Origin of the sequence: Bacillus sp. FJAT-50079 (assembly GCF_018343515.1) — a bacterium.
Lineage (GTDB): Bacteria > Bacillota > Bacilli > Bacillales > Bacillaceae_C > Lederbergia.
The window spans coordinates 461,372-692,057 of the sequence record NZ_JAGYPD010000001.1 but is presented as its reverse complement, the minus strand read 5'-3'; the positions used below and the strand labels follow the sequence as shown (position 1 = coordinate 692,057).

Annotated in this window: 210 protein-coding genes, 1 pseudogene and 2 riboswitches (2 of these 213 cut by a window edge); of the genes and pseudogenes, 145 read left to right on the top strand and 66 right to left on the bottom strand. The window is 38.8% G+C overall.

Features of this window, described 5'->3' with window-relative positions; all coding sequences use genetic code 11:
• Window positions 1-208 carry the 3' end of a DUF7010 family protein gene (locus KHA95_RS03200; RefSeq protein WP_213135999.1) on the top strand. It extends 371 nt beyond the left edge of the window, so 208 of the gene's 579 nt are visible here — the last part of the coding sequence; the start codon falls outside the window, past its left edge; it ends in the stop codon at window positions 206-208.
• 153 nt (window positions 209-361) lie between these two features.
• Here KHA95_RS03200 and KHA95_RS03195 read toward each other — a convergent pair whose 3' ends face one another.
• The 5 genes from KHA95_RS03195 to pgeF form a co-directional block, all read right to left on the bottom strand.
• Window positions 362-1,060: an HAD family hydrolase gene (locus KHA95_RS03195; RefSeq protein WP_213135998.1), complete on the bottom strand. Its 699-nt coding sequence runs from the start codon at window positions 1,058-1,060 to the stop codon at window positions 362-364.
• A gap of 353 nt (window positions 1,061-1,413) precedes the next feature.
• On the bottom strand, window positions 1,414-3,303 hold the full coding sequence (locus KHA95_RS03190) for a beta-glucoside-specific PTS transporter subunit IIABC (RefSeq protein ID WP_213135997.1): 1,890 nt from the start codon (window positions 3,301-3,303) through the stop codon (window positions 1,414-1,416).
• Between the two features lie 197 nt (window positions 3,304-3,500).
• Entirely contained in the window at window positions 3,501-4,328 is an 828-nt protein-coding gene (gene licT / locus KHA95_RS03185; RefSeq protein ID WP_213135996.1) for a BglG family transcription antiterminator LicT, read from the bottom strand.
• A 141-nt stretch (window positions 4,329-4,469) separates the two neighbouring features.
• Window positions 4,470-5,909 (bottom strand): 6-phospho-beta-glucosidase, encoded by a 1,440-nt coding sequence (locus tag KHA95_RS03180; protein ID WP_213135995.1) that lies wholly within the window; start codon window positions 5,907-5,909, stop codon window positions 4,470-4,472.
• Between the two features lie 206 nt (window positions 5,910-6,115).
• Window positions 6,116-6,877: a peptidoglycan editing factor PgeF gene (pgeF, locus tag KHA95_RS03175; RefSeq protein ID WP_213136156.1), complete on the bottom strand. Its 762-nt coding sequence runs from the start codon at window positions 6,875-6,877 to the stop codon at window positions 6,116-6,118.
• Window positions 6,878-7,053: 176 nt separating this feature from the next.
• Here pgeF and KHA95_RS03170 point away from each other — a divergent pair, with 176 nt between their 5' ends.
• Window positions 7,054-8,511, top strand: a complete 1,458-nt coding sequence (locus KHA95_RS03170) for a protein adenylyltransferase SelO (RefSeq protein WP_213135994.1) — start codon at window positions 7,054-7,056, stop codon at window positions 8,509-8,511.
• A gap of 168 nt (window positions 8,512-8,679) precedes the next feature.
• On the opposite strand, the gene KHA95_RS03165 is transcribed toward KHA95_RS03170, so the two are convergent.
• Window positions 8,680-9,129 carry a hypothetical protein gene (locus KHA95_RS03165; protein ID WP_213135993.1) on the bottom strand — a complete coding sequence of 150 codons (450 nt, stop codon included), beginning with the start codon at window positions 9,127-9,129 and terminating at the stop codon, window positions 8,680-8,682.
• Between the two features lie 251 nt (window positions 9,130-9,380).
• Here KHA95_RS03165 and KHA95_RS03160 point away from each other — a divergent pair, with 251 nt between their 5' ends.
• The 5 genes from KHA95_RS03160 (at window position 9,381) to KHA95_RS03140 (ending at window position 14,884) form a co-directional block, all read left to right on the top strand.
• The gene (locus tag KHA95_RS03160) at window positions 9,381-10,085 is read left to right on the top strand and encodes a lectin-like domain-containing protein (protein ID WP_213135992.1); all 705 of its coding nucleotides are present in this window, start codon (window positions 9,381-9,383) and stop codon (window positions 10,083-10,085) included.
• A 278-nt stretch (window positions 10,086-10,363) separates the two neighbouring features.
• On the top strand, window positions 10,364-11,818 hold the full coding sequence (locus KHA95_RS03155; RefSeq protein WP_213135991.1) for a vWA domain-containing protein: 1,455 nt from the start codon (window positions 10,364-10,366) through the stop codon (window positions 11,816-11,818).
• A 294-nt stretch (window positions 11,819-12,112) separates the two neighbouring features.
• Window positions 12,113-12,697, top strand: coding sequence for an ECF transporter S component (locus KHA95_RS03150; protein ID WP_213135990.1), 585 nt, complete (start codon window positions 12,113-12,115; stop codon window positions 12,695-12,697).
• The gene (locus tag KHA95_RS03145) at window positions 12,694-14,139 is read left to right on the top strand and encodes an ABC transporter ATP-binding protein (protein ID WP_213135989.1); all 1,446 of its coding nucleotides are present in this window, start codon (window positions 12,694-12,696) and stop codon (window positions 14,137-14,139) included. The genes KHA95_RS03150 and KHA95_RS03145 overlap by 4 nt, the downstream gene beginning before the upstream one ends.
• Window positions 14,114-14,884: an energy-coupling factor transporter transmembrane component T family protein gene (locus KHA95_RS03140; protein WP_213135988.1), complete on the top strand. Its 771-nt coding sequence runs from the start codon at window positions 14,114-14,116 to the stop codon at window positions 14,882-14,884. The genes KHA95_RS03145 and KHA95_RS03140 overlap by 26 nt, the downstream gene beginning before the upstream one ends.
• A gap of 353 nt (window positions 14,885-15,237) precedes the next feature.
• Here the strand turns inward: KHA95_RS03140 and KHA95_RS03135 are convergent, their stop codons facing one another.
• The gene (locus KHA95_RS03135; protein ID WP_213135987.1) at window positions 15,238-16,428 is read right to left on the bottom strand and encodes a coenzyme F420-0:L-glutamate ligase; all 1,191 of its coding nucleotides are present in this window, start codon (window positions 16,426-16,428) and stop codon (window positions 15,238-15,240) included.
• 119 nt (window positions 16,429-16,547) lie between these two features.
• Here KHA95_RS03135 and KHA95_RS03130 point away from each other — a divergent pair, with 119 nt between their 5' ends.
• Window positions 16,548-17,441, top strand: coding sequence for a LysR family transcriptional regulator (locus tag KHA95_RS03130; protein ID WP_213135986.1), 894 nt, complete (start codon window positions 16,548-16,550; stop codon window positions 17,439-17,441).
• A 48-nt stretch (window positions 17,442-17,489) separates the two neighbouring features.
• On the opposite strand, the gene KHA95_RS03125 is transcribed toward KHA95_RS03130, so the two are convergent.
• Window positions 17,490-17,957 (bottom strand): DUF4231 domain-containing protein, encoded by a 468-nt coding sequence (locus KHA95_RS03125; protein WP_213135985.1) that lies wholly within the window; start codon window positions 17,955-17,957, stop codon window positions 17,490-17,492.
• Window positions 17,958-18,050: 93 nt separating this feature from the next.
• On the opposite strand from KHA95_RS03125, the gene KHA95_RS03120 reads away from it, so the two are divergent.
• Window positions 18,051-18,257, top strand: a complete 207-nt coding sequence (locus KHA95_RS03120; protein WP_213135984.1) for a hypothetical protein — start codon at window positions 18,051-18,053, stop codon at window positions 18,255-18,257.
• 94 nt (window positions 18,258-18,351) lie between these two features.
• On the top strand, window positions 18,352-18,642 hold the full coding sequence (locus tag KHA95_RS22840; protein WP_249316474.1) for a phospholipase: 291 nt from the start codon (window positions 18,352-18,354) through the stop codon (window positions 18,640-18,642).
• Window positions 18,643-18,772: 130 nt separating this feature from the next.
• Here KHA95_RS22840 and KHA95_RS23320 read toward each other — a convergent pair whose 3' ends face one another.
• Window positions 18,773-19,216 (bottom strand): S-Ena type endospore appendage, encoded by a 444-nt coding sequence (locus KHA95_RS23320; RefSeq protein ID WP_481748398.1) that lies wholly within the window; start codon window positions 19,214-19,216, stop codon window positions 18,773-18,775.
• A 108-nt stretch (window positions 19,217-19,324) separates the two neighbouring features.
• Entirely contained in the window at window positions 19,325-19,759 is a 435-nt protein-coding gene (locus KHA95_RS03115; protein WP_213135983.1) for an S-Ena type endospore appendage, read from the bottom strand.
• 222 nt (window positions 19,760-19,981) lie between these two features.
• Here KHA95_RS03115 and KHA95_RS03110 point away from each other — a divergent pair, with 222 nt between their 5' ends.
• From KHA95_RS03110 to KHA95_RS22830, 10 genes are all read left to right on the top strand, one after another.
• On the top strand, window positions 19,982-20,578 hold the full coding sequence (locus tag KHA95_RS03110; RefSeq protein WP_213135982.1) for an SAM-dependent methyltransferase: 597 nt from the start codon (window positions 19,982-19,984) through the stop codon (window positions 20,576-20,578).
• A 79-nt stretch (window positions 20,579-20,657) separates the two neighbouring features.
• Window positions 20,658-21,569, top strand: coding sequence for an HPr(Ser) kinase/phosphatase (gene hprK / locus KHA95_RS03105; protein ID WP_213136155.1), 912 nt, complete (start codon window positions 20,658-20,660; stop codon window positions 21,567-21,569).
• A 323-nt stretch (window positions 21,570-21,892) separates the two neighbouring features.
• Window positions 21,893-22,495, top strand: a complete 603-nt coding sequence (locus tag KHA95_RS03100) for a TetR/AcrR family transcriptional regulator (RefSeq protein ID WP_213135981.1) — start codon at window positions 21,893-21,895, stop codon at window positions 22,493-22,495.
• Between the two features lie 2 nt (window positions 22,496-22,497).
• A complete protein-coding gene (locus tag KHA95_RS03095; protein ID WP_213135980.1) occupies window positions 22,498-22,872 on the top strand; it encodes a DUF488 domain-containing protein in 375 nt (124 codons plus the stop codon).
• Window positions 22,873-23,369: 497 nt separating this feature from the next.
• Window positions 23,370-24,569, top strand: a complete 1,200-nt coding sequence (locus KHA95_RS03090) for an MFS transporter (protein WP_213135979.1) — start codon at window positions 23,370-23,372, stop codon at window positions 24,567-24,569.
• A 127-nt stretch (window positions 24,570-24,696) separates the two neighbouring features.
• Window positions 24,697-25,119: an SRPBCC family protein gene (locus KHA95_RS03085; protein ID WP_213135978.1), complete on the top strand. Its 423-nt coding sequence runs from the start codon at window positions 24,697-24,699 to the stop codon at window positions 25,117-25,119.
• Window positions 25,120-25,443 carry an ArsR/SmtB family transcription factor gene (locus KHA95_RS03080; RefSeq protein WP_213135977.1) on the top strand — a complete coding sequence of 108 codons (324 nt, stop codon included), beginning with the start codon at window positions 25,120-25,122 and terminating at the stop codon, window positions 25,441-25,443. It abuts the gene before it with no gap.
• 833 nt (window positions 25,444-26,276) lie between these two features.
• Window positions 26,277-26,840: a DoxX family protein gene (locus KHA95_RS03075; RefSeq protein ID WP_213135976.1), complete on the top strand. Its 564-nt coding sequence runs from the start codon at window positions 26,277-26,279 to the stop codon at window positions 26,838-26,840.
• A 421-nt stretch (window positions 26,841-27,261) separates the two neighbouring features.
• On the top strand, window positions 27,262-27,819 hold the full coding sequence (locus KHA95_RS22835) for a family 43 glycosylhydrolase (RefSeq protein WP_249316473.1): 558 nt from the start codon (window positions 27,262-27,264) through the stop codon (window positions 27,817-27,819).
• A 24-nt stretch (window positions 27,820-27,843) separates the two neighbouring features.
• On the top strand, window positions 27,844-28,149 hold the full coding sequence (locus KHA95_RS22830) for a glycoside hydrolase family protein (RefSeq protein ID WP_249316471.1): 306 nt from the start codon (window positions 27,844-27,846) through the stop codon (window positions 28,147-28,149).
• 56 nt (window positions 28,150-28,205) lie between these two features.
• Here the strand turns inward: KHA95_RS22830 and KHA95_RS03065 are convergent, their stop codons facing one another.
• On the bottom strand, window positions 28,206-29,393 hold the full coding sequence (locus tag KHA95_RS03065) for an alanyl-tRNA editing protein (RefSeq protein WP_213135975.1): 1,188 nt from the start codon (window positions 29,391-29,393) through the stop codon (window positions 28,206-28,208).
• Window positions 29,394-29,597: 204 nt separating this feature from the next.
• On the opposite strand from KHA95_RS03065, the gene KHA95_RS03060 reads away from it, so the two are divergent.
• A complete protein-coding gene (locus KHA95_RS03060) occupies window positions 29,598-30,812 on the top strand; it encodes an MFS transporter (protein WP_213135974.1) in 1,215 nt (404 codons plus the stop codon).
• 82 nt (window positions 30,813-30,894) lie between these two features.
• Here the strand turns inward: KHA95_RS03060 and KHA95_RS03055 are convergent, their stop codons facing one another.
• From KHA95_RS03055 to KHA95_RS03045, 3 genes are all read right to left on the bottom strand, one after another.
• Window positions 30,895-31,065 (bottom strand): hypothetical protein, encoded by a 171-nt coding sequence (locus tag KHA95_RS03055; RefSeq protein WP_213135973.1) that lies wholly within the window; start codon window positions 31,063-31,065, stop codon window positions 30,895-30,897.
• Between the two features lie 166 nt (window positions 31,066-31,231).
• Entirely contained in the window at window positions 31,232-32,107 is an 876-nt protein-coding gene (locus KHA95_RS03050) for a Tim44 domain-containing protein (protein ID WP_213135972.1), read from the bottom strand.
• The gene (locus tag KHA95_RS03045; RefSeq protein WP_213135971.1) at window positions 32,104-33,165 is read right to left on the bottom strand and encodes an SPFH domain-containing protein; all 1,062 of its coding nucleotides are present in this window, start codon (window positions 33,163-33,165) and stop codon (window positions 32,104-32,106) included. Before KHA95_RS03045 ends, KHA95_RS03050 begins: the two co-directional genes overlap by 4 nt.
• Window positions 33,166-33,307: 142 nt before the next feature.
• Here KHA95_RS03045 and KHA95_RS03040 point away from each other — a divergent pair, with 142 nt between their 5' ends.
• From KHA95_RS03040 to KHA95_RS03020, 5 genes are all read left to right on the top strand, one after another.
• Window positions 33,308-34,426 (top strand): NAD(P)/FAD-dependent oxidoreductase, encoded by a 1,119-nt coding sequence (locus tag KHA95_RS03040; RefSeq protein WP_213135970.1) that lies wholly within the window; start codon window positions 33,308-33,310, stop codon window positions 34,424-34,426.
• 101 nt (window positions 34,427-34,527) lie between these two features.
• Window positions 34,528-34,629, top strand: a riboswitch (purine riboswitch).
• A 118-nt stretch (window positions 34,630-34,747) separates the two neighbouring features.
• The gene (locus KHA95_RS03035) at window positions 34,748-36,043 is read left to right on the top strand and encodes an NCS2 family permease (protein ID WP_213135969.1); all 1,296 of its coding nucleotides are present in this window, start codon (window positions 34,748-34,750) and stop codon (window positions 36,041-36,043) included.
• Between the two features lie 87 nt (window positions 36,044-36,130).
• Window positions 36,131-37,921, top strand: coding sequence for an adenine deaminase (gene ade / locus KHA95_RS03030; RefSeq protein ID WP_213135968.1), 1,791 nt, complete (start codon window positions 36,131-36,133; stop codon window positions 37,919-37,921).
• 314 nt (window positions 37,922-38,235) lie between these two features.
• On the top strand, window positions 38,236-39,465 hold the full coding sequence (locus tag KHA95_RS03025; protein WP_213135967.1) for a Zn-dependent hydrolase: 1,230 nt from the start codon (window positions 38,236-38,238) through the stop codon (window positions 39,463-39,465).
• Window positions 39,466-39,633: 168 nt separating this feature from the next.
• The gene (locus KHA95_RS03020; protein WP_213135966.1) at window positions 39,634-41,367 is read left to right on the top strand and encodes a methyl-accepting chemotaxis protein; all 1,734 of its coding nucleotides are present in this window, start codon (window positions 39,634-39,636) and stop codon (window positions 41,365-41,367) included.
• Between the two features lie 373 nt (window positions 41,368-41,740).
• Here KHA95_RS03020 and KHA95_RS03015 read toward each other — a convergent pair whose 3' ends face one another.
• The 3 genes from KHA95_RS03015 to KHA95_RS03005 all read right to left on the bottom strand — a co-directional run bounded on the left by KHA95_RS03015 (window position 41,741) and on the right by KHA95_RS03005 (window position 44,036).
• Window positions 41,741-43,135: a purine-cytosine permease family protein gene (locus KHA95_RS03015; RefSeq protein ID WP_213135965.1), complete on the bottom strand. Its 1,395-nt coding sequence runs from the start codon at window positions 43,133-43,135 to the stop codon at window positions 41,741-41,743.
• A 515-nt stretch (window positions 43,136-43,650) separates the two neighbouring features.
• Window positions 43,651-43,830 carry an H-type small acid-soluble spore protein gene (locus KHA95_RS03010; protein ID WP_213135964.1) on the bottom strand — a complete coding sequence of 60 codons (180 nt, stop codon included), beginning with the start codon at window positions 43,828-43,830 and terminating at the stop codon, window positions 43,651-43,653.
• Between the two features lie 17 nt (window positions 43,831-43,847).
• A complete protein-coding gene (locus KHA95_RS03005) occupies window positions 43,848-44,036 on the bottom strand; it encodes an H-type small acid-soluble spore protein (RefSeq protein WP_213135963.1) in 189 nt (62 codons plus the stop codon).
• A 132-nt stretch (window positions 44,037-44,168) separates the two neighbouring features.
• Here KHA95_RS03005 and KHA95_RS22825 point away from each other — a divergent pair, with 132 nt between their 5' ends.
• Both KHA95_RS22825 and KHA95_RS03000 read left to right on the top strand, forming a co-directional pair.
• Window positions 44,169-44,285, top strand: coding sequence for a DUF6254 family protein (locus KHA95_RS22825; protein WP_249316468.1), 117 nt, complete (start codon window positions 44,169-44,171; stop codon window positions 44,283-44,285).
• 204 nt (window positions 44,286-44,489) lie between these two features.
• Complete coding sequence (locus KHA95_RS03000; RefSeq protein ID WP_213135962.1) at window positions 44,490-45,008, top strand: YbaK/EbsC family protein; 519 nt, start codon at window positions 44,490-44,492, stop codon at window positions 45,006-45,008.
• A gap of 157 nt (window positions 45,009-45,165) precedes the next feature.
• Here the strand turns inward: KHA95_RS03000 and KHA95_RS02995 are convergent, their stop codons facing one another.
• The 4 genes from KHA95_RS02995 to KHA95_RS02980 form a co-directional block, all read right to left on the bottom strand.
• Window positions 45,166-46,806: a b(o/a)3-type cytochrome-c oxidase subunit 1 gene (locus KHA95_RS02995; protein ID WP_213135961.1), complete on the bottom strand. Its 1,641-nt coding sequence runs from the start codon at window positions 46,804-46,806 to the stop codon at window positions 45,166-45,168.
• The gene (locus tag KHA95_RS02990; RefSeq protein ID WP_213135960.1) at window positions 46,803-47,276 is read right to left on the bottom strand and encodes a cytochrome c oxidase subunit II; all 474 of its coding nucleotides are present in this window, start codon (window positions 47,274-47,276) and stop codon (window positions 46,803-46,805) included. Before KHA95_RS02990 ends, KHA95_RS02995 begins: the two co-directional genes overlap by 4 nt.
• A gap of 20 nt (window positions 47,277-47,296) precedes the next feature.
• On the bottom strand, window positions 47,297-47,401 hold the full coding sequence (locus KHA95_RS02985; RefSeq protein WP_213135959.1) for a cytochrome c oxidase subunit 2A: 105 nt from the start codon (window positions 47,399-47,401) through the stop codon (window positions 47,297-47,299).
• 283 nt (window positions 47,402-47,684) lie between these two features.
• The gene (locus tag KHA95_RS02980; protein ID WP_213135958.1) at window positions 47,685-48,356 is read right to left on the bottom strand and encodes a Crp/Fnr family transcriptional regulator; all 672 of its coding nucleotides are present in this window, start codon (window positions 48,354-48,356) and stop codon (window positions 47,685-47,687) included.
• Between the two features lie 124 nt (window positions 48,357-48,480).
• On the opposite strand from KHA95_RS02980, the gene KHA95_RS22820 reads away from it, so the two are divergent.
• From KHA95_RS22820 to KHA95_RS02970, 3 genes are all read left to right on the top strand, one after another.
• A complete protein-coding gene (locus KHA95_RS22820) occupies window positions 48,481-48,684 on the top strand; it encodes a nitroreductase family protein (protein WP_249316467.1) in 204 nt (67 codons plus the stop codon).
• Between the two features lie 45 nt (window positions 48,685-48,729).
• Window positions 48,730-48,993 (top strand): nitroreductase family protein, encoded by a 264-nt coding sequence (locus KHA95_RS22815; protein ID WP_349305430.1) that lies wholly within the window; start codon window positions 48,730-48,732, stop codon window positions 48,991-48,993.
• A gap of 109 nt (window positions 48,994-49,102) precedes the next feature.
• Window positions 49,103-49,318, top strand: coding sequence for a hypothetical protein (locus tag KHA95_RS02970; protein ID WP_213135957.1), 216 nt, complete (start codon window positions 49,103-49,105; stop codon window positions 49,316-49,318).
• A 245-nt stretch (window positions 49,319-49,563) separates the two neighbouring features.
• On the opposite strand, the gene KHA95_RS02965 is transcribed toward KHA95_RS02970, so the two are convergent.
• The gene (locus tag KHA95_RS02965; protein WP_213135956.1) at window positions 49,564-50,670 is read right to left on the bottom strand and encodes a 5-methyltetrahydropteroyltriglutamate--homocysteine S-methyltransferase; all 1,107 of its coding nucleotides are present in this window, start codon (window positions 50,668-50,670) and stop codon (window positions 49,564-49,566) included.
• Window positions 50,671-50,760: 90 nt separating this feature from the next.
• A riboswitch (SAM riboswitch) is annotated at window positions 50,761-50,862 on the bottom strand.
• A 71-nt stretch (window positions 50,863-50,933) separates the two neighbouring features.
• Window positions 50,934-51,389, bottom strand: a complete 456-nt coding sequence (locus KHA95_RS02960; RefSeq protein WP_213135955.1) for an S-ribosylhomocysteine lyase — start codon at window positions 51,387-51,389, stop codon at window positions 50,934-50,936.
• Between the two features lie 198 nt (window positions 51,390-51,587).
• Here KHA95_RS02960 and KHA95_RS02955 point away from each other — a divergent pair, with 198 nt between their 5' ends.
• The 5 genes from KHA95_RS02955 to KHA95_RS02935 all read left to right on the top strand — a co-directional run bounded on the left by KHA95_RS02955 (window position 51,588) and on the right by KHA95_RS02935 (window position 56,150).
• Window positions 51,588-52,427, top strand: a complete 840-nt coding sequence (locus tag KHA95_RS02955; RefSeq protein ID WP_213135954.1) for a MetQ/NlpA family ABC transporter substrate-binding protein — start codon at window positions 51,588-51,590, stop codon at window positions 52,425-52,427.
• Window positions 52,428-52,507: 80 nt separating this feature from the next.
• Window positions 52,508-53,701, top strand: coding sequence for an aminotransferase class I/II-fold pyridoxal phosphate-dependent enzyme (locus KHA95_RS02950; RefSeq protein ID WP_213135953.1), 1,194 nt, complete (start codon window positions 52,508-52,510; stop codon window positions 53,699-53,701).
• Complete coding sequence (locus KHA95_RS02945) at window positions 53,698-54,720, top strand: methionine ABC transporter ATP-binding protein (RefSeq protein WP_213135952.1); 1,023 nt, start codon at window positions 53,698-53,700, stop codon at window positions 54,718-54,720. The genes KHA95_RS02950 and KHA95_RS02945 overlap by 4 nt, the downstream gene beginning before the upstream one ends.
• On the top strand, window positions 54,717-55,373 hold the full coding sequence (locus KHA95_RS02940; RefSeq protein ID WP_213135951.1) for a methionine ABC transporter permease: 657 nt from the start codon (window positions 54,717-54,719) through the stop codon (window positions 55,371-55,373). Before KHA95_RS02945 ends, KHA95_RS02940 begins: the two co-directional genes overlap by 4 nt.
• 15 nt (window positions 55,374-55,388) lie before the next feature.
• A complete protein-coding gene (locus tag KHA95_RS02935; protein ID WP_213135950.1) occupies window positions 55,389-56,150 on the top strand; it encodes an SDR family NAD(P)-dependent oxidoreductase in 762 nt (253 codons plus the stop codon).
• A 131-nt stretch (window positions 56,151-56,281) separates the two neighbouring features.
• On the opposite strand, the gene KHA95_RS02930 is transcribed toward KHA95_RS02935, so the two are convergent.
• The 4 genes from KHA95_RS02930 to KHA95_RS02915 all read right to left on the bottom strand — a co-directional run bounded on the left by KHA95_RS02930 (window position 56,282) and on the right by KHA95_RS02915 (window position 60,268).
• Complete coding sequence (locus tag KHA95_RS02930) at window positions 56,282-57,202, bottom strand: aldo/keto reductase (RefSeq protein ID WP_213135949.1); 921 nt, start codon at window positions 57,200-57,202, stop codon at window positions 56,282-56,284.
• Window positions 57,203-57,408: 206 nt separating this feature from the next.
• The gene (locus KHA95_RS02925) at window positions 57,409-58,062 is read right to left on the bottom strand and encodes a 4Fe-4S cluster-binding domain-containing protein (protein ID WP_213136154.1); all 654 of its coding nucleotides are present in this window, start codon (window positions 58,060-58,062) and stop codon (window positions 57,409-57,411) included.
• The gene (nrdD, locus tag KHA95_RS02920) at window positions 58,059-60,014 is read right to left on the bottom strand and encodes an anaerobic ribonucleoside-triphosphate reductase (RefSeq protein ID WP_213135948.1); all 1,956 of its coding nucleotides are present in this window, start codon (window positions 60,012-60,014) and stop codon (window positions 58,059-58,061) included. Before nrdD ends, KHA95_RS02925 begins: the two co-directional genes overlap by 4 nt.
• A gap of 2 nt (window positions 60,015-60,016) precedes the next feature.
• Complete coding sequence (locus tag KHA95_RS02915) at window positions 60,017-60,268, bottom strand: TlpA family protein disulfide reductase (RefSeq protein WP_213135947.1); 252 nt, start codon at window positions 60,266-60,268, stop codon at window positions 60,017-60,019.
• Between the two features lie 909 nt (window positions 60,269-61,177).
• Here KHA95_RS02915 and KHA95_RS02910 point away from each other — a divergent pair.
• The 8 genes from KHA95_RS02910 (at window position 61,178) to KHA95_RS02875 (ending at window position 72,211) form a co-directional block, all read left to right on the top strand.
• On the top strand, window positions 61,178-64,399 hold the full coding sequence (locus tag KHA95_RS02910) for an NEAT domain-containing protein (protein WP_213135946.1): 3,222 nt from the start codon (window positions 61,178-61,180) through the stop codon (window positions 64,397-64,399).
• A gap of 671 nt (window positions 64,400-65,070) precedes the next feature.
• Entirely contained in the window at window positions 65,071-65,388 is a 318-nt protein-coding gene (locus KHA95_RS02905; protein ID WP_249316465.1) for a DUF2294 domain-containing protein, read from the top strand.
• A 260-nt stretch (window positions 65,389-65,648) separates the two neighbouring features.
• On the top strand, window positions 65,649-66,695 hold the full coding sequence (locus tag KHA95_RS02900; protein WP_213135945.1) for an ABC transporter substrate-binding protein: 1,047 nt from the start codon (window positions 65,649-65,651) through the stop codon (window positions 66,693-66,695).
• Between the two features lie 141 nt (window positions 66,696-66,836).
• Complete coding sequence (locus KHA95_RS02895) at window positions 66,837-67,781, top strand: nucleoside hydrolase (protein WP_213135944.1); 945 nt, start codon at window positions 66,837-66,839, stop codon at window positions 67,779-67,781.
• 4 nt (window positions 67,782-67,785) lie between these two features.
• Window positions 67,786-68,607, top strand: a complete 822-nt coding sequence (locus tag KHA95_RS02890; protein ID WP_213135943.1) for an ABC transporter permease — start codon at window positions 67,786-67,788, stop codon at window positions 68,605-68,607.
• A gap of 7 nt (window positions 68,608-68,614) precedes the next feature.
• The gene (locus KHA95_RS02885) at window positions 68,615-69,403 is read left to right on the top strand and encodes an ABC transporter permease (RefSeq protein WP_213135942.1); all 789 of its coding nucleotides are present in this window, start codon (window positions 68,615-68,617) and stop codon (window positions 69,401-69,403) included.
• A 15-nt stretch (window positions 69,404-69,418) separates the two neighbouring features.
• Window positions 69,419-70,483 (top strand): ABC transporter ATP-binding protein, encoded by a 1,065-nt coding sequence (locus tag KHA95_RS02880; RefSeq protein WP_213135941.1) that lies wholly within the window; start codon window positions 69,419-69,421, stop codon window positions 70,481-70,483.
• A gap of 15 nt (window positions 70,484-70,498) precedes the next feature.
• Window positions 70,499-72,211 (top strand): adenine deaminase, encoded by a 1,713-nt coding sequence (locus KHA95_RS02875; RefSeq protein WP_213135940.1) that lies wholly within the window; start codon window positions 70,499-70,501, stop codon window positions 72,209-72,211.
• A 46-nt stretch (window positions 72,212-72,257) separates the two neighbouring features.
• Here the strand turns inward: KHA95_RS02875 and KHA95_RS02870 are convergent, their stop codons facing one another.
• Window positions 72,258-73,265 (bottom strand): LLM class flavin-dependent oxidoreductase, encoded by a 1,008-nt coding sequence (locus KHA95_RS02870; RefSeq protein WP_249316464.1) that lies wholly within the window; start codon window positions 73,263-73,265, stop codon window positions 72,258-72,260.
• 153 nt (window positions 73,266-73,418) lie between these two features.
• Complete coding sequence (locus KHA95_RS02865) at window positions 73,419-74,909, bottom strand: peptide MFS transporter (protein WP_213135938.1); 1,491 nt, start codon at window positions 74,907-74,909, stop codon at window positions 73,419-73,421.
• A 537-nt stretch (window positions 74,910-75,446) separates the two neighbouring features.
• Between KHA95_RS02865 and KHA95_RS02860 the strand changes: the two genes are divergently transcribed.
• The 7 genes from KHA95_RS02860 to KHA95_RS02830 all read left to right on the top strand — a co-directional run bounded on the left by KHA95_RS02860 (window position 75,447) and on the right by KHA95_RS02830 (window position 82,514).
• Window positions 75,447-76,616: a ParM/StbA family protein gene (locus tag KHA95_RS02860; protein WP_213135937.1), complete on the top strand. Its 1,170-nt coding sequence runs from the start codon at window positions 75,447-75,449 to the stop codon at window positions 76,614-76,616.
• Window positions 76,617-76,627: 11 nt separating this feature from the next.
• Window positions 76,628-77,215 (top strand): hypothetical protein, encoded by a 588-nt coding sequence (locus KHA95_RS02855; protein WP_213135936.1) that lies wholly within the window; start codon window positions 76,628-76,630, stop codon window positions 77,213-77,215.
• A 124-nt stretch (window positions 77,216-77,339) separates the two neighbouring features.
• A complete protein-coding gene (locus tag KHA95_RS02850; protein ID WP_213135935.1) occupies window positions 77,340-78,113 on the top strand; it encodes a sensor histidine kinase in 774 nt (257 codons plus the stop codon).
• 37 nt (window positions 78,114-78,150) lie between these two features.
• The gene (locus KHA95_RS02845; protein ID WP_213135934.1) at window positions 78,151-79,407 is read left to right on the top strand and encodes a hypothetical protein; all 1,257 of its coding nucleotides are present in this window, start codon (window positions 78,151-78,153) and stop codon (window positions 79,405-79,407) included.
• A gap of 92 nt (window positions 79,408-79,499) precedes the next feature.
• Window positions 79,500-80,804 carry an alkaline phosphatase family protein gene (locus tag KHA95_RS02840; RefSeq protein WP_213135933.1) on the top strand — a complete coding sequence of 435 codons (1,305 nt, stop codon included), beginning with the start codon at window positions 79,500-79,502 and terminating at the stop codon, window positions 80,802-80,804.
• Window positions 80,805-80,819: 15 nt separating this feature from the next.
• Window positions 80,820-82,097: an MFS transporter gene (locus tag KHA95_RS02835; protein WP_213135932.1), complete on the top strand. Its 1,278-nt coding sequence runs from the start codon at window positions 80,820-80,822 to the stop codon at window positions 82,095-82,097.
• A 51-nt stretch (window positions 82,098-82,148) separates the two neighbouring features.
• Window positions 82,149-82,514 carry a nucleoside triphosphate pyrophosphohydrolase family protein gene (locus KHA95_RS02830; protein ID WP_213135931.1) on the top strand — a complete coding sequence of 122 codons (366 nt, stop codon included), beginning with the start codon at window positions 82,149-82,151 and terminating at the stop codon, window positions 82,512-82,514.
• A gap of 113 nt (window positions 82,515-82,627) precedes the next feature.
• Here the strand turns inward: KHA95_RS02830 and KHA95_RS02825 are convergent, their stop codons facing one another.
• Window positions 82,628-82,753: a small acid-soluble spore protein P gene (locus tag KHA95_RS02825; protein WP_213135930.1), complete on the bottom strand. Its 126-nt coding sequence runs from the start codon at window positions 82,751-82,753 to the stop codon at window positions 82,628-82,630.
• A gap of 603 nt (window positions 82,754-83,356) precedes the next feature.
• On the opposite strand from KHA95_RS02825, the gene KHA95_RS02820 reads away from it, so the two are divergent.
• Entirely contained in the window at window positions 83,357-84,655 is a 1,299-nt protein-coding gene (locus KHA95_RS02820) for a class II aldolase/adducin family protein (protein ID WP_213135929.1), read from the top strand.
• Between the two features lie 71 nt (window positions 84,656-84,726).
• On the opposite strand, the gene KHA95_RS02815 is transcribed toward KHA95_RS02820, so the two are convergent.
• Window positions 84,727-85,488, bottom strand: a complete 762-nt coding sequence (locus KHA95_RS02815; RefSeq protein WP_213135928.1) for a DeoR/GlpR family DNA-binding transcription regulator — start codon at window positions 85,486-85,488, stop codon at window positions 84,727-84,729.
• A gap of 146 nt (window positions 85,489-85,634) precedes the next feature.
• Between KHA95_RS02815 and KHA95_RS02810 the strand changes: the two genes are divergently transcribed.
• From KHA95_RS02810 to KHA95_RS02710, 21 genes are all read left to right on the top strand, one after another.
• On the top strand, window positions 85,635-87,119 hold the full coding sequence (locus KHA95_RS02810) for a rhamnulokinase (protein ID WP_213135927.1): 1,485 nt from the start codon (window positions 85,635-85,637) through the stop codon (window positions 87,117-87,119).
• A 277-nt stretch (window positions 87,120-87,396) separates the two neighbouring features.
• Window positions 87,397-88,446, top strand: coding sequence for an autoinducer 2 ABC transporter substrate-binding protein (locus KHA95_RS02805; RefSeq protein ID WP_213135926.1), 1,050 nt, complete (start codon window positions 87,397-87,399; stop codon window positions 88,444-88,446).
• Window positions 88,406-90,271 (top strand): cache domain-containing sensor histidine kinase, encoded by a 1,866-nt coding sequence (locus tag KHA95_RS02800; protein WP_249316461.1) that lies wholly within the window; start codon window positions 88,406-88,408, stop codon window positions 90,269-90,271. The genes KHA95_RS02805 and KHA95_RS02800 overlap by 41 nt, the downstream gene beginning before the upstream one ends.
• Window positions 90,259-91,923: a response regulator transcription factor gene (locus KHA95_RS23230; protein ID WP_213135925.1), complete on the top strand. Its 1,665-nt coding sequence runs from the start codon at window positions 90,259-90,261 to the stop codon at window positions 91,921-91,923. The genes KHA95_RS02800 and KHA95_RS23230 overlap by 13 nt, the downstream gene beginning before the upstream one ends.
• Before the next feature lie 457 nt (window positions 91,924-92,380).
• Window positions 92,381-93,055, top strand: coding sequence for a ribulose-phosphate 3-epimerase (gene rpe, locus KHA95_RS02790; RefSeq protein ID WP_213135924.1), 675 nt, complete (start codon window positions 92,381-92,383; stop codon window positions 93,053-93,055).
• Between the two features lie 10 nt (window positions 93,056-93,065).
• Window positions 93,066-94,016, top strand: a complete 951-nt coding sequence (gene rbsK, locus KHA95_RS02785) for a ribokinase (RefSeq protein ID WP_213135923.1) — start codon at window positions 93,066-93,068, stop codon at window positions 94,014-94,016.
• 38 nt (window positions 94,017-94,054) lie between these two features.
• Entirely contained in the window at window positions 94,055-95,605 is a 1,551-nt protein-coding gene (locus KHA95_RS02780) for a sugar ABC transporter ATP-binding protein (RefSeq protein WP_213135922.1), read from the top strand.
• Window positions 95,602-96,585, top strand: coding sequence for an ABC transporter permease (locus tag KHA95_RS02775; RefSeq protein WP_213135921.1), 984 nt, complete (start codon window positions 95,602-95,604; stop codon window positions 96,583-96,585). The genes KHA95_RS02780 and KHA95_RS02775 overlap by 4 nt, the downstream gene beginning before the upstream one ends.
• A gap of 14 nt (window positions 96,586-96,599) precedes the next feature.
• The gene (locus KHA95_RS02770; RefSeq protein WP_213135920.1) at window positions 96,600-97,562 is read left to right on the top strand and encodes an ABC transporter permease; all 963 of its coding nucleotides are present in this window, start codon (window positions 96,600-96,602) and stop codon (window positions 97,560-97,562) included.
• 63 nt (window positions 97,563-97,625) lie between these two features.
• Window positions 97,626-98,666: an autoinducer 2 ABC transporter substrate-binding protein gene (locus KHA95_RS02765; RefSeq protein WP_213135919.1), complete on the top strand. Its 1,041-nt coding sequence runs from the start codon at window positions 97,626-97,628 to the stop codon at window positions 98,664-98,666.
• A 419-nt stretch (window positions 98,667-99,085) separates the two neighbouring features.
• Window positions 99,086-99,796, top strand: coding sequence for a pseudouridine synthase (locus tag KHA95_RS02760; protein ID WP_213135918.1), 711 nt, complete (start codon window positions 99,086-99,088; stop codon window positions 99,794-99,796).
• A 338-nt stretch (window positions 99,797-100,134) separates the two neighbouring features.
• The gene (locus KHA95_RS02755; RefSeq protein ID WP_213135917.1) at window positions 100,135-100,977 is read left to right on the top strand and encodes a glycerophosphodiester phosphodiesterase; all 843 of its coding nucleotides are present in this window, start codon (window positions 100,135-100,137) and stop codon (window positions 100,975-100,977) included.
• Window positions 100,978-101,221: 244 nt separating this feature from the next.
• Window positions 101,222-102,955, top strand: coding sequence for a sensor histidine kinase (locus KHA95_RS02750; protein WP_213135916.1), 1,734 nt, complete (start codon window positions 101,222-101,224; stop codon window positions 102,953-102,955).
• On the top strand, window positions 102,952-103,725 hold the full coding sequence (locus KHA95_RS02745) for a response regulator transcription factor (protein ID WP_349305428.1): 774 nt from the start codon (window positions 102,952-102,954) through the stop codon (window positions 103,723-103,725). Before KHA95_RS02750 ends, KHA95_RS02745 begins: the two co-directional genes overlap by 4 nt.
• A gap of 101 nt (window positions 103,726-103,826) precedes the next feature.
• Window positions 103,827-105,128: an extracellular solute-binding protein gene (locus KHA95_RS02740; RefSeq protein ID WP_213136150.1), complete on the top strand. Its 1,302-nt coding sequence runs from the start codon at window positions 103,827-103,829 to the stop codon at window positions 105,126-105,128.
• A gap of 203 nt (window positions 105,129-105,331) precedes the next feature.
• Complete coding sequence (locus tag KHA95_RS02735) at window positions 105,332-106,210, top strand: carbohydrate ABC transporter permease (protein ID WP_213135915.1); 879 nt, start codon at window positions 105,332-105,334, stop codon at window positions 106,208-106,210.
• Window positions 106,211-106,221: 11 nt separating this feature from the next.
• A complete protein-coding gene (locus tag KHA95_RS02730; RefSeq protein ID WP_213135914.1) occupies window positions 106,222-107,097 on the top strand; it encodes a carbohydrate ABC transporter permease in 876 nt (291 codons plus the stop codon).
• A 26-nt stretch (window positions 107,098-107,123) separates the two neighbouring features.
• Window positions 107,124-108,728 carry a glycoside hydrolase family 43 protein gene (locus KHA95_RS02725; protein ID WP_213135913.1) on the top strand — a complete coding sequence of 535 codons (1,605 nt, stop codon included), beginning with the start codon at window positions 107,124-107,126 and terminating at the stop codon, window positions 108,726-108,728.
• Window positions 108,729-108,822: 94 nt separating this feature from the next.
• Window positions 108,823-109,458 carry an SGNH/GDSL hydrolase family protein gene (locus tag KHA95_RS02720; protein ID WP_213135912.1) on the top strand — a complete coding sequence of 212 codons (636 nt, stop codon included), beginning with the start codon at window positions 108,823-108,825 and terminating at the stop codon, window positions 109,456-109,458.
• 95 nt (window positions 109,459-109,553) lie between these two features.
• On the top strand, window positions 109,554-110,699 hold the full coding sequence (locus tag KHA95_RS02715; protein WP_213135911.1) for an MFS transporter: 1,146 nt from the start codon (window positions 109,554-109,556) through the stop codon (window positions 110,697-110,699).
• Between the two features lie 173 nt (window positions 110,700-110,872).
• Window positions 110,873-111,436: a TVP38/TMEM64 family protein gene (locus KHA95_RS02710; RefSeq protein ID WP_213135910.1), complete on the top strand. Its 564-nt coding sequence runs from the start codon at window positions 110,873-110,875 to the stop codon at window positions 111,434-111,436.
• Between the two features lie 301 nt (window positions 111,437-111,737).
• On the opposite strand, the gene zupT is transcribed toward KHA95_RS02710, so the two are convergent.
• Both zupT and ytxJ read right to left on the bottom strand, forming a co-directional pair.
• Complete coding sequence (gene zupT / locus KHA95_RS02705; protein WP_213135909.1) at window positions 111,738-112,541, bottom strand: zinc transporter ZupT; 804 nt, start codon at window positions 112,539-112,541, stop codon at window positions 111,738-111,740.
• 227 nt (window positions 112,542-112,768) lie between these two features.
• Window positions 112,769-113,110: a bacillithiol system redox-active protein YtxJ gene (gene ytxJ, locus KHA95_RS02700; protein ID WP_213135908.1), complete on the bottom strand. Its 342-nt coding sequence runs from the start codon at window positions 113,108-113,110 to the stop codon at window positions 112,769-112,771.
• Window positions 113,111-113,355: 245 nt separating this feature from the next.
• Here ytxJ and KHA95_RS02695 point away from each other — a divergent pair, with 245 nt between their 5' ends.
• The 8 genes from KHA95_RS02695 (at window position 113,356) to KHA95_RS02660 (ending at window position 121,354) form a co-directional block, all read left to right on the top strand.
• Window positions 113,356-114,363 carry a Gfo/Idh/MocA family protein gene (locus KHA95_RS02695; protein ID WP_213135907.1) on the top strand — a complete coding sequence of 336 codons (1,008 nt, stop codon included), beginning with the start codon at window positions 113,356-113,358 and terminating at the stop codon, window positions 114,361-114,363.
• On the top strand, window positions 114,364-115,008 hold the full coding sequence (locus KHA95_RS02690) for a ThuA domain-containing protein (RefSeq protein ID WP_213135906.1): 645 nt from the start codon (window positions 114,364-114,366) through the stop codon (window positions 115,006-115,008).
• A 74-nt stretch (window positions 115,009-115,082) separates the two neighbouring features.
• A complete protein-coding gene (locus KHA95_RS02685) occupies window positions 115,083-115,799 on the top strand; it encodes a ThuA domain-containing protein (RefSeq protein ID WP_213135905.1) in 717 nt (238 codons plus the stop codon).
• Between the two features lie 4 nt (window positions 115,800-115,803).
• Window positions 115,804-116,253 carry an SRPBCC family protein gene (locus tag KHA95_RS02680; RefSeq protein ID WP_213135904.1) on the top strand — a complete coding sequence of 150 codons (450 nt, stop codon included), beginning with the start codon at window positions 115,804-115,806 and terminating at the stop codon, window positions 116,251-116,253.
• Window positions 116,254-116,277: 24 nt separating this feature from the next.
• Entirely contained in the window at window positions 116,278-117,324 is a 1,047-nt protein-coding gene (locus KHA95_RS02675; protein ID WP_213135903.1) for a Gfo/Idh/MocA family protein, read from the top strand.
• A gap of 17 nt (window positions 117,325-117,341) precedes the next feature.
• Window positions 117,342-118,382 (top strand): Gfo/Idh/MocA family protein, encoded by a 1,041-nt coding sequence (locus KHA95_RS02670; protein ID WP_213135902.1) that lies wholly within the window; start codon window positions 117,342-117,344, stop codon window positions 118,380-118,382.
• 20 nt (window positions 118,383-118,402) lie between these two features.
• Window positions 118,403-119,371 carry a sugar phosphate isomerase/epimerase family protein gene (locus KHA95_RS02665; RefSeq protein WP_213135901.1) on the top strand — a complete coding sequence of 323 codons (969 nt, stop codon included), beginning with the start codon at window positions 118,403-118,405 and terminating at the stop codon, window positions 119,369-119,371.
• Between the two features lie 627 nt (window positions 119,372-119,998).
• A complete protein-coding gene (locus KHA95_RS02660; RefSeq protein WP_213135900.1) occupies window positions 119,999-121,354 on the top strand; it encodes a C40 family peptidase in 1,356 nt (451 codons plus the stop codon).
• Between the two features lie 197 nt (window positions 121,355-121,551).
• Here KHA95_RS02660 and KHA95_RS02655 read toward each other — a convergent pair whose 3' ends face one another.
• The 4 genes from KHA95_RS02655 to KHA95_RS02640 all read right to left on the bottom strand — a co-directional run bounded on the left by KHA95_RS02655 (window position 121,552) and on the right by KHA95_RS02640 (window position 126,418).
• Window positions 121,552-122,937 carry a UDP-N-acetylmuramoyl-tripeptide--D-alanyl-D-alanine ligase gene (locus KHA95_RS02655; protein WP_213135899.1) on the bottom strand — a complete coding sequence of 462 codons (1,386 nt, stop codon included), beginning with the start codon at window positions 122,935-122,937 and terminating at the stop codon, window positions 121,552-121,554.
• Between the two features lie 63 nt (window positions 122,938-123,000).
• Complete coding sequence (locus KHA95_RS02650) at window positions 123,001-124,311, bottom strand: YheC/YheD family protein (RefSeq protein ID WP_213135898.1); 1,311 nt, start codon at window positions 124,309-124,311, stop codon at window positions 123,001-123,003.
• Between the two features lie 71 nt (window positions 124,312-124,382).
• Window positions 124,383-124,823, bottom strand: coding sequence for a hypothetical protein (locus KHA95_RS02645; protein ID WP_213135897.1), 441 nt, complete (start codon window positions 124,821-124,823; stop codon window positions 124,383-124,385).
• 149 nt (window positions 124,824-124,972) lie between these two features.
• A complete protein-coding gene (locus tag KHA95_RS02640; RefSeq protein WP_249316460.1) occupies window positions 124,973-126,418 on the bottom strand; it encodes a Mur ligase family protein in 1,446 nt (481 codons plus the stop codon).
• 131 nt (window positions 126,419-126,549) lie between these two features.
• Here KHA95_RS02640 and KHA95_RS02635 point away from each other — a divergent pair, with 131 nt between their 5' ends.
• A complete protein-coding gene (locus KHA95_RS02635) occupies window positions 126,550-127,770 on the top strand; it encodes an ATP-grasp domain-containing protein (RefSeq protein WP_249316458.1) in 1,221 nt (406 codons plus the stop codon).
• A 93-nt stretch (window positions 127,771-127,863) separates the two neighbouring features.
• On the opposite strand, the gene KHA95_RS02630 is transcribed toward KHA95_RS02635, so the two are convergent.
• On the bottom strand, window positions 127,864-128,280 hold the full coding sequence (locus KHA95_RS02630) for a M67 family metallopeptidase (RefSeq protein WP_213135895.1): 417 nt from the start codon (window positions 128,278-128,280) through the stop codon (window positions 127,864-127,866).
• Window positions 128,281-128,282: 2 nt separating this feature from the next.
• Window positions 128,283-129,020 carry a hypothetical protein gene (locus KHA95_RS02625; RefSeq protein WP_213135894.1) on the bottom strand — a complete coding sequence of 246 codons (738 nt, stop codon included), beginning with the start codon at window positions 129,018-129,020 and terminating at the stop codon, window positions 128,283-128,285.
• A 216-nt stretch (window positions 129,021-129,236) separates the two neighbouring features.
• Here KHA95_RS02625 and KHA95_RS02620 point away from each other — a divergent pair, with 216 nt between their 5' ends.
• The 3 genes from KHA95_RS02620 to KHA95_RS02610 all read left to right on the top strand — a co-directional run bounded on the left by KHA95_RS02620 (window position 129,237) and on the right by KHA95_RS02610 (window position 130,804).
• Window positions 129,237-129,911 carry a BMQ_0737 family morphogenetic spore coat protein gene (locus KHA95_RS02620; protein WP_213135893.1) on the top strand — a complete coding sequence of 225 codons (675 nt, stop codon included), beginning with the start codon at window positions 129,237-129,239 and terminating at the stop codon, window positions 129,909-129,911.
• 82 nt (window positions 129,912-129,993) lie between these two features.
• On the top strand, window positions 129,994-130,530 hold the full coding sequence (locus KHA95_RS02615; RefSeq protein ID WP_213135892.1) for a hypothetical protein: 537 nt from the start codon (window positions 129,994-129,996) through the stop codon (window positions 130,528-130,530).
• A 13-nt stretch (window positions 130,531-130,543) separates the two neighbouring features.
• Window positions 130,544-130,804, top strand: coding sequence for a hypothetical protein (locus tag KHA95_RS02610; RefSeq protein ID WP_213135891.1), 261 nt, complete (start codon window positions 130,544-130,546; stop codon window positions 130,802-130,804).
• Window positions 130,805-131,067: 263 nt separating this feature from the next.
• On the opposite strand, the gene KHA95_RS02605 is transcribed toward KHA95_RS02610, so the two are convergent.
• From KHA95_RS02605 to KHA95_RS02595, 3 genes are all read right to left on the bottom strand, one after another.
• Window positions 131,068-133,242: a YheC/YheD family protein gene (locus KHA95_RS02605; protein WP_213135890.1), complete on the bottom strand. Its 2,175-nt coding sequence runs from the start codon at window positions 133,240-133,242 to the stop codon at window positions 131,068-131,070.
• Window positions 133,243-133,369: 127 nt separating this feature from the next.
• Entirely contained in the window at window positions 133,370-133,795 is a 426-nt protein-coding gene (locus KHA95_RS02600; RefSeq protein WP_213135889.1) for a CotY/CotZ family spore coat protein, read from the bottom strand.
• A gap of 336 nt (window positions 133,796-134,131) precedes the next feature.
• Window positions 134,132-135,349 carry an ATP-grasp domain-containing protein gene (locus KHA95_RS02595; protein ID WP_213135888.1) on the bottom strand — a complete coding sequence of 406 codons (1,218 nt, stop codon included), beginning with the start codon at window positions 135,347-135,349 and terminating at the stop codon, window positions 134,132-134,134.
• Between the two features lie 129 nt (window positions 135,350-135,478).
• Between KHA95_RS02595 and KHA95_RS02590 the strand changes: the two genes are divergently transcribed.
• Window positions 135,479-135,853 carry a cytochrome-c oxidase gene (locus KHA95_RS02590; protein WP_213135887.1) on the top strand — a complete coding sequence of 125 codons (375 nt, stop codon included), beginning with the start codon at window positions 135,479-135,481 and terminating at the stop codon, window positions 135,851-135,853.
• 30 nt (window positions 135,854-135,883) lie between these two features.
• Here the strand turns inward: KHA95_RS02590 and KHA95_RS02585 are convergent, their stop codons facing one another.
• The 3 genes from KHA95_RS02585 to KHA95_RS02575 all read right to left on the bottom strand — a co-directional run bounded on the left by KHA95_RS02585 (window position 135,884) and on the right by KHA95_RS02575 (window position 138,700).
• Window positions 135,884-136,858: a LacI family DNA-binding transcriptional regulator gene (locus KHA95_RS02585; protein WP_213135886.1), complete on the bottom strand. Its 975-nt coding sequence runs from the start codon at window positions 136,856-136,858 to the stop codon at window positions 135,884-135,886.
• 219 nt (window positions 136,859-137,077) lie between these two features.
• Entirely contained in the window at window positions 137,078-137,728 is a 651-nt protein-coding gene (locus KHA95_RS02580) for a bifunctional 4-hydroxy-2-oxoglutarate aldolase/2-dehydro-3-deoxy-phosphogluconate aldolase (protein WP_349305427.1), read from the bottom strand.
• Between the two features lie 18 nt (window positions 137,729-137,746).
• Complete coding sequence (locus tag KHA95_RS02575) at window positions 137,747-138,700, bottom strand: sugar kinase (protein WP_213135885.1); 954 nt, start codon at window positions 138,698-138,700, stop codon at window positions 137,747-137,749.
• A gap of 256 nt (window positions 138,701-138,956) precedes the next feature.
• Between KHA95_RS02575 and katA the strand changes: the two genes are divergently transcribed.
• Window positions 138,957-140,417: a catalase KatA gene (katA, locus tag KHA95_RS02570; protein WP_213135884.1), complete on the top strand. Its 1,461-nt coding sequence runs from the start codon at window positions 138,957-138,959 to the stop codon at window positions 140,415-140,417.
• Between the two features lie 264 nt (window positions 140,418-140,681).
• Window positions 140,682-142,094, top strand: a complete 1,413-nt coding sequence (gene gndA / locus KHA95_RS02565) for an NADP-dependent phosphogluconate dehydrogenase (RefSeq protein ID WP_213135883.1) — start codon at window positions 140,682-140,684, stop codon at window positions 142,092-142,094.
• A gap of 328 nt (window positions 142,095-142,422) precedes the next feature.
• On the opposite strand, the gene KHA95_RS02560 is transcribed toward gndA, so the two are convergent.
• Window positions 142,423-143,628: an ROK family transcriptional regulator gene (locus KHA95_RS02560; RefSeq protein ID WP_213135882.1), complete on the bottom strand. Its 1,206-nt coding sequence runs from the start codon at window positions 143,626-143,628 to the stop codon at window positions 142,423-142,425.
• Between the two features lie 246 nt (window positions 143,629-143,874).
• On the opposite strand from KHA95_RS02560, the gene KHA95_RS02555 reads away from it, so the two are divergent.
• From KHA95_RS02555 to KHA95_RS02545, 3 genes are all read left to right on the top strand, one after another.
• The gene (locus KHA95_RS02555; protein ID WP_213135881.1) at window positions 143,875-145,143 is read left to right on the top strand and encodes a nickel pincer cofactor-dependent isomerase, group 22; all 1,269 of its coding nucleotides are present in this window, start codon (window positions 143,875-143,877) and stop codon (window positions 145,141-145,143) included.
• Between the two features lie 23 nt (window positions 145,144-145,166).
• The gene (locus tag KHA95_RS02550) at window positions 145,167-145,937 is read left to right on the top strand and encodes an SDR family oxidoreductase (protein WP_213135880.1); all 771 of its coding nucleotides are present in this window, start codon (window positions 145,167-145,169) and stop codon (window positions 145,935-145,937) included.
• An 85-nt stretch (window positions 145,938-146,022) separates the two neighbouring features.
• Window positions 146,023-147,486 (top strand): gluconokinase, encoded by a 1,464-nt coding sequence (locus KHA95_RS02545; protein WP_213135879.1) that lies wholly within the window; start codon window positions 146,023-146,025, stop codon window positions 147,484-147,486.
• Window positions 147,487-147,575: 89 nt separating this feature from the next.
• Here KHA95_RS02545 and uraA read toward each other — a convergent pair whose 3' ends face one another.
• The 4 genes and pseudogenes from uraA to KHA95_RS02525 form a co-directional block, all read right to left on the bottom strand.
• Window positions 147,576-148,844: a uracil permease gene (gene uraA / locus KHA95_RS02540; RefSeq protein ID WP_213135878.1), complete on the bottom strand. Its 1,269-nt coding sequence runs from the start codon at window positions 148,842-148,844 to the stop codon at window positions 147,576-147,578.
• 347 nt (window positions 148,845-149,191) lie between these two features.
• A pseudogene (locus KHA95_RS02535) lies at window positions 149,192-150,057 on the bottom strand (bile acid:sodium symporter family protein); the annotation flags it as partial.
• 148 nt (window positions 150,058-150,205) lie between these two features.
• Complete coding sequence (gene pepT / locus KHA95_RS02530) at window positions 150,206-151,432, bottom strand: peptidase T (protein WP_213135877.1); 1,227 nt, start codon at window positions 151,430-151,432, stop codon at window positions 150,206-150,208.
• A 93-nt stretch (window positions 151,433-151,525) separates the two neighbouring features.
• On the bottom strand, window positions 151,526-151,858 hold the full coding sequence (locus KHA95_RS02525) for a winged helix-turn-helix transcriptional regulator (RefSeq protein WP_213135876.1): 333 nt from the start codon (window positions 151,856-151,858) through the stop codon (window positions 151,526-151,528).
• Between the two features lie 142 nt (window positions 151,859-152,000).
• Here KHA95_RS02525 and KHA95_RS02520 point away from each other — a divergent pair, with 142 nt between their 5' ends.
• From KHA95_RS02520 to KHA95_RS02510, 3 genes are all read left to right on the top strand, one after another.
• On the top strand, window positions 152,001-152,846 hold the full coding sequence (locus KHA95_RS02520) for a VOC family protein (protein ID WP_213135875.1): 846 nt from the start codon (window positions 152,001-152,003) through the stop codon (window positions 152,844-152,846).
• A gap of 6 nt (window positions 152,847-152,852) precedes the next feature.
• A complete protein-coding gene (locus KHA95_RS02515; RefSeq protein ID WP_213135874.1) occupies window positions 152,853-153,461 on the top strand; it encodes a nitroreductase family protein in 609 nt (202 codons plus the stop codon).
• Between the two features lie 103 nt (window positions 153,462-153,564).
• On the top strand, window positions 153,565-154,599 hold the full coding sequence (locus tag KHA95_RS02510; protein ID WP_213135873.1) for a lactonase family protein: 1,035 nt from the start codon (window positions 153,565-153,567) through the stop codon (window positions 154,597-154,599).
• A gap of 947 nt (window positions 154,600-155,546) precedes the next feature.
• On the opposite strand, the gene KHA95_RS02505 is transcribed toward KHA95_RS02510, so the two are convergent.
• Genes KHA95_RS02505 through KHA95_RS02495 form a run of 3 tightly spaced genes read right to left on the bottom strand, consistent with a single transcriptional unit; the run spans window position 155,547 to window position 157,274 of the window.
• Window positions 155,547-156,254 carry a YfjL-like protein gene (locus tag KHA95_RS02505; RefSeq protein WP_213135872.1) on the bottom strand — a complete coding sequence of 236 codons (708 nt, stop codon included), beginning with the start codon at window positions 156,252-156,254 and terminating at the stop codon, window positions 155,547-155,549.
• A gap of 5 nt (window positions 156,255-156,259) precedes the next feature.
• Entirely contained in the window at window positions 156,260-156,784 is a 525-nt protein-coding gene (locus KHA95_RS02500; RefSeq protein WP_213135871.1) for a zf-HC2 domain-containing protein, read from the bottom strand.
• Window positions 156,777-157,274, bottom strand: a complete 498-nt coding sequence (locus tag KHA95_RS02495) for an RNA polymerase sigma factor (protein WP_213135870.1) — start codon at window positions 157,272-157,274, stop codon at window positions 156,777-156,779. Before KHA95_RS02495 ends, KHA95_RS02500 begins: the two co-directional genes overlap by 8 nt.
• 144 nt (window positions 157,275-157,418) lie before the next feature.
• Between KHA95_RS02495 and KHA95_RS02490 the strand changes: the two genes are divergently transcribed.
• The 4 genes from KHA95_RS02490 (at window position 157,419) to KHA95_RS02475 (ending at window position 160,236) form a co-directional block, all read left to right on the top strand.
• Window positions 157,419-158,009, top strand: coding sequence for a biotin transporter BioY (locus KHA95_RS02490; protein WP_213135869.1), 591 nt, complete (start codon window positions 157,419-157,421; stop codon window positions 158,007-158,009).
• 5 nt (window positions 158,010-158,014) lie between these two features.
• The gene (bioB, locus tag KHA95_RS02485) at window positions 158,015-159,022 is read left to right on the top strand and encodes a biotin synthase BioB (protein WP_213135868.1); all 1,008 of its coding nucleotides are present in this window, start codon (window positions 158,015-158,017) and stop codon (window positions 159,020-159,022) included.
• Window positions 159,023-159,213: 191 nt separating this feature from the next.
• Window positions 159,214-159,414, top strand: a complete 201-nt coding sequence (locus KHA95_RS02480; RefSeq protein ID WP_213135867.1) for a cold-shock protein — start codon at window positions 159,214-159,216, stop codon at window positions 159,412-159,414.
• Between the two features lie 108 nt (window positions 159,415-159,522).
• Window positions 159,523-160,236: a sulfite exporter TauE/SafE family protein gene (locus KHA95_RS02475; protein WP_249316457.1), complete on the top strand. Its 714-nt coding sequence runs from the start codon at window positions 159,523-159,525 to the stop codon at window positions 160,234-160,236.
• Between the two features lie 47 nt (window positions 160,237-160,283).
• On the opposite strand, the gene gdhA is transcribed toward KHA95_RS02475, so the two are convergent.
• The gene (gene gdhA, locus KHA95_RS02470) at window positions 160,284-161,666 is read right to left on the bottom strand and encodes an NADP-specific glutamate dehydrogenase (protein WP_481748397.1); all 1,383 of its coding nucleotides are present in this window, start codon (window positions 161,664-161,666) and stop codon (window positions 160,284-160,286) included.
• A 167-nt stretch (window positions 161,667-161,833) separates the two neighbouring features.
• Here gdhA and gltC point away from each other — a divergent pair, with 167 nt between their 5' ends.
• The gene (gltC, locus tag KHA95_RS02465; protein WP_213135866.1) at window positions 161,834-162,736 is read left to right on the top strand and encodes a glutamate biosynthesis transcriptional regulator GltC; all 903 of its coding nucleotides are present in this window, start codon (window positions 161,834-161,836) and stop codon (window positions 162,734-162,736) included.
• A 1-nt stretch (window position 162,737) separates the two neighbouring features.
• Here the strand turns inward: gltC and KHA95_RS02460 are convergent, their stop codons facing one another.
• The 4 genes from KHA95_RS02460 to KHA95_RS02445 form a co-directional block, all read right to left on the bottom strand.
• Window positions 162,738-163,223, bottom strand: coding sequence for a hypothetical protein (locus KHA95_RS02460; protein ID WP_213135865.1), 486 nt, complete (start codon window positions 163,221-163,223; stop codon window positions 162,738-162,740).
• Window positions 163,223-164,011, bottom strand: coding sequence for a DUF3100 domain-containing protein (locus tag KHA95_RS02455; protein ID WP_213135864.1), 789 nt, complete (start codon window positions 164,009-164,011; stop codon window positions 163,223-163,225). Before KHA95_RS02455 ends, KHA95_RS02460 begins: the two co-directional genes overlap by 1 nt.
• A gap of 26 nt (window positions 164,012-164,037) precedes the next feature.
• Window positions 164,038-165,294 carry a M20/M25/M40 family metallo-hydrolase gene (locus KHA95_RS02450; RefSeq protein WP_213135863.1) on the bottom strand — a complete coding sequence of 419 codons (1,257 nt, stop codon included), beginning with the start codon at window positions 165,292-165,294 and terminating at the stop codon, window positions 164,038-164,040.
• Window positions 165,295-165,391: 97 nt separating this feature from the next.
• Window positions 165,392-166,534, bottom strand: coding sequence for a M20 peptidase aminoacylase family protein (locus KHA95_RS02445; protein ID WP_213135862.1), 1,143 nt, complete (start codon window positions 166,532-166,534; stop codon window positions 165,392-165,394).
• A 126-nt stretch (window positions 166,535-166,660) separates the two neighbouring features.
• Here KHA95_RS02445 and KHA95_RS02440 point away from each other — a divergent pair, with 126 nt between their 5' ends.
• The 4 genes from KHA95_RS02440 to KHA95_RS02425 all read left to right on the top strand — a co-directional run bounded on the left by KHA95_RS02440 (window position 166,661) and on the right by KHA95_RS02425 (window position 169,900).
• Window positions 166,661-167,344 (top strand): phosphoribosylaminoimidazolesuccinocarboxamide synthase, encoded by a 684-nt coding sequence (locus tag KHA95_RS02440; RefSeq protein WP_213135861.1) that lies wholly within the window; start codon window positions 166,661-166,663, stop codon window positions 167,342-167,344.
• A gap of 21 nt (window positions 167,345-167,365) precedes the next feature.
• Complete coding sequence (locus KHA95_RS02435) at window positions 167,366-167,812, top strand: nucleoside deaminase (RefSeq protein WP_213135860.1); 447 nt, start codon at window positions 167,366-167,368, stop codon at window positions 167,810-167,812.
• A gap of 132 nt (window positions 167,813-167,944) precedes the next feature.
• Window positions 167,945-168,988, top strand: coding sequence for a SepM family pheromone-processing serine protease (locus KHA95_RS02430; protein WP_213135859.1), 1,044 nt, complete (start codon window positions 167,945-167,947; stop codon window positions 168,986-168,988).
• A gap of 15 nt (window positions 168,989-169,003) precedes the next feature.
• On the top strand, window positions 169,004-169,900 hold the full coding sequence (locus KHA95_RS02425; protein WP_213135858.1) for a DUF1002 domain-containing protein: 897 nt from the start codon (window positions 169,004-169,006) through the stop codon (window positions 169,898-169,900).
• A 46-nt stretch (window positions 169,901-169,946) separates the two neighbouring features.
• Here KHA95_RS02425 and KHA95_RS02420 read toward each other — a convergent pair whose 3' ends face one another.
• Entirely contained in the window at window positions 169,947-170,963 is a 1,017-nt protein-coding gene (locus KHA95_RS02420; protein ID WP_213135857.1) for a DUF1646 family protein, read from the bottom strand.
• Window positions 170,964-171,042: 79 nt separating this feature from the next.
• A complete protein-coding gene (locus KHA95_RS02415) occupies window positions 171,043-171,243 on the bottom strand; it encodes a YwbE family protein (RefSeq protein ID WP_213136145.1) in 201 nt (66 codons plus the stop codon).
• Window positions 171,244-171,349: 106 nt separating this feature from the next.
• Between KHA95_RS02415 and KHA95_RS02410 the strand changes: the two genes are divergently transcribed.
• Window positions 171,350-171,913, top strand: a complete 564-nt coding sequence (locus KHA95_RS02410; protein WP_213135856.1) for a hypothetical protein — start codon at window positions 171,350-171,352, stop codon at window positions 171,911-171,913.
• 159 nt (window positions 171,914-172,072) lie between these two features.
• Here KHA95_RS02410 and KHA95_RS02405 read toward each other — a convergent pair whose 3' ends face one another.
• Complete coding sequence (locus tag KHA95_RS02405; RefSeq protein ID WP_213135855.1) at window positions 172,073-173,680, bottom strand: acetolactate synthase large subunit; 1,608 nt, start codon at window positions 173,678-173,680, stop codon at window positions 172,073-172,075.
• Window positions 173,681-173,801: 121 nt separating this feature from the next.
• Here KHA95_RS02405 and KHA95_RS02400 point away from each other — a divergent pair, with 121 nt between their 5' ends.
• A complete protein-coding gene (locus KHA95_RS02400; RefSeq protein ID WP_213135854.1) occupies window positions 173,802-174,722 on the top strand; it encodes a S66 peptidase family protein in 921 nt (306 codons plus the stop codon).
• 159 nt (window positions 174,723-174,881) lie between these two features.
• Window positions 174,882-176,564, top strand: coding sequence for a methyl-accepting chemotaxis protein (locus tag KHA95_RS02395; RefSeq protein ID WP_213135853.1), 1,683 nt, complete (start codon window positions 174,882-174,884; stop codon window positions 176,562-176,564).
• Between the two features lie 21 nt (window positions 176,565-176,585).
• Here KHA95_RS02395 and KHA95_RS23075 read toward each other — a convergent pair whose 3' ends face one another.
• Window positions 176,586-176,711: a hypothetical protein gene (locus KHA95_RS23075; protein ID WP_283248111.1), complete on the bottom strand. Its 126-nt coding sequence runs from the start codon at window positions 176,709-176,711 to the stop codon at window positions 176,586-176,588.
• A gap of 151 nt (window positions 176,712-176,862) precedes the next feature.
• On the opposite strand from KHA95_RS23075, the gene KHA95_RS02390 reads away from it, so the two are divergent.
• The gene (locus tag KHA95_RS02390; RefSeq protein ID WP_213135852.1) at window positions 176,863-178,251 is read left to right on the top strand and encodes an L-cystine transporter; all 1,389 of its coding nucleotides are present in this window, start codon (window positions 176,863-176,865) and stop codon (window positions 178,249-178,251) included.
• 51 nt (window positions 178,252-178,302) lie between these two features.
• Here the strand turns inward: KHA95_RS02390 and KHA95_RS02385 are convergent, their stop codons facing one another.
• Window positions 178,303-179,109 (bottom strand): YihY/virulence factor BrkB family protein, encoded by an 807-nt coding sequence (locus KHA95_RS02385; protein ID WP_213135851.1) that lies wholly within the window; start codon window positions 179,107-179,109, stop codon window positions 178,303-178,305.
• A gap of 107 nt (window positions 179,110-179,216) precedes the next feature.
• Complete coding sequence (locus tag KHA95_RS02380) at window positions 179,217-180,203, bottom strand: NAD(P)H-quinone oxidoreductase (RefSeq protein WP_349305426.1); 987 nt, start codon at window positions 180,201-180,203, stop codon at window positions 179,217-179,219.
• An 80-nt stretch (window positions 180,204-180,283) separates the two neighbouring features.
• Here KHA95_RS02380 and KHA95_RS02375 point away from each other — a divergent pair, with 80 nt between their 5' ends.
• The 14 genes from KHA95_RS02375 to KHA95_RS02310 all read left to right on the top strand — a co-directional run bounded on the left by KHA95_RS02375 (window position 180,284) and on the right by KHA95_RS02310 (window position 194,535).
• Window positions 180,284-181,495 carry a CynX/NimT family MFS transporter gene (locus KHA95_RS02375; RefSeq protein ID WP_213135849.1) on the top strand — a complete coding sequence of 404 codons (1,212 nt, stop codon included), beginning with the start codon at window positions 180,284-180,286 and terminating at the stop codon, window positions 181,493-181,495.
• A gap of 12 nt (window positions 181,496-181,507) precedes the next feature.
• Window positions 181,508-181,690 (top strand): SE1832 family protein, encoded by a 183-nt coding sequence (locus tag KHA95_RS02370; RefSeq protein WP_213135848.1) that lies wholly within the window; start codon window positions 181,508-181,510, stop codon window positions 181,688-181,690.
• 659 nt (window positions 181,691-182,349) lie between these two features.
• Window positions 182,350-183,234: an N-acetylmuramic acid 6-phosphate etherase gene (gene murQ / locus KHA95_RS02365; protein ID WP_213135847.1), complete on the top strand. Its 885-nt coding sequence runs from the start codon at window positions 182,350-182,352 to the stop codon at window positions 183,232-183,234.
• A 24-nt stretch (window positions 183,235-183,258) separates the two neighbouring features.
• Window positions 183,259-184,638, top strand: a complete 1,380-nt coding sequence (locus KHA95_RS02360) for a PTS transporter subunit EIIC (RefSeq protein ID WP_213135846.1) — start codon at window positions 183,259-183,261, stop codon at window positions 184,636-184,638.
• A gap of 53 nt (window positions 184,639-184,691) precedes the next feature.
• Complete coding sequence (locus KHA95_RS02355; RefSeq protein WP_213135845.1) at window positions 184,692-185,768, top strand: DUF871 domain-containing protein; 1,077 nt, start codon at window positions 184,692-184,694, stop codon at window positions 185,766-185,768.
• A gap of 230 nt (window positions 185,769-185,998) precedes the next feature.
• On the top strand, window positions 185,999-186,790 hold the full coding sequence (locus KHA95_RS02350; protein ID WP_349305425.1) for a TSUP family transporter: 792 nt from the start codon (window positions 185,999-186,001) through the stop codon (window positions 186,788-186,790).
• Between the two features lie 16 nt (window positions 186,791-186,806).
• Window positions 186,807-187,781: a formylglycine-generating enzyme family protein gene (locus tag KHA95_RS02345; protein ID WP_481748396.1), complete on the top strand. Its 975-nt coding sequence runs from the start codon at window positions 186,807-186,809 to the stop codon at window positions 187,779-187,781.
• Between the two features lie 123 nt (window positions 187,782-187,904).
• The gene (locus KHA95_RS02340) at window positions 187,905-188,636 is read left to right on the top strand and encodes a GntR family transcriptional regulator (RefSeq protein WP_213135844.1); all 732 of its coding nucleotides are present in this window, start codon (window positions 187,905-187,907) and stop codon (window positions 188,634-188,636) included.
• 57 nt (window positions 188,637-188,693) lie between these two features.
• Window positions 188,694-189,860: an SIS domain-containing protein gene (locus tag KHA95_RS02335; protein ID WP_213135843.1), complete on the top strand. Its 1,167-nt coding sequence runs from the start codon at window positions 188,694-188,696 to the stop codon at window positions 189,858-189,860.
• 12 nt (window positions 189,861-189,872) lie between these two features.
• A complete protein-coding gene (locus KHA95_RS02330; protein WP_249316455.1) occupies window positions 189,873-190,775 on the top strand; it encodes an ROK family protein in 903 nt (300 codons plus the stop codon).
• Window positions 190,776-190,808: 33 nt separating this feature from the next.
• Window positions 190,809-191,744, top strand: coding sequence for a hexose kinase (locus KHA95_RS02325; protein ID WP_213135842.1), 936 nt, complete (start codon window positions 190,809-190,811; stop codon window positions 191,742-191,744).
• Window positions 191,745-191,760: 16 nt separating this feature from the next.
• Window positions 191,761-192,630, top strand: coding sequence for a class II fructose-bisphosphate aldolase (locus tag KHA95_RS02320; protein WP_213135841.1), 870 nt, complete (start codon window positions 191,761-191,763; stop codon window positions 192,628-192,630).
• Between the two features lie 30 nt (window positions 192,631-192,660).
• Window positions 192,661-194,169 (top strand): sulfatase family protein, encoded by a 1,509-nt coding sequence (locus tag KHA95_RS02315; RefSeq protein WP_213135840.1) that lies wholly within the window; start codon window positions 192,661-192,663, stop codon window positions 194,167-194,169.
• A gap of 60 nt (window positions 194,170-194,229) precedes the next feature.
• Window positions 194,230-194,535, top strand: coding sequence for a hypothetical protein (locus KHA95_RS02310; RefSeq protein WP_213135839.1), 306 nt, complete (start codon window positions 194,230-194,232; stop codon window positions 194,533-194,535).
• Between the two features lie 76 nt (window positions 194,536-194,611).
• Here the strand turns inward: KHA95_RS02310 and KHA95_RS02305 are convergent, their stop codons facing one another.
• Window positions 194,612-195,295: a response regulator transcription factor gene (locus tag KHA95_RS02305; protein WP_213135838.1), complete on the bottom strand. Its 684-nt coding sequence runs from the start codon at window positions 195,293-195,295 to the stop codon at window positions 194,612-194,614.
• Window positions 195,296-195,557: 262 nt separating this feature from the next.
• On the opposite strand from KHA95_RS02305, the gene KHA95_RS02300 reads away from it, so the two are divergent.
• Window positions 195,558-199,328, top strand: a complete 3,771-nt coding sequence (locus tag KHA95_RS02300; RefSeq protein WP_213135837.1) for a polysaccharide lyase family 8 super-sandwich domain-containing protein — start codon at window positions 195,558-195,560, stop codon at window positions 199,326-199,328.
• A gap of 53 nt (window positions 199,329-199,381) precedes the next feature.
• Here KHA95_RS02300 and KHA95_RS02295 read toward each other — a convergent pair whose 3' ends face one another.
• Entirely contained in the window at window positions 199,382-200,887 is a 1,506-nt protein-coding gene (locus KHA95_RS02295; protein ID WP_213135836.1) for a sensor histidine kinase, read from the bottom strand.
• A gap of 118 nt (window positions 200,888-201,005) precedes the next feature.
• Here KHA95_RS02295 and KHA95_RS02290 point away from each other — a divergent pair, with 118 nt between their 5' ends.
• The 23 genes from KHA95_RS02290 to KHA95_RS02180 form a co-directional block, all read left to right on the top strand.
• Entirely contained in the window at window positions 201,006-202,328 is a 1,323-nt protein-coding gene (locus KHA95_RS02290) for an ABC transporter substrate-binding protein (RefSeq protein ID WP_349305424.1), read from the top strand.
• A gap of 66 nt (window positions 202,329-202,394) precedes the next feature.
• The gene (locus KHA95_RS02285; protein WP_213135835.1) at window positions 202,395-203,294 is read left to right on the top strand and encodes a carbohydrate ABC transporter permease; all 900 of its coding nucleotides are present in this window, start codon (window positions 202,395-202,397) and stop codon (window positions 203,292-203,294) included.
• 36 nt (window positions 203,295-203,330) lie between these two features.
• Complete coding sequence (locus KHA95_RS02280; RefSeq protein ID WP_249316454.1) at window positions 203,331-204,197, top strand: carbohydrate ABC transporter permease; 867 nt, start codon at window positions 203,331-203,333, stop codon at window positions 204,195-204,197.
• A 207-nt stretch (window positions 204,198-204,404) separates the two neighbouring features.
• On the top strand, window positions 204,405-205,604 hold the full coding sequence (locus tag KHA95_RS02275; protein ID WP_213135834.1) for a glycoside hydrolase family 88 protein: 1,200 nt from the start codon (window positions 204,405-204,407) through the stop codon (window positions 205,602-205,604).
• A gap of 77 nt (window positions 205,605-205,681) precedes the next feature.
• Complete coding sequence (locus KHA95_RS02270; RefSeq protein WP_213135833.1) at window positions 205,682-207,115, top strand: sulfatase family protein; 1,434 nt, start codon at window positions 205,682-205,684, stop codon at window positions 207,113-207,115.
• 44 nt (window positions 207,116-207,159) lie between these two features.
• Window positions 207,160-207,777 carry a YesL family protein gene (locus KHA95_RS02265; RefSeq protein WP_213135832.1) on the top strand — a complete coding sequence of 206 codons (618 nt, stop codon included), beginning with the start codon at window positions 207,160-207,162 and terminating at the stop codon, window positions 207,775-207,777.
• A gap of 293 nt (window positions 207,778-208,070) precedes the next feature.
• Window positions 208,071-208,982, top strand: a complete 912-nt coding sequence (locus tag KHA95_RS02260) for an ABC transporter permease (protein WP_213136139.1) — start codon at window positions 208,071-208,073, stop codon at window positions 208,980-208,982.
• 36 nt (window positions 208,983-209,018) lie between these two features.
• Window positions 209,019-209,885 (top strand): carbohydrate ABC transporter permease, encoded by an 867-nt coding sequence (locus KHA95_RS02255; protein WP_213135831.1) that lies wholly within the window; start codon window positions 209,019-209,021, stop codon window positions 209,883-209,885.
• Window positions 209,866-211,458: an extracellular solute-binding protein gene (locus tag KHA95_RS02250; RefSeq protein WP_249316452.1), complete on the top strand. Its 1,593-nt coding sequence runs from the start codon at window positions 209,866-209,868 to the stop codon at window positions 211,456-211,458. Before KHA95_RS02255 ends, KHA95_RS02250 begins: the two co-directional genes overlap by 20 nt.
• 57 nt (window positions 211,459-211,515) lie before the next feature.
• Entirely contained in the window at window positions 211,516-212,835 is a 1,320-nt protein-coding gene (locus KHA95_RS02245; protein WP_213135830.1) for a Gfo/Idh/MocA family protein, read from the top strand.
• Window positions 212,836-212,997: 162 nt separating this feature from the next.
• The gene (locus KHA95_RS02240; protein ID WP_213135829.1) at window positions 212,998-214,779 is read left to right on the top strand and encodes a sensor histidine kinase; all 1,782 of its coding nucleotides are present in this window, start codon (window positions 212,998-213,000) and stop codon (window positions 214,777-214,779) included.
• A gap of 24 nt (window positions 214,780-214,803) precedes the next feature.
• On the top strand, window positions 214,804-215,553 hold the full coding sequence (locus tag KHA95_RS02235; protein ID WP_213135828.1) for a response regulator transcription factor: 750 nt from the start codon (window positions 214,804-214,806) through the stop codon (window positions 215,551-215,553).
• 235 nt (window positions 215,554-215,788) lie between these two features.
• Window positions 215,789-216,892, top strand: coding sequence for a PRK06851 family protein (locus KHA95_RS02230; RefSeq protein ID WP_213135827.1), 1,104 nt, complete (start codon window positions 215,789-215,791; stop codon window positions 216,890-216,892).
• Window positions 216,893-217,220: 328 nt separating this feature from the next.
• Window positions 217,221-218,621, top strand: coding sequence for an ABC transporter substrate-binding protein (locus tag KHA95_RS02225; RefSeq protein WP_213135826.1), 1,401 nt, complete (start codon window positions 217,221-217,223; stop codon window positions 218,619-218,621).
• Between the two features lie 90 nt (window positions 218,622-218,711).
• Window positions 218,712-219,641, top strand: coding sequence for a carbohydrate ABC transporter permease (locus KHA95_RS02220; protein ID WP_213135825.1), 930 nt, complete (start codon window positions 218,712-218,714; stop codon window positions 219,639-219,641).
• On the top strand, window positions 219,638-220,453 hold the full coding sequence (locus KHA95_RS02215; RefSeq protein ID WP_213135824.1) for a carbohydrate ABC transporter permease: 816 nt from the start codon (window positions 219,638-219,640) through the stop codon (window positions 220,451-220,453). Before KHA95_RS02220 ends, KHA95_RS02215 begins: the two co-directional genes overlap by 4 nt.
• Window positions 220,454-220,487: 34 nt before the next feature.
• Window positions 220,488-221,531 (top strand): NAD(P)-dependent alcohol dehydrogenase, encoded by a 1,044-nt coding sequence (locus KHA95_RS02210; RefSeq protein ID WP_349305423.1) that lies wholly within the window; start codon window positions 220,488-220,490, stop codon window positions 221,529-221,531.
• A gap of 16 nt (window positions 221,532-221,547) precedes the next feature.
• A complete protein-coding gene (locus tag KHA95_RS02205) occupies window positions 221,548-222,549 on the top strand; it encodes a zinc-dependent alcohol dehydrogenase family protein (RefSeq protein ID WP_213135823.1) in 1,002 nt (333 codons plus the stop codon).
• Between the two features lie 590 nt (window positions 222,550-223,139).
• The gene (locus KHA95_RS02200) at window positions 223,140-224,756 is read left to right on the top strand and encodes a methyl-accepting chemotaxis protein (protein ID WP_481748406.1); all 1,617 of its coding nucleotides are present in this window, start codon (window positions 223,140-223,142) and stop codon (window positions 224,754-224,756) included.
• A 127-nt stretch (window positions 224,757-224,883) separates the two neighbouring features.
• Window positions 224,884-227,001: a BglG family transcription antiterminator gene (locus KHA95_RS02195; RefSeq protein WP_213135821.1), complete on the top strand. Its 2,118-nt coding sequence runs from the start codon at window positions 224,884-224,886 to the stop codon at window positions 226,999-227,001.
• A 14-nt stretch (window positions 227,002-227,015) separates the two neighbouring features.
• Entirely contained in the window at window positions 227,016-228,875 is a 1,860-nt protein-coding gene (locus KHA95_RS02190; protein WP_213135820.1) for a PTS sugar transporter subunit IIA, read from the top strand.
• A 9-nt stretch (window positions 228,876-228,884) separates the two neighbouring features.
• Window positions 228,885-229,136 (top strand): HPr family phosphocarrier protein, encoded by a 252-nt coding sequence (locus tag KHA95_RS02185; protein ID WP_213135819.1) that lies wholly within the window; start codon window positions 228,885-228,887, stop codon window positions 229,134-229,136.
• A 568-nt stretch (window positions 229,137-229,704) separates the two neighbouring features.
• Window positions 229,705-230,686: the 5' portion of a rhamnogalacturonan lyase gene (locus tag KHA95_RS02180; RefSeq protein WP_213135818.1), read on the top strand. 1,571 nt of this gene lie beyond the right edge of the window; only the first 982 of its 2,553 coding nucleotides appear in the window; its start codon is at window positions 229,705-229,707; its stop codon lies off the right edge, out of view.

Here is a 230,686-nt window from a genome sequence, read left to right as displayed (position 1 = left end):
ATATAAAAGTAAGGGATTTTTATATGCATCCATTATGATCATTGGCGCCACATCGATCGTCGCCATTGTCTTTATGGATCAGATATATACGATTTTGCCGTTTGTTTTAAGCATCATCTATTTCATCACAAGTTTATTGCTTAATGAAGAAAATAAACAGGTTTCTTCTGAGAATGCTCATGTTAAAGCAGAAGTAACTTTAAATTAGAACTCTAGTTTTCAGAAGTAATTATTCGGAATCAATGATATAAACTCTAAAATTGTTAGATTTACTGATTCCGAAAATGATCTAAATGGAATGATTATTTTCGTATGGCCAATAAATCATTCAATTAAGTACAGCATGACTCAAATGCTGGCATTATTTAAAAAGACGAAATAGACAATCTTTTAATTCCGTTGTTGAAGATACAGTGTATGTTGATAAATTGGTTGAATGATTTTCTAGCTTTTGTTTGGCAAGCCAAATTGAATGCCACCCTGCTTTTGAAGCCCCAACGATATCATTGTCATAACTATCGCCGATAAACCACGCATACGCTTTATCAAATTGAAATTTACTTTCTGTCAACTTGAAAATTTCGGTATTCGGCTTGGCAATCCCTTCCTCTCCAGAAACAATGATTTGGTCAGGAGTAAAATAAAGATCTAAACCGAGATTTTTAATTTTATTTCTTTGATGTGCGGATGGACCATTTGTCATAATAAGCGTTGGTACATCTTTTTCGTGTAGGTAATCCAAGATTTCAATAATCGATGGATATAACTCTATATGTTGCTGATTTTCTTCATATAATGATTGAAATTCTCTCGCGCCTTCATTAGAAATATGAACCCCCATTTGTTTCGCGGATTCCTTCATCCTAAAAATATGCGATTCTTCCAATGACCAAATGCGGTCTGTCACATGATCAAAGGCAATATCACTATTGCGCTGAAAAATTCCATGGAAATGTTCAAAGGAAAGCCCCTTCGTAGCTTCAAAGTTTAAGAGGGTCTTCTTTAATGGCTGAGACCTGTCGTACAAAGTATCATCTAGATCAAAAACAACGGTATCCATGTGATCCCTTCTTTCGCTCATCATTCATCATGATAATGATCCTATCAAACGATCGACATTTGTTCAAGATGATGATTGTATCACTAATCGATCATTCACTCCTTCAATCTGATGCAAAGATACTTGCGAAAATAGTGAGAGAGGATAGCTAAACAATAAGATTTGGGACTAAATATACTTTAGCGAATATGCCTATGGCCAATATGAGGAATTGGTGAAGGAGGAGTGACAAGTGAATGCTAGGAACTCTCTTCATATTGAGACTAGCATTTGATTTTATAGATGCTAGTTTAGGGCTTGCTTATATTTTAGGAAAAAGGATCCAGCATGATGGCCGGATCCTTTCTTTAAAATTAAGCAATTTTTTCTTTATCACTACTATACGCTTTGAGACCTAATAATGTTTCTTGTTCATTAATAGACTCTTTTTCGATTGGTTGAATGTCCGCGTAATTTGGTGTGTTTGTAATAATAATAGGTGTAACAACTTGATAACCCGCTTCTTTTATTTTGTCTATATCAAACTCTACAAGCAGGTCACCAACTTTCACTTGATCTCCTTGCTCAATATGTGACGTGAAATATTTTCCGTCTAATTGCACGGTATCAATTCCGACGTGGATTAAAATTTCAGCTCCACTGTCTGAAACAAGTCCAATAGCATGCTTTGTTTTAAAAGCAACTGAGACTTTTCCGTTAACAGGTGAAACAACTCTTCCTGATGTCGGTTCAATCGCAATCCCTTTCCCCATTGCTTCGGATGAGAATACTTGATCTGGAACGTTTGATAATGCAATCACTTTACCATCTAGCGGACTTAATATTTCCTCGTCATTCTTTTCTGTTGTTTCCGATCCCTTAGGAGACCCTTCTGTTTCATCTACTTCTACTGGATCTTCAAAGCCTAATACGTAAGTTAAAATAGCTGAAACAACAAATGCTGTGACGATACCAAGAATGAGGCCCATAAAACCTTCGCCCCCAGGACCGTAGAAAACAGGTAGTGTTAATAGTCCAGGTGCACCTGAAGCAAATGCTTTCGTACCAGCTTGCCCGATAATGGCTCCACCGACAGCACCACCAATGACACCAGCAATAAATGGACGTTTTAATCGTAATGTTACGCCGTAGATGGCTGGCTCTGTAATACCAAATAGAGCAGTAAGGGTAGCAGATCCTGCTAATGCTTTTAATTTTTTATTTTTCGTCTTTAACATAACTCCAAAGGCGGCTCCGGTTTGTGCAAATACAGATGCGGTTGATGCAGGCTTCACACCATCTTGTCCATTGACCGCAATATTATTGATAAACACGGGAATTAGTCCCCAATGTACTCCAAAGATTACAAGCACTTGCCAGCTTGCCCCTAAAATAGCACCTGCTAGCATTGGGCTAAAGCCAAATGCAGCGACAATTCCATCAGCGATCGCGTTTCCGACATTGACTCCAAATGGGCCGAATACGATCAATGTTAGAGGTACCATGACGACAAGTGAAATTAACGGCGTTACAAAGTTTTTAACACTTTCATGTATGAAGCGTTGACATACTTTTTCAAGTTTACTCATAACAATGACAGCTAAGATAATCGGAATAACCGTTGATGAATAACTCATCATTGTTACAGGAATTCCAAGGAACGTTGTTGCGATTCCTTCTGCCTTCAGATTGATAATTGAAGGATATACTAATGCACCCGCAATCGTTAATGCTGTAAAGACATTTCCCTCAAATTTTCTAGCCGTTGTTACTGCTAAAAGTAATGGCAAGAAATAAAACAAGCTATCTGCTGCGGCTGCCAAAATAATATAAGTCGTTTCAGCAGTGTCTAGCCAACCGACATTATTTGCGATTAATAATAGTCCTTTTAATATACCTGCTCCAGCCATGACACCGAGCAAAGGGGCGAAAATACTGGAAACGATATCGACTGCTTGTCCAATTATATTTCCTTTCTTTCCTCCAGTTGAGTCATCTTTCGTTCTGGAATCGCTTAGTAGGTTAGAGTTTTTCCCAATTGCATCGTAGACTTCTGGAACCGTATTTCCAATGACAATCTGAAATTGCCCTCCACTTTCTTTAACAGTGATAATCCCTTCTGTATTCTCTAATTTTTGTTTATTTGCTTTTGTGTTGTCCTTTAATGTGAAACGTAAACGCGTTGCACAGTGAACAAGCGATGTAACGTTCTTCTCTCCGCCGACTTCCTGGATGATTTCTTTCGCTAATTTATCGTAGTTCATGACCTACACCTCCGAGTTTTTTATTTTTTGCAAACAAAAAACCTAAGTCAATGAAAAAATAGTAGACAGTTCTGTCCTACAATTTTTCCCTGACTTAGGTTTTGCCTGCATAACCAGTAACAATCCTAGGTTAGTATATATTTGATTTTTGATAATTGAAGTATATATGGATAAAAAGTCATTGTCAATCACTTTTATTAGCGATTGACAACCCGTTCAATGTGAAGGGTTAAGTAGAGCATTTCTTCATTCGTTAATTCGTGATTATACTCTTTTTTAATATAACTTTTAATTTTTTCGGTACAATTTGCGGCTTCTTTATGTTTCTGTTTAATCATAATGTAAAGAAAATCATCATCATTTTCATAATGTGTACCTTTCATAATACGCTGAACGAAAAATTTCAAGTGAGTGATAAAACGAAAATAGTTTAAGGAATCTTCATCAAATTCAACATTGAAATGGTATTTTACAATGTTGATGATTTGCTGCATGAATTTTGTAATATTCATTGTGTTTACAACATCTTCGTTCATTTCGGCATTGATGAGATGTATCGCAATAAAACCGGCTTCATCTTCAGGCAGTGAAAGTTGAAATTTATGATTAATTTTATCTAATGCTTTTAAACCAATTAAAAATTCCTCTTTATATAGCTGTTTAATTTCCCAAAGCAAGGCATTTTTTATTTCTACGCCTTGTTCATGTCGTTCAATCGCAAAGTTGATATGGTCCGTTAAAGAAACATAAATATTTTCATTCAACTTTTTACCTAACTGATTTTGTGCAAAATGAATCACTTCTTCAACGATAACCATTAGATCAATTGGAACTTCGCGAAGCAGCAACTGAAAGTTCTCGGATGTTTGTTTATTATTCAGAGTAAAGACTTTTTCGATCCTATCCTGATCAACTTGATCCCCTGGTCTTTTCTGAAACGCGATTCCTCTTCCCATAATGACAAGTTCCGTATCATTTTTCATGACACTAACGACATTATTATTTATTACTTTTGCTATTTTCATGGTCTTTTCCACCCGTATTTCTACTTCTAGTACTTAGTTTAAGCATATCCATCTGTTTACGGTAAGTCAACGCTTTCATATTTTACTAAAATAGGAAAGGAAGGGGTGGATATCTCAAAAATAAAGATATCCACTTTCATATTAGTTGTCTAGGTTCTCACCATTTGATGCAATGACGTTCTTATACCAGTCAAAACTTTTCTTTTTAATTCTTTGTAATGTTCCTTGCCCTTCGTTATCTCTATCAACGTAAATATAGCCATAACGCTTTTTCATCTCACCAGTAGATGCACTGACAATGTCAATTGGACCCCAGCTTGTATACCCGATAATTTCCACGCCATCCTGGATCGCTTCACCCATTTCAGCGATGTGCTGTTGTAAGTAGTCGATGCGGTAATCGTCGTTGATTGTCCCTTCGGCTGTTACCTCATCAATCGCACCGAGACCATTTTCTACAACGAATAAAGGTTTTTGGTAGCGATCGTATAATTGATTTGCTGTGATGCGGAAGCCTTTCGGATCAATCGTCCATCCCCATTCAGATTTTTCAAGATAAGGGTTTGCAACAGATCCAAATACGTTTCCACTCGTCATATTTTTCAATACTTCGGGATCCGTACTTGTTGTCCGGCTTGAATAATAACTAAAACCAATATAATCAACCGTATGGCTTTTCAAGATAGCTGTATCTTCTGGCTCCATCTCAATTGTTAAACCATTGTCTTTAAAGAAACGTTTCGCATACGCAGGATATTCACCGCGTGACTGTACATCGATAAAGAAATAAGATTCACGATCCTTTTCCATCGATTGGAAAATATCTTCCGGGTTGCATGTATAAGGATAGAACATCCCTGCGGCTAGCATACAACCAATTTTTGCATCAGGAATCATTTCGTGACATGCTTTTACTGCTAATGCACTCGCTACAAGCTGATGATGTGCTGCTTGATATTTAATTTGTTGCCTATTTTCACCTTCTTTAAAAACAAGCCCTGCACCTAAAAATGGCAAATGAAGCAGCATATTAATTTCGTTAAACGTCATCCAGTATTTTACTTTGTCCTTATAACGAGAAAAAACAGTTTTTGCATATGTTTCAAATAAATCGACAAGCTTACGGTTTCTCCAGCTTCCGTATTTTTCAATTAAATGTACAGGTACATCAAAATGGGCAAGCGTTACGACAGGCTGAATGTCATGTTTGATTAATTCATCGAATAAATCATCGTAAAATTTCAAGCCTTGTTCATTTGGTGCATCGTCCTCGCCAGTTGGAAAAATACGTGCCCAAGCAATAGAAACGCGGAGCGCCTTGAATCCCATCTCGGCAAACAAAGCAACATCTTCTTTATAACGATGATAAAAATCAATGGCTTCATGCGCTGGATAAAATTCATTTTCAAGCGGGGTGAATGCCGGGACATTACCCTCCATAATACTTCTTCTCGTTTTCCCAGTTGGCAAAAGGTCAACGATCGTTAATCCCTTCCCATCAGCTAAATAAGCTCCTTCTATTTGATTGGCAGCAGTAGCTCCACCCCATAAAAAGTCTTTTGGAAAAGTGAACTTTGACATAGTAAAAACTCCTTTTCTAAATGATCGTTAGGCCATTTTAAAAATAAAAAAACCCGAACGAAATGGAAGACGCACGTAGTGCCATCCATTTTGCTCAGGTTATGCCCAATTGGTAACATTCCTAAAAATATAAAATTATTTACTTTTAGGCTATCAGCTTTTTCGTTTGATGTCAATCATCTAACATATAATGATTTCTGCATCGTTCATTTTTTCCTCATAATAAAACTTAAATGTCTTCCCGTTTGTTTATCTTGACGATAGGAAAAACCGTTTGGATGGAGATACGTACATGTGCGATCGATCGTGATTTGTTCGGGTGGAATGCCTGCCAACTCACATTGTTTTTTCACCGTTTGCTGGTTGTCGATGTGGTATTTATTTGTTTGTTCATTGTAGTACATGAAGTCATCGGCATAGCCGAGCTGTTTGAATTTCATATACACGTCTTCATCGACTTCAAATTTCTCTTGGCTAAGTGCAGCACCAATTTGAACATGTAAATTATTTAGCTGACAATGCTCCGTATGTTTTAAATGCTCGAATAATTTTAGCGTAATTTCTTTGACAGTTCCTTGCCAGCCCGAATGAATGACGCCGATAAGACCTTCGAACTCGTTGTAAAAGATGACGGGAACACAGTCAGCGCTAAAGCTGCACAATAACAGATGAGGTTCATACGTATAAAGTGCATCCGTATTTGCAATGGCAGTATCTTGTTGTTTTGCGCCGCGCCCACTGTCAGCAGCCGTCACCCGCTGGAAATTAGCGCTATGTGTTTGATTAGCACAAATGAATGCATCTAGTCCACATTTTAAAAAAGCGGCTAGCAGTTTACGATTTTCCACGACATGATTTGAATTTTCGCAGACGTGAAGGGCCATATTGTTATTTTCGAGCTCGGCCCCATTTTTCAATGTCATGCCTGCGATAAAATTTTGATTATTTACATATAGTTTCATACTGATCACCTTCTTTTAATATATCGCAATGGCATCTCAAGTGTATAGGCGCCAGACTAAAAAGTAAGTTTTTACGGGGGAGAAGAGGGAATTCGTATTATAATGGTGGTACGGTTATTATTTATCGAAGTGGAAGACACTAAAAAGAGTGAAAAAATGAATCGTTGAAAAAGGTGAAATAAATGAAAACGAAAACAGGCTGGAAGTTCGACCATAGTTATGCGCGTTTACCAGAGCTATTTTTTTCAAATACGAATCCGACTGCTGTCAATAAGCCAGATTTAATAATTATTAATATGGATGTAGCATCCTCTCTTGGGTTAAATATCGAAGAATTACAAAGTGATGATGGGGTAGCGACACTTACCGGAAATCAGCTTCCTGAAGGTGCCTTGCCGCTTGCTCAAGCATATGCTGGCCATCAATTTGGTCATTTTACGATGCTGGGTGATGGTCGAGCGGTGCTGCTTGGTGAGCAGATTACCCCCGATGGCAAGCGGGTTGATATTCAGTTAAAAGGAGCTGGTCGAACACCGTATTCGCGTGGCGGCGATGGAAGAGCGGCGCTAGGACCGATGCTGCGTGAATATATTATTAGCGAAGCAATGCATGCGCTCGATATTCCAACGACCCGGAGTCTTGCTGTTGTGGCGACAGGTGAGGGGGTTATACGGGAATCGATATTGCCAGGTGCTATTTTAACTAGGGTGGCTGCCAGCCATCTTCGGGTCGGAACTTTTCAATACGCAGCAAAATGGGGGACGGAGGATGATTTGCGAATTTTGGCGGACTATGCATTGGAGCGTCATTTTCCTGAGATTGAAACGGATGGAAATAAGTATCTTTCATTGCTTCAAGAAGTGATCAGACGCCAGGCAGAGCTCATTGCGAAGTGGCAGCTTGTGGGCTTTATTCATGGTGTAATGAACACTGATAATATGACGATCAGTGGAGAAACGATTGATTATGGCCCTTGTGCATTTATGGATACGTACGATCCGGCGACTGTTTTTAGCTCGATTGACCGCCAAGGTCGCTATGCTTATGGCAATCAACCGATGATCGGAGGCTGGAATCTCGCACGTTTTGCCGAATCTTTATTGCCGCTTTTGGATGAAAATATTGAAAAGGCGGTTGAATTGGCACAAGCGGAAATTACAAACTATAACGATCTTTATCACGCTTATTGGTATGAAGGAATGAGAGCAAAGCTAGGGCTGTTGAACGACGAAAAGGAAGATGAAGCACTCATTGATGATTTACTTCATCTGATGGAAAAATATCAAGCAGATTATACGAATACGTTCCGAGCGTTAACATTTAACAAGCTAGAAGATGCGAATCTTTTTGCTAATGATGAATTTACTAAGTGGCATGAACGCTGGCAGGCAAGACGGAAAGGACAAGGGGAATCAGAGGCGGTAATGAATGAATTAATGAGAAACAGTAATCCCGCCGTGATCCCACGAAACCATCGAGTTGAAGAGGCGCTGGAGGTGGCTGTGGAACAAGGCGATTATAGCGTTTTAGATCGACTTTTGACCATGCTAGAAAAGCCGTTTGCACACTCGTCTGACCAAGAGGAATACACGACTGTTCCTGAGTCAATGACACCGTATCAGACATTTTGTGGTACGTGAGATGGAAATAAGGTCAATCGAAAGCAATTCGATTGACCTTATAAGATGAAAAATCCCCGTTAGATGCGAAAAATCCCTCCAAAAATTAACTACATTTTTTGATAATTACATTCTAGACTAACATCTTTACCATCTAAAATTACCCTATTTTTTGTCGTCTCAATTTACCTAGGGGAATACAATTGCGTTAATGGATCGATCTTGGAAAAGGATAAAGTCGATATTATTTTCAACATCATTGCCTTCCCTTGTAGCTTGAATATTATAAGAAAAAGTGCCCGAAGATGGAGGTAGATCTGTCCATGTTACCGGGACGACCAGATCATTGACAGCCCCAAGCTCCACAGAAAATTTTGCTTTATTTATTTCTCCAACTAAAAAAGATGTAAGGATTTCATCATCTCTTCGAAGGTCAAATCGGATGACATAGCTATAATGGTCAGTAGTGTTTCCAGCTCTTACAATTGTATTAATCATAGAATCCAGTTTCACTCTTTCGCCGGAGAAATTTGTTGTTACATCTACTGCCAATACAACAACAGGAGTGTCCGGCTGAAGCGTTAACGTATCAAATGTTTGATCAAAATAATATCTTGGACAGCCATTTTGTAAACCCATTTTTTCAATCCTCTCAGCTATAAATCTATTTTTAAAATAGTGTATGGAAGAAGTTTGTGATTGGATTGGACAACGGGAAAATCTTATAAATCACAGAGAACGATTTCCTCCTCTTGGAAATAAAAATTTACTATTCTATGATGCCGACACAAACAATTAATCATAAAAAGAATACATTGCTTACAGAAATGGAAAAAGGAATTAGTAGGATAGGAAAGTCTGAAAAAATTTAATATAAGGGGGGCCTTTTTATGGGATTAGGACCAAAGTGTATAATTTTCGACGATTTTACAGATGTATCTGACTTGACACTAAATGGTACTGCTATGACAACGACTGCCAATGGGCGAAATGTTTTAAGACTGACAAGTGCTGGCATAAACCAAGATGGAAGTGCGTTTACAAGCGATGCTTTGCCAGTTTCTAGAGGATTTTGTACGTCCTTTGCTTTCCAAATGACTGATGCAGGCGGGTTTGGTGATGATGATGGGCCGGGGGCAGACGGGATCGTGTTTATTGTACAAAGTAGTTCAAATACTGCGTTAGGAGAAGGGGGAGGAGGAATCGGCTATTTGGGGATCCCAAAAAGTGCTGGGGTTGAATTTGATACGTTTTTTAATGATGAAGAAAATATTGATGATCCTAATGGCAATCATGTTGGGGTTGATTTGAACGGTTCAGTTAAATCGGTAGTCGTTTCTCTAATTGCCGATCGGTTAAACAATGGGAATGTTTGGTTTGCATGGGTTGATTACTCGCCAAAAACTCAGCTTTTAGAAGTGCGTTTATCTACCACTAGTTTCCGTCCAGTGAAGCCGACGGTCACTTATAAAGTTGATCTTCAAGCTGTTATTGGATCTAAAAATGCCTATGTCGGTTTTTCTGCATCTACCGGTCTCGGTTATGAGAATCAAGATATATTATTTTGGGAGTTTTGCACACCTAGATGTCCATAATGATAGAGTAAAAGACTGTTATTAACGGGTGCCAGCTATTTCTAGTCGGCATCCTTATTTTCTTGCAAACAGATGTCTAGGTATATAGTTACATTTTTACAAGAGATCCATATTACCCCTTTTTATTCGTATATAAGGACGATAATTAAAGTATAATGAAGAAAATATAAACGCCAAGGAAAAGAAGAGAGTATGACTGAAATAAATAAGACGGCTCACTCTGATCTTTGGCAAGTTGCCTATACATAACTAAGATAAAAGATTGGCAGGTTGATAAAATGCGTAAATGGTTAGTCCTTCCGATTATTTTGTTGTTGATTGGGGGATGCGCGGAAAAGGTGGAGAAAGATAGGCAAGAAGAGACGGATGAGGCTGTTGTTGCTTATGAAGTGATTGAAGATGAAGGAGAAGTAACGGATGCGACCGGGGATAATCGAAAATCCGAGACTGCGACGGGCTCGATCGCTTTTAATGAAATTGAGGAATTAACAATTCCAGGTTCAACAGAAGAATTGATTGCACAGCCACCGGGTATTTTCACAAAAGATATACCATATGAAAAGGAAACGAAGAAGATGTGGGGGGACTTTGGTCTTGGAGATTATGAAGAAGAGTTAAAAGAAAAGTTAAGGGAAGTAACTGCAACGACCCAAGACCCGGTCACACTCTTTCAGTCTCTTCACTATTTTATTGGCAGCAATGCATATGGTCGTGCAGCCAAGGATTTGAATGAATACAGTGTGGAATGGTATGAGCCGTATCTGCCTGAGCCTGAGGAAATGGAAGAAGGAGTAAATTCAGTCGATCCCGGAAAAGCTCTTATTCTTCTTGATGCGAGTTCAAGTATGCTTTTGAATGTGGAAGGAAAACAAAAGATGGCTGTGGCGAAATCGGCTGCGGGGCGGTTTGCAAACACAATTGGCGCAACGCATGACGTATCATTGATTGTATACGGGCATGCTGGAACGCAAAATGATGCAGATAAGGAATTATCATGTACAACGATTGATGAAATATTCCCGCTTCAGCCGTTTGATGCCGAGAAATTTACTCAGGCGGTGGATGGAGTCGAGGCAAAAGGCTGGACACCGATTGCCAACGCGATTAAAACAGCACGCGAGAAAATGGCAGGCTCTTCGGAAAATGTCACGCTCTATATTATTAGTGATGGAGCGGAAACATGTGACGGCGATCCTGTCGCAGAGGCGAAGGCATTTGCAGGCGAAAATGAGGGAAGAACAGTCAATATTATCGGCTTTGATGTCGATCAAGCCGGAGAAAATTCATTGAAAGAAGTAGCAGCTGCTGGTAATGGCGAATATATTTCTGCTAAAACGATTGATGAATTAAATCATTCGATCAAGAAAACATGGGTTCCATCTTTTCAAGAAATCATGAGCAAAAATAACTCCTTATTAAAGCATTGGGGACAATCAACCCAGTCAATGTATGATCAAACGGGCTTAGCTGATAAATTTTATTATTCGGGCTTAAATGAACAAAGCCGTTTCGTATCCGCCCTTAATTTGATGAGAGGGGAAGAAATGATTACTTCGGAAATATATAACGAGGTGATGAAACTCATTGTTGAAAAGCAGAAGCTTACGTTAGCGGTAATGAAGGAGTTAGATGAAAAGAAAAGCGAGGAAGTTGAAGCAGATCGTCAACAAGTAATTGAACGGGTAAGAGAGTGGACAGAGCGGATGAATCGATTACAAGGGGCTGGAAACTAAGTTTATATCCCAGCCAGAACGGAAATCAACGCTCCCATCTCGGTAATTCAGAAACTTTCCATGAATTAGACAAATTCGTTTATACAATGTATACTGAAGGCAATTACATAAAATTCCGTCCGGGTGCTTGAGTGAATCAGGCTGAGATTGCAGCTATTATCCGCTGCTGACCGTTAATCTGATCTGGATAATGCCAGCGTAGAGAGCTTATTTGAGTATGGATTCTACTATTCTCAACCGTCTGTGCATATGGACGGTTTTTTTGTGTGAAAAATACAAAAAGGGGATAGAAAGATGAGGAAGTTAAAGTTTTCAGATTTGCTAATTACGATTATGATCGGAGTGGTCTTCGGGATTACGATGAAGTTTTGGGATGATTTGTACACCGTTGTTAAGCCGATCTTTCCAGTCGCACGTCAATTATTATACGGTCTTTGGTTTATGGTTGGCCCATTTGCATTCTTGCTCATTCGTAAGCCAGGTGTTGCGTTGTTAGCGAGCGTTGCCGCTGCTGGTTTATCTGCGTTTATTGGACATGGTTTTACTGTTCTCATTTACGGTTTTGCTCAAGGGTTGGCTGCAGAGCTATTGTTCGCTGCTTTTCGTTATAAGCGCTTTGGTGTTGTGATTGCAGGATTTGCAGGCATCGCTTCCTGCTTGGCAAGCTTTTTACTAGATTTAGTTTATGGATATGCGAACCTTGAACTATGGGCATTGATTGTTAAATATGGTTTGCGTATCATTAGTGCCTTCATTTTTACCGGAATTTTTGCATATTTGATCGTTCGTGCGTTAGAAGCGACGGGGGTTACAAATCTCGTTCGCCCGGTAGCGAAAGAGGAATACGATTTGCTTGATAAGAAGGATGTTGTTTCTTGAGTATTCATGTAAAAAATTTGCGTCTAAAGTTTCCAGGGGAGCCGAGCTTAATATTTGAGGACCTCTCTTTTTCTGTGAAGTCAGGGGAAAAAGTACTATTGCTTGGTCCGAGCGGCTGCGGAAAATCAACGTTGTTGCAAGTATTAAGCGGGATAATTCCTCACTCAATCGAGGTTCCACTCAAATACGACTCGTTTGTTGCACCGAACTCATGGGGATTTGTTTTTCAAGATCCAGATACGCAATTTTGTATGCCCTATGTCGATGAAGAGCTTGCATTTGTATTGGAAAATTTAAATGTGCCTAGAGATGAGATGGACATAAGAATTGAGGAAGTGTTAGAGCGTGTCGGCTTGCGATTGGATGAACCGCATACGCCCATTCAGCATCTTTCACAAGGGATGAAACAAAGACTGGCGCTCGCTTCTGTTCTTTTACTAGAACCGGAAGTGATCTTTCTTGATGAGCCGACAGCGTTGCTTGATCCGGAAGGAACGGTACAAATTTGGGAGTCAGTGAAAGCTGTGGCAAAAGATAAGACGGTCATCATCGTTGAGCATAAAATTGATCAAATCGCTGATTGGGTGGAGCGGGTTGTTTTATTTAATGAGACGGGTGAAGTTATTGCTGATGGGGCGCCAGAACTCATTTTCACAAAGCATAAACGGGAACTAATTGAGTATGGCATTTGGTATCCGAATGTGTGGGAGGATTATATCGCCTCCTCTCATTTTTTAAAACAAAAGCGAAGCGATCAAGGAAAGGAAATCATTCAGCTTCGGAATTTCAACGGTTATCGGGGGAAAGAACGGAAGATTCATATCGGGCAAGGAGAAGTTTGTCAGGGAAGCTGGATTGCGATTGTCGGGGAAAATGGGGCCGGGAAAAGCACATTTCTATTATCGTTAATGCATTTGCTGCATACAACGGGACATTATGAGCTTGACGGGAAAATGCTTGATTTGCAAGAGAAAAAAAAGAAACCGCCAATCGGTCTCTCGCTCGTTTTTCAAAATCCCGAGCTGCAATTTATTACGAATTCAGTTTTTGACGAACTTGCCTTTTCTATAAAAGGCGAGAATATTCGGGAGAAAGTGGAAGACCTGCTTAATTTGTTTCATTTGAATATAAACGAAAATCGCCATCCATTTCAATTATCGATCGGCCAGAAAAGGCGATTAAGTGTAGCAACCGCATTGGCACATGGAGCGAAGGTATTATTGCTCGATGAGCCGACGTTTGGGCAAGATGCGAAAAACACCTTTGCGATGCTTGAAAAGCTGGAGAAATTACGCAAGGAAGGAACGACGATTATTATGGTTACGCATGATTCGAATATAGTCGATCATTTTGCAACAGAAGTGTGGACCATTCATAAAGGAGTTTTTTCAAAAGGAAAACAGGAGGAAAAGCAAGATGCTAGAATTGTTCACGCCACGTAGGGAAACTTGGTTGTTTCGTGTCAATCCCGCGCTGAAGTTCGCCTTTGTTTTTGTCTTTTTAATCATCGTGCTTTTCAATCAAAATTTCCAATTTGCCCTCAATCAAATGGTGCTATACGGGCTAATTCTCTATTGTTTTAGTGGGTATTCATGGCGAAAATTATTGCTTTTTTCCATCCCGATTATTGTCTCATTTTTTTCGTCGGCGGTTACAATGATGTTGTTTGGAAAAGGAACGAGCGTCCTATGGTCATGGGGGCTAATTAAAATTTCCGAAGAAAGCATCCAACATGGACTATTGCTAGGTTTTAAAACTGCAAGTTTTGGTTTTTTAAGCTGGACCTTTTTATTAACGTCGCGGCCAATTTTATTGTTCTATGCTTTGATGCAGCAATTTCGCATGCCATCTAAATTTGCATACAGTTTTATCGCCTCCGTTCGGTTAATGCCGATCATTGTCGAAGAGCTGCAAACAAGAGCGAATGCGCTCAAAGTGCGTGGTGTTCATTTTTCAAAAGGGCTAAAAGGCGTCCTTCAGCGTTTACAATTATTCACTGTCCCATTATTTGCACAAAGCATTCGCAGAGCCCAACGAGTTGCCGTGGCAATGGAGGCGAAACGATTCCAGATGGGAGCGAAGCGAACGTACTTTTATTCAACATCGTATTCAAAGGTCGACGCTGTATTTGTTGCTTTTTCGTTCGTAGCATTTAGTGTTGCTTACTTGTTGTCAAAAGGCTATTAAAAAAGGTGCCTGCCTCCAGTATTGGAGGATCAGGCACCTTTTTCTAAGCCAAAGCGCAAATTTCTAAGCCAAAGCGCAAATTTCTAAGCCAAAGCGCAAATTTCTAAGCCAAAGCGCAAATTTCTAAGCCAAAGCGCAAATTTCTAAGCCAAAGCGCAAATTTCTAAGCCAAAGCGCAAATTTCTAAGCCAAAGCGCAAATTTCTAAGCCAAAGCGCAAATTTCTAAGCCAAAGCGCAAATTTCTAAGCCAAAGCGCAAATTTCTAAGCCAAAGCGCAAATTTCTAAGCCAAAGCGCAAATTTCTAAGCCATCACACAAATTACAATCCAAGCCCAATATTTCCAGGCTCTCCTTATTTTGTAAAGTTATCGAAGTAACCTTGAATAAATACGATCGGTGTTCCTTTATCGCCGCTTCCAGATGTTAAATCTGATAATGAACCAATTAAGTCAGTCAGCTTTCTTGGTGTTGTTCCTTGTGATTCCATGGAGCCGACGAGGTTTTCGTCCTTGTTACTAATGAATTCAGTAATGGCTTTCTGGAGTTCCTCGCCTTTTAAATCGGCAAAATTATTATCAGCAAGGTATTTTAATTTCACTTCATTCGGTGTTCCATCAAGTCCTGATGTGTAGGCAGGGGAAACAACAGGGTCTGCAAGCTCCCATATTTTACCGACAGGATCTTTAAATGCTCCATCTCCGTAAACCATGACTTCGATTGTTTTTCCTGTTTTTTCTTTAAGCATTTGCTGAATGGTTTCAACAACAGGCTGACAATCACGCGGGAATAATTTCACGCCGTCATCTGTTGATTTATTGGAGCCAAGCAGTCCGTATTCTTCATTATAGCCGCTCCCATCGACAGGTGCAGATAAAATGTTATCGAGGCTATATACTTTTTCTCCACCATTGGCTTCAAGAATTCTCTTAGTTCTAAATCTCGTATGGATGTCACATGCGAGGACGCTTTTTGTATAATCTAAAATTGTTTTCGGGTTATTGGAGAAGATAACTTCACATTCAACTCCATATTCTTCAACAAGTGATTTATAGTAGTCAATATAATCAATACCAGTAAATGTATGCTTATTATATCCGAAAAGGTCACGAAATTGCTTTTCATTTAAAACATCTGTCCAAGGATTCACTCCTTTTTCATCAAGCATATCAATGTCTACTAGATGGTTACCTACTTCATCTGCCGGATAGCTAAGCATTAAAATGATTTTCTTTGCTCCTTTAGCAATTCCGCGTAGACAGTTAGCGAAACGATTACGGCTTAAGATCGGAAAGATCACACCAATTGGATCGTCGCCGAATTTCGAACGAACGTCATGAGCAATATGGTCAATCGTTGCAAAATTCCCTTGTGCCCGAGCAACAATCGATTCTGTTAATGTAACAATATCTCTATCATTCAATTGAAAGCCTTCAATTTCTGAAGCTTTTAGTACACTATCGACAACGATTTCTTCAATGCGATCTCCTTGATGAATGATCGGACAGCGAAGTCCCCTTACAACGGTTCCAACTACTCTTTCCAATATAATCGCTCCTTATAACTAATAGAGTTAGTTTACTCACTTATCTACTTGTAATATACATGAATAGAGTGGTATAAGTAAAATGTGTATATCTAATGATAGATATAAGGGGGGCTTATATGGTTAGCAAATTGGATTTATATAAAGTATTTTGTACAGTTGGAAAAAGTGAAAGCTTTTCGGAAGCCGCAAAAAGTCTCTATATGACGCAACCGGCCGTAAGCCAGTCGATCATGCAACTAGAAACTGAATTGGATACCCGACTGTTTAATCGAACACATAAAGGTGTGACATTAACGACCGAAGGGAGCCTTCTGTTTGAATATGTAAATTCTGCCTTGAAATTAATTGAGGCTGGTGAAGAAAAAATTTTGGAATTTAAAAATTTAACCGCCGGAGAATTAATTATCGGAGTTGGTGATACGATCTCAAGATACTTTCTCCTTCCCTATTTGGAGGCCTTTCATAACCGTTATCCAAATATAAAGTTCAAAATGATCAACGGAACAACCGCGGAGATTTGTTCTATTATGAAATCGGGTGAAGTCGATATTGTCGTTTGTAATTTCCCCCTTGAGGATCCTGCACTGGAATTACGGCCGTGCATCGATATCCATGATGTTTTTGTTTGTGGGGGAAAATATAAGCATTTACTACAAAAGCCGGTTTCCTTTGAGACGCTTATTAAATATCCTTTAATTTTTCTTGAGCCTGAATCCAATTCGCGGAAATATGTAGAAAGTTTTATGATTTCCAAAGGAATCAAAATTTCGCCCGAATTTGAGTTAGGTTCTTATGATTTATTATTAGAGTTTGCCAAAATTAATTTAGGAATCGCATGTGTGACAAAGGAGTTTTCTGAAGAATACTTAACAAAAGGATTATTGTTTGAAATCCCGCTACAAGAGGAAATTCCAAAGAGAAGCATCGGGATCTGCACGATCAAAGGTGTTCCATTGTCACCAGCTGCAACAAAATTTGCTGAAATTATTGAGGGAGAACGTTTCTTTTAAGACTCTCTCCCTTTGATTTCGTTAAAAGGGAGAGCAGTGCATTTCTTATTACCTTTCCTCCTCATCGCCTTTGTCTATTTCCTTCTGATGCAATTTATACCATATATCTGCACTTGAATGGATGATCTCGTTTAGGCGAATACGATATTTTTCCAACTCCTCCGCCGCGAATGAAGCGGGGTCTCTTCCCTCCATATAAAACGTCAAGTCGCGCTCCAACTCTTGCAATTCAATAAAGGCCTTCCCATCCTTGATCCAAAGTTCTTTATAATTGTAAAAGCCGTTTATGAAATTCAACACCGTGACGATCGCACCAAGGATAATGGATATGTTTATAAACCAGCTTCCTACACTGAAATCTTGTAGACCGAGTAAGGTTGTAATCGTTGCTGAACAGATGACCGTGACAAGGTTTAGATGGAACGCCCTCTTTTTATGACGATTTTTCCTATATCGGAAAAATTGAATGTTTCCTCTAATTTCTTTTTGTAAATAAGTGGCCTTCTCAATGTTCATCGCGTAGCAGCTTCCTTTCGCTCTCATCACTTTTATTCATTTTATTCCGAGCGTAGGGTGGTGTTAATCTAAAATAACTGGGGGGAAGGTGAAATGATGTTGAGGATAACTGCTCTTATACTTACGCTTATTTCAATTGTTTTCGTCTTTTTTCATTACAATGGTGCGATTTTTATATTTGGTGCTGCGCTCGCTTTATTGGGAATGCATGAATTAACGTTGAAAAACAAGCGAATGATGTATATCTATTTCATATCAGGTCTTATCTTTATGGTTGGTATTATTGTAAAAGGCTTTTGAATAGTCCCATAAAAACATAGGTAGCCGCTTGGACAGGAACGCATGCCATTGAATATTTTATAGTATCCAAGTTCAAGCAAGGGAGGTTATCCATTTGTCGCGAAGGAAAAGAAGAAGGGGAGGATTTTGTGTTTTCCCAGGGTATCGCTGGTGTGGACCGGGGTGCAGTGGACCAGGGGTCCCAATTAATGCGGTTGATGCGGCTTGCAAAGCACATGATGAATGTTATCGGAGGAACAAAAGAGCGTGTGATTGTGATCGGGCTTTTCTTCAACGATTGAAGAAAATGACTTGTGAACGAACGAGAGAGGGCAGGCATGCACGGATTCTGTATCGTTACATGAAGTTCCAAACCTTGTTTTCATGCGAGTTTGCCAGAAAATAAATGGGGAAGCACTTCCCCTAACTTCTCTGCACTTTCAACGTAATGGAAGGGAACAAAAACGGTAGTATTCTTCGCTCTTGCTCCCAAAGCTAAACGTATCGATCAGTCATACTTGGATAGTAGTCGGTTGTTAGTTACAAGGAAGTTTGAAATTAGGGTTAATACAAATTTCACCCCGTGCTGGAACAGTTCCCGTATCAGAAGGGACTTGTACTGTAATAGTATTAAAGTTTTGAGCAACAAAGGTAATGCAACTGCCCTCATCTACCCTTAACGTTTGTATTGGCGTATTTCCAGGAGTTGTTGGGTCTCCTCTCCAAAAGCGCACAAAAATAGTCCCTGAAGGGCTAGCGGTACTACAATCATAAGACAGTGTGCCGGTGGCAATTAATTTACAGACTCCCGGACTTGTAAATACCTCTCTATCCACATCAACTCTATTTATCTCCCAACAACATTTTAATTGAGCTTCCTCTCTTTGCCTATCAGAGCAGTTACAAGTAAAGCAGGAGCAATGAATGTTACGAGTACAATCCTGTGGATGGTGTTTCTTCTTTTCACAGCGACAATTCATTCGTGTTAACCACCTTTCATGTTTTACTACTATTAAATGCAAAATGGTGAATCCTCGAATGGTCAAGTTACCTTGAAAATAAAAATGTGTTCACGTTTTAAAGATTGTTTAACATATATCAAAAATAGGATTAATACAAAGCTCACCTTGTGCCGGTGTGTTGCCTTTTTTTAATGTGATTGTAATCGTGTTAAAGTTTGATAATACGAACGATGAACAACTTCCTTCATCAATGAAAAAGCAGTCGATTAAACATTCTTTTTCGGGCGGACCTTTAAAAAACTTAACTAAAAGAAGCCCGTGTGGCTGACTGGATGAACATTCAAATTTTATCGTGCCAAAAGCGGTTAAGTTGCGCTCGCTAGGCCCGGTAAATATAACTCTTTCAACATCCTTTTTATTTAATTCCCAGCAACAATTTAATTGCGTTTGCATTTTTTCTTTTAATGGTGGCTTCTCCTTCTCGTTATGTTCTCCCCAACAATCATCTTCATAAAAAGAGTGATCCTTGGAGTGATAGCATCTGCGTTTCTTCTTACGCATGTCACTCGTCTCCCCCTTACGTAATTTTCTCCTATTTATATTGAATGAATGTCATTCGATTTATGTATAGACGGATGTATGTCTTCATTTAGCCCTTTTCAAATATGGATGGTTTTCGGCCTCCAGTAGTTATAAATAAAGGATGTAGCACTAGATACATAGCTTCAAAGCTAGTACCATAGTATGTTGAGGTTTTTATAATAAAATAGGAGGATTTGCGATATGCCTGAAGCAACATACGAAAGAAGATTACGGATTCGTACATCCGGACTTAGAGAATGGAGGAAAAAGGTGCAGTATAACCGTTATGAAGCAACACCTTATAAGGCATTAGAGGAGCTTTTTAAAGGCTATAAGCTAGAGAAAACGGATCGGGTCGTTGACTATGGTTGTGGTAGAGGCAGGGTTTCCTTTTACGTTCATCATCATTTTCAAATACAAGTGACAGGAATTGAGGTAAATGAACTCACGTATAGCGAGGCGCTTGATAATAAGACGAGGTACCGTCAAAGGGCACGTCATATTGCTGCACCGCTTCGTTTTGACTATGGACTTGCCGAACATTATCAAGTGGAAGACGAAGATAATGTGTTTTATTTCTTTAACCCATTTTCTGTTCAGATTTTTAAAAAGGTTGTCCAAAACATTTTGCAATCTGTTCAAGAAAGGCGACGTCCTGTTGATATTATTTTGTATTACCCAATGCCGGAATTTAAACGTTATTTGAAATCAAGCACTCCCTTCAAATTAATGAATAAAATTCGAGTGCCTGGCGCTCATGATAGTAAAGAAAAGTTTTTAATTTACCGATTTTCATAGTGAAGTTGTAGCGTTTGCAATTCTTCATTCTTCGATGGATAATAAAGGAATAAGGTTGTGAAGAATGGGGCGTATGGACTTGAAATCAATTACAGTTGAAAAGTTAGTTCAAGTATTTTCTTTGGAAGTATTAACTGGAGCAGATCAACTACGACGACCAATCAACCGATCACGGACACATCGTCCAGGATTGGAATTCATTGGCTATTTTGATTTTTTTCCGAAAAAACGTGTGCAAATTCTCGGTCAAAAGGAAATCAATTATTTGCATGAATTAAGTGAAGAAGAGCGAAAGCTGAGGATTGGTAATATTGTAAAATACCGTCCTCCTTGCTTTATTGTGACAACACAACAAGAGGGGTTAACCTATTTAACCCAATTTTGTGCAGAAGAAGGAATCCCGTTATTGCGTACACATGAGAGAACTCCTGAATTTATTGCCAAACTAGATGGATATTTAACGAAAGCATTAGCCCCGGAAACAGCGGTACATGGTGTTTGTCTGAATGTGTTTGGGATGGGTATCTTGTTGCGTGGACATTCTGGCATTGGTAAAAGTGAAATAGCTCACACATTAATCGGTCGTGGACATCGATTGGTCGCCGATGACATCGTCGTCTTAAAAAAGATTAGCCCTCAAACGATTCTTGGTACGCATAATGAAAAAAATAAAGAATTTTTAGCTCTTCGTAGTATTGGGTTGTTAAATGTTGTTCGTGTTTATGGAAACAAGGCTTTCCAAGATGAAACGCGAATTGCTTTGGATATTGAATTAACGAAATGGCAAAAGAATTCTTTGAATAATGAATTAGAGCTTGAGTCTAAATTTACAGAGTATTTAGGAGTGAAAATCCCTCATATTGAAATTCAGCTTCAACCTGGACGTGATGTCGTTGGGTTAATCGAAGCAGCGGCAAATAACTGGAATCTCAGACAACAAGGATATAGTGCAATGGAAGAGTTTATGTCAAGGCTCCACAACGGAAAATAACCACCTATTTTAAAGAAGTGACAACGTGTCATTTTATGGTTGACATGCAGCGTATTGCGATTTAAAATGAAAGTATACTGAATGACACATTGTCATTATTGGGGTGGGCCAAAAGTGAATAAAAAAGATACATATATGGAAAAGTTTAAAAAACTTATAGTTGAGCTACAAGCACAAGGGATTAAAGTATCTATTTGTAAAAGACCAATGCTGAAAAAAGAAGGATGTTAATAAACCCAATTTTAGGGTAATAAGAAGATAGACAATACAAACACCTAATTTATAGTAGGTGTTTCTTTATTTTGAACATGTGAGGGAAAACATTGCCGAAAGTAACTTTTTTTAATTTACCAGACGATAAAAAGCAATCGTTAATCAATGCGGCAAAAAAGGAATTTTCGCGGGTACCTTTATTTGAAGCTTCAATTGCAAATATTGTTAAGGAGGCGGGAATTCCACGGGGGAGCTTTTATCAATATTTCGAGGACAAAGAGGATGCCTTTTTCTTTTTGTTAAATGAATTGACGGAAGAAAACAAAAAATATTTTGTATTCACCTTGGAAAAACATAAAGGTGATTTATTCGAAGCGATGCTTGAATTTTTTGCGATCATTATCAATGAAGAAGAAAACTTCCAATTTTTACGGAATACTTTTTTAAATATGACTCATAAAATTGAAAGTACATTTGCGAAGAGCTTTGGTGATCGTGAAATTACGTTGAATGATATTGGCTTATTCATTAATACATCCAACTTAAATATTTCGAAAGAAGCAGAGTTATTTCATGTGATGAAGATTATTACGTCTGTAACGATCCGCAATGTCGTAGATAAATTTGCTTTAGAAATCCCTTATGAAGAAGCGATGACTCATTATACGACCGAAATGAACTTATTAAAGAATGGTCTATTAAAAGGGGAATGAAGATGGGCGAACATGGTGTGAGGATAAAACGAGCGTATGATAAGCCTTCGCCAGATGACGGTGTGCGGATTCTTATTGATCGTTTATGGCCAAGAGGAGTGTCAAAAGAACAATTGCGAATGGATCATTGGTTTAAAGAAGTAGCTCCATCCTCTGAGTTACGCAAATGGTTCGACCATGCCCCTGACAAGTTTTCTGAATTTAAAAGGAGATACAAGGAAGAATTGAAGACGGATAAAGTGAAGAAAGAGCAACTAGAAGAGCTAAAACAACTGGTTATAAAGCATCAGAAACATATTACACTCATTTACGGAGCAAAAGATGAGAAACATAACCAGGCAGTCGTACTGAAGGAAATGTTGGATCCCCTTAATTAAAAGCAGGAGGGAAAGATAACACCAATGTTTGGACAATGGGAATTCAGGAACAGCTATACAAGGATTTGCATAGCGGGCATTGGGCGAAATCCTGAGAGGGAGCAGATATAACTGGTTGGTATGCAAGTTTTTTAGAAAATATGGTACTTCCCATCGTGATGGCTTGGAAAAGTTGTATATGGTATGGTTGTATCTAGCAATTCCTTAGATCGTAGTGATCAGGGAAAGGGGAGTATTCATTTATGACGACTTGTATAGTGTAAGCCGATAATTCCTAGGAGTAGGAATCATCGGCTTTGTTTAGTGTGTGTGAACTTAATGAACGTTCGAATTGTAAATGATCTTCGTATATTCATCTCTGCCGCTAAATCTTCAATAAAGAAGGCGTCTAGAACCAAATTAACGACTCCCAAAAATGCTCGCTAAGGCTTGAGCACATACCGATGATCTTTAACCTATCTACTGGTTATATCCATAACAAACAAAGGATGAGTTTTATGCAGAAAGAAAAATTATGGACAAAGGATTTTATTTTTGTTTCAATCGTAAATTTCATGATTTTCATATCGATGTATTTGCTTTTAGTAACGATGGCCACGTATGCAACGGAAAACTACCATGCATCTGCCAGTATGGCTGGAATCGTTGCGAGCATCTTTATTTTAGGCGCTCTTACGGGGCGTTTATTTGCGGGAAGGGTAATGGAGAGGTTTGGTAGTAAAAAGGTCTTAATCATTGGCAGCATTATTTTTGTTGTGATGACCTTTTGTTACTTTATCCCAGTAAATATTTACGGATTAATGATCATTCGTTATATTCACGGAATTGGAGTTGGATTAGCTTCAACAGCAACGGGGACAATCGTCGGTCAGGTCATCCCACGGAGCAGAAATGGCGAAGGGATTGGCTATTTTAGTTTAAGTGCCGTTTTATCAACAGCGATCGGGCCGTTAATTGGAATCTTCCTTGTTCAGTCTGTTGGTTATATTGGTATTTTCGTCTTTTCAGCAGTGATGGCGATAGTTAGCTTGCTGCTTTCCCTTCCAATTCAAGCACCGATTGTAGAGAGAGCGGTGATTTCTACACGTGCCGGATTTCATCTATCAAGCATTTTTGAAGTAAGGGCTTTGCCAATATCGATCGCCATGTTTTTCATGGCTTTTGCCTATTCTAGTATTTTATCTTTCATTACCGTATATGTGGCGGAAATTGATTTAATCGAAGCAGGCGGCTTTTACTTTTTTGTTTATGCGCTTGTCATCTTGCTTTCCCGCCCTTTTACAGGCAGACTGATGGACATAAAAGGAGGCAATACGGTCGCTTATCCAAGCCTTATTTTATTTGCAATTGGAATGGCTTTGCTTAGCCAAGTTCAATCAAGCTTCCTATTTTTAGTAGCGGCGGCCATTATTGGGCTAGGGTATGGTAATTTTCAATCTTGCACACAAGCTTTGGCAGTTAAAGTGACTCCGCGCCATCGTATTGGTTTAGCGACCTCTACTTATTTTATTTTTTTAGATCTTGGCCTTGGGTTAGGTCCGTTCCTCTTAGGACAGCTCGTTCCCTTGATCGGATATCGGGGCATGTTTCTATCCCTTGCCTGCTTCATTGTTATCGGCATTTTTCTGTATTATATTCTTCATGGTAGAAAGGATAAGGAGCTTAGTGCAAGTGTAGAAACACGAGTCGCTTTATAATTGTTAAAATAACGCACAAACTACTAAGGTGGTTTGTGTATTTTTATTAAAATTGACATGAAACCAAAAGGTTTTGTATAATTCAATATAAAACCAAAAGGTTTCATATGTTCAGGGGGGTATAAATATGGATACGAATCATGTAGAGGATATAAAGCAGAGGGTTGTTATTGATGCACCAATCGACAAAGTATGGAAGAAGGTTTCAACTGCTGAAGGAATTGCGGCTTGGTTTATGCCAAATGATTTTCAGCCAGAGGTAGGGCATGAATTTCATTTGCAGTCACCATTTGGGCCTTCACCGTGCAAGGTCATTGAAATTGATGCTCCTTATCGACTTTCTTTTATGTGGGATACAGATGGTTGGGTCGTTTCCTTTATTTTAAAAAAGGTGGGGGAAAAGACCGAGTTCACGCTTATTCATGGTGGATGGAAGCATCCCGATGAAATTGTCCCTAAGGCGCAAGATAAGAATGCGGTCATTCGCGATCGAATGAATGCGGGCTGGGAAGGAATCACTCAAAAACTTCGGAAGGTTGTGGAGGGTTAAATGACCGCACCAGCTCGGAAATATGATGTATTTCAGGCGATTGCTGATCCGACGAGAAGAAAGGTTTTACGATTACTTTCTGAAAAAGAGCTCGCTGTTTCAGAAATCACGTCCCATTTTTCAATTAGCCGAACGGCCATCGCTAAGCATCTCCATATTCTTACAGAAGCAGAACTCGTTCGCGGGAGAAAGGTAGGGCGCGAACGACGCTACTGCCTGCAACCTGAACCTTTAACGGAACTGCAACAATGGCTTTCTTATTATGAACGATTTTGGGAAAACAAACTTTCCAAGCTCAAATATGAGATTGAAAATGAGGAATAATAATATGCGAAAAAGTATGGTTGATATAATGGCAGAATAGTATGGAAGGTGATTAATCGATTGTAATTACACTTCGGTTGGAGAGAATAATTTTGGGGTTGCAACAGCAACGCGACTCGCCGCGGTTTTTGGATTAAGCGGGTCCTTAGTCATTACAGCATACTTTGTAATGGATACGAATGGGATCACCATATATCCATTGTTTTTCAGTGTGGCTAAGCCGGTCACTATATTGACATTTGGGCTAACTGTTATTCTTTTCGGAGCGACGATCATATCACAAAGAAAAAGGGAGGATGAAATTTCCAAACACAGCTTACTGAGCATTATTATCCTGGTCGGTGTGGCCACCCTATTTAAGGTAATGACTAGGTAAGCTTAAGAAAAATGGAATAATAGCATCTTTGCACTTTTTTTAACTCAAGCAAAAGAAACACTTTCTTACATGCGGAAGTGTCTCTTTTTTTGTTTGTCTCACTAGACAAATAAGGATTCTATCGATTTAGGTTCGAGCAGGCGATAGTAACACGAGGGGATCATTTGAATCTTTCTGAATGAAGAATGTGTTGAAATTGCGAGCATCAAAAATCCAGTTGCCAATTAAATGATTTCCAATCGATATTTTCCCCCTTTTTTTTGGAGGCATGTCAGTACTAAGGATATTACAAATTAGACATGAGAACTTATCTATCTTTGCTAGCCAGATGAAAGAAAACGAGGTGTTAGGATCTTCAGCATGGAAAGATCCAGAATGCATGAAAGTATACAAAAGTATGTGTTTTTAGATTATTTGTAATATAATAGGTAATATTTAAATAAAAGGAGGCGTAATGATGAACGGAAGAAGAAATATTACAGTACCTGAAAATCCTGTTTCAAGATTTTTATTCAGTAGTACGCGTTCAGCTTTTATTTGGTTAATTATTCGTTTATATGTAGGATATGCTTGGCTGAAGGCAGGATGGGGAAAAGTAACGAGTGATGCATGGACAGGAGAAAATGCCGGAGCAGCTATACAAGGCTTTGTGCAAGGTGCATTGGCTAAATCTCAGGAGGGAGCGGATGTAACCGGGTGGTACGCCAGTTTTCTGGAAAGTGTAGTGTTACCAAATGCAAAAGTGTTCGCTTTCATGGTTGCTTACGGCGAATTGCTTGTTGGTTTAGGGCTCATTGTTGGCTTGTTAACAGGAATCGCAGCCTTCTTTGGTGGATTGATGAATGTCAGCTTTCTTTTTGCTGGAACATTAAGCACCAACCCTTTGTTATTTATCCTTGCCACTTGGTTAGTGATGGCTTGGAAAGTAGCTGGATGGTACGGCTTAGATCGCTGGGCACTTCCATACTTAGGAACTCCGTGGAGCCAAAGTTATAAGGGAAGAGGGAAAATTTCTTTTTGATCTACCGATATAGAGTAAGCCGATGATTCCTAACCGCAGGAAAAATCGGCTTTTACCATTTACCTCTCTAATCTTTCCTCTGTACTTTTAAAGTTGCCAAGTTGTTTCATTGTCGCTTTTATAAATTATTCTACGGGTTGATAGAAAACTTTGCTAAACAAAGCTATTTTCATAACTTTATCTATATAACGAGGGAATTAAAAGAAGCAAGTTTTTATGGAGAAAAAACTCCCGAGAATGAATTTTTAGACATTTTTTTATAGATTACAGATTTAAGAACCCGTATTTCTGGCCTTTTTGAACGATTACGTAAGGACGGACAGGAGATGGAGGTTAGAGAATAAATACTAGGGGTTTTTTATATCCCAAAATGGAGATAGGGTGTAGATCGATTGGTAAAGTAAGGACGAGCGATATCCATATGCGCGATCCATTTGTGTTCTCTTATCCAGTTGAAAACAAATACTACCTATTCGGCACTACATTTGCAGATGGAATAGGAGATCAGGAGCCTATTTTTGAAGTATATGTTGGGGATGATTTAGAAAACTGGGAAGGACCTTATGTCGCATTTCAACCACCGAAAGGATTTTGGGGTGTCAGACATTATTGGGCACCTGAAGTATTTGAAATTGACGGCAAATTTTATATGTTTGCTTCTTTTAAAGGTGGAATTGGCGAACATCGGGGCACGGGTATTTTAGTCGCTGATCACCCTGCTGGTCCGTATGTTCCTCATAGTAATGGAGCAATTACCCCTAAAGAATGGGAATGCCTTGATGGTACTTTCTACGAAGACGAGGAAGGCCATCGCTGGATGATTTATTGCCATGAATGGACGCAGGAATTTGAAGGCAAAATCAAAGCAACCCGACTTACAGAAGATCTAAAAGAATCAAAAGGCGAATCTATCGAAATATTAAACGCAGCTCATATGAAATGGATCCGATATTTTGGTGACCCGCGTATTGAAAAATAAGGATATTTAACAGATGCTCCGTTTATGTATAAGGCAAAGAATGGTGATTTGCTCTTACTATGGTCGAGCTATTCTATCCCAAATTATGGAGATGAAGGCTTTGGCGGCTATACAGTAGCAATTTCACGCTCCAAATCAGGAAGTATTCAAGGGCCTTGGATTCACGAGGATTCATTATTAATGGACCGCAACGCCGGTCATTCGAGTCTATTCAAAGGATTAGATGGTCAGCTATTTATTTCTACCCATTATCCTGATACTCCTCATGGAAATGAACGACCTCTATTTTTAAAGGTGTCTGAACTTGAGGATGGGTTAAAAATTAGTTGAATAATTTATGTTAACTGTTAAGGGCTGCTCGAATATGAGCAGCCCTTATAATTTCATTAAAGTATACTTTTCGCCATGATCTCCAATAACTCTTCACCAGACATCGTTCGCTCCCCGCCGCCTTGGACGAAAGCGTCGTTTCCGCCGCCCTTTCCATTTACAGCCTGAAGCGCAACCGTTGCTACTTGTTTCATGCTTGTTTTAACTGCTGCTCCACAGCCGGCAACGAATTGCAATCGCCCATCGGATTCAGCTACAAGTAATGCGATCACTTCATCATTATTTGCTACAAGAAAGCGGGCCAATTTTTGCAGCTCTTGAACCGTTCGTCCGACAAATGCCGCCTTGACAGCGCCTTGTTCTTGATTTAACAGTAGCTCATTTGCTTCATAGGACAATAAGGATTCATGTGCTGCTCCCAATGATTTTTCAAGCGAGTGATTCGCTTCTAGTAGCTTTTCGATAGCAGCATTGACACGATCTTCAGGTGCGCTTAACTGGCGTGAAGCTTCCGCCAAAACATTTGTTTTTTTATGAAGTTCTCGTAAAATGCGTTCACCGCATACAAAATGCACACGGGTTTTTCGTCTTTGTTTTTCAGTTGCTAAAATTTTAATTGCGTTCACTTGTCCGGTTGAACTTGGATGTGTGCCACCACAGCCGTTGTAGTCGAAATCAGGAACAATGACGAGGCGGATTTCATCGGTTACGGTTAGTTCCTTGCGTAATGAATACTGATCAAGCTCATCTGACGACACCCATTTTGTTTCGATCGGCAGGTTTTTTAAAATCATCTCATTCGCTAGACGTTCCGCCGCTTCTAATTGCTCGCTGGAAACATCTTCAGCGTCTAAATCAATCGTGCAGATCTCTTTACCTAAGTGAAAACTGATAGTATGTAATTTAAATAATTCAACGAATGCGGCTGTTAAAATATGTTGACCGGCATGCTGCTGCATGTGATCGAACCGCCGCTCCCAATTAATCACACCTTTTACCTGGTCCGTAGCTCCAAGCTTTGTCGCGACCGTATGGCGAATTTCACCTTCGACATCTTCCACGTTCAATACTTGAATGTCATTCAGCGTCCCAATATCATGTGGCTGACCTCCACCGGTTGGGTAAAAAGCAGTATTCTCTAATACAACGTACCAATTACCTTCTGTATCCTGTGCCTCTTTTTTGATTTGAGTTGTAAATGTTTTACAATATGCATCAATATAATACAGTCTCTCCTTTAGCATATAAAGACTCCTTTATCTCATTTCCTACATTTTAACACCAAGAATAAAGTTCTAAAACCTTGTTCTTTATTTCTATTGATTAGAAAGGTTTTGGAAATATTGGTGATACTAAAATATAGATTTTAGATTGTCATACTATTTTTATAGGTGTATAGTTATCTGTAAATAATATAAAGAACATATGTAAAGACAGCGGAGGTAAAAATGGTAACTTCAACAAAAAAACAGGTTTCTCTGTCACGTAATAAATTGCTTGGTATCGCTGGAACTGGGTGGGCGTTTGATGCAATGGATGTAGGCATTCTCTCATTTGTTATTACTGCGCTTGCGATTGATTGGAACTTAACACCAGGACAAATGGGCTGGATCGGCAGTATAAATTCGATTGGAATGGTATTTGGTGCGCTTATTTTTGGCATAATCGCTGATAAAGTTGGTCGAAAAAATGTTTTTATGATCACATTAGTGTTATTTTCAGTTGCGAGTGGATTATCTGCATTTACAACTACGTTGGCCGCTTTTATGATTCTGCGCTTTTTCGTTGGCGCAGGACTTGGAGGAGAACTTCCGGTAGCATCAACATTGGTTTCTGAAAGTGTCGGTGTGAAAGAGCGCGGACGAGTCGTTGTTCTTTTGGAAAGTTTCTGGGCTTTAGGTTGGCTTATCGCTGCTCTTATTTCATATTTCGTCATTCCTTCTTATGGTTGGAGAGTAGCACTCATTATTACTGCGTTACCAGCATTCTATGCCATTTATTTAAGACGCAATTTACCTGATTCACCACAATTTACTGCGAAGAAAAATAATACCCAATCGATTGGACAAAATATTCGTGATGTATGGTCAAAAAAATATGCAAAACCTACGATTATGTTATGGATTGTCTGGTTCACAGTTGTTTTTTCTTATTATGGTATGTTTCTTTGGCTTCCAAGTGTAATGGTGATGAAGGGCTTCAGTATGATCAAAAGTTTTGAATATGTGCTAATTATGACCCTTGCCCAGCTACCAGGTTATTTTACGGCAGCATGGATCATTGAAAGAGCGGGGCGCAAGTTTGTGTTAGCTACGTATATGCTCGGTACAGCCGCTAGTGCACTCGTTTTTGGGAATGCTGATACAACAGCGGTATTGCTTATTTCTGGTATCTTTCTTTCGTTCTTCAATTTAGGGGCATGGGGAGCGCTATATGCCTATACACCAGAGCAATATCCAACCGTTATCCGGGGGACGGGGGCAGGTATGGCTGCTGCGGTTGGCCGTGTAGGTGGAGTGCTTGGGCCACTATTAGTCGGAACTCTTGTTGCAGCAAATTACGACATTGGTATTGTTTTTAGTATTTTTTGTGCGTCTATCGTAATTGGTGTTTTTGCAGTCGTGATTCTAGGTAAAGAAACAAAACAACTCGAGTTGGAATAAGCCAGAAATTCGTTCTTCCTATTATTTTCTTGGAACCTGCTTGCAATACCAACAAGTCCCACCTTCAAGGGGGACTTGTTCGTTACGGCATCTCATCATTTTTCACGCGGTTTTTAAAGGCCTCATGTGTCACAATGTCTTCCACTTGTTCATATTGACGGCTATGATCTTTTCGTTCTGCGGGGGTGCTATTGTTCGGGAAATTTCCTGGATGTCCCTTCTTTTTATGGTCAAACCCTTTGCCACGACTCATCTTCATTCGCTCCTTTTCACTGTCCAGCTTCAGCGCCCATTGGCTAACAAACTTATGATAAGCAATATGGCTCCTTTTCATCGCTTAACTGGCGCTTTTCTTTATTAGTTTTCACTAGAAAAGAAAAAATATGAAAAAGCCACCGAGAATTTTCTCGGCAGCTCCTTTATTCTTGGCTCACAATTTTGATTTTTGATAATACCCAATTATATTCCCCGCTGGAAATGACACTTTCACAATATTCACATTGACCGGATGCGTTAATACTTACATTCGCTCCACAGTTCGGACATTGGGTCACTTCGTATTGCTCTTTTTCTTCTTCAGTGACGACATTGCCTTTTCGGATTAATGTCCAAATGTAGGTCATATAAATGTCTCGATTTGGATTTCCTTTAATCACCTTTTTTGTATGGTCATCAATGACATAATCGTTTATGCGCACTCGCAAGTATACATCAATTTCATCGTGATCGCCGTCATTTTCGTAGCGAACAATTTTCGAATCTAAAATGGCGATGTTTTCAACGACATTCGTTCGCTGCTGATCAATATATGACTGCAATTGCTTATGATGCATATTAAATAATGGGTCTGTTTCAAATGGGCGAATGCTATTCCATTGCTTATCCATCCATGCTTGCTGCAATTGGATAAACATATTATTTACTTTTGATAAAAATAATTCATCTGAGAAGAGCGGATCTTTTTCTTTTAATTTGCTCAGATTAGCTGCAACAGGTCGATAAGCAGGACGCGATCGATTTTGCGGCCGGGTTGTCGTTGTTGTCGGCTTCCTGAATTTTTTTACTAAAAAGAAAGCGATAATGACAATCACTGCTAGAATAGGATGCTCCCTTAATAAATAAAAGAGGAACCATAAATCAATGCCTTCTCCAGAAAAATCAAATGATCCCCCACCAGATGGGTCCTCATTATGAGAAACCCCGTTACCGACATCAGCAAAGGTGAAATCGACTTGGATGAGAAAAATGAAGAGCGCGCAAAGCATTATTTTTAATAAAAATTTTCCTCTATTCATTCGATTTTCGTCCCGCACTGGCCACAAAATTTCGCGTCAGGTTGATTGGCGTGACCGCATTCTGTGCAAAATTTCTGTGCAGACGCTTGCTCTGTTTTCTCCCCGCAATGGCTGCAGAACTTGGCATCCTTTGCAATCATATGCTGACAGTGGACGCAGGCCTTCTTTTCCTCGGATACCGGCTGTTGTTGCTTTGGTTGGAGCGAATCGGTAATCAGTTGTCCAAACCCGAGCCCAGCGCCAAGCCCCATTCCCGCTTGCGCCATTCCCCCGCCAGCACCTTCGTTTTCAGACATTTTTTCTAATGCATCCAGTTTACGCACATCTTTATAAGAATCCATACCACCCATCATATTGATACGTGTTCTCTCTTTTAAAATTTTCGTTAAATCGGCTGGAAGGGAAATATTTGAGACGGTAAAAGCGACAATTTCTAAGCCGATTGCTTTGAATTCATCCTCTAGCTCATGCTTCATCGCTTCGTTCATTACTCGGTAATTTTGTGATAGCTCAGCAATCGTTACCCCTTGCTTGGCGACGACATTTGAAAACTCACTTAAAACAAATTCTTTTAGCTGTCCTTTTAGATCATCGACTTTGTAAATTTTGTTTGTAGAGCTAACCGTGCTAAGAAACATGACAGGATCTTCAATCCGAAAGCCAAATGTCCCAAATGCTCTTACTTCTACTTGTTCAAACTTCGGATCGTTAATCCAAATCGGGTTTTGTGTGCCCCATTTTTGATCGAGAAAATGTTTCGTATTTACAAAATAAATATCCGCTTTGAACGGTGACTTAAATCCGAATGCCCAACCTTTTAAGTCTGATAAAATCGGGAGATTCTTCGTTTCAAGCCTATGCATTCCTTCTCCGAAAACATCGGCGATTTTTCCTTCATTTAAAAATATCGCAAATTGACCAGGACGGACGGTTAACTGGGCGCCATTTTGAATTTCATTATCTTCGATTGGGAATTTATAAACCAATGTATTATTTGAGGGATCTTCCCATTCGATAATATCTAACAGTTGTTTTTTGAAAAAGTTTTTAAAGCTCATTGCTACACCCTCTTTCATAAAATTACGATCTTTCATGCTATAATTATAGAATAAATTGTAAATGAACGAAATACTCATTTCTGTATTGTATACGGATGAAATGGGTAAAGGTTCCCAACGTAAAAATAAAGGATGTTTGTTTATGAAGCGATATATTGTTATTGGTGCAGGGATATTAGGGGCATCAACCGCGTATCATCTAGCGAAATCGGGCAAGGCTGAAGTAACTATCATTGACCGTCAAGATCCTGGACAAGCAACGGACGCTGCTGCTGGTATCATTTGCCCGTGGTTAACGAAACGAAGAAATAAAGCGTGGTATGCTCTGGCGAAAGGTGGAGCAGCTTATTATCCAACCCTTATCAATCAGCTTGAAGAAGATGGAGAAAGAGAAACGGGCTATGAAAAGGTTGGGGCGATTCGTCTTCATACGGATGATGAAAAGCTAATTGAATTGGAAGAGCTGGCGTTGAAAAAACGTGAAGAGGCGCCTGAAATGGGGACGATCGAAAAGCGAACGGAAGCTGAGACAAAAGCATTGTTTCCTCCATTATCTGCAGAGTATCAATCCCTTTTCGTTCAAGGTGGAGCACGTGTAAATGGCCGTGCATTGCGCCAATCGCTTATAAATGGGGCGAAAAAACATGGAGCCCGATTCATTCAAGGCTCTGCTCAATTGATGTTTACGAGTGACCACGCAATGGGAATTCTTGTGGGCGATAAGCAATATAGAGCTGATCACATAATCGTAACTGCCGGAGCATGGGCAGCTGAATTATTGTCACCACTCGGAATTGAATTGCAAGTAAGTGGTCAAAAGGCGCAAATTGCTCATCTTCAACTTGAAGGAGAAAAAACAGAGATGTGGCCAGTTGTCATGCCGCCAAATAATCAATACATTCTTTCATTTGCGGATGGGCGCATCGTCGTTGGGGCAACACATGAAGATGATACCAATTTTGACCGCCGTGTAACAGTGGGAGGATTGCATGAAGTATTCGATAAGGCACTTACTGTTGCTCCAGGATTGGCAGACGCGACCTTTGTTGAAGCACGTGTTGGCTTTCGCCCTGTTACGCCGAACTTCCTTCCAATCATTGGTCAAGTGCCGGGATATAAAGGTCTTTATCTTGCGAATGGACTTGGCGCATCTGGATTAACAGTTGGTCCCTATTTAGGGATGCAGCTTGCCAAACTGACTCTTGGTGAAGAGGTGGATATCGATCTAGACAAGTACGATATTAATGGTGCAATCGAGTAATAGACTAATCACGAACATTTATTAAAAATATTTAACTAACATTCGTGTTTTTCGTTGACGAAGATAGGTATTTTGTGCTATAAATGATAGAGTAAAAATACAAATTAAAAAGTTCTATTGAATGTATATGCTTGGGAATAGGGCTCAAGCGTTTCTACCTGGTAACCGTAAATGACCAGACTACATGAAGAACAATAGAGAAATGACGGCTATTTTTGTCGATATATGTCATTTGTTTGTTGTTTGGATGTAGAGTCATAACCTGGGTAGAATAATATCCAGGATTTTTTCTGTTCAATTGAATTTTAGGAGGAAAAGGGAATGCAACGTTATTTCAATTTTAAGGAGTTAAATACGAATTACCGTCAAGAATCGGTTGCGGGTTTAACGACTTTCCTAGCAATGGCCTATATTTTATTTGTGAATACTTCTATTTTAACTGCAGCGGGAATGGATGAGGGTGCAGTATTCGTAGCGACAGCACTTGCGTCAGCGGCAGGTACATTAATTATGGGAGTTTGGGCGAATTATCCGCTAGCGTTAGCGCCTGGTATGGGGATAAACGCATTCTTCGCTTTTACTGTCGTATTAGGTATGGGAATTCCTTGGGAAACAGCATTGGCAGGAACGTTCATTTCAGGGGTTATTTTCTTTATCTTAACATTAACAAAAGTACGTGAAACGATTATAAACGCGATTCCTGAACAATTAAAACTTGCAGTAGGTGCAGGTATTGGTTTGTTCATTACTTTTCTAGGTTTTCAAAATGTTGGAATTGTCGTGCCTAATGAAGCAACAATTGTAGGTATAGGAAATCTGACAGCGCCAAATACGTTACTTGCTATTTTTGGTTTAATCGTTACAGCATTTTTCATGATAAGAGGCTTTAAAGGCGGAATCTTTTATGCAATGATTATTACATCTGTTGTCGGGATGATTTTTGGATTAATACCATTTCCTGATAAAATTGTTGCGCCAATTCCAAGTCTTGAACCAACATTTGGTAAGCTATTTGCTCATATTGGTGACATTTTTACTCCGGACTTATTAATTGTTGTTTTCACTTTATTATTCGTTAACTTCTTTGATGCAGCAGGTACGTTAGTGGCAGTTGCTAGACAAGCTGGATTGATCAAAGACGGAAAACTGCCTAGAGCAGGAAAAGCTTTAACAGCAGATTCGATTGCTACGATGCTTGGAGCAGTTTTAGGTACTTCCACAACGACATCTTTTGTTGAATCATCTGCAGGGGTTGCGGCTGGTGGTCGATCTGGATTTACTTCTGTTGTAACTGCGGGATTGTTTGTTGTTGCGCTTTTCTTCTCACCATTGCTTAGTGTTGTAACACCATCAGTCACTGCGCCAGCATTGATTATTGTAGGTGTATTAATGGCATCTGCGTTAGCAGGCATTAAGTGGGGCGAGCTTGAAAATTCAATTCCAGCGTTCTTAACAGTGATTACGATGCCGTTAACGTATAGTATTTCAACAGGTATTGCTCTCGGCTTTGTCGTATATCCAATCTTGATGGCATTTAAAGGAAAATATAAAGAAGTACATCCTGTCATGTATGTTTTATTTGTCATTTTCGTTGCCTATCTTGGTTGGGCTGTATAATTAGGTGTTTAAGAAATCGAAATAGCGGGAATGCACATCGTTAAAATGGGCATTCCCCATTTTTATAATTAGCGGGGAGGCACTTTCGTGAATAAAAGAAAAAAGTTATATGAAGTAAGCCAGCATTTATCAAAGGTCGCAAGAGGGATCGAGAAAGCGGATCTTGTTATTCAAAATGGGACGTTAGTGAATGTGTTAACGGGAGAATTGCTTGAAAATATCGATGTAGCAATTGGTAAAGGGCGAGTTGCCTATATTGGAAAGGCAGATCATACAATCGGTGAAAAGACAAAAGTCATTGATGCAAGCAACCGATATATTGCCCCTGGATTCCTTGATGGACATTTGCATATCGAAAGCACGATGCTTTCAGTTACAGAGTTTGCTAAAGCGGCAATGGCAAAAGGGACGACGGGAATTTTTATGGACCCACATGAGATCGCCAATGTTTTTGGGATGGAAGGTGTCCGTCTCATGCATGAAGAAGGGCAGCAGCTCCCGTTAAAAGTATATACAACAATTCCTTCCTGTGTGCCGGCAACGACAGATTTTGAGGATGCGGGTGCAGCATTAGGTGTAGAGGAGATCAAAACAGGATTGCAATGGGAAAACGTTGCAGGGCTTGGGGAAGTAATGAATTTTCCAGGGGTCGTTTTCGGAGATGAGCTCATGCTTGGCGAAATTGCAGAAACAATGAAGGCGAATAAAACCGTGACGGGCCATTTTCCTCCAGAAGATGATCAGATGCTTCAGGCATACATTGCATCTGGTGTAACATCCGACCATGAAACAGTCACGAGGGAGCAAGGCCTTGAAAAGCTGCGCTTAGGGATGCATTTGATGATTCGTGAAGGATCTGCATGGCATGATGTAAAGGAAGTTATTAAGGTTGTTACAGAGGATAAAGTGAATACGGATAATATTAGTTTAGTTACCGATGATGTGTATCCACAAACTCTCGTTGAAAAGGGACATTTAAACCATGTCGTCCGCAGAGCAATTGAAGAGGGAGTAAATCCAGTAACGGCGATTCAAATGGCGACGATTAATGTTGCACGCTATTATCATTTGGAACAAGATTTAGGGGCGATTGCACCTGGAAAATTTGCTGATATTTTATTAATCGACGATCTCCAGCAAGTGGAACCGACAACCGTGATTACGGACGGGGAAGTCATTTTTGATCATGGCAAGCTTATAAAAGTATTACCAAGCTTTACGTATCCCGAGCATATTAGAAATTCCATTCATTTGAAATCAGCTTTAACAGCTGCTGATTTTTCACTGAAAAGCAAGAGTGAGAATGCTGAAACAGATGTCAACGTCATTAAAGTAATTGAAAATAGTGCTCGAACGGAAAAAATGGTGGCGACATTGCAAGTTGTCGACGGCGTAATCGAGCCCTCTATTGAAAAAGATATCATTCAACTAGCATGTATCGATCGCCATCATGCGTCAGGGCAAATATCGCTTGGATTTGCCCATGGCTTTCAATTCAAGAAAGGTGCTGTCGCTTCAACCGTTGCCCATGATAGCCACAATATGCTTGTGATGGGGACAAATCAAGAGGATATGGCCTATGCTGCGAATGAGTTAGCAAAAATCGGCGGAGGAATGATCGTAGTCGATAATGGACAAGTACTAGCAAAAGTAAGTATGCCAATTGCAGGGCTTATGTCAGACCAGCCTTTAGAAACGGTCGTGGAAGAGGTTCAACAGCTAGAAAAAGCATGGAAGGAAATCGGCTGCCCATTACATGCGCCTTTTATGACCTTCTCATTAATTGCTTTGCCTGTCATTCCTGAAGTACGTATTTCCAATCGCGGCATTGTCGATGTAACAGAATTTAAATTAATCGAAACAGAGATTGTTAAGTAGGCTGTTATACCTTAAAATGGTTAATAAAAGACATTTCTAATAGAACTATAATGTCCTTCAAGAGTTGTTTAACCGTTGGAGGTTCATAAAAAAATATAAAAGCAAGGGAAGAAAATGATTTTTTCTTCTCTTGCTTTATTTTAGTTTTGGTCAACTAATTAAAGACAGTATCAATACTGACTGTCTTCGTTTTTACATACTATCTAATAAAGCTGAAAGTAATTTGATGTTTTGTCCAATGACAATTGAGGATAATTCGCTATAATTGTAATATTAAGAAATCTCTTTACGAGTAAAAAGTGAGGAGTGTTCAAATGCAAAAACAAAAGCTTTTAATAAACGGGGAAAGATTGAAAGACGAACTTGAACGCTTTGCAAACTTTGGACGGACAGAAAACAATGGTGTCACTCGATTGGCATTATCAAAGGAGGACCAATTAGTAAGGGATTATTTTCGCTCATGTTGTGAAGAACTTGGTTTAACAGTAACAGTCGATGATATGGGATGCATGTATGCGACCCTAGCCGGTGCCACTGATCAACCGCCGATTGTCATTGGCTCGCATTTGGATACCGTAAAGAAGGGTGGTCGTTTTGACGGCGTTCTTGGGGTGGTTGCTGGCTTAGAAGTAGTTAGAACATTAGTAGAGAATGGTATAAAACCTTCTATTCCGATTGCCATCGTTAATTTTACAAATGAAGAAGGTGCACGCTTTGAACCATCGATGATGGCGTCGGGTGTCCTTTCGGGAAAATTTGAAAAAACGGCGATGATCAATAAAAAAGATACGAATGGCATGACGTTTAAACATGCGTTGCAAGCAAGCGGTTATGCAGGTGATCAAGAAAATCGCTTAACAGAGGCTTCAGCTTTCTTAGAATTGCATATTGAGCAAGGCCCAATTTTAGAAAAGCAATCGATTACAATTGGCGTCGTTGAATGTGTCGTCGGAATGATTTGCTATGAAATTGAAGTAATAGGGGAATCTGATCATGCGGGTACGACTCCAATGAGCATGAGAAAGGATGCCCTCTTTACAGCGAATGACTTATTAACAGACATACGAAAACAATTAGCTAGTTTGGATACAGAATTAGTGTACACTGTCGGGAGAATGAATGTGTATCCGAATATTCATACGGTGATCCCAAATACGGTTGTCTTTACTATTGAATCACGACATAAAGATCCAGAAGTAATTGCTGCTGTTGAACAAGTGATTAAAAATCTTCCACAAGTATCGGCTGAAGGATGTAAAATAAAGGCAACAAAATTATGGGGACGAGATACCGTTTGGTTTGACTCAGACATTTGTCAATCGCTCGATGAGTCAGCAAAATCGTTAGGATACTCAAATAAAAGAATGGTTAGCGGCGCGGGGCATGATGCTCAGTTCATTGCAAGCTATATTCCGACCGCCATGGTATTCGTTCCAAGTGTTAATGGGAAAAGCCATTGTGAGGAGGAACTCACTCATTGGGAGGAATGTGAAAAAGGAGTAAACGTCATTTTAGATACGATATTGACGATGTTAGCAAAATAATCATGCATCACTAAAGTAACTTGCAAATGCGACGGTTGCTTTGGTGATGTATTTTTTTGTTTGGCTAATAGATTCGTAAAACTATATCAAATCTTTACATACTATTAAATATATCTTTACAATTGCTTGCCATAATAGGTCTAAAGGCTTGCTTTTGGGGGGATATAGATGGGGATTGACCGGATGAAAGAGAGAATAATAAAGATCGGTCGAAGTATGAAAGGAAAATTGATTGATCGTATTTCTTTTAGTACGAGATTAATATTGTTAGTTGTAAGTATTTGCATTATATCGATGGGAGTAATTGGTTACATAAGTTATACACAAGCAAAGGATATGCTAATGGAAGCAAATGAAAATAGAGTTGAAAGAGAAATTAAAGTAAGTCGTGAACGGGCCGAATATTTAAAGCTTTCTTATGTTAATGATCTGGAAAAATTTGAATCACAATTGGAATATGGAATTCGAGCTCAATCAGTGGAAATGCTCCAAGATGGATTAGCTGCTGAGTTTTTTCGAATCGACGAAGATGGTCATGTTCGTCCGTTTAGCGTGAGTAAGACAGCAAGCTTTTCATTGGATGAAGTGATGACAGCTAATATTTTAGAGAAAAAAGAGGGAAAAATGTATGTGCACATCAATGATGTGGAATACATCGTCGCCTTTTTATTTGTGCAAGATATAAGAAGTACGCTCGTTATAGCGATTCCAACGGCAAATTATTTGGAAGGGATATGGGGATTAAGGAATTCTATGCAAATCATTGTATTGATTAGTATCATCGTTACCTCACTATTACTCTTTTTCTCTATAAAAAAACTGACGAAACCATTAGCAAAATTGAAGGCTGTAATGGAGATGGTGAGTAAGGGGGATTTCAGCCAAACAGTTGCAGTAACAACAACTACTCCTGAAATTGTATCCTTGACGAATGGCTTTAATCAGATGATGGATGTATTGAACAGTCTAATTAAAGAAATGAAAGGGACGACTGAACATTTGACGAATACTGGTTCCCAGCTTCATCGTTCATCACGTGTCGTTAAGGAAAATACAAATGAGCTTTTACATATGGTCCATATCGTTAAAGAAGGAGCTGAACAAACAGCAGCGGGTTCCAGTGGAAGCCTGACACAATTTCATATGATGAAGGAGCATATTCGCCAAGTTGTTGACCAAGTGGAGCACATTGATAAAAGTGCAGAAAATATGAATGAGCAAGCTCAAACGGGGCAACAGGAAATTGGAAAAATGATGATATCGATGAGTGACTTAGATACGGCGTTCGTAAACATTCATGCGACGATATCACAAGTGAAGGATCAGTCCAATGATATCGCAGGAGTGGTTAAAGTCATTCAAGATATTTCTGAACAAACAAGACTGCTTGCATTAAATGCTACGATAGAGGCGGCGAGAGCTGGAGAATCAGGAAAGGGATTTGCTGTTGTTGCAAACGAAGTGAAAAGGCTAGCTGAACAAACATCGAAAGCAACAGATGAAATTTCAATTCCGATTATACAAATGGCGAATATTAGTGAACAAGTGTCTAAAGAATTCACTCCTATATTAGAAAAAATGCAAGATCACATGAATGTTGCAAGTACTTCCAATGAAGCCTTCCAATATTTAGTGAGTAAAATGGGTGATACAACAAAAGAGTTGAAAATTATGGGGCTGTCTTTGCATGACTTACAATCAATGGTACCGAAAATGGAGGAAGTTGTGGAAAGGTTTGTAAGTATTTCCCAAGAAACATTAGCGAGCAGTGAGGAAATGTCCGGATATTTTGAAAACCAATTAAAATTAGTAAACGAAAATCAAGAGATCTCTAACAATTTGAATAAAATCTCGAACGACTTAAATGGTTTAACAAGTCAATTTATGATAGAACGCGAATGAGAGAAAAGGCCGGGACAAAAGTTTTTTAGCAAATCAAAATACGAACGCTAGCAACTGCAAATGACTCGCTCCGGAAATATACTTCGCTTTCCGCGGGCGGTTGTTGAGTCTCCTCGTGCTACGCACTTGCGGGGGTCTCAACGATGCCTTACTTCCCGCAGGAGTCTACGTATATTTCCTACGCTAAGGTATTGCATTGTTCGCCTATGGAATTGATCAATTTAGTTTTGTCCCAGCCTCTTCAAACTGTTGAAAAACGCTCGCATACTGTGTTGCTTCCAACTTCTATTCGTGTCTTTCCTCGGCTGTGAGTCTTGTATGATAAGCGTTTTCAAGGTGGTCTGAGAGATCATTCATCCAATGATTTTTTTGCTTATGCCACATAGTCCTCACGAGGAATATCGTTTGCTTCTTTTTTTAGATAATATTTTCCTTTTGTAAAAATCGCGATAATAATTGTGAGAATAGCCGCAAGGATCGCTGCAAAAAAGGCAGCTGTGCTTTGCAAAAATGTACCCATATATCCCAATGCTGCAATCGTACCAAGACCACTCGCAATTAGTAAGGAGACAACGCCAACGGGATTCCATTTGTGTAAATATTGTTGACGTGCTTCATAATAACCAGGACCGATTTTAAGCATTTTTTTCACGACTAAGGCATCAGTAACTAAAATGGCTGCCCAAGCTAAAAGAAACACACCTTGGAACGTCATTGCCGTGTCCAAATGATCGACAATTCCGCCAAGCATTAATACTATTGCTGATACTCCAGTTATAACAACCCAAAACCGTCTGCTTGGCTTAAAATTGAAAACATTTTCAAAGAAGTTAGCAAGAGATAGCGAGCCACTATATATGTTCGTTACATTAATTCTTAATTGTGTAAGCATCGTAAATAATGCGCCACCTATACCAAGCAGAAGTACGATGTATACACCAGGATTTGGTTCACCAAGACGTACGCCAAACCAAATACCGAGACCGCCCATGACACCAAAGCAGAAGATTTGTGGAATGAATCCGATCGCAACCGAACCGATTTTAATATCTTCAGGCTTTAGAAAGCGTGCATAGTCAGATGCTAATAAAGCTGTCAAACCCATGATTCCGTGATGCATACCAATACAAAGCAATAAAGCTTTTCCGCCTATTTGAACACCTTCAGGCATATAGCTCCAAAAGCTTCCTTCGTATAATGAAGGTGTATAGATGGATACAACAATTGCTGTTATTAAGAAAATAATGAAAATTGGCAATGACCATTTTTGCAATTTATCAAGCTGTTTAATACCGAACCAATTTAAAGGGATGACAATGGTTCCGAAGAATATAATCAGTACCCATTCGGGGATGACAGGGAAGAAAGTGTGAACAGCGGAGACTAAAATCAAGCCTTCGAATGCACAATACATGATGAAATTTGTAGCATAAATGAATGAGGTTAAAGACGCTCCGATATAACCAAATCCGCCGCCTCTAGACATTAAATTGACGTTCATCCCAGATTTTGCTGAAAAATAAGCAATGAATGTCCCAAGTACCCCGGCAACAATGATGGCGTAAATCGCGGAAATAATTGCGTTAATGGCTCCAAACTGAAGGGCCATAACACTTCCCATTTGAAAATAAAAAATGGCAGTTGCAATACCAAAAGTAATATTCGTAATGCTTAGCCAACCCATCGTTCTTTTTGAACGAGGCACACGATCTAATGAATAATCATCTTTCATCTCTTCTTTGTGATCTGTAATTTGAACAGATCCCATACATATCAACTCCTAATTTGTGTTATTCTTCACAAGGTTATTGCAAGTCGTTCGCTACTTGATTCTACCTGTTTAACTATAACAAATACCATAAATAGGAATCAAATGCGATAAATAGTCGTTAGCGGCGATAATCGTAGCTGTCTGCTCTTTACATGTATGAAAATACATACATGCTTTAATATCCTTCTTCTAACGTAGGAATACTTGGCAAAGGGGGCTTTTTATAGAGAAGCGGTAAAAAAGAAAAGCAGCGGAGTAAGAGAGATTTCTACTAAATAATGTAATTCGAAAAGGGATTCATTGTTATGGGAAGCAATTGTAATTTCAAAATGAGAATGTAATATGTTGAAGGGTGGATGTATTTTTTCTTATGAAAAATGCAGTAAATATTGAATGGTTTAATGATAACGGATATATAGGGGATTAATTGGACCTGTAAAAATTATAAATACGTGACTTCTTAATTAATAATCGGTGGTAAAAGAAAAGCAGCTTTTACCACCAATTGTTAGTTACTGCTCACTCAAATGTACAAGTTGTACTTCAAATTCGTTACCAGGGTCATCTAGATGATATACTCGGGCAGTATCGTTTGTAGGATCGACGTTTTGAATGTAGACACGCTCTCCTTTATATATGACTGTCCGCAATTCTGGTGATGCTGCGATTTCTTCTGCTCGTAATCTGTTCATATAAATGACCCCCTAGTTTAGTATGGACCCTCTTCATATAGACCCTCTAATTCCACTTCCTGACTATTTTTCATTTCATCGAGAGGAAAAACGGTTGCGGTTTTTTTTTCGTCGTGTACTTTTTCTATAAATACAGGAATTCCATGATAAGCAACATTGATTTTCACAGGTGAATTCAAGATTTCCTGCGCGCGCTCACTGTCCATTCCATTCTCCTTTACACTTTTTATTTTATTTTCCGTATCAGCATACAGAAATATACTAGGAAAGATTGTCATGAAAGTAAGATCAAAAAGAGGCAACAATATAATTGAAAACGTAAGAGGGGAGTGTTCAAGATGACTCAATCAAAGCAGCAAGAGGAACGAGAATGGAAAAAAAGAAAGCAATCGCAAAACCCACATGGCAAGGTGAAATCGTTTAAAGAAATTGCTGAAGATGCCGATAAAAGATAGAAGTGAATAAACGATCTTAACTTAGACATAGCCCACGTCTAGTTCAAAAGTGGAAAATAAAAAAACAGCTGGATGAAAAATCGTATCCAGCTGTTTTACTTTATATCGTAAAAACCCTCCTCTTTTCCTAAAGTTCCTTGTTCATTTTTTTCTAATTGAATTATGTTATTATTCTATATATTACTAGTTGGAAGGATGAATAAGATGTCGTTTGAAAGTGTTAAGGCCCATTTTAAACAATGGAACCGTGAAGATGATGTAATGGAATTTACAGCATCAAGTGCAACAGTAGAAGAAGCGGCCGACACAATTGGTGTTATTCCTGCTCGAATTGCGAAAACATTATCCTTTAGAGGAGAGGGAGAAAAGGCGATCTTAATCGTAGCCGCGGGAGATGCAAAAATCGATAATAAGAAATTTCGTCATACATTTGGTTTCAAAGCTCGAATGCTTACTCCTGATGAAGTACTTGATCAAACGGGCCATGCCATAGGTGGAGTTTGTCCATTCGGGTTAAAAAACGAACTAGATGTCTACTTGGATGTTTCAATGAAGCGCTTCGAGACTTTATTTCCGGCTTGTGGAAGCTCGAACTCTGCCATTGAATTAACGATTGACGAATTATTTAAATATTCATCCGCTAAGGAATGGATTGATGTATGTAAAGGCTGGGAAGAAACGGAGATAAAAGAGAAGGTAGCGCTTGGCAAGGATGGCATTTGAGTAGAGGCCAAAAAACAAAAGCGTGAACCATGATGGCTCACGCTTTTACTTCAAATTAATCTTGCTCTTCAGTCGTGTTAATCTCCACAGTAATAACTAAAATAGTCGTAAAAACAATAAGCATGGCGAATACGGCTAAAAACATTCTGATCAACTCCTACCAAGTAATATGTCCTTTTGATCCAGGAGGGGCGTTCTGAATTAAGTCTGTAATCGGCAGAGCATATGCACAAATAATAAGTACGATCGTGATGCCGATCCAAATCCACCAGTTTTCCAACAATTTTGGTGTGTGTGACTTATCGCTTTCGGCCATCGGGAATTCCTCATAATCCCGTTCAGAGGCTTTTGGAGCAACAAACCATAAGTTGACGACGATGTAGATTAAAAGCATAGCGGATAAAAATAAGATTGTTCCCCCAATTGCCATCGTCACATGATTGGATAATATCCCTTCAAACCAATCCAATGCAGATGGATGACCTAAATAACCGGAATAAGCAGTTCTTCTTGGTGCCCCAAGCAGACCTAATAAATGCTGTGCCGTTGACATGAGAGTCATACCTATCGCCCATGAAATCACTTGAATAAATGCGAGCTTTTGTAAAAGCTTTGTAAATTTTCGGCCTGTTAAATAAGGGATAAGGAAGAAGGAAATCCCCATAAAGGTCATTGCAACAGGTGCTCCAACTGTAATATGGAAGTGACCAACAATCCATAACGTATTATGGACAAGCTCATTTAACTGAAAGCTTGCATTAATAATTCCACCGGCACCCCCAGGAATGAAGAATGCCATCGCCACAAAAATAGATGTAAAACGGACATCTTTCCACGGAAGTTTTGTGAACCAGCCAAATAAACCTTTTCCACCCTTTTTTCTGCCGGCAATTTCAAATGTCGCAAACATCGAAAAGGCAGTCATCAATGTTGGCATAATGACCATGAATGTTAAAACAACTTGGAGGAACTTCCAAAAGTTTAGAATCCCGGGCTCCGTTAATTGATGGTGGAAGCCGACAGGGATGGAAAAGAGAATAAATAAGATAAAGGAAAAACGTGCCAATGCATCACTAAACACTTTCGTTCCTAGCAGCTTTGGTACAACAACATACCAAGCCATATAAGCAGGAAGCAGCCAAAAATAGACGAGCGGATGGCCAAAATACCAAAATAAGGCGCGGCTTAGTTCTACATTGATGGTATCAACCCAGCCGAATGCCCACGGGATATATTGAAAAACAACTGTTGCAACAACACCAACGCAGGCGATGATCCACATGATTAGCGTAGCGATCGTCATAAAGGCAAACAATGGACTGAGCTGACCTTTATTTGCTTTTTTCCAAACGATATAATGTGCGATTAGGGAAAAGCTACTAAAAAGCGTACCGACAATGACAAGAGCGAGCCCAACGTAGTACCAGCCGCTTGCTTTTAAAGGCGCGTAAAACGTATATAATACCGATGCTTTTCCAGAAATAATCATTACCGTTGCAATGGTCGTTCCGATCAAAGTCAAGATGAAGCCAATCCAAGCAAAGAGGCGAACTTTTGGTCCAAATTGACCTAGAGATTTACTCATCCCGGCGATTAAAAAAGCAAAAATGAAAAAAGTTGTATAAATAAGTGCTAGTAAGACGCCGTGTGCGGTTAAAATTTGATAATAATCAAGCCATTTAGGCAACTCCAATGCATCGTTCCGAATAAACACTTGTAGCAATCCGCAAAATGTTCCAATTAAGAACGCGATATAGGCTACGCCAATATTTGATAAGACGAGTTTGCGATCTATCATGGTTCATACACCTCAATTTCTGCTTGCATAAAATGATGACCTGCTCCGCAATATTCATTGCAAAGAACTAAATAACTTCCCGGCTCTTTAAATGTGTAGCTTTTATGTGTGATTCTGCCAGGAACAGCCATCATATTTACTTTCGTGTCATCGATCGTGAAGCTATGAACAACATCCGTACTTGTTAATGTAAAAATAATTTCCTTTCCAGCTGGAACTTCAATTTTTGAGGGAGTGTAACCAAATGCCATGCTAATAATGGCTACTTCATACGTATCCTCATCAATTTGTCTCACACCTGGATTGTCAAACGGTGCGATCTCATGTACTTTTTCTGGATCAATGGTATCCATTCCGCCGGCAGGTGTATGTCCGTGGGAAAACGCTGTCACCCCAACGATGCTTAAAAATAAAACCAATGACACCGCCCCAAATATTAACCAAATCTTCTCATATTTATGCCAATGCATATCCTCACCTACTTTTTCTGTTATCTCGAAACGTAAAGGCCATAAACCGCAAACCACATGACTATAATAATGATCCCAACAGCAAGAACACTGATTAGCGTTCCTTTCAAATTCGGTTCTTTCATTTCGCCCTCACCCTCCAAACGTTTCTTTTATAATTAAAGCGTACTGCGTTCAAAGTGCGTGCTCAGTGACAAAAGTCACACCGAGACCTGTTTTTCTCTTGAATTCGAAATTTAGACATAAAAAAAGCGATCTGCAATGATGCAGATCACATTTTGAATTTAAAATAGCGAAATACGCAATTAGCGTCCAAATTCACGCAATTATGCCTAAAGATACGCAATTATCTCAAAAAGTGGCGCAATTACTTCGAAAACTTGCGCAATTATCTATTTAAAAGTCACATCAATCAATATTACATATCTCCACAGGGCAGTTTTCACAATGAATTTCTGATTTTAGAAACGCTAAATCATGAATAAGGATTTTTCCATCTAGTAAAGAGATTTTTTCATCTCTTTTTAATGATCCCAACATGCGATTAACGACTTCCCGGCTCATTCCGCAAAAATTGGCAAGCTCTTGATTCGTAAAGGCTTGATTGATCAAAACACCATCGTCGACTTCTACACCGTAGCTGTTCGACATGCGGATAAGCGTCGAGTAAAGAGCGCCTTTTTTTCCATGCAAAATAAGATCCCGGAACTTCGACTGTGTTTTTTGATGATGAATACACATCATCTTTGTCAGTTCGATATTCAGATTTGGATAAAGCAGGAGCTTCTCTTCAAGCTCATATTTACTCACCTTTGAATAGCTGCCTTCTTCAATGACCTTCGCGTGTACGGTATATTTGGAAGGTGCACAAAAAAGCGTGATTTCACTAATGAAATCATCGGCACTGCAAATTCGAAATGTGATCTCCCGTCCATCTGGAGTTAATTTACCTATTCGGACTTTCCCGGAATGAATGTAAAAGATATCGTTGGCATGATCGCCTTCTTGAAATAAAAACGCATCCTTCTTCATTTCCTTTTTCGTTTGGGCGGTAGTAAAAAGATCCTTCAAATCCTTCATATGAATCCCACCTTCGTATTCCTTCCTAATATTATATCACGATGATCATTGTTCTTAATGATAAAAAATTAACGGAATTGTCTACACGATCCATAGTAGAATTAAATCAAAAGGGAGGGATTGTATGTCTATATTAGATGTCATTCGTACAAGGCGTGAGATCACTGGTTTTCAAGATAAGGCGATTCCAGAGGAAATAGTGGAACAAATAGTGGATGCAGCTTACTATGCTCCGTCAGGAAACAATTTACTATCGCGGGAGTTTATTGTCGTTGAAGAGCGAGCAATGCTCGATCATTTAGAAAAAACAACGCCATTTATGAAATAGATGTCGGGCGCTCAAGCGGCGATCGTCATTACAGGACGACCAGATGTGAGTAAATACGCATCAATTGCATCGGCTTTTATTTGGCTAACTGCGGAGGAGCTTGGCATAGGCGTCGGATTTGGGGCTGTTTACCATTCGGAAGATCAGGAAGAATCGGAAAGACGTGAAACATATGCAAGGCAAGCACTTAACATCCCATTAGACAGGCGAATCGTCGCCATCCTAGGTCTTGGTTACCCAGAAGTAAAGCCGAAAGCGAAAAAAATGTTAAGCAGAGATGAAACGGTATTTTATGAAAAATATGAATAGATGGGCTCCGTAAATAGACATTATTTGGTCTAAATCTCACGATGATTTTATATTTTATACGAAGGAGATAATTTGAGTATCTCATTCCATATGAAATAGGTGAGGAAAAATGCGTATTGTTCATTTTAAAGAGAATAAAAATACGTTATTAGTGCAGCTCCGTAAAGATGTTCCTTCCGTTGGTGAGGAAATAAAAGTTAAAGGTCGTAAAGGAAAAGTGATAGGTGTGCAAAATTTCGATGAAAAGAATTTTTATGTTCAAGTCATATTTGAAAGTAAAAATAAAAATAAGCTTCCTTTCGATCCAAAGAAGAAAAGAAGGTAACTTTTTGCAAGTTACTACCGATCTTTCAAGGTTTACTACCGATTGTCAGTACTTTATTACCGATTATTGAGCTGTTACTACCGTTTATCCGTACTTTACTACCGATTGTAAAAAAATGTAACCCATTCATACAAAAAATGATGGAATGGGTTCGATCAGAATAGCTACTTTTCTATTTACCTAACTTATGATCAATGTAGAGGTAGGGGCAATGAGCCCCTTACCTCTACAACTCATTTAACCGATTATCCCCAAACTTCCTTCGCAATCTCAACGATGAACTTCAGCTTTTCCCATTGCTGTTCTTCTGTCAGTTTATTCCCATGGTGTGTCGAGGCAAATCCGCATTGCGGGCTTAAGCAAAGCTGCTCTAGTGGGACATATTTTGCCGCTTCATGGATCCGCGCCTTAATGACTTCCTTATCTTCCAACTCACCATTTTTCGAAGTGACAACCCCAAGGACAACATGCGCACCGCCGTTAGGAATATGATCTAATGGAGTAAAATCACCTGAACGCTCATCATCGTATTCTAAGAAGAAGCCATTCACTTTTTCCTTTGCGAATAATGTTGGCGCGATTAATCCGTAACTGCCTTGGAATGCCCAATTAGAGCGATAGTTTCCGCGACATAAATGAGTTGTAACGACTAGATCCTCTGGTTTTCCTTCCAATACACCGTTTGCTACTCTAAGAGCTAAGTCAATTAAGTATTCTCTTGAATATTGCCCGTCATTAAAAGGAATATCTGGGGAAGACAGCCCGGCAATATACACATCATCTAATTGTAAATAGCGAACACCAGCATTATAAAAAGCTTGAATCGCATCACGATACGCTTGAATAACATCTTTGGCATACTCTTCAATGTCTGGATAAATGCTTTCATCTCGGATTCCAACATTAAATAATTGATTCGGGCTTGGAATTGTTTGTTTGGCAACCGCACGCCCCGCAACAATTTCATTGAATTCAATAAAATCTTTCACATGCGGGTGGTCTGGATTAAATGAAATCTTCCCAACATTGCGGACGTTATATCTTTCCGTTTCTTCGTCCCCATTAAAAATATATCCTACTTCTGGAACATAGCCTTCAATTCCATTTAAATGTTCTAAGAAATCGGTATGCCAAAAGCGGCGTCTAAATTCTCCATCTGTGACAAGCTCTAAGCCCACTTCAATTTGTTTATCAACGATCCGCTTAATTTCCTTTGTTTCGATTTCACGTAATTGCTCCGCCGTAATGATGCCTTCTTGAAATTCCTTTCTTGCTTTATGGATGCTTTCTGGCCGCAATAAACTCCCAACGTGATCCGCTCTGAATGGTGCTTTCGTCAATGTAATACTCATTGTTCATTCCCACTTTCCCTATGTATTTTTATAAAAACAAAACCCTCTTCTTAAAAAATAAGAAGAGGGTGCAATGAATAAGCTTTTCTCTTCTTATCTTCAAGCATTACGCTTCTGGAATTAGCACAGTACTTAGAAAAGTCTGTTGCTGAGGTATCACAGGGCCAGTCCCTCCACCTCTCTGGATAAGAAAATTGCATATAAAATTTGGAATTAACAATTACTTTACAGTGGGTTTATCTGAATGTCAAGCATTAAAAAAATTATTTACGAAATGGGTCGTCACTAAGACCTGCCTCAATGACTAATTTTGCGTATTCTTGGGCACTAAAAAGCGAATGATCGCGGTAATTTCCACATTCAAGGGCAGAGACGGCTGGAACATGTTCTGTCTCGATTACTTTCTTTAGCACGTTTGTTAAAGCAGCAGCAACATCCTTCGGATCATGTTCATCCCAAATGATCATATAAAAGCCTGTACGGCATCCCATTGGTGAAATATCAACAATCCCATCTAATTCATCACGCATATACGTGGCAAGCAAATGCTCCAATGTATGAACCGCAGCCGTTGGCATTGCATCTTCATTTGGCTGTAAAAATCGTAAATCGTATTTTTGTAGTTTACTACCTTGCGTATGTTGCTCCGTACCAGCAAGTCGAACGTATGGAGCCTTTACAATTGTATGATCAAGCAGAAAACTTTCTACCTTTGCCATTTTAATCATCCCTTCTATTTTTTATGACTAACCTATCACACCATCCTCATGAAAGTAAATCCCTTTTTAATTTATTTATGAAAATATGAAAGGGTGTTGACAGTATGTAATAAGCAGTATACCATTTATTTTAATTAATCGCATGAAAATACTTGGTATTATTTTTTACAAAATTCAATATGCTGAGGAGAGTAAGGAATGAAAAAGAAATGGATGTTTCCGATTTTAGTCATTGCCATTTTATCTATCGTTATGGTTGGGTGCGGGAATAGTGCATCATCAGGGAAAACGGATGAAGAAAAGAAAACGATTCGTATCAGCTTTAACCCCGGCCCATATAATGATCAATTTAAAAACGGTGTAGCGCCTTATCTTGAGAAGGAAGGATACACGATTGAATATAAAGATTTTACAGACGGAATTCAGCCGAATGTAGCCGTTGCAAAGGGCGATCTTGATGCGAATGTACATCAGCATACGCTTTATCTTGATTCAATCAATGAAAGGGAAAAGATCGAAGTAGCGGGAGCCATTCAAGTGCCAACTCCGCCGATGGGGCTTTATTCTAAAAAACATAGCAGCCTTGATGAAGTGAGTGACGGAGCCCAAGTGAATCTTCCGAATGAACCAGTGAATTTACTTCGTGCTTTAAAAGTATTAGAGGAAGTTGGCTGGATTCAAATCAAAGAAAATATTGATCCTTTGCAAGCGTCTATTCATGACATTGAAGCAAATCCACATAATCTAAAATTTTTAGAGACAGATCCTGCACAAGGACCACGAGCATTAGAGGATGTTGACTTTGCATTGATTCAAGGGAATTTTGCGGTAGCGAACAATATTAAATTGACTTCAGCACTTCAACTTGAAACATTAACAGATCCATTTATGGTCATTGTCGGTGTAGATAAACAAAATCTTGATCAACCATTCGTGAAAGATATAATAAAAGGGTATCATTCGCAAGAGTTCAAAGATTATATTACGTCTAATCCAGATTATGATGGCTACCAATTGCCAGAATATTTTAATGAGTAAGACTGTGTCGTGATTTATTCCTCCATTTTTTTGGAGGAATAGATCATGTGTTTTTTTATTTATGGAAAGGAATGAATTTGATGGAGTTTAAAGCAGCTCGTATCGTTAACCAGTTACCAGATCATTATTTCGCCGGCATATATGAAAAAGTCGCTTTATATAAAAGCAAAGGAATTGATGTCATCAATTTAGCTAGTGGGAACCCGGATTTACCAACACCACACTCTGTTGTTCAAGCATTAAAGAATGCGGTCGACGTAAAGGAAAATCACGGCTATTCACCCTTTTTCGGCAAAAAGCAAACATTGGAAGCCATTGCATTGTTTTATAAGCGAGAGTATGGAGTTAAGCTCGATCCTGATACAGAAATTGCTATTTTCCAAGGATCAGGCATTGGCGTTACCGGAATTCCGCAAGTTCTCCTTAATCCTGGGGACTATTTACTAACAACAGATCCCGCTTATCCTGCTTATGAGACGGCTGCTACATTAGCAAAGGCAAACTTTTATCAAATTCCGGTTTATGAACAAGATGGATTTTTACCGAATTATGAAACGGTTCCCGAAGAGATTGTGGAAAAAGTAAAATTACTCATTCTTAATTACCCGAATAATCCGACGGGTGCTCTAGCGACCGAAGACTTTTTTGAGAAAAGCATTGCTTTTGCTGCTAAAAATCAATTTCCGGTCCTAAATGACTTTGCTTATGGTGCTTTTGGATTTGATGGTCATAAGCCAATCAGCTTAATGCAAATCCCTGGAGGGAAAGAATACGGAATCGAGACATATTCAGCTTCTAAAACATATAACATGGCTGGGTGGCGCTTTGGCTTCGTTGTCGGAAATGCCTCGATTATTAAAAGTTTTAAACATTTCCATTCGCACGCATACAGTACGATTTTTGGAGCGGTCCAAGATGCGGCTGTTAAGGCCTTGCTTGGTCCCCAAGACCCAGTGCGAGAACTGTGCCAGCGATATGAAAAACGGCGTGATTTTCTCGTCCAACAGTTTCGGAAAATGGGCTGGAACGTTCCATATACACCTGGAACATTTTTTGCGTGGTTCCGTGTTCCCGAAGGATTTACATCGAAAACATTTGCTGATTTTCTGTTTGATGAAGCTCATGTTGCCGTTGCACCTGGAGAAGGTTTTGGTGAAAATGGTTCTTCCTACGTACGGGTCAATTTACTGAATGATGAAGAACGAATGCTTGAAGCAGTTAATCGAATGGCGAAAACAGGCATTTTTAACAAAGCGACGGAGGGGTCATCTTGATTGAACTCAAAGACGTTTATAAAACGTATATGCGCAATGGAATATCCAATGAGGCGCTTAGGGGCGTATCACTGCAAGTGGAGAAGGGTGATATATTTGGGGTCATTGGTTATAGCGGAGCCGGAAAAAGTACATTAATTCGCATGGTCAATTGCTTGGAACAGCCAACTAGCGGGCAAGTATTTGTAAACGGTGAGCCACTTGATCGTTATAGCGTCAAAGAACTACGACAAGTGAAAAAGAAGATTGGTATGATCTTTCAACATTTTAATCTACTGGAAACGAAAACCGTTTTTGATAATATTGCGATTCCCCTTGTTCTTTTAAAGCGAAATAAGGCGGAAATTCGTGAACGAGTGATGGAATTATTACAGTTTGTCGGACTTAGTGATAAGGAAAAAAGTTATCCGAAGGAATTATCTGGCGGGCAAAAGCAACGTGTAGGAATTGCCCGCGCGCTTGCAAGCAATCCATCGATTTTGCTCTGTGATGAGGCGACATCTGCGTTAGACCCACAAACGACACAGTCGATATTAGAGCTTTTAAAGAAAATCAATGAAGAATATAACATTACAATCATGATGATTACCCACGAAATGGGCGTTATTCAAAAGGTTTGCAATAAAGTAGCTGTCATGGAGAAAGGAAAAATTGTTGAGCAAGGAAAGGTTTTAGATGTATTTGGTAATCCTCAGCATTCGACAACACAAAGTTTTGTCCAAACGGTAATGCAAAATGAGATTCCTAATAGTGTGTTGAAGACGTTGACCTTTCGTCCAAATCGGCGGTTGTTCAGGCTTAAATTTGTAGGTGGCTCTGCTTCTCAGCCAATATTAAGCAGTCTGATCCGCCAATATGATCTGGAAGTGAATACGCTTTTTGCTAATATGACAGAAATTCAAGGCACGACGATTGGTACCATGATCATCGAATTACATGGTGATGACTCTGTGATCGATAAAGCGGCGCTGTTTTTAGAAGATTTAGGTGTACATGTTGAGGAGGAAGCGTTGGTATGAAAACGATCATAACATTGGACCAATTATTAGAAGCTTTATATGAGACTGTGCTGATGGTTGGAATTTCGTTGCTCATCGGATCGTTATTAGGTATTACGATTGGAATTATCCTCGTGATTACTCGTCCAGGTGGTTTATTGCAAAATAAATTTATTTATGCGGTTCTCAATCCGATTATTAATATTTTTCGTTCATTGCCGTTTATCATTTTATTAGTCGCGATCATTCCATTTACACGATTAATCGTGCAAACATCTGTGGGGACGAGCGCTGCGATTGTGCCTCTAATTATTTATATTGCTCCCTATATTGGCAGGCTTGTTGAGAATTCGTTGCTTGAGGTAAACCCGGGCATATTGGAAGCAGCAGAGGCGATGGGAGCGACGCCCTTTCAAGTGATTTGGTATTTTATGTTGCCGGAAGCGTTTGGCTCGCTTATTTTGACGATGACAACAGCCACGATCGGACTAATTGGTGCGACGGCAATGGCTGGAACAGTAGGAGGAGGTGGCATCGGTGACCTTGCGATCTCTTATGGTTATCAGCGATTCGATACAGTCGCAATCGTCGTTACCGTTGCGATCTTAATTATTGTTGTTCAGGGAATTCAATCTGCGGGCAATTTCTTTGCGAGTAAAGCACGCCGCGAATAGAAAAGGGGAATAAAGATGTATTGCATGGACTTAACAGGTAAAGTCGCGATCGTTACAGGCGGGGCACAAGGAATCGGAAAGGCGATTGTCGAAGCGTTCATAGATTGCGGAGCATCGGTAGCTGTCATCGATCGAACAGAGCAAGAAAGCCCTAATGAACGTTTACTATATGTCAAAGCGGATGTCGCTAACAGTGATCAAGTAGAAGAAACGGTCCAAATGATTAGAAATCATTTTGGCAGATTAGATATTTTGGTGAATAATGCAGGAATATCCTCGATGGACTATGCCGTAAATATTCAAGAAAAAGATTGGGATCGGGTCATGGATGTGAATGCGAAAGGGGTATATCTATGCAGTCAGTCGGTGGCAAAGGTGTTAATCGAACAAGGCGAAGGTGGAAAGATTATTAATATTTCCTCACAAGCCGGGAAAAATGGCTATCGTTTAATGGGGAGCTATGTCGCTTCCAAACACGCGGTGTTAGGACTTACGAAAGTGATGGCATTGGAACTTGCCAAAGATCAAATCAATGTAAATGCTGTATGTCCAGGGATCGTTGAGACGGATATGAAAAGAACTGAAAGAGTAATTGGTGGTGAACTAAGGGGACTAGATGCAGAGGCAATTAAGGATGAGGACTATTCGCAAGTTCCCTTAGGAAGAACAGCGACACCACAAGATATTGCCAATGTCGTTATCTTTTTAGCATCAACCTACTCTGATTATATGACAGGGCAAGGGATTAATGTGACAGGCGGAATGACAATGAATTAACATAAACAAGGGGCTATTCAAACTTTTATTGACGTTTGAATAGCCCCTTATGCTTAAGTAATTATCTATTTCCCATTAATAGCATACTTTTATCATTAAGGTAACTCGACGGCTGTTCGAATGCCCCTAAATTAAGGAATGATATTTCCAGCGGCTTTATATATTCGGGACCATTCTTCTCTCGTCAGACGAAGCTCAGAGCCTTTACACGCGTCTTTTAAGCGTTGCACGTTTGTTGTTCCAAGCACGACTTGAATATTGGCCGGGTGGCGTGTAATCCATGCTGTCGCGATGGCTGTGTTCGTTACTTCATATTTTTCCGCAATTTCATCAATGACTTCATTTAATTCAGGGAAGTTTTCCAAGTCACCAAGAAACGGTCCTTTAAAGAATCCATTCTGAAATGGAGACCAAGCTTGGATCGTCATATCTTGCAAACGGCAATAGTCAAGCACGCTGCTATCGCGATTAATCGATTGGTCGACATCCATATTTAACGTAATGCCCGAGTCGATGATCGGTGTATGTGCAACGCTAAACTGAAGCTGATTGACGACTAATTTTTGGGAGATGTATTTTTGCAATAATTCAATCTGAGCAGGATTATGATTGGACACGCCAAAATATTTAACTTTCCCACTATTATGTAACTGATCGAATGCCTCCGCAACTTCTTCAGGCTCCATTAATGGATCAGGGCGGTGAAGAAGTAAAATATCTAAGTAATCTGTGTTTAGGCGTTTTAAAATTCCGTCGACGGAATTGAGAATATGCTCTTTCGAAAAATCAAAATATCCAGAGCGGATGCCACATTTGCTTTGAATGATCATTTTCTCGCGGATGTCATCGTTCATTTGAATTGCTTCAGCAAATAATTCTTCGCAACGACCCTTTCCATAAATATCCGCATGGTCAAAGAAATTAATTCCTTCATCCATTGCTGTTCGAATGAGATGCTCAATTTCAACAAGTGAAAGCTGGGGCAGGCGCATACAGCCCATAATCATATTCGAAGCATGTAGGTCTGTATTTTTAATGACATTGTATTTCATGTAAAACTCCTCCTCGGTCATATTTACAAGCATGTCGATCGCAGCTGCCATTCCCCATGAAGAAGAGCTTTATAGACAGATGCTCACCTTCATAGTTTATCATCTTCTCTATGAAGTTGCCTTTGAAAAATTTCGACAAGAGCACCATTGGATCTTCTAATCAATTATACTCTTGCCCTCATTGCATCCAGATTTTTCGAGTTAAACTATACATATAAAAAATCATTTAAAAAATACGGAACATCGCTTGAGTAATGTTGCTTTCGATTCTCCACATACTCTTTAATCGCATCAAAAAATTCCGCTGCTAAAATCGGATATTTTACCGTGCGTACTTGATCAAGTGGAGAGTTGTGCTTGATCACAGAGTTAATGCTATCTAGTAAATTATCAATCAATTGGTTTGTCGGTGTAATTCCAATCACATCTTCAAAAATAGATTTATGTTCTACGATATCAAGTATATGGTAGGGCAATTTCATATCGATGTGGAATCCATCAACAAGACCGAGTGCGTACAATTTCTTTATTTTTACATTGTAAATACCAGATGTAGCAATAATGATTTTACCCGGAAAAATTTTGCGTACTTTCATACATAACTTAATGATTTCATCGATTGGATTGATTAAAAATTCCCCGCCACTAAACATAACAGCATCAAAGAGAAATCCGCTTCTCTTTAAAAATACATAAAAATCCTTTTCAGTTTTATAATGTTCGGGTGTATGGGCAATAATTTCGTCATAATTATGGCAGCCAAAACAGCGTAAAGGACATCCAGATAAGGAATGCACTAATAAAGTCGTATGATTAGGCACATCTGTGAATGTTCGAATAAATGAATGATAAAATTTCATTGTAAGCAAGAGCCTTCCTTCTTGACCTTTAAATCATCCGCTTTTAACCGATGCCGCACATTCCAGTCATGTCTTCGAGCCTTTGACCAAAAATTAAATTCCCCTTGATAATAGCCTTGTTCATCCACATTAATATTTTTACGGGCTATCATTTTTAAATAGCCAATAACCCTGCTGAATGTAGCAATATCAGTTGATTTACATAACGGGCAATCCTTTATATGTTTCGCATCTTCGGCAATTATTTTCTGTCCGCATTCCATACATGAGGTGATCGTTGGCGTCAACGTAATATAATTGATTGGCTTTTGAAAAATATGATCTAAATAGTGAGCTAAACGTTTAGGTGCAATTTTTTCCTCTAAAAAGTGATGCAAAACGCTTCCGGATGTTGCATAACCTTGAAACTCTGTACTATTTTCGAGTTGAGCCGAGAAATCATCTTCAGAAAATGGCGTCATGCATCCGCTCGTTAAATATGGATTTTCTCCTTCCCCTTGTACGAAAATGTCTCGATTATTTTTCTTCGCCCATTTTAAATCATGTCTCGCTAGTTTAATCGCTGCATTTTCAGCTGGTGCGTACTCAATTCCACAAGCGACTTGATCACGCACGATCATTTCATTCACGATTTCTGTCATATATTGCATTAATGTATGGGCTAATTGCTTCCCATTCACATCTTTGATCCCAAGTGGATAACCACAATTGATTAAACCTTCATTCATTCCTGTGATAGCGAAAACATTGAAGTAATTTTTTAAATTCTCGTTAAAGGAGAAGAAGGTAGGGTAAAGCTCTTTATTATTTTCAATCCAGTTACGCTTTGCCATATGTGCTTCCTGCATGACTTCCATATATTCACGAAGCTTGCTTTTTAATAGTGTGAGATCGTGACCGAATTCGAGTAAAAGCCGATTCATATTCAGATTTAATACTTGAACGGCACCAGTGGAGCCGGTCGAGGAGCCAAAAACACCGCCACCCGCCTTAGACAATGTTTCGAGATTAATTTGTAGTCGGCAGCAAAGGCTCCGGCTTACTTCCGGATCTTTTGCTACTAAGTATGGGTTTAACTGTGTGTAATAAGGATCTTCGAATGGTTTTCTCTTAAAGTTTTCAAAATATACGCCGCCCCATTGGTACATTTTATCTAGTAACTCCCAAAATAATGGATTGTTAAAATTGAAATGATCATCGATCTGTACCGTTAAAAGGGGAAAGGTGAACGGGATTCCCTCTTTGCCCGTGCCTTCACTCATCACGTCAATAATCGCCTGATTGATACGATCGAAATATTCACTTGGTATTTCCTTATATTGAATAAATCTTGCGTCTCCTCCTATGATGATGTATTCATCTTTTATTTCTTCCGATGGCTTACCAAACTCCAAAGTAATATTAGAAAAACTGCTTTGAGCTCCGGAACGAAGGGGCATATTCAACTCCCAAATAAAACTTTGAAATAACTGTTTTAAATCGTCATCTGTGTAGTTTCTGCCATTGAGTTCTTCATCATATAAATAAGAGGCGGCAATGGTAGATAGCTGGGCAAGCATGACTGCCCCAGATACTTGCTGTGAAATTAATGTTACGACATTACTAAAATGCCGGAGTAAAATTTGCAGTCGTTTTGTTGGCTTTGAAGAGATCATATTTTTTGCTAAAGAAGGAATTCCCTTCGTTGCAATATCAAGACAACTAATTGAGACACAATATGGCGCAAGCTGTTTATCATGAACATAAACGATGCCTTCGTCATACAACTCTTTTATTTTTGTGGGAAGAACGTGAGTAAATAAATATTCTTCCTCTGCTAAATTATTTAGATTATGGCGTAATAATGGCAAAGAATAAACATAATTACTATTTTCCCTTTTTAAATAATCGGATTTTTTATCTTCTCTATTTGCAGTGAATGTTTGAATCATTTCTTCCGAACTTGTAAACATCGTTAATACACTCCTTGAATGGTTTGGATTATTTTCATTAATTCCGGGGGGTTTACTCCTATGCTTCGATGTATCTCAACTTGTCGATCATCAAGTAAAATTGTAGTCGGAACGGATTGAATATGAAATTGGCTAACGAGATCAGTACGAATCTCAGTATCAAATAGTTGAAAATCCACAGCGTGCTGCTCTAAAAAACGAACGACAGTAGGACATTTAGAGCAAAAAGCTGACTTAAATATGAGTAGTTGCACCCGAATCCCTCCTTTCAATCATTAGTTTGGATAATATCACAACATAATGTGTTTGTTTGTGATATTTATCACTGTATATTGTGTTTTTAAATTGTATTTGTTTTAGATGTTAAACATACTATTCCGTGATTTGACTTCCCGGAGGTAAATTAAGACTTTTGCTTGATCCTCGAAAAAGATTCAATTTCCCGTCGTGTTTTATACATTTCTGTGATGGTTCGGCGTACAGTTCATCACCAAGATCGTCTAAAAAACAAACAATTTGCTAGCGCTTTAAATAACGGGATTTTTGTGTACTTAACTGGCAGGTAAAATCTTGCGTCATTGGAAATATACGTAAAAAGAGCTATGAGGAGCTCCACCGCACTTTGTTACCCCGCGACACCTATCGAAGGAAAAATTATCAATAAAAATCAATGATTCTAGGTTAATATGTAAAACTAAAGAAAATATTGACACTTTCAATGATAATGATTATCATTATCATTGTTAGGGTTATTGTCTTAATATTACAAGATTTATGACGATTCCGATCGGAATGTTCGATAGAAGTTAAGGAGGAATGCCTACAATTAAAATGTCATATTAAATCAAATTTAAGGAGTGAATAAGGGATCAGTTGGTGTGAGCATTTGTGCTGATTGATTATTTCTGTTGTTGCAAATAGGCGGGTAAGAAGGAGTATCATAGTGGGCATCAAATTTTTTATGCAGGTAGTTATGATTCTCATCTAACACAATGATCATGACTTTGTTTGGAGAGTACTCTATTAATATTGATGTTGTTTCGATCTACGAAGAGCATTAGCTTGTTAACAAGGTTGTGACGAAGTATTTTCATTTGTTAGACATATAATATTGAGTTTGATGCAGACAAAAATAAATTTAATATAAAAGGAGTTTATGTATTTTGAAGCGATTTAATAAAATAATAGTTTTGTTATCGATTGCATTATTGTTAGTTGGCATCGCAGCACCCAATTCTATGGCTACTTTAGTTGAAGTTGGGTCAGTTATTCCTGATGGAGAATATGAAGTTTCCTATCGATATGTTAAAGATGGTACTACAGAAACATCAGCAGCAAACTCCTTTATGGTACAAGATAGTGGAAAACTAATCATCTCAAGTGGAAAAGCAGTTTTTGAGCATGAAGTATCGAAAGTAAATTACGTTACATTTGCATATTTAGCATCTCGTAATGCGGATGCAACTAAAGCAGTAATTACGAAAGTCGATAATGTAGAAACTGCGACTGGAAAAGAAGGATACACAGAGCATACTGTTCGAGATGCTGAAAATCCAGATAATGTTGTTGTTCAATTAGAAATTGAAGATATATGGAAAAAGCAAGATGTTTTAATGCATATCAACGATATAGAAAACTATTTTGGGCTTCCTGAACCTTACAATCATTGGTATAATGCTCAGCTTGAAATAAATGTAACTGATATCACACTTCCAGACAACTCTGATGATGATGAAGAACCAATAGCTTCCGATATAACAGAAGAGCTGTTTGCGCACCGTATCGCTGAAGGCTACACGTTGCTTGAATCAGCGGTGGAAGGAGACTATGACGGAACATATCCAATAGGGGCAAAAGCGACGCTACAAAGCAAGTTAGAACTTGCGGAAAGCTTAGCAGGGGATACTTTGGAAGCTGCTTATATAATTGCCAACCAAGCAATCAAAACATTCCAATCAACCCGTATTTCTGTAGATAAATCGAGATTAATTCAATGGATTGAAACAGCTACTACATGGATCGAGGGCAAGGCAGATGCTGGCGAGCGTGAGGCGGGAAAACCAGCTGACATTACTCTCACGCCAGTATCTGATGGAGAGTACTTGCCTCAAAAATATTATGGTTCGAGTGTTGGTTATAAAGGTCCGATTACAGATATAAAAGAACAAATTGTCAAAGCTCAGGCTGTGATAGATAATGAACGGGCAACCCAAGCAGAAGTAATGGCAATGTTTAATGAATCAAATACTAAAGGGGATTGGGAACTATTTGATAAGCAGCGCTTGGTAGCCCGTGATTTTGAAATCATAGTGCTGGATTCTTTAGAAAAGGATGCTAAAATATCCCCACATGCTGGAGATATTAGTCCTCATGCAGTTATGCTGCAGCAGGCCGGTCCTGACTATTATCAAGCATTTGCTCATTTCGCTTTTTATGATACGGACGATATATTAACTGATGCTTCAATAAGACAAGTTTCAGCAAAGGCAACAGACGGATTTTTTGGAAACTGGACAAGTAGTCTAGCGCCCGCTGTCAAAAATCCTAATTTGACGAATACACCTATTTTCCAATCCGAATTGACTGGAGAACATGCAGATACAATTAAGGTATACCAATCGACTACCGTTAGAAGTCAAAATCGTACCTATTTGCAAACAGATGAATTATGGCAAGGTTTATGGAAACTACAATATCCAATGGAACTTCCGGAAGATGAACGTAAAACGGTATTTATCAGCTTTAATAAAGCATACTTGGATAAGCTAAAGGAACTAATCACTGATGCACAAATGCTTGTCGAGGGAGCGGAAGCAGGTACCGAGGTAGGCCAGCATTCCGTTTATTATATTGATCAGTTGGAGGCTGTAATTGCAACAGCACAAGAAACGGCGGATCAACTGTCAGCACCACGGCCAGAAATTTTGAATGCTACTACCACATTGCAGAATGCGATCGATACGTTTAAAGCTGCTGAAACAAAGCAAGTCCACTTTTCAGTTGCTCATAGCAGTAATGCCGAGTTTTCTATAATGGAACAGTATTTTGAAAAACCTGCACTCGTTGCTACTGACGATGAAGGTGGCTTACATGTATCCTTCACAATAACTAGTAGTAGCAATGTGTCAGAGTTTAAAGTGAAAATAGACGAGGAATTCGTTGAAGCTGCAACAGTTAGTGAAGACAAAGGCAATGATACACGAGTAGTTACGTTTGAAATTGACAGTTTGTCTAAATTACTAGATGCTCAAGTGCGTACTGTTGTACCTGAAAAAAATGATGATCGTACACATGATGTTCGGTTGAATTTTAACGAAGTGAACAATCAAGAGCTATACGAATTGATTCAAACTGCGACATCCGCATACAAAAATGCGGTTGATAGTGGACAAGCAGGTCAGTATTATGAGCTTGCTCTCGCATCGCTAGCCAATGCAATTACACTTGCGAATGCGGAAGCAGTTCGGATTCCATCTGAGCAGGCAACGACAGATGAAGCGCGTACACGTTTGAACAATGCGCTGGAAACATTTAAGAAAACATATGGCGACACGGAAGATCCGGATGAAACGGAAGACCCAGATGAACAGACTCCTTATGAAAGAGCAAAAGAATTGTTTGCGATATCTGAAGGCTTTACCGTGAATGAGAAAGAAGGAAAAGTTTCGATAGATTTAGCTTCAGAATCATTGAAGCTTTCTAAAGAGCAAGTTGAAATAATGAAAGAGCTTGGACTAACATTACAAATTTCAAATGCCGATGTCCAACTGTCAATTCCTGCAACAGTATTTAGTGATGTGTCTGGAGAAATAACAATTGATATAACAAAAATTCAACAGGCGGATAAGAGTTTAAGTAAAACATATGATTTTTCAATTAATAATGGACAAATTCGCACATTTAAAGATGGCATCACACTTACTTTCAAAATCGACCCTAAAAAGGCTTCAAACGCAAATAACCTAAACATATTCTACTTAAATGAAGAAACAAGTGAATGGGAAAGCATTGGAGGTACTTACGATGCAGAAAATGAGACAGTTTCTGCTATTACAACTCACTTTAGTACATTCTCTGTTTTTGAATTGAGCGAAGAACCGAAAGATGATGATAACGAGGAACCTAAAAATAATAATGATGGTGAAAATCCGAAAGGCAATAATACCGAGGAACCTAAGGATAACAATGTTGGTGAAGAACCAAAAGATAAGAACAACGTTGAAGAATCTAAAGAAAATGATGACAATCTTAATCCAAGAGAAAACGTCAAAGATAATAAATTGCCTAATACTGCCTCAAATTACTATAATGCACTGTTCATAGGCGCATTGTTTATGCTATGTGGAATTGGATTCATTTTGATTCAGAGAAAAAAGAGAGCTTGATAAAATATAATATTTTAAGTTAATTTATTAGCTAAAATTGATTAATTCGTCATCATTCTAACAATCAGTGGAAATGTTTGGTCATTTCCACTGATTGTTTATTGAATGAAGCTAGATAAAAACAGCGTGCAAGAAGTTCAATTTTTTACTCTAATTCCTGTCGAAGTAGTCGGCTTGTTTTGGGAACGTATTACGAATATAGCGGATTTTTCCGCATTTGTTCTAATATCATTGTTATCTTTATCATTTACGGTGAATTCACGGGATTAATCGTTATTGTGATATCTGACATTACTTGATGCTTCAAAATGGAAATTGAGTGAAAATATTTCTTTAAGTGTCATAAATGATCTCCTAATGAAGGTGCCCCAGTTAATATTAGGTAATCTGTTCATTACTCGTAAAGAAAGTGAGCAAAAGCCCCCTTATTACAATCAAGAGGGTTTGCCTATTTAACGTTGTCAAAAAATACTGAGAATAAGTAGATGTTCGTGATTCGCCAATAATATTTGTGAGTAAATCGATAAAAGTGATTTATCTTTTTTGAAAGACGAATATTCCCCTTGATAAATTCTTAGATGCTCTGTATAATTACATCGAACAAATCGTTTTGGCAGGTGATTCGTATCCATCCGATAAACTCAAGTGATATAAAAAAGCTCCTTTCTCATATGTATAACGATGTGTCGAAGGAATTGTTCGGTTCTGGTACAACGCTGCTTAAAGTGGGAATAGATAAAAACATCGTTACGATTCAAGCGAAACATCGGCGTGCATCAAGATCGGCTGCCTTAGAGGAAGAGGTTCCTCATCTAAAGGTAGAAGTAGATTTCCATATGTCGCTTCTGTACAAAAGAAAATTAAAGCAAAAGCTTGAGACAGAATTAAACTGGGAAATTGAAGCGATTTTAAGAGATTATGACTCTATGACACAACTCGCTTTTACGAATATCGTTTTAAAAGAAAGCTCTGTTAAACGTGAATGTTGATTCATAATAGATTCCGATAATTGTAGCGGAAGGCATTTTCCTAGAGTGGAAATCAACAGTATTTATAATAGAGATTAAAAAATAATAAATGATGGATTTCCTGTTTGGATTTATCTAAGCGGAACGCCATGTAAAAAGCTAATGATTTATCTGAACTTTGTTTACAAAGAAAAGACAATCTTAGGTAGAAGTTAATTCTATTTAAGATTGTCTTTTTTTGGGTAGTATATAAACAATTACATCAAAATGGAGGGCTTATGATGAAAAAATTCATGAGTGGGATTTTATTATTAATGATTAGTTCATTGGTTTTTGCTGCATGTTCAAATGGAAACGATGCTGGGGAAAAGCCGAAAAAGTTAGTTATATCCACATGGGGATTTGCTGAAGATTTCTTCAGAGAAGAAGTGTACAAGCCGTTTGAACAAGAGCATAATGTGGAAATTGTTTTAGATATTGGAAACAATGCTGATCGTCTAAATAAAGTGCGTCAAGGGAATTCAGATATCGATATTATTTATTTATCAGATTATTATGCGCAGCAAGGAATTGATGATGGGTTATTTGAAACGATTGATCGCAGTAAAATTTCTAACATTAACGATATTTACGATAGTGCAAAGGCGCCACTTGGTGAAGAGTATGGACCTGCATATACGATCGCTCAATTCGGTATTGCTTATAATCCCGATGAAGTGAAAACGCCGATTACATCATGGAAAGACCTTTGGAGCGAAGAATTTAAAAGCTCGATTACGATCCCGGGAATCACGACAACAACAGGTCCAATGTTTTTAGATGCAGCATCGAAAGTAAGTGGCAGTGCGGAGTTTAACGAGGATAAGGCATTTGAGAAAATGAAAGAAATTATGCCAAATGTTGTGAAAGAATATGCCCAAACATCTGAATTTGTCAATATGTTTGGACAAGGAGAAATAGTTGCAGGACCATTTATGGAAATGTATCTTGGCAGTTTAAAAGAAGCTGTTCCAAACGTTCAGTTTGTCAGCCCTGAAGAAGGCGGATATGCGGTCATGAACGTTGTGAACATTGTAAAAGATAGCAAACAGAAAGAACTTGCAGAAGAGTTTATTAACTATGTTTTAAGTAAAGAGGTTCAAGAGAAATCAGCAAAGGCAAAAATCGACTCGCCGGTCAATACAAAGGTTGAACTGACGGAGGAAGAAGCGGAAGGCTTAACATATGGCGAGGATGTCGTCGGTAAGCTGAATACGTTAAATATGAAATTTGTGAATGAGCAATCGAAATCATGGATTGATCGCTGGAATCGTGAGCTTTCACAATAAAATACGTGTTCAAAAAGGAGGATAAAAAGGACCGAGAAGTTCAAGGCGGCGCAGCTTTGAACAGCGGAAAAGCAAGCCAACGAAGAAATTCGATGTGTCATTTTTACCGGACTTTTTGAACATCCCTTTAAGGAGTCATAAATGAAGAGAAAACTAATACTTGATGTTGATACAGGAATCGATGATGCGCTTGCCATCATTTTAGCGGTAAAAAGTCGTCAGTTTGATATTCTAGGGATTACAACGGTCAATGGCAATGTGTCCCTAGAGTCAGCTACACGGAATACGTGCAAGATCTTAGATTTATTAAATGAGCAACAGATCGATGTGATCAAGGGGGCGCATGCTCCCCTGTTTAGAACTCCCTTTTTTGAACATCGGGTACATGGTGAGGATGGCCTTGGCGGTGCACTTGCCGACATTCAAGCGAAAAAGCAGCCTGATGAGGGTTACGCCCCTGATTTTATCATCCATTCCGTTCTTAATTTCCCTGGTGAAGTCACATTAGTCATGACAGGTCCGCTTACAAACCTAGCATTGGCGATAAAAAAATGTCCGGAAATTGTTCATAAAGTAAAAGAAGTAATCTTCATGGGGGGCGTTGTCCGTGGCAGTGGGAATGTAACGCCGAATGCAGAATATAACATCTTTGTTGATCCCGAAGCAGCGAAAATTGTTATCCAAGCTGGTTTCCCATCTATAACCCAAGTAGGGCTGGACGTAACAAGAAAGGTGCTTTTAACCGAAGAGCATATCCAAATGATCGAAAATAAGAAACTCGCAAAATATATTAACGATAGTACGTTAGACTACCGAAAAAGGTATTTTGAACGCAATGGTGTGTCGGGCTGTGCGATGCATGACCCATTAGCTGTCGCGGTTGCGTTGCAAAAAGAGCTTGTGGTGACAGAAGACCATTATGTAGATGTTGAAACGAGAAGCGATCTTTGTGACGGGCAACTTGTTTGTGACTTTCAAAATCGCTTAAACAAAAGAAAGAATGTTGCCGTTTGTTTAGAAGTTCATTCAGAGGAATTTTTTAACCTGTTTATAAGCATTATCAATTCATCATATGACAGGGGTTAATGAGATGAAAAAACGTTTTATTTACCTGTTACTTTTACCAGGTGTATTATTTTTGACCATTTTCATGTTTGCTCCGATTGTGTTTACGATTGGAACGACTTTTTTTACAGAGCAAGGCTTTAGCCTTCAAGGATATATTCAGTTTTTTCAAGACCGATATTTTATGGGAATATTACTGACGACGCTGCGGGTAAGCTTGGTCACAACGATTATCTGTATCATTCTTGGCTTTCCAGTCGCGTATTATATTTCTAAAGTAGGAATGCGAACAAAGGTCATTTTATTATTATTAACGATTTTCCCACTCTTAACGAGCCCGGTTGTTCGCTCTTTTAGCTGGATGATTATTATTGGGAAAAATGGCGTCGTCAATAAAACACTTTTGGCGATCGGGTTAATCGATCAGCCGCTCGATATTTTGTATACACCGACCGCCATTATTATCGGATTGGTTCATTTATTCATGCCACTTATTATTATTACGTTAGTCGGCGTGATGGAAAATATTGAGGTAGATCTGTTACAGGCGGCTGAAAGCTTAGGTGCTTCTAGAGTGGCTGTCTTTGCAAAGGTCGTCATCCCGCTTTGTATTCCGGGCTTAGTGATCGGGAGCATTCTCGTATTTGTCGGCAGTTTTACCGCTTATACAACACCGGCATTACTAGGTGGAAAGCAACGAGTTGTTTCCACATTCTTATATCAAAATGCGATTACGTTGAACCAGTGGGAATTGGCTTCCATTGTTGCAACGATCATGATTGTCGTGACGATTCTAATCATTACTGGCATGAATATCATTGCCAAAAAAATTAATCCAGAAGGGTAGAGGGTGTATGCAGGAAAAAAGTCGAGGATTGGCCCTGTTTACATTCCTAGTATTTGTATTTTTGCTGGGGCCTTTAGTCATTATTTCTATTACTTCATTTGAGGGCGGCAATATTTTAAAGTTCCCGCCCGAACAGTTCTCCTTTAGATGGTATGAAAATATTTTCCAAGTAAAAATGTTTATAAGCACGTTTAAGACGTCGATTCTTGTTTCTTTTGCCGGCAATATTTTAGCGTTGCTTCTTGGCGTACCGGCGGCTTATGCGTTAAGCAGATTTGATTTTAAAGGGAAAACCATTTTAAATACGTTCTTTATTTCTCCAATTTTAATCCCGGGGATTGTGCTCGGCTTTACGTTCTTACGCTATATTGTCGTTGCCTATCATTTGCCGATTTATACGGCCTTATTCATTGGTCACACGATCATTATGCTTCCGTTCATTATTAGAGTCATTTCCTCTAGCTTGGCGAATTTTGACTTTTCGATTGAGGAAGCAGCAGAAAGCCTAGGAGCAAGTAAGCTTGGAACATTTTTCACGATTGTTTTACCAAATATTAAATCAGGAATTATCGCAGCGGTCATGATTGCTTTCCTAGAATCATTTAACAATGTTGATATTTCCGTATTTATGACAGGTCCAGGGGTTAGTACACTTCCGATTCAAATGCTAACCTATGTAGAAAATTACTTTGACCCGACGATTGCAGCAATATCTGTATTATTAATGATTCTTACGGCTTTATTTATGTTTATCGTTGAGCGGCTTATGGGATTATCTTATTTTACAAAACGTTAATGGGGGCAATGATCGATGGCTTTATTTACTTTACAAGACATATCAGTCGCTTACAACAAACAAAATATATTAAAAGACTTTCATCTTGAAATTGAAAAAGGACAGCTCGTTTCCTTATTAGGACCGAGCGGTTGTGGAAAAACGACGACATTACGCTTGATCGCTGGTTTTTTGCAAGCGAATAGCGGTAAGTTTTTATTTAAAGATAAAGACTATACAAAAGTACCTGTCAATAGGCGCAACTTTGGATTCGTCTTTCAAAACTATGCGTTATTTCCGCATTTATCAATTTTTGATAATGTTGCCTTCGGTCTTCGCCTAAGAAAAGTTTCGAAGGATGAGATTGAAAAGCGGGTAATGAATGTATTGGAAATTGTAAATTTACACGGATTTGAAAAGAGATTTCCGAAGCAGCTCTCCGGTGGTCAAAAGCAGCGTGTAGCGATTGCAAGAGCGCTTGTGATCGAACCAGATTTACTTTTATTCGATGAGCCATTAAGTAATTTGGACGCGAATTTACGTGTAAATATGCGTGAAGAAATTCGGCGCATTCAGCAGGAACTAGGAATTACAACTGTGTATGTATCACATGACCAAGAGGAATGCTTTGCGATTTCTGATCAAGTAGCGATTATGAATAAAGGGATTATTGAACAATTAAGCAATCCTGCTTCGATATATAAGTATCCGGAAACAAAATTTGTCGCTGAATTTATCGGCTTTAAGAACTTTATTGTTTTTGACAAACGGAAAGATGCTGGAAATGAGATTACACTAAAGAAAGCAGATTTCGAATTTGTTATTCACAAGAATGAACGAATGACGAATGAAACAGGTAAAATTGGCGCTATCCGCCCTGATGATTTACTCATTCACGGGAAAGAGGAGAGCGATCATTTTCCGGGAAATACGTTCCCTGGCAAAGTGAAAGTAAGCACATATCTCGGTAGAGGCTATCAGTATGTTGTCGACACATCGATCGGAGAACTCACCGTGAATAAGGAAATGGATACTCCTTATCAAATTGGTCAAGAAGTGGTGCTTGAAATTCCGAGAGAGCCAATGGTGCTTGTTGACTAACAGGGAGGGAAAGAAATGAATGTTGATATCCTTGTTAAGGATGTGCACGTTTATAATAGTTATTTTAAAAAATTTATAAAAGGCAATGTCGCGATTGTTGATGAATCGTTTTTGTATATCGGAAAACGTGGACAAGAGACGTTCATTGCAAAACAAGTGATTGATGGAAATGGAAAGTATATGGTCCCTGGACTCATCGATATCCATCTGCATATTGAAAGCACGATGGTTACTCCTGCCACTTTTTCCTATGGAATCATTAAAAACGGGACGACGACGATTGTTCCTGAACCTCATGAAATCGCCAATGTATTTGGAATTGCTGGAATGAAGGAAATGATTCGTGCAAGCAAGGATTGTATCGCAGATATGTTTTTTGCGATCCCAAGCTCGGTTCCTGCTACATCGATGGAAACGACAGGCGGATCGATTGAAATAAACGATATTGATGAGTTAATGGAAACGGAGAACATCGCTTGTTTAGGGGAGATTATGAATTTTGCAGATGTCATATCTGATCCGGATTGTAAAACAAACCAAATATTAGCACATGTTCGCAAACGATATCCGAACCTCATTATCGAAGGTCATGTTCCGCGCCTACTTGATTTAGATTTGCAAAAAATTGTGTATGCTGGAATTGATTCAGACCATACACATCAAACGGTAGAGGGAATGGAAGAGCGCATTGCTGCAGGAATGTTTATTGAAATTCAAGAGAAGTCAATGACAAAAGAGGTTATGGAGTATTTAATGACCCAGCAGGTGGACGAGCATTTTTGCTTTGTCACTGATGATGTAATGACCGATTATTTTGTCGAAAATGGTCATCTTAATCATATTTTGAAAAAGGCAATCGAGATGGGGATGGCGCCGGAAAAGGCGATCTATGCTTGCACGTATACACCAGCAAAGCGCATGCAATTATCAGATCGTGGCGCAATTGCTCCAGGAAAATTAGCTGATTTCCTACTCGTTTCTCATTTAGAGACATTCGATATTGAGCAAGTATATAAAAATGGGCGATTGGTGTATGATGCAGAGGAGCCATATATTCAAGCTAAAAAGGACAAACAGTTTCCAACAGCTTACTATGAAAGTGTGAAGCTGGATCCACTTGGGAAGGAAGATTTCCTTGTCCCGATCGAGTATGAGAATGGCCTTTATTCATGTCGTATTATTAATGTAAAAGATGGTTCGACATTTACGCGAGAAACGCATGAACAGCTTCGTGTCGAAAATGGACAGCTCTGTTGGCAGGAAAGTCCGTACGGTTTAATAGCTACTTTTGAACGATACGGAAAAAACGGAAATCGTGCATATGGATTGATCAATGGAGATATTCTAAAACGCGGAGCCGTTGCGACGACATATTCGCATGATAATCATAATCTTTTAGTCGTTGGAAGAAATGAAGAGGATATGTTGATCGCCGCTAATGAAGTGATCAAAAACCAAGGTGGGATTTGCTGTGTAGAGAACGGTCAAATCCTAAGTATGCTTCCGTTGGCCGTTGGTGGCATCCTATCAGAGGAACCATTGGCAGATGTTGCAAAACAAGTAGAGCACACAACAAATACGCTCAAGTCATTAGGATACAAACATTATAATATTATCATGTCATTAAGTACTTTATCTCTTCCAGTTAGTCCGGCACTAAAACTAACGGATCATGGCTTAATTGATGTAAATGAAGGGAAGGTACGATCGTTAATCGTCCATGAATAAATAAAAAACTTCTTGCTAAGTAAAGGCAAGAAGTTTTTATTTGCGATTATTCCATTAAGTCCGCGATAATTTCGTAAGAGCGCAAGCGGTCTTCTTGATAATATGCGGTGGAGCGGATAATCAGCTCATCTGCTTGCGTTCTTGCGATGAACTCTTCAAGCCCGCGCTTGACTGTTTCTGGACTACCGATAATGGTTGAGCGAGAATCAAGTGTTCGATTGACCGCTTCACGCTCGAACGAGGACCAAAGTTCGTCCATATTATCAACAGGTGGCTGCACTTTCATTGGTGTTCCCCGGTTTAAGCTTAAAAATTGCTGTTGAAGCGTCGTTGCAATCCGCTGTGCCTTTTCATCGGTGTCAGCGGCAATCACATTAAGTCCCACCATTGCATACGGCTTTTGAAGGCTATCAGACGGTTTAAAATTGTCACGATAGAGCTGCAATGCTGGCAGTGTATAATCAGGTGCAAAATGGCTAGCAAAGGAGAACGGCAGTCCTTTAAAAGCGGCGAGCTGGGCGCTAAAGCCGCTTGATCCAAGCAACCAAATTGGAATTTGCAATCCTTCGCCAGGATACGCATGAACAGCCGCTCGATCATTGCCTTCAAAGTAAGCTTGGAGCTCTTCTAACTGTTCGGGAAAATCATCCCCGCCGCTTACTAATGAACGGCGCAATGCATAAGCCGTTGCCCGATCGCTTCCAGGCGCCCGCCCGAGGCCGAGATCGATTCTTCCGGGGTAGATGGACTCCAATGTACCAAATTGTTCAGCGATGACGAGCGGGGCATGGTTGGGCAGCATGATGCCGCCAGAGCCGACGCGGATTTTCTTTGTCGCACCTGCAATATGGCCAATAATGACGGAAGTAGCAGAGCTGGCAATCCCCGGCATATTATGATGCTCTGCAAGCCAATAGCGGTTATATCCCCACTCCTCAGCATGTTGTGCCACCTCAACACTATTTTTAAATGATTCAGTAGCATTGCCGCCTTCCGTAATTGGGACAAGATCAAGAATTGATAACAGGGTATTTTGAAAAGATTTCACAGCCAAAAAATCCACTCCCTTAGCGATGCTTTTAAAAAAAGAATACGTTGTTTATTGGGTAACGTCCAATGATCCGCTTTATTCAGGAGTAAATAAGCGTTGGAGCAGGTAACTACTTAAAAATAAAAAAGACGAAAGAGCGAACTCCTTCGTCAAGCATTAGCGTATACCTTTCATATACCGTTGAATAATCGGTGTTACGAGGAAGAGAAGAATACTTAAAATAATCGCCATTCCACCAATAACGCCAAAATACAACATTTCCGTTTCAGGCGTGTAAAATTTAACAATTTGTGCGTTCAATGCTTGCGCAGCGGCGTTTGATAAAAACCATAAGCTCATCGTTTGCGCTGAGAAAGCAGCTGGCGCCAGTTTTGTTGCGGCAGAGAGACCAACAGGGGACAAGCAAAGTTCCCCGAGTACAACGATGAAATAGCTTAGAACAAGCCATAATGGATTTACAAGTGAATGTTCTCCGCCAAAATAAGCTGGTAATAGAATAACGAGAAAAGAGAGACCAGCGAGTAATAAGCCTAATGAAAACTTTTGTGGGATTGATGGCTGACGATTCCCCAATTTAACCCATAGCCAAGCAAATACAGGCGCAAAAATAATGATGAAAAGCGGGTTTAATGACTGGAACCATGCGGGTGAAATCGTTAGACCGGCAAATTCTAATTGTGTGCGTTTATCGGCAAAGTTGGCGAGAATCGTAGAGCCTTGCTCTTGAATCGACCAGAACATAACAGCAGCAAGAAATAAAGGTATAAACGCAATAATTCTTGAGCGTTCTGTTGCTGTCGTTTTTGGGCTTCGATACATAACAATAAAATAAACAGTTGGGATAAGGAATCCTAAAATACCTACTAGCTTAATAAATGTATCAATTGTTAGCACTCCAGCTGGAATGGTAATGGCTAGCAAGATTACGATGAGGAGCGTTCCTAAACCAATCATCGTGTAGACTTTTTTCTTTTCAGTCGGCGCTAGTGGATTAGCAACGTACGTACCTGCTAGACCTAGGTTTTTCTTCTTCGTAAAAATGAATACGACTAATCCGAAGAACATTCCGACAGCAGCGATTCCAAAGCCGAGGTGGAAACTATACTTCATCACCTCTCCGAGAATGAGGGGAGAAAGAAATCCTCCAAGATTAATCCCCATATAAAATATGCTAAAGCCGGCATCGCGACGGTTATCAGATTCACTATAAATATCGCCTACCATACTTGAAACATTCGGCTTTAACAATCCTGTTCCAAGCACGATCAATACCATCGACACGAAAAACATTGTAATGCTACCGGGGATAGCTAATGCGATGTGTCCAAGCATAATCAAAACTCCACCGTAAAATACGGCATTCGATGTTCCGAATATACGGTCAGCTAACCAGCCGCCAATAATTCCGGACATGTAAACAAGTGACCCATAAATAGACATAATCGCAAGGGAAGTATGTTCATCGAGCCCTAATCCACCTTTTGATACTTCGTAGTACATATAGAAAACAAGGATCGCTCGCATTCCGTAATAGGAGAAACGCTCCCAAAATTCAGTGAAAAACAGGGTAAGCAATCCCCTAGGGTGTCCGAAAAATCCCTTTTGTGGGACACTATCAACAATCTTTTGCTTATTTATATCCGACATAGATTTTCCTCCGTTTACTTTCTTAGAATAGCAATATTGTTCATGTTTAAAAATAATGAACCTTTAAATTGTAACATTATTTTTAGTTGAAGCTTAATATTAAATAAATTTTTGTATTTTAGAATAATAACTGTATTCTGTCAATCCTTCTATTTTTCTGTACTCATGGTGACTATGTAGTTAGAATATCCTTTTCCATAAAAAATACCCACAAATTTACAATGATAAACATAAACAGAGAGTGAGGAAGTAGGGAAATTAATTATTAAAAACAGGTGGAAAATATCCAATTAGTGGATGTTTACAATTTAGTAAACTTGTTTACTTTTTAGGTGGTGATGTATACGGATGGTGTACACAAGTTTACAAAACTGTGTACTTGTTGATTCTAAAGCTTGTTTATACATTTGTATACATGTTTACGAAAATGTATATAAGTTTACAAATATGTAATAGTTGGGTATATAGGATTGACCTGCCAAGGAAATTTCGATACTCTTTTATTATAGTAATCTATTAACCGAAAGGATGATTTTATTGACACAGTCACGAATTGCAGCAATTGATGTAGGAAATGATTCGTTAAAAGCGATTTTTGGAAAGTTAGAGACAGAACTAAATATACCGAATGTAATTGCCCATGATATTGCGGATCGCCCGATCATTGGGATTGAAGAGTTGGATAATCAAGAACCGACAGATGGGATACATATACGTCTCCATTCTCCTACTTTAAAAGATAATAATGCAATTTATCGGGTAGGGAATTTGGCGACAAAAAGCGGAAATTCTACTGAACTAGATCCAGGAAGCAATAAATCTGAAGAAGATCAAACACTTGTCATGATGTTTGCTGCGTTAGCATTAGATGCAGCCAGAGACGAAAATAAAAAGATTTTTAAACGTTCAAATAATGTGATCGAAGCGACGTATACATTAGGAACTGGCCTCCCATTAAGAGAAGTGAAAGAAGGCAAGGACGTCGGGTATCGCTCACAATTGCTCGGCTCTGTTCACCAAGTAGAGTTTTTAGTTACTCCGAAGTACCAAGGTTTAAAGGTAAATATTAAATTTGACGAAGTAAAAGTGTATCCAGAAGGGTTTGCCGCATTTATTAATCTTGTGATGGACAATGATTTAAATATTATTAATAAAGAATTGATTGATAAACGAATCCTTATACAAGATATCGGTGGTCTTTCAACAGATGTTGCGGTGATTAAAAATCGCAAAGTCGATGATGATAAAGCCCAAGGCTTTAATTTAGGTGTATCTGAGTCACTAGATGCAATTCGGGAGGAAATTTTTTCTCGACATGGTGTGGAATTAGATAGCCGTCGCGACGTTGTCGAGATCATTACAAAGAAAAATGACCGCAATCATATTATGGTAAAAGGAAGCCGGACAAGTGTTCACGATATTGTCGATCGAATTTTACTTGAATTAGCCAAAAAGCAATATCGCCACCTACGAAACATATGGCAAAGAAACTCGCAAACGGAAATTTGTTATTTCATCGGTGGAGGATCGATTGTCCTAAAAGATTATTTGAAGGCGTTAAATAATAGTTTGGACGGTTATAACATCGACTTCTTTGAGGATGAAAAAGAAAGTGTTTGGATGATGGCTAACGCTTATTATAAGTTAATTTCCGATTTTGCAAGAAAAAACCAAAAACAAGAAGAAAAGCTGGTCAAATCAAAATAGGGTGATATTTCATGACAGAAAAGGGATTGAAGAGGGGGCAGCCCATTACATTCCGAATTCCTTCTGATACATCTGACCATATTTTAAAACAATTGCAAAGACTAAAGGAAGTTGAAAGAAGAAACTTCTCAAGTAAAGTTGCAGAGTTTGTGTTGGAAGGGGTGAGTGATTCTCTTATTAAACAAAGAGAGGCAATCACCATCCCCCTTCCTAAAGGGTTAAGTAAAGCTCAGCGTGATTGGCTCAAGCATGAGCATTCAGAGGCGTTATTAGGAAGCATTGTATACCAGTTATTATCTGATCCAATTCGGACGGCTGCGCTCTTTACATCGCTAAATAGCAATGCATTAGATGTGGATGAGGCGTTGTATTTACAAGAGGAAGTGAGCACTGGCATCGAGGCTGAAGCGGATTTGCAGACAGTGGATATTGAACAAGAGAGTAACCATCCTCCGATTGAAATGAATGATCTTGATGACGATTTAGATCAGTTTGATTGGGAAGCACTAAAGGGAGCTCAAAGTTCCGTTATGATTGAGGAAGAGGAAGAGATGGAGGAAGACCCACTTGGAGACTTTCTTGCACAAATGAATAAATAAAAGATCCCGTTACTTTATTTGAACGGGATTTTTTTCGGTTTCAATTTCCAGAGTCTTCAAGACATTATTGTACTATAATTAAAGATGATCTAATTATTAAACTGCATAGGAGTTTATAATACGAATGATAAGGCAATTATTCAATAGAATATCTCGGAAAAAGCAAGACAATAATATCGACACGAATCAAGAAGAAGTAAATGTAGAGAGGCAGACGGCAAATTATGATGAAATTGTCGGGCGTATGTCTGCTTTTTTTGCGCATGAAATTCGTAACCCATTAACATCAATCATTGGCTTTACACAGTTTCTTGAGCAAGATGAGGTTGTCCAAGCAAATCCGAAGATTCAACATTATTTATCAATTATTAAAGACGAAGCATTAAGGATGGAAGCGTTAATTCAAGAGCTGCTTAGTTTGGCAACAACGGATTTTCAACGAGATAACGTGTCCATTGTTGACGTAAAATACATTATTGAAAAAACAGTTATTATTTTCCAAATGCAGCCCGAGTATCAAAATATTTATTTTAATACAAGTCTTTTGGAGGAAGTTTATATAAAAGGCAATGCAGACCGACTAGAGCAATTACTTATTAATTTAATTAATAATGCGATTGAGGCATGTGGTAAAGATTGTTCAATTGATATTTTCCTTGAGAAAGATAGTGAGAATGTATCGATTTTGATTGCGGATAATGGAATTGGAATTCCCGTTGATCAAATCGATCAAATTTTTTACCCGCTTTTTACAACAAAGGATACGGGATCAGGTATTGGGTTACCAGTTTGTAAGGCGATCGTAGAAACGTTAGGTGGTACCATTACGCTTCAAAATCGTCTGCCAAAAGGGACAGAAGTGAGGGTGGAAATACCATTGATCAAGCATAGTTCGTGAATGCAAAAATAGATAAAAAATATAGGAGCTATAATTTATGAATGAAGCAATTACCTTTTTTATGTCAATATTTGAATGGATCGCTCTATTAATCTTACCAATTGTTTTACTAGGCTACCCGTTTCGCAAATACGTGAAATCGATCATAATCATGGCTCTAATGATGAGTGTACTATCGATCGGATTAAGAATGACAACAATGCCGATCATACTTATCATTTCTATTCAAATGGTCGTTATATATTTGCTTGTTATGTTATTTTTTCGAGCTAAAAGACTTGAAGCGCTTGTGATCACAAGCATGGGGTATGGAATTTATGTATTTACACAAATGGTATTCATCGAGTTGCTCGTTCGGTTTATAAAATTAGATTATTTTGAGATTATTTTTAAGATCAATGGAATGACACTTATTCAAATTGTAAATTTCCTGTTTGTTTTCGCGTTATGTTTTATTATTCATTTTTCAAAGTCACATTTAGATGAGCTGCGCTTTTACATAAAAGCTCCCTCTATTCATCGAAAATATAAGATCACGATCGCAGTGATTTCGATTATGACGTATGTGTTTACGTGGTTGATTATGTTTGTGTTGATGACTGAAGATTCGGGGCATAAACAAATGGCGATCGTATTGATTATGGTCACGATTTTTATCATCTTATCATTCTTTTTGTTTCTACATATCCAGTTCCAAAAGAAACGAATCATCGAAGCGAAGCAATTCTTTTTAAATCAAGAACAGCAGATGACAGCGCTCGTAGAGAAGCTAATGGCTGATGACATCAAGCATTTTAAAGTGATTGAGAAGTTATCAGAACGACAAATGCCACAACTTATTACGGATTATATTAAGACGAATCAGCTTGATAAAAGTCCTGAACAATTAAATTTACATTCGGATTTGTCTCTCGTACAAGACGAGTTACTCTACGCCTTCTTAATTAATAAGAGAAAGTTAGCAAGCGTATTTTCCGTTTTCATACAAGTATCAGGAGAAATGAATGCACCGACAACCGTTCAGCAAATACGCTATCTAAGCGTTGTCATTGATGATTTGATTTATTTGTTACATGAATCGCCGCAGACAGCGGATAAGACGATTTCTTTCCATGTAGAGACGGAAGAAAGTGGGACAATCAATTTTACCATCTCTAGTTCTCTTCATATTGATGAGAAGATGCATACGAGCTTGAAATTATTCGATGCAATTTTGCAATTTAAGCGGCTTGGTGCGGTCATCCAATCGGAATTGCGACCAGTAAAAGTATCGATTCAAGCGCCATTATTATAAGGAGCATGGAATGTATTTTGCTTATAAAGGGATATCCAAGCTTTTTGTTGAATATATACGTATACAATCTCAATCAATAAGGGAGGGACTATGTGGAGCGTCTAACCGATCGTCTAATTATTATCTCATTTGATTGTCTTTCATCATTAGATTTTTCGATGTTGCAAGAGCTTCCTCATTTCAAGTCGTTTTTGCAAACGGCGTCTTATTGTAAAAATGTCGAGACGATTTACCCATCGGTAACCTATCCTTGCCATACAACAATTGTAACAGGGAAATTTCCAAAGCATCATGGAATTATTAATAATACATTGCTCCAGCCTGGAAGACTTTCTCCTGATTGGTATTGGCACCGTCATTACGTAAAGGGAACAACTCTTTATGATGAAGCAAAGAAATCCGGCATGACAACAGCTGCCTTACTTTGGCCCGTCACTGCAAAAGCGAACATTGATTATAATATGCCAGAAATTTTCGCCAATCGACCATGGCATCACCAAATTCCAGTATCATTGATGAATGGAAGTGTTCGTTTTCAATTAGAAATGAATAAACAATTCGGTCATATTCGAAAAGGATTAAGTCAGCCAGAGCTTGACGATTTTGTACTAGAATCTACTGTTCATACGATTAAAGCGTATAAACCGAATTTACTGCTCGTACATTTCACAGATCTTGATACACAACGTCACTTTCATGGCTTTTCTTCAGAACAAGCGCATGAGGCTCTTCGCCGTCATGATATCCGACTTGGCCGGATGATTCAAGCATTAAAGGATAGTGGCCAATATGAAGATTCCACGATCATAGTGCTTGGTGATCATAGTGCTCTAGATGAAGCGAAAGCGATTAAGCCCAATGTATTGTTGAAGGATCAAGGTCTTATTCAAATAAATAAACAAGGGCATGTAGCAGCCTGGGATGCTTATTGCAAAAGCTGTGACGGATCTGCCTATATTTATGTGAAGGATGAGCAAACGCAATCAAAGGTAGCGGGACTCTTACAGAAGCTAATGGAAGATGAAAGCACCGGCATTGAAATGGTCTTAACTAGTAAGGAAGCTGGTGCTAGGGGGGCTGATGAGCATGCAGCATTTATGATTGAGGCCCGTCAAGGATATTATTTCACTGAATATTTGGATGGAAATTTGATCGATGACATTACAGAGCAAGATGTAGAAGCTGGGAAATATACGGTCGTTTCACACGGCTATTCTCCAGATAAGCCAGATTATACGACCGTTTTTATGGCATCAGGAAAGGGGATAGAAACAGGGATCGTTCTACCAACCATGCATCTTGTTGATGAGGGCCCAACCTTTGCCCGCCTGCTAGGAGTTGATCTCGGTAACACAGACGGTAGGATCTTAGAAGAAATCATTGTAAAAAATAAATGAGATGGGGGCGAAGGGATGGGGAGGTACACAAAAGGAGAAAATAGTTGGATGCTATATGATTGGGCAAATTCAGCTTATTCTATTATTATTACTTCAGCAGTCTTTCCCATTTTTTATAAGGCATCAGCGACAAATGCGGGAATTAGTGCAGCAAATTCTACTGCATATTTGGGCTATACGATTGCGATCGCGACATTTATCTTAGCGATGCTAGGTCCAATTTTAGGGACGATTGCCGATTATCAAGGATATAAGAAGAAGTTTTTTACGTTCTTTTTTATTGTAGGTGTGATTGGTACCGCGATGCTTGCTTTTATCCCAAGTGAACAATGGCTGCTCTTATTAATTTTCTATACGATCTCCGCCTTAGGTTTTTGGGGAGCGAACGTATTTTACGACGCGTTTATCGTGGATGTGACGAGTGAGGAACGAATGAATCGGGTCTCCGCTCGTGGCTATGGGATAGGTTATATTGGAAGTACCATCCCGTTTATTATTAGCATTGCTATCATTATTTCAGCTCAAAATGAGTGGATTCCTTTATCTGACATACGTGCGAGCCAACTCGCATTTTTTATTACAGCAGTTTGGTGGGGCTTGTTCACCATTCCTATGTTTAAACATGTTCATCAGCGCTATTATATTGAGAGAGAACCGAACCCAATTGTAAATAGCTTTAAGCGCCTCGGGCAAACCTTTAAGGATATTCGCCAATATCGTGCGTTATTTTTATTCATGCTCGCTTACTTTTTTTATATTGATGGAGTGGGAACAATTATCTCGATGTCAACCGCATACGGGACAGATTTAGGTATTAGTACAGTGAGTTTATTACTTATTTTGTTTGCAACACAAGTCGTTGCCGCCCCATTTGCCATTTTATATGGTAAGCTGTCAGAGAAGTTTTCTGGGAAAAAAATGCTCTATGTTGGAATTATTATATATATTATCGTTTGTATTTACGCATATTTTTTAAAAACAGCTCTAGACTTCTGGATATTGGCGATGCTTGTAGCAACCTCACAAGGTGGAATTCAAGCGTTAAGTCGCTCGTATTTTGCTAAACTCGTTCCAAAAGAACGTGCAAATGAATTCTTCGGTTTTTATAACATCTTTGGAAAGTTTGCCGCAATCATGGGACCGCTCTTATTAGGCGTAACCGCTCAAATAACAGGAAACTCTGCTAATGGAGTATTTAGCTTAGTCATCTTATTTATCATTGGAATCATCATTCTTGCGCGAGTGCCGGAGCCAAAGGTGGATGTGTCTATTTCTACTAGTACAAATACCTAAATGCAAGCGAATATATAATTGAGTAGGGGTTAGATAAACAAGGGGTGTATGATGAAGAAGCTACAAAATTTTACCAAAGAGTACCATCAAGAGCTTAATTATCAAATAAAAAATGGATCATATGAGCAAAGTAAAATGTCATTATTAATGAATCACATGTTGCTTTCCACGGAAGTAGCTGAAATCGCCGAGTTATTAAGAGAGCTTTTTGTTAGTACTGAGAAAATGATTCAAGAGGGATGGGAAGAAGGAGAAGCATTTAAAGTTGCTCAAAAGCACGTATCAAAGGAGTTAGGGAAAGAAATATCAGACTGTATTGCCTATTTAAGCAAGTTGGGTAACTTCTTTGAACGAGATATGGAAAGTGACTTTTATAATAAAATGGAAGAGGTAAGGAAAAGAGTGGAAAAACATTAAGTGGATAGTAATAAAATAAAAGCTATAAAGATTCAGCGTGACAAATGAAGCTTCCTCCGGTCTCATCATCATGGTACTGGAGGAAGCTTTTTTGAATCCAATGCATGTAAAATCTACATATCGTGACTGCTGTTTTTCTTTTGCCTCGAGTGATTTTGATTCTTCACTTTGTGAGATCCACTCAATGGTTTAGGTTGGTTGGACTGATTTTTTTTTGATTTTTTATCGTTATTGCTCAATGATGTGTATCCTCCTTGGAATATTTGCTTTCTCACTCAGATTCCGTGAGTTATTGTTATCTTGTCTCAAAGTAAGAATGATATGAGAAAAATAAATTGGGAGCGGGGATGTTACTAAGGTTGAGAAATTGGGCACTGCTTAGAACCGAAATGTAAAACGGAAATTTTTAAGCATGACCGTTTTCGTCCAGAAATTCAAAAGACTAATGTATTTGAGCGCCCTTGAACAAGCAGTTTTATTTTGCAATGAAACTGTACAAACGCCTTGATATTCATAGCTTTTTTGCGTTAAATAACTTTCCGGATTGAGCACAAAGAGAATGAGAGGTATTTATGAATAAGATCACCTCTTTACCGAGGTAAATAACGGATTTATGTTTGTTTGGCATAAACATCATAGCTACAAAGAGTGAAATAATGGAGCCCCTCCTTAGTTTATAGGGAGCTCCATTATTTATTAGGTTTTATTGATCGAATTTGTTCAAACCTGATTAAATCTGCTCGTTATCCTTGTTAGTATTCAACTTTTCCGCCAATCATTGTAAGGAAGAAAAACACGCCATATAATACAGCTAGAAAGTATGTATGAAAGGGGAAAAATGTATGAATGATCATTTTATTCATCCGGCAGATCAGCTTGTTATGATGATGGACCGAATTTACCAATATGGAATGACAACGATTTCTGGAGGGAATCTGTCAATACTAGACGATCATGGTGATCTTTGGATTACTCCTTCAGGGATCGACAAAGGTGAGTTAAAAAGAACGGATATTATGTGTGTGAAAAAGGACGGAACGATTGAAGGAATCCATAGGCCGTCTGTTGAATTACCCTTTCATCAAGGTATTTATGAAGCTCGTCCAGATATCAAAGCCGTTGTTCATGCTCATCCACCAGCTTTAGTATCTTTCAGTATGGCTCGAAAAGCACCTAATGATAAATTAATTCCAAATGCGTATGCAAATGTAGGAGGAAAAATAGGGATAGCCGCTTATGCTATTCCGGGTAGCGAAAAATTAAAAAAGAATATTGCTGAGGAATTTGAAAAAGGTAGCGATGCAGTAATTCTTGAAAATCACGGTATTGTCATTGGTAAAAGCAATATTTTTGAAGCCTTTTCACTGTTTGAAACATTAGAGGATGTAGCTTATCTTGAAATTAATGCGAGAATATTAGGTATTCCCCATGAATTGTCTAAGCAAAGCTTGCAAAAGATTGATATGTATAGACCTAGTGAGTTAAAGGAATTTACTTTTATGAATCATACAAATGAAGAGGTAACTGCAAGGAAGGAAATGTGCAAGTTAATTCAACGATTGTATTCCCGTCAACTATTTATTAGCACTGCAGGAAGCTTCTCAACACGATTAAGTGATGGATCCGTCTTGATTACACCATATAAAAAAGATCGTAATTACATGGAAGTTGATGATTTAGTGTTGATTAAAGGTAACTTACGTGAACAAGGGAAGATTCCATGTGATTTATATGAATTACATACAACCATTTATGAAAAGCATCCAGATGTGAATTCGGTCATCATAGCAAATCCACGTTATTTAATGGCATTTGCAATTACAGATACGGAATATAATACTCATATTATTCCTGAAGCTTATATTGTTCTTCGTGATATTCATAAAGTTCCATTCGGAATTGGTGAGGAGCATGATAAAATGATCGCCGATAAAATTGCGAAGGATAACCCTGTTTTATTAGTTGAAAATGGGTATGCAGTCGTCACTGCCGATAGTTTATTAAGTTCATTTGATATGTTAGAAGTAGCGGAATATAGCGCTAAGGCGTTGGTTTATTCAAAAAATATCGGCGAAGTGATCAATATTAGTGAGGAAGAAATAGAAGAAATTACAGTTGGATTTAATTTAGTTACACAATAAAGGAATCATCAGGGGAACATAGTTCCCCTTAATAATTATGTCTGGCATTTTTATAATGCTTTAGCATTAACTTAGCTAGAGATAATTTTAATATTATTTTGTTTTGCTACATTATAAAAATCTTGTGATACTTCTCTATCTGTCACAATAACAGATATTTTATTCATGGGGATGCTAGTATAAAAATATTGTTTATTGAATTTGGAGCTGTCGCATAAAAGGACAACGATTTTTGCATGCAAAGAGAATTGTCTTTTAACAATCGCTTCATCTTCAGTCGAAACAGTTGCGCCAATTGTTGGGTCTAAGCCACGACAAGATAAAAATGCGATATCCGCATTATGGCGAGCGATATACTCACAGGTTTGCGCACCTACTAGAGAGGCGGAATTTTCCCGTACTCTGCCACCTGTACAATAGACTTCAGCACTTGTTCTTTCTCCTAAATCTTTAGAAGTTTCATTTCCATTTGTTAAAATAGTTAAACCTTTAAAACGATCTAGTTTTCGGGCAAGCCTTAGCACAGAGCTGCTGGAATCTAAAAAAATTTTTTGATCATCTTTAATTAGTTGGACTGCGAGAGAAGCCATTTTTTCCTTTTTATCGGTTTGATCTTTTTCGCGTAATGTGAATGGAACTTCATGTGAATGTTCACTGAGTAATAGAGCGCCGCCACGTATTCGCCGAATCATACCTTCTCTCTCAAGTGCAGCTAAATCACGGCGAATCGTGGCGGGACTAGCGTATAATGAAGTACAAAACTCGTCCACCGAAACACTTTTTTTATTTTTTAGTAGGTTAATTATACCTTCTCTTCTGTCATATGGAAGCATGCTAATCCTCCTTGATTACGAATGATTAAAGTTGATTGGAGCGTATCAAGAGAAACATCAACTGTCAAATTTGTGATGGGGATAATCAAGGTAGGGTAAATACAGTCTCTTACACTGTATCATTTGAAAATCTAGGAGTGTTGTGAGTGAATAATTATATTGCTGTAGATATTGGCGCATCGAGTGGGCGGCTTGTATTGGGGCGCATAGTTGATGGAAAAATTCGGCTTACAGAAGTGTATAGATTTAAAAATGAAATTATAAAAAAGGATAAAGGCTACTTTTGGAATATCGAAGGACTTTTTCTTGAAATCATTGAAGGGTTAAAGATTGCTAAAAAAAGGGGAATTACTCAAACGATGTTGGGAATTGATACGTGGGGTGTTGACTATGTACTTTTGAACGAATCAGGTGACCGTGTTCAGGAAGTATATTGTTACCGTGATCCACGGACAAATCAGGCCCTGGAGGCAATCGAGGAATATATGCCGCTGGAAGTCATTTATCAAAAAACAGGGATTTCTTATTATTCATACAATACGCTGGCGCAGCTATTCATGCATGATTCAAACGAACTTGAAAAGACTTCAAACATCCTATTCATTCCAGATTATTTATATTATCGATTAACAGGGCGTTATACGAATGCTTCGAGCACTGCTTCAACATCGCAAATATTGAATGTAAGTACAAAAGATTATGATAGCGATATAGTCGATCTCCTTGGTCTGCAAAGAGATCAATTTCCAGATTTGATTAACCCAGGAGTGAATTTAGGGGGAATTAAAGATGAACTGACTATAAAATATGATTTGCCAGCTTGTCAGTTGGTTTCGGTTCCATCGCATGATACAGCTTCTGCTGTTGTTGGTGTACCGGCATTTCAAGAAGAAATCTCCTGGGCGTTTTTAAGCAGTGGAACGTGGTCAATTCTGGGTGTGGAAAATAGTGAACCTATTAATTCTGAAAGGGCATTTCAAGAAAGCTATACGAATGAGTTGGGCGCATTTAATACGTATCGTGTGTCCACAAATATGACAGGCATGTGGATCATCCAAGAAATTCATCGAATGTACGGTGAGCAATATAGTTTTGCAGAGCTAGTTGAGGAAGCCCAAAAAGTAAAACCATTTAGATTTATCATTAATTGTAGCGATACGAGATTTTTAAAACCAGAAAATATGGTGGAGGAAATTAGATTGTATTGCCGAGCCACTGGACAAGAAAGGCCGGAAACAGTAGGTGAGGTTGTTCGCTGTGCAATTGATAGTCTCGCTTTAACCTACAAGAAAGCGCTAGCAAAGTTAGAAGGAGTAATTGAAAGGAAGATAGATGTATTACATATCGTCGGAGGTGGAGTAAATAATAAACTATTATGTCGTTTAACTGCCAATGTTTGCGGTGTTAATGTAATTGCTGGTCCGACTGAATCATCCGCCTTAGGGAATATTGTCTCACAAATGATTACTTCGGGTGAAATATTAAATTTAAAAGAAGGCCGGCAACTAATTAGCCGGTCTATGAATATAACGGAATATGAACCAGAGGAAATTGATAGGATCGATGAAATTTATATGAAATTTAATAGCATTGTAAATGCTGCCCCTTCCGCTGTTCAATTTAATTTTTGATTCATACCGCATGGCAGATGGTTAATGCTATGGTAAACCTTGTTAAAATGTGAGCTCACATTTTAACAAGGTTTTTTTTGTAATGTGGAACAAGAAAAAAAGTATCTAATCAATCCATAAATCAGCAATCGTTTTCTTCGGTTCCTAAAATTGTAATTAGCATCTTTCAACTAGTCGTTATATACTATAATAACAATATCTAACACTTTATGTAAACGCTATCTTAGTGGTTTATCTGTTCCATCTTTAAATGATGGTATATGATGGGGGCAACAAGATGAAAATGAAATATCTTATTATCCTAATCGTTTTATTATCCTTATGTGGCTGTGGATTATTGGGGAAACAATCGCCCAAATATGAAGTTGTTTATAATGGAGAAGAAAATAAACCTAAGGAAGAAAAGAAGGAGCGGGGGAAAGACCAACCATACACGATCGCTCTTGTTCCAAAAATTGATGGAATTCCTTACTTTAATGCTGTGAAAGAAGGGGCTTTGGAGGCTGGGCAAGATATAGGAGTAAACATTATATATAAAGGACCATCGTCAGCTAGTTGGGAAGGGCAGATGCAAGTAATAGAAGAGCTGATCGAAAAAAATGTCGATTGCATTGCGGTCTCCGCTAACGATCCCTTGAAATTGGGAGAAGTATTGCAAAAGGCAAGAAATAGAGGAATAAAGGTAATTACGTGGGACTCGGATACGAGTCCTGAATTTCGAAGTCTATTTATAAATATGGTGAATCCTGAAATGTTAGGAAGACGTATCATGGATGCACTTGCAACAGCCATGGGTGAACAGGGACAATATGTGATTATGACAGGTTCGTCAACGGCAGCTAATTTAAATGAATGGATCAAATGGATTGGTATTCATAAAATGGAATATTATTCGAAAATGGAATTGCTTGAAGTCGTACCGACGAATGAAGATATACACTTAGCATATCTGACTGCACAAAATCTATTAGAAAAATACCCTGATTTAAAAGGAATCATCGGCTTATCCACCCCAAATCCGCCAGCAGCTGCACAGGCTATCGTAGACGCAGGGAAGATAGGTGAAGTAAAAGTGGTAGGTGTATCAACGCCAAGCTTAATGAGATCCCTTTTGAAGGAAGGCGCTGCACAATCTATTACGCTGTGGAGCCCGCAGAAATTAGGATATTTAACTGTTAGCATTGCTAATAATTTACTTAATGATGAAAGGCCATATAATGGGCAGCAAATTCAAAACATTGGCGTAATTGAATTCGATGGTGATACGGTCATCATGGGACAACCCATTGATTTTACAAAGGAAAATGTTGATCAATATGATTTTTAAAAATATGAAACGAATAAAAGTGAATAATAACCGATTGTCAACTAAGTTAATTATAACATACGTGTTATTGACTGTTATCCCGATGGCTCTTTTAGGGTATATCGTGTATACCCAATATTCTAAGTCTATCGAGGCTCAGATAGGAGAATATATTCCGCAATTATTAAGTCAGGCAAATGACAACTTAGAAAACGAGATAAAGAAGCTGGAGAACTTGCCTGATCTCATTTATAGCTCTGGAGAAGTAATGGAAGTGCTAAGGGACCATGATGATCATAATAAGACTCTACTTCTTCAAAGGAAATCTACCGTTCAAAACTATTTATCGAATATTTACCTTACTTCAAATAATACTGATATATTGGGAGCATTTTTAATTTCAAAAAATCGCTTATTTAGCAGCACTCGTGTCCCTTATCAAGGATTCGGTTTTAAAGACGGCTCTCTTCCGTATCAAAAAGATGTTGTTCAAGTCGGAAATATGGAGCTACTGTTGTCAGATCAAATTAAATTAACTTTTAAAAATAACCCGTCCTATGTATTGTTAGTTAAACAAATAAAAGACTTCGATAATAGGAGAAGCTTGGGCACCTTGTATCTAGCTGTAAATGTTAGCATTTTTGAAAGAGTCCTTGAAGATTTGGGGCGTAAAGAAAATACGACGATGTGGCTCATGGATAAGCAGGGAAAAATCATTTATCACACAAATAAAGAGGAAACAGGAAAAATAATTGAAGAGATCAATGAATATCCATTACTAAATGGGAGCTTCAGTACAAATATTAGTGGTCAGAAAACACTTATTAGTTTAGATGAAGCAAAAGATTTCCCCTGGATTTTGGGTCACAGCATACCGCTAAAAGATTTAACGGAGCAAACAGATGTTGTACGCAACGTAACCATTTTAATATTTATTATTGTAGCTTGTATCACGACACTCATCTCTGTTTTTTTTGCATGGACAGTGACGCGGCCCATTAAACAATTAAGCAATATCATGAAAGATGTAGAGACGGGAGATTTCAATGTAGAAGTACCTATTCATTCAGGTGATGAAGTAGGCATGCTTGCGCATAGCTTTCGTTCGATGCTCTCGAGAATTCGAGCTTTGATTCAAAAAAATTATCTCATAGAAATTCGCCAAAAAAATGCGGAGTTATATGCGCTGCAATCTCAAATTAATCCCCACTTTATGTACAATACATTAGAAACAATTGGAATGGCTGTTGAGGATGATGAACGTGAACAGGCTGTTCATATGATTACCCTTCTAGGGAGAATGATGAGGTTTTCGATTAGCAATAAAGATAGTCTTGTTTCAATTTCTACTGAAGTTCAGCATATTCGAGATTACTTGGATATCCAAAAGTTCAGATTTGAAGATCGGTTAACTTTTAATATTCGAGAAGATGTTGATAGCAACAAGTATTTTACACCAAAATTTGTCTTGCAGCCGATCATAGAAAATGCGATTAAATATGGTCTAGAGAAAAGAAAGGAAATCATAATCGAAATAGAGGTTGTGGAAGAATTGACGCCTGAGGGAAGGGAAGCGATTCTTTATATTATTCGAGATAACGGACCTGGAATTGAAGAGAATAAAATGATCAAAATAAAAGAATTGTTATCATCTGATCCGATGAAAAGCAGAGATTCTGGATTTGGTATTATTAATGTTTTTGCCAGAATTGTCATGATGTTTGGCGATGGATATGGATTGCAAATCAAAAGTGAAGAAGAGAAAGGGACAGAGGTTGTTATCCGAATTCCTAAAACGATTGAATCCGAAATAAATGGAAAGGGGGAGCGGAAGTGGGAACTATAAAAACAGTTATTGTTGACGACGAACCTAGAATTAGAAGAGGAATCGAAAGACTTGTTCAAGCAAATGGTGAAGAGTGGGAAGTTGTCGGAGTATTTTCAGATGGTCAGGAAGCTTATGAAGCGATTGTGAATACGTTCGAATCGATTGATTTATTAATTACAGACGTTCAAATGCCGATAATGGATGGGCTAACACTCATTAAAAAATTAAACAGTCAATCGATTAACTTTTTTACGATGATTATTAGCGGATTCGATGATTTTAAGTATGTACAAGAGGCAATCCGCGAAGGAGCAATCGATTATATTTTAAAGCCGATTGACAGGGAGAAATTTCAATTACAATTAGGCGAAGTGAAAGAGAAAATTAATCATAAACAAAAAGAAGAAAACAAATTGAAAGACGTTCAAGAAAGAGCGTTCCAACTAACTTATGCTAAACAAATTCAATTTTTAAGCGAATTGACATGGAATGATGAAACGGATATTTCAATGATAGAATGGGCTTACCAGTTTCCACAAGGTCGATATAAACTTGTTCATATCGATATTGATCAAGTTTTTACAAAAGCAAAAGAGGTTTCAGCATCAGAATTACGATCTTGGCATTTTGCTGTTGAAAATATTATTAAAGAACTGATAGCGGAAGAGCTAAGTAACCAAGAAATAAAATATTGGCTCTGGAAAAACCGAAATCTAAGTTTTTGGTTACTACTATTTGATAATAAACAAGAGAAGGCAAGCTCGTCCTTCAACCTTTTAATTGAACAATATTTATTAAAGTTAAAAAAGGCGATTCAACAATATATGAAATTTACCACGTCCATCGCATTCGGAAATGAATTCGAAGACCTATCTCTTTTACCGACGATGAGAGATCAATTATTATCATTACTGCAATTTCGAATCATTGAAGGTGGTAATAAAATTTTTCAATTAAGTACAGTAAATGATCTTTCAAATGAAAAAACATCAACCATGCCATCTTCGGTGTATAAATATACAGAGCAGACTGTAAATGCGCTTGGAGAAAAAGATGAAGCGGAAGTGGTACATGCGTTATCTCGCTTTTTTCATGAAATGGAGAAATTAACATCCCCCTTAGTCATTCAAGAATCTATACAATATTTATGTATTCGTATTATCAAACGCTGGATGGAAAATGACGGATTCGGTGAAGATATAAACATCCTCATTGAAGCCCTTCAAATAACAAAAAAGGCCGCCAATTTAAATCAATTAAAGGAAGGGATTAAGGACTGGATCTTAAGCTTAGTTAACAAAATGAAAAAAATAGACCATAGTCATTCGGATCCGATTCATCAGGCAAAAGCATGGATTAATAATAATTTGAGTGAAAATATTACGATAAAAAAACTGGCGGATCACGTATATTTAAATCCCACTTACTTTTGTGAATACTTTAAAGCACAAACGGGCGATACCGTATTGAATTATGTGACAAAGAAAAGATTACATGAGGCAAAGGAATTATTGGAAAAGACGGACTTAAAAATTTACGATGTGGCTACACGTGTAGGGTACCAAGATACGAAATATTTTAGCCGCTTATTTAAACAATGGACGAATCAGTCACCATCACAATATCGAGAGAAACATGCCAATGCTTCAAAAATAATTGAAAAAATATGATTGTATTGAGACGCCTAGGAGGGGTCTTTTTTTTCTTGTTAAGGAAATTATGAAATATTCGTTTGTGGATAAATTTTTAATAAAGCGCTTTACGGCTAGCTCCAGGTGCCCAGCAACTAGCAAACTTCACTCTTCTTCCTACGTACGATAAGTCAACATCGGTTCGCCTTTCAGGCTTCACCGTGTTTCCTTTAAAGGATCGTCGACTAAGATCGCCACGTCCTGTGGCCACGTCAACGCACCAACATCTTGTTGGCGCAGTTTGTACGTCGGCCTTGCGCTTTTGTCCCTTGAACCAACTAATGATCCGAATAATGCCCCCCAAATCTGAATATTATCTCCTAGTAACAAAGCATTATTCCGTATATAGTTGGGATTAACAAGAGAAATCGAGCGAAAATATTAAGGTTTAAATGAAAGCGATAACATTGAATGAGCAATGAAAGGATGTGTTTGTATGGCGGAGATCGGTCCTTCACTTATGTGTGCCGACATGGGCAATCTTCAAGATTCAGTTATAAAGCTTGATCAAGCAGGGGTGGACTTTTTCCATATAGATATAATGGACGGAAAGTTTGTACCGAATTTTACATTAGGTCCTGATTTAATTAAGAGATTAAGAGAGTTTACAGATAAACCATTTGATGTACATCTGATGGTGGAAAAACCAGAAGATTTCTTAGATCTGTTTATTGAATCAGGAGCCGATATGATCTCAGTGCATGCAGAGGCTACGAATCACTTGCAAAGAACTTTGCAAACAATAAAAGATAAGGGCTTAAAGGCAGGTGTAGCGTTAAATCCAGCTACTTCAATTTATGATATTGAGTATGTATTGGATGTTGTTGATTATGTCACCGTGATGACTGTAAATCCAGGCTTTGCCGGACAAAAATTTGTTCCTCTTATGAATAAGAAGCTACGGGATTTAACAAATCTGATTAATCAACGCGGATACAAAGTTGATATTCAAGTAGATGGAAATATTGGTTATGAAACGATACCCGATGTATTGAATAATGGAGCAAATATGCTAGTATGCGGCACTTCAAGTTTATTTAAACCGGATATTTTATTAGAAGAAGCAGTAGTTAAACTACGAGAATTTATTGATCAAAATATTAACGTGTGAGGGAGAAAAAATGGCTGAAATAACTGTTGTAGGAAGCATCAACATGGATATAGTCGCTCTCACAAGTCGATACCCGAGACATGGCGAAACCATTTTTGGAGACAGCGTAAAAACATTATGTGGCGGTAAAGGAGCAAATCAAGCGATCGCGTGTGCTCGACTAGGCAAATCAGTAAATATAATAGGTTCAATTGGTATCGATTCAAATGGACAAGAAATAGAGAAGAATTTTAAAGAAAATCAAATAGATACAACCTTCTTAAAGCGGGTAGATAATGTTTCAACAGGGTGTGCCATTATCACTGTAGATGCTACTGCTGAAAATACAATGCTGGTTGTGAAAGGCGCAAATGATCTTTTGACTGAGCAAGATGTTAGAAATGCCTTTTCGCAAATAAAAAATAACAAAATTCTGCTTGTTCAAATGGAAATTCCAGAAGAAGCAGTCATCTGTGCAATGACTGAAGCTAAAAATAAGGGAATGTTCATTATATTAGATCCAGCGCCTGCAGAAGGGGTAACAAAGAAAGCGCTATTATATGCAGATGTAATTACACCTAATCTGCAAGAAACAAAACAGTTAACAGGAATTGATGTAACTTCGATTGAAACGGCGATCAAAGCAGCTAAATACTTGGAACAACATTTCGGTGTGAAAAATAGTGTCATAAAAATGGCTGAAAAAGGGGCATTGGTTTACGAAAATGGCAATGGAAATTTCATTGAGTCAATTAGGGTAAAAGCGATAGATACAGTTGGTGCTGGTGATTCATATGCAGGGGCATTAGCGTGTGCACTAGCAGATGGGGAAAGCCTTGAATCAGCTGCAAGATTTGCAGCAATTGTTGCGGCTCTTAAAGTATCAAAACTAGGAGCACAAAAGGGATTACCTACAATTGAAGAAATTAATGTATTTTGTGCGGAGAATAATCTGAATTATTATGGACTCCAGACAAACTAATCATAAGTTGCGTGGAGCTAGAGTGGAGGGGAATTGGAATGTCTAAATATTTACTAGAGATGACCCATATTAGTAAAACATTTCCCGGGGTAAAAGCATTGGATGATGTCAAGCTTCAAATCAAAAAAGGAGAGGTCCATGCATTAATAGGAGAGAATGGCGCAGGTAAATCAACATTAATAAAAATATTAGCGGGAATATATGAAGCTGATCAAGGTGCTAAATTTCTCTTTGAGGGGAAAGAAGCGGAAATTAATAAGCCGATTGATGCGACTTTGAAGGGAATCTCCATTATTTATCAAGATTTGAGTTTGTTTTCTAATTTATCGGTGGCAGAAAACATTTATATTGGGCGTGATAGCGATAAAAAGCCGTGGAAAAAAATAAATTGGGGTGAAATGGAAGCGATTGCTAAGAAGGCGCTTAAAGAACTAGACTTCGATGTTGATGTTCATACCTCAGTTGAAAAATTAAGTATTGCTCAACAGCAATTAATTGAGATCGCACGTGCACTAGCATTTGATTCAAAACTAATCGTTATGGATGAACCAACATCCTCGCTTTCAGCAGGAGAGGTTGAAAAACTATACAAAGTGATTGATAAGTTAAAAGAAAGAGGAATTTCAATTATTTTCGTCAGCCATAAGCTGAAAGAATTATTTACTGTTTCAGATCGATTTACCGTTTTACGCGATGGAAAATATATAGGTACCTATCAGGCTGATGAATTAGATGAAGATAAACTAATTACCTTAATGGTAGGCAGAAAGGTACTTTACGAAAAAAATCTTAAAAAAGAAACGGGTGGCCAGACGTTATTAGAATTAAATGGCGTATCGAAAGAAGGGAATTTCAAAGATATTTCGTTCGAATTAAAAGCCGGTGAAGTTTTAGGTATTACTGGTCTAGTAGGCTCAGGACGTACTGAACTTGCTCAAGCAATTTTTGGAGTAAATAAACCTGATCATGGTGAAATCAAGTTAAACGGAGAGAATGTTCAGATAAAATCATCTGAGGATGCCGTGAAGAAAGGGATTGCTTATATACCTGAGAGTAGAAAAACCCAAGGTCTTATTTTAAGGCAACCGATTATTGATAATATATCCCTTCCAATTTTGCAGCAGTTGCGGGATCGATTTGGCCTAATTAAACGAAAAAGGGAAATTGATTTGGCTAAACATTATATAGAAACGCTTGATGTTAGACCTGCATTGCCACATAGAGCAGCGGGAGATCTTTCTGGTGGAAACCAGCAAAAAGTGGTGATTGGAAAATGGCTGTCCACAAAGCCACAAATTTTGATCATTGATGAGCCGACAAATGGGATTGATATCGGTGCGAAAACAGAAATCCATAAATTGCTCAGACAGCTTGCATCGGATGGAATGGGAATTATCGTTATTTCATCGGAATTACCTGAGGTACTAGCTGTAAGTGATCGTATTTTAGTTATGCGACATGGGAGAATAGCGGGAGAACTAGAGATTGAAAAAGCAACACAAGAAAATATTATGAATTATGCTTTGTTTGGCTCCTCCGCCTCAACTTTGGAAGCGAATGCGGCTACAAGTAAGGAGGTTACTGTATGAAAACAATTTTAAAATCAAAAGAAATGAGTATTGCGGCCATTGTGCTATTACTTTGTATTACATTAGCGTTTGTCAGTCCGGTTTTTCTTACTGCTGATAACCTTTTAGACGTGTTAAAGGCAAACTCAGTAATCGGAATCTTGGCGGTAGGCATGACGTTAATCATTATTACTGGGGGAATAGATGTATCCGTTGCAGCGGTGACAAGTGCAGTTTGTGTAATTATTGGGAAACTGGTCCAAGTTATGCCTGATCATTTTATTTCCTTAATACTGTTATTCTTAATTGCACCTTTATTGGGTGTCCTGCTTGGAGCCATCAATGGAGTGCTGGTTTCTAAAATTCAAATTCCAGCGATCGTTGTGACACTAGGGATGATGAGCATTATTAATGGATTGGTCCTTTATATAACGAATGGTGTGTATTTAAACAGTTCGAACTTCCCACAAGTATTTATTAGCTTTGCCAATGTGAAAGTATTTGGAGTATCAATTATCATTCTAATTTTTATAGCTGTGGCTCTTGTAACATGGTACATCCTAAAATATACATTAATTGGTCGAGAAGTGTTAGCCATTGGCGGAAATAAAGAGTCAGCAGTACGAGTGGGAATAAACTTTGATAAAGTTCAAATTTTTGTATTCTCATACATGGGGCTTTTAGCTGGGATTGCTGCCATTGCGCAAACTGCGTACACAAAATCGGTAGATCCTAATGGCATGCTTGGTCTAGAACTAATGGTGATAGCAGCTGTTGTGCTAGGTGGGGCCAACATAATGGGTGGTCGTGGAACGATTATGGGAACAGTTCTAGGGGTCTTATTGTTGGGGATTGTTCAAAACGGACTGATCTTAGCAAAAATAGATACGTTTTGGCAAAAGGTATTTACAGGATTAATTATTCTATTGGCTGTTTCTTATGACCATATTCAATATAGACGCTCACAAGAAAAGCTTGCGAAGATCGAAGTAGAGGCTTAAAAAGGGGTGAGGAAATGAAGGCGATTTCATTGTCGAAAGAGAGTATTTTGGGATTGATTGCTTTAAGTGTGTTTGTTCTTATGAGTCTATTTATACCTGGCTTTTTTGGCCAAAATAATTTAAACAATATGATGTTTCAGTTGCCTGAATTTGGCTTGCTTGCTCTTGCTATGATGATCGTTATAGTGACTGGTGGTATTGATTTATCTATCACATATATTGCTGCATTATCAGGTGTAGCCATAGCGCTAATGCAAAGCCATGGATATCCGATCTATATTGCTATTATCGTCGGTATTTTAGTAGGTGTGACGTGTGGACTATTGAATGGTGTGATTGTATCAAAGATTGGTGTTTCACCCATTCTTGTTACTTTAGGAACAATGGTTTTGTTTGAAGGGATAATTCTCAGTATTACAAAAGGTAGTTCAATATCGGGCTTTAGCGAATCTTATAGCTTAATTGGAAATGGTTTTTATATGGGGATTGTTCCACTTTCTATTATTATATTTATTTTCTTCGCGATACTAACAGGCGTGCTTTTAACGCGAACAAAATGGGGAAGAAGTGTATATATGATTGGCAGTAACCCGGTAGCGTCTCTATTTTCCGGGGTAAATAATAGTAGAGTATTGATGAGAGTTTATTTATATGCCGCAATGCTTGCGGCCATTGCTTCTATCATTATGACTTCGCGTTATAATTCAGCGAAAGTAGATTTAGGTTCTTCCTATTTATTGCAAAGTGTATCTGCAGCTGTATTAGGTGGTACGGAGATCCAAGGTGGGTATGGGAAAGTCATAGGTACAATATACGCGGTAGTTATTTTCCAGATGCTTTCAAGTGGATTGAACTTAATGGGTGTTCCACGTCCGATCGTTAACGTAATGATGGGCGCTATACTCATCCTTGTTTTAGTATTAAATTTCGTTAAACATAAAATTGACGAAAAAAATCAAAAAACAGCAGTAGCATAATGAACATGTATATTATCTGATTTTCAGATGAATATAAAAATTATAGTAAGAGGGGGAAAATTAATGAAGAAAATGCTTGGGTTTCTTACATCAGTGTTACTCGTTGGAATATTGTTAGTTGGTTGTGTGTCGCAGGGAGGTTCGAGCGGAGGTAGTAAAGAGAAGTCAGAAGGAGAGGGAAGCGGAAAAGACAATATAAAAATTGCCGTTGTTCCAAAATTAATTGGTATCCCTTATTTTAATGCATCTGAACAAGGCGTCAAACAAGCTGGAGAAGATTTAGGGGTAGAAGTGATTTATACAGGTCCAACGGAAGCGGACGCAGCGCAACAAGTAAAAGTAATTGAAGACTTGATTAGTCAGAACGTGGATGTAATTGCTGTAGCACCGAATGATGCTGCTTCATTAACGCCTGTACTTAAAAAAGCGAAGGATCAAGGAATTATTGTAATGGACTGGGACACTCCTGCTGACCAATCGCTAGTAGAGCTATCAATACACCAAATTGATGATGAGGCCTACGGCCGTCATATTGCGCAAAGCCTTATTGAAAAAATGGGGACTGAAGAAGGGGAAATTGCAATTATCACAGGCGGACTTTCTGCTGCTAATTTAAATACTTGGATTGATGCAGCTAAGAAAGAACTGGAAGAAAATTACCCAGGTATTAAATTAGTAACTGATAAAATTGCAACGGATGAAAAACAACAGGTTGCGTATCAAAAAACGCTAGACTTGGTAAAATCTTATCCGGATTTGAAAGGTATTATGGCTTTTTCAACACCAGCGCCACTTGGAGCAGCTCAAGCGATCCAAGAAAAAGGATTGCAGGATAAAATTGCGGTTGTAGGAACGGCCTTGCCGACAGATTCAGCTCCATATTTAGAAGATGGTTCTTTGGATGTAGCGATCTTATGGGAGCCAGATAAACTAGGATATTTAACAGTTGCTCTTGCAAAAGATTTAGTTGAAGGAAAGAAACCAGAAAATGGGCAAAATGTTGAGAATGTAGGAGAAATTGAGCTTTGGGAAGACGGAAAAACAATTATCATGGGGCCTCCGACAGATTTTACAAAAGAAAATGCGGGAGACTATGATTTCTAATAAACGATAAAACAAGAATCCCCCTTTATTGAATGAAATTCATTTAAGGGGGATTTTTCATATTATGGAGCAATTGGGGATTTAGACTTGAAACGTAGAGGCCCCTGTCAAAGACAATGGAATCAACTATATCGAACTTCACGGAAATCATTATGAATTGTGTCGAAATATTCCCCAGGAAATAGCGGGAATAAGCTCGAAATATGGAGAAGCAGGAAATAAAAAAGAACTTTATTTGTACGGGAAAATCTGTGGAGTTCTCATTTACAGTTTTGCAATCAATAATTTCGTATGAACGTAGATAAATCTTCGCAGAATAAGCTTTTTTTTAAAATAGTCTTTCATAAATAGGTTAGACTTGTTCTAATTCCGACGATCTGTTACTTTTTACTTAAGAGCGATAAGAGAAGGGGCGTAAAATGAGGCTAAATAAATTTATTAGTTCAACCGGTTATTGTTCAAGAAGAAAAGCGGATGAGCTCATTATACAGGGAAAAGTAAAAGTTAACGGGAAGATAGCAGAATTAGGATTAGCTGTTGGGCCAGATGATGTTGTTGAAGTAGAAGGGCAGAAACTGAAGCAAAAAAAGAATGATGTGTATATTGCTTTAAATAAGCCAGCAGGGATTACTTGTACAACAGAACGTCATGTTGAGGGGAATATTATCGATTATATTCAACATCCAGAACGGATTTTCCCGATTGGCAGATTGGATAAAGAGTCCGAAGGGTTGATCCTTTTAACGAGTGATGGGGACATTGTGAATGAAATTTTACGTGAAGAAAATAATTATGAAAAAGATTATATTGTCATGGTGAATAAACCGATTACGCCTGCCTTTATTCAAGGGATGTCAAATGGAGTAGAAATTTATAATCCCGTGAAAAATGAATATACAATAACGAAAAAATGCAAGGTTGTGAAGTTAGGGGAGCGCACCTTTAAGATTACTCTTTCCCAAGGATTGAACAGGCAAATTCGCCGGATGTGTTCGGCGTTCAATTATCAGGTGTATAAACTTCAACGTATTAGAGTTGCACATATTACGCTTGAAGGTATTGAACGAGGGGGATGGAGAGATTTAACCGAAGAAGAAGTAAGGAAGTTTAAAGAAGCAACCGGAAATTGACGCCAGCAAAGGGGCCGCCCATTTAATTGTTCACTAGATATCAACATCTAGCCAAACTGTCCATCATATTGAGGGCAGTTTTTTTTAATCTTCTTCCGATTTTCCTTTCCTAATTTACCAATTGTTTTCCTTCTAAACGCCGTAATCTAGTGCTTTTGCCCTTTTTCGAAGATAAATCTGAAAATTTCTAAAAAAGTAGTCCGTTTCCATAGGACTTATGATACAATGAATATAAAGGAAGCGCTTACAAAGAGAGGGGAGATCTTTCATTCTATTACTTTTGTATACTAATAAACCGTTAAGGCTATGACGTCTTGGTAAAGCAAAGGAGAATGAGGTTGAAAACATCTAGAGCAGTACCACCATTTATTAGCGTATTCATGATTATTGGAATGTTAATTGCTTTATTCGGATTTATGCATAAACCTAATAAGCATATGGAGCTTCAAGGAGTCATAAATGTTGCCCACCGGGGTTCATCTGCGTATGCACCTGAAAACACATTGGCCGCATTTCGCTATGGTGTCGAACATGGTGTAGATTTTATCGAATGTGATGTTCATTTATCAAAAGATGGAAAACTGATTATTATTCATGATGAAAAGGTGAATCGAACAACGGATGGAACTGGTTATGTAAGAGATTTTACGCTGGAAGAATTAAAGCAGCTTGATGCAGGAAGTAAATTTAACTCTGCCTTTGCGGGAGAAAAAATTATTACACTACAAGAACTGATGGACGAGTTTCATCATCAAATTGGTATTATTATCGAGATAAAAAGCCCTCACCTATATCCCGGAATTGAAGATAAAATTGCGGATGTAGTAAACGAGTACGTTTCCTCAAATATAATTATCCAGTCATTTGACTTTGATTCTCTTAAAAAAATTCATACCCTACTACCGGATGTTCCGATAGCAGCGTTAGTATCAGGCTCTAAACACCCATTAACAAGAAAGCAATTGGATGATATCGCAATGTACGCTACATATATTAATTATAATGTAAAATATTTAAACTCACGGACTGTATCTGAAATTCATAAAAGGGATAAACGAATTATGGCATGGACAATCAAGGACAAGAGGATGATGCAAAAGGCATTGAATTTAGGAGTAGATGGTATTATTACCGATTACCCAGACTGGTTAAATGATGATATTATATATGTTGCTAAATAAGTGATGTCTTCTTTTTTTCTTAACTTATTCCCTACTTACTAGGTTATGAGTGCCGATAAATATTTATTTTTTATCAGGTATTCATAAACATAAGTAGGGTTATTTAGATTTTACTGAATAATGATTAAAGGAAATACAATCATAATGCATGTGCGACTGGCGATGTCCGGTCGCTTTTTATTTTAGAGAATACTGGTATAGTAGTATGTAAATATCTGAAAAGAATCGTTCGGAAGGGCTGTTTATGATGCTACCACGTTTCAATCAATACATTACACTACGCAACCAAATCTTTTTCGTTTTTTTGTTAGCGATGACAATTGTATTATTTATTGTTGGTTTTGTTACTTTCAATCTCGTTGGAACGTTACTAAAAAACAATGCAGATAAGCAAATCCAACAAACGGCGATTCAAGCAAGTGGAAGAATTGATAATTTATATGAGCAATTGGAGCGTCTATCAAGTCAAGTTGTGACGAATGCGGGAGTGCAGCAATTTTTACTTGGGGAGGTTCTAGGAGAAAATGCAAGCTTTCAAGAAAGACAAGCATTAATGCAAACGATCAATTCTTTTCAAGCTTATTCGAATGGAATCAGTTCATTTGAACTCTATTTACCGAATCTTCAGCTTCTCTATCCTGTTGGCGGGGAAAATTTATCACAAAGAATAGGTGCTAGGTGGATCGAGAAGGCTGACGAAGCAAAAGGGAAAATGGTATGGATTGGAAGGACACCTACACGACCTGATCAGTTCCTGGCGATTCGGCGGGTCAGTTTGGTTGATCGATGGTTTTCACGGGGCGGTTATTTACTAATCTACGTTCATGAAGACTATTTTAATTACCATAATGAGAATCCTGAAGAATTTACAATTATTTTTGACGACAAAATGGAAACGGTTTCGTCGAGCTTAGATGCCGAGATTTCAGACATTTCCCCGATGGATTATCGCTCAATAGCGATTAAAGGGGTTGAATATATGCATGTGCAGCACCAATCCAAGGAAACAAGCTGGACATTGGTTATCTTAACACCGTTAAAACATTTAACAGAGGGGTTACCTTTATTACGGATTGCCGTTCTTGGCTCTGGAGTACTAGGGTTTCTAATTTTTTTCATCTCTTCTTTAGGATTATCAACGTTGATTACTCGACCGATTTTTCGTTTGATCGAGTCAATGAGAAAGGCACGTCAAGGTGAGCTCGTGTCAAATACAAGAACATCAAGGATTGTTGAGATTGATGAATTAAATATAACGTATAACGAGTTGGTAAGAGATACGAATCACTTAATTCAAGTTGTTTACGAAAAGGAGTTACTTAGAAGTCGAACGGAATTAAAAGCACTGCAAGCTCAAATTAACCCTCATTTTTTATTTAATACGTTAAATGCTCTGTATTGGTCGCTTGATGAGAGAGGGGAAGATGAGCTAGCGAACCAAGTGATTGCTATGTCCCAATTATTTCGCTATACGATTACCCGTCCTAATGCAGATGAGTGGGTGATGATTGGGGAGGAGCTCGAGCATATTGAAAGGTATATGCTCATTATGCAAATGAGAATGGGTGATCAACTTGCTTGGAAAATCAACTGTCCTGCCCAATTTGAACAGGTGAAAATTCCTAAACTACTTATTCAGCCACTTGTAGAAAACGCGATCATCCATGGAATTGGGAATAAAATTGGCAAAGGAAATATAGATATTCATATTCGGGAAATTCGCCCAGGCTATTTGAAAGTAATTGTAAAAGACGATGGTCCGGGAATGACTGAAGCTCGGAAAATGGAAATTCTCAGCTCGATAAATGGTGGAAGAATTCACTCAATGTCGGGGACCGGCGTTGGGCTAACAAATGTAGACAAGAGGCTGCAATTATATTTTGAAGGTGTTATGAGAGCAAAGCTAGTGATTCATAGTGCGGTAGGTGAAGGAACGAAAATTGCATTCGAAATTCCAATGAATGGCGGGATGAGATGATGAATTCAAAAAACGTATTAATAGTCGATGATGAGCAAAATACAAGGCGTGGAATAAAAAGAACACTAGAAGGATGGGCGGAAGAGGACGTTCAAATTCTTAGTGCCGCAAATGGCAAAGAGGCGCTTTCTATTTTAGAACAGGAAAAAGTCCATCTATTAATTACAGATATTCGCATGCCGGAAATGTCAGGCTTGGAATTGCTTAGGATGTTAAAAAATAAGGGGATGCAGGCAGTTGTTATTATTATTTCAAGTTATTCGGAATTTGCTTATGCACAAGAAGCGATTCGACTTGGAGTTGTTAATTACTTAGTAAAACCAATTAGTAAGCAAAAGCTTATTGAAGCGGTCCAAGAAGCATTTATTAAAGGAGCAGATTTGGAAAGGGCGGTTGTTTTTGAAAAAGTGATTGATAACCAGCTCGTAAAAATTGATCAGGCTTTAGAAGAGATGAGAGATCCAATTAAAGAAGCACTGACCTATATTAACGAACATATTAAACAGCAGCTTAATTTGAGTGATGTTGCTAATTACGTCCATTTAAATACAAGTTATTTTAGCGTTTTATTTAAAGAACAAATGAACATGACTTTTAGTGAGTACATTACCCGAAGGAGGCTTCAAAATGCAAAAAGTCTATTAATTAATACGAATCTTTCGATTGAGGAAATCTCATTAAGGGTTGGTTATCAAACATCAAAATATTTTAATAAACTTTTTAAGGAATATGAGGGAACTACGCCAAGCAAATATCGTAAGGGTGACTAACCTAATAAAAGTGGAATTATCCCCAACTCCCGTACCCTTATTCTACAATCTAAACCATGCTACACTTTTATTAGATTTACTACTTAAGGGGGGAATGAATGATGTTTAGGAAAGCGTATTCAATTATCGTTTTGACGATCTTTATCATGATATTAGCAGCCTGTTCGAGTGCAGGCAAGGATGCAAGTAATGATGCTAGTGGTCAAAAGACCATTAAATTTATGCATCTCTGGCCGGCTGGAAGCTCCAAACAGCAAAATATGATTGTGACGGATATTATTAAGCAGTTTGAAGCAGAAAATGAAGGTGTAAAGATTGAGGTTGAAGTACTTGAGAACGAACAGTATAAAAATAAAATCAAAGTACTCTCCTCATCGAATGAATTGCCAGACGTCGGATTTACTTGGGCAGCGGGTTATTTGCAGCCTTTTGTCAAAGGTGAATTATTTGCTTCACTTGATGATGTGTTAGCTGATGGTTTAGGCGATTCCTTTGTTGCAGGCACAACAGAAGCATATGCCATTGATGGAAAAACGTATGGATTGCCATTGGAATTAAATATCGCCCCAATTTACTATAATAAGAAGATTTTTAATCAGTTTAACTTAGAAGTTCCGAAAACATATGAAGACTTTCAAAAAGTTGTAGCTACCTTACGTGAGAATGGAATTGCTCCGATTGCACTTGGGAATAAGGACCGTTGGACAGGATCTTTATGGTATATGTATTTTGCTGATCGCATTGGCGGACCAAGCGTGTTGACAGAAGCGATTGATCGCACTGCCTCATTCGAAGATCCGCGTTTAATCCAAGCAGCTGCTGAAGTGCAAAATTTAGTGAAAGCGGATGCTTTTAATAAAGGCTTTAATGGCTTATCCAATGATGAAGGAAAATCAGAGTTCATGAATGAAAACGCAGCTATGTATTTGATGGGAACATGGGAACTGCCGAATTTAACGACGAATGAAGATATTCCGCAAGAATTCAGAGACAATGCTGGCTTCTTTAAGTTTCCAGTAGTAGAAGGCGGGCAGGGAGACATTGATAGTTGGGTAGGAGGTCCAGGTGTAGGTTTATTTGTTTCTGAAAACTCAGATGTGAAGGAAGAAGCAAAAAAATTTGTTAAGTTTTTTGTTGAAAAATGGGGCGAACAGGCAGTGACAAATGCCGGTGTGATTCCGGCGACGAAGGTTGATACAGATAAGGTTGATTTACCTGATTTATATATTGATGTATTGAAAGAATTAAATAATGCCAGCAATCTAACATTGTTTGCGGATGTTCAAATGAATGCGTCAGTAGCTGAAACACATCTTAATTTAATTCAATCACTATTTGGTAATGAGGTAACGCCAGAGGAGTTTGCTAAGCAGCATGAACAGGCTTTAAGCGAAGAAAAGTAGCCTGTAAAAAGGACATACCTAGACAATTTAGTATGTCCTTTCTCATTTATCAACTCAAATCAGCAGTATAAGTGACGCTTCGCTTTCGGTATAAAAAGATTTGCTAATTCAGTTAATCATCCGGCGAATGTCTCAGGATTCTTCGGTTTGTAAAATCTGGACGCAATTGCACCGAAACGTAATTGATTTAAGGAGTGATTGGATTGGATAAAGTCATGTCCAATAAAAAAGTCATCGCATTATACACACTCCCCGCGCTATTGTTAATCATTGGCTTAATCTATGTACCGATCGTATTAACAGGCTATTATGGTTTGATGAAGTGGGATGGAATCGGTGCGATGGAATTTATCGGTATCGACAATTATAAAAAGCTTATCGCAGATTCAATGTTTTGGAAAAGTGCATATCACTCGTTTTTATTAGCGATTTTCTCAACAGCGAGTCTCGTACTCTATTTACTCGTTTCAATCGTGCTTTCTGGGAAAATTAAAGGGGCGGATTTTTTAAGAAAGGTATACCTTATCCCAATGCTCTTAGCATCGGTGGCGATTGCGCAGCTTTGGTTAAAGGTGTACCACCCTACAAATGGCATATTAAATACGCTGCTCGTGTCGCTTGGGGTTGATGATCCGCCAGCATGGCTAGCAGATTCAAACATCGTTCTTTATGCGATTTTCATTCCGATTTTATGGCAATATGCAGGATTTTATATTCTTATTTATTATGCAGCTTTAAAAAATATCCCCGAGGAGTTACTGGAAGCAGCAAGGATCGATGGGGCGAATCCGTGGCAAATTGCGTTAAAAATAAAAGTACCTTTAATTATGAACGTCATTATGGTGACGATTGTGCTCGCGGTTGTTGGCTCTTTGAAATATTTCGATTTAATTTATGTTATGACGGACGGGGGCCCGAATGGTGCGAGTGAAGTCATGGCTTCGTATATGTATCATAAAGCATTTAGAGGCTTTGATTTTGGTTACGGAAGCGCGGTCGGGTTCTTTTTACTTATTATATGTTTAGTCGTTACCTGGATCATTAGAAAGGTGACAACACCAAAAGAGGAAATTCAATTTTAGGAGGGGACAACATGGATAACAAATTGAGCATCGCCTCCACAAAAGATTCAGGCTCCCATTTGATTCAACGCCTAGCGTACGGAATGATGTATATTTTATTAGCGATCGTTGCTGTTTTTCAAATTTTCCCGATTATATGGCTCTTCCTCTTTTCATTAAAAAACAATCAGGAAGTATTTGATATGTCGCCGTTTGCGATTCCGTTAGATCCGAAATGGGAAAACTATACAAAAGTATGGACGGAGGGGAATATAAGTCAATACTTTATGAATAGTGTGATCTATACAGTCGTTGCTGTTGTTTTAACAGTCTTACTCGCAAGCATGGTTACTTTTGCTATTACACGAATGCATTGGAAGTGGAGTAAGCTTGCTCTTGGTTTATTTATGATTGGTTTAATGATCCCTGTTCATTCGACACTCATCCCATTGTTTAGTACTTTTTCAACGATTGGGTTAATTGACCATCCATTATCGGTCATCCTTTCTTATACTGCATTTAATTTGCCAATTACAATTATGATCTTACTCGGATTTTACCAGACTCTCCCACGGGAAGTGGAGGAAGCAGCGATCATGGACGGAGCCTCAATTCATCGGCTCTTTTTCCGAATTATTTTGCCGATGACGACGCCTGTAATGGCCACCGCGGGGATCATTAATATGATTTACAACTGGAATGAATTCGTCTTTGTAAATACATTTATTAGTTCTGAACAATTTAAAACGCTTACGGTTGGTATTCAAAACTTTATTGGTCAGTATACAACCGATTGGGGAGCAATTGGAGCGACATTAGTGATTAGTATTTTGCCGATTTTATTGGCATTTTTATTGCTCAGCAATCGAATCGTTGAAGGAATTGCCGCTGGCTCGGTAAAAGGATAAACAAGAATAAAATGGAGGATTTGCAGATGTCGAAAATTATTAATCCAATTTTAACAGGCTTTCACCCAGATCCAAGCATTTGCCGGGTAGAGGAAGATTATTATATTGCTGTTTCCACATTTGAATGGTTTCCGGGTGTTGGTATTTTTCATTCAAAGGACTTAAAAAACTGGCGTTTAATCAGCCGACCATTAAATCGAATAAGTCAGTTAAATATGATGGGCAATCCAGATTCAGGCGGAATTTGGGCTCCACAGCTTTCTTATCATGACGGTAAGTTTTGGCTCATTTATACAGATGTAAAAGTGACAGAAGGGCAATGGAAGGACTGTCATAATTACCTTGTAACATGTGAAAAAATCGATGGGGAATGGACTGAGCCAATTTATTTAAATAGTTCCGGATTTGATCCTTCTTTATTCCATGATGAAGATGGAAAGAAATATTTAGCAAATATGTACTGGGATCACCGCGTCAATCAGCATAATTTTTACGGAATTATTTTACAAGAATACGATCCAGAAGCGGGAAAACTTGTCGGGAAATCAGAAATTATTTTTAAAGGAACCGATTTAATGCTGACTGAAGCTCCGCATATTTATAAAATCGATGAATATTATTATTTATTGACGGCAGAAGGTGGGACAAAATACGATCATGCCGCAACGATTGCTCGCTCCAAGGAACTATGGGGACCATATGAGGTTCATCCAGAAAACCCGCTCATTACCGGCTGGGCGACTCCAAGAAACCCATTACAAAAAGCGGGGCATGCCTCGATCGTTCATACTCATACGGATGAATGGTTTTTAGTCCATTTAACAGGACGACCTCTGCCAAAAGAAGGGCAGCCACTTCTTGATCATCGTGGCTATTGCCCTCTTGGAAGAGAAACAGCAATCCAAAGATTGGAATGGAAGGATGGGTGGCCGTACGTCGTTGGCGGGAATTACCCAGCGCTTGAAATTGAAGGACCGAAGATTGATGAAGTAAAATGGGAACCTGATTATCCGGAAAAAGATGAATTTAATAGTGATCGTTTGAATCCGCATTTTCAAACATTGCGCATCCCACTAGATGAGGCTATTGTTTCATTAACCGATCGTCCGGGGCATTTGCGATTGTATGGGAGAGAATCATTGACATCAAAATTTACTCAAGCGTTCGTAGCAAGGCGCTGGCAGCACTTTCATTTTACTGCTGAAACGAAGGTAGCTTTTAGACCAGATACATTTCAACAATCAGCAGGCCTTGTAAACTACTACAATACGCAAAACTGGACTTCTCTGCAAATAAGTTGGAATGAAGAGAAAGGAAGAATTCTGGAGCTCATGACCTGTGATAACTTCACCTTTGATCAGCCATTGCTTGGCAAGGAAATCATCATTCCGGATGAAGTGGAATATGTTTATTTGCGCGTAGAGGTGAAAACAAATCACTATCAATATTTGTATTCCTTTGATGGAGATAATTGGACAGAAATTCCGGTAACTTTCCATTCGTATAAGCTTTCAGACGACTATATTAAAGGTGGTGGCTTTTTCACCGGTGCATTCGTTGGAATGCAATGTCAAGACACATCAGGCCAAAATAAATACGCAGACTTTGATTATTTTACGTATAAAGCATAATGAAAGGCAGCCCATTTATGGGCTGCCTTAAAAGTTTATCGAGTATTTTTAAGATTGGAATGATACAATAAAATTAATTTTCATGAGGAGATGAATGGATTTGTTTCAAAGTGGAGAAAAGATCGTATTCATTGGTGACAGCATTACAGATACGGGCCGAAGAGAAGACCCGGAAGGAATCGGTCATGGATATGTCCGGCTTATTCGCGATTATTATGCAGTAACATTGCCTTATCTACGTCTTGAAGTGATAAACAAAGGGATAAGTGGGAATCGGGTCGATGATTTGGCTGCTCGTTGGCAAGAGGATATTATTGAGCTTCAACCGGATTGGGTATCGATTTCAATTGGTATTAATGATGTATGGAGGCAACTGAAGCGACCAGAAGAGGAGCAAATTTATCCGGAGCAGTTTGAGCAAATATATGCGAATTTGCTGAATCAACTCGTATCAAAAACAGAGGCAAACATCATTTTAATGGAGCCAACGGTTATTGAAGAAAACGGTGATGCCATTGGAAATCGCATGCTCATTCCATATATAGATGCTGTTCATCGTTTGGCGAAGGAACATGGAGCAATCATTGTTCCGACACATCAAGCTTTTCTTGCATTTTTAGCTCATCAATCTGGTTTTCCATTAACAACAGATGGGGTACATATGAATACAGCCGGTAATTTGCTAATGGCGAAAACATGGATTAAAGCGCTTCAACATCGGAGCAGGTAAAAGTGAGACAAAATTAGATGAGTGTCCTTTCTCATACACTTGTTTGGAGGCATATATAAAAGAGTTATATTTCGTAGTGTTAGAGGAGAGTTTATATGTTTCGCTTATCAATCTTTTTCTTTTTACTATTTTCAGCCTTTTCGATCACGGGTGGGCTTATGCCCTTGTATTTGAAAGAACTAGGATTAAGCACAGAGCAAATTGGTTTGCAGCTTGCAATGGGAGCGGTCATTTCGATCGTTGGCCAGCCCTTTTTTGGCTTCGTGAGCGATAAGATTCAGTCGACAAAGCGCGTGTTAATCGTCATTATGTTTGCTGCCTTGGCTGTTAGCTTTTTCTATTTTTCTGTTCAATCAAGCTTTCTATTACTCATTTTGTTTATGACATTAAACTTATTTGCAAGCTCAACGGGACCGCTCACGGAAAACTTATCAATTACTTATTCACAAAGAAATAATAAAAATTACGGGGCGATCAGGTTATGGGGAGACGTCGGTGTTGGAACGGGATCGGTCGTCTTCGGCTTTCTCATCGGAGTGATTGGTCTTCAGCATTTAGGAAAAATGTATGCGATCATTCTTATATTAACGATTATCGTTAGTTTCTTTTTACAGGATGGAAGGAAGACAAATGCGAAGGCGATTACACTTGGATCGATTCATCAATTGTTTAAAAATCGTGAATACATGCTGTTTTTATCTATATGCTTACTTATTTTTATGACACATCGGATGAATGATAGTTTGTTAACGGTTTATATATCTGATCTTGGTGCGACGGAATTACAAGTTGGTGTTTCATGGATGGTTGCGACGTTTTCAACCGTTCCTTTATTTATTATAGTGGGGAAGCTACTTACTCAATATAAGGAATTAACATTGATTTTTGTAGCTGCTGTTTTATATTGTGTGCGCTGGTTTTTATATAGTCTTTTTAATGAACCAATTGCATTCATTCTTTTGCAAGCAATGCACGGAATTACCTTCCCTATTTTTATCGTTGCCGCCATGTTTTTCGTAACGAGAATTGTCCCAGAGGAAATTGCCGCTACTGGTCAAACGATATTTATTGCAGTCATTGTAGGCCTCGGTGGGTTAATTGGCAGTGGTGGGGGCGGGTATTTTATGTCACATTTTGGTGCAAGTGCGACGTATTTATTAGGGGCTTCGATCACCGCGGTTGGAAGTGTCCTTTGCTTGTTGACGGTACTTTCCCGGCGCTCTAGGCAAATGAACTATTGAAACTTGAAAAGCATCCGTTTGATTGAATATATCACAACACAGTCGGATATAAAGACCGTCCTTTGGAGGGATCGATCATAAAAACGTTGAGATTGCTTTCTTTTCTTAGTGTTGCCGCATTGATCATATGGATATTTAACTCAGAATGGTTCACTCTTATAAAGAGCGGGAATATGGACGAAGTTGAAAAATATATTAGCGAGGAACAATTAACGACGCTTTTTCTCACATTTTCATTAATGACCATTCAAAATTTATTTACATTGATTCCGTTAATTTTGCTTGTCACAATCAATCTATTTATTTATGAATTTACTTTAGGCTTTTTTTGGAGTTGGGGGACGAGTGTTGCTGGCAGCATTATATCCTTTGTATTATACCGATATTGGCTTCAGTCATTGTTTCGTAAGCGAATGGATTTAGAAATGAAGGAGAAGATTGAAAGCCATGGCTTTTTATTTATCCTTTACTTAAGGTTGATCCCGTTTGTCCCTTCCAGCTTGGTCAACATTGCGGCTGGAGCAAGCACGATTTCCTTTTCTCGTTATGTGTCGGCAACACTCATCGGAAATTTTATCTATATTTTCATGATGTGTTTCTTTGTACACGAGATGATCTCGGCAAATATAGAAATACTTCCGATATTAAGTGGCTTACTAGGATTGCTCCTGATCGCTTATTTGATTAGAAAAAGAAAAACATCGAAGGAAAAAGAAAAGGATATGGAGATAAAATAAAGGCTGGGACATAACTAAAGTGATCATCTTTATAGACGAACAATGCAATATCTTGGCGTAGGGAATATACGTAGACTCCTGCGGGGGGAAGGCATCGGTGAGATCCCGCAGTGCGTATTTAAGGAACGAAGCCTAAATTCGCCACATCGTGTGGCGAATTTAGGCTTCGTGACCAACATCCTGTTGGCCCGAGGCTCAACAGCCGCTCGCGGAAAGCGAAGTATATTTCCGGGGCGAGTTATTTCAGTCGCTATCGTTCGTATTTTGATTTGTTAAAAAACCTTTGTCCCAGCCTCTTGTTTTAAATAACGAGAATAAGGCTGACAGCCATGACGAGCATTCCACTAATTAGACCATAAATAGAAGTATGTTCTTCATCGTATTTCTTCGCTGCCGGCAAGAGGCCGTCGAGTGAGATAAATACCATAATCCCCGCTACTCCGGAAAAAATAATCCCAAATAGAACATCGTTTAAAAAAGGCATAAGGACGAGAAACGCAATGATTGCTCCGACTGGTTCCGACAGCCCCGATAAAAAGGATAAACGAAATGCTTTTTTTTTGCTTCCGGTAGCAAAGTAAATCGGAACGGCGACGGCGATCCCTTCAGGAATATTGTGGATCGCAATGGCAATAGCAATCGCAACTCCGAGCCCTGGGTCTTGTAAGGCAGCAGTAAACGTAGCAATCCCTTCAGGGAAGTTATGGATCGCAATCGCAAGTGCGGTAAATGTCCCCATCTTTAGCAGCTCAGCATGGTTTGTTCCATTGCCTTTTATATCCTCTACCTTTTTTAATTCATGGGGATTTCCTTGCTTAGGCACAAGCTTATCAATTAAAGCGATGAGAATCATTCCACCGAAAAATCCTCCGGCGGTTGCCCAATTACCTAGACTGACTCCAAGTGCCAATGTTAAAGCATCCTTTGCTTTTACAAAAATTTCAATCATCGATACATAGATCATGACCCCAGCAGAAAAGCCTAAAGACCAGGATAAAAACTTTGTATTTGTCGTTGATGTAAACATAGCAAAAAAGCTACCAATTCCAGTAGCGAGACCTGCCATTAACGTAAGGCTGAAAGCGAATAACATATTTTCCGGCATGTGCATTCTCCTGCAGTTCGAATTTTTAATAGTTATCATATGCGGCGCAAAAGAGAAAGTTTCATATGGGAAGATTTTCACATATGAAAAAAGGAAAGTCAATACGAGGAAATTTCCGATCTTTAAAGAAAATCATTGAATTTTGAAAACACTCGTCATACAAGGTGCGCAACCGAGCGAGGCAAGCAACCAAGTATGCGAGCGTTTGTTAACAGTCTAAAAGGTTTTCATTCATTCGTACTTTCAGAAATGGCCTTTTCAATGGCTGCTTCTGTAATATTGCGATGAGAGGTAGTCCAAACAGATTTTCCGGATTGAACAATAAAAATTTGTGGTGATTGATGTGTAATACCTAAATCGGCTTCAATCATGTTTGAAACAGGTCTACTTTCTCTCACTTTTAAAAAATACTTTGGAAGATCTGTTTGAAGAGATGTAAATTCATCATAAGCAGCAGCACTAATCGGGCATGTCGTACTATGTTTAAACATAAGCACTGGTTTCTGCTTTGACTCCTCTAATATATGTTTCCATTGTTGCTCTGTTGTTACCTCTTGCAAGTGTGTCATCGTTATCATCCTCTCATCTTTTCCGTTATTATCCCAGATTGTTTTGATTCTTTCACGCGTTTGATTAATTTTATGAAAAATGAAGGAAATTCATCCCTTTTAGCGAATGATTCATTATAAGGATTGTTCGAAGCGTTCGAATTTTTCCGATAGGAAAAGAAAGGGCTTACGTTACAATTTAGGTACTAGCCTCGAACTTCCTAATCCTTCTGATTAAGTATAACAAAAAATTGGAGCTGACATAATTGAAAAGACATACGTTTATATTAATTGGGCATGGGGTTATTAGTAAAGCTTATTTAAAAGCAATTGCTGCGACGAAAAACGCTAAAATCGTTGGTGTGGTAGGACGTAATCAGGAAAGGGTAGCGGCATTTGCAAAAGAGCACCATATTCCTGCATACGGTACAAGCCTGGAGGCTGTTGCCAAAATTAGCGGGGCAACAGCCGTCGCCGTCTGTACGCCTAATGCTCTTCATTATGATGGTGTCATGGAGGCGGCCAGATTAGGGCTTCATTGCCTTTGTGAAAAGCCACTTCATATTTCGCCGGCTATGCAGGAGGAAATGATCGCAGCTTGCGAACAAAATGGGGTAAAACTTGGCGTTTCATATATGCGTCGCTACATTGATCATATTATGTATTTAAAAGAGCTTATCGATTCTGGGAAGCTTGGTAGAATCATGGTTGCAGATGTAATTATCAAGCATTTCCGTGATGAAAAATATTACGCCACATGGCATGGAACAAATGAATTCGATGGTGGTGGACCCTTTCTTCAGCAAGGCAGTCATATCGTTGACATGATTCAATGGCTATGCGGCGGATATAAAGAAGTATTGGCAGCAAAACGATTCCAAGTACTTCATGACATTGAAACAGAAGATCATGGATATGCGGTCATTCAATATAATAACGGTGCGGTTGGCATGATCGAAGCATCAACGGCAAGCATTGGTATGAAAGAAGAGCGTGTTGAAATTTCCGGTACAAAAGGAACGATTGTCGCTAACTATTCGGAAATTACGACATTTGATGTTCCAGGTGTGGAAAAGCCAATATTTAATCCAGCTAATTCTGTGAATGAACGTTTGTTTGAAAAACTAGTTTTTGACTTTGTAGAAGCGATCGATACGGATCGCGATCCTTTTATTTCTGGAAAAGTAGGCAAAGAGGCAACAGAACTTGTTATTGATATTTATGAAAAAGCAGGCGAGCCGATTCGAACGTTTGCAAATGAAGGAGACAATTAGGTGGCATTGAAGATTTTAGCAATTGTAGGCGATTATTATCATGATGAAAACATGTGTCGCCATGTTCTTGATGCTACTATTACAAATATAGAAAATGTGTCCTTAACATATGTTCATGAAAGTTCCCTCGTTCACCAATTGTCTGAAAAACCGGATCTTGTCATCTTGTTTAAAGGAAATAAGCTTCATCCTAAAGATCCTCATTCACCCGTCTGGATGGATGAGGAAACGGCTATTATTATTTCTAAATATGTAAAGGAAGGGGGAGCTTGGTTTGCTTGGCATTCCGGGCTTGCCTCCTATGAAGTAAAGACATATGTCGACATGTTACAAGGGTATTTTGAATACCATCCCAAGCTTTCCCGTATTACATATACCGCTGATAAAAATAACGATATAATTAATCCCGAACTGGAATATGAAATCATAGATGAACATTATTTTATTGATTGTGATAAAGAAAACACCGATGTGTTTTTATATTCACGTTCAAAAGAGGGGCAATCTATTGCAGGGTGGAAACATTTATATGGGGATGGACGTGTTCTTTGTTTCACACCAGCCCATTTAACAGAAGGTCTTATGAATTCGCAAACTGTGGAAATATTGATTGAATCGATCAAATGGTGTTTACGAAAAAATTAGTGGTTTCCATCTTTGCTAGAAGATGGTATATTCTGAATAGAAACGTTTCGATTGAAAAAAGGAGATAAGAAAATATGAGAGTAACTGTTTGGAATGAAAATCGCCATGAGCAGCAAAATCCACTTGTAAAGGAAGTATACCCAGAAGGTATCCACGGCGCCATTGCTTCATTCTTAAAAGAAGCAGAAATAGAAGTGAAAGCGGCTACATTGGATGAGCCAGAACACGGATTGACGGATGAAATATTACAAAACACGGATGTCCTTATTTGGTGGGGTCATATCGCGCACGAAGAAGTAAGTGATCAAGTTGTAGAAAAAGTCCAGCAACGGGTGCTTGATGGGATGGGATTAATCGTTCTTCACTCGGGACATTTTTCGAAAATTTTTAAGCGACTCATGGGCACATCCTGTGATTTGAAGTGGCGTGAAGCAGATGAGAAGGAGCGGATTTGGGTAATCGACCCGAGCCATCCAATTGCGGAAGGAATAGGAGAATACATAGAGCTGGAAAAGGAAGAGATGTATGGTGAGCATTTTGATATCCCTGCACCAGATGAGCTCGTGTTTACGAGCTGGTTTGAAGGCGGTGAAGTGTTCCGAAGCGGCTGTACATATCGTCGCGGAAACGGAAAAGTTTTCTATTTTCGGCCTGGTCATGAAACATATCCGACCTATTACAATCGGGATATCCAGCAAGTAATTATTAATGCTGTAAACTGGGCAAGACCCGTTGAACGGAAACGTCCTCAATACGGCAATGCACAGCCATTAGAAGAAATAAAAAGGTGATTGAATGAAGGAATGGTCTAAAGAAATTATAATCGAAGCTCCAATTGAAGCAATATGGGATTTATTCGATGGCTCACTTGAGAAAATGCAATTGATGATGCCTCAAGTAATCGAAAATAAGCCTGTGAAAATAACGGAAGAGGTCGTTGGAAGTATTTATCGCCAACGATATAAAGAAGGAAAAAGAATCGAAGAATATGACGTTGAGACTTTGCTTTATCTCGATGAACCAAACGAAAAGAAATTAAAGGTAGGATTTATCCTCGCAAACTTTTTTGACATTACAGCACTATATGAATTGAAGAAAATTGACGAAACAAAGACACAATTTCGCTATACGGCAACGAATAAAGTGTTGAAGTGGTATTTTAAACCGTTCTTATTATTTGCTGGTGATAAAGTTGTTGTCTCTTTCGTAAACCGAGTCAAGGAAGTAGCCGAGTCTGCAAAATAAGATGTGCACAAGGAGGAATTGATGATGAACAAACTAAAGGTAGCAGTAATTGGCTGTGGTAGTATTGCGAAGTTTCGCCATTTGCCTGAATATGCCGCAAATGAACATATAGAGATTGTTGCAGCTTGTGATATTGTTGAGGATCGAGCAAAAGAAGCTGCAAATAAATATGGCGCAAAAGCTTTTACTGATTATGAAAAAATGCTCGCATCTGTTGAGATTGATGCTGTTTCCGTCTGTACTCCAAACCATTTGCATGCGGCAATATCAGTTGCCGCCTTAAATGCGGGTAAACATGTATTATGTGAGAAGCCAATGGCGACCTCCAAAGAAGAGGCTTTATCGATGATTGAAGCTGCCGAGATAAATGGGAAAAAACTAATGATTGGCCATAATCAGCGCTTTGTTGCTTCGCATCAAAAAGCACGTCAGTTAATTGCTGATGGCGAGATTGGCAAAATTTATGGCTTCCGCACAGCATTTGGTCATCCTGGTCCAGAGGGATGGAGTGCGGATGGGAAAGATAGTTGGTTTTTCAGGAAAGAGGAAGCGTTTATTGGTGCAATGGGAGATTTAGGTGTGCATAAAACCGACTTGCTCCGTTATTTGCTTGGAGAGGAGTTTGTCGAGGCTGCTGCATTCGTTGAGACTGGAGCGAAGGAAAATAGTACGGTAGATGATAATGCGGTCTGTGTATTGAAAACTGAAAGCGGCGTCATTGGAACGCTTGCAGCAAGTTGGGTCTATAAAAAGGAAGACAATTCGACAATTATTTATGGGGAAAAAGGCGTCATTCGTCTCGAAGATGACCCAGAATACTCCTTAATCATTCAATATAGCAATGGTGACGTTGGGAATTTTAAATTAGGAAAAATCCAGTCAAATGAGGAAGGTGGACAAACGAGTTCACATACGATTGATCAATTTATTAATTGCATCATCAACGATACAGAGCCCGCTGTTAGCGGCGAAGAAGGAATGAAATCATTAAATGTTGTACTTGCTGCACTTGAATCGAATGAAACGAAACGGATCGTTGCGATTGATTCGGAAGTAAGTACTCATGCTTGAATAGAGGATGATCGATCATGGATGTATTAGAAATAGGAATCGTCGGTGTTGGAGGGATTGCGCGTGGAAGACATATCCCCGCTTTTCAAAAATTAACCGGCGAAGTGTTGATTAAAGGCGTTACTGATGTTCAGCTTGAACGAGCACAGGCAGTTGCAAAGGAATTCGATATTCCAAATGTATATAAAACATATGAGGAAATGTTACAACATGTTGATGCTGTGATCATTTGTACACCGAATAAGTTTCATGCTGAGTTAACGATTGCTGCATTTCAGGCGGGTGTCCATGTTTTTTGTGAGAAGCCGATGGCATTGAGCGTTGCTGAATGTGAGGAGATGGTTGCGGCAGCCAAAACAGCTGGAAAGGTGTTAGCAATCGGCTATCATTACCGCTCGATGAAACAGGTGCAAGCAGCTAAAGCGATTATGGAATCGGATGAGATCGGCAATCCGCTCGTTATTCGTGTCCAGGCATTACGGCGCCGCCAAGTTCCTGGGTGGGGAGTTTTTACAAATAGGGAACTTCAAGGTGGAGGAAGTTTAATAGATTATGGTTGTCATATGCTTGATTTGGCATTATGGCTTGTCGGCGATGCAGAGCCAACCGAAGTGATGGCCTCTACTTATAACACATTAAGTAAAACCCCTGGGCAAGTGAATCAGTGGGGCGAATTTGATCCCGATACATTTGATGTTGATGATCATGTTACCGCTTATATTACCTTTAGCAATGGTGCATCGATGCTTCTGGAAACATCATGGTCCAACAATATTAAAGAGGAATCACTTGAAAATGTAAGTATTTCTGGCGATAAAGGCGGATTGGAAGTTTTTCCATTAACAGTGAATTATCCGAAACATGGGATGCTTTTTAATAGTCAAGTAGCGTGGGCACCTGGAGAAGAAGATGAAGGGCTTGTGCAAGCGAAGAACTTTGTCGATGCTTGTCGAGGGAAAAGAGAGTTTATCGTTAAACCGGAAGAAGCGCTAAATGTTTCGAAAGTAATCGAGGCCATATATGCAAGCAGCGAAGCAAAGACAAGCGTAAAAATCTAAAGAAATGGGTGTGGAACGATATGAAACTAGGAGTATTTACTGTTTTATTTGCAGATAAATCTTTTGAAGAAATGCTTGATTACGTTCAGGCATCTGGGCTTGATGCCGTAGAAATTGGCACAGGTAATTATCCAGGCAACGCTCATTGTGATCTTGATGGTTTGTTAGAAAGTGAAGCGAAGCGCAAAGAGTATATGAAGCAAATAGAATCTCGCGGTTTAACGATTAGTGCGTTTAGCTGTCATGGCAATCCGCTTACGCCAGATAAAGAGTTTGCTAAAATATCCCATGATACATTTGTTAAAACGGTTAAACTAGCAGAGATGATGAATGTTCCAGTCGTAAACACATTCTCAGGTACACCTGGAGACCATGAAGGGGCAAAATATCCGAATTGGCCAGTCGCACCATGGCCCAATGATTACAGTGATATATTGAAATGGCAATGGGAAGAAAAGCTTGTTCCTTATTGGAGAGAGTGGGGACAATTTGCCCAAGATCACCGAGTAAAAGTAGGGATTGAATTGCACGGGGGCTTTTTAGTTCATACACCGCACACGATGCTGAAACTAAGAGAATTAACATGCGAAGCAGTTGGTGCAAACTTTGATCCAAGTCATATGTGGTGGCAAGGCATCGATCCGGTAGCTGCCATCAAAATCCTTGGCAAAGAGAATGCAATCCATCATTTTCATGCGAAAGATACGTTTATTGATCAAGAAAATGTTAATATGTATGGATTGACGGATATGCAGCCGTACGGTGAAGTAAAGACGCGCGCATGGAACTTCCGCTCGGTCGGTTGTGGCCATGATTTAAAAGAATGGTCAGATATGATGAGCGCTCTCCGAACATTCGGCTACGATTTTGTCGTCAGCATCGAGCATGAAGATCCGATCATGTCGATCGAAGAAGGCTTCCAACGTGCAGTTAGCAATTTACAGACAGTGCTTATTAAAGAACAGCCTGCCGATATGTGGTGGGCGTAAGGGAAATGAATAACAAACATTTTGTTGTCCTTCGTACTTTGTGTGAGGGACAATTTTTTCATTTAGTTGGGTTTAGTAAGTACTTATGACCCGTAAAATTAGGGGAGTGGCTCGTAAATTAGGGGGAGTGGCTTGTAAATTAGCGGGAGTGGCTTGTAAATTAGGGGAGTGGCTCGTAAGTTAGGGGAGTGGCTCGTAAATTAGGGGAAGTGGCTTGTAAATTAGCGGGAGTGGCTCGTAAATTAGGGGAAGTGGCTTGTAAATTAGGGGAGTGGCTTGTAAATTAGCGGGAGTGGCTTGTAAATCCTAGTGAGTGCTTAAAAGCAAGCACCAACATGCTTTCGTAAAGATGGATATTCCTATTACCCTCCCAAATTACATTCTGTCCATTATTAATGGGGAATCCCATATGTTTATCTTCATTATGTATCTCTTAATGATGCAATTTCTAAGTTTGAAAAGAGGATTGCAATGATTCCGATATACTTGTAATTAAACTGTAAAGAGCTTGGATAAGTTCAGTATTCACAATGCTTCGCCATCATGTGGTTTATTTTTCCAAAAAATCCTCCGCTTTTATATGTTACGATGAATGCGAAAATACATACTAGATTTCGGAGGTAAACGATGAAAAGACCTTTTTTAACGACAACATTAGCGATTACAATCGGATTAAGTTCCTTTACTGTTCCACTACCAATAGCAAATGAGGTGTTAGCGGCGGGACAAACAGATCAACAAATCGTTGAGGCTAAAGCTGATCAATTAATCCAAACGGCGAAAAGCTTAATTGGCAAAGCGACATATAGCAATACGGAATACAAACCAACAGCTCCATATAAATTTTCATGTGCAACATTTATAATGTATATATTTGAAAAAAATGGTGTGGATCTTGCGACGTATAACGAAGATTATATGATGCAGCAAGGTACGCCAGTTGCTAGAAACCAATTGCAAAAAGGTGATCTATTATTCTTTGATAGCAGAGGTGGAAAGGTTCCGAACCATGTTGCTATGTATATTGGTGATAATAAGGTAATTCATATGGCTGACCCGCAACAAAATATTGTCATTACTGACTTAGATAGTAAGCCTTATTATAAAGACAATTACATTACAGCCCGGAGAGTATTGCCTAGCTTACTTCCATCAAATCCAGCAACAAAGGGAGATAACATTGTCGGACTTTCTTATGATGTAATGAATAAGGTGACGATGGGCAATGTAAATGATGAAAAGGCAATGAAATTTACAGGAGCAGGCTTCGTTAATTATATTTATAAACAAAATGGCGTAAATTTAGGAACGACGAATTTAAGCGAGCAAATGAAAAAAGGTACGACTGTATCACGAGCGAATTTAAAGAAAGGTGATTTGGTTTTCTTTAGTACTTCGGTGGGCTCAAAAACGCCTGGTTTGGTCGGGATTTACGCAGGTGAACACAGAATCATTATTCCGACATCGAGCGGGGTTCAGACGAGAGTGTTATTTGTCGATTATTATGATCAACGCTATTTAACGGCAAAGCGAGTGTTTACAGAAAACGCAGCGCCAACAATCACTCCGCCTACAACAAATGAACAATCTAATTCAGGTACCGCTGTGTCTGATGGACTTGTTACATTTGCTTCTAGCTTAATCGGAAAAGCGAAATTCGGTTACACATACGATGAAAAATCACTCACATTCACAGGGGCGGGATTTACATATTATGTGTATAAGAAGCAAGGGATCGATCTAAAGGATAAGCTTGCAAGTAGACAAGCACAGGTCGGCAAAGTAGTTCAAAAGGCGAGTTTGCAAAAGGGCGATCTGCTCTTCTTCTCAACAGATAATAAAGGTGTAAATATTACGCAAACAGGGATTTACATCGGTGCCAATCAATTTATTTCCTTATCTACTACGGGGGAAGTTGTGAAACAGAGTTTAGACTCCGCTTGGGCTAAAAGCAATTATGTGACAGCTCGTCGTGTCCTTTAACACGAATTAGCAAAAGCACTATGGGGAATGCCTCATTGTCTTTCAAACTCCCTCCTAAATCAATTGGGTGTCACAGTCTAGGAAGGCAACCTAAGTGCAGCGCCTCAAGCGGGCACAAGCAAGAAAAATCTGGGCGCAATGAAACTGAGGCGTAATCAATAATTAAAAGAAGCATTCAATAGCGAATGCTTCTTTTATTATTTTACTTTCAAATTACTGGCAAATTCGATCATCGATCGGCTAGACATCGGTCCTTTAATTAAAACAATACTCTGATTGTCTAAAATCGGGTCTAAAAGCTCTTTAATACCAGAAACATCCTGAAACATATGGATATTTGCCTTTGCTCCATCTTGTATCGCTTGCTTCGCGATTTCTTCAGCCTTTTTACCAATTGTGATCAGTGTGTGGATTTGTCTTTCAGCAACCATGCTTCCGATATCGCGATGATATTTTTTTTCAAAGTTACCTAATCGATTAATATCTCCTAAAATAACGATGACCTTTTTATCTTTCCCAATCGAATCAAGTACGTTTAACGCGGCCTCAACAGAAGTAGGATTGTTCGTCCATGTGTCATCGATGATCGTACTTCCAGCGATCCCCTCGGAAAATTCTAGATGTCGCTCCATATTTTTGAAGGTGCGGAGACGAAGAATGGCCTTTCCGATATCCATTCCCATTTCGTGTACAGCAGCTAGGGCAGCGAGTGCATTATATACTTGATGCTCACCATAGCCAGGTACGAAAGCATGATAGATTCGACTGGAAAAATGGAGTCGGAAACGCATGCCGCCGTTTGCAAATGCAATATGTGAAGCCCTTATATCTGAATTCTTATTTGTCCCAAAGTGAATGATTTTTCCTTTGAAAAGATGTAAAGGAATCTTTTTCGTATTTTCATCATCCATGTTAATAATTAATGTCCCATCTTGTTTGATTCCATCAATAATTTCAGCTTTTGCTTTAATGTATCCTTCAAGACTTTTACATCCATCTAAATGGTGAACACCAATATTGGTAATGATTCCGATTGTTGGCTGGTAGATCATACATTGATGCTTAATGTTACCTGTATTCCCTAATCCAAGTTCAAAAACAGCCGCATCCGTCTTTTCATCAATCCCAGTTAAGTATGGCAATGACTGGCGCGGTTCATTTTTACTGCTTACAGAGGCTTGCACGTTTCGATCTTGTTCCATCATATGTTTGATCATATCTTTTGTCGTTGTTTTTCCGCATGTTCCTGTAATTGCTGCAATTGGAATATGAAAAAGTTCACGATAATATTGAATAAATGTCCAATAAGCTTGAATAAGGCTCGTCACTTTCACGACGGTTGTATTTGCTTTTGCCTTTTGTAATTCGGAGGTAGCCATATTCGTAATCACAAGGGAGGGTCCGAGCCGGTCAATTTCATGCCAATTCACCGTATCGGCTTTGCTCACAAATATAAGGGTGTTATGCTTTGTTAAGTCATGGCGTTTATAATAAATGGCGTGATTTACGTACCATTGCTCTGAACCAGAAATTAATTTACCTTCAAGTAATTTGCGAATGTCTTTTACAAGCAAGGATTGCAATCAAATTCCTCCTTTCTTCATAAACTATCGTATGAAAAACGCGTAGTAAATGTATGGGTTATCCTAAAAGGGAGAAGAGCTTCTTTTTTTAAAGTTTAAAATATCTCGATACATCGTTTTATCGTCCAATAAATTAAACATAGAAAGTTCAGGAGTATAATTTCCTTCAATAATAAATACGTGCGTTGCACTTGTCATGCCAATATCGAAGCCGACGAGTGAAATGTTTGGATTTTCTTTTTCAAGAGTATGTGAAGCTGCGATACACATTTGATTTATTTTGTTTTCAAGTCGATCGATGTTCATATATGGAAGTTTTGCTTGATGAAATGCATCTTCAAACGTTAACAGTTTTTGAGCGACATTCGTAATCATATAATCTTGACTTGCGACTTTCACGATTTTCCCTGTTACATACCAGATTGAATCGAGCTTTTGGGTAACAACCCTGACATCAATCGGACAATCATCGATTGTTATGAGTGGAATCCATTTCTGAATAAGGTAGTATTTTTTAGATAGGTAGTTTTTTTCAATAAATTGATACGCTTCATCAAGTGTCGACATCGTTAATGTTTTTCTCCCAGAATGCAGTTCATACCCATGAGAAGTTAGGGAGATAGTAGCAACTCCTTTTCCCTCTTGCCCTAAACAAGGCTTAATAATCACTCGTTTATATTTTTCAAGAAAGTCATGAAGCGATATTTTTGTCAGTAGGGCAGTGTGAGGTACGTATGAGCGCAGTGAGGCTTGCGTAACGAGCGTCTGATATTGGCTCCATTTACTAATGGGAGGATGTAGGATTGTGTCTTGGATCCAAATATCTCCTTGCAAATTGTAAATCATTTCAACCACGACTGTATTGCAATTTGGGAATGTGTTGCCAAGTGATTGAGCTGTTAAGATCGCTAGCTTTTTCAATTTCCGTATAAAATTTTCAAAAATGAATTTTCCTAATGAGGGATGGTTCTTTTTCGGTTCAGGGATGAAGACCCACTCCGCGGAGGGGGAGTCGCGATGGACAGTTGCAATATATGGAAAGTGGTTAGGAAAAAGCTCCGCATGTAGTAGCGATGGTTGAACAATGGCGTATTTCCAATGAATTTCATTTTCGACTATATATTCATATGCTTCATCTAAACTGTCAGTAGTCATTGCGTTTTGGTAGGAGCGGATTGCATATATTCCATTTATTAAGGAAATACAAATTTGTCCGGAGCCGAATGCAGGCTTAATCAATACGGATTTATATTTTTCAATCGATGAAAGTAGGACCTCCTTCGAGAACAGCGCCGTTTCTACTAAATGTTTTTGTAGGAGCTCCTCACTCCATAATTGTTTATATAGACTAACTCGCCCCCAGTTTGCTTTCAATGATCTCATCTCCTTTCAATTGTCAGCTAGAAGATAAAACTCCCGGTCATATCCCGAGAGTCCTATCAGATTTATGCTTCTTGGCAACCTTCTGCCTTAATAGAGCCCTGAGGAACAGCGAGAGCCCCGTTTTGATCAAAAAAGCCGCCGATAACAAACTTTTGAATGATGTCCTTTCCGAATTGTTGTGCAACATCGATAAAAATAGCTTCAAAAGCAAATCTTCGTCCATTCACGATTCCGATTCCTCTGACCGTTACTTCACAGTTTTGTCCTACTTTCCTACACTTGATCAAGCTAAATGTCTTTGCAACGAATGTAAAGTTATTTTCATTAGGAGTTTCGGTATCAGTGAATGTCATTGTAAATGTCGATGTTTCAGGTGAAGTGATGCAAATGTCTGCTGAATATGCTAGATTTCCTGTGATGCGTTCTGGCAAGCAAATAAATTTCACTTTATGATTCTCAACGAATGCCTCAACGAATACTCCGCAAGGGCAGATCACACCCATATACGTTCCTCCTTTCTTCTCAATTACTAGTAATATATGAGTGGTGGCAAGTTCTGCTCGTGCATTCATCCTAGTAGTAGCAAAATTCTCTTAAGTAGGCTTGTACAAAAAATCCAGCCCCTCTAACCCTTTTACGCCAAAGGGGAGGGTTATTGTTTTTTACGGATGTTCCTTGCTAATTCGATAATTGGTGTACTGTACATATCACCTTTAATAAGGATAATCGTATGTTCATCTGTTAATCTCTCTAAAAGATTATAAACGAGGGTACTATTTTGAAACGTATAAACCTCTGCTTGTAGGCCAAGCTTTACTGCTTGATCCGCCATGATTTTTGCATGCATACCGATGGTAATGAGTACGTCTACACCAATGCGGTGAATAATTTCCCCGGCCTTTTCATGAATGACATAGCCCCAAGAACCTAAGTCAGTTAACGTACCTAATATCGCGATCTTCTTTTTATCTTTTCCAATCTCATTTATCACCTTTAAAGCAGCTTCCAATGAAGTCGTTGTAATGCTCCATGTATCATCTAAGATCGTAGATTGATTGATCCCTTCATGCATTTGAAGATGTTTATTCAGATTTTGAAACGATGCTAATCGTTTTGCTGCTTCAGGAATATTCATTCCAACCTCGTAGACAGCCGCGAGTGTGGAAAGTGCGTTATACACTTGGTGCCCTCCAAAGCCTGGAACAAATAATGGATATTGTTGCTTTTTATGCACGAGAGTAAATTTCATTCCGTTTTGCCAGTAATGGATGTTTTCTGCTTTAAAATCACATCCCTGACTAGTCCCTACCTTAATAATTCGCCCACGATAATTGGTCAAATCTAATTTTTTACTATTCACATCATCCGCATTTATGATCAATACGCCTTCATGGTGAAGCGCCTCAATCATTTCTCCCTTCGCTGCAATATATGCCTCGGGAGTTTTGCAGTAATTTAAATGATGTGCCCCGATATTGGTGATAATTCCGATTGTTGGTTTGAAATATTCCCCTGCTCGTAATACATCGCCTGGTGCACCAACAGCCGCTTCAATCACGGCCGCCTCCGTATCATGATCAATGGAAAGAAGATATTGTAAATGAGCAGTTCGCGAATTATTTGTATTGTTTGTAGCCGTGATCGTTTTATCAAAGGATAAAATATGGCGAATCATTTCTTTTGTCGTTGTTTTACCAGAAGTACCTGTAATGGCAATAATCGGAAGATCGAATAGACTACGATAATAATGAACAAATTGCCAATAGGCCTTTTCGACATCCTCGACTTTAATTACTGTTAGATCTCGTAATTGATTATCAACTGAGAAATCACGACTTGTGACAAGAACGAGAGGAAAAAAATTTTTTAGCTGTTCCCAATTTACAATATTGGCCCGAGCGAAAAAGATCGTATGTGGATGTTTAATTTGTTTAAGGCGATAGGCACCATGATGGATCATCACGTCATCAGATCCTTGGATTAATTTCCCGGAGAGAATGGTTCGTACTTGTTTAACGGAGAGGGAGTTCATCGCAATCGTTAACCTCCTTTCAATAGATAGTATATGTGTGCAATAATTCTTTGCTTGTACGATCAAATCATCTATTTCCTCAAAATTGCATCACTCTATAACTTTTATCCATGATAGGTGACCATACAGGAAAGAGGTTTACATCATACACATATAACGAGTTCTTTTTTAGCGACATATACGTAGGGGTGGGCCGTTTGAAAACTATTATCTTTATTGGTACAAATAAATCTGGTTCAAGTAGGGAAGCAATTAAAGCAGCCGAACGTTTAGGATATTTTACAGTTGTTTTTACAAATAATGAAAAGCAACTACAACAAAGGGAAGAGTACATCGAGGTTCATGAAATGATTTTTATTAAAAATCATCATCTTTCCGATATGAAAAAGGAAGTTCAGAAATTGCAGCTGCAAGGTAAGGACATTAAGACGATCGTTAGTTTCATTGATTCACAGGTTCATATTGCAACCGCCCTTTGTGAAGAATTTTGCCCGAATAATATTTCGTCAGAGTCCATCTATATCATGGAGAATAAAGATGAAACAAGAGTATTTTTAAGTGATCAGCCATATACACCGAAATTCATAATTGTAACTCCGGATGTGCCAATTCATTATAGGATGATTAAAACGATGCTTACCTACCCAGTTATGGTCAAAGCGCCAAAGTCAACGGGGTCGAAAGATGTGCTTTTTGCCGAGGATGAGAAGCAGTTAAAAAGGCATATCCAAGTTTTGCGTGAGAAAAACCCGGATGACACGATTATTATTGAGGAATATGTTGAAGGTGAGCAATATTTAGTTGAGGCACTTATCTATAATAACAAGCTGCTTATTGCTGGGATAATTAAACAGGAAATTACCCATGGCCGAAGGTTCATCGTTACAGGCTATGGTGTACTTGCGCATGTCCCGCCAACAATTCAAAGAGATATTGAAGAGATATTGCAGTCGATTATTGAAAAGTTTGGATTGGAAAAAGCCGCTCTCCATCTTGAATTGCGTTGGACACGTCATGGCTGGAGGTTAATCGAGATCAATCCGCGAATTTCTGGCGGCGCAATGAATAATATGTTGCAAGCCGCATTCGGCTTCAATTTAGTCGAGGAAACTTTGAAGTTATTTTTAGGAGAGCAACCACAATTGCAGGTGACGAGCAATCATTATGTCTTTACAAAATATATCATTCTCGCGAAAAAGGGAATTTTAGAAAAAGTGACGGGAAGAGGGAGGGCGAGAAAGTCCCCTGGTGTCGTGGAGGTGTATGTAAAGCCTAAAAAGGGAACAAAGCTAACCCCGCCACTGTCGATGGGACATCGCTATGCCTATGTAATGGCTGCAGGCTCGACAATGAACGAAGCGAGGGAATTTGCAAATGCAGCGGCAAAAGAAATTACCTTCCATTTACAGGAGGAATGAAAGGCTTGGCATTACTTTGAAAGATAAGGTACCACAGTCGTTTGGGGCTGTGGTATTTTGATTTGTGTAATGATATCGATAAGAGGGATTTGTTCAGCTAGAATTGGTGAGCCAGTCACAATGTTTATATCCATCGTTTTCTATTGTATAACATTGTACATCTGGCTTTGTGTTTGCGAGTGAAATGATCATCATCCCAATTTGCGGGTCGATGTGATGTTTCACATCTTCATAGGAGGGGACGGCAGGGGCGGAAGGATGGGAATGAAAAACGAAGAGGATCGTTTCGTTTAATTGTTTGATCGCATGGAACGTCTTCTCCACCTCCTGCTCACTTACATAAAATCTTGAAGTTGAAGAAAGTTCATTTCTTAATTTCCACATCCTTTTAACAATATAATGATTCCTATCGAATGTTCCTGAGAGGATTCCACAGGCTTCGAAAGGATATTGATGCTGACAATAAGTAATCACTTCCTGTAAATGTTGTTGGGATACAAAAAACTTCATTTTCAATCCCCTTTTCTTTTAAAGAAAGGAAATGGGGAGCCTTTTCTTTTTTCACTTTTTCCTGTTTCGGGGGGTTTTTCTCGTTGGGTTGATTCTTTGCTTTGATCTATGCTTGATGTCCCTGGGAAAGCGAAGCTCTGCTTATTCAAATTTGATTTTGTTAATGGGATTTCTTGTGTATTGTTGGCTATGTTTCTCATGGGAATTGAACGTGCGGCAGAGGATTTTTGTAAATCCCTAAACGTAAACGATGAATTCGTTTCCGCTTGGGGTCGGTAGGCTTGATGCTGTGATTGTTGATTCATCTCTGCTTGAATGTTCTTCGTCAAATTATACATATCCTCTAACTTTCGCTTCAATTCATTAAAATCGTTATTTTCTTCAAAGTTTTCCTCCTTTTGAGGAGCGAGGGTGGCAAGCTCTGCAAATCGTTCATGAAGGTCACGCATCTCGTTTTGCATATTAGTCACAAGTTTTTGCATTTCCTTCATTTGCTTTGTGAGCCGTCCGATTTCCTTTTGTGTTTCCTTATATTCCTCCATCGTTACACCATCTTTATCCTGATGTTTCAATAATTGCTCCTGCTCATCAAATGCTTTTTTTAAATTCCTATGTTTATCGATGAGCTGGATATACTTACTATTATTTTCATTGCAACGGGCGATCGTCTGTTTATTCTTTTTTATTTGTTCTTCCAGTTTTTTTATATAATCGTCCTTGCTTCCATCCATCTTACTCACGTTCAATTCCTCCACTCTTTCCAGTGATGGTGACAAAATAGTATATGAAAACTTGCATGCTTATGTGTGCCGCTTCACTTTTTACTAGGCATATCCAACTAGTTATTCGACTATGGGTGATTCTATCAATTTTCCCAATGTATGCGTTTGTCCATTACCAATGATACATGCACTACATACATTGAAGTGAAGAAAATAATTGAAAGGAGTAATCATATGCAAGCAAAACCTTTACAAGGCGCACAAGAGCTTCTATGTATTAATACAGAAAAAGTATACGACTGGATATTGGAGGAATCTACGTATAGCGCAGCAGTTGGAGCAACAACGATTGCCTTACCAGCACCAATCGGCGCCGTTATCTGTGCAATTGCCGATAGTGTAAACATTCGACCAGTTTTAACAGATTCTTTAGGTACACCTCTACCACTTAATTCGGAAATAGCGGTTGTTGAGCAAGTACCGAGAATCGACCGTCAATTTGAAATCAATGGTGCATTGGTTACGTTACAGCGTGTCACATTTGTAAAAACCATTTATGTTGTCTTGGAAATTAGCGGTGTTATTCCTGCTACTGGAATTCCGTTCACATTTACAACATTACCGATTCCAATTACGTTTACAGAAAGTGCCTTCTTATGTGCACCACCAGGTACAACACTTGTCGTGCGCGTTTCTGATTTCGAAGGTCAAGGGGTCGTTAACTGTGATGAGACAGGAGCGTTCCTTGGTATCGGAATTAGCATCGTCGTATGTCAAAGCATCCAAGTCGTTACCCCAGTAACACTTGAGTTAGTCGCCGACTTCTGTGCACCACGTGAATCATTGATTGAAACTTGCCCAGCTCCAATCATCCCGCCACAATGCCCAGTCGTTTTCCCAGGAGCATAATGGTGACATTTTAAGAATAAGTTTTGAATGAGGGGGGTTCTCCCTCATTCTTTCTATTTTATTCATAAGGAAGGTGATTGGAATGAGCAAGATCGATCAAGTGAAAAGCTTACTCACACAAATTAAAAATATACAGACGGAAAAAATACATATGATCGAAAAAGCATTATTGGAAATGAATACGTCTAGCCAGCACGGCATTGCATATATGACAGAATCGATTTCTTTGTCGGCCAATCCAGAAGACGAACATATAATCATCGGTACATTCCAATTAATGAATATTGGAACGAAACCGATTCATCAACCGATTATTCTTTTAAAAGTAAAAAGTGAGCCTGAAATTAGACTGTCAGGGAAATTTACAATGGAAGGGAAAGCAAGCTTGAGCATCCATCAATGGGAAAGAATCAAAGCAAAGGATGAATCGCCAAATGAATATTGGCTAAAGCCTTTGAAAATTAGTGAAATCCCGCCTGGGGAACGGCTCGTGTTCAATGATTTTCAACTTCGTTTTCCGATGCAAGAAAAACTTTCATTAACTGTCGAAGGCTTTGCATATTATAAGGAAAATCCGGAAGGAATCCGAGCATTCAATTCGATTAATATTATGATTTGAGAGGGGTGGCGGAATGGCTGAAAAGTGGGAAGAGGCTTTATTGACAAAAATGGATGAGTTTTTATATGAAATGATTATGGATGAAGAAGGCTGGTATGCACAAAACCCGCGCTATTGTTACATGTTATTGTATTTAACGATGCGTTTAAAATACGAGGAGAAGCAGTCCGATGCTAACAACGAGTATGAAATCGAAAAGCTACTAGAAGAGATCAAGGAGTTTCAAATAGAAACGGAGAAAGCACTCGATGATCTTCTATGTAAAATTCTATGATACACTCTTGCCCTTTTCATCCCTTCCACCTATACCATCTTACTTGTTGATAAATATGATATAGAAACGGGGGAAGGAGGCGTGTGCATATGGCACAGTTTCATACGGTACGAAGTGTAAAGAAAGGAAGACAGGGCAAAGGTAAGCTAACAGTCGTTCAAGCAGGTGGCTGTATGTGTAAAAAAATTAAAAGAATGTAATTGGATACTTACATTTCATTACGAATAAAATACACTCAATTATGAGTGTATTTTATTTTGTCACTATGATGTTGGGGGTTCATACGTTCCATCTAAAAATTTGACGGTATCAAACATATTCGTTTTACTTGCACCTTTTACTAAGATTGTGTCTCCTTTTCGGATGACCTTTTTCAGCAAGTCATGCAATTTTTCTCGATCTGTGAAGTGATAAATATTTTCTTCAGGGAATCCCTTTCTTTTTGCTTGTAATCCGATTTCCTCTGTACGGAATCCGTATGTTATTAGTAGATCAATCTCTTTCTCATGAGCATAGTCTCCAACTTTACGATATTCCATTTCTCTTAAATCACCAAGCTCCCTCATTTGTCCAATGATTGCGATTTTGCGCTGTTTTCCAATTTGGGTAAGAACATCGATGGCCGCTTTCACTCCTTGCGGATGGGAATGTACCGTGTCATCAATGACGGTTAGATCATCACGGAGATGATAAATCGTCATTCTTCTAGGCGGCTTTTTAAAAATAAGTCCCGCCTTAATTTCGAGTGGTGAAAGCCCTAAGTAATCAGCAACTGCTATCGCATTTAAGGCGTTATACACATGATGTTCCCCAAAAATGGGGATAAATAATGATATCTCTTTTCCTTGCAGTCTCACTTTAAAGTTCATTCCGTTTTCGCCATAGGTCACTCCATAGGCACGATAATCGGCTTTCGATTTGATACCTGTCGTGATGATTTTTCCTTTAAAATTTTCTGTTTCTAAATACTTGGAGTTTGGATCATCCTTATTAATAAATAGTACGCCGTGTTGATCCATTCCATGAATGAGTTCGGATTTTGCCTTGGCGACCCCACGAATATCACCATCAAAATTGCCTACATGGGCGAGTCCGACATTCGTTACAATACTAATATTTGGCTGAATGATGCTGCAATGTTTCGTAATGACACCAGGATAAGCCATACCATATTCAAGTACAACCGCCTCATGGGTCGGCTTGATTTCAGCCGCATGCTTTTCCGTATGCTCGGTTGTATTCCAATAATCCTTTGATTCAAATACATGTAATCTTTTTGACAGGATTGATGCAAGAAAAGCTTTTGAAGTCGTTTTGCCGGCACTTCCTGTGATGGCGATAATCGGGGTATTCTCTTTCTTACCATGTTTTCTTTTTACTTCTGATATTTTTTCTCTAATTGCTTTTTGGTGTGTTGCGAGATAGATCGCATATTGAATTGAATGAATGACAACATCAAGTTCCAAATAAAAAGCAGGTGGGCAGCCCGGTCGCCAGTTTACTTCATAAATCCAAATTTTATGATTTTGATCCAAGCCGATGTCGATTCCAATTTCATCGATCACTTCCTCGTATTGCAGCATTTGCAACTCATCTAAATGTTGAGCAAGCGCTAAAGAAAAATGTTCGAGTGTTCGCTTAATATTAAACGCTTCTCCTTTAAATTCCTGTTGTAAAAAGGGCTCCAAATAATTCGTATAGCCACCGTTATTAATGTTAGCAATAATCGATCCGATCGGGGCGATCCTCGGGTAAATCGTCGTGATCACCCATTTCCCTTCCCCGTTTTTTTGAACATGGAGGCGAAAATCAAACACTTGCCCTGATTTCGTTACGGAACGGATATATGGCTGCACAATGAATGTTTCTGCTGCAAGTTTTTCATTAATCAAGCGGCGCAATTGTTGCTCGGAGTATTTGTTTGTTTCTGTGTTGTGGATCACTTGAAAACCTTGATCGAGCTTCGAAATAAAATAGATTCCTTGCCCTTTTCTTCCATCAATCGGTTTGAAGACGATTTCTTTAAAAGCGGTTATAAAGTGAAAGAAGTGATCACTGTTTTTAACAATTTCAGTTGGAATTAAATAATTGGAAAACTCCTTTGCCTCTTTTAATCGTTCGTTTACATTCCATTTGTTTCCAATCGAGTGGGTTGTAAAGGGGATTTCAGCCCTTAACTTTTGAATAATAATTTTCGATTTTGCTAATTTCTCTGGACTGCCAGCATTGTAGATTACGTCTGGGAAGGGCATGTTTCGCTTTTTCCATTGACCGTTCTCATACACTTGTCCGCGAATGGAACGGTTGGTGAAATTGACTGCTCCAGGTGTGAAATAGAAAAAGCTAGCTCCTTCTGCTTTAGCGACGATGGCATAGGCATATGATTTGATGACCGTATTTGGGTCTTTTCGATGATGCAACATTCCTATCACTGTCATGAATTTATCTCCTTACCTTTTCCGTCATATTTATTATTACATTCAACCAACCATATATATGAAACGGACAAACGTTTAGAGGCGATAAAAAATACCCTAGGAATGACCTGGGGTGAGGGGAGGGTGACTACCATTTTGGTTCGATAATAATTTTCCTTTTTAAATATTCAATGTCAAGAGGCTGAATGGCGCATATGCATGATAAATCCACCTCAATACATGTAGATGTTTTGATTAGTTTCATCACTTCGCAAAACGAATGCGCATCGTTTCCATGTAGATCAACGGGCCGAAGCAGGGAAAAGGTCGCACATTGTCCATCCTTTTCAATGGATTCAATCCGGAAATAGCTTGTTACAAATGGTTCTTTTGTTCTTTCTCCACCCGTTTGTGTAAATTCCCCATTCTCTGTATACAAAATGAAAGGAATCGTATCCGTTCCAACTAATTGTGCAAGCAGTTTTCCGAAGTAGACCGTAGAGGATTCCATTAATAAATCTTGTAATGATTTCAATTCCAATAAGGCTTCGCGAATACATTGTTTATTTTTCATCCCACTAGCTCCCCCCCATCTGTCCTATATCATACTAAGGAAAAAGAGGGTTGGTGCGGAGGAGAGTAAAATATAGACTTGGCCATTTCACCCATTTCTTTAATTAGCCTAAAGCATACAAAGTATCTACGGATCGCCTAATGGCGGGAAGTAGTAGATGGTCTGTTCCGACCCAGTCAATCATCATATTGGCTGTTGCCAAATCTAGTTGTTGAGATCGATACTTGTGACTTGTCATAAAGGGAATATGTCACCTATGTCCCTTGTTGGTATGAACTCACCAATATATTTGAAAACCCCCACTTCAAAAACGGCACGTTTTAAGTGGTGGGAGGTTCATAGGGGTTCTAGGTAAAATTTAATTTCTTTTGCTGCTAATAAAGCAATTTGTTTTGCTTTGTCTGGTGAAATAGCCGTAGCGATAATGCAGGCATAACGATGCCCCATTGAGGAAGGGGGGATCAGTATGTTACCGTTCAATGGCTTAATATAAACGCCGCTCACCCCTTCATGCATTAATGCTTTATCTTGCCCGGTCACCCGCAGCAATGTACCAGGAGAACGGACCGTTATATACTTTGCATATACAGATTGTTTTTCCTTTTTTTCGAGCATGGGCTGTTCACCCAGATGTAAGGTTAGCACTTCCTTAATGAGATTGATTCCTGTTCCTTTTTCAATGATTTCATTCATCATTCCTCCCGACATCCGCGGGTTGATCTCAATCAACTTCCATTTCCCATCTGATAATTTCATTTCCAAATGGCATCCCCCATTTGCAAGCTCTAACTGTTCGATGATTTCTTCAACTGATTGAAGAAGATTCACATAATCATCATCGACCAAAATAGCTGGATACTGATAACCGATCATAATAAAGCTATGATCACTTGCTGTTTCTTGTTCGATAACCCCAACAATCTTTACTTCATGATCGTAGACGATCACTTCTATTAAATACTGCGGACCAGATATAAATTCTTCAACTAATATTGGGAGGTCAGGATATCGCTTCCGTAGGAGCTTTGTTCCCATCTTCCATTTTCTAATTGTATCGATGAATTGTATATGTTTTGATCCATTGGAAATTGGGGGCTTTAAAATGCAAGGAAATAATGGTTGATTGGCTTCGTAGAACGACTCGATCGATGTATTTTTTTCGAGAACAGCATAAAAGGGGGAGGTAGGTAGATCTTTCAACTTTTCTCTAACGCAAATTTTATTTTCCATTCGCTTTAATGACTGGGCTGACATAGATGATAAGCCTAGCTCAATCGCTAGCTCGGCTGCAAAAGATACGAAGGGGTCAATGAAACTTATACATGCACATATTTTTATCCCCTCAATTTGCAAACGACTCAATGGTTTTAAAATCTGTTCTCGATCAAATGGATCGTTTATAAAAATCAAATGATCGACGGTCGGAAAGGAATATTCAGTATGGTGCTTTTTATTTGTGAATAATATGACTGAGTATCCCATTTCTTTTGCGACGGTCAGCGCATCAAAGCTTGTGCCGAATGTATGACTTCCAATAAAAACAATCGCGTTCATAGGCATAAATCATCCTAACCAAATGAAATCTTTATGTACATAACATATGAAGGGAAAAGCGTTTTTGCACATGAAAAACGCATGGATCGCTAAAATGTCTCATATATTTATGAGTAAGGGGGGATTCAAATGGGGGTAAAATTAATTAAGATTGCCGTCGTGTATTTTTTACTCGGGATTGCATTCGGGTTGTACATGTCGATGTCGCATCAGTTTGATTTAGCCACGGTGCACGTGCATTTAAATTTACTTGGTTGGATGTCCCTTTCAATTGCTGGTATTTTATATATTTTATTCCCACAACTTACTGAGACGACGGCTGCAAAAACTCATTTTTGGCTGCATAATCTCGGTTTGCCCGTCATGATGATCAGTATTGCCTTAGCCATTTTAAATGTGAGTGATGTATTCTTTCCGATCGCTACCATTGCCGGAGCGGTTACCGTGATTGGAATCTTTTGCTTTGGCTATAACGTGTTACGAAATTTACGTGCAACTCGATAAGAAAAATAAGCCCCTCTTTGCGGAGGGGCTTTAAAAGTTTCTGCGTTCTTGAACAGAATCGCCTTCTTTAAGGGTAACGGAAATCTTTTGCGGATGGACAGGTTTATTATTCAGTAAGCAAATAAGCTGTTCAGCTGCCTTTGCTCCCCATTCTGCTTTTGAAAATTGAATAGTTGAAAGGCGGGGGTGAATGTATCGTGCTAATTCAATATTGTCGAAGCCGATAATATGGACATGCTCTCCGACGATATAGTCTGTCGTTGCCAAGTAGTCGTACATTCCAATTGCCATAACATCGTTAAAGCAAAATACGGCGACAGGTGTTTTATATTCGTTCACGATTTGGCGTGCGGCTAATTCCCCTGATTTTTTATTAAAATCACCTTGAATCACTTTATACGCCACAACCTTGTTCCTTTCTACTAGTCGCAATGCCGCCTGAAGTCTTTGAACTGAATCATAGGACTCTTCAGGCCCGGTAACGAAATAGAGGGTGTGATGTCCCATTCCAATTAAATATTGAATGGCAAGCTCCGTTCCTGTTTGGTTGTCTAACAAAACGGTATCGATATTCGGGTGATCAATTTCCCGATCGAGAACGATGATTTTATTGCCGCGCTCCGCATGATTTAATAGTTCTTTATTAGAAAATGTTTCGTCAAGGACGATCGCACCATCAATCATCCCTTCAGGTAGCAATCGATGGGAACGCTGGCCGCTGCAAACAATTAAGTCATAGTCCCGTTTATTTAATGCCTCGCGCATTCCATACAGTAATGGGCCATAAAAGGGACCACCGTAATCGGAAAGAAAGGCGCCAATGATTTTTGTCTTCCGCATTTTTAATGTTCTCGCTGCTGCATTCGGTACATAATTTAATTCCTTCGCAATCGCCAAAATTTTTGCGCTCGTTTCTTCGGTTACCTTCGGGCTGCCATTCAGTGCATAGGAGACAGTAGAAATAGAAACTCCCGCTTTTTTTGCAATATCTTTAATGCTCGCCATCCTGATTCGCTCCTATCTACTCATTCCTTCTATTGTAAACGATTGCTTTGGACGTTACGAGTGTGAATATGCTAAAAATCAAGCTTTAGGAACAGCTTTTATAAATAGAGGGAACTTCATAGGATTCTGAAACATTCAAACACCAAATCATTTGCTTAATCAAATAAAAAGCTAGAGAAGAAAAATGTTTTTCTTCTCTAGCTTTATTTTAATAAATATTTATTTATTAAAAGCTTCTTCATACTTCGCTACATAGCGCTTCGCTTCTTGGACGAGTGCTTCATAATCGGCTTCAGAATTAAGTTTCTTTGGATTTACAAGATTACTGCCAATACCAATTCCAGCGGCGCCATTTTGGACATACTCCGCCAAATTATCTAAGTTGATTCCACCCGTGAGCATCAATGGAATTTGCGGCATCGGGCCGTGAATGCTTTTTACGTAGCTAGGACCAACGACGTTTGCTGGAAATACTTTTACCATATCTGCACCATGCTCGTACGCGGTTAGAATCTCAGTTGGTGTGAGAGCACCGGGGATGCTAATGACACCATAGCGCTTCACCATTTTAATTGTTTCTACGTTTAATGTAGGAGAAACGACGAAAACGGCTCCGGCCGAAATAACACTTCTTGCCGTTTCAGGATCGAGGACCGTTCCGGCACCAACTAATATTTTATTACCAACTTCTCTAGCTGCTTTTTCGATGATTGCTGAAACATTTGGTGTTTCTGCTGTAATTTCAAGTGCTTTAATTCCGCCAGCAACTAATGCTTCGCAAATCGGGACGATATTATCAATATTTGACTCTCTTACAACCGCAACTAAGCCACTACTCTTTAACTCTTCTAAAACGTTCATTTTTATCATCAGCTCCACTCTAATTGATTATCTTTCTATAAACTCTTTTTCACCCATTTGAATTAATACATCATCTAAATATGGAAGACCTTCATTGTCGCCAGATACACTTACAACCATTGAGCCGATTGTTGTAGCAAATGTAAGTGTCTTTTCAAGAGACCATCCGTGGAGAATGCCGTAAACAAATCCAGCATCAAAACCATCACCCGCACCGACCGTATCAACAACTTTTTTTGCTTTTACAGGTGGGGCATCGATCAGTTCACCATTGTGATATCCAATCGCACCGTCTTCGCCTTGCTTAATGGCAAGATAGGAAATACCGAGCTCTTTAGATTTTGCGATAATATCTTCCGTTTCAGTCGTTCCAAACATAATGTCCGCTTCTTCTTCACCCGTTAATAAAATATCTACGTAAGGGAGAAGTTCGGCTAATGCTGCTTTTACTTCTTCTTTCGTCCATAGGCGCAAGCGAATATTCGGGTCCATGGAAATTAAAACACCATTTTGCTTTGCGATTTTAACTGCTTTCTTGATTAAGGAAATATTCTTATCTTTATTGACAGCAAGAAAAACACCTGTAATATGAAGGACCTTTGCCTGTTTTAAGAATACCTCATTCAATGTTTCTTCCGTCAGCGTATCCGTAGGGGAATTGGAGCGGTAATAAAAGGATCTGCCGCTGCCATCTTCCAAGACTTCTTTAAAATATAAAGAAGTAGGATAACCGTCAACAAGTTTTACTTCGCTCGTGTCGATGCCTTCACCGCGTACAAAATTAAGGATATGTTTGCCAAATTCATCATTTCCTAGTCTGCTTACCCAGCCCGTCTTTAACCCGAGACGAGCACAGCCGATCGCAAAATTTAGTTCGGCACCGCCAACTTTTCGTTCAAATGTATTCACATATTTCATCGGACCTTTTGTATTTGGATTAAACGTAATGAGCGCATCGCCAATTGTAATCACATCATTCATTGTCAAATCTCCTTTTCATTGATTCCTAAGGGGCCCAAAATGTCGTATTTTAATTATAAACCGATTTACTAAACCGATTTACTAACATTATAAAGGAATTGGAAGCGCTATTCAATAGCTGTTTTAAGTGAAAATGGTAATTTTCAGACCCCTCATTATAATTATTACAATTAAATAATAGTTTTCACTTGAAATTAGTTATCTTATTTGATAAATTATAAATAGATCAAAGATGACATATAAAAGGCGGGATAAAATGGAGAAAAATAATCAGTTTTTAACGACGAGCTGGGGAGCTCCAGTTGGCGATAATCAAAACTCAATGACAGCAGGATCACGTGGACCTGTTTTAATACAAGATGTTCATTTATTAGAGAAGTTGGCGCATTTCAATCGTGAGCGTGTTCCAGAGCGAGTTGTTCATGCTAAAGGTGCAGGGGCACATGGATATTTTGAAGTGACGAATGATATGTCTAAATATACGAAGGCTGACTTTTTATCAGAAGTAGGGAAACGGACACCAATGTTTATTCGCTTTTCCACAGTGGCTGGCGAGCTTGGATCAGCTGATACCGTTCGTGATCCGCGCGGGTTTGCAGTGAAATTTTATACAGAGGAAGGGAACTATGATCTCGTTGGCAATAATACGCCCGTATTTTTCATAAGAGACGCGATTAAATTTCCAGATTTTATTCATACGCAAAAAAGAGACCCAGAAACGAATTTAAAAAATCCAACAGCAGTGTGGGATTTCTGGTCACATTCTCCTGAATCATTGCATCAAGTAACCATTTTAATGTCTGACCGCGGAATTCCGGCGACTTTCCGACATATGCATGGATTTGGCAGCCATACATTTAAATGGGTAAATGCTGAAGGTGAAGCGGTGTGGGTAAAATATCATTTTAAAACAGAGCAAGGTGTGAAAAACCTTGATGTTCGTTTAGCTGAAAAGTTAGCAGGGGAAAATCCAGATTATCATACAGAAGATCTTTTCAATGCAATTAAAAATGGCGATTTTCCGGCATGGAGATTATACGTTCAAATCATGCCGATGGAAGATACAGACACGTATCGATTTGACCCGTTTGATGTAACGAAGGTGTGGTCGCAAAAGGATTACCCATTAATTGAAGTGGGCCGGATGGTGCTGAATCGCAATCCTGAAAACTATTTTGCTGAAGTAGAACAAGCAACGTTCTCACCGGGGACCTTTGTTCCAGGAATCGAAGCATCGCCTGATAAAATGTTGCAAGGACGTTTATTTGCTTACCATGATGCACATCGTTACCGTGTAGGCACAAACCATCAAATGCTTCCGATTAACCGGGCAAAAAATGAAGTAAATAACTATCAGCGTGCAGGTGCAATGCGTTTTGACAATAATGGTGGTGGATCTGTTTATTATGAACCAAACAGCTTTGGAGGACCGAAAGAAGTAGCGGAGCATAAGCAAACGGAATTCCCAGTGTCAGGGATGGCTGGAAGTGTGAGCTATGATGAGCATGATCATTTCACACAAGCGGGAGATCTATATCGACTCATGTCCGAGGAAGAGCGGACACGTCTTGTAGAAAATATTGTGGGAGCGATGAAGCCTGTTCAATTAGAGGAAATTAAGCTCCGCCAGATTGGTCATTTTTATAAAGCAGATCCGGAATACGGTGAGAGAGTTGCAGCTGGACTTGGGTTAAAAGTACCGGTGGTAGAAGTTTAAATTTGTACATGTGAAGCTAACCTATTTTTAGGTTAGCTTTTTCTTATTTTGATTGACGAAAATTAGAAACGATGCTTTAATTTAGATATAGTTTGACTCTAAAACAAACTATGTATTAAAAATTGTGACACTTCTTATTAACGTTGTGTGATTAATCTGTGATAAACTCTACATGGGGATGTTACAAGTTAACGGGATGCATTTTTCTCTCGTTGCTTGAGATAATATTTAATAAATTTTACATATGATGAAGGAGGAAATACAATGTCAAAACAACAAATTGGTGTTGTTGGCCTAGCAGTAATGGGGAAAAACCTCGCACTGAATATTGAAAGCCGTGGCTACTCAGTTTCAGTTTATAATCGCTCTTCCCATAGAACAGAAGAAATGATGGAAAATGAAGCAAAAGGGAAAAATGTGGTAGCTACATATTCTCCTGAGGAATTTGTTAATTCTTTAGAAAAGCCACGTAAAATTTTACTTATGGTTCAAGCAGGTACTGCAACAGATGCAACGATTGAATCTTTAAAACCGTATTTGGAAAAAGGCGATATTTTAATCGACGGAGGAAATACTCATTTCCCTGATACAATGCGTCGTAATAAAGAATTAAGCGAAGCAGGTCTTCATTTTATTGGAGCGGGTGTATCTGGCGGAGAAGAAGGCGCTTTAACAGGACCTTCGATTATGCCTGGCGGACAAAAAGAAGCATATGAGCTTGTTGCTCCTATTTTTGAAGCAATTGCTGCAAAAGTAGAAGGTGATGCTTGTACAACATACATAGGTCCAGATGGAGCAGGTCACTATGTGAAAATGGTTCATAACGGAATCGAATATGGTGATATGCAATTAATTTGTGAAGCATACTTCATGATGAAAAACCTTCTTGGTCTTGAAGCAGATGAACTTCATCAAGTATTTGCAGAGTGGAATAAAGGTGAGCTTGATAGCTACTTAATTGAAATCACTGCGGATATTTTCACAAAAATGGATGAAGAAACAGGCAAGCCATTAGTAGATGTTATTCTTGATACTGCTGGTCAAAAAGGAACAGGAAAATGGACAAGCCAAAACGCACTTGATCTAGGTGTTTCACTTCCATTAGTAACTGAATCTGTATTCGCTCGCTTTATTTCAGCAATGAAAGAAGAGCGTGTAGCAGCGAGCAAGATCTTAAGCGGACCAGAAGCACAAGCTTATGATGGTGATAAAGACGAGTTAATCGAAGCGATCCGCAAAGCTCTTTATATGAGTAAAATTTGTTCTTACGCTCAAGGATTTGCACAAATGCGTGCAGCATCTGAGGAGTACAACTGGGATCTAAGCTACGGGGATATCGCAATGATCTTCCGTGGAGGCTGTATCATCCGTGCACAATTCTTGCAAAAGATTAAAGATGCATACGACAAAGATCCGGCTCTTGCAAACTTATTGCTTGATCCATACTTTAAAGAAATCGTTGAAGGCTACCAAGGAGCATTGAGAAAAGTAGTTGCTCTTGCTGTTGAGCGCGGAATTGCTGTTCCATGTTTCGCGAGTGCTGTTGCTTATTATGACAGCTACCGTACAGAAACATTGCCTGCAAACCTTCTGCAAGCACAACGTGACTACTTCGGTGCACACACATACAACCGCATCGATAAAGAAGGAACATTCCATACTGAGTGGATGGAATAAGTATTTAAGTAAAAAAACCCCCCCTCGGCGAATTTATTCGCTGAGGGGGTTTTTGCTATGGCTTAGAAATCTGTTCTATGGCTTAGAAATCTGTTCTATGGCTTAGAAATCTGTTCTATGGCTTAGAAATCTGTTCTATGGCTTAGAAATCTGTTCTATGGCTTAGAAATCTGTTCTATGGCTTAGAAATCTGTTCTATGGCTTAGAAATCTGTTCTATGGCTTAGAAATCTGTTCTATGGCTTAGAAATCTGTTCTATGGCTTAGAAATCTGTTCTATGGCTTAGAAATCTGTTCTATGGCTTAGAAATCGCACAACTTAATTCTTGTTAATTCACCAATTGCATATTTATATGTTCTAGAGAGACATATTCATCACAAAGATTTAAGCTTAAATTAGAAATGCCGAGGAAGTTTTTAATGGAAAGTACGCAGGCTCCCATTACACAAGCATTTTCTCCAAGGTCTGAAATGAATAGCTCACCATAATGACTAATTCTTGATGTTAATTGTTGTTTAATTACATTCACCGCGTCAGGGTAGATTCGTAGCAATTCACTGTTTAAAACGATTGTTTGTGGGTTATATAAATTGATTAAGTTATTCATACCAATCGCCACATACTTAATAAAGTTATTCATCTTTTGATGCGTCTGCTGGTGGTCTGCTTTTAGTAATGTTTTAACATCTAGAAACGTTAACTTAGGTTCGTCGCTTTCTTTTGCAAGTTCTCTGAAAAAGTTTGCTTCAGATGCATATTGTTCCCAGCATCCATGATTGCCGCAAGCACATTCTTTCCCATCGGGTACGACGATCATATGTCCCATTTCTCCAGCGTAGCCATGAAATCCTCTAAGCAGTTCTCCTTTCATAATCATTCCAAGCCCCATCCCGCTTTGCATCGTAATGCTTAGTAAACTATCACTATGATGATGTTTATACACTCTTTCAGCAAGCGCGGTTAAATTGGCATTATTTTCAATATGGATTGGGAGAGCTATTTGTTTTTCCAAATCTGCTTTTAAATTTTTTTCACGCCAATGAAGCTGTGGAACGAAAGAAATGATCTCATCATTTGATACGGTTCCGTGAATACCGATAACAACCCCAGTTATTCCGTACGTGCTATCTTTACAAATATTTTTGAAATTTGAAATATAATCTGTTAGCAGTTTAACGATCTCTTCGTAATCAATCGTATGCAGTGAGACGACCTTTGATTGAACAGGGGATCCGAGCAGGTCAGACAAGGTAAAGATAACTTGGCTTTTATCAAGATCAATGCCTAAAGCATATCCGGCTTTACGATTCAACCTAAGTATAATCGGCCTTCTTCCTAAGTTTGTATGCTCTTGCTGTTCTTCGACGAGCAGCCCCTCTTGAAGGAGGTCTGCGACTTGAACTGAAATCGTTGCTTTGTTTAATCCTGTCTCTTTTGACAAATTGGCTCTAGAAATCCCGTTATGCTCAACGATTTTACTTAAAATTAAGCCTCTATTTAATTTTTTTATATAAGCCGCATCTCCGGTTACCATTTTTTATAATCTCTCCTTGTTCGTTAGTAACAGATGTAAAGCGCATACATTTAAAAAGGGTATAAATACCTCTGTATGGACTCATCGTATCAATTGACTAAATTGCTTGATAATGCTATTCTATCTTTAATTATTTGTTTGGTCAACAAATGTAATAAATTTGTTGAAAGGGATTACATGGCGTTTGCAATTTTATATCCTAAGAAAAAGATATATAATGTAGAAAAAAGGAGTGACGTATTCCTCATGAGTATTCTCCATGAATTATTAAAAGATATTCCTGTTCCAAAAATGACAAAGGTAAAGCAGCGTTTTGATGATCGGCAAATTGATGACTTGGCAGCTGCATTGAATGAAAAGCTTAACCTTCCACATATTAAAGAAACGATTAAGCCGGGAATGGAAATTGCCGTAGCGGTCGGTAGTAGAGGGATTGATCGTTTACCAGAGCTTACAGCGACGATTATTAAGTTTATTAAAGACTTAGGTGCGACCCCGTTTATTGTCCCTAGTATGGGCAGCCATGGCGGTGCAACGGCCGAAGGTCAAGTAGCTGTACTTAATCATTTAGGTGTTACGGAAGAAACGGCAGGGTGTGAAATTCGCTCCTCGATGGAAGTTGTCAAATTAGGTGAACTGCCGAATGGTTTGCCTGTTTATTTGGACAAGTATGCTTCTGAAGCAGACGGCATTGTTGTACTGAACCGCGTCAAGCCACATACCGCTTTCCGTGGACGTGTCGAAAGTGGCATCATGAAAATGATTAGTATCGGTCTTGGGAAACAAAGAGGAGCCGAAGCATGTCATCAACTAGGGTTTAAATATATGGCTGAAAATGTACCAGATATGGCGAAAATGATTATGGAAAAGAAGCCGATTCTTTTCGGTGTTGCTACCGTTGAAAATGCGTTTGATAAAGTAGCAAGAGTCGAAGTGATGCTCGCTGATGAGGTTGAAGAAAAGGAAACAGAATTGCAAGCACAAGCGAAGCAATTGTTGCCAAAACTTCTTTTCGATCAAATTGACGTTCTCGTTATCGATGAAATTGGGAAAAACATTAGTGGTGACGGAATGGATCCGAATATTACGGGACGTTATCCAACCCCATACGCTCATGGTGGTCCAGAAGTAAATAAAATGATCGTTCTGGATTTGACACCAGAGACAGAAGGGAATGCTAATGGCGTAGGTACGGCTGATTTTACGACGCGCCGTCTTGTCGATAAGATGGATTTTGAAGCAACATACGCAAATGGATTAACTTCAACTGTTGTAGCTCCGACGAAGGTTGCAACGACATTGGATAATGACCGTATGGCGATTCAAGCTGCGGTAAAAACATGTAATATTCTTGATTTTACAAAAGTAAAAATGGTACGCATTAAAAACACGTTAGAAATAAGTGAAATTGAAGTTTCAGAAGCGTTAGTTGATTATGTGAAAAATCATCCTGACATGGAATTAATTTCAGAATTATATGAGTTTGAATACGATCAGGATGGAAATATAAAATAATTTTTTCAATAAAGGAGAACAACATGGGTAACTTATTCGATTTAACAGGAAAAACAGCAGTAGCTATCGGGGGTAACAGTGTTTTAGGTTCATCAATGGCTCTAGGTCTTGCCGAGCACGGTGCGAAAGTAGCGATCGTTGGTCGTAATCTTGAAAAAGCGGAAGAAGTTGTCAAAGAAATTGAAGCAAAAGGCGGCGTTGCTAAAGCATTCCAAGCGGACGTAATCGACCACAAATCATTAGAACAATTAGCATTAGACGTAGAAGCTTGGTCTGGTGGCTGGGATATCGTTCTGAACGCACCTGGTAAAAACAGTCCAACACCTTTCTTCGACTTAGAAATGGATGAGTGGGACGACATTATGGATGTAAACTTAAAAGGAATTGTCGTTACATGCCAAATCTTTGCTAAGAGAATGATTGAGCAAGGAAGAAAAGGAAGCATCATTAATATTTCTTCTGTTTCATCAACAACACCATTATCAAAAGTGTTCACATACTCTGTTTCAAAAGCAGGCGTTAACAGTGTTACACAATTTTTAGCACGTGAATTTGCTCCACATGGCATCCGTGTAAATGCAATCATTCCAGGATTTTTCCCTGCGGAACAAAACCGTAAAATCTTGAGTGAGGAAAGAATTGCATCTATTATGGGTCATACACCAATGAATCGTTTCGGTGAGCCAGGCGAATTACAAGGAGCAACAGTATGGCTTGCATCTGATGCAGCATCAAGCTTTGTGACAGGTACACTTATTCGCGTTGACGGTGGATTTGGAAGCATGACAATCTAGTTTTATTTTAAAAATGAAAAGCTTTGGATATATCCAAAGCTTTTTTCTCCATGAAATAAAAAATGCAAAAAAAGGAAGATGTTTTATGCCGCAAGAATTTGTCATTGGCCTTGATATTGGGACAACGAGCGTCAAGGCAGTTGTGTTTCATATGAATGGAAAAGTGAAGGCGGAAGCTGAGCAGCTAAACGAGACGTATTATCCACAAACTGGTTGGGTTGAGCAAGATCCAGTTGAACTTGAACAATCGGCGGTCAAAGCGGTAAGGATGGTCGTAGAACAGGCAGGTATCCAGAAAGAAGATATTGCTGCGATCGGACTTTCCTGTGCGATGCATTCCATCATCTGCGTAGATGATATGCGTGAGCCTTTATCTCGTGCTCTTATTTGGTCTGATGGTAGAAGCAGTGATATAGCAGACCGTTTGCATCAAAGTGATGGAGCGGATATGTATGCACGTACGGGAGTGCCAATTCATCCAATGTCGCCACTTTTGAAATTAATGTGGATGAAGGAAACGAATTATGTGCCATATGAAAAAGCTCGCTATTTCATGTCTGTAAAAGAATATATTTTAATGAAATGGTACGGAGAAATTGTTGCTGATTATTCAATGGCAGCCGCAAGTGGGTTAATGAATGCGGAAACGTTGAAATGGGATGAAAAGGCATTGGAGTTAAGTGGAGTAACGGTTGATCAATTGCCGAAAATTGTTCCGCCAACGGAAACGTTAACAGGTTTAAGAGCCGAATTAGCGACTGAAATGGGCATTGCTCCTGAAACTCCAATCGTATTAGGTGCGGCTGATGGGCAGCTTGCAAATCTTGGCATCGGTGCGATTGCTCCAGGTGAAGTTGCTTTAACAGTTGGTACGAGTGGGGCAATAAGACAATTTACTAAAGGATATCGCGTAAATGAAAAGCGCGAGACATTTTCTTATGCTTTCACAGATGAGTATGCGATTATCGGCGGGCCAACGAATAACGGTGGAATTGCATTGCAATGGTTGAAAGATCTTGTCAATTATGAAGGCGGCTATACTGAATTTATTACGGAGGCAGAGAAAGTTAAGCCTGGTGCAGAGGGAATCATCTTCTTGCCATATATTAATGGTGAAAGGGCGCCTTTATGGAATCAAAATGCAACGGGTACATTCCATGGTGTATCAATTACACATAAACAAGAACATTTCGTAAGAGCCGTGCTCGAAGGAATTACGTTCAATCTTTATCAAATTGATGAGGCGCTTGAGCGTTTGGCGGGGAAATCGGATACGATTTTTGTTAATGGTGGACTTGCTCGCTCGCCGCTATGGTTACAAATGCTTGCGGATGTATTCGGCAAAAAAGTATTTGTTGCTGAGACGCATCATAGCTCCGCTTGGGGTGCAGCGTGGACAGCGTTAGTTGCAATTGGCAAGGCTGAAAGCTTTGAGCAAATTAAAGAAACCGTCGTATTGGGAGAAGCGATCACGCCAAATCAAGAAAGTCACCAAACGTATCAAGAAATTTATAACAACTACAAAAATCTTGTGCAAACAATCGCATAATGAAATTTGGCATTAAACAAGCCTGGCAAAAGAAAGTAAGATTTCTTTTGCCAGGCTTGTTTGTTTTTTATTTGTCTAGTGTTACCACATTAGTCATTTGACAGGTTAAGTACGTCGAGTAGTTTAAAGAACAGACTTAGCAGAATTGCGACGATTGTAGCTAGTCCCATTCCAGCTAATTTCACTGTACCGAGTTGGATAGCTGCACCACTGATTCCAATTGCAAGCACGACGCATGTTAAAATTAAGTTTTTTGACACACTATAATCAATTTTAGCTTCGACGAGCATACGGATTCCGCTCGCTGCAATAATCCCGAATAGAAGCAATGAAATTCCGCCCATAACAGGTGTTGGAATCGATGAGATAAGGGCAGCTAATTTACCGCAGAAGGAAAGTAATACCGCAATAACGGCCGCTCCACCAATTACCCATGTAGAATAAACACGCGTGATTGCCAATACCCCAATATTTTCCCCATATGTCGTATTCGGAGTCGCGCCAATAAGACTTGAAATGATCGTTGAAATCCCGTTCCCAGCCATCGAACGATCAAGACCAGGATCTTTTACAAGATCTTTTTTTACGATGTTTCCAGTTACAATTAAATGGCCGATATGTTCAGGAACTAAAACAAGTGCGGCTGGTAATATCGTTAAAATATCTGATAGATTAAACTTCATTTGATAAAAAGTTGGCATTGAAATCCATGCTGCTTCTCTCACATTTGAAAGATCAACCATTCCGAAGAAGGAAGCGATCACGTATCCTGAAATAATCCCAAGTAGGATTGGAATAATTTTCAAAAAGCCTTTTAATGTTACCCAACAAACAATCGTAATCCCAAGTGTAAGTAATGAAACGATAATCGCGTTTGTGTTGGCTGCTTCGCCTTCTGGTGTGATTAAACCAGCCATGTCAGCTGCAACAGGCACAAGCTCCAGACCGATGACTGCAACGATTGCCCCCATCGCTGCTGGAGGGAAAATCACGTCAATCCATGAAGTACCCACAGCTTTAATAATTAATGAAATAAGGACTAATACAATTCCGACCGCTAAAAATCCACCAAGTACATAGCCATACCCATCGCCGCCTGTGTATTTACTTAAAACGGCAAAAACGGGGGATAGGAAGGCGAAGCTTGATCCAAGATAAGCGGGGATTTGTCCTTTCGTAATGAAAATATAAAGAAGTGTTCCTATCCCGTTCATGAGTAAGATCGTGGCGGGATTGACGCCAAATAAAATAGGAACCAATACGGTTGAGCCAAACATCGCAAATAGATGTTGGAAACTAAGTGGTAAGCTTTGTAATAATGGAAGTTTTTCGTTTACTTGAATTTCTCTTTGTGTCATCTGATATCTCTCCTTATTGCTATTTTCTCCTAGAGTTCAGATTGTAATCCTTGGGAAGCAGCAAAAAGCACCTTACCCAAAGACGGCAAGGTGCATAAAAATCGGATGGTTCATACATCACTATGCTAAAATTACGCACAATACGAGTGCGCATGCAACCTTGTCAGCCTCACGGGACTGTTTTAAAGGCAATCTGATTCTTTTGTCTTATGTATTATTGCAGTTGTTTCTACAAAAGTCAACAATATTTTTTCGGTATAAAAAAATCAGGTGAAAATCTCACCTGATTATTTATCGGCTTTTTTACTCCACCAAGTGGCGAGCAAAGAGCCAGAAATAGCATGCTAAACACTGAAAATCGCGCTTGGTACAGCAGCGAGGGGAGAGAAGTGAGCTGCTGCCAATGCCGCACCTAACCCAGAATTCTGCATACCAACTTCGATAGCAATTGCTTTCTGATCTGAATAATCCATCTTTACTAAACGAGCAAGCCAGTAGCCAAGCAAGTAGCCTAATGAATTATGCAAAATAACAACTAACAAGATAAGTAGTCCTGTTTCGGCAATCTTCTCCTGGCTTCCACTAACAACGGCAGCAACAATTGCAACGATCGCAATAACAGAAACAAGCGGCATCGCTTTGACACTTTGCTCCGCTTGCTTACGGAAAAGCATTTTTACAACAATACCTAGAATGATAGGGAGAAGAACAATTTTTACGACTGACATAAACATACTGCTAGCCGATACATCAATCCATTTACTTGCGAATAATAAAATAAGTGCTGGTGTAATGATTGGTGCTAATAATGTAATGCAAGATGTAACAGCTACGGATAGCGCAACATTTCCTCTTGCTAAGAAAGTCATGACATTGGATGCGGTTCCTCCTGGACAGCAGCCAACTAAAATAACCCCGACTGCTACTTCGGTAGGAAGTCGAAGTCCGACTGCAAGCCCAAAAGCAAGGGCATAATCGTGAACTGTCCGAGTATTCCAACGAATACTTTTCTAGGTTGACGAAATACTTCCTTGAAGTCACTTGTTGAAAGCGTCATTCCCATTCCAAACATAATGATTCCGAGTAATAATGAAATATGAGGGGCAATCCAAGTAAAGCCTCCAGGGATAAAAAATGCTAGAGTTGCAAATAGCAAAACCCAGACAGCAAATGTGTTGCCAGCAAACTGGCTAATTCTTTCTAACGTTCTCATGATGCAATTCCTCTTTATGATATAAGGATCATTATACTGCATTTGTTGAATTTTACAATAATTTCAAAGAGTTAGATCATTGGGAATGATAGACAAAAAGGCTCCTAATGGTAGAAGCCTTTTTGGTGTATTTCCGTTTACTATCAATTTATGCCCGTTCTTCAAATAATTTTGCGATTCCTACGATAACATGTATGGCTTTCTCCATATTATCTACGGAAATAAATTCGTACGGTCCGTGAAAATTTTCTCCGCCTGTAAAAATATTAGGCGTTGGCAATCCCATATAAGACAATTGTGAACCGTCCGTACCGCCACGAATCGGTAAAATAAGCGGTTTAATCCCTAAAGCTTCCATTGCATCAGAGGCGACCTCGACAATTTCAATCACTGGTTCAATTTTCTCTTTCATATTGAAGTATTGATCATTGATTACAAGTTCAATCCGTTCATGACCGTGTTTTTCACGCAGGGAGTTAACAATTTGTTTGATCCGGAATTTTTTTTCTTCAAACTTTTCACGATCAAAGTCACGAATAATGTAGGATAAATTTGTTTTCTCCACATCACCTTGAAACGATAATAGATGGTAAAAGCCTTCATAGCCATCTGTGAACTCTGGTGCTTCCTGATCTGGCAGCTGACTATGGAATTCCATTGCAAGTTTGGTGGCGTTGACCATTGTTCCTTTCGCTGTCCCAGGGTGAATGTTTGTCCCTTTGAATGTGAGCTTTACCCCGGCAGCATTAAAGCTTTCGTATTGAAGTTCTCCGAGCGGTCCGCCATCGATTGTGTACGCATAGTTGGCAGCGAAAGCAGCCACATCAAATTTATGAGGGCCTCTGCCAATTTCTTCATCAGGTGTAAAAGCAACGCGGATTTTTCCGTGCTTTATTTCAGGATGGTCAATTAAATATTTCATCGCTGTCATAATTTCCGCGATGCCTGCTTTGTTGTCGGCGCCAAGCAAGGTTGTTCCATCAGTCGTAATTAATGTATGACCGATATAATTTTGGAGAGATGGAAAAGCTTTTGGTGAAAGTGCGATATCGTCATTTAGTTGAAGAACCTTGCCATCATAATTTTCGACAATTTGTGGGTTTACCCCTGCGCCGGTAAAATCAGTTGCTGTATCAATATGCGCTAAAAAGCCGATCACAGGGACATCTTTGTCTGTATTAGCTGGCAGGGTCGCCATAACATACCCGTTTTCATCGACGGAGACATCTTCCATACCGATTGATCGCAACTCATCAACAAGCATATGAGCGAGCGTCCATTGACCTTCCGTTGATGGACATGAATCGTTGTTTTCATTCGATTGTGTGTTTACTTTTGCATACGTTACAAAACGCTCGATGATCTCTTTTTTCATTCAGCAAAACTCCCTTGTCAATTTTCTACTTACATATTAACCGTAAGTATGTGAAAAATAAAGAAACCGACTGTTCAAGAGAACAGACGGCTGTTAACCATTACTTGTTTCATCTGGGATGGCTTCAAGCCAGCTTTCTCCCCAAGCTTCGATCTCCTTTATTAACGGTCGAAGAGCCAATCCTTTATCTGTCAAAGAATATTCGATTCGGACGGGTGTTTCGGGATAAACTTGTCGAATGACAATCCCTTCCTTCTCTAAATCCTTAAGTCTCTCTGATAATACCCTTGCACTGATCGGCATTGAGGCTTCAATCGTGCAAAAACGTTGAGGACCATTTAGCAATTGATGGATAATTAATCCAGTCCAACGCTGACCTAATATACTCATTGCCTTCTCGAACCTCGGGCATATAAATTTATTCATTTTGTTCACCTCATTATGTTTATTATATCATTTGCCCTATCTTTTACCTACCTTTTAATTTGCATCTTCCTTACTTGACATTATACCATAATTACAATATAGTTACTTACATAAAGTAAGTGTTTGAAGGAGGAAATTACGTATGTATTCGCATCCGATCATTAACCAAGTAGCATTAACTGTTAAAGATTTAGAGCGGGTCATGACCTTTTATCAAGAGCAGCTTGGGTTTCAGGTGATTGATCAAACGACAAATCGGGCTGTATTGTCCGCGGACGGAAAAAATGGCTTACTCATTCTTGAAGAAAATAAAAATGCTAAGCTTCGAGCTCCATACTCAACAGGCTTATATCATATTGCTTTTTTATTACCACATCGTTCAGATTTAGCGAACCTTGTTCACCATTTTATTCAAAAGCAAATACCTGTTCAAGGGGCGTCTGACCATGATGTAAGTGAAGCACTTTATTTAGCTGACCCTGAAGGAAATGGAATTGAAATCTACATTGATCGCTCACCTGACACGTGGACTTGGAATGGGGATCAAGTGTATATGACAACGAAGGCATTGGACATAGAAGACTTATTGAAGGAAGGTTCACCAAATGGTTGGCAAGGGATGCCAGCTGGAACGTTCATTGGTCATGTCCATTTACAAGTGTCTGAATTGACAAAAGTGAAACAATTTTATTGTGATACAATTGGATTTGAACCAGTTCTTAATTATGGTGGCCAAGCTTTATTTATTTCTAAACATAGATATCATCACAATATTGGTCTTAACAAATGGAATAGTGCAGGCGCCGAACCGGCAGCGGAAAATAGTACTGGCTTAAATTGGTACTCAATTGCTTTAAAGAATGAAAAGGAAATGAAGAAAATCGTCGAGCAATTAGAACTACAACAAATATCTTATAATTTTAACGATGGGAAACTAATTACGAAAGACCCTTCCGGAAATTATATTCATTTTATTATAAAGGGGTAATTACACATGATTAAAACTGAACAAAACTTTTATACAGCAGTGGAAAATAGACGTTCTGTTTACGGAATTAGTAATGAGGTAGTCGTATCGGAAGAACGGGTTGAAGAAGTGGTTGCACATGCATTGAAGTACGCACCGTCTGCATTCAATTCACAAAGTGGCAGAGTTGTAATTTTGTTTGGAGAAAATCACGATAAGCTATGGAATATTACAGAAGCAGCTTTGAAAGAAATCGTCCCTGCTGAAAACTTCCAGCCGACAGCAGAAAAAATGGAAAGCTTCCGCAATGGTTTCGGGACGGTCTTGTTTTTCGAAGATCAATCGATTGTAAAAGGATTGCAAGAGCAATTCCCGTCATATGCAGATAAATTTCCAGAATATGCGTTGCAATCGTCTGGAATGCTACAATACATTATTTGGACTTCGTTGGAAGTAGAAGGATTTGGAGCTTCACTCCAACATTATCAGCCGATCATTGATGAAGCAGTGGAAAAGATTTGGAACATCCCTTCTGATTGGAAATTAATTGCCCAAATGCCATTCGGTAAGCCGATGGCTATACCAGCAGAAAAGCAAAAACAACCATTGGAAGAACGAATGAAAGTATTTAAGTAAATTGAAAAGCAACTGTCCAGATTTGGGCAGTTGTTTTTTACTGCCACCTTTAGAACATGAATGCTATACTAAAAGTAGAAGTTTTGAAAGGGGATGAGGTTTTATGGAAAAAAAATATATTGGTTATGCCGGTACATATACGCGTCAAAGCAGTGAAGGAATTTATTCATTCGTTCTTGATGCTGAAAATGGAAAGCTTGAAGATGTGAAAGTCGCCGCAAAAATCGGTAACCCTACATATGTAACGATTAGTGAAGATCGTGATTTTCTTTATTCAGTTGCCCAAGATGAGAAGTTAGGAGGAGTGGCCGCTTATCAGCTTAACGAAGCAACAGGTGAATTAACGTTCATCAACCAGCGATTACAAGAAGGAGCACCGCCGTGCCATGTGAGTATTCATCAAGGTGAGTTGCTTGCGGGAAATTACCATCTAGGAACGGTTAGCTTATATGCTGTGAATCAAGAGGGGGTTCAACCAGCTTCATCGAGTGTACAACATGAAGGGAATGGCCCGCATGAGCGTCAAGAAAAACCGCATGTTCACTTTACGGGTCATACTCCGGATGGCAACTATGTCGTCGTTGCTGATCTAGGAACGGATGAACTAGTTACGTATAAAGTAGTGGATAAGGGACTTGAGCATGCCAGCAAATTGAAGGTGCAAGCAGGCAGTGGTCCTCGTCACATCACTTTCCATCCAAATGGAAAAATTGCGTATCTTTTAACAGAGCTCAGTTCAGAAGTTGTTGTTCTTGATTATGATGCTTCAAATGGAAGCTTCACGGAAAAACAATACATTCGCGCTATTCCTGAAGATTTTACAGCAACGAATGATGCGAGTGCGATCCATATTTCAGCCGATGGGCGCTTCGTCTACACAGGGAATCGTGGACATAATAGCATTACTGTATTCCAGGTGGATTCTGACTCTGGAGAACTCTCTTTTGTTGAACATACACCATCAGGGGGAGAATGGCCGCGTGATTTCGTCCTAGATCCAACTGGTGCATTTTTAATCGCTTCAAACCAGAACACAGGCAATCTCGTTTTATTTGCAAGAGACCAGGAGACTGGTAAGCTAACGAAACTCGATTCCGAAGTTCAGATTCCTGAAGTTGTTTGTGTGAAGTTTTTATAAATATGATAGGGCTGACTCAAAAGAGTCATTAGAAAAGGATGGAAATAGATTAGAGCGAAAGGCGCGGGCCTTCTCAAAAATACTTCACAATACCTCCGTGCGATGCAAGGGTCAGTGAAGCTTATTCAATGTCCTACGGGAGTAAGGGGCAGGGGAGATCCTCGCAAGCGCCTGAGCGGAAATCAATATTCTAGCTAAAACAAAAAGGGCTATTCTTGAGTCAAACTTTTATTGACTTTTGAATAGCTTCTTCTTTTTTATGTTTCAGGTTATTATTAGTTTCCCCTTGATAACATATTTATGTCATTATGGTAAAACGAGCGTCATCCGATTGCCCTTCTCCCGTGAAAAGTCTTCCATAGGGTAAATCGAACCTCGTTCGATTGCCCCTTCCTGGTAAAAGATCTCCAATAGTGTAAATCGAACCTCGTTCGATTGCCCCTTCCTGGTAAAAGATCTCCAATAGTGTAAATCGAACCTCGTTCGATTGCCCCTTCCTGGTAAAAGATCTCCAATAGTGTAAATCGAACGCCATTCGATAGCCCCTTCCTGGTAAAAGATCTCCAATAGTGTAAATCGAACGCCATTCGATAGCCCTTCACTGGTAAAAGATCTCCAATGGGGTAAATCGAACGCCATTCGATAGCCCTTCACTGGTAAAACATCTCCAATAGGGTAAATCGAACCTCATTCGATAGCCCTTCACTGGTAAAACATCTCCAATGGGGTAAATCGAACCTCATTCGATAGCCCCTCACTGGTAAAAGATCTCCAATAGGGTAAATCGAACCTCATTCGATAGTCCTTTACTGATAAAACATCTCCAATAGGGTAAATCGAACCTCATTCGATAGCCCCTCACTGGTAAAAAATTTTCCATAAGGTCAATCGAACGGATGATGTTTACCAAAAGCCTACTTTACTACCTTTTAGACAGTCACCATCATTTAAAAATCTTCTATTTGCTTAAGTGCAATGTTTGTATTTGGTTCAAAGCCAACCGCATATTTTACATATCCAGGATTATCTTTATCAGCGGCTAGGTCAAACATATTTCCATTCAGGCTTACACGGCTATACGAATAGCCTTCATCATTTAATATTTTCTGAGCCGTTTTTGCTGCTGTCAATACATCTTCCTTCGTCAGTTCAGCTACATCCATTGTCATGTGGATGTAAAGTGGTTTTTCTATCTTTAAATCTTTATGCCAATTTGTCGCCTCATCATATGTTCCTTTTAACACTTCCAACTGGACAGAAAGGTTTGTAAGCTCAGGAATGGGCTCTTGCAGCAAGGTTGTAAGTTCTGCCGCTGCCTGCTCCTGCAATTTTTCAATAAGTGGCATATCAAGATTTGCATAGTAAATTCCATCATAGGTAACGGTTGGTTTGATCAATCCAGTCACTTCGAATTCGTAATTTTCTTCACTTCCGATTTGGACGACTTCATAGCTATATCCACTAATTTTAAAGTTATAAACATCTTTGCGAATATGATATTCGTGTTCAGGATAGTTCTCTGATAAATACCTTTTTACTGCCGACTTCGACATGTATTTTGTTAAAGGATTACCATTAAAGGATTGATATAAAAATATGATTGGAACAATCAAAATGATGAGCAAACCAATATACAACCATTTTTTCTTTTTCATTATAGTTAACCTCTTTCTCGTAATTTTAAAATGAGTAAACCAATGATACTGCCCGCGAATGCAAAGATGACATGGATGGCCGCAAGAAATAGCGATCCAATGATTGAGTTAAAATGAAATGCACTGATATCAATTAAAGACCAAATAAAGTTTGGTAAAAAGGCAATCGTAATGACGATCCAGAAGCTTTTATAAAATAAATACGTGATCGCGCCTAAAATGGCATATGACAAAATAAAGCCGAAGCTTTCGTTCAGAAGTGAGGTCTTGATTGCGAATAGAAAGGAAATACCAACAAAAATAATTTGATAAATAGATAGCCGCAATTTAATTTTTTCCATCATCTGATCATAGTTTACCGTTGATTGAATTTGTTCTGGATCGATTGGTTGTTTTGAAATTTGGGCGATCTCTCGACAGTGGTCGCATTTTTTAAAATGTTCATCCACCCATGAAACAGTTTCATCTTGAAGCAATCCTTCATGATAAAGAGGTAATAAATCTTCAACAATAGAACAATCTTTATTCATCTCTCACCCTCATTTCCTTTTGAAGTTTTAATTTGGCACGATGAAAGGTGACCCTCGTATAGTTTTCACTTTTATTGACAAGTTCACCGATTTCTTTAAATGACAATTCCCCATAAATACGCAAAGTGACAATTTCTTTTGATGCGACATCAAGCTTATAAAGCTGCTGAACGAAATGTGAGTCGGTTTCCTTCGAAAGGTAGATTTCTTCTGGTGAAGGAGGGGCGCTTTTCTCATCCTTCATCAGCGTGTTTTCTAAGTTACGTTTATACTTTTTTGAGCGATAATGCTTTTTTAATAGATTTTGAGCAATTGAAAAAATCCATGTTTGCAGTGATGATTTATGTGAAAAAGAGGGGAGGCTTTTCAAAGCTTCGTAAAATACATCATGAGTTAAATCTTCTGCAGTTGCGGAATCAAGTGTTTTTATATAGAAAAAAGCATATATTTTAGGATGAATTTGTTCATATAACTTTTCCAACTCGCTCATGCTGTCCCCTCCCTTCGTAATATTAGTACCTTGGAATTTCATTTCGTTACAAATGAATATATGTTAACCATATAATTATTTAGGTTGACATATAGTAGCTCCATCGATTATTCTCATATTATACTAAACGATTGAGGTGAAAAAATGAGCACGACAGCAGTGAGAACAAAAAATAGGCTAGGGACGCTCGATATGGTCTATGTGAGCATGTTCGCCACCTTAATGATGATCGGAGCAAATATTACATCATTTGTGCCGTTTATGGTTATTGGGGGAGTGCCAATTACATTACAGCCATTTTTTGCGGTACTCGCAGGGGCATTCTTAGGTAGCCGACTAGGTGCTGCGTCAATGGGACTATATGCATTTATTGGTTTGGTAGGTGCGCCGGTGTTTGCGAGATTTAACGGTGGGATCGGTCAGTTATTAAATCCAACGTTTGGATTCATTCTTTCTTTTATATTAACCGCATATATTACTGGGAAAATCATCGATAAAAATAAAAAGCTTTATGCTTATATCGTTGCTGCATTATTGGGAACGATCGTCAGTTATTTATTTGGGACAAACTGGATGTATGCAGCTTACAAGCTTTGGTTTACTGCTCCAGAGGCATTTTCATATAAGGTAGCATGGCTGTGGATGGCTGTTCCTTTTCCAAAGGATGTCATACTTGCAGTGCTTGCTGGAATTTTTGCCCACAGAATGCAAAAGATTGTAAAAAGGTCTAGGTGAAGAAAATGACATTTAACCAAATGGCTGATCATGTGCTTGCAGGTGGCGAATTGACGACTCAACAAGCTTTATCTGTGCTTGAGTGTCCGGATGAACAATTATTATTGCTTTTGCATGCGGCGTACAAGGTTCGCAAGGAATTTTTCGGAAATAAAGTGAAGCTGAATATGATTATTAATACAAAATCTGGGTTATGTCCTGAGAATTGTGGTTATTGTGCGCAATCGATTGTTTCTAAAGCGCCGATTGAGAAATATGCAATGATGAAAAAGGATGAAATTGTGGCAGGAGCCGCAAGAGCGGCAGAGCTAAATGCCGGGACATATTGCATCGTGGCGAGCGGACGCGGACCCGTTAACAGGGAATTGGATATTGTCGTTGAATCAGTGAAAGAAATTAAAAATAATTATAAAGACATGACGATATGTGCTTGCTTAGGCATTTTAAAGCCTGAGCAGGCAACAAGATTAAAAGATGCAGGTGTTGACCGTTATAATCATAATATCAACACTTCTGAAAATCATCATACGCAAATTACGACTTCGCACACATACGCTGATCGTGTAACGACTGTCGAGTATGTGAAGGAATCAGGCATTTCTCCATGCTCCGGGGTAATCATTGGAATGAGGGAAACAAAAGAAGATGTGATCAACATGGCCAAGAGCTTAAAAGCACTTGACGCTGATTCAATTCCGGTAAACTTTTTACATGCAGTGGATGGTACACCTCTTGAAGGAACGAATGATCTTAATCCTCGTTATTGTTTAAAAGTATTATGTCTTTTCCGATTTATAAACCCGACGAAGGAAATTCGGATTTCGGGAGGACGTGAAGTTAATTTACGCAGCTTACAGCCCCTCGGTTTATATCCGGCAAATTCCATTTTTATCGGTGATTATTTAACAACAGAAGGGCAGGAAAGTTTTTCCGATAGACAGATGTTAGAAGATTTGGGGTTTGTTGTCGACCTGAATCCGTTGAATCGGGAGAAGATAAAGGTATTTCCATAATAATTCCAGTTAATAAAACTGAAAAATGTTGCAATCTCGTTTGGCTCATGGTATAGTTTTTATACACTTAATAAAGTATTGAATCTTATAATTCATATGTTTCCCGGATTATATTTGATGAAAATACGGGAGGCATGTGAATTTTTGTTTTACATCGCTATTAAGTAACACTTTTTTGGAGGTTATTCATAATGAATACAGGTACAGTTAAATGGTTTAATGCAGAAAAAGGCTTTGGCTTCATCGAAGTTGAAGGTGGAGACGATGTATTCGTACATTTCTCAGCAATCGTTGGCGACGGCTTCAAATCACTTGATGAAGGTCAAAAAGTAAGCTTTGACATTACACAAGGCGACCGTGGCGACCAAGCAGCGAACGTTGTTAAATTATAATTAACGTTAAAAGCACTAAGAGGATTTTCCTCCTAGTGCTTTTTTGTATGGGTTAAAATGTTATAATTAATGTAAGTTTTCATGTTTTTAAAGAAAGGGTTTCGGTAAATGATTGACTATCTGCTTTTTGCGATCATTATATTACTTGCATCTATTTTACAAACAAGTACTGGTTTTGGATTTTCGATCATGGCTACTCCGTTCCTGCTTCTTATTTTTACAGCGCCTGATGCTATCCAAATCAATTTAATATTATCCCTCGTTATTTCAGCTGTTTTAATTGCAAAGGTTAAGAAAGACGTAGATTGGGGAATGTTTAAACGATTTACGATAGGCAGCATCATTGGCTTGCCGATTGGGTTGTGGATTTTTCTCACAATCAATTTGAATCATTTAAAAATGGTAGTCAGTATTCTAATCCTTTCATTGACGCTCTTATTGCTTCTTAATTTTCGAATTGGACAAACGCGGGAAAGGGATGTGGCAGTGGGGAGTTTTTCTGGAATACTAACGGCAAGTATCGGTATGCCAGGTCCGCCGTTGCTACTGTACTTTTCAGGAACAGATACGAAAAAGGAGAAGCTAAGAGGAACGACCCTTGCCTTTTATTTATTCATCTATTTTGTCAGCTTACTCATTCAAGTGATTTTTGTTGGAACATCAATTAAGGCATGGACTTTCAGTGCCCTTGCATTGCCGCTTGTTGTTATTGGTCTCTATATTGGACAACGGCTTTTCTTACATTTAAATCAATCTATCTTTCGCATCCTTACATATATTATTCTCATTTTTACAGGTATGTACTTACTATTTGATAAATAAAAAACGATTCTCTCCAACTTGGAAAGAATCGTTTTTTATTTTTCATATTATATAACACCTTGTGTAATCATCGCATCAGCTACTTTTGTAAAGCCTGCAATGTTTGCACCAGCTACTAAATTGCCGGACTGACCGTATTGCTCTGCGGCATTTACACTGTTTTTGTATATATCCTTCATAATTTGTTTTAACTTTTCGTCGACTTCTTCAAATGTCCATGCTACTCGTGAGCTGTTTTGTGCCATTTCAAGAGCTGATACGGCTACACCGCCCGCATTAACAGCCTTACCTGGCCCAAATAGAACGCCGTTTTCAAGGAAAACATCAATAGCTTCAAGAGTTGACGGCATGTTGGCACCTTCACCGATTGCTTTAACACGATTCGCTACTAAAATTTTAGCAGAATCTTCATCAATTTCATTTTGAGTTGCACATGGTAGAGCAATGTCACAAGGAATCGTCCAAATACCTTCGCTACCTTCGAAATACTCTGCATGTGGACGCTCTTTTACATATTGATCGATTCGGCATCTTTCAACTTCTTTTAAATGTTTTAACGTATCAAGGCAAATTCCCTCTTTATCGTAAATATACCCATTCGAGTCACTGCAAGCAACAACTTTGGCGCCAAATTCCTGTGCCTTTTGGATTGCATAAATCGATACATTTCCTGACCCTGACACAACAACTGTACTTCCGTCGAAGCTAAGTCCTTGATCTTTTAACATTTCTTCTACGAAATAAACTGTTCCAAAACCAGTTGCTTCTGTACGTCCTAAGCTACCACCATAGCCAATGCCTTTACCTGTAAATACGCCTGCGTCAAAATTACCGCGGAGGCGTTTATATTGACCAAACATATAGCCAATTTCACGTGCGCCAACACCAATGTCACCTGCTGGAACGTCAACATCCGAACCGATGTATTTGCTTAACTCCATCATGAAGCTTTGGACGAAACGCATGATTTCCATGTCTGATTTGCCCTTTGGATCAAAGTCAGCGCCGCCTTTACCACCGCCGATGGCCTGGCCTGTTAATGCGTTTTTGAAAATTTGTTCAAAGCCTAAAAATTTAATAATGCTCGCGTTGACGGAAGGATGGAATCGAATTCCGCCTTTATAAGGACCGATTGCACTATTATACTGAACACGGAAGCCACGATTTACTTGTACTTTCCCTTTATCGTCTACCCAAGGTACACGGAAAGAAATCAATCTTTCTGGCTCTACAATTCTTTCTAAAATGCTGTTCTGAATATAGTGTGGATTTTGTGCAAAAACCGGAATTAATGAATAGAAAATTTCCTTCACTGCTTGGAGAAATTCATGCTCATTTGCATTTCTCTCTTTTACAATGTTATATACTTCATTCACATAAGCATGTGCATCTTTTAATCTTTTATCTTTCATATCAATCACCATCGCCATATTTAACACTCCTTTTCCATCAAATCCTCAACGCTCTATACAAAAATTACCAACCGGACATAAATAACTTGTTATAAAATATTTTATCTTTTACAATTAATCTAAACAATATGGATGTTAGATAATATTCATGCCGCTATGAGATTGATCCAGAAAAGGGTGATATTTTGGAATTAAGACAAATTCAATATTTTATTGAAGTAGCAAAGCGCGAGCATATGACAGATGCAGCGGATGCATTACATGTAGCGCAATCTGCTGTTAGTCGGCAAATTGTCAATCTTGAAGCTGAGCTCGGTGTAAATTTATTTATTAGGGAAGGAAGAAATATCCGCTTAACCCCTATTGGTCGTATGTTTTTAGAAAAGATGGAACAAGCAATGGATGTAATCGAACAAGCGAGAAGAGAAATTAACCAATACCTCGACCCAGAGAAGGGTGTCGTAAGAATTGGCTTCCCGAGTAGCCTTGCCGCCCATATATTGCCAACGGTTATTTCGGCATTTAGGAAAAAGCATCCCGACGTTACATTTCAGCTTTACCAAGAATCGTATCGCAATTTAATTGATACTGTTATTAAAGGTGACATTGATATTGCTTTATTAGGTCCTGTACCAATGCAGGAACGGCGTGTGAAAAGCGAGATCCTTTTTATGGAAAATCTCTATGCTTTACTGTCTTCTAACCACCCGCTTGCGACAAAAAAATCCCTGCGATTGGATGATTTACGTGGTGACCCATTCATTCTTTCGCCAAAAGGATACATTTTACGAGATGTTGTTTGGGATGCATGTCGGCAACACGGATTTGAACCTGTTGTTTCATTTGAAGGGAAAGATATCGATGCGATCAAAGGGCTTGTTTCTGCCGGGCTTGGTGTAACATTGCTTCCTGAAATAACACTTGTCGATAGTTTACCCCGCGCAACTGTAAAAATCCCGATCCATGAACCGAATGTCACTCGCACTGTCGGGATGATCGTTCCAAAAGATCGGGAATTGCTGCCAACTGAACGGCTTTTTTATGAATTTTTAATTACCTTTTTCCGACAATTAACAGGCTATCAATAGGTTAACTGCCGGTAATATATAGCCCGAATTGCGCAATGATCGCACTGCCAATGTAAGTGCCAGCGAAAACAAAGATCGCGACAATGGCAATTTTCCAAGAAATTTTCCTTAGATCTACTAGGCGATCTGCTACGGATATTCCAGCATATGTTAGAATTGGCGTTGTGATTGAAAGGAAATCAACCGCACCAATCGCTTCTACAAATGAATCGGAGAGCAAGCAAAAAATTAAAGAAACGACCGATACCCATCCGAGAATTGGGAAGCTTTGAATGATTTTCACAGGGACTTTCTTCATGAGCTCGGAGATGAAAATCCCAATCATTGAAAAGATCCAAAGCAATGTTAAGCCGTACATCGTCATCCATGTAATCGGAGTAGATTCAGGGTTTTTAAATAATTTAATTTGTTGTGTGAACAAGATAAGTCCAATACTTAGCAATAAGACGAGGCTATATTTTACGTATTTATTTAATCCTTTTTCCATTACTTTTCACCTCGAACCATTAAGTTATACATAAAGCGTTGAAGTGGGACAGCTAAAAAGACCATTGTGAACGTCCCAAGAAAGCTCGTTAACAACTGACTTGCTGATGCATAGGCAAGGATCGTGCTTTCCAATTCAGGCATTCGGGCAACTAATGTTGAAGATGCAGCGGTCATCATGCTTGCCGAACCAACACCTGAAGCCATCGCTAATGCTTCAACGCGGAAGCCAACATCAAGAAGTAACGGTGCAAATACACTAAAGAATATCGCTCCAAACAATGTGCCGATAATATACAAGGAAAGTACGCCTCTTCCTTCGTCGGAATCAAGCGTATATTTTTCGGAAATATACGCCAGTTCACCTTCGCGCCCGATTCCGAGCGTTGCACCGATCGCTTCACGTTTTAATCCGATGATGATCGCCGCTGGAAGCCCAAGCAAGACGGTTCCTAAATTACCAAGTTCTTGGAAAATAAACACCCAACCAATTTCTAAAATTTCCTTAATATGTGGTGCGACGTTTGCTCCGTATCTTGCCATTAACGGCAGCATAATGAATAGTAAATATTTATTGGAAAAATTAATATTCGCTTTGCTAAACACCTTTTTCATTATCCCTTTTCGAAAAATCTGGAAGCTCAGAATCATTGTAATGAGAATGGCGAATACGAGCGGCAATAAACCGATATTCACTGCGCCAATCGTAATGAGCTGGAACCCAATTAATTCAGAAATGGTAATAATAATCAATGAAAAAATAAGTAAATAGAGAAAGTTTGCTTTCATCTTTCCGCTCCTTTTATCGGTGAAATCTATTCCATAATCGATTGAATCAATTGTTCGTATTCCTTATATGTTCGTTTATAAAGTTTCGAACGATCGATCCGCCCGTTCATTTGTTCAAATACTTCTGACAAAAATCGAGGGAATCCTTCATAAATAAAGGAAGGATCAATGTCTTTAAAATCATCCCCATGAATCGTTCCACTAAACCCACTATATCCAATTTGTATACATGGAATCATAAAGCTGAGGTCACCAATATCACCAGCAGCACTAATGGCATGTTCATTGCGGAACTTTGGAATTTCTTCATTTTGTTGAAAAGCTTCGATGACAAATTCATTTAAATAGCGATCTTGTACAAAAGGAAGATACCCCATTTGTGTTTGAGTCGTTACGTCCCCTTGCAGGGCAATCGCACTTCCAGTTGCAGCTGCATCCATCTTTTTCGCTGCTTCCTTCATATAATCAACGGTTTTCGTCCTTAAGTCCGAGCCAACAGTAATTTGATTTGGAATTACATTCGTTGACATGTCTGATTCCATCACAATTGGATTAATACGAACCATCTCATCATCTTTTAATTGCTGGCGTGAAAGTCCTAAGGCAACATTAAATAGTGTCGACATGCTGTAAGCATTCACTGAGGAGAAGGGATCAAAGCCCGCATGTGTGGCTTTTCCATGAAATGTGTATTTTTTATATAAAAACCCAGCTAAATCACAGTTCGTTTCGATTGTTCGTTCAGGAAATTCTCCTCCCATTGCATGGACACATACGCCGATGTCGATGTCATCAAAAATTCCGAGCTTCATTGCCTCGGGCTTACCACCAAAATAGGAAATTTTCTTTTCCTCGATTAATTGTTCGCGATAGGCTAGGTCCAAATATTCCTCAGCGGGAATAAAAATAAACACAAGATTAAAATCGAAATGTTTGTACGTAGCCGTTTTGTAATAATAATTGTAAAGCGCAAGTGCAATTGCTACTTGTGTATAATGCCCGCAATTATGGGCTGCACCTGTGTCCTTATCAGCCCGCCAATGTGTTGGAGCATATACAGCATCGAGCTCAGCGATAAAGGCAATCGTCAAATCTTTTCCGCTACCTAACGTCGTTTTTATCCCTGTCGTACTGAATTCCTCGAATTCGATCGTTGGGTTCACACTTTTCAGAAAATCAATCACTGTTTTTTTCGTCTTTCTCTCTTTATACCCAAGTTCCGGATGATTAAAGATCGATGTCCCGATTTCTTTAATTGCTTCAAATTGTTCTTGAAAAATCAATTTACTTCCTCCTTTCAGTAACATTCACAATTGAGTATAACAGAATTCGACAATTTCCATGAATTTTTAAAATAAAAAAAGAAGGAAAAGTCCTTCCTTAGTTTTTCACTTTTTTATTCCGACTCGCCAATAAAATCATCTCTGTTAAAATATCAATTCCGTGCAAAAGCGCTTCTTTGTCAAAGCTCATATTCGGATGATGAAGCCCTGGCTGCAAGTCACAACCTAATCCGATCATGGACGCTTTTAATGTTGGGTGTTTAATGGTGTAAAAATGAAAGTCGTCACCGCCTGGAGTAATCAGAGGAGGCATTGCATACTCTTTGCCGATCGCATGTTCAATCGCTTGTTTACAAATCATTTCAGCGATCGGATTCACTTCGGCAGCAGGAATGCCATAATCATTTGTAATAACAATCTTTGATTCAAATAGCTGTTCTGTTGATGTGAGTACATCATACACTTTTTCCTTAAGCAAATTCATATGCTTATTCGTTTGTGCACGTAAGTCAATTGCAAGCGAGGCTTGGCCCGGAATAATATTCGTGTTTTTCCCACCTGAATGAAACTTCGTTACTTTTACAGAATGTGGAACAGTTGGGTCTAAATGAATCGTATTTAACGCATTAACGATATGTGTCCCAATATTGATCGCGTTGCTCGTTAAATGAGGTCTTGCCCCATGAGCGTCATCGCCAAGAATTTCACATTCAATCGCATAGGTTGCACCATGGATAATCGCAGGCGTCGCATACCCATTTGGTGTTTCTTCTTTTGGGCGCAAATGTATGCCAAATAAATAATCAAGTTCATCAACAACTCCGTGATCAATTAATTTTAAAGCGCCGGTTCCAACTTCTTCTGCAGGCTGAAAAATAAAACGAACCGCAATTTGATTGTGAAGATCTGGCATTGCCGCAAGTTTCCATAATACACCAAGTACAATCGACATATGGGCATCATGTCCGCAAGAATGATTTGCTTGGAGTTTGCCATCGACCTCTTGCCATAGTGCATCCATATCCGCGCGTATTCCAATGACTGGAACGTCATCAGAAGCTTTTCCAAAATCGCCGATCACTCCGGTACAGTCTGAAAAAGTTTGCACGCGACAGCCACTCGCTTCGAGCTGCTTCTTTATAAACTCCGTTGTTTTTACTTCCTCCCAACTTAATTCGGGATGGGCATGGAGGTGTTCGAAGGTAGAGAACACTTTCTGTCTATGTGAATCTGCATCCATCAATAATCTTCCTTTCTCCCTTTTCAACATCACGTTCTTTTTGTTATTCTATCAGATATAAGCTGATTTATTTGTTATAATTTAATTATATGTTCATATTTCCGCATAGGAGAAGGGAAAACAACTATGAAATTAATTTATCAAGGTAAAACAAAAGATGTTTACTCATTGGCAGATGGAAATATTTTATTAAAGTTTAAAGATGATGTAACAGGCGAAGATGGTGTTTTTGATCCGGGCGCGAACCAAGTTGGTTTACAAATTGAAGGTGCTGGTCAAGCGGGTCTTCGTTTAACAAAGTATTTCTTTGAAATTTTACGGGATAAAGGGATTCCTACCCATTATATTGACGCAAATGTAGAAAATGCTGAAATGATTGTCAAACCCGCGACTATGTTTGGGAATGGACTAGAAGTAATTTGCCGTTATCGAGCAGTTGGAAGTTTCTTGCGCAGATATGGAATGTATGCAAAAGAAGGCCAAAGCTTAGATGGGTTCGTTGAAGTGACGCTTAAAGATGATGAGCGCAATGATCCGCCAATTAGCGCGGATGGTTTGGACATGCTTGGGATTTTAACGCTTAAAGAATATGAAGAAATGAAACAATTAACATTAACAGTTAGTGAAGTGGTCAAGATAGAGCTTGCGAAAAAAGGAATCGAACTTTACGATATTAAGCTTGAGTTTGGCCGAATCGGAGAAAAGGGCGAAGTGATGCTCATCGATGAAATTTCTGGCGGAAATATGAGAGCGTATAAAGACGGGGTTTATATTGAACCGCTTGAATTAGAGAAGCTCATCGTTTCTTAAATTATTTCAGGAGGGGTTTGTATGGATGTTTTTATGAAAAGAGCCGTTGAATTGGCTGTCAACAATGTCAAAGAAGGTGGACAGCCATTTGGCGCTGTACTTGTCAAAAATGGCGAGATTGTTGCTGAAGGTGTGAACGAGCTCCATCTGAAACATGATGTAAGTGGACATGCTGAGCTACTAGCCATTCGCAGGGCTCAGGAAAAACATGAGATAGATAACCTGCAAGGCTACACATTGTATGCAAGTGGAGAGCCATGTCCAATGTGTATGACGGCGATCTATTTTTCAGGAATTGAAAAAGTATATTATTGTGCAGCGGTTGAAGAGGCAAAAGCAGTCGGTCTTGGAAAATCTGCAATGATTTATGAAGAACTTGCATTGCCAAAAGAACAACGGAATGTAGAAATGATCCAAATGCCACTCGAAGATCCGATGGAAAATCCGATGGATATGTGGAAAGAATAGAATGTAAAGGTCAATGGTTGTTTCTATACGGACAATCATTGGCTTTTTTATTTTAAAAATATTTTGCGAAAATGTAGACAAAATAATGGTAAAATACGTCTATAATCATGAGCGACAAGAAAGGATCACAAAATGAACTCAGGTTCCTCCAAACAGATACGAAAAAAAATATTAAGTGGATTGCTCGTCATTTGTATTATTGCTTTCTTTATTCCAACTCCTTACTATCTTTTTCAGCCTGGATCCGTAGAGGAGCTACAATCAAAAGTAACCGTGGAAGACGGTGAAAAAACGGCGGCTGGTCATTTATATTTAACAACGGTTATGTCACTTAAGGCGAGTAATATTTATTATTTAACTTATGGACTCGTTGCACCCCATACAGACTTGCGTAAAGTAAAAGAAGTACGGGGTGATTTAACAGACGAGGAATACAGTAAAATGCTCGAGCATATGATGATTTCATCTCAGCAGAATGCACTTGCTGCGGGGCTTCAAGCGGCTGGCGAAGATGTAGAAATTATTCCAGCTGGGATTTTCGTTAGTAGTATACACGAATCGTCCGATGCGAAGGGGAGAATGAAAGTTGGAGATATCATTTGGCAGGTGGATGGGACACCTGTTAAAAAATCGGATGATTTTCTACACTATTTAGCAAATAAAGAGATAGGGGATACGGTGGAGCTTACGTTCACTAGGGATGGGATTGAACAGACTGAGAAAATCGAACTTATTTCATTAAAAAATGGAGTGAATAAAGCAGGAGTCGGCATCGTTCCAGAAGATCAAGTGAAACTTCATGCTTCAAGAAACGTAGAAATTAATGCAAAGGATATTGGCGGGCCTTCTGCTGGATTGATGTTTTCATTAGAAATTTATAATCAAGCAACGACAGGTGATTTAACAAAAGGGTATGAAATAGCGGGTACGGGTACGATTGATATGGATGGAAATGTTGGTCAAATTGGCGGGATCCGTGAGAAGATTACCGCTGTCCACAAGGCGGGGATCGATATTTTCTTCTGCCCAAAGGATATACACGCAAATGATTCTAACGAAAAAGATGTGCTTGATGAGGCACAAAAGCAAGGATACTCAGTAACGATCGTCCCAGTAAAAACATTGCAGGAAGCGATTGATTACTTACGTGACTTGCCGCCAAAAGAAACAACATAGAGGGGGAAATAAAAGATGAGACGAATGGGGAAAAAGCTTTTGCTTATTGTTTTCATGTTTGGGTTTCTATTTCAAGCAGTTGGACAAGCGGCAGCGGAAGATAGTATTGATGAAAAATTTGGCTTGCCAATTGTTGTGTATGGGGAAACATTGACGGATGAACAAAAAGATGAGGTGAGGAAATCCCTCAAAATAACAGATCCTGCAAATGTGGAGGAAATCATCGTTACAGCTCAAGATTTAGCACGATTAATTGATGGAAATCCGAATTCGCGAATGTTTTCTTCTGCGAAAATTACATTGAAGGAAAAGGGAAATGGTCTTGTCGTTAAAAGGGTTACTCCAGATAATATTACGGATGTAACGGAAGAAATGTATGCGAATGCTTTATTAACCGCAGGAATCGAAAATGCGAATGTGGAAGTGGCATCACCGGTAAAAGTAAGTGGTCATTCTGCGCTTGTCGGTATTTACAAAGCGTTTGAAAGCAAAGGGGAAACGCTCGATAAGGATCGAATGGAAGTAGCGAATGAAGAGCTCGACCTCGCTACAAAACTCGCCGAAAAAGAAGGGCTTGATAGTGAGAAGGTCGGAGAGCTATTAACCGAAATTAAAAAGATGATTGCCGAGCAAAATCCAGCAACAAGGGAAGATGTCGAACAAATTGTAAAAGAGCAATTGAGTAAGCTAAATATCGAATTAAGTGAAGCAGACCGCCAGCTGCTCATCGACCTATTTGACAAAATGCGTTCCCTTAATATTAATTTCGATAATGTGAAGCAGCAGCTTGAGGATATAACGAAGGATATTTCCAAGAAGTTAGAAAATGTCATCGGGAATGAAGGATTTTGGGATAAAGTAAAAAGTTTTTTTCAAAATTTAATTGATTCGATAGCCAATTTATTTAAGTAGTAAAAACAAGAAGCTAACTCGGGATATGGAGTTAGCTTCTTTTTACTTAACCGAAAATTAAAATAATAATGAAATAAACAACCATAGCAATTAAACCAACAGGAACACCGAAACGTGCCCATTCACGGCTTGTAATATTCAGCTTACCTGCTGCAATGATGTTCGGAATATTTCCTGGGATAAGCATACCACCACTAATTAGAAGACCGAGTAGGATCGCCTTAATTGTTGGTGCATCCATCCTTGGACTAATTTCGGCTGCGGCAAGTGTCGCGTTATCAAGTACCGCTGAAATCATATTAATCCAGTAAAGGATAAGCGGGCTAAGACCGAGTAAATATTGTTCAATGAAAGGCTCAAACCCTGCACCTAGAAGGGTTAGTGCCATTACAAAGAGATATACTTTAAGGGAACGAATAAGGATTTCCCCATAACTTTCTCCGTTCAGACTTGCGGACAATCCATCTGTATCTTGTTTTGGTTTAACCAAAATCGCAGCAAGTATACCGAAGGCCAAGACAGCAGGAATGACGTCAGGACCGATCAATCGCAATAAATAGAAAAAGTCCGCATTCAGCTTACTAACCGCAATCGTTGATAATGGTTCTCCAATCGGTGTAAGGGCAGCGCCGAGACCAATCGAAAAACATGCTAAAATAACAAGACGAATTTCCGATTGACGATCAAGTCGTAAAACACTAACAACAACAACGAGGACAATCGCAGCGATGATTGCTGTAATCACACTTGAAATCAGCCCTAAAATAATGACAACGAGTGCTAAAAATAACCGGAACGGCATTGCTTTGCTCATTCCGAGAATACCTTTTTCCAAAGGGACTTGAAGCCATTTAAATAACAAACCAGCGATAAGCACAGCTAAAGTAATATGTATAGGGTCAAGCAAGGATTTCATAAATAAAGGGCCATCCAGCACTTGGCTAATGATTGCAGCGGCGATTCCCATTATGAATAAAAATACTTCTAAATTGTGCTCTACAATCTTTACTGTAAATGGTAAGAATAAAACAAGTATTAAGATAATTGTTAATCCTAGTATCATATAGTGGTCTTCCCTTTTCTTTTTTTCTCAGTATAACATAAAATAGCTAACATTCAGCTAAAAAAGCACATAAGCCGTGTTAAGGATTTTGAATTATTTGCTTGACCCTGCCAACTTGTCCATCTTCGAGCCTCACCTTTATCCCATGCGGGTGAAATGCCGATTTCGTTAAAATGTCTTTTACTACACCTCTTGTTGTTTTTCCGGTTCTTTGGTCTTGTTTCAATACAATATCTACCGTCAATCCAGCGGTGATTTTTTCTCTATTTTGTCCATTCATTCTGTGAATCAGTCCGATCTTTTTTTCTTCAGTATAAAGCAACCTCATATTAAATGGAATCCATTGCATATACTTTAAAAGCTTTTTAAAAAAGGAGAGAGCATTGTTGTATGCGATTAAAGACATTTCAGATCATCCGAAGGAGATTCATAGGAAACTCAATCAATTATCGAATACAAACAAATTTGTTATTGTAGCCACTTTGAGTGGTCTATCCGCTATTTTTCAAGCAGCAGGGGGATTATTGCCGGGAGTTGGCTTCTTTATTAGTCCGCTGGCAACTGCTCCAATCATTTTGTGTTCGATTGTATCTTTCCGATATGGTTTTATTTCATATCTGCTTTCGATTTTGTTGTTGCTTATTTTGCAGCCTGCTGAATTAATTATTTTCCCGTTTACAACTGGATTATTAGGAATTGGGCTCGGTGCAGCTTTTTTAAAGTATAAGAAAAGATTAAGTATCGTTATAAGTGGATGCTTAGTCTTAGTGATGGGCATCAGTACTGTTCTTTATGTGTTTAAATTTCCTCTTCTCGGTCCTGCTGCATCTACATCTTTCACTACTCTAACTGCATTGGGAATCATTCTATTCTCTACCTTATATAGTTGGATATGGGTAGAGATTAGTTCCGCCTGTTTTAAAAGGATAAAAGTGATTATATTCCAATAACCTTCCAAATGACACCAGAATGCTGGTACACAGGACTAGTACCACGTCTGTCACACTCAAACCACAATCGGCAATATTACATATCCTGTGTTTGGCCAAATACGACATTAAGCGGACAATCTAAGCCACCACATTGCTGATGCCGCAATCTTTGTTTTATTAATCGGTGTCATTCATTCTTAACGGCAGTTCAATTAAAACTAATTCTTTTTGAGATTGTAACTCGGCATACATTATTTCTTCGAATTTATCGAGCGTTTCTGCCCTTACTCCTTTGATCCCGAAGCTTTCTGCTAAACGAACGAAATCTGGATTTCCAAATGTGACCCCATCGCTATGACCGAATTTCTTGTTCATCATTTGCTCCTCAAGTTTCAATACATCGTCACGGATAACGATCATGATAAAAGAGAGACCGAGACGTTTTGCTGTTTCTAGCTCCGCGATGTTCATCAAAGCTCCGCCATCCCCGGTGATTCCAATAATTGGATCATTTCGGTTTGCCATTCTTGCCCCCATTGCCCAAGGGACTGCAACACCCATGGATGCAAAGCCATTGGAGATAAGAACATTACCCGGGAGTTTCGGTTGATATGTGCGAGCGATCGCAAGTTTATGGGCGCCTACATCGGAAATAAGAATAGTTTCGTCCGAAGATATCTTTTCAACAATGTGCAAAATATGCTCAGTGTTTAACGGTAAATGGCTGACTTCTTTATCTTCAGGGAAAATATGATATGTCTGCATAATTTTCGTTTTCAAATTTCCAGAAGGAAGCCACTCTTTTGAGAGAATTCCTTGTTTATTTAACAATTCTAGGCTATTGCCTACATGACCGATTAACTCTCCTTGGATAGGATAGTATTCATCAACTTCTGCTACTAATGAACTAATATGTAAAACAGGAATTTTCCCTTTGTTCCAATTCTTTGGAAGTGATTCAACAAAATCAAGCCCAATCACGATGAGAAGATCTGCTTCCCCCATTCCTGATACGACCATGTCATTTTCTTCGAATCCAAACGTATAAAAGTTGTATGGATCATCTTTTTCAACTATTCCCTTTGCCATAAAAGAATGAACAACAGGGGCTTGTAAACGTTGGATGAAATCTAACAATGGTAGAACAGCGTTTTGTCTAACCACTTCATTTCCAATGACGATGAATGGTTTTATTGATTGATGTATTAAGGAAATGGCTGCTTGAATCGATCGTTGACACGGATCACTTTTTGCCTGAGAAGTAACGGGTATCACTTTGGCTGTGGTCGTTTTCATCGCTATATTTTCAGGTAGCTCAATTAATACAGGACCTGGCTTTTCCTGTATAGCAATCTGAAAACTTTTTCGAACGATCTCAGGGATCGTTGTGGCATCTTTTATTTGTACCGACCACTTTGTCACTGGCTCACTCATTTTTATTAAATTAAGAAGCTGATGTGAGCGTTTATACTGGCGGTCGAGTCCAGCCTGTCCAGTAATGGCGATTACTGGGGATAGGTCGAGCAAAGCACTACCTAAGCCAGTTAAAAGATTAGTCGTACCAGGCCCAAGTGTGGCGGTGCATACGCCAGGTTTCCCAGTTAATTTCCCATACGTACCGGCCATAAAAGCAGCAGCTTGTTCATGTCTTACAGGAACAAATTGAATTTGGGCGGAACGGGAAATCGATTCAACGAAATCTAAGGTTTCTTTCCCGACAATCCCAAAAATGTATTCCACACCTTCATTTTCTAAACATTGAACGAGCACATCTGTCGCTTTCATATAAACCTCCGATGAACATTTTAGGCTAGTGTATGGTAATAAGCAGTTTTTATTCAATTGGACATGAACAAAAATATTTGTCGTATTTCCTAGGAAATAATCGATTAATGGAGGCGTTGTTATGAATCAGGTAAAACCACTCAGGAGTGGAAATAAAATTGGCATTACCGCACCAGCTGGGCCAGTAAGTAAAGAAAGGCTTGATCAAGCTGTTCATGCTGTTAAAAAACTTGGGTTTGAAGTGGAGCTAGGCTTGACTTGCTTTGAAAATATTGGTGGCTATTTAGCTGGAACAGCGAGGATGAGAGCTCAAGAAATCAATTCAATGTTTGCAAATCCAAGTATTTCAGCGATCTTTTGCTTGCGTGGCGGTTATGGGACGTTACAATTATTGCCGCTACTTAACTATAATTTAATTCGTAAAAACCCAAAATGGTTTGTCGGATATAGCGATATTACGACTCTTCATATTGTTCTTCAGCAAATTTGTCATCTCATAACGATTCACGGGCCGATGCCTGCATCTGATCTTATAACGGCAGATGATTTCACAATTAAATCGCTTATGACTCTGTTGCAAAATGATCCTGCCTACACTATGGCCAATCCTTCTGATGAAGAAATAAAGTGTTTAGTTCCTGGTTATGTAGAAGGGAAGTTAACGGGAGGAAACTTAAGTGTCATAACAAGTACACTTGGTACCCCATTTGAAATTGATACAAAAGAGAAAATTTTATTTCTGGAGGAAGTTTCAGAACCGCTGTATAAAATCGATCGTATGCTAACACAGCTTGCATTGGCTGGAAAATTTTCAGATGCTGCTGGAATTGTACTTGGTACGTGGAACCATTGTCAGGCTGGGGATGATTCCCTTGGGCTTACGGTCGAGCAACTAATTGAACAAATGATTGTTCCGTTTGGCAAGCCGACGATCTTAAATATAAGAGCAGGGCATTGTATGCCGATGATTTCCCTTCCATTTGGAGCAACGGTCTATATTGATGCCAGTGAGAGAAAGTGTAGACTTAATCAACGACTATGACACGCTTTCCTCATTTTTTTATCACATTCGTAACCTACTATAATTAAATTTGACGCTTGGGACAATTGAACTAAAGAAAACGTTTTTTTTGCCGATAATAGACATAGATACCAATTTTAGAGAATTGTTGCTTGTGGATGAAGAGGAAGGGGAGTAAAGATGAAGAGTCTTAAGGCTAAAATTTTACGTGGCTTTTTGATTTTAAACGCATTAGTACTCGTTATGGGAGCCGTTTCTTTTGTTTCTAACAAATTGTCGAATAATCAAACGGAAAAAGTGATCGAAGAAGAATTGCCATTATTAATGATTTATCAAGAAATTCATTTGAATATTTCGGAAATGACTTCATTAGCCCGCGGATATATATTATATGGGCAAAATGGTTATTTAAATTCATTTAATTTTTATGCGGAGGAAAGTCGGAGGCTGGAATCCGAGTTACTAAGTCTCTCAAATACAGAACAAACAGAGGAAGCAATTAGTAAAATACACGCATGGGAAGATATGATTAAGGAACAAGTTTTTGATACATATAATGAAGGAAACCGTGATCTAGCGCGAATGAACTTTCGGACAAATGTCGAAATAGTTGGACAACAGCTTATGACCACATTTAAGCAATTATCTGATGATCATGCAAAAAATATTAAAGATAACGGCGAAAAGGTGATAGAAGCTGGCATACAAGCGACGACCTTAAATTTAATTCTGACAAGCGCAACCATTTTACTTGGGTTGATCATTGCTTTTTATATGGCAAACTCATTATCACGTCCAATTGTTAGAGTAGCAAATCGGATGAAACTGATTGCGGATGGAGATTTGACCCATGAAGATTTAAAAACACGTTCGAAAGACGAGGTTGGAGTACTCATTCATTCGGTAAATGAAATGAATCGGCAAATTCGTGCAATGGCGGTTGACATCGGTACTGTTTCTGAAACGGTTAAAAGTCGCAGTGCGGAATTAAGTCAATCTGCGTTCGAAGTAAACTCCGGAAGTCAGCAAGTGGCGATAACGATGGAAGAACTAGCAAATGCTTCGGAAACCCAGGCACAATCTGCTTCCGATTTAGTTGAGTCCATGGGAAGATTAGCCGCAAACATTCATGATGCGAATGAGCAAGGGCACTTAGCCAATGCAGTAACAGATGAAGTACTTAATCTGACAACTAAAGGCAATGAAGCGATGGTAGAATCGATTTCTGTTATGAAGGTTATCGATGAAAATGTGAAAGATGCCGTTAGAAAAGTAAGCAGTCTTGATGAACATTCAAAACAGATCTCGCATTTAATTAAAGTCATTTCAGAAATCGCGGAACAAACTAATTTGCTTGCGTTAAATGCGGCAATTGAAGCGGCGCGGGCAGGAGAGCATGGAAAAGGATTTGCGGTTGTCGCAGGAGAAGTGAAAAAACTAGCTGAACAAGTGGCGAATTCTATTTCGGATATTACAGGGATTGTATCGACGATTCAAAGGGAAACGAAGGACGTTGTTGGCTCCTTGCAGGATAGTTTTCAGCAAGTTGAAATAGGAACGAAACAAATTGAATCGACAGGTCATGCCTTTGAATCGATTAGTCATTCGGTTCAAGAAGTAGTCCAACAAATTCAAAAGATTACAGCTGACCTACGAGAAATTGATGGTAGTGCTGATACGATGAATGCTGCCATTTCAAATATTGCGGCAATCACGGAAGAAGCTTCAGCAGGGATTGAAGAAACAGCTGCATCTACCGAACAATCGACAAGCTCAATGCAAGAAATTGCAGCAAACGCCGAATCGCTTTCAGCAGTTGCCCTTAATTTAAATCAATTAATTCAAAAATTTAAAGTAAACTAAAAGGTGCCGACTCGGCACCTTTTAGTTTTTGGGAATTTGTTTCACATATTTTTTTGCCCTCTGATTATTCATTATTTTCTTGGCAATGGGTAAAATAATAGGAGCTGCTTTTATAGCAAAGCGAATGATTTTTGATGCTCTTCGCATTTATATCATCCTTTCTTTGGGTAGTATATAATAGGGTACCCTTTCTTTCAGAAAGAAAAACAATACATGTTAATTCCCATTTGACTAGTTGGATTTATTAGCTTATAGTATACAAGTTGAGATCAGCAACTTAATAGAAAGGGGAATGGTTTTGAATACAATTTTTATTATCATCAACATTGCTGTCCTACTTTTACTCATTTATGGTTTATTTTATATGCAAAAAAAGTTTGTTTCCTTTTCAAAACGAGTGTTTACGGCACTTGGACTAGGGATTTTGCTTGGTCTCGCCATGCACTTTATATATGGAAACGATTCGGAGATTACGACCGGGTCGATCGAATGGTTTAACATTGTCGGAAATGGCTATGTATCATTATTAAGAATGATTGTCATGCCACTTGTGTTTATCTCTATCGTTTCTGCTTTTACGAAATTGAAACTGACCAATAACCTTGGCAAAATAAGCGGCCTTGTCATTGGCATATTAATTGGTACTACCGCGATATCAGCTGGCATCGGGATCGCCACTGCCATCGGTTTTCAGCTTGAGGGAATTGAATTGGTAGAAGGAGAAGCCGAAGTAGCTCGTACAGCAATCGTTGAACAAAGAGCGGCAGATGTAGAAAGTTTAACGATTCCACAGCAAATCGTTAGTTTATTTCCGCAAAATCCATTTATGGAATTAACCGGAGCACGTCCAACATCTACAATTGCTGTTGTCATTTTTGCTGCGATTATTGGTATTGCTTATCTAGGTGTAAGAAGAAAAGAGCCGGATCATGCTGAGTTTTTCGCAAAGATAATTGAGACGATATATACAATTGTGATGCGCATTGTGACGTTGATTTTACGACTAACGCCATATGGTGTACTTGCATTAATGGCGAAAGTAACAGCAACGAGTGACTATTCGGCGATTGCCAAGTTAGGAAAGTTTGTTGTTGCATCTTACGTAGCATTAATCGCTATGTTTATCGTACACCTTCTATTACTCGCTTTAGCAAAACAAAACCCAATTACGTATATAAAAAAGGCACTTCCAACTCTTACATTTGCCTTTACTTCAAGATCAAGTGCTGGGGCATTGCCATTGAATATTAATACACAACATAAAGATCTTGGGGTTTCGGAAGGGATTGCGAACTTCGCGGGTTCATTCGGTCTGTCAATCGGTCAAAATGGCTGTGCGGGCATTTATCCGGCAATGTTGGCGGTAATGGTTGCCCCGACGGTTGGTATTAATCCACTTGATCCAGGATTTATTGCGACTTTAATTATTATCGTTGCCATTAGTTCATTTGGTGTAGCTGGCGTTGGTGGTGGAGCAACATTTGCCGCATTGCTAGTTTTATCAGCGATGAACTTACCAATTGCGATCGTTGCCTTATTAATTTCAGTTGAGCCATTGATTGATATGGGAAGAACGGCATTAAACGTAAGCGGCAGTATGACAGCAGGAGTTTTAACTGGAAAGATGACAGGGGAACTTGACGAATCCGTTTATAACAAACAAGTAGAAAGTCCAAGCGGTCCTTAATAAAGGACCGCTTTTTTGAGGCTAAATTAAAGTACATGAAGGAGTTTCTAATTAATTAGATGCTTTTTTTTCAATCCAAGCGGCATTTATAAGTCCGCCAGTAAGCAGCACGGCAGCCGAGAGATAAAACCAGATCATAAGCACAATGATACTCCCAAGCTGTCCATATAATAGAGAGTAATCTGCTAAGGAAACATAATAAGAAAATCCAACGGAAACGAATTGCCAGCACGTTACAGAAAATAAAGCACCAGGAAGAACAGAACGAAATTTTAATTTTGTGCTTGGAACGTATTTGTACATTAAAATAAATAACAGCAGTAAATAGGCAGAGCCAATCGTCCATTTAACGATTACGAGTGATTGATAGAACTGGTTCGAAATAGATAGCTGTTCTGCAAGAAGAACTTGACTTATTTTTTCGCCGATTGGGAAAAGTAGAGAGATCGCTAATGTGATCATAAGAATTGCGGTCAATAGTAGGTCCTTTAAAAACGCCTTTAAAAATGTTTCTTTTCTAATAATGTTATAAGCATCATTCATCGCCCGCACAAATGCCTGTACAGCCATAGAAGCGATCCAGAAAGTCGCAAGCAAGCTAAAGGATGCTAGCTTCGTTCGTTGCTGATCAAGGATGCTAATTAAATTGTTTTCTATGAGTCGGTAGCTTCCTTTAGGCACAAATGGCTCAATGACAGCTAAAACATCGATCGAATAGATTGGGAAGTAGCTTAAAAGCGAAACGACAAAAATGAGGAAAGGAAAAATGGCCAGCATAAAAAAATAAGCCATTTGGGCAGATTGATCATGAAATCGGTCAATAAAAAATCGTTTCAATACAGATGAAAAGATGCCCATTTAAATCCTCCCTCTTCATTTAAAATAAATCATACTTATTTTGTACAAAAAAGGATCGTTTCATTAGGTTTTTCTGATTCTTAAATAAGAAAATTGCAAGTGAAGAATTATTTCACTTGCAACACAATTTTTCCTGCATTTTTATTTTGTTCCATATGCTCATGTGCCTCATTTGCTTGATCCCAATTCCAAATTGAATCGATGATGGGTTTGATCGCTCCTAATGTCAGTTTGGTTAGAGCAAATTCGGTGAATTCCTTCGTTAAAGCGACTTTCTTATCCACGGGCTGAGAACGCAACGTCGTGCCGATGACTTGAATTCTTTTCATTAGCAGGGGGCTTAAATTCACCTGATCAATTTTTGAACCGCCCATCATCCCAATGAGGATGAGCCTGCCATCAACCGCTAGCGAGTCGATGTTTTGTTGCCAATAGGGGGCGCCGATAAAATCAAGAATTAGATCGACTCCTTTGCCTGCAGTTATTTCTTTCACAGCATTTGCAAATGGACCAGCTTTATAATCGATCGCATGATGTGCCCCTAAAGAAAGACATAGTTTTCTTTTTTCATGTGAGCCAGCTGTTACAATGATTTTTGCCCCAGCCTCTCTTGCTAGCTGGATCGCGGCAGTACCAACACCACTTGCCCCCGCATGGATGAGTACGGTTTGCCCTTTTTGCAAACGGCCAAACCAAAATAAATTCATATAAGCAGTTAGGAAAACTTCAGGAATTGCGGCAGCTTCGACAAAAGAAAAGTGATTTGGAATAGGGATTGCCATGGCAGCCGGGATGGCAACATATTCTGCATATCCGCCCCCTGGCAGCAATGCGCAAACACGATCTCCTATTTTCACACCTTGTACATGTTCACCTATTTCCTCGATTACTCCGCTCATTTCCAAGCCTAAAATCGGAGATGCTCCTTCAGGTGGGGGATATAATCCACGTTTTTGCATAAGATCTGCGCGATTTAATGCAGTTGCCTTTACTTTAACAAGTATTTCTTCCTCACTAATGCTCGGCTTGAGCGCTTCACCTATATATAATTGCCGGGAATCATTATTGACTAAAACAGCCTTCAAATCAATCACTCCTTTTTTTCACCATTTTCTGTTATCTTATAAGAGGAAAGAGTTTTATACAATGATGAACATTAAAATGAGGGCTATGAATGAATGAAAATATGAATGTACAGACAAAAGAATTAGCCACAAAACAAGTCGGATTAATCATTGGGATTATGTTTGTCGCCTTTAATTTACGGCCAGCAATTACCGCTGTCGGCCCGTTAGTTGGCTTCATTCGTACAGATTTGCATCTTTCAAATGGAGTGGCGGGGCTTTTTACAACACTTCCATTGCTCGCTTTTGCGGCAATGTCTTTTTTGGCACCGAAAATTGGACGAAAGTTCGGAAATGAACAGGCGATCTTTCTCGGTCTTATTTTATTAACAATTGGGATTTTTCTACGCTCAGCTACTTATGTATCCTTGCTCCTGTTTGTCGGTACAGCGATTGCTGGCATCGGTATTGCGATATGCAATGTTCTTCTCCCGGCGATTGTAAAACAGCGCTTCCCGAATCAAGTCGGTTTAATGACAGGAGTTTATACTGCTTCATTAGGTGCCTTCGCTGCCATTGCATCTGGAATTAGTATACCGATTGCAGTCGGCTTCGACTTTGGTTGGAAAAATACGCTGCTTACATGGGCCGTTTTGGCGATTGTTGCTTTATTCGTTTGGCTGCCTCAACTTCGGACGGGGAAACAAGTTGTGAATGAAACGGGAGCGCACTCAGAAACATCCTTACTAACCTCAAAGCTTGCTTGGTTTGTAACATTTTTCCTTGGATTTCAGTCTTTTCTATTTTATTGTGTGATTACATGGCTTCCGCAAATTTTATCGGAACATGGAATGAATAATGCAACAAGTGGATGGATGCTCTTCTTACTTCAACTGGTCGGTCTGCCTGTTTCGTTTTTAACACCAGTCATAGCTGCCAAAATAAAAACACAAAGAAGTCTTGTCATTATAATTGGAATCTTGTATCTCATTGCTTTTGTTGGGCTTCTCAGCACGAAAATGTTTAGCTTAGCGATTCTTTGGGTTATTTTCATAGGGTTAGCCCAAGGGGCGGGCTTCAGTCTTGCCTTAACGTTTTTTGTCCTGCGAACAAGTAACAGCAATCAAGCATCTGGACTCTCAGGAATGGCGCAATCATTAGGCTATTTTCTAGCAGCACTTGGACCGATCTTACTAGGAATTTTATTTGATCAAACAGGTTCGGCAACTGCCCCAGTAATCACATTTGTAATCATTGCGATTTGTATGTTACTTGTTGGACTCCGTGCAAGTTCTGGTATGATTAAAGATAATCATTCATAAGAGGTGAGTTTATTGAATAAAAAAGACATTGAATATAAAATTCTTGATTTAAAAACAGATTATGTTCGCTTGCAACATGATTTAGAAAAGCTTGAATACGTGAAAGGCAATCTACATCCATTGGAAAAGCAATTGGCGGAAATGGAAAAGGAACTGCAAAAGTTAAATAAAATGCTAGATGAAATCGAAGAATAAGTATAAACTTCAATGATATTGTTTATTTTTAAAATATTGGCGGTGTTCGAGCTTATTTGACTGGTCAGGTTGTTAATAATTCCCTCTTTAACTCGAATCAACAGAAATCCCTTACATCTATAAGTGAATCAGAGGGAGCCAAACACCTGTTGATCTGAGTTAGCCTTCGGTGATGGCACAGATTTTTTCGAGCACGCTCGAAAAAATCTGGACGCTATTACGCAGAGGTGCAATTGATTTATCATTTTACCAAAAGGACTGTACTAAAAAAACTGGAACGAATAAGTAATGATATTCCGCTTCTCCTATTAAAGAGAACTCCTCCAAATCCTATATTGTGAAACATTTAACAATATGGTGGTGAACGTAGCAGACTCTTCCCTCACAAAGATCTTACTGTTTAAGCTAGTCTAGTTGATATTGATGGACTCGTAGCTCCCTTCTGAATCGTTAGTGAATCCTTCCTTTACAACTTCATTTATCCAAAAAATCTTTTTACAAGCTTCTTGATTCGTGAACTAATACCCATTGCAAATGATACAAGAGAAAAGGTCGTTCTTTTTATAGAATTTTTTTGTTGAAATGGAACTTCATGAATATCAATTGAAACATCGACGTATAATTTCATGAGGTGTAATAAAGATAAAAAGGATGAGACGATGCTCGAAAAATTATCTACGGAAACCCGGAATTGTAACACGATGAGTTTAGATGGAATGAAGATTAAGGATATTTTATTAGTAATGAATAAGGAGGATCGTAATGTTCCAACTGCAATTATGAATGAGATTACTCAGATTGAGCATGTTGTTCATGCTGTAATCCGGTCCTTTCGTGCAGGTGGCCGATTGTTTTATATAGGCGCAGGGACGAGTGGGCGACTTGGAATTTTAGATGCAGTTGAATGTGTTCCAACCTTTGGTGTGTCACCTGAAATAGTACAGGGGGTTATTGCAGGTGGAATGGAGGCATTTACAATGGCTGTCGAAGGTGCCGAGGATCGTGCAGACCTTGGGGTTGAAGACTTGAAATCAGTTTCAATAACTGAAAAGGATACAATTATTGGAATTGCTGCTAGTGGAAGAACACCGTATGTGATTGGGGCTTTACAATATGCAAATGAAAGGGGGGCAACGACGGCAGCGATCTCATGCAATAAAAATGCGGACATGAGTAAATATGCAAAATTTGCTATTGAGATTGAAACAGGTCCAGAAGTTTTAACAGGCTCAACTCGATTGAAAGCGGGTACAGCGCAAAAGTTAGTATTGAACATGATTTCAACTGCATCTATGATTGGCATCGGCAAGGTTTATGAAAATTTAATGGTCGATGTTCAGGCAACAAATAAAAAATTAGTTGAGCGTTCCAAAAGAATCATTATGGAGGCTACTCAGGTTGATTATGAAACAGCTCAGAAGTATTACGAAGAATCCCAGCATCATGTGAAAACGGCAATTGTAATGATCTTACTTCAATGTTCAGCGAAAGAGGCTAGAGAAAAATTGCAAACGGTAGGTGGATTTGTCCGAAAAGCGTTATAAATTGATTGCAAATGGGGGATCAAAATGAAAAAAGAGCAAAGGATGGCTGCTGACATTCTGAGCTATGTAGGTGGGAAAGAAAATATCCAACGCCTTGCCCACTGTATGACGCGATTACGATTAACATTAAAGGATGAAAGTAAAACAAATACCGATGCTTTAAGAAAAATAGATGGAGTTATGGGCATCATTAATGATGATACGCTGCAAATTGTTGTTGGTCCTGGAATTGTAAATAAAATTGCAGCTGAAATGAGCAAAGAAACAGGGTTAGCGATAGGTGAAGAAGCACAACCAAGCGACGATGATTTAACTTTTAGCGAAAGGGCAGCTTTAAACCGAGAAAATATGAAACAGAAAAATAAAACACCTTTTAAACTTTTGCTCCGGAGAATTGGAAATATCTTTATACCGCTTATCCCAGGGCTTGTCGCATCAGGGATCATTAACGGAGCAGCAAACTTTGCTAAAAACGCCGGTGTGGATGCGTCGGTCACTTGGATGCAGATCCTCCTTTTACTTGGAAGTGGAGTATTTACGTATCTTGCTATTTTAGTAGGGTGGAATACTGCTAGGGAATTTGGAGGTACGCCTGTACTTGGTGCTATTGCAGGAGCAATTTTATTTAATCCTTTACTTGCAGATATTACAATTTACGGCGAGCCACTTGTCGTTGGACGTGGCGGTCTTTTTGGGGTTATGTTCGCGGGGTGGCTCATGACATTCGTTGAAAAAAGAGTTCGTTCCGTAATGCCTAGCTCGATTGATATTATTTTTACTCCTCTTATTACATTATTAGTTGTCGGGTTTTTCTCGCTTTATGCAGTCGTTCCAGTGGCTGGAGTGTTATCGGACGGGATCACTTCAGGGATTAATTGGGTGCTTGATATTGGTGGGGTCATTGCTGGCGCCCTTCTCGCTGGATTCTTCCTCCCGCTCGTCATGGTCGGTCTCCATCACGGCTTAACACCGATTCATTTGGAACTGATTGATAAATTCAGCATGACGGCTTTATTGCCAATCCTTGCGATGGCTGGAGCTGGTCAAGTCGGTGCGGCGATTGCAATTTTTGTAAAAACGAAAAATCAACGCTTGCGCAACATTATTAAAGGGGGACTTCCCGTTGGCTTCCTCGGAATTGGCGAACCACTCCTTTACGGGGTCACGCTTCCGCTCGGCCGTCCATTCATTACCGCTTGTCTTGGAGCCGCCTTCGGTGGGGCATTCCAGGCAGTAATGAAAACCGCTGCATTAGGAATTGGTGTATCAGGAATATCATTGACACCACTTATTGCAGATAATAAGTATTTAATCTATATTCTAGGTCTAATTATTTCGTATTCATTTGGTTTCTTGTTCACTTACTTGTTTGGCTTTAAAGAAGAGATGGCAGATAATATTTAAAATGAAGAAAGGGGGGCTTCCTCCTTTCTTCATTTTTGGGGAGGCGATGATCCATGCTTGGCATTTCAGTTTATTTAGGGAATGATACAATTAGGGAGATAGATCGATACATTCAAAAAGTGAGTGAAATGGGGTTTACATCGATTTTTACCTCCCTTCATATTCCAGAGGATGACCCGGCCCTATACAAAGAGAGACTTCAACAATTAGGTGCATTAGCGAAAAAAAGTCAGATGGAGCTTATGGCTGATATATCCCCTAAATCATTGGCGCATCTCGGGTTTAATTGGGATAACGCGGAGGGACTGCTCAAGTGGGGAGTAACTGGACTTAGAGTCGATTATGGGGTCGACGAAAAAACAATCATTAAGTTGTCCAAGAAAATGAAGATTGCATTGAATGCAAGCACATTGACAAAGGGTGGCTTTGAAAAATTAAAACAAGCAGGGCTATCCGCACAATCAGTTGAGGCATGGCATAATTTTTATCCGCGCCCAGAAACAGGCTTGGGTGCGCTTGAATTTAATCATATGAATCAATGGCTGAGAAGTGAAGGGTTAACCGTGATGGCATTTATTCCAGGTGATAAAAAGCGCCGAGGTCCTTTATTTCAAGGATTACCAACATTAGAGGATCATAGAAACATGGCGCCGTTTGCCAGTTATATCGAATTATTAGAAATGGTCGATAAAATTTTAATTGGCGATGTTGAGCTTAGTGACGAGACATTGGAGCAATTTTCATCATTTCAGGAAGATGTTTTTCTTTTAAGGGCGGAAGCCGCAATAGACGATGAAGCTTTGCTAAAGGATGTGGGCGTTCTACAAACGAACCGCCCCGATTCTGCCAGAGATTGCGTACGATCAATGGAATCAAGGCAATATGCATTAATTGGAACAAGACCGGTACAGCCATTGAATACGAGTGAGAGATTGAAAGGAAGTATTACGATTGATAACGAAAGATATGGACGTTACCAAGGGGAAGTTCAAATCGCGAAACGAGACTTGCCAGCCGATGAAAAAGTAAATGTCATTGGAAGAGTCATTGAACAAGATCGGCCATTGCTGAAATATATCGATGGGGGAAGGAAGTTTAAAATCACTTGGATTTCTTCAATCGAGCGTTAAAGTTTAAATTGTAATATTTAGGTGTTTCAATCTATTAATCAAACGTTTGATTAAGAAAAAGGGAGCGATTTGGCTCCCTTTTTCTTATGCGAATATTTTATTAAGTTTCCCGCATTTCTATCCTACTTTCAAACATATTCAAAAAAAATATTGAATATGTAGAAAGTAATTTATATCATTCAGTTAAAACAATCATGCTATAATAAAAAAGAATTCGAGAAAGTTAGAAGGTGTTCATCGTAACTATTATTTATTTTCTCATCGGTTTATTAGCTTCTACGATTGGTGCTATTGCAGGACTTGGCGGAGGAATCATTATTAAGCCTGTCTTGGATGGCATAGGAACGTACGATGTTGCTACGATTGGTATATTATCAGCAGCAACGGTATTTTCCATGGCAAGTGTGTCTTTATTAAAGGCAGCGCGTTCAGGAATGAAAATACAAGGGAAAAGTAGCTTTTTACTCGCTATCGGCTCCATATCTGGCGGAATCATTGGGAAATACTTATTCGCTTTTCTCATTAGTTCAATGGATAATCAAAAAATGATTACTGTTATTCAAGCAAGTATTCTAGCAATATTAATGTTTATCATTTTTCTATTTGTTAGACATAGAGAACGAATACGCACTTATGAACTAAAAAATGAGTTGGTCATTTTTCTCGTTGGATTTATTTTGGGAACGGTTGCATCCTTTCTAGGAATTGGTGGGGGGCCTTTAAATATGGCGATCCTCGCATTTGCCTTTTCGATGAATGTTAGAGAATCGGCAATCAATTCGATTTTTATTATTTTTTTCTCACAGCTTTCCTCGTTGGCGATGACCGCCTTTACAACTGGGTTTGCAATCTATGATTTGTCGATGTTAGGGTATATGGTTGCTGGTGGAGTCATCGGTGGTTTTATCGGTTCATCCTTCATCTCTAAAATTAGCAATCGTCAAATTGACAGAATTTTTATTTTCTCGTTAATGGGAATCATTTTATTAAACGTATATAATATTATTCGCAATCTTATGTAGTTGAGAGGTGATTAAGGTGAATTTAAAACATAAACAATCATGCTGCTCGGTTAATCGTTCTCTCGTTGATCATCAACTAGTGACAGAAACAGAAGCTGAACAAATAAAGGCAGGCACAGTATCGATCGAGGACATGGTAATGATCGAAGGCGGAGAATTTTTAATGGGGACAAATGATGCGGACCGTAATCCAGCAGATGGTGAGGGACCGATTAGAAAAGTTAAAGTACGTCCGTTTTTGATGGATCGCTATACTGTAACGAATGAAAAATTTTCACGTTTCGTTGATGAGACTGGATATAAAACGGACGCGGAAAAATATGGTTGGTCATTTGTATTTTACAAGTTGCTCTCTGAGAAAATGGCCAATTCGGTTAGTCAGGTTGTGCAGGGCACACCATGGTGGAGTGTTGTTGAAGGGGCGTACTGGTTCCAGCCTGAAGGGCCAGACTCAACGATTCAATCACGAATGGATCATCCAGTTGTACATATTTCATGGAATGATGCAAAAGCTTATTGTGGTTGGGCAGGAAAAAGACTGCCGACTGAAGCTGAGTGGGAGTTCGCAGCCCGGGGAGGGTTAATACAAAAACGTTATCCATGGGGAGACGAGTTAACTCCTAATGAAGAACATCTCTGTAATATTTGGCAAGGGAAATTTCCTGTACATAATACGTTAGAGGACGGTTATTTAGGAACTGCGCCTGTTCACTCATTCCAACCCAATGGGTACGGCCTTTATCAAATGTCTGGAAACGTATGGGAATGGTGTGAAGATTGGTTTAGCCCAACCTTTCATCAAAAAGAGGGTAGCGATAATCCGAAAGGTCCCGCGGTAGGTGAGACTAAATCAATGCGGGGGGGCTCCTATTTATGCCACGATTCCTATTGTAATCGCTATCGTGTCGCCGCTAGAACATCAAACACGCCAGACAGCTCCACAGGCAATTTAGGCTTTAGATGTGTGAAGGATGTGGAGAGCGGTGAATAAATAAACCGCATTCTCCTTTCTCTTTGCAATTTGTAAGAGGGATGTTATAATAAAATCAACTGGTAATGACAACACTACAAAAAGGGCGTGGTCAACCGTTCTTAATAAGGAGTAGATTGATGGATGTTTCAGAAAGATAACCGGCTCCCCCTTTATTATCAACTAATGGATATAATTGTTAGTAAAATTGAAGCGGGGGATTTAAAGGAACATGATAAGCTGCCATCTGAGCGGGAATTATGTGAGACGTATAACGTGAGCCGTACGACGGTTCGACAGACGATGCAAGAGCTTGAGAAAGAAAAGCTTATTTATAAAGAGCATGGAAAAGGTACGTTTGTTTCACCAAAAGTGATCGATCAAAGCCTTGTTAAATTTTATAGCTTTACGGATGAAATGAAAAAAATAAATAAAATACCATCATCAAATGTTCTTGCTTTCGAAACGATGAGCGCTGATAGTCATTTAGCGAAGAAAATGAGCATTATAGAGAATGATCCCATCTATAAAATCACTAGGCTGCGCTATGCGGACGAAGAACCGATGATGTATGAGATATCATATCTTCCAATTCGTAGATTTCCACATTTGCAAGTGGAGGATTTAGAAAAAGTGCCAATGTATGATTTATTTCGTGAACGATACAATGTGATGATCACAAAGGCAAACGAGCGCTTTAAAGCAGTTTCTACGGATAAAATCGCAGCCGAGATGTTAAACATCGGTGAGGGAGAACCAAGTCTTTTTATCGAAAGAATGACGTATGAAAATGAAGAGATCATTGAGTATACAGCAACGTTTGCAAGGGGCGATAAATTCACCTATTCCGTAGAATTAAATAGCACGAAAGAATGAATCGTTCGTGCTTGTTAAACTGGTAATGACAACATAACATGAAAAGGATGATAAAAAATGGCAAACAGTCAAGCGGAAAAATCACATACGATTCGAGAGATTGAACAACAGCCGGCCTTGTGGGTAAAGGCGGTAAAACAGTTTGCAACGGAAAAGGCAAAAATGGAAGCGTTTTTGGGCAATCTGGAAAAAAAGCATGAAAACATTCGGGTCATTTTTACCGGGGCTGGGACGAGTGCTTTTATCGGTGAAACAATCTACCCTTCGGTTCGTCAATCTATTAGAAATAGAGGTTGGGAAGCAGAGTGTATTTCAACAACAAACCTAACGGCGGCCCCATATCTTTATTTAGATGCTCAAATTCCTACAATCATGGTTTCGTTTGCCCGCTCAGGCAATAGTCCAGAAAGTGTAGCAGCAGTTGAACTAGCTGAGCAGATCGTGAAAGATTTCTATGAGATTACGATTACATGTAACCATGACGGAGCTTTAGCAAAAAGGGAAAGAACAGAAGAAGAACAGCTTGTCTTATTGCTCCCAGATGAGGCAAACGATAAAGGCTTGGCGATGACGAGCAGTTATTCAACGATGATGCTTACTGCCCTTTATTTGTTCAGTGAGAAGAAAGAGCAATTTGAGCAATTAGTAGAGCGTATTGCTGATGCTGGTGAGAAGATGTTAAAGGCTAGCAAGGAGATCATCCCGAGCCTTGTAAAGGAATCCATTTCCCGATTAGTCTATCTAGGGTCAGGTGTTTTCGAAGGGTTATCACGTGAATCATCCTTAAAATGTTTAGAGCTGACAGGTGGATCGATTTCGACGATGTACGACACCCCACTAGGGTTCCGCCACGGGCCAAAGTCTATTTTAAACAAAGAAGCAATGGTCGTCGTATTTCTATCAAATGACTCGTACACGAGAAAATACGATCTTGATATATTGAAAGAATTATATGAAGAAAAAAATCGCGGCCCTTTAGTCGCTATTTCTGAATACGTTGATTCGGATGTTTCCGAATATTGCGATACGACTTTGACAATCTCCGCAAATCAAAGCTTAGATGATATGTCACTCGCATTTTCATATGTCATCTTTGCTCAATTATTTGCGTATGAAAAATCATTGCATGGCGGTATTTCACCGGATAATCCATCTCCAGACGGAGTGATTAATCGCGTTGTTCAAGGTGTACAAATCTACCCATATCATGAAGAAAAAAAATAGATGGTGATTGGAATGACGTATAGCGCTTGTTTCGATATTGGGGGTACATTTATTAAATATGGGGTTGTATCTGAGCTGGGAGATATTTATCTTCAAGGGAAAACAAAAACCCCACAAAAAAAGGCTCAAGAGGAGATTCCAGAAATTATCATAGAAAAGCTGCAAATGTTCAAAGAGAAATACCCGATTGAAAACATCGGGATTTCCTCTTGCGGGTTAATTGATCATAACGAAGGAAGGGTTATTTTCTCATCGAATATTAACGGTTATTCAGGACTTGAATTAGCTAATGTGATTATGCAAAAGACAGGGCTTGCTGTTTCGGTAGAAAATGACGTCAGAAGTGCGTGCCTTGGGGAGATGTGGCGTGGTGCAGCGCAAGGGAAAAAAGAAGTCGTTCTTCTTACATTAGGTACTGGAATTGGCGGAGCCGTAGTCATCGACGGAAGGCTAATGAGAGGAAAAGGTAATTTAGCTGGCGAACTTGGGCATATGTCGATCGTTCATAATGGTGAAAACTGTCCATGTGGCAATGTAGGCTGTCTAGAAAGATACGCATCAACTTCCGCTCTTGTCCGCTTTTATAAAAATCGATCGAATCGCGATGCAGAGGGAATTGAAATTATGAATCTTGTCCATCGCAATGATTCTCAGGCTTTGGAAGCGTATCATCTTTTCCTTGATTATTTAGCTGCGGGGCTCGTGAATATTGCCCATCTATATAATCCCGAAATCATTATTATCGGTGGAGGGATTGCCGCTCAAGGTGAGAAGTTTTTACATGCTATTGAAGAAAAATTCAATGAAAAAGTGATGGATGTGTATAAGGATTCAACAAAGCTTGTATTGGCACAATTGCATAATGATGCTGCTCTATGTGGGGCTTATGCCGCTGTCAATCAGTTGATAAAATAAGTTGTTCACATCGAATATAGAGGTGTACGTAAAATGATTTTAACCGTTACATTAAATCCTTCGGTGGATATGAGTTATAAGCTAGATCAATTTTCACTCGATGCAGTAAATCGAGCAAGTGATGTTTCAAAAACAGCAGGCGGTAAAGGATTAAATGTTTCTAGAGTGTTAAGGCAGTTGAATGAGGATGTTGCAGCCACAGGGTTTTTAGGCGGAAACTTAGGTGACTTTATTCGCAAGGAAATTACTAAACTTGGAATCAATGATTTGTTTGAAGAAATTTCTGGCGCTACCCGAAACTGCATTGCTGTCATTCATGAGGGAAAGCAGACGGAAATTTTAGAAGGCGGCCCCGAAATTAGCAATGAAGAAGCCACTGCCTTTTTGGGGAAATTTAAGGTTCATGCCCATCAGGCTGAATTAATTACAATTTCCGGAAGTTTACCAAAAGGGTTACCAGCTGCTTTTTATGAAAAAATTCTCGACATAGCCGCCCAAAAGGGCACACCAGCATTGCTAGACACAAGTGGCAAATCTCTTGAATGTGCATTAAAAGGAAAAAACAAACCGTTTTTAATTAAGCCAAATAAAGAAGAATTAGTTGATTTAGTTGGGGGAGGTCATGAATTACTTGATGCGATCAATGCCCCGATCTTTCATGGAATCCCATGGGTAGTTGTGACGCTAGGAGCAGAAGGAGCAATCGTGAAGAACGATGACAAAATGTATCGTGTCCGAATCCCTAAAGTGAAAGCGATTAATCCAGTTGGTTCAGGAGATTCCGTCATTGCAGGCTTTGCTGCTGGCTTATCCCGCAAGCTTTCGGGGGAAGAGTTGATAAAGTTTGGGTTATCGATGGGTGTACTTAATGCGCTTGAAGAAAAAACGGGTCATATTAACCCGGAAAAACTGAATTGGTGTATTGAGCAAATGCAGGTAGATGAGATTAATACAATTAAATTAACTTAAATTGGGGGAGCAACAAATGGCACTTATTTCAACCACACCTATGCTTGAAAAGGCAAAACAAGATCAGCACGGTATTGTCGCATTCAACGTTCACTCGTTTGATAGTATTTTTTGGGTCCTGGAAGCGGCGGCAGAATTAAAATCACCAGTGATTTTACAAACAACGGTAGGTACTGTCCAATCACTCGGTGCTAAAAATATTGTTGCAGTCGCGAAAGCCGCGTCAGAGCACTATAATATCCCAACTGGTTTGCATCTTGATCATTGCACAAATTTTGAAGTGATTAAGGAAGCGATTCAAGCTGGCTACACATCTGTCATGATTGATGCATCTATGCATTCGTTCCAAGAGAACGTCGTTAAAACGAATGAAGTGATGAATCTTGCGAGATCGCTTGGAGTGAATGTCGAGGCGGAGCTCGGCAAAGTAGGCGGGGTAGAAGACGATATTGTCGTAGCAGAAGAAGATGCCCAAAAGGCAATCCCTGAAGAATGTCAGCTATTTGTTGAATTAACGGGTGTCCCAACACTTGCTCCAGCGATCGGTACAGCACATGGCATTTACAAAGGGAAGCCAGAAATTGATTTTGGCAGAATCGCCGAAATTGCTAAGCTTATAGACGTTCCACTTGTATTGCATGGGGGCTCGGCCATTCCTGATGAAGATGTACGTCGCTGTGTATCTTTAGGTATGGCAAAAGTTAATGTCTCAACAGAATTGAAGAATGCTTACTCAGAAGCAATCCGAAAACATTTTGAGGACGAACCAGAAAATCTTGATCCGCGCTCTTACTTGCAAAAGGCAAAAGAAGCAGCGAAAGAGATGGCAAAATCAAAAATCAAGATGGTCGGCAGTGAGGGCAAGGTTGTTCCTGCGTTTGTTTAGGCGAGCCATGAATGAAAGGGGTGGGTGAGAATGAAAAAACCAAACGTTTTATTAATCACAAGTGACCAGCAGCATTTCAACACGATTGGCGCTTTTAACCCTGAAATTCAAACGCCAAATTTAGATCGGTTAGTTCGTGAAGGGACAATGTTTGAACGCGCGTATTGCCCGAACCCTACATGCACACCAACGAGAGCTTCAATTATCACCGGCACATATCCAAGTCAGCATGGTGCGTGGACACTTGGAACGAAGCTACTGGAAGACCGTTTAACGGTTGGAGAAGTATTTCAGCAACATAATTATCGGACAGCATTGATCGGGAAAGCACATTTTCAACAGACGAAGGATCATGAAGATTATCCATCGATTGAATCGTATCCATTATTAAGTGATCTGGAATATTGGAAGACGTTTAATAAACCTTTTTACGGGTTTGAAACCGTCGAGCTGGCTAGAAACCATACGAATGAACATCTAGTCGGCCAGCACTATGCATTATGGATGGAGGAAAAAGGTTGCACAAATTGGCGTGATTATTTCCTAGCGCCAACAGGAAATATGGATCCTGAGGAAAAATATACGTGGGCAATTCCAGAGAAATATCATTACAACACTTGGATTGCGGAGCGAACAAATGCCTTACTAGAGCAATACGTAGAAAATGATGAGAATTTCTTTTTATGGTCGAGCTTTTTTGATCCGCATCCCCCATATCTTGTTCCGGAGCCATGGGATAAAATGTATGATCCAGATCAGTTAACGATCCCTAAGGGAAAAGATGGAGAACATAATCAAAATCCTCCTCATTTTCAATTAACACAGGAGGAAAATCCGGATTTTTCATCTTATCAGGAAACAGGCTTCGGCATCCACGGCTATCATACACATAAAGTAAATGAGGAAGATCATAAAAAGTTGACCGCAACCTACTACGGCATGATCAGCATGATGGATAAATACATTGGGGAAATTCTTAATAAGCTCGATGCACTTGGCATTGCCGATAATACAATTATTGTTTTTACAAGCGATCACGGACATTTCTTTGGTCAGCATGGACTTCAGTATAAAGGTGGATTCCACTATGAGGACTTAATTAAAGTTCCATTTATCGTCCGCTATCCGCAGCAAGTTCCAGCAGGAAATGTATCCGAAGCAATGCAAAGTTTAGTCGATCTTGCACCGACATTTTTAAGTATGACAGGAATTTCTATTCCATATCAAATGACGGGAGTGGATCAGACAGACGTATGGAAAGGCGAAGTGCGACAAGTGAGGGACCACATTATTTGTGAATTTAGGCATGAGCCGACAACCATCCACCAAAAAACATACGTAAATGATCGATATAAACTAACCGTTTACTATAATCAAACATATGGAGAATTGTTCGATTTGAAGGCGGATTCAAAAGAGTGCCATAATCTGTGGAATCACCCTGAATATCAATCTATAAAAATGGAACTTTTATTAAAATATGCGTGGGCCGAACTTGGGAAAGAACCAATGCCAATGCCAAGAATTGCCCATGCATAGGAAGAAAAGGACTTGCTCAATGTAGCCTGTCCTTTTTTATCAATGTAGGGAAGCTAGACAATGATGAAGTTAACGAAATCTAATATCTTCATCCAACTGGTGATTAGGAATATTGAGCACTTGGCTGTGCAGGAAATAAATAGAATCCATACCCCTCATTTGGATCAATTGGCAACAGGAAATGCTGTACCTTCCATTCGCCTCAAGGTCTTTTATCACGCTTTACAGGATTTGCGAGCATTGCAATGGCTTTCCAAACTAAAAAGAAAGGAATGCATGTTGAAGATTATAGAAAAGGAAAGGGAAATTAACTTTTCAGAGTATCCGAAAGAAAACAGTTATATATTCCAGTTACGAATAGAGTGAATCAGGCCTTTAAGGAAGCATTAAAAACGGTCAATCAGAATGGGCATTAAGAGTCCATTCTGATTGATCGTTTTATTCATGATATGTCTCTAATCATATCGAATAATTTTAACTCATTCACTACTTCTACAATTTCCTTTGTATTCCGTCGATCAAATTTCTTCAGTAAACTACTAATTTGTTTTTTGACCGTCTCCATTTCGACGCTGCGTTCTTCTGCAATTTCTTTTCGTTTTAACCCTTTGCATAGGAGCTTTAATACTTCAAGTTCAGATGGTGTAAGGGTAGCTATAACTTTAAAAAATCCCGTTAAATGATCTTCCGACTTTTTAATACGAGCAAATTCTTCCCTTATTTTTTCGGCGATGATGGGCCGGATAGGAGATTGATTATTAGCGGCAGAATAAATCGCTTCGAGAATTTCCTCTTTAGGGGCTGATTTAATTAAGTAATCAACAATGCCAGTTTGGAAAGCGGCGAAAACAACATTATTATCTTGATGAATTGTTAGCATGATGATTTTTGTATCAGGCAAAATTTTATGGATTTCTGCTGCTGCTTTAATACCAGCCATTTGGCTTTCCATTTCGATATCTAATAATACGATGTTTGGCTTTTTGACAGCAGCTAGAGCGACTGCTTCATACCCACTTTTGGCTGACGCGGTTAATACTAAATCTTTTTCACTAGCAATAATTCTTTCGAGTCGTCTGCGATGTGCTTCCATATCATCGGCAATTAATATATGAATCGTTTCCAATAGATTCCCTCCAACAAAGCATATGAATTGAATGTATTTACAGGGATACCTAAAAATATAGAATAGACTGAAAGTTCTAGGTCTATTTATAGGTGGTATAATCTTTTCCACTTAAGAGACTTTATGAAACCACTTACAATTATTATACACCAATGTTCATCTTTGAAAAAGGGAGGTTTTAATTAGTAGATAGTTGTAAGCGTTAACAAAGAAGAGGGTACCTTTCCAAAGGCGAATTAATATTACGAAAAGGAGAGAAAGAATGATTACAAGGCAGCTAGTGAAAAAGAGTCTATCTATTTTTATTAGTCTATCGTTATTATTAACGATGGTCCTAAATGTATCAATTGTTCAAGCAGATGAATCAAAGCGGCTATTACTTAATCCTAGCTTGGAAGAGACTGAAAGTGCAAGCGCAGGATGGGACCAATTAGGGGCAGCGAACTGGAGTGTTTGGAAGCCGACGGGAAATCCAGTTGTATCCATATCTGAAGATGCAGCTCATACAGGTAATTATGGATTAAAAATATCCAGTGAAGAAAATGGCAGAGCAGCCGTGTCACAAGACGTATCGGTAATAGGAGGGAAAACATATCAGCTAAGCACTTGGCTGAAAACAGAAGATATCGTTAGCGGCCAAGGTGCCCGCATCAGAGTCGTTTTATATGAGGGCAGTCAACAACTCGACCTATTATATTCTAATCGATTGACAGGGACGCATGATTGGACACAAATCAAAATGGATGTAAAGGTTCCCGTACATGCAGACAGTATTCGAGTACAGCTTTTCTTCGAAACAGGGACGGGTGTAGCAATGTTTGACGATGTTTCGCTTGAATTAATCAATCCTGCACAATCGATCTCCATTGAACAGAGTGAGATTGTCTTGAAAGAGCAAGAAACAGCATTATTGAATGCAATAGTCGATCCTGCTGATACTAGTTCCAGCATCTCTTGGTCTTCCACGAATGAAACAGTTGCGACAGTGGAGAATGGCATAGTGACTGGCATTTCAGTAGGTGAAGCGATGATCACTGTTTCTACCGATAATGGGTTATCTGCTAGCAGTCATGTAAAAGTGACCAAAAACGATAATGAAGAAGCACCAGCTATCGAAGGGCTTGACCTGAACCCTAAGGAACTTAACTTGGAATCAGGAGAAATTCGTTTGCTTAAAGCAAATATGACTCCTAAAAATGCGGATGCTGAAACATTGGTTTGGCGTTCTTCAAATGAAGAGGTGGCTTTAATTCAAAATGGGTTTGTTGAAGCCGTTTCTGCGGGAACAGCTACAATTACTGTTGAGACCGAAGATGGAAGAGTAAAAAGTGAAAGCCAGATCACTGTTCAAGCTGTTGCGTTAGATGAATATGATCAGCTACGAAAAAGATGGGAAAACCAGATTACAAGCCTAGACTATTTTGATGGATCGAATGAGCGAATGGCAGAGGTGATTAAAAATAAAACAAAGACGGCAGAGGCAATTTGGAAAAGTATGGTGAAAAATGAAAACCGTACATATTTATGGACTGAGTTTGCCAGCAAAGATAATTCAGCAGATATAAGAGCGAACTACCGTAATATTACTGCAATGGCCCATGTTTTTACAAATGAACATTCGTCTCTATATCGTAACCCTGCCTTGTTGGAGGATATGTTATCGGCGCTTGAGTGGTTATATCAAAACCAGTATAACGAAAATATCATTCAGTATAGCAATTGGTGGAATTGGGAGATTGGAGTGCCAAATGAATTAAATAATATTATGGTTCTTTTATACGATTATATGGATAAAGAAACCGTACATCGTTATTTGAGTGTAGTCGATCATTTTCAGCCCGATCCAACGAAATCGGGTGCAACGACGCCTGAAAGATATCGAGAAGCATTTGGAGCGAATCGAATTGATGTAAGTAAAGTAGTCGGTGTGCGTGGAGTGATAGTGAAGGATACCGATAAAATCGCCGCCGCGCGTGATGCACTTAGTCAAACATTTGAAAATGTAACAGAAGGAAACGGATTTTATAAAGATGGGTCGTTTGTACAACATGAAAATATTGCTTACAACGGATCTTACGGAATCGTATTAATCGAAGGTTTGACAGAGCTACTTGAACTACTGAGTGAGTCTACTTGGGATGTGAAGGATCCAAAGGTCAATAATGTGTATGAATGGATTGAAAATGCCTATGAACCATTTATGTATAAAGGTGCTTTAATGGATATGGTAAGAGGAAGAGCCATTTCTCGCAGCTTCCTTCAAGATCATGTGGCAGGACATACAATTATTAAAAGTGTGATTCGTATGGCCCAATTTGCGCCTGAGCCATTTGCAGAAAAATATGAGAAAATGGCAAAATATTGGCTGCAAGAAGACACCTTCTTAGATTATTTGGAGAATGCAGGGAATTTCCGTGATATGACTTTGGCTAAACAACTTTTGGATAATCCCAATGTAACGGCAAGGGGAGATCTTGACTTCCATAAGACGTTTGCGGCTATGGACCGTGTAGTCCATAGAAAACCTGGCTATGCGTTTGGAATTAGCATGTATTCGAGTCGTATTCAAAACTATGAAGATATGAACGATGAAAACCGTAAAGGCTGGTATACAGGTGATGGAATGACGTATTTATACAACGCTGATCTTGGCCAATATAGCGATGATTTTTGGCCGACCGTAGATCCTTACCGGATGCCTGGAACGACAGTCGATACGACGATAAGAGCAGATGGAAGCGGTGAGCATACATCATCAGAGACGTGGGTAGGCGGCTCAACATTAAACGATCGCTTCGGCTCAACAGGTATGTCTTATATAGGCTGGAACAGTTCTCTTACCGCAAAAAAATCATGGTTCATGTTTAATGACGAAATTGTTGCACTTGGAACTGGCATTACAAGTGGTGAAGAGCGAAACATCGAAACGATTGTGGAAAATCGCAAGATCCGCGATGACGCCTCTAATAAACTTGTCATTAATGGGGAAGCCCCTGATTTAAACAATGGAACTGATCAAAAATTAGCTGCCGAGTGGGCTCATCTTGAAGGGAATGTCCAAGGTGCGGACATTGGATACTATTTTCCGGAAGGAAAAACATTAACAGTAAAAAAAGAAGAGCGAACAGGTGCATGGAAGGACATTAATTACACGGAACCAGCAGACCCAATCAAGAGAGCTTACGCGACGATGTGGTTTGACCATGGCGTAAAACCTGAAAATGATACGTATTCATACGTTCTTCTTCCAGGTCGAAGCCAAGAGCAAACGGAAGAGTACGCAAAACAACCGGATATTCAAATTTTAAGAAACGATTCTGCTGTTCAAGCTGTTCAGGAAGTGAAAGAAAATATGATCGGTGCAAACTTCTGGAATGATGAAAAGCAAACGGTTGGACCTTTAACAGTGTACCAAAAAGCTTCTGTTACGATGCAGGAGACAGATGGGATACTCGACATTGCTGTTTCAGATCCGACGATGGAAAATGAAGGACGTGTCATTATCGAAGTTGCTGGGGAAATGTCAAAAGTATTAGAAGCAGATGAAAATGTGAAAGTAAAACAAGTAGATGGAAAAATAAAATTGGAGATCAATGTAGACCAGGCGCAAGGGGAAACATTTACTACTAAACTTCAAATGAAAGATCAATCTTCTGAACCTATTAAATCTGGAATTAAGATTCAAGCTAATGGCCATATCGATTTGCCAAAGAATTTAGAGCTTGGCAAGAAATTGCATATTCAGAGTAAATGGACATCAGGAAAGAATAATAGCCTCATTGGAGATGCAAGCATTCATATTACACCAAGCGGATTACAATTAGATTTAAAAGAAGCAAGCTTAGTTCAACTGGATGAAGCAACCGCCGAAATTAAGGCGAAAGCTCGTGATAAAAACGGGAAGGTGTTTGAAGTAATATTGTTCATGAATATATCATCCGCCCAACTTTCCACTCTTATTTTAGATGATGATGGACAAGTGGTACTCGACATCAAAGATCAAGCCTTTCGGGGAAGTATGAAAATTAAATAAAATGTTGAATGGGACTCCTGTATAAGTAGGGAGTCCCTTTTTGTAGCCAGCAATTATAGTTTATTAACAATCGGCAATAAAATATCAAATTGAGTCTTTTTCCCCTTTTCACTTGTCACTTCAATTTTTCCACCGTGAGCAGTAATGACTTTATGGCAAAAGGAAAGGCCAATCCCCCAGTTCGTAATCGAAGGCTTCGTTGAGAAAAATGGGGTGAAAATTTCATCTATATTTTCAGCATCAATCCCCGGGCCATTATCAGTAATAATAATCGTCCCCCATTGACCAACCTCCTCCATTTTGATCCATACATCCCCATGTTTGTTAGAAACAGCTTCGACCGAGTTTTTAAGGATATTATAAATGGCTTCTTGAACATATTCCTCATCTATATATACAATTGTATCTCGATCTGAATGAGGAAAGTGTAGGTTGACATTTAATGTTTTCGCATGGAATCTTTCAAGAGCTTTCTTAATTGGGACAGATAAAGGCACAGGTTTCATGTTTAATGTAATCGATCTTAACTTTTCATTTGCTTCGTTAATGCTTTGAAATGAATTCTCACAAGCGTCAATCATGAGCTTTAAGCTATATAATGCATCTTCATCATCAGCGAGCTTTTCTTGTAAATATTCAGCTTCAGAGCGGATGGCGAGCAGATGATTTTTGATTGCGTGTGTAAATGCCCGAACTCCTAATGAGGCGGTATCCAGTTTTTTCTTTGTAATTACATTAATACTTGAATAGCGCGATTCGATTGCTTTGTACTTAAATACGTTATAGATCATTAAACCAACTGCGAACAGGGCAAGCAAAGGAAAAAAGCGATATTCAAATAAAGCGTTATGGAGAGGCGGCTGCAAATAATTAATATAACTTTCGCTAAATGTTATTTTTACAAAATTATTTGGAGCCCAATAGAAAATTAATAAATGCAATAGTGTTAAAGGTAAAAGACTTACTACATTATAAAGTGTGTAATGGCGAATATATCTTAATTTGTAATAGAGGATGAAGTGGTAAGCAAATAAGAATAGCCCACCAATAATATGTAAAAGGTTAATCGTTTGAAAGATAGTATCCCCAACATTGCTGTAAAGATGATATAGGCGTAATTTACCCATAGTTACAGCGTAATCTTGCAGCAAAAGATGAACACTAGGATCATAATAAATAAATTGAATTAAACCAAAAATGCCTAGAATGCTATATACATAGATTTGTTTTCTTTTATTTTTAATGAACTCAACAAAGGAGACAGCGAAGCACAAAAAAGAAAAATAAAATAAGATGATTCCGAAATTAAATAGGCGAATTAACGTAATCCCGTCGAAATTTCTCAAGACGAGATTATTCCACGTTCCTGGACTGAAATCGATAAATTGGTTGACGATATTAAAATAATAATTGAATTTTGATAAATAAAGGGTGAATGAAATATAAGCCAAAATCCAACTAATCGTTAAAGTAGATAAAAAAAAGATGGATGAGCTTCTCATATTTTTGTAAATGAAAAAGATTAATACGACGATGCATAGTAAGGATAAGAAGATCATTCTGTTCACTCCTGATGGTTGGTAAGAGGGGTATAAAACTTTCTACTTATTCAACGGGTTGAAAACCCTTACACTGAGTATACAATAAAACATTTCAAAACATAAGGGGGACAACGAAGTGAAAAAGACAATGGGATTAATAGCGATGATCATTCTTTGTATCGGAATCATCGTTGGATGTTCGAGCGGAAATTCAAATGAAAGTAATGCGAATGCTAAGGAAAATAATGGCGAAGCAAAAAACAACGAGAATTCAAATGAAAGTGTAAGTTTGAAAATGGCGGTTTTCCCTGATGACAAGGAAACCTTTGAAAGTGTTTATGAGGATTTTAAAAAGGATCACCCAAATATAGATATTACATTTGAATCATTTCCACAACAGCAATACTATGAAAAAATTCGTATGCAGCTTTCAAGCGGTGATGGCTATGATTTATTTACAGGACAAATGGATCAAATGATTGATACAGGATTATTGGCTTCACTAGACGATTTAATAAAAGAAAGCGGGTTAGATGTATCGGGATTTGGAACGATGTATGACACGTACAAACATGAGGATGAAGTCAAAAGTCTTCCTTATCGTAAATCAAATACACTGCTTTACTACAACAAAACATTATTCGATGAAAAAGGCGTTGAACACCCAACGGACGATATGACATGGGATGAATTCCGTGAATTGGCGAAGAAGATGACGAGCGGAAGCGGCGAAAATAAAGTATACGGAGCATATATCCAACAATGGCCGCAACTATGGTATATGAGTGCAGTGCAAGAAGGTGCAACCATTATTGATAAAGATTTAACCCCATTTAAAGATGCATTACAATTCCGTTTAGACCTAGAAAAAGATGGCTCCATTATGGGCTGGTCTGAGCAAGTAACAACAGGTGCACACTATAATGCAGCATTCCAAAAAGGGAATGTAGCGATGAGTATCATTGGTGACTGGCATGTAGCGCAACTTCGTGAGGCTGAAACAGCAGGTGATATCGACTTTGATTGGGATGTCGTACCTGTTCCACATCCAGAAGGCATAGCGAAAAATACAACAACTGCACTTCCGGTAACGGTTATGATGAATAACAACACGAAGCATCCAAAAGAAGCGTTTGAGTTCTTAAAATATGCAACAGGTAAAGAAGGGGCAGTACAATTTGCTTCTAACGGTTATTTAACAGGCTATATGGATGAAGACGTTGAAAAGGCTTATCTTGGTGATGGCTCACAAAAACCAGAAAATCTCCATTACTTCTTAGAAGCAAAAGAATATCCGGAATACCCAATGCTTCAAGGTGTAAAGAACGTTGTTGTCGGGCAAATCTTTACCCAAGAGGGTGAACTTGCCTTAATTGGTGAACAAACGGTTGATGAAGCGATTGACAAAATTTCAGAACGAGTTCAAAAGGAATGGGCAAGTAAGTACGAAGGTAAGTAATCATTAAAAAGCACGGCACTGCCGCAATCGACAGTGCCGGTTCTTTAATAGAAAGGACTGAACATCATGAAGCAAGTGAGTGCGCCAAAATCGAAAGTGGTAAGAAGAAATCGTTTAATTGCTTACACATTTCTACTTCCGAATATATTGGGCTTCCTCGTATTTATTTTCATTCCCGTTATCGCCTCTTTTGCGATGAGTTTTACCTCATGGAACGGCTTTGGGAAGATTGAGTTTATTGGGTTACAGAACTATAAAAATTTACTGTCCGATGCTAATTTTCGAATTTCATTTATTAATAGTATTCTATTTACATTAATTTCTGTTCCAATCACATTGTTTTTATCCGTTTTAATTGCGGTTGCCTTGAATAAAGGGATTCGCTTTGTAAAAGTGTTTAGAACAGCTGTATTTTTGCCATATGTAACAGCAACGATTGCAGTTGCTGCAGTTTGGCAACTGATTTTTAATCCATCAATGGGACCGATTAATGGATTTCTTACGACAATCGGTATCGATAATCCCCCAGGCTGGCTTTCATCCCCGAGTTGGGCGCTTGTTTCCGTTTCTATTGTGTATATATGGCATTCGATCGGATATTATATGGTTTTGTTTTTAGCTGGATTGCAAGGGATACCGAATTATTTATATGAAGCGGCTGAGCTTGATGGCGCAGGCCCAGTTTCAAAGTTTTTCAATGTAACCGTACCGATGTTGGCTCCTGTATTATTTTTCACAACGATTATCGGAGTCATTAACTCCTTTAAAGTATTTGATTTAATTTATATTTTAACAGGTGGTGGACCAGGAAGATCAACACATGTCCTTGTTTACGACATTTATAACACGGCATTTAAACAATTTGAATACGGATATGCGTCATCAATGGCTTATGTGTTGTTTATGCTCATTCTATTATTCGCCTTTATTCAGTTTAAGGTGCAAAAAAGTGGGTTTGACCAATAATCAATCTTAGTACACAGAAAGGAGCTGACGTTTCCAATGGAAATGGCAACTAAAGCTTCAAGTTATACACCTATACAAAAATCAAAAAAAATATCGATGAAACAAATCATTAAATATGTGGTCATTATTTTAGTTTCACTCATGATGGTCCTTCCATTTGTATGGATGTTATCTGCTTCATTAAAGGCAGAGTCGGAAATTTTTGGATTTCCGATTAAATGGATTCCAGAAACATTTCGCTGGAGCAACTATCAAGCAGTTTGGACGAAGGTTCCGTTCCATCTCTATTATTTAAATACGCTAAAAATTGCTGTCGTAACAACTATTTTATTGGTGATCAATAGCTCACTTGCTGGATATGCATTTGCAAAAATTAAGTTTCCCGAAAGCAATCGCTTATTCTTCATATATATTGCGACGATGATGATACCTTATCAAGTCATGATGATTCCACAATTCATGCTTATGAAAGAATTAGGGCTCGTTAACTCACATTGGGCATTAATTTTACTAGGCTGTTTTAATCCATTTGGAGTATTTTTATTTAGACAGTTCTTCTTATCTATCCCAGATGAATTAATGGAAGCAGCAAGAATTGACGGATTAAACGAATTCGGGATTTACTGGAGAATCATTATGCCGCTTTCAAAACCAGCGATTGCAACACTCGTTATTTTTTCATTTATGCACTCATGGAATGATTTCCTAGGGCCGTTAATTTACTTAACATCTGATCATTTATATACATTACAGCTCGGAATCCAGCACTTTATCACAGAATATAACACAGAATACGCCTTGCTCATGGCAGCAGCCGTCTCAGCCATTGTACCAACGATCATCGTCTACTTCTTAGCACAAGATCACTTTATCGAAGGTGTGGCAAATACGGGAATAAAATAGTTGGCTATGTGCGTACACAAGTTGATTGGAGTGGAAGGTGGCGACTCCTGTGGGATCTACGGTCTACGTGAGATCCCGGGCAGGAGCTAAGCGACGAGGAAGCTCACGGACCGCCCGCGGAAAGCGTCCACCTGGAACGCAAATCAACAACTAAGTTTGCAACTAATACGTATTTTCTGCTTTAAATATCATATTGAGGTGAAGGAAATGACGACTTTTGTAGAAGAAGTTAAAGAGGAGAAAATAAAAAATATTGAGCGATTTTTGCAGGCTCCTCCAGTAGACCGAGCATTTGTCGAAAAAGCAATCGAGCATGTGCTGGCAAAAATTGATCAAAGTCTAGATGAGTTCACAGATGTTTTCCCAGATTCAAATAGTAGAAATCTTGTATACCCGCCAATCGACAATATTGAATGGACAACTAGCTTTTGGACGGGAATGCTTTGGCTCGCATACGAATGGACAGGCGATGAAAAATATCGCAAAGTTGCGGAAAAACATGTAGAAAGTTTTAAGGAACGTCTAGAAAAGCGAATTGAAGTTGACCATCATGATCTTGGCTTCTTGTACTCTTTATCATGTGTAAGTGCATATAAGCTAACCGGAAACGAAGTCGCAAAAGAAACAGCGCTACAAGCGGCTGACCTACTAATTACAAGATATTATGACAAAGCAGGCATCATTCAAGCATGGGGGAATTTAAATGATCCTAAAGAGCGCGGCCGAATGATCATTGACTGCAATCTTAATCTGCCTTTGCTTTACTGGGCATCAGAAGTAACAGGGAAAAACATTTATCGCGATATTGCAGAGACGCATGTAAAACAAGCGGCAAAATATATTGTCAGGGAAGACGCTTCTACCTTCCATACTTATTATATGGATCCGGAAACAGGGAAACCTATGTATGGAAATACGCGACAAGGCTATTCAGATGACTCGTGTTGGGCACGCGGGCAGGCATGGGGAATATACGGATTTCCTTTAAGCCATCATTATATTAATGACTGGAGCCTGATTGAGTTATCGAAAAAGCTGACGAATTATTATTTAAATCGATTGCCGGAAGACCAAATTTGCTATTGGGACTTAATTTTCACAGAAGGTGATGAAGAGCGTGATAGTTCCGCTGCTGCGATTACGGTATGTGGATTATTAGAAATCGCAAAGCATTTGCCATTAACGGATCCGGATAAGAGGGTATATGAGAATGCAGCTCTAGTAATGATCCAATCACTTTATGAAAATTATACGACTGAAATCGATAGTGAAGCAAATGGGATTTTAAAGCATGCTGTTTATTATAAAGGTGGCGGTCGTGGAATTGATGAAAGCTGTATTTGGGGCGACTACTATTATTTCGAGGCATTAATACGACTAGTGAAAGATTGGGAGATGTATTGGTAGAAAATGACGAGAAATTGAATATACACCTTGGATTTCCAGGGTGTGTTTTTTAATAATCATAAACAGGAGCGGATAATATGGCTAAGCAGCCACCAAATTTAATCTATATTTTTGCGGATCAATGGCGACGGCAGGCCGTTGGCTATGAGGATGAGGATCCGGTTATTACGCCGAATATTGATGCGTTTGCGCAGGAAAGTACAGTTTTAACTGACGCTGTTACTGTTTCTCCGCTTTGCTCACCGCATCGCTCATCATTACTAACAGGGAAGTATCCGATTAATACAGGAGTATATACGAACTGTAAGGTTGGCGCGGATGTGATGTTAGAGCCAGATGAAGTTTGTATAAGTGATGTTTTATCTGTGGCAGGATATGAAACGGGATATATCGGAAAATGGCATCTTGATTTACCTGAGCTGAATGTTACGGATGAACCTGAGTCAGGGGCGCAAGGATGGGATGCGTACACTCCGCCTGGCCCGAAGAGGCATGGGTTTCAATATTGGTATTCATATGGCGCTTGGGACGACCATTTTTCTCCGCATTACTGGCATAATAGTTCAGAGAAAATAAAAGTTAATCAATGGTCAGTAGAGCATGAAACAGATCGAGCATTGGAGTTTATCCAAAATAGGGAGCAAGATCGACCATTTGCTCTTTTTGTTTCTTGGAATCCACCACATAGTCCGTTCGAACAAGTTCCGGAAAAATATCGAGAACTTTACAAAAAAATGGATTTACCATTGCGCAAAAATGTTCATAAATCTAACTATCATGTTCATACGGGTGAAGAGGTGGCTGGCGGTTTAGCGGAGTTAAAGGAAAATCAATTGAATTATTTTGCGGCGATTACTGGCATCGATGATCAGTTTGGTAGGATTCTTCAATTGCTGAAAGAGGAAGAGTTGGAAAATGAGACGATTGTCGTTTTAACATCTGATCATGGAGAAATGATGGGCTCCCATGGGCTAATGGCGAAGCATGTATGGTATGAGGAATCGATTGGGGTACCCTTCGCTATTCGTTGGCCAGAAGTAATCCCAGAAGCGAAGTCGAGCCTACTATTGAATACGGTTGATATTATGCCGACATTGCTTGGGTTGCTTAACTTGCATATCCCTGATTCCGTAGAAGGGACGGATTTATCTCAATTGATTATAAGCAGAAAAAGTGATGGGCCTACTGAAGCATATCTTTGCGCATACCCTGGCAGAAAAGAAGCAATAGAAGAATTTCAAAAAGCTGGATTGGATAATCGCGCATTTGGATGGAGAGCGATTCGTACGCATGATTATACGTATGTAATCCATAATGGTTATGCACCTGGTGATCAGCCAGTCCGTCATTTATATGATTTAAAGAAAGACCCATTTCAGCTTCAACCAGAAAAAATTAACGATCCTGGAAGCCAACCAATTGCATCCGAATTGGACAGAAAATTACGTGCTTGGTTAAAGGGTGTCAACGATCCTTTTTGTTTATCAACGAATGTTACGATTAATAAATGACTTAATGCGCACACATATTAACCTAGTGCCAAGGAGGGGAACGTATGGGAATTGTAGACAGCAAGATATATAGATCCTTGGAATTTATTATGAATTTTTTCGTGTTAAATCTTTTATGGCTGCTCGCGTGCTTGCCAATTATCACTATTTTTCCCGCAACAACGGCAATGTTCGGCGTTATACGCGATTGGAAATCGCATTATGACACGCCGATATTCACAACTTATTTTCGTATGTTTAAAGAAAATTTTAAACTAAGCTTTTTAATTGGTTGTTTATGGATTGTGTTCGCCATTTTATTAGTCGCTGACTTTATGTTTACAAATCAACTTGATTCTATTGCCAAGTATCCTCTGTTTGCCTTTTTCTTTTTACTGGGGATTTTATATGTGTTTGTAACGATCTATATTTTTCCTGTTATCGTTCATTATAATGTAACGTTTAACAATGCAATCAAAGCGGCTCTATTATTATCGATAAGTCATTTGCCATTTACACTTTTATCAATGCTTATCTTTGGAGCGGCGATCGCTATAAATTTTTATTTTCCAGCAGCTATGTTTATTAGTTTTAGTGTTGCTGTATACCTGGTTTATAGTCTGATTGAGCGAGCGTTTAGAAAAGTTGAACAAAAAGGAACCATTGAGGTCAATAATGGGTAAAAACACAGAGGTTGGAACCCAATGACTTTGATTTGCAAAGAAAGACCCTAAATCACGTTTTAGGGTCTTTTTTTGGTTACTTCCATAGGAGTTTTTTAAAAACTCGTATTATTTTCATCGATCTAGTTTTTTTGTCAATTTTATTGAAAAGGGCAAAAAAGCACAACTTTTAGAAAAAATACACATGTTATTCACTTTTCCTGAAATATATAATGAGGATGCATCAGGAAGAAAGGGGGATAAAAGGTTTGATGAATTCAAATGAACTTACTGTTAAAGATGTTTCAACTGAAATGAAAGCGGTTAAAAAGAAAAACTATTTTTTAAAACATTGGCCAATCTACTCGATGATTATGCCGGGAGTGCTCTACTTTTTGATATTTAAATACATTCCATTGGCTGGGAGTATTATCGCTTTTCAAGATTACAATGTTTTCAAAGGGATATCTGGAAGCACGTTTGTTGGTTTTAAGCACTTTGTTAATTTGTTTACATATCCAGAATTTACTCAGGTTTTTAACAACACATTGTTAATAAGCTTATATAAACTTCTTTTCGGTTTTCCTGCACCTATATTGTTAGCGCTTTTATTAAATGAAGTGAGGAAAATGGCGTTTAAAAGAACAGTGCAAACCGTACTTTATTTACCACATTTTCTATCTTGGGTTATTGTCGGAGGATTAGTGATTAATCTATTATCCCCAAGCACAGGAATCGTCAATGAAATCATTAGAGCTTTTGGCGGAAAAGAAATATTTTTTATGCAAGAGCCTGGTTATTTCCGTTCGATTGTCGTCGGGTCAGGTGTTTGGAAAGATGTAGGCTGGAATACGATCATCTACATGGCGGCTTTGGCGGGAATTAACCCACAATTATATGAAGCAGCAGAGGTAGATGGTGCTGGTAAACTGCGTCAAGTATGGAACATAACATTGCCATCTTTACTCCCTACAATTATGATTCTTCTATTATTGCAAATCGGTAACATCCTAGATTTAGGATTTGAACAAATTTACATGCTTCTAAATCCATTAGTAAGAGAAACAGGAGAAGTATTGGATACGTATATTTATCGCGTTGGTTTAGTTGGCGGCCAATTTAGTTATACAACAGCGATTGGCATATTTAAATCAGTCATTGGACTAATTTTAATCGTTGGTGCGAACCAATTAAGTAAAAAGACGACTGGAAATTCTATTTATTAATCATTCGGAAAAGTCAGCGAGAGGAGGCCGTAATGAATGAAGGAATCAATGTCACGTCAGATATTTGTTAGATTTAACTATGTATTTTTGACGCTCCTAGGTTTGGTCATGTTATTGCCATTCCTGCATGTGTTTGCTGGATCGTTCAGTAGTGGCAATGCAATTATGCAAGGAAAGGTCACTATTTTTCCCGTCGATTTTACATTATTAAACTTTAAGGCAGTATTGAATGATGCGGCAATTTGGAGAGCTTTTGGTATTAGTGTTTTTGTCACAGTAGTTGGTACCGTTATCAATTTATTATTAACATCATTGATGGCATATGGACTTGCAAAAACAGATTTGAAAGGGCGTTCATTCCTAATTCTGCTAGTGTTATTTACAATGATTTTCCAAGCGCCGATGATCCCAACCTACTTGGTTGTAAAGGAACTAGGCATGCTGAACACACTTTGGTCAATTATGATTCCAAATGCGATTAGTGCATTTAATCTCATTATTATGATGTCATTCTTCCAAAGAATTCCTAAAGATTTATTAGAAGCAGCAAGGATAGATGGTTGTGGAGAATATCGAACATGGTGGAAAATTGCTTTACCAATGTCGTTGCCAGCAATGACAACTGTTGGACTATTTTATGCAGTCGGACATTGGAATGGCTATTTCAATTCATTAATGTTTATTCGTGACTCAAGTCTTTTCCCGCTACAAGTAAAATTACGGAAACTATTAGTAGAGAGTGATGCGGAAGCAATGATGCAAAGTGTGGAATTGACGTTATCATCGATCGAAGGAATTAAAATGGCAGCAATTATGATTGCTACCATTCCAATATTAATGATTTATCCGTTTATTCAAAAGTATTTTACGCAAGGAGCTATGCTTGGTTCAATTAAAGAATAAATATTACGAAATGGGTGATGACATGTTAAAGAAAAAAGGTAAGGGTCTATGGCTAATATTAGGTGTATTAGCAATAATGATGATCGCTTTAGTTGGTTGTGGGAAAGATGATAAACAATCTTCGTCTGGAGCAGATGATGAGGGAACAAAAAAACTTAGTATTCTACTAGCTGATAAAGGAATCCAAGCAGTTGAAGGGTCACCGAATATTAATAATGACAAATACGTAAAAAAATTAGGCGAACTAACAAATACGAAAATCGAAATGGAACTTCTTTCATGGGCAGAATATGAGCAGTCTTTAACTCTGGCATTTGCTGGTGGAGAATACCCAGATTTAATGGAGGTGAATGGAATTAACTCACCGCAAGTTGCTCCGGCAATCGATTCAGGTGTGTTTATTCCGCTAAATGACCTCATTGAAGAGCATGCACCAAATATTAAGAAATACATTACACAAGAGCAATGGGATAGCCCGAATGTAAGTAAGGATGGACAAATTTATGCGATTCCATCTACACGTGCGGTCATAAATGACGCGGTCGTTATGGTGCGGAAGGATTGGATGGACAAACTGAACATTGAAACCCCAAAAACATTAGATGAGTATATTGAGATGTTTAGACGCTTTAAAGAGGGAGATCCAACAGGCAATGGTGACGCAATTCCTTGGTCAGCTCGCGAAAACTTTACTTGGGGTGAGGCGATTTTTGGGTCGTATGATGTCTTGCCAAATGATTGGAAATATTTAGAGGGCGAGCTAGTACCAAACTTTATTCGCCCAGAAATGAAAGAGGCGCTCGCTGTTTATAAACAGTTATATGAAGAAAAATTACTCGATAACGAGTTTCTTGTTCAACAAGGAAAAGATTGGGATGCGAAAATTAAAGGTAAAGGAAATGTTGGGATGTTCATTCACCAGCCAACATACCCTGATAAATGGTTAACGGAAATTCAAAAGAATACGCCAGATGCAGAGCTGCAAATTATTCCCGCTCCAACAGGACCGGATGGTAAAGGTGGACATTCTATCTTATCTCCAGTAGCACAAATGGTCTGGGCAATCCCAGCCTCAAACGAAGATCCAGTTGCTGCAATTAAATTCTTAGACCAATTTTTCACAGAAGAAGTTCAAACATTATTAACGTATGGACTTGAAGATGATAACTATACGATTGAAGATGGAAAAATTAATTATCAATACCCAACAGATCAAGAGGGGATTCAAAATGAAACATTGTATCAAATCTTTTTACGATTTATTGGGCCTTCACATTTAGAGGATGAAGACTATTTAGCAAATCGACCACATGGGGATTTAATTAAACAAGCAATCGATGTTGCCGATAGTGAAGGGCGCGAAAATGATGGTCTTGATATGCCAAATCCACCGACAATTTTAGAAAGACCAGAATTGCAAAAGAACGGATTATGGGTTGAGTTTGCTGCAAAAGTATTAACAGGGAAAGAAGACTTAGAGAATTTCGATGCTTTCGTTGCTGATTGGAAAAAACGCGGCGGAGATCAAGTCATTAAAGAAGCAACTGATTGGTATGAAGCCAATAGGAAATAATGATGAATCCCCCGAGTTATGACGGGGGATTTATTTGAAACTGGGAGGATGAGCGGTATGGTACAAACAGTTGAAATGAATATAAAAGAGATCAAAGATAAGACTGGCCAAGTAACAGCAGTATTGATGGGAGCTGGAAATAGAACGAATGTTTATTCTACATACGCGCTGGAGCATCCAGCCGATCTACAAGTTGTTGGCGTCGTTGAACCCGACCAAGTGAGAAGAAATAACGCAGCTAAGAAGTTTAATATACCCACGGAAAGATGCTTCGAGTCAATTGAAGCATTTATAAATACACCCCAATTTGCAGACGCTGTTATTAATGGAACGATGGATGAAATTCATGTAGAGACAACGATTCCTGTTCTAAAGGCTGGGTATGATGTTTTGCTAGAAAAGCCAATTGGTGTAGCAGAAAAAGAGATTTTAGAGTTAAATAAAATCGCTGCTCAATACAATCGAAAAGTGATGATCTGCCACGTTCTACGTTATGCTCCATTTTATAAGGAAATAAAAAGAAGAGTATTAGATGGAGAAATTGGTGAAATCATTAATATTCAAACGGCTGAAAATGTTGGATACAGCCATATGGCGGTTTCCTTTGTAAGAGGGAAATGGAATAACAAAGAAAATTGTAAGTCCTCTATGCTATTAGCAAAATGCTGTCATGACCTAGATATTATTACATGGATGATGAGTGGCACGAAACCAAAAAGAGTTTCAAGCTTCGGAAGTCTAATGCATTTCCGTCCGGAGAAAGCTCCAGCGGGTGCAGGAAAACGTTGTTTAGTTGACTGTAAAATTGAACATGAATGTCCATTCTCGGCTAAAAAGAATTATATCGAGCAAGGTCACTGGGGCTGGTATGCATGGAGAAGCATTCAGCATTTAGGTCCGGATCCAACGAAGGAGCAAAAAATAGAATCATTGAAAACAGATAACCCATATGGTCGCTGTGTGTGGCATAGTGATAATAATGTTGTTGATCATCAATCAGTCGTCATTGAATTCGAAAACGGTACGACAGCTACACATAATTTAATGGGTGGAAGTGCAAAGCCTTGTCGAAATATCCATATTATTGGAACGAAGGGTGAAATTCAAGGATGTATGGAGGATGGATACTTTATTGTTCGTCATCCTGACGCTCGTAAAGATCATTTATATACAGAAGAGAGAGTAGATGTAAATGTTTCGAATGATATGCATGGTGGCGGAGATTTACTTTTAGTAGAAGATTTTGTGAATGTGTTAAAAGGAAATGAACCATCTATTTCTACTACTACATTAGATGATTCGATTAATGGACATTTAATTGTATTTGCAGCTGACCGCGCAAACGAAGAAAACAGGGTCGTTAACTTAAACGTATAATATAGTTAAAATTCAACGATGCCTCATCAGGGGCATCATTGAATTTTACTTAATCTTTTATCAACATTCTTATCCACAATATTTCTCCTCTCAACTTTTCCATTATAATAAAGTGAACGTTGTTTACTTAATCATAAATAATACGCAGAGGAGAATTATTCAATGGGCTCCTTATCAATAAGAACAAAACTTATTTGGTTAATCATTCTGACTTTATGTGTACCGTTTGCTCTTTCGGGGCTGTATTGGTACCAAAAGTCAACGGTTGCCATTGAAAATAATGCAACACAATCCAGTATTCGATATGTCCAACAATTAAATCACCATCTCGATTATTATTTTTCCAATTTAGAGCGTACAACACTGCCGATTTTTACCGATCCTTTGATTCAACAATTATTAAAGGTAGACGCCAATGATCGCTATGAACATTTTTTCTTGCGCAGACAGATTGCCAATGAAGTGCTCCCTAATATTCGCTTAAGTAGACCTGATATTTCCGGCATGTCGATTGTGAGAAGTGATGGAAGTAAGGTAACAAGCTATGGAGCAACGAGTGATCAAACATATAGTGAAGAGGATCTTCAAGGTAAGAATTATTCAATTATGGGGATTGGCGATCAAGAGGAGCCTTTGTTAACGATTGCGCGGAGATTAATAGATACAAGAACATATCATTCTACGGGAATATTACTAATTTATTTAAACTTAAATCAATTAACAAAAATCATTAGTGAGGTACATTTAGGTGAGTCTGGAAATATCTCAATCGTAAACGCAAATGGACTCATTCTTTATCATCAAGATAATGAAAAAATCGGATCGTTTATTTCCAATGATGAATTACAGCAATTTCTCAAAGAACCGAATGGCTCCTTTATAAAAGAGAATAGGGGAGATAAAAACATTGTTACGCATCACCAATCTCCATTAACAAATCTGATTACGATTGCAGAAGTACCTAAGAGGGAGTTAATGACTGATCTAATCAAATTGCGGAATGTTGCGGCTGCTTCTATTGCTTTAATCACGATCATCGCATTAATTCTCATTGGCGGCTATTCTTTAAAAATGATCAAATCTTTGATGGCATTACAAAAGAAAATAAAACAGGCAGAAATGGGTGATCTTACAGTAAGAGTTCATGAAGGGAAACAGGATGAAATCGGTAAGTTAAACCGCAGTTTCAATAACATGGTTAGCGAAATGCAAAGACTTATTGTCGTTGTACATAAATCTGAACTTCGCGAAAAGGAAATGGCTATCAAGCAGAGAGAAGCAATGCTTCAAGCGATGCAGTTTCAAGTCAACCCCCATTTTTTATATAACACGCTTGAAATTATTAATTCACAGGCCATTATTAATGGCGAATGGACGATCAGTCGAATGACGACTGCGCTTGCAGACATGTTTAGATATTCGATTGAAAGCAATAATGACCAAATAACATTAGACAATGAGATGAACAATATAAAAAGCTTTATTGAAATTCAACAAGAAAGATTTCGTGATCTTTATGTAGAATTCGATTTTGATGAAACGCCACTTATGAATATACATGCCATTCGGCTTGTTTTACAACCGATTGTTGAAAATGCCTTTGAACATGGCTATGAAGCGAATCAGTTAAAGCCAGACTACTTAAAAATCACGGGGAAGCGTGATAATGGCTATTACCTTTTAGAAATCATTGACAAAGGAAATGGAATGGATAAAGAGGTCATGGACCATTACAATCAGGCTTTCCATATCTCTGACATCGATCAGATTAACCGTGTGAACGATGCAATGCAATCATATGGAATTGGATTGTGGAATGTACATGTTCGAATCCGCCTAGAGTTTGGAGCGCCTTATGGGATTCATATTAAGCAGTCCGATCGATCTGGTGCAATCGTACAAATGAAACTTCCCTTAATCGTTGATGAATCGAGGCAAGCATAGGTTTCCTCGGAAAGGGTGACTTACATGTTCAAAGTAGTAATTGCAGACGACGAATATATGATTAAAAAAAGCTTAACCGTTATGATTGAACGTTCTCCTTTCAATTTTAAAGTGGTTGGAGAAGCAGATAATGGAAAAAAGGCATTGGAACTAGTGAAGGAGCTTAAACCTGACTTATTAGTGACAGATATTCGCATGCCGACGATGGACGGGTTAGAACTCATACAAGAAACTCAGAAATTTGATAAACGAACAGAAGTTATTGTCGTATCAGGCTTCGGTGAATTTGAATATGCTCAAAAAGCGTTAAGATTAGGAGCCATTGATTATTTATTAAAACCAATAAAGATCGATTTAGTTCAGGAAGCGTTAAAAAGAGTAAATGACATTTTAAAGTTAAATGAAGGAGAAACGAGTGAAGAATTAATTAAGCAGAACTCACTGCTCTCTCCTAAAATTACTCAGGCAGTGAAATTTATTGAGGAAAATTTTAATGATGAAACCCTCTCATTGCAAAAGGTAACGACATTTGTTGAACTTTCTTCAGCTTATTTTAGCCGAACATTTAAAGAGGAAACAGGATTAAGCTTTATCCAATTTGTTACAAAAGTTCGCATGGAAAAGGCAAAGAACTTATTAGGGAACCCATATTTAAAATCTTATGAAGTAGCTGAATTTATCGGTTACCCCGATTACGCCCATTTTTCCAAGGTATTTAAGAAATATAGTGGAACATCCCCAAATGAATATAGAAGAAACTTAATTAGTCATTAATAAAACCTACGTTTCATATGATTATGAATCATCATTTCTCTAAATGGTGGTAAGATGGAGATAATCATGTTAGAAAGAATGCAGCGAATGGCATTCTTCAATTATTCTTTGATCAACCGTAATCTCCTTCTAAGATTCCTTGATAGATTTCCCGAAGGATGAACATCCTAAGAACGTACACATCCAAGCATCATCGCATAGGCTAAATGGAATCATTGATAACAGGAGTGGCGATATGGAAATTCTACGATACTTTGCCGGAGGGAATACGGCGAAAGGATTTTACAGTTTGTATGACTCGAATCTTACCGATCTTGAACGTGTATTTATTTTGTCAGGAAAGTCAGTTGCTGAAAAGTCATATATAATAGAAAAAATCGTTCAAAAATGGAGCGAAGAAGGTTATTCGATCGAAGCTTTTCATCGTGCAAATGATCCTAGTCGCTTAGAGGGAGCTATCATTCGAGCATTGAGTGTTGCGGTTGTTGATGGTGATCATCCCAGAACAATTGGAAAAGAATATGTTGGCTCTTACTGGGAAACAATCGATATGGATCAAGCTTGCCGGACAGCTAATCTTGATGAAAAAGAAAATGAGATTAATGCGTTAAACGATCAAAAGGAAATTGCGTTAACCAATGCGTATAAGTCGTATGCGGCAGGCCTTCGTGTTCATGATGATTGGGAAAAGATCTACATTGATCAAATGGACTTTCAAAAGGCAGATCAAGTTGCAAACTCACTCATTATTAAGTTATTTGCTCAAGCACAAGAAACGAAAAATGAATCATGTGTGCTTCGTCGATTTCTAGGGGCTGCTACTCCGAATGGCGCTGTTGATTTTGTTGATCATATTACGCAAGATTTACAGGCAAGATATTTCCTCAAAGGGAGAGCAGGTACAGGAAAATCAACCTTTTTAAAGAAAATTGCGGGGGAAGCAGAAAGACGTGGCTATGACTTGGAAATATACCACTGTGGATTTGATCCAAATAGTCTGGATATGGTCCTCGTCCGTGAACTTGGCTGGGCTGTCTTTGATAGTACAAAGCCGCATGAATATTTTCCAAGTCGCGTAGGGGACGAAGTGGTTGATATGTATGAACTAACAGTGGCCCCCGGAACAGATGAAACATTCGCTGATGAAATTGCGAAAATCGAGGCGGCATATCGTAAAAACATGGATGATGGGAAAAGGTATTTAGCCGAGGCGAAAGGTTATCAGGATAAAATGGAGAAAATTTATGCCGAGGTGACTAATAATACCCATATTGATCATATATTGATGGAATTGAATGGGGAGATTCAAGAGCTTGTAAATAATAATCGATTATCATGACCCTCTTGCTGATGTAAGAAGGTTTTTTTATGTTTTGCAATATATTATCAAACAAAGTAACCCCATTTTTAGATATGGCGAAACACGCTTTGTAAATATGCAAAGCACCCTTTTCATGCTTCTCTGCAATTTTTGTCAATCCAGAAATGGACATAATTCGCGTGAGAAATATCCCGTCATTCTAGCGTAATCATTGAATGTTTGATCTATTATTAAAAACTGTCATATCCTTATATGACAAAGTTGTGACAACTTTGACTATTGTATGTAAATATCCCCTGTTATACTTTGAATTGTTAGAAAAAACAAAAAGTCAAGGGGGATAAGAATGAGAAAGAAGTTAAATTTAGTAGCGGTACTAACACTAGTAATGTCACTATTGTTAGCAGCTTGTGGAGGCGGAACAGCTTCAAACAGTAATAATGAAAATGGAGAAAAGAAGCCTGAACAAAATGAAACCGCTTCAAAAAGTAAGGATACATTAACGATTGCAACAGTTAATAATCCAGATATGCAAATTATGCAAAAGATGACAAAGGATTTTGAAGCTGAAACAGGAATAGAAGTTAAATTCGTCGTTTTACCAGAAAATGAATTGCGTAAAAAAGTAACGGAAGATGTAGCGTTAGGGGCAGGTCAGTTCGATATTGTCACAATTGGAACTTATGATACACCGATCTGGGCAGAGAATGGATGGATCGAATCACTACATCCATTTTTTGAAAGTTTAACTGATGAGGAAAAAAATGAGTATGACATTGAAGATATTTTTACAGCGGTAAAAAATGCACTTTCTTATGATGAAGAACTGTATGCGCTGCCATTTTATGCCGAAAGCAGCATGCTTTATTACAATATCGAAATGTTTGAAAAAGCTGGTTTAGAAATGCCAGAAAGACCAACATGGGATGAAGTCGCAGATTTAGCAGTTAAGGTTCAAGAAGCAAACGATGTACCGGGAATTATTATTCGTGGACTTCCTGGTTGGGGAGAAATGATGGCTCCATTAGGAACAATCATTAATGCGTTTGGCGGTTCATGGTATGACATGGATTGGAACGCTCAATTATCTAGTCCTGAAACAAAAGAAGCCATTCAATTTTATGTGGATCTACTTGGTAAAGCAGGTCAATCAGGTGCAACAACTACTGGGTTTACAGAAGCCCTAACATTGATGTCAACGGAAAAAGCAGCCATGTGGTACGACGCAACGGTGGCAGCAGGATTTTTAAATTCAAGTAATACGCAGGTTGCGGGTAAAATCGGTTATGCATTTGCTCCATCTCAGAAAAAGGATAATAATGGCTGGCTTTGGGCTTGGTCATTAGCAATTGAGTCTGCAAGTAAAAATAAAGAGTCGGCATTTGAATTTATTAAATGGGCGACAAGCAAAGAATATATTGAAAAAGTTGGAGAAAGTGAAGGTTGGGTAGTAGCGCCATCTGGAACTCGTGCATCAACATATGACAATCCTAAATATCAAGAAGCAGCGCCATTCTCAGATATGGTTTTACGCTCATTGGAAAATGCTGATTATGAAAATCCAACATTAAACCCAGTTCCATATAAAGGTGTTCAATATGTTGCAATACCTGAATTCCAGCAATTAGGGACAGAAGTAAGTCAGGAAATTGCCGCTGCTCTAGCCGGGCAAAAAACAGTCGATGAAGCAATGGATGCTTCACAAAAATTAGCTGAAAAGGTCGCTGAAGAGGGCGGATATAAGTAAACAATTAAGTTTGGAGGGTGGGGGCTAGCCCCCACTAACATAACCATTACTTTAGACACGGCCGGCATTACAATCAAGGGGGGAAGAGTGATGGAAATGGCTCTTAAGAAAAAGGCTAGTAAAACCATTGAACATACGAATAAAAGTAGGAGGCGATATCCAACAAAGAGGCTGCTTTTACCGAGCATTATATTTGTCGGTGTAGTTACCCAAATACCATTTATTTTAACGATTTTTTATAGTTTGCATAATTGGAATCTGATGAGACCAGATCGTGGACTTACATTCATAGGATTTTCAAATTACACTGCGATTTTATCGGAACCTGTTTTTTGGACAGTTTTAAAAAACTCCTTTTTACTGACAGTTGGTGCTCTAATCATTTGTTTAATTACAGGATTAGCATTTGCATTACTTATGAATAGAGATTTTATTGGAAAAGGAATTGTTCGGACGATGTTGGTATCTCCGTTCTTTGTGATGCCTACCGTTTCTGCGATTATATGGAAAACAATTTTAATGAATCCGAACTTTGGATTTGCTGGATATTTTGCAAAGATTCTTGGACTCCCAGCTATTGATTTTCTTGCTCATTATCCACTACAATCTATCGTTCTTGTTGTTTCTTGGATGTGGATTCCATTTTTTATGCTTATTTTACTTGCAGGGTTGCAATCCCTTCCTGAAGAATTACTCGAAGCAGCACAATTAGATGGTGCAAATAAAGTACAACAATTTTTTCATGTTATCATTCCTCATTTATTAAGATATTTTGAGGTTGTTATTTTACTAGGATTAATGTTCATTTTACAAGTATTTGGAGAGATATTCGTTACAACTTCTGGAGGTCCGGGGTATGCTTCAACAAATCTACCTTTCTATACGTACCGAATTGGATTCCAAAGTTGGGATGTCGGCTCAGCAGCGGCAGTGGGTGTAATCACAGCAGTATTAACGATCATCATTATGACAATATTGTTTTTCATTATACGTCGAACATTTAGGGAGGAAGCAGCATGAAAAAAATAATTGGGATCTCCCTTACTATACTTACGTATTTGATCGCTTTCATTTACTTTTTTCCAATCTTATGGATTTTAATTACAGGGTTTAAAAATGAAGCGGATGCAGTCATCGTTCCGCCATCCCTTTTCTTTGAACCTACGTTAGAAAATTACAAGCTCATATGGGATCTCGGTGTAAAAGAATTCTTTGTGAATTCCGTCATTGTTACGATCATAACTACATTTCTTTCGTTGTTACTAGGAGTTCCGGCTGCTTATGCGCTAGCTATGTTTAAAGTGAAAAAAGGAAATGATCTATTGTTTTGGTATATTTCTACCAAGTTTTTACCGATCGCCGGAGTTATTATTCCTATCTATTTGATCTTTAAAAATATAAATTTACTCGATTCTTTATTATCTTTAATCATTCTATATTCAGCTATGAATATACCGATCATTATCTGGATGATGCGAACGTTTTTCTTGGACATTTCTAATGAAATTATTGAGTCGGCTGAAATTGATGGGGCAACAGGGTTGGAATGTTTCTTTAAAATTGTGCTTCCTCTCGTCAGACCAGGCTTAATTTCAACGGCACTTTTATGTATGGTATTTGCTTGGAATGAGTTTTTCTTTGGAATTACATTAACATACACAACTGCTGGAACTTTACCTGTTTATATGGCTAGCTTTATGACTCAAGAAGGGTTGTTCTGGGCTAAAATGTCGGCGGCAGCCACGATTTCAATTTTGCCGGTATTAGTCTTGGGATGGTTTACTCAAAAACAATTAGTTCAAGGGTTAACAGCAGGTGCTGTGAAAGGATAAGGATGATTCTAATCAAATTGAAGGTGGGACAAGTATGATGACTGATCAATTAATGAAGGCAGCAGTATTGGATCGCCCTCATTCGATTCATATTAAACAGGTTCATATCCCAACAATTAAGAATGATGAGGTTTTAGTAAAAGTTCATTGCATAGGTGTTTGTGGATCGGATATTCATTATTATAATCATGGGAAAATTGGACGTTATGTGGTGAAGGAACCGATTATTTTAGGGCATGAATTGGCCGGCGAGATTGTTGAAGTTGGTCCTCTTGTTTCAAATGTTGCGGTCGGTGATCGAGTGGCAATTGAGCCAGGTGTAGCTTGCGGCCGATGCAGCTTTTGTAAGAATGGCCGTTACAACTTATGTCCGGATGTCGTATTTATGGCGACTCCACCAGTAAACGGAGCATGGGCGGAATATATCGCAATACGCAGTGACTTCGCCTTTAAGATTCCTGATGAAATGAGCTTTGAAGAAGGGGCGTTGCTTGAGCCTCTATCTGTTGGAATCCATGCTATGAGGAGGGGAAAGGTAGGGCCGGAAGATAGCATTTTTATATCTGGCCTAGGTCCTATCGGTCTACTGACCATTGAAGCAGCAAAAATTTTCGGGGTAACAAAAATTTATACAAGTGATCCGATTCAATATCGACGTGAAAAAGCATTAGAAATGGGAGCAACTGCAGCATTTGACCCTTTGGAAACCGATATTATTGAGGAAATTAAAATGAGAAACGGTAAGGCGGCAGATGTTGTCATTGAAACATCAGGAAATCAGCATGCGATTTCATCTGCAATCAAGATCGCAGATCGAGGCGGCAGGGTGGTTCTCGTAGGTCTTCCGATTGTAAACGATATCGTATTTGATGTTCCATATATTGTTGATTCAGAAATTGATATATCGGGAGTGTTCCGCTATGCGAATACTTACCCCATTGCGATTCAACACCTGCAATCATCTAAAAGTAAAATTGAAAAGATTATTACGCAAAAATTTAAGTTAACAGAGATTAAAGAAGCAGTGGAGTTTGCAAGAAGTGAAAAAGGCATTAAAGTCATGATTTATACTAACTAATGAGGTGAAGAAAATGATGAAGGCGTTAGTAATTGAACAACCGAATGTAGCGGTAGTAAAAGAAGTTCCATATCCACATCCAGGTTCGAATGATGTAACTATTAAGGTAGAGAACGTTGGAATATGTGGGACAGATGTACATATTTTTAAGGGGGAATTCATTTCACCATACCCGATTGTTCCAGGACATGAATTCTCAGGTGTCATACACGAAATAGGTGAAAATGTTACAAACTTTCAAGTAGGTGACCGAGTAACTGCGGATCCTTCCTTATTTTGTGGTGAATGCCAATATTGCCTTACAAATCGTGGCAATCAATGCGAAAATTGGGGTGCTTTAGGAAACACATTAAACGGAAGTATGGCTGAGTATGTAAGTGTACCAAGTAAAAACGTTGTGAAAATCCCAGACTCACTTAGCTTTGAAGCAGCTGCCTTTATTGAGCCGATGGCATGTGTTGTCCATGGGATGAATCGTCTTCAACTTCAAGTGGGCGATCGCGTTGTGTTATTCGGAGCGGGAGCAATGGGACAACAGCTCGTTCAATCTTTAAAAATGGCAGGAGCATCAGAGCTAATCGTTGTAGATATTTCAGAAAAGAAATTGGAAATGGCTATTAGTAGAGGAGCGTCAAGAGGCGTTCTAAGTCAAGATCTTGCAAGCTTAAAAGAAGAGTATCCGAATGGTTTTGACGTCGTTGTCGATGCGACAGGGATACCTGCCGTCATTGAACAAGCATTAGAATTTATGGGACCAACAGCGAAATACCTTCAATTTGGTGTGACTGCGGAAGATGCTCAAATAAGTTTAAGTCCTTTTAAACTTTATAATAAAGATTGGACTATTATCGGTTCAATGGCAATCAATCATACGTTTCTCCCTGCATATCAATGGCTGAAGGAAGAAAGAATTGAAGTTGAATCATTAGTTTCCAAAACACTTACTTTAGAGGAGACAGTAGAGTTTTTCAATTCAAATAGGGATCCCGATTTATTGAAGGTCCAAATTAAATTATAATTTGATCCGGGTTTACGAATGGCTGTAGGGCTGTCCACTAACTCCTTAAAATGAAGCAGGTGGAGAAAAGCAAACTGAAAAACAATGATTCAAAACTACAATCAATGATTTTCAGTCCCTATATGCCGATTGATGATTTAGTTGTTCGAAGAGATCATCTATTACGTAAAATGAACGATTTGGTCGACTTCTTTTCTATTTTCACTGATTGAAGATTCCAGCATTCTAGCTGCTTGCTGGTTGTTGCTTGCAGTGCAGGCGCCGACTCCTGCGGGAATGACATGAGCCTTGAGACTCCGCAAGGCGCGCAACGACAGAGGAGGCTCAAGCCATGCCCGAGGAAAGTGTGCGCCGGAACGGAAAGCAACAGATCGGTGACATCGTTCGAATTTTTCGTTGATGTAATCTTTCTTATATCTCCATACATAAAAAAGGGGCTATCACAGTAAGTCAGTTTTCACCTACTTTCTGGACAGCCTCTATATTCATTTTTAGTGTATGATGAAAAAAATTGTGGGGGAAAGAGTTTGAAAAGTCTAAAGGGAAAAATTTTAACTGGGTTTCTAGTTGTACTTGCTTTGGTTTTGGCTATGGTAATCATTATTTATACAGCCATTTATATCATGAATAAGCAAACAACCAATGTAATTGATGAAGAACTCCCATTACTTTTGGTTGCGAATGAGATTGAAATGAATATTACTGAACGTACATCGCTAGCGCGTGCATATCTTTTATATGGTCATAAAAACTATGAACAATCCTTTGTCTCACTTTCTGAAGCAAATGACGTATCTATAAAAATTTTATTAAAGCTCTTACCATCAAAGGAAACCAATGAGGCTGTTGATCGAATCATAGAATGGGAGGAAATGATCGAAACGGAAGTATTCGAATTATTTGCTAATGGTGATGAGGAGTTGGCATGGTTTAATTTGAGAAATAAGATTGAACCCGTTGGAGAAGAGCTAATATCAACATTCAAAATATTATCTACTACAAGAGCGAACAACATTAAAAGCGATGGACGCGGGGTGATTGAAAGCGGTATAATGACTGCTAGGATTAGTATAGGTATAGGTTTGACGACGATAGTAATCGGGTTAATTGTTGCTATATTTATGGCCAATTCACTTTCAAAACCGATCGTTGCAGTTGCAAACTATATGAGAGTAATCGCTTCAGGTGACTTAACGCAAAAAGAGATGAAAACGCATTCTACTGATGAGGTTGGTGTCTTATATTCCTCTGTCAATTATATGAAACAAAAAATTAGGGACATGGTAATGGAGATGGGGCGTGTTTCTAAAATTGTCACAAACCAAAGTGTAGATTTGAGCCGAGCTGCACTTGAAGTAAGTGTTGGCAGTGAGCAAGTGGCAAAAACAATGGAAGAGCTCTCCATATTCTCAGAAACACAAGTGACATCAGCGTCTGAATTGCAAGAAACGATGAGTTCATTATCTGAATTTGTTCATGACGCGAATGAGCATGGGATAATTGCTTCAGAAGAATCGGGTGTTGTACTAGATTTAACGCAAAAAGGGAGCTTATCCATCCATGAATCAATCTCTAAGATGGAGCTAATTAATGTTCAGGTACGTGAAGCAGTAGGAAAGGTTAATAAATTAGAAAAGCATTCAAAGGAAATTGATCAATTAGTAAATGTCATATCTGATATTGCTGGACAGACAAACTTACTTGCTTTAAATGCTTCAATTGAAGCAGCCCGCGTAGGGGAACAGGGCAAGGGATTTGCAGTCGTTGCAAACGAAGTGAGAAAGCTTGCAGAACAAGTGGAGAGTTCCGTTAACTTAATCACAAGCATTGTTTCGATGGTACAAACCGAAACGGAAGCAGCTGTTGAATCGCTTCATTTATGTTTCGACCAAGTTGAATCAGGAACTAAGCAAATAAATTCAACAGGGCATGCATTTGATGACATATCAAAATCAATTCAATCTGTTGTAAAAGGAATTCATGTTATTTCGGAAGATCTTTCTAGAATAACGAATGGTACTCATGTAATGAATAGTGCTATATTTCAGATTGCTTCTATATCCGAAGAGGCCTCTGCTGGAATCGAGGAAACAGCAGCGTCGTCAGAACAAACGACCAGTTCCATGCAAGAAATTACTGCAAATTCTGTATCACTCTCTGCAGCTTCCACGAATTTGGATCAATTAATTAGACAGTTTAAAATTTAATACGAAAAGGTGCTCCAATATTTGAAATATCTTATTGATCCTTATTAATCTTTCAATCGATAGGACTTTTAATTATGTGCTAATAAAGTAGGAAGTAAATTAATAGAGGGATTATGAGGGATGGACATTGAGTATAGATCTTAATATTAATTCAAGGCAGGAAAAGTTAATAAGATTTCTCTTATCAAAAAAATATCCAATCACAGTAAAAGAACTTGCAGATAAGCTCGATGTTAGTACAAGAACCGTTCAACGTGAATTTAAACAGATCAACTCCCTTTTATTGCCATTTGATTTAAAACTAATGAGAAAGCTAGGGGTAGGAATAAAAATAGAGGGCAGTGAAGAAGGGAGAAATAGACTTCTTGATCTATTAGCTGAAACGGGAGCAGATGTTATTTATACGCCGAAAGAACGTCAACAAGGAATTATATGTGAATTACTATTAAATAGTGAGCCAACAAAATTATTTACCTTTAGTAATAAGTATAAAGTAACTGAAGCAACGATTAGCAATGACCTTGATCATATCGAAGAGTGGCTAATTTCATTGAATGTAAAGCTAGTTAGAAAGCCTGGTCTAGGTGTATATGTAACTGGTACAGAAAAAAATATTCGAATGGCAGCGGCACAAATTTTTCATATGGGTATCTCAATCGATAAATGGTTGGAAATTATCTATTCTTCGAATCAGGATGATTCTATTTATAATCATAAATTGCCATTAACTCAAAATAACCCTTTGCTAAATAATGAACATATTCATATTCCAGATGTAATTTATGTGGAAAGAGTTTTAAAGGAAGTAATCGAGACTCAGACTGAGATTAAGCCTTCTGACCGTGATTATATCAATATGATCATCCATCTTGCCTTAAGCATTGATCGAATACGTCACGGGGAGTTTGTCATTGACGAAGATATTATGAAATTTGTAAAAGATGATTATTATCCGCTTGCACTAGAAATCGCAACTAAGATAGAAGCATATATTAATATCAAAATTCCGGAAGTTGAAGTGGCTTATATAGCTATGCATCTGTATGGAATTACGTTGATTTCTGAAAATAATATAGATGATGAATACTTTTATTGGTTAGATATTGCCAAAAGCTTTGTAAAGGTAATAGAGGGAAAGTTATTCATTGATCTATCTAAGGATCAATCATTAATTGACGGTTTAGTCACGCATCTAATACCGACCATCTCACGTCTAAGATTAGGATTGCAGATTCATAATCCAATGCTTGAATATGTTCAGGAACACTACTCTCAAGTTTTCGATGCCTGTAAAGAAGGATGTAAACAGATCACAATCAAAACAGGACTAATAATACCGGACTCTGAAGTTGGATATTTAGCAACACATATCGGAGCAACGATGCTAAAAGTGGGAGAAAATAAAATTCAGCAATCTAAAGTGGTGATCGTTTGTGCCAGTGGATTTGGAACGTCTCGATTTTTAGCATCCAAGCTTCAGCTAGAATTTCCAAATATACATATTGAAAACATTATCTCTGTCTCAATGCTACCAGAGTGGCTAGAAGTGAATAATCAGCGGCATGAAATTGACTTTGTTATTACAACTGTTGCGCTACCAAGCCCACCCAATATAAAGATGATTTTTGTTAATCCTTTTTTACTAGAAAGAGATCTTCAATTAATTAAGGATACTTTAGCTGAAGTGAGGGAAGCCCATCCTCGAAATGATCGTATGGTGATAAAAAAAGAAGATATGAAAGTATTTGCTGCATACGGTGAAGCGATGCTGCAAATATTAAGAAATTTGACACTAATTGAGGAATTTGAAGCAAGCTCTGAGTTAATTCCTTCTATTGTTAAAGAATTATCCGTTAACCCTATTGTGAAAAATAGTCAATATTTGCGAAAGGATCTTGAAAAACGTGAAGAATTGGGGGGATTTATTTTAGGGAAATTACTTATGCTTCATGCGAAAACAGAGGGGGTAAGTGAACTCCTTACAGTGGTTATTCGATTAAAACGACCATTTCGTTCAGTTAACGAAAATGGAATAGACATAGAGGTATCCCTGATCTTATTATTAGCTGTTCCGGCGGGCGCGGGGATGGAGCATATAGCTATGGTTAGTGAAATTAGTGCCTCACTTGTCGACGATTCATTTATTCATAGCCTAGCAGTTCACAATAGTGAAGAAGTAAAAAATTCTTTAGAAAGAATTTTATCGAATGTATTAGATGAAAAGATAAAACAGCGCCAAAATTAGGAGAGTTATTAAGAATGAACAAGCTAGGTCGATTATTCAGTACAATTGTATTTCAAAATATAGCCGCAATTATTGCCGTAGGGATCATTAAAAACTTATTTGGTGAATATGGATGGTTTCCGAATGAAGAAATATATCAAATAGTTGATCCAATGTATAATTTGCTATTGCCGCTTTTAATAGGGTATACAGGCGGGAAGGTGATAGGTGGAGGGAAATCTGGGGTAATCGCCGCGATCGCTATACTTGGATTAATCATTTCAAGTCCTGTTTCAATGATAATGGGAGCGATGATTATTGGTCCTCTTGTGGGGTGGATCAATAAAAAAGTAGAAGAGATTGTTCTTGATTATTTACCCATTGGATTAGAACTTCTAATTGGAAACCTAATCGGCGCAATCATTGCCACAACCTTTATGATGATTAATTATTATATCATTGGTCCTTTCTTTACAAATATCCTTTATTTAATCAGTCAGTTTATTCAACAGGTCGGTTCTTCAGGCTTATTACCATTACTTGCGTTAGTAATTGAACCAGGAAAAGTATTCTTTTTAAATAACATTATGAATCATGGGATCCTTTCGCCAATAGCGATGCAACAGGCGAAAGAAGCAGGGAAGTCTATTTTCTTTTTAGTAGAGTCCAATTTGGGTCCTGGGCTTGGAGTTTTGTTGGCGTATCTTATTAAATCCCCAACGAACAAGGATAAGAACTCGATAAAAGCAGCAATAGGAATCCATGCGATTGGCGGAGTTCATGAAGTCTATTTTCCATATATATTAATGAAGCCTATTTTGTTATTGCCAGTTATGGCTGGGGGAATAACTGGCATTGCCTTCTTTCAATTTTCAAAAGTTGGTTTGGTTACAACACCTTCGCCGGGAAGTATACTGTTTTTAGTAGGATTAGCTCCTAAAACAGATATGTTATTCGTGTTTCTTGGAATTTTACTTTCAACAATTGTTTCTTTTGTGATCGCATTTTTTCTTCTAAAAAAAGAGGAACTTTCCTTATCGGTAATAAGTGCAAACGGGGATATTTCTGAAGGAAGGGAAATTGAGCATAAAATAAAACCGAAGCTACATAAGCCATTGGCAAAAAAGATAGAGACCATTGTATTTGCTTGTGATGGAGGAATGGCTTCTAGTGCAACAGGAGCCGCCTTTTTGAGAAAGAGAGTAAAAGCGGCAAATTTACATCTAAATATTTCACATTCGGCTGTGGATGCAATTCCAGCTGATGCGGATATGGTAGTTACTCATAAAACCTTGAAACAAAGAGCTGAAAAATCTGCGCCTCAAGCTACAATATATGTTTTCGATACTTTTACAGATCTGAGTGTCTACGATAATTTGTTAGAAATCTTGCGGGAGCAAGTGAATAATAATGGTGAAGTACATAAAAAAGTAGAAGTAAAATCCGATTCCGAAATGGCTATATTAATCGAGGAAAACCAAATAATGCTAGATTGCAAAGCAGATTCAAAAGAGGAAGCTATTACATTAATTGGCGAACGAATGGTAGAATTAGGTTATGTAACAAATGGATATATTGAAGAAATGCTTGATAGAGAAAAGATGATGTCAACATATATCGGAAATGGCGTCGCTCTTCCGCATGGATTTAATCTAAAAAGTACTTCGATTATCAAGCCTGGTTTCGTGATAGCTCAATTTCGATATGGTATTAAATTTAATAATGAAATCGCCTATCTATTAATTGGAATTTCTGGGGTGGGAGATCAGCAGGTAAGAATCATTTCATCAATTGCTGGGTTAATTGAAGAGAAGGATGAGGTGAAATTACTAATTAATACTAGAAAAAAGGAAGAATTTCTTTCTTTTCTAAGGAAAATTGAAATGTATAAGTAGGAGAAGTAAATGATTATTCAAGATATTTGGGTAAATAGTGAGTATGGCATTCATTTAAGATCAGCTTCTGAATTAGTGGAAATTGTAAAACATGGAAGTTCTAAAGTTTGCTTAATATATAAAGGAAAGAAGACGTGTATTACCAATATCATTAGTGTATTAAAATTAGGCGTAACAAAAGGTAGCATTGTGACACTCATTGTGGACGGTGTGGATGCGGAAATTATTATGAATAAAATAAAGAAATGTATAACTGATTAGTATCAGGAATCAGGATGATTGAAGGGAGAAAAGTCCGCCATGTTGAAGGCGGACTTTTTGGTCGTTAACTTCATGTAAACCCGCTAGTTAATCATGTACTATGGATGTTCACCTTACTAAATGCGATCATAACTCGATAGTATACAAATACAAAGTTTGGATGGTTGCCAAGGGAGAAAACAAACGAGTGACTGAATAAAAGAAGAACCGGCCTCCTTAACTGGAGATCGGTTCTTCTTCCGTATTAATGGGTTATAATTTATCATTTTAGGAACTACATAGGAGCAATTTTGTCCTTTCGACTGAACTCTATCTTATTGCCTAGTATGCGGGTAGAACTAAAGAGCTTGATTCGACAAACTGATAGGGAGTATTTACCTGTTTAGCGAAAATTATGTCGAATTACCTTAATAGAATCACTGTTTTTTCAAGAAACATAACTGTTTTTTAAATTTTTTTATCGGAATTGTCAATCTATAATTGTGAGGAAGTTTTAATGAAAAGGCTTACAAGGGAGGGGGAAACTAGAAAACGGTTGTCTAAAAAATAAAGGACGGTGAATAGAAGTATGTTCAAAAGGTCTGGTTTTGGTAGACAAGCATTGACTGTCGCTTTAGCGATACCATTATTATTTACGGGGATATCTGGGGCCGCGGGGGCAGAGAAAACTGACAACATAGATGAGAAGATTAGTATGCAAATGGAGTATTTAGACAGGGGACTCGTTGCAGCCTCGACCTCTGAAGGTGTGTTTATTAGTTGGAGATTATCGGCAAATGAAGTGACTGACTTTGGAGAGAATGGATTGATAGGAGCAAATTTCAATCTGTATCGCGATGGAAAGAAAATTGCCTATATAAGTGACAGTACAAATTATTTGGACCGAGAAGGTGAGGAAAATTCCGAATATCATGTAAGAGCAGTTGTTGATGGGAAGGAAGTAGATGAAAGTAATACAGTCACACCGTGGGAAAATCAATATTATGATTTGCCATTGAATAAACCGGCAGATGGAAGTACACCTGCTGGTGAGCTATATACGTATTCAGCAAATGATATGAGTGTAGGGGATGTTGACGGAGATGGACAATACGAATTTTTTGTAAAATGGGATCCATCAAACTCTAAAGATGTATCGCAAGTAGGCTATACGGGAAATGTGTATATCGACTGCTATACATTCGAAGGAACGCTTCTTTATCGCATTGATCTAGGGCCAAACGTTAGGGCCGGGGCTCACTACACACAATTTTTAGTATATGATTTTGATGGAGATGGCAAAGCAGAAATGATGTTTAAAACGGCTCCGGGTACAAAGATTATTAAATACGATAAAGAAGGAAATATTACTTCTGAAAAATATATAAGGATGCTTCAAGAAGATATTGACGCTGGGTATAGCAATGAAGATGACTATCGCATGAGTAATGAGGATTATTATAACCATCTGGTCAAAATGTTTATGGGCTGGCATGAACATGAGGAAGTCGTACAAGGTCATTGGCCGAAAACCCTAGAAGCGGCTTTGGGAACTGAAAATAAATATAGTT

Bases quoted from the DNA above. Each gene is read 5' to 3' on its own strand.
- KHA95_RS02490 (WP_213135869.1), top strand. From the start codon at position 157,419: ATGAGCACGACAGCAGTGAGAACAAAAAATAGGCTAGGGACGCTCGAT.
- KHA95_RS02355 (WP_213135845.1), top strand. From the start codon at position 184,692: ATGCTTGGCATTTCAGTTTATTTAGGGAATGATACAATTAGGGAGATA.
- KHA95_RS02515 (WP_213135874.1), top strand. From the start codon at position 152,853: ATGATTAAAACTGAACAAAACTTTTATACAGCAGTGGAAAATAGACGT.
- KHA95_RS02745 (WP_349305428.1), top strand. From the start codon at position 102,952: ATGATGAATTCAAAAAACGTATTAATAGTCGATGATGAGCAAAATACA.
- KHA95_RS02460 (WP_213135865.1), bottom strand. From the start codon at position 163,223: ATGGAAAAAGGATTAAATAAATACGTAAAATATAGCCTCGTCTTATTG.
- KHA95_RS02815 (WP_213135928.1), bottom strand. From the start codon at position 85,488: ATGCTTCCATATGACAGAAGAGAAGGTATAATTAACCTACTAAAAAAT.
- KHA95_RS22830 (WP_249316471.1), top strand. From the start codon at position 27,844: ATGTATAAGGCAAAGAATGGTGATTTGCTCTTACTATGGTCGAGCTAT.
- KHA95_RS02760 (WP_213135918.1), top strand. From the start codon at position 99,086: ATGAGGCTAAATAAATTTATTAGTTCAACCGGTTATTGTTCAAGAAGA.
- KHA95_RS02495 (WP_213135870.1), bottom strand. From the start codon at position 157,274: ATGAGCGAGTTGGAAAAGTTATATGAACAAATTCATCCTAAAATATAT.
- KHA95_RS03080 (WP_213135977.1), top strand. From the start codon at position 25,120: ATGACCGCACCAGCTCGGAAATATGATGTATTTCAGGCGATTGCTGAT.
- KHA95_RS02275 (WP_213135834.1), top strand. From the start codon at position 204,405: ATGACGACTTTTGTAGAAGAAGTTAAAGAGGAGAAAATAAAAAATATT.
- KHA95_RS03065 (WP_213135975.1), bottom strand. From the start codon at position 29,393: ATGCTAAAGGAGAGACTGTATTATATTGATGCATATTGTAAAACATTT.
- KHA95_RS02830 (WP_213135931.1), top strand. From the start codon at position 82,149: ATGAAGAAGCTACAAAATTTTACCAAAGAGTACCATCAAGAGCTTAAT.
- KHA95_RS02980 (WP_213135958.1), bottom strand. From the start codon at position 48,356: ATGAAGGATTTGAAGGATCTTTTTACTACCGCCCAAACGAAAAAGGAA.
- KHA95_RS02315 (WP_213135840.1), top strand. From the start codon at position 192,661: ATGAAAAAACCAAACGTTTTATTAATCACAAGTGACCAGCAGCATTTC.
- KHA95_RS02605 (WP_213135890.1), bottom strand. From the start codon at position 133,242: ATGACAGTGATAGGAATGTTGCATCATCGAAAAGACCCAAATACGGTC.
- KHA95_RS02670 (WP_213135902.1), top strand. From the start codon at position 117,342: ATGGATGTATTAGAAATAGGAATCGTCGGTGTTGGAGGGATTGCGCGT.
- KHA95_RS02395 (WP_213135853.1), top strand. From the start codon at position 174,882: ATGAAGAGTCTTAAGGCTAAAATTTTACGTGGCTTTTTGATTTTAAAC.
- KHA95_RS02550 (WP_213135880.1), top strand. From the start codon at position 145,167: ATGGGTAACTTATTCGATTTAACAGGAAAAACAGCAGTAGCTATCGGG.
- KHA95_RS02310 (WP_213135839.1), top strand. From the start codon at position 194,230: ATGATGAAGTTAACGAAATCTAATATCTTCATCCAACTGGTGATTAGG.
- KHA95_RS02575 (WP_213135885.1), bottom strand. From the start codon at position 138,700: ATGAATGATGTGATTACAATTGGCGATGCGCTCATTACGTTTAATCCA.
- KHA95_RS02325 (WP_213135842.1), top strand. From the start codon at position 190,809: ATGATTTTAACCGTTACATTAAATCCTTCGGTGGATATGAGTTATAAG.
- KHA95_RS03115 (WP_213135983.1), bottom strand. From the start codon at position 19,759: ATGCGTAAGAAGAAACGCAGATGCTATCACTCCAAGGATCACTCTTTT.
- KHA95_RS02765 (WP_213135919.1), top strand. From the start codon at position 97,626: ATGAAGAAAATGCTTGGGTTTCTTACATCAGTGTTACTCGTTGGAATA.
- KHA95_RS02935 (WP_213135950.1), top strand. From the start codon at position 55,389: ATGTATTGCATGGACTTAACAGGTAAAGTCGCGATCGTTACAGGCGGG.
- KHA95_RS02720 (WP_213135912.1), top strand. From the start codon at position 108,823: ATGGATTTGTTTCAAAGTGGAGAAAAGATCGTATTCATTGGTGACAGC.
- KHA95_RS03090 (WP_213135979.1), top strand. From the start codon at position 23,370: ATGCAGAAAGAAAAATTATGGACAAAGGATTTTATTTTTGTTTCAATC.
- KHA95_RS23075 (WP_283248111.1), bottom strand. From the start codon at position 176,711: ATGCGAAGAGCATCAAAAATCATTCGCTTTGCTATAAAAGCAGCTCCT.
- KHA95_RS02215 (WP_213135824.1), top strand. From the start codon at position 219,638: ATGAAAAAAATAATTGGGATCTCCCTTACTATACTTACGTATTTGATC.
- KHA95_RS02220 (WP_213135825.1), top strand. From the start codon at position 218,712: ATGGAAATGGCTCTTAAGAAAAAGGCTAGTAAAACCATTGAACATACG.
- KHA95_RS02440 (WP_213135861.1), top strand. From the start codon at position 166,661: ATGAAATTAATTTATCAAGGTAAAACAAAAGATGTTTACTCATTGGCA.
- KHA95_RS02990 (WP_213135960.1), bottom strand. From the start codon at position 47,276: ATGCATTGGCATAAATATGAGAAGATTTGGTTAATATTTGGGGCGGTG.
- KHA95_RS03190 (WP_213135997.1), bottom strand. From the start codon at position 3,303: ATGAACTACGATAAATTAGCGAAAGAAATCATCCAGGAAGTCGGCGGA.
- KHA95_RS02680 (WP_213135904.1), top strand. From the start codon at position 115,804: ATGAAGGAATGGTCTAAAGAAATTATAATCGAAGCTCCAATTGAAGCA.
- KHA95_RS02715 (WP_213135911.1), top strand. From the start codon at position 109,554: ATGTTTCGCTTATCAATCTTTTTCTTTTTACTATTTTCAGCCTTTTCG.
- KHA95_RS03160 (WP_213135992.1), top strand. From the start codon at position 9,381: ATGGGATTAGGACCAAAGTGTATAATTTTCGACGATTTTACAGATGTA.
- KHA95_RS02850 (WP_213135935.1), top strand. From the start codon at position 77,340: ATGATAAGGCAATTATTCAATAGAATATCTCGGAAAAAGCAAGACAAT.
- KHA95_RS02940 (WP_213135951.1), top strand. From the start codon at position 54,717: ATGAAAACGATCATAACATTGGACCAATTATTAGAAGCTTTATATGAG.
- KHA95_RS02890 (WP_213135943.1), top strand. From the start codon at position 67,786: ATGAAAAAACGTTTTATTTACCTGTTACTTTTACCAGGTGTATTATTT.
- gndA (WP_213135883.1), top strand. From the start codon at position 140,682: ATGTCAAAACAACAAATTGGTGTTGTTGGCCTAGCAGTAATGGGGAAA.
- KHA95_RS02235 (WP_213135828.1), top strand. From the start codon at position 214,804: ATGTTCAAAGTAGTAATTGCAGACGACGAATATATGATTAAAAAAAGC.
- KHA95_RS02300 (WP_213135837.1), top strand. From the start codon at position 195,558: ATGATTACAAGGCAGCTAGTGAAAAAGAGTCTATCTATTTTTATTAGT.
- KHA95_RS02375 (WP_213135849.1), top strand. From the start codon at position 180,284: ATGAATGAAAATATGAATGTACAGACAAAAGAATTAGCCACAAAACAA.
- KHA95_RS03005 (WP_213135963.1), bottom strand. From the start codon at position 44,036: ATGGACAGTGAGCGCGCGCAGGAAATCTTGAATTCACCTGTGAAAATC.
- KHA95_RS02400 (WP_213135854.1), top strand. From the start codon at position 173,802: ATGAATCAGGTAAAACCACTCAGGAGTGGAAATAAAATTGGCATTACC.
- KHA95_RS02985 (WP_213135959.1), bottom strand. From the start codon at position 47,401: ATGAAAGAACCGAATTTGAAAGGAACGCTAATCAGTGTTCTTGCTGTT.
- KHA95_RS03095 (WP_213135980.1), top strand. From the start codon at position 22,498: ATGGGCGAACATGGTGTGAGGATAAAACGAGCGTATGATAAGCCTTCG.
- KHA95_RS03035 (WP_213135969.1), top strand. From the start codon at position 34,748: ATGCAACGTTATTTCAATTTTAAGGAGTTAAATACGAATTACCGTCAA.
- KHA95_RS02645 (WP_213135897.1), bottom strand. From the start codon at position 124,823: ATGGGTGTGATCTGCCCTTGCGGAGTATTCGTTGAGGCATTCGTTGAG.
- KHA95_RS03020 (WP_213135966.1), top strand. From the start codon at position 39,634: ATGGGGATTGACCGGATGAAAGAGAGAATAATAAAGATCGGTCGAAGT.
- nrdD (WP_213135948.1), bottom strand. From the start codon at position 60,014: ATGTTTACAAGTTCGGAAGAAATGATTCAAACATTCACTGCAAATAGA.
- KHA95_RS03180 (WP_213135995.1), bottom strand. From the start codon at position 5,909: ATGTCAAAGTTCACTTTTCCAAAAGACTTTTTATGGGGTGGAGCTACT.
- KHA95_RS03125 (WP_213135985.1), bottom strand. From the start codon at position 17,957: ATGAACATTGAGAAGGCCACTTATTTACAAAAAGAAATTAGAGGAAAC.
- KHA95_RS02610 (WP_213135891.1), top strand. From the start codon at position 130,544: ATGGCTGAAAAGTGGGAAGAGGCTTTATTGACAAAAATGGATGAGTTT.
- KHA95_RS03000 (WP_213135962.1), top strand. From the start codon at position 44,490: ATGTCGTTTGAAAGTGTTAAGGCCCATTTTAAACAATGGAACCGTGAA.
- KHA95_RS02685 (WP_213135905.1), top strand. From the start codon at position 115,083: ATGAGAGTAACTGTTTGGAATGAAAATCGCCATGAGCAGCAAAATCCA.
- KHA95_RS03040 (WP_213135970.1), top strand. From the start codon at position 33,308: ATGAAGCGATATATTGTTATTGGTGCAGGGATATTAGGGGCATCAACC.
- KHA95_RS02805 (WP_213135926.1), top strand. From the start codon at position 87,397: ATGAAAATGAAATATCTTATTATCCTAATCGTTTTATTATCCTTATGT.
- KHA95_RS02925 (WP_213136154.1), bottom strand. From the start codon at position 58,062: ATGAAATTTTATCATTCATTTATTCGAACATTCACAGATGTGCCTAAT.
- KHA95_RS02595 (WP_213135888.1), bottom strand. From the start codon at position 135,349: ATGAACGCGATTGTTTTTATTGGAAGTCATACATTCGGCACAAGCTTT.
- KHA95_RS02710 (WP_213135910.1), top strand. From the start codon at position 110,873: ATGGACGAAGTTGAAAAATATATTAGCGAGGAACAATTAACGACGCTT.
- KHA95_RS02555 (WP_213135881.1), top strand. From the start codon at position 143,875: ATGAGTATTCTCCATGAATTATTAAAAGATATTCCTGTTCCAAAAATG.
- KHA95_RS03140 (WP_213135988.1), top strand. From the start codon at position 14,114: ATGCTAGAATTGTTCACGCCACGTAGGGAAACTTGGTTGTTTCGTGTC.
- KHA95_RS02475 (WP_249316457.1), top strand. From the start codon at position 159,523: ATGATTGACTATCTGCTTTTTGCGATCATTATATTACTTGCATCTATT.
- KHA95_RS03120 (WP_213135984.1), top strand. From the start codon at position 18,051: ATGATGTTGAGGATAACTGCTCTTATACTTACGCTTATTTCAATTGTT.
- KHA95_RS02660 (WP_213135900.1), top strand. From the start codon at position 119,999: ATGAAAAGACCTTTTTTAACGACAACATTAGCGATTACAATCGGATTA.
- KHA95_RS03130 (WP_213135986.1), top strand. From the start codon at position 16,548: ATGGTTAGCAAATTGGATTTATATAAAGTATTTTGTACAGTTGGAAAA.
- KHA95_RS02905 (WP_249316465.1), top strand. From the start codon at position 65,071: ATGTATAACGATGTGTCGAAGGAATTGTTCGGTTCTGGTACAACGCTG.
- uraA (WP_213135878.1), bottom strand. From the start codon at position 148,844: ATGACACAAAGAGAAATTCAAGTAAACGAAAAACTTCCATTATTACAA.
- KHA95_RS02600 (WP_213135889.1), bottom strand. From the start codon at position 133,795: ATGAAAAATAAACAATGTATTCGCGAAGCCTTATTGGAATTGAAATCA.
- licT (WP_213135996.1), bottom strand. From the start codon at position 4,328: ATGAAAATAGCAAAAGTAATAAATAATAATGTCGTTAGTGTCATGAAA.
- KHA95_RS03170 (WP_213135994.1), top strand. From the start codon at position 7,054: ATGAAAACGAAAACAGGCTGGAAGTTCGACCATAGTTATGCGCGTTTA.
- KHA95_RS02200 (WP_481748406.1), top strand. From the start codon at position 223,140: ATGGTAATCATTATTTATACAGCCATTTATATCATGAATAAGCAAACA.
- KHA95_RS02500 (WP_213135871.1), bottom strand. From the start codon at position 156,784: ATGAATAAAGATTGTTCTATTGTTGAAGATTTATTACCTCTTTATCAT.
- KHA95_RS03055 (WP_213135973.1), bottom strand. From the start codon at position 31,065: ATGAGTCGTGGCAAAGGGTTTGACCATAAAAAGAAGGGACATCCAGGA.
- KHA95_RS02855 (WP_213135936.1), top strand. From the start codon at position 76,628: ATGACAGAAAAGGGATTGAAGAGGGGGCAGCCCATTACATTCCGAATT.
- KHA95_RS02430 (WP_213135859.1), top strand. From the start codon at position 167,945: ATGAACTCAGGTTCCTCCAAACAGATACGAAAAAAAATATTAAGTGGA.
- KHA95_RS02770 (WP_213135920.1), top strand. From the start codon at position 96,600: ATGAAGGCGATTTCATTGTCGAAAGAGAGTATTTTGGGATTGATTGCT.
- KHA95_RS02865 (WP_213135938.1), bottom strand. From the start codon at position 74,909: ATGTCGGATATAAATAAGCAAAAGATTGTTGATAGTGTCCCACAAAAG.
- KHA95_RS02230 (WP_213135827.1), top strand. From the start codon at position 215,789: ATGGAAATTCTACGATACTTTGCCGGAGGGAATACGGCGAAAGGATTT.
- KHA95_RS03045 (WP_213135971.1), bottom strand. From the start codon at position 33,165: ATGAGCTTTAAAAACTTTTTCAAAAAACAACTGTTAGATATTATCGAA.
- KHA95_RS02210 (WP_349305423.1), top strand. From the start codon at position 220,488: ATGATGACTGATCAATTAATGAAGGCAGCAGTATTGGATCGCCCTCAT.
- KHA95_RS02205 (WP_213135823.1), top strand. From the start codon at position 221,548: ATGAAGGCGTTAGTAATTGAACAACCGAATGTAGCGGTAGTAAAAGAA.
- bioB (WP_213135868.1), top strand. From the start codon at position 158,015: ATGACATTTAACCAAATGGCTGATCATGTGCTTGCAGGTGGCGAATTG.
- KHA95_RS22820 (WP_249316467.1), top strand. From the start codon at position 48,481: ATGTCTATATTAGATGTCATTCGTACAAGGCGTGAGATCACTGGTTTT.
- KHA95_RS03025 (WP_213135967.1), top strand. From the start codon at position 38,236: ATGCAAAAACAAAAGCTTTTAATAAACGGGGAAAGATTGAAAGACGAA.
- KHA95_RS03150 (WP_213135990.1), top strand. From the start codon at position 12,113: ATGAGGAAGTTAAAGTTTTCAGATTTGCTAATTACGATTATGATCGGA.
- KHA95_RS02750 (WP_213135916.1), top strand. From the start codon at position 101,222: ATGATGCTACCACGTTTCAATCAATACATTACACTACGCAACCAAATC.
- KHA95_RS02245 (WP_213135830.1), top strand. From the start codon at position 211,516: ATGGTACAAACAGTTGAAATGAATATAAAAGAGATCAAAGATAAGACT.
- KHA95_RS02185 (WP_213135819.1), top strand. From the start codon at position 228,885: ATGATTATTCAAGATATTTGGGTAAATAGTGAGTATGGCATTCATTTA.
- KHA95_RS02970 (WP_213135957.1), top strand. From the start codon at position 49,103: ATGCGTATTGTTCATTTTAAAGAGAATAAAAATACGTTATTAGTGCAG.
- KHA95_RS02590 (WP_213135887.1), top strand. From the start codon at position 135,479: ATGGGGGTAAAATTAATTAAGATTGCCGTCGTGTATTTTTTACTCGGG.
- KHA95_RS03060 (WP_213135974.1), top strand. From the start codon at position 29,598: ATGGTAACTTCAACAAAAAAACAGGTTTCTCTGTCACGTAATAAATTG.
- KHA95_RS03050 (WP_213135972.1), bottom strand. From the start codon at position 32,107: ATGAATAGAGGAAAATTTTTATTAAAAATAATGCTTTGCGCGCTCTTC.
- KHA95_RS02675 (WP_213135903.1), top strand. From the start codon at position 116,278: ATGAACAAACTAAAGGTAGCAGTAATTGGCTGTGGTAGTATTGCGAAG.
- KHA95_RS02505 (WP_213135872.1), bottom strand. From the start codon at position 156,254: ATGAAAAAGAAAAAATGGTTGTATATTGGTTTGCTCATCATTTTGATT.
- KHA95_RS02775 (WP_213135921.1), top strand. From the start codon at position 95,602: ATGAAAACAATTTTAAAATCAAAAGAAATGAGTATTGCGGCCATTGTG.
- KHA95_RS02580 (WP_349305427.1), bottom strand. From the start codon at position 137,728: ATGATAAAAATGAACGTTTTAGAAGAGTTAAAGAGTAGTGGCTTAGTT.
- KHA95_RS02295 (WP_213135836.1), bottom strand. From the start codon at position 200,887: ATGATCTTCTTATCCTTACTATGCATCGTCGTATTAATCTTTTTCATT.
- KHA95_RS02260 (WP_213136139.1), top strand. From the start codon at position 208,071: ATGAAAGCGGTTAAAAAGAAAAACTATTTTTTAAAACATTGGCCAATC.
- KHA95_RS02435 (WP_213135860.1), top strand. From the start codon at position 167,366: ATGGATGTTTTTATGAAAAGAGCCGTTGAATTGGCTGTCAACAATGTC.
- KHA95_RS02820 (WP_213135929.1), top strand. From the start codon at position 83,357: ATGAATGATCATTTTATTCATCCGGCAGATCAGCTTGTTATGATGATG.
- KHA95_RS02385 (WP_213135851.1), bottom strand. From the start codon at position 179,109: ATGGGCATCTTTTCATCTGTATTGAAACGATTTTTTATTGACCGATTT.
- KHA95_RS03155 (WP_213135991.1), top strand. From the start codon at position 10,364: ATGCGTAAATGGTTAGTCCTTCCGATTATTTTGTTGTTGATTGGGGGA.
- KHA95_RS02415 (WP_213136145.1), bottom strand. From the start codon at position 171,243: ATGAATGGACAAAATAGAGAAAAAATCACCGCTGGATTGACGGTAGAT.
- KHA95_RS02725 (WP_213135913.1), top strand. From the start codon at position 107,124: ATGTCGAAAATTATTAATCCAATTTTAACAGGCTTTCACCCAGATCCA.
- KHA95_RS02455 (WP_213135864.1), bottom strand. From the start codon at position 164,011: ATGAAAGCAAACTTTCTCTATTTACTTATTTTTTCATTGATTATTATT.
- murQ (WP_213135847.1), top strand. From the start codon at position 182,350: ATGCTCGAAAAATTATCTACGGAAACCCGGAATTGTAACACGATGAGT.
- KHA95_RS02240 (WP_213135829.1), top strand. From the start codon at position 212,998: ATGGGCTCCTTATCAATAAGAACAAAACTTATTTGGTTAATCATTCTG.
- KHA95_RS02965 (WP_213135956.1), bottom strand. From the start codon at position 50,670: ATGAGTATTACATTGACGAAAGCACCATTCAGAGCGGATCACGTTGGG.
- KHA95_RS02265 (WP_213135832.1), top strand. From the start codon at position 207,160: ATGGGAATTGTAGACAGCAAGATATATAGATCCTTGGAATTTATTATG.
- KHA95_RS02340 (WP_213135844.1), top strand. From the start codon at position 187,905: ATGTTTCAGAAAGATAACCGGCTCCCCCTTTATTATCAACTAATGGAT.
- KHA95_RS02405 (WP_213135855.1), bottom strand. From the start codon at position 173,680: ATGAAAGCGACAGATGTGCTCGTTCAATGTTTAGAAAATGAAGGTGTG.
- KHA95_RS02285 (WP_213135835.1), top strand. From the start codon at position 202,395: ATGAAGCAAGTGAGTGCGCCAAAATCGAAAGTGGTAAGAAGAAATCGT.
- KHA95_RS02960 (WP_213135955.1), bottom strand. From the start codon at position 51,389: ATGGCAAAGGTAGAAAGTTTTCTGCTTGATCATACAATTGTAAAGGCT.
- ytxJ (WP_213135908.1), bottom strand. From the start codon at position 113,110: ATGACACACTTGCAAGAGGTAACAACAGAGCAACAATGGAAACATATA.
- KHA95_RS02665 (WP_213135901.1), top strand. From the start codon at position 118,403: ATGAAACTAGGAGTATTTACTGTTTTATTTGCAGATAAATCTTTTGAA.
- KHA95_RS02320 (WP_213135841.1), top strand. From the start codon at position 191,761: ATGGCACTTATTTCAACCACACCTATGCTTGAAAAGGCAAAACAAGAT.
- KHA95_RS02835 (WP_213135932.1), top strand. From the start codon at position 80,820: ATGGGGAGGTACACAAAAGGAGAAAATAGTTGGATGCTATATGATTGG.
- KHA95_RS02885 (WP_213135942.1), top strand. From the start codon at position 68,615: ATGCAGGAAAAAAGTCGAGGATTGGCCCTGTTTACATTCCTAGTATTT.
- KHA95_RS02620 (WP_213135893.1), top strand. From the start codon at position 129,237: ATGCAAGCAAAACCTTTACAAGGCGCACAAGAGCTTCTATGTATTAAT.
- KHA95_RS03010 (WP_213135964.1), bottom strand. From the start codon at position 43,830: ATGAACAGATTACGAGCAGAAGAAATCGCAGCATCACCAGAATTGCGG.
- KHA95_RS02420 (WP_213135857.1), bottom strand. From the start codon at position 170,963: ATGATACTAGGATTAACAATTATCTTAATACTTGTTTTATTCTTACCA.
- KHA95_RS02615 (WP_213135892.1), top strand. From the start codon at position 129,994: ATGAGCAAGATCGATCAAGTGAAAAGCTTACTCACACAAATTAAAAAT.
- KHA95_RS02995 (WP_213135961.1), bottom strand. From the start codon at position 46,806: ATGATAGATCGCAAACTCGTCTTATCAAATATTGGCGTAGCCTATATC.
- KHA95_RS02225 (WP_213135826.1), top strand. From the start codon at position 217,221: ATGAGAAAGAAGTTAAATTTAGTAGCGGTACTAACACTAGTAATGTCA.
- KHA95_RS02480 (WP_213135867.1), top strand. From the start codon at position 159,214: ATGAATACAGGTACAGTTAAATGGTTTAATGCAGAAAAAGGCTTTGGC.
- KHA95_RS02445 (WP_213135862.1), bottom strand. From the start codon at position 166,534: ATGGATGCAGATTCACATAGACAGAAAGTGTTCTCTACCTTCGAACAC.
- rbsK (WP_213135923.1), top strand. From the start codon at position 93,066: ATGGCTGAAATAACTGTTGTAGGAAGCATCAACATGGATATAGTCGCT.
- KHA95_RS02280 (WP_249316454.1), top strand. From the start codon at position 203,331: ATGGAAATGGCAACTAAAGCTTCAAGTTATACACCTATACAAAAATCA.
- KHA95_RS02900 (WP_213135945.1), top strand. From the start codon at position 65,649: ATGAAAAAATTCATGAGTGGGATTTTATTATTAATGATTAGTTCATTG.
- KHA95_RS02955 (WP_213135954.1), top strand. From the start codon at position 51,588: ATGAAAAAGAAATGGATGTTTCCGATTTTAGTCATTGCCATTTTATCT.
- rpe (WP_213135924.1), top strand. From the start codon at position 92,381: ATGGCGGAGATCGGTCCTTCACTTATGTGTGCCGACATGGGCAATCTT.
- KHA95_RS03015 (WP_213135965.1), bottom strand. From the start codon at position 43,135: ATGGGATCTGTTCAAATTACAGATCACAAAGAAGAGATGAAAGATGAT.
- KHA95_RS02270 (WP_213135833.1), top strand. From the start codon at position 205,682: ATGGCTAAGCAGCCACCAAATTTAATCTATATTTTTGCGGATCAATGG.
- KHA95_RS02880 (WP_213135941.1), top strand. From the start codon at position 69,419: ATGGCTTTATTTACTTTACAAGACATATCAGTCGCTTACAACAAACAA.
- KHA95_RS02895 (WP_213135944.1), top strand. From the start codon at position 66,837: ATGAAGAGAAAACTAATACTTGATGTTGATACAGGAATCGATGATGCG.
- KHA95_RS02255 (WP_213135831.1), top strand. From the start codon at position 209,019: ATGAAGGAATCAATGTCACGTCAGATATTTGTTAGATTTAACTATGTA.
- katA (WP_213135884.1), top strand. From the start codon at position 138,957: ATGGAGAAAAATAATCAGTTTTTAACGACGAGCTGGGGAGCTCCAGTT.
- KHA95_RS02560 (WP_213135882.1), bottom strand. From the start codon at position 143,628: ATGGTAACCGGAGATGCGGCTTATATAAAAAAATTAAATAGAGGCTTA.
- KHA95_RS03165 (WP_213135993.1), bottom strand. From the start codon at position 9,129: ATGGGTTTACAAAATGGCTGTCCAAGATATTATTTTGATCAAACATTT.
- KHA95_RS02740 (WP_213136150.1), top strand. From the start codon at position 103,827: ATGTTTAGGAAAGCGTATTCAATTATCGTTTTGACGATCTTTATCATG.
- KHA95_RS23320 (WP_481748398.1), bottom strand. From the start codon at position 19,216: ATGAATTGTCGCTGTGAAAAGAAGAAACACCATCCACAGGATTGTACT.
- KHA95_RS22835 (WP_249316473.1), top strand. From the start codon at position 27,262: ATGCGCGATCCATTTGTGTTCTCTTATCCAGTTGAAAACAAATACTAC.
- KHA95_RS02360 (WP_213135846.1), top strand. From the start codon at position 183,259: ATGAAAAAAGAGCAAAGGATGGCTGCTGACATTCTGAGCTATGTAGGT.
- KHA95_RS02525 (WP_213135876.1), bottom strand. From the start codon at position 151,858: ATGAATAAATTTATATGCCCGAGGTTCGAGAAGGCAATGAGTATATTA.
- KHA95_RS02510 (WP_213135873.1), top strand. From the start codon at position 153,565: ATGGAAAAAAAATATATTGGTTATGCCGGTACATATACGCGTCAAAGC.
- KHA95_RS02585 (WP_213135886.1), bottom strand. From the start codon at position 136,858: ATGGCGAGCATTAAAGATATTGCAAAAAAAGCGGGAGTTTCTATTTCT.
- KHA95_RS03075 (WP_213135976.1), top strand. From the start codon at position 26,277: ATGAACGGAAGAAGAAATATTACAGTACCTGAAAATCCTGTTTCAAGA.
- KHA95_RS02520 (WP_213135875.1), top strand. From the start codon at position 152,001: ATGTATTCGCATCCGATCATTAACCAAGTAGCATTAACTGTTAAAGAT.
- KHA95_RS03085 (WP_213135978.1), top strand. From the start codon at position 24,697: ATGGATACGAATCATGTAGAGGATATAAAGCAGAGGGTTGTTATTGAT.
- KHA95_RS03110 (WP_213135982.1), top strand. From the start codon at position 19,982: ATGCCTGAAGCAACATACGAAAGAAGATTACGGATTCGTACATCCGGA.
- KHA95_RS22825 (WP_249316468.1), top strand. From the start codon at position 44,169: ATGACTCAATCAAAGCAGCAAGAGGAACGAGAATGGAAAAAAAGAAAG.
- KHA95_RS02950 (WP_213135953.1), top strand. From the start codon at position 52,508: ATGGAGTTTAAAGCAGCTCGTATCGTTAACCAGTTACCAGATCATTAT.
- KHA95_RS03195 (WP_213135998.1), bottom strand. From the start codon at position 1,060: ATGGATACCGTTGTTTTTGATCTAGATGATACTTTGTACGACAGGTCT.
- KHA95_RS02930 (WP_213135949.1), bottom strand. From the start codon at position 57,202: ATGAAATACAATGTCATTAAAAATACAGACCTACATGCTTCGAATATG.
- gdhA (WP_481748397.1), bottom strand. From the start codon at position 161,666: ATGGCGATGGTGATTGATATGAAAGATAAAAGATTAAAAGATGCACAT.
- KHA95_RS02425 (WP_213135858.1), top strand. From the start codon at position 169,004: ATGAGACGAATGGGGAAAAAGCTTTTGCTTATTGTTTTCATGTTTGGG.
- KHA95_RS02875 (WP_213135940.1), top strand. From the start codon at position 70,499: ATGAATGTTGATATCCTTGTTAAGGATGTGCACGTTTATAATAGTTAT.
- KHA95_RS02845 (WP_213135934.1), top strand. From the start codon at position 78,151: ATGAATGAAGCAATTACCTTTTTTATGTCAATATTTGAATGGATCGCT.
- KHA95_RS02335 (WP_213135843.1), top strand. From the start codon at position 188,694: ATGGCAAACAGTCAAGCGGAAAAATCACATACGATTCGAGAGATTGAA.
- KHA95_RS02190 (WP_213135820.1), top strand. From the start codon at position 227,016: ATGAACAAGCTAGGTCGATTATTCAGTACAATTGTATTTCAAAATATA.
- KHA95_RS02330 (WP_249316455.1), top strand. From the start codon at position 189,873: ATGACGTATAGCGCTTGTTTCGATATTGGGGGTACATTTATTAAATAT.
- KHA95_RS02630 (WP_213135895.1), bottom strand. From the start codon at position 128,280: ATGAAGTTTTTTGTATCCCAACAACATTTACAGGAAGTGATTACTTAT.
- KHA95_RS02545 (WP_213135879.1), top strand. From the start codon at position 146,023: ATGCCGCAAGAATTTGTCATTGGCCTTGATATTGGGACAACGAGCGTC.
- pepT (WP_213135877.1), bottom strand. From the start codon at position 151,432: ATGAAAAAAGAGATCATCGAGCGTTTTGTAACGTATGCAAAAGTAAAC.
- KHA95_RS02780 (WP_213135922.1), top strand. From the start codon at position 94,055: ATGTCTAAATATTTACTAGAGATGACCCATATTAGTAAAACATTTCCC.
- zupT (WP_213135909.1), bottom strand. From the start codon at position 112,541: ATGCCGGAAAATATGTTATTCGCTTTCAGCCTTACGTTAATGGCAGGT.
- KHA95_RS02730 (WP_213135914.1), top strand. From the start codon at position 106,222: ATGGATAACAAATTGAGCATCGCCTCCACAAAAGATTCAGGCTCCCAT.